Source organism: Janthinobacterium aestuarii, from assembly GCF_051380835.1.
Classification (GTDB): Bacteria; Pseudomonadota; Gammaproteobacteria; order Burkholderiales; family Burkholderiaceae_D; genus Janthinobacterium; species Janthinobacterium aestuarii.
In genome coordinates, this window is the sequence record NZ_JBNYXU010000006.1 from 224659 (window position 1) to 434659 (window position 210001).

Consider the following 210001-nt stretch of genomic DNA (forward strand, 5'->3'; position numbering starts at 1 on the left):
CATCCACTGGGATGCCGACACCACGCTCGACCCGCTGCCCGTCAACGTGCAAGGCGTGCTGGCCCTGTCCGATACGTCGCCCGAGAGCGGCGGTTTTCAATGCTATCCGGAATTGTTCAACAACTTGCTGGCGTGGCGCAAGACCGTGCCGCTTGACCGCAATCCATGGCAGCCAGACCTGGCGACGGTGCCGTACCCGATGGAATTCATCGCCATGAAGAAAGGCGAGTTGTTGATCTTTAACAGCCTGCTGGCGCACGGCATCCGCCCGAACACGTCGACGGACCAGGTGCGCCTGGCCCAATACATTTCCTTTACGCCGGCCCAGGAAGACAATCAGTCCCTGCGCGACTGGCGGGTGCAAAGCTGGCGCGAGCGCAGCGCGCCGCAAGGCTATGCGTTTCCCGGCGACCCCGAGGAAAAGGAAAAGCTGCGCTATCCGCAAGCGCAGTTGACTGAACTGGGCGAGAAAATTCTCGGCGCGCGCGCTTGGTAAGTGTGGCGGCATTGCCTGCCGGATAGACAATTGCAGGCAAATGCACGATCATGGTCCGACTTGCCATCGACCGAGGAAACGCATGAGTATCATCACCAGCATCGAAGACTTGCGCGTGCTGGCCCAGAAACGGGTGCCGCGCATGTTTTACGACTACGCCGATTCCGGCTCCTGGACGGAATCGACGTACCGCGCCAACAACAGCGATTTCGCCAAGATCAAATTCCGCCAGCGCGTGGCCGTCAACCTGGAAAACCGCAGCTTGGCCTCGACCATGGTGGGCCAGCACGTGTCGATGCCGGTGGCCCTGTCGCCCACGGGCCTGACGGGCATGCAGCATGCCGATGGCGAAATCCTCGCGGCCCAGGCGGCCGAGCGCTTCGGCGTGCCGTTCACCCTGTCGACCATGAGTATCTGCTCGATCGAGGACGTGGCGGCGAACACGACAAAGCCGTTCTGGTTCCAGCTGTATGTGATGAAGGACCGTGAATTCATCAATCGCCTGATCGACCGCGCCAAGGCGGCGAAATGCGGCGCGCTCGTATTGACCCTGGACTTGCAGGTGCTGGGCCAGCGCCACAAAGATTTGCGCAATGGCCTGTCGGCGCCGCCGAAGCTGACGATTCCGAACATCATCAACATGGCCACCAAGCCGCGCTGGGTGGCGGGCATGCTGGGCACGAAGCGCCGGGGGTTTGGCAACATCGTCGGCCACGCCACGTCCGTGTCCGACATGTCGTCGCTGTCGGCCTGGACGCAGCAGCAGTTCGACCTGAGCCTGTCGTGGGCCGACGTGGAATGGATCAAGCAGCGCTGGGGTGGCAAACTGATCATCAAGGGCATCATGGACCCGGAAGACGCGCGCCTGGCCGTCGAAAGCGGCGCCGACGCGCTGATCGTCTCGAACCACGGCGGGCGCCAGCTCGATGGCGCGCAATCGTCGATCGAAGCCTTGCCGGCCATCGTCGACGCCGTCGGCAGCCAGATCGAAGTGCATATGGACGGCGGTATCCGCTCGGGCCAGGACGTGATCAAGGCCGTGGCCCTGGGCGCGAAAGGCGTATACATCGGCCGCCCGTTTTTATACGGCCTGGGTGCCATGGGCGGGCCGGGCGTGACCAAATGCCTGGAGATCATCCGCAACGAACTGGACCTGACGATGGCCTTTTGCGGCTTGCGCGACTTGCAGCAGGTGGATAAAAAGATCCTGCTGCCGGGCACGTTTTAAGGCCAGTGGGGCGGCAATTGCCTGGCCGTGCTGTCGCGTATCAGCGCCGGATGGAGGCCAGTCTGCCATTTGTGAAAAGCAAGGAACGCCTGCTTTCGTATCGCCACTCTTCGTGCGCGCCGACCACATCGGACTTTTTCTGCATGCTGACAGGTTTTCCCCAGCCGGAGGCGCGTACCTGTTTCGCGGTCATGCCAATGTTGACGTCGCCTTTGGCTAGCAGGGCGGTCTGGAAGGCAATTTCCAGGATGCCTTCTTTGGCCTCCGCTCTATCGATATCTTTGGGCGGCGAGGTGAAAAGATACTCGACAAAATCCAACCGCGAGCGTCTGGCCGGATCGTATACATTGCGAAATAGCGTCAGCGGCCCCGGCCTGGACTCGAATAGATAGAAGGAGAGCTCCAGCGCCGCGTCCTTGTCATCTTCGAAGACGATCCGCGCATAGCGCCGGAAGTCTTTATCTACATAGCTATGCACGGTGAAACTCGTCGTTTCCGTGACGACAAATTTTTTTCCAGCGGGATTCCCGTCCTCGTCCAATTCCTGGAACTCATATCGCGAGATGGCTTGTGGATTGGGAACGATCCAGTACCTGGTCTCTTTCAAGGACTCAAGCATCAATGTGGCCGCTGCCTCGTTCTTTGTCCGCGTGGCATCGACCGACGCATATTGCGCCTGTGCGGATCCAGCCAGCAAGGCAAGCAGAATGGCCAGGCCGCTGCCGGCGAACTTCATTATTTTCACCGAGTGCTGTCCTGTTTCTTATTGTGAGACATGCAGAGTATCAGCCGAAACGAAGGCATGTCAAAAAAGCAGCTTGGTCGAAAGTGCACAAGCTCCTGCCGCCGGGCAGCCAGGAAACATTAACTGCTTGTTTGAACGATGTAAAAACCTTCCGAAGAGTCGGGCGGCACGAAGTGGCGCGTGATTTCATCAAATTGCGCATCGCTGGTGGAGAACGGATGCAGCCCGCTGGCATTGCGCTGGCGCAAGCGCGCCTTGCATTCTTCGTCCGAAACGTCGAGATAATGCAGCACGTGCGGCGTGCCCACCTGCTGGAACAGCTCGCGCATCCAGGCGCGGCTGGCCGGCGTATTCGCGGGAAAATCGAGCACGACGGACACGCCCGCCCGCAGCATTTGCAGGGCCAAAGGGGCGATGGCCGCGCGCAGCCGCGCCGCGCAGGCCACATAGTCGGCCAGGCTGGCGATCTGGCCCGGATACAGCTGCGTCAGCAAGCTGTCTTCACTGATGCGCACGGTCTGTGGCGCACTGGCCAGCCGGGCCGTCAAGGTGGATTTTCCGGAAGCAATCTTGCCGCAGACGAGGTGCAGGGTGGGGGAAGCGGTGGTGCTGGAAGTCATGGACATGGTCGCTCGCTAAAAAAGAAATGAAGCCTGCGAGACGGTTTGACCAGTGACTGCACATCAAAGCCGCCTCTCAGGCGGCTTTGGCAATCACACTGCTGCTAAGCCACCATCGTTGGAATGGCGGCAATAATCGATGGCAGGGGAGGGCGTGGCGATTGCATGGCTGAACGATGCCATGCGATGGGCCGCGCTGTCAAGCCGTCCTTACGCGCGGCCATCTTCTTGCTCAATGGATGAAAAAGCTTGTCGCGACATTATGGCTGCGGTTGCGATATGGCCGCGCGCTGGCTCGGGCGCAGCAGGTAGACGCCGTACAGGCACAAGGGCAGCACGGCCAGCAGGGCGACGTATGGCAGGATAGATGCGCCGTCTTCGGCCGGGTTCGGCAAGGTGGCCGTCACCAGCGCGTAGTCCCATAGCCCATGCACGAGCACCATCGGCCATATCGAGCGGGTGCGCAGCCGGATGGCCGCATAGCCGACGCCCTGCAAGGTGGCGGCCACGGCTTGCCACAAGGCGCCGCTGACGTCGCCCGTGGCCAGGCCGTTGGCCGTATGGGCCAGGCCGAACAGCGCCGAGGAAATCAGGACGGCCGGCCAGACTGCGTAGCGGTCCAGCATGCCCTGCAACAAGATGGCGCGGAACATCAGTTCTTCCGAGATGGCCACCAGCGCCGCATTGCACGCGACGATCAGCAGCACGCGCGGCTGCGGCCAGCCGCCGGCCCAGGCAAGCAACAGCATCAGCAGCGCATACAGCAGAGGCGGCCAGACCAGCCACAGCGTTTTCCATGGCTGCGGCGCGCACAGGCCCGCTTCGCGGCGCTGGCTTGACGCGAGCAGCAGCGCCAGTGCGAACAGTGCGGCCAGCGCCCACGACAGGCCGATACGGCCGGTGACGGCTGCGCCCGGCAAGGCGTAGCCAGCGGCTTCCAGCCAGCGGCCGCCCAGGCTCAAGCCCAGCCAGACGGCCAGTGCGATGAGGGACAGCGGCATGGTGAGGGCGATTCTTTTCCCGGACATAAGCGGTCTCATGCTGCTGGTACGCCGCCGCTGACGCGGTTGCGGCCCGTGTTTTTCGACTGGTACAGCAAGGCATCGGCCTCGCGTATCAGCTCGCTGCAATCCGTGGGGCGGTCTTGGCCAGGCTGGAGCGTGGCCGCGCCCAGGCTGACGGTCACGACACCGTTCGCGCTGGCCGCGTGGGGAATCTGCAGCGCTTCCACGGCCGCCCGGATGGCTTGCGCGACTTCCAGGGCGCCCGCCGCGCCCGTGCCGGGCATGATGACGGCGAACTCTTCACCGCCGTAACGGGCCGCCAGGTCTTCGGCCCGGCCGACGCTGCACGCCACAGCACCGGAAACCGCTTGCAGGCACTCGTCGCCCGCCATGTGGCCATACTGATCGTTGAATTTCTTGAAGAAATCCACGTCGAGCATGATCAGCGATACCGCGTGCCCGCTGCGCTGGGCGCGTTTGAGTTCATGCGCCAAGGTTTCGTCGAAACAGCGGCGGTTGGCCAGCCCCGTCAAGCCATCCTGCGAGGCTCGCGCCGCCAGATCCGCATTCACGTGCTGCAACTCCGTCGTGGCCACGCGCAGGCTGGCTTCGATACGGTCGCGTACGGCAATCTGCCGCATCAGCTTGCCGAACAGGTAGATCAGCGCCGCGCCTGCCGCCAGCGACGCCAGCACGATTTGCATGCTCAAGCGTTGCCATTCGGCGAAAATATCTTCCTCCGATAGCCCCGCCGCGACGATGACGGGAAAGCGCTGCAGGTGGCGATAGCTGTACAGCCGTTCGATCTCGTCCACCTTCGCCGTCATCATGGCCGTGCCGACAGGCCCTTTTTCGCGGTAGGCGCGCAGGACCGCACCCGACGAAATATCCATGCCGATGACGCCGGGCTGGAATGGCCGGCGGTAGATCAAGGTGCCGTCATCGAGCGCAAAGAAGGCCGTGCCCGTATTGCCAAGGTTGAGGCTATCGTAGATGCGTTCGAAGGAGGCGAGCCCGAGGGTGACCAGCACCACGCCCGCAAAGGAGCCGTCCGCCAATTCCACCCGGCGCGACACGGGCAATACCCATTGCCCGCTGGATTTTCTGCGCACGGGCGCGCTGATGCGGCTGCCCAGCTGCGCATGCGTCTTGTGATAAGTAAAGTAGTCGCGGTCCGCATTGTTGCCGTCCTGCCCGGCGCCGGACGAGCTGGCCAGCCAGTCTCCGCGGCTGTCAAAAATGAAGACGCCGGCAATTTCCACGATATTTTTCGATAGCTGCTGCAGATGCGATTGCAGCCGCTCGCCGGTCGCGTCACTATTGCCTTCGTTGCGGATGTGCTCGACGATATCTTCCAGCATCACATCGGCGACTTCCAGTTCCATGTACGCTTGGGTCGCCAGGGTGCGCGCCATGTGTTCCGTCGTCGCCTTCGCTTCGTGCAAGCGTACTTCGCGCGAAGACCAGACGATCCAGATGGTCATGCCAAGCAGCATGGCGCACATGCAAAAGAAGGCGATGCTGGCCCAGACGATGACCGGCCGCTTGTGCTTGCTCAAGACTTCGGGCTGCGCCGGGACGGCGTCGGTATGTGCTGCTTCTTTTACTGCGGGCATAAGCGGATCATGAAGTTGCATCAATGATATGGCGAACAATGTTGCCATAGTACATTAAAAGCGCCGTCACAAAATTGCCACTTCGTTATAGTTGCATGGAATAATAAGCATTGCCCGTTTGAACCTTCGATTGGAGTCGCATGGCCTACATGAAAACCATCACCACTGAACGCCTGATCCTGCGCAAACCGCAACCATCGGATGAAGCAGCCTTTTTCGCCATGCATGCCGATCCCGAAGTGATGCGCTATTTTAGCGAACCGCCATGGCAGGATGCCAGCATCGCCGCGCGCAAGCTTGCCGAGGACATCGCCGCTTTCGAAAGCGAGGAGTTCTTCCGCTTCGCCGTCACGCTGAAGGCGACGGGCGAATACATGGGCAGCTGCAGCCTGTTTTCCGAGCACCGCCAGAACCGCCGTGCCGAAATCGGCTATGCGCTGGCGCGCCCGTATTGGGGCAAGGGCTATATGCAGGAAGCCTTGTCGGCGTTGCTGGAATACGCGTTTATCGAGCGCAACCTGAACCGCCTGGAAGCCGATATCGACCCGCTCAATACGGCTTCGGCCAGCGCCCTGGAACGCCAGGGTTTCAAGCAGGAAGGTTTCCTGCCGGAACGCTGGATCGTCGCCGGCCACGTCAGCGATACGGCCCTGTACGGCTTGCTGCGGCGTACGTGGGAAGCACGGCGCAAGGATGCCGCGTGAACCTGCAGGAAGTCGAAGCGTTCCAGCACTGGCTGGGCCGCGCTTTGCCGGCGTATTACCTGCGTTTTCTCCAGGGCTGGCAGGAAAGTGTCCGCGGCGAGCAGGTCCTGTTGTACGGCGCAGGCAGTCTGGTGGAGCGCAATGCCACCTACGACACGCCACTGTCATGCCCGGGTTTCATCGCCATCGGCGACGACAGCGGCGGGCGCGCCGTCATGCTGGCCCTCGATGATGGCGACCGCGCCGTGTATCTGGTCGGGCACGGTTCCATGCAACGCGACGATTTCGAGCGGCTTGCCAATGATTTTACATCCTGGCTGGCCGCCGATTGCCCGCTAGCCTGAGGAGGATGCAAAGCAATGAAAGCTGTCGATTTACCCAGGTCGGATCATGCCCTGGTGACGTTGCGCCACTTGGAACGCAGCGATGCGCCCGCCTGGTATGCCTACCTGGCCGATCCTGTTGTCGTGGAACATACGAGCTGGAACTTGCGTTGCGTCGACGATCTGCAGGCCAATTTCGATGATTACGCCTCGGCCCAGCCAGCGTCGCCCATCCGCCTGGCCATCGTGCTGCGCGACGGCGGCCAGCTGGTGGGCACCATCGGCTTCAATGCCATTTCCCCGCAGCACCGCACGGCGGAAATCGCCTACGATCTGTCTCCTGCCGTATGGGGGCGGGGCGTGGCCACGTCCATCGCCGCGTCGGTCATGGACTGGGGCTTCCAGCGCCTGGGCTTCCTGCGCATCCAGGCAACCGTACTGGAGAGCAATGAACGTTCGATCCGCGTGCTCGAACGCTGCGCTTTCGAGCGTGAAGGCTATCTGCGTTGCTACCGGCAAATTCGCGGTAGGTCCGGCAACTTCTGGCTGTATGCGCGCATTGCCGGCACTCCATGAATCGCTTGCCCTTGAGCATATTGCTGGTGGAAGACCACCTGGCCATCGCGCGCCAGGTGCTCGACTTCCTCGACGGCCTGGGCTGGCAGAACGATCATGCGGGCACGGGGGCGCTGGCCGTGCAATTGGCCACGCGCAACAGCTATGACGTGGTGCTGCTGGACCTGAACCTGCCCGACATCGATGGCTTGCAAGTGTGCCGCGCCATCAAGGCGGGCGCGCCCAGCAATGTGCCGATCTTGATGCTGACGGCGCGCGATGCATATGAAGACAAGGCACGCGGCTTTCGCGACGGCGCCGACGATTACCTGAGCAAACCGTTCGACTTGCGCGAAGTGGTCTTGCGCTGCGAAGCGCTGGCGCGCCGGCACCAGCTGCACGTGCACCAGGAAATGCGCGTGGGCTCCTTTACCTTGCAGACGCGCGAAGGACGCGCCCTGCTCGGTGACGTGGCGCTGCCTTTGACGCAGACGGGTTTTAAAATATTGCTGCTGCTGTGCCGCGAGCATCCGCACGCGGTGTCGCGTTCGGCCTTGCTGCAGCATCTGTGGGGCAGCCAGCCGCCCGACAGCGATGCGCTCAAATCGCACATCTACGCGCTGCGCAAGCAGCTGGAACTGGCCGGCGGCGCGGGCATGCTGGTGACCATACCGCAGCTGGGCTACCGCCTTGCGTTTGACACTGCGGCGTTTCCATGAGCAAGTCGATCCGGCAGCGCCTGTTCGCGGCCCTGGCCGGTTTCACCGTGTTGCTGTGCCTGTGCTACACGGGCCTGGCGCTGGTGATCGCCTATGTGACAGAAGACATGCTGGTGCAGCGCCTGCTCGAGCGCGAAGCGGCGGCCGTCAGCATGCGCTGGCAGCAGCACGGCAAGCTTACGCCCTCTGGCAGCGACCTCATCACGGTTTATGGCAGCTACCTTGACTTGCCGCAAGCGGTGCGTGCGCAAGTACCGCCGTCCGCCCCGCGCGGGGAAGTGTTTACCACGACAGGCCAGCATTATCACGTGCTGGCGCTGGACCTCGTTGCCGCTGGACAGCCCCAGCGCAGCTATCTGCTGGCCGACGTGGCGCCTGTGCTGGTGGTGCAGCGCCTGGCGCGGGAAGTAGGCGGCGTCGTGCTGGGCGTGGCCTTGGCGCTGATCGCCCTGGCCTTGCTGCTGGCGTACTGGCTGGCGCGGCGCCTCGTGCTGCCCCTGCAGCGCCTGGCCCAGGAAGCGCGCCAGCTGGCGCCCGGCGGCGCCGTCCATTTCAGCGAACGCGACCGTCCCGACGAAATCGGTTTCCTGGCGCGCCGCCTGGAAACCACGTTTGTCGAACTGCAGGCGGTCTTGCAGCGCGAACAGGCCTTCGCGCGCGACGTCAGCCATGAATTGCGCACGCCGCTGACCTTGATGCACAACACCTTGGCACTGGCCGGTGCGCATCCCGTGACGCTGGAAGGGCAGGCGCAGCTGCGGCAATCCACGGACGAGATGCGCGCCACCATCGACGTGCTGTTCGCGCTGGCGCGGGCCGAGCAACTGCCTGGCGAAATGGTGGAGTTACGCAGCTGTATCGAGCAATGCCTGCTGCGCCTGCTGGACGAACATCCCTGGGATGCTAGCCTGCTGACCCTGGACTTGCCCGAGCGGCTAGAGGTGGTTGGCAATGGACAGCTGACGATGTTGCTCATCAATAATTGCCTGGCGAATGCGCTGTTCCATGGCGGCCCCGCTTGCCGCATCAGCATTGTGTTCGCGCAAGATTGCCTGAGCATCGACAATACTGTGCAAGCGGGACAGCCGCGGCGCGTCCAGGGCTTCGCGCATGGCCAGAACCTGCTGCAGCGCCTGGCCCACGCCATGCACTGGGACATTGTTTTCGACCCCGGTGCGACGCAGTATCGTGTCGCTATCCTTCCGACCCAGGCACAATAAAGACGCTGGATTTCACCGCGATTTCACCTGCCACTGCTTATGCTGGCTGCTCTTTATCGTGAAGGGAAGTCCATGAAAATCGCCATCAGCCTGTTGATCCTGTCCTGCCTGTGCACGCCCGTGCTGGCCCAGGTGCAATCGTTGCAGCACAAGGAGGAAAAACGCCGCTACATCGTCTACACGCCCGCCGCCTACGACAAAGCTCCGCAGCAGGCCTTTCCCGTCATCTTCAATTTCCATGGCGGCGGCATGAGCATGGCGGAACAAATGCTGTACACACAGATGAACAAGATGGCTGAGCGGCACCAGTTCATCGTTGTGTATCCGCAAGGCATCAAGCAGGATTGGAACGTGGGTTTCGGCATGGATTACCTGGCGGGCACGGACGATGTCGGTTTTACGCAAGCCATGCTGGCCAGGCTCAAGCAGAATTACCGCATCGACGACAAGCGCGTGTATGCCACGGGCTTGTCGCGCGGCGGCTTCTTTGCCCTGCGCCTGGCAGCCGAGCTGCCCCAACACTTTGCGGCCGTCGCCTCGGTGGGGGCGCCCATGCCGGAACCGGTGCTGCAGCATCATAAAAAGACGGACAAGGTCGGCATGCTGTTGATACAAGGTACGGCCGACAAGGTCGTGCTGCATGAGGGCAAGGCCGCCAGCTACCTGTCGGCAGAAGGCACGTTCGACTACTGGCGCAAGCACAACGGCATTGTAGGCGCCGCGCCGCAGCCGCGCCAGATTCCTGGCCCTGCCGGCGACGCCACGCAAGTAACTTGGCTGGAGCAGGGTGCCGGCGGCGCCAGCGTTGCTTTGATCACGGTCAAGGAGGGTGGCCACACATGGCCGGGCGCCGATGCTTTCAATATCGGCCTGCCCATCGGCAAGACCACGCGCGCCATCGACGCGAATGAGGTCATCTGGGAGTTTTTCAGCCGCCATCGGCGCTGATGCCATGCTAGGATGACGGCGCATGGCGCAACCATCAGGCAACAGGAAAGGCAGGCACAGTGGCATTATCAACAGCAGGTATCGCGGCCATGGCCGCGGCAATCTTTGCCAAGCCCGGCGCGGCCGTGGCGCAGGTGTATTCGGCGCCGGAACAGGAAACACTGTATTTCCACTCGCCGGCCGAGCTGTGCGCGTATGCGGCCAGGCTGGAGGCCGAAGGGGCCAGCGAGGTGCTCCTGGCCGTCCATTACCCGGACATGGGCGGGCAGTTTGCCCCGCGCCGTATCGCGCTCGATCCGGCCAAGTGCGGCGGCCTCACGTACCGCCATGTGTGCGAAGGCTGGGGCGTCATCCGCGTGTATCTTCGCTTGTCCAACGGCAAGGGCCTGGCGTCGCATGTGGGCGCCAATTCGCAGAAGCGCGCGGAAAAATGGCAACCCCATTACCCGGAATTCGGTCCGACCGATGCCTGGGACTGGGCCGCCGTGGGCCGTCATGAACGCAGGCTGATCCGTGTGTTGAAGCAGATCGTAGCGCAGGAGATCCAGTCATGAAGGACGAGATGCTTATCGACCCCGCCACCATCTTTTGCCGCTCGCTGGCGCAGCTTTCCGCCATGCTCGACAAGACCGGCACCGAGCCGCATATGCTGGCGGCGCGTTTGCATTCGGACATGCTGCCGTTCGCCCAGCAAGTGCGCGCGGCCGTGAGTTTTTCGCTGCGCGGCTGCTGTCCGCTGGCGGGGCTGGAGGTAGCCGATTTCAGCACTGCCGCCAGCTTGCAGGAACAGATCGCGCAGACCATGCGCTACCTCAAGTCCATCCCCTCGGAGCGCTTTGACGGGCCGCGCGGGCGCATCTGCCGCGACCGTGCCGGTTTCGCCGATATCGCGCTGCCGGCCGACGAATATCTGAATTTATACATTGTGCCGAATTTCTATTTCCACTTTGGCATGGCGTATGCGATTGCGCGCAGCGCAGGCGCGGCTATCGGCAAGGGCGATTTCGACGGTTATCACGCGTATGCGCCGGGATTTTCGTTTGAGAGGCCTGCCGCATCGTAGGTGACTACAGTCCCGCTTCCTTCCAGGAAGACACACCGAGCCGCTTCAGCAGCCGGCCCGACAGCCCGCAACTCCAGCAGCTCATCTGGATTTGCCGGTGCCGCGCGGGTGCTGCCGCATGCCAGGCTTGCTGGGCGTAATCGAGCAGGGCTTCGCTGAGCGGAGAGTTGTCGGCCACGGGCGGAAGCCGGCTCATCAGTTCAAGCACGCCATGGGTCGTCTCCTTGAGCTGCAGCAAGCTCGCCAGCAGGGCGCGCAGCACGGCGCCGTCGATACTGGCGCTTGCCTGCGTGTAGCGCTGTTGCCAGCAAAGGCTGCGCGCCTGCCACAATGCCAGCAACGCGGGCACGTCGTCGGGCTGCAGTTGCCCGATCAGTTCGTCCGCCTCGTGAAACAGGTCGAGGCGGTCATACTCGTCGCTGTCCAGGCCCAGCAGCTCGTCGAGTTCGTTCAATACGCTCATGCGACCACGTTCGTGGGCGCACCCCGCTCGAACGCTTCCACGTTGCCGATCAATATATCGGCCAGCTTTTGCATGGCCTCGCCGCTGGCCCAGGCCGTGTGCGGCGTGAGTATGAAGTTGGGCAGGCGCAAATTGAGCAGCGGATTGTCCGGCAGGGGCGGCTCCTTGGATAGCACGTCAAAGCCGGCACCGGCGATCACGCCCTTGGTCAAGGCCTCGGCCAGCGCCGCTTCATCGACGAGGCCGCCCCGCGCCGTGTTGATCAGGAGCGATGTCGCTTGCATGCGTGCCAGTTCTGCCGTGCCGATGATGTTGCGCGTCTTGTCCGTCAAGGGCAGGTGCAGGCTGAGCACGTCGGAAGTGGCCAGCAATTCATCGAAGCTCACTTGCCTCACGCCGTCTTCGGCGATGGGCGAACGGTTGTGCACGATAACTTGCATGCCGAAGGCGCGTCCCAGCTGCGCCACGGACTTTCCCAGGGCGCCGTAGCCGAGCAAACCCAAACGGCTGCCGGCCAGGTCGCGGATCGGGTGGTCGAACAGGCAGAAGCGCTCGGACGCCTGCCACAGGCCCGCCTCCACGTCCGCGCGGTAGGCGACCAATTGGCGGCGCAGGGCCAGCATCAGGGCCAGGGTGTGTTCGGGCACGGTGGCGCGCGCATAGTCACGGATATTCGCCACGACGATGCCCCGCTCGCGGCAGGCGGCCAGGTCGACAATATCCGTGCCGGTGGCGGCCACGGCGATCATCTGGAGCTTGGGCAGTTGCGCCAGTTCGGCTGCGCGCAGCGGCACTTTGTTCGTGATGGCGATGATGGCGCCTTGCAGTCGGGACACCGTCTGTTCGCTGCCCCTGGTGTGCGCATGCTCTTCCCAGCTGTGGTCGAAGGCGGGCGGGCGCACGGTGGCGATCAGGCTGTCGCGGTCGAGAAAGACGATGCGGTGGGGCGATGTGCTTGCTGCGGTCATGGCTGGGCCTCGGTCAGGGTGGCGCGCGGGCTCGGGCTGGTGTTCCTGCCCTTCAGCTGCGTGGCCGGGTGGTTGGTAAACATGTCGGCGACCCATTCGACAAACACGCGCACCTTGGCGGATAAATGGCGGTTGGGCGGATAGATCACGTGGATGGGCAACGGGTCGGATTCCCATTCGCTGAGCAACTCTACCATTTTGCCCTGTTTTATCAGCGGCGCAAGCATGAAATGCGTCATTTGCACGATGCCCAGGCCCGCCAGGCCGGCAGCCGTGTAGGCGTTTGAATCGTTCAGGGCGATATGGCTGGGCATGGCGATCTGGATGCGTTCGCCAGCGCGCGTGAAATCCCACTCGAAGGTCTTGCCCGTCTTGGCGGAGAAAAAATTCACGCCCCGGTGCCGGGGCAGGTCGTCCGGGTGCAGCGGCGTGCCGTGGTGCGCCAGGTAGCCGGGCGAGGCGCACGTCATGAAGTGCAGCACGCCGACCCGGCGCGCGATGAGGTTCAGGTCGCCCAATTCGCCGCCGCGCACGGCGCAGTCGACGCCTTCCTCGATCAGGTCGACGGGACGGTCGCTGCAACCCAGTTCCAGCGAGATGTCCGGGTAGCGGGCAAAAAAATCGGGCAGGGCAGGGATGATCAGTTCGCTGGCCAGGGCCGTGGGCGCATCCACGCGCAGCCGCCCGCTGGGACTCAAGCGCGTGCGCGACAGCGATTCCTCGGCCTCGCGCACGTCGGACAGGATGCGCACGCAGCGTTCGTAATAGGCGGCGCCATCGGACGTGATGCTGACGTGGCGCGTGGTGCGGTTGAGTAATTTAACTGACAGGCTCGCTTCCAGCGACTGGATCAGGGTCGATACGGTGGCTTTCGGCAGCTGCATGTTTTCCGCCGCGCGCGTAAAGCCGCCCGCATCGACGACTTGGATGAAAACTTCCATGGCTTGCAGCTTGTTCACTTGATTTCCTATCATTTTATGCCTAATTATTCAGAATCCTGAACAATCAATTCGTCATTGCACTCTTTATCAGATTGTAGATCAAGTCTATAGTTGTTGTACTGCAGCATAAATTGATTGCCGCAGGAAGTTCACAGGAGAAAAATCATGGGTCATCGGAATGGAATCTTTGCAGTGCTCGCTCTCGCTATGAGCTCGCTTGCTCTGGCCGCGATGGTATCGACGGATGCATACTCAATGGCGGCGCAAAGCGAAGCCAGCGGTTATAGCGCCCTGACCCATGAAGTGGGCGGCGTTGCCCTGTTGTGCCTGAACGACACGGTGCTTGATGTCGCCGTGCAACCGGTAGTGGCGCAATGAGCTTTGCCGACACCGCGGCCGAGCTGGCACCTGGCCAGGCGTTGAAGATACGCGACATCCAGGTGCAGGGCGCGCAGGATGCGCTCGCCGCACGCGTCTACACGGCCGGTGTGCCGGGCGCCAAGCAATCGAGCCTGATCGTCTTTTTCCATGGTGGCGGCTTTGTCGATGGCGACCTGGACGACGCGGACGACTTCCTGCGCTGTCTCGTGCTGAGCAATCCGGACCACGTGGTGCTGGCCGCGAACTATACGCTGGCGAAGGTGCGGCCATTTCCCGCCGCCGTGGAAGACGCGCATGCCGTGCTGCTGTGGGCGAAAAAGAACAAGTCCAAGCTGGGCTGGACGGGCAAGCAGATGGTGGTATCGGGCATCGAAGCGGGCGCCAACCTGGCCGCCGTGTGCGCCATGATGTCGCGCGACCGGGGCGGACCGCCCCTCGCGGGCCAGGTGCTGATCATGCCCATGCTCGACCCCGGCCTGTCGACCTGCTCCATGCGCACCTTGCCGAGCTGTCCTGACCTGGCGGAAGTGGCTGATCAATGCGCCGCCGCCTACCGTGGCTACTTGCCGAATGCCGCTGACCGTACCCATCCGTACGCGTCGCCATTGCAGTCGAGCCGCCTGAAGAATCTGCCGCCGGCACTCATCCTGTCCAGCGAAGACGACCCATTGCGCGACGAGGCTGAACAATACGGCAGCAAATTGATCGCCTGCGGCATCAAGACCACCGTGCGGCGCATGGCCGCCGCGCCGCTGCAGGATGCGGGCGCGCGCAATGAGTGTGCGTGCAAGGTGCAGGTATTGAGTGAAATCGCCAGCTTTGTCGCTGGACTGGGGCAGGAGCCCGAGTCATGATGCCGCCATTCGCGGTACCACAGAAAAAATTACACTAATCGGTTTACTTTTTGAGTTTCGGTTGCTACACTACGCAGTGTAGTTCCCATCTTGTCTGCGTTGTGCGCTCGCACGGCCGGCTTCGTCGTCCCCGTCCGCTTTTAAGCAGCTGGCGGCCTGTTTACCTTTGATCGAGCGCCGTCGGGCGCCATGGCACCACCATTCACTTTTTCAGTTGGGTTGCTTCCTGCCGTCCATACCATTAGAAATTTTCATAAAACAGGGAAATAAAATGAAAAACGTTCAACAATTTTCGACTCTGCTCAAGCCCCTGGCCGCCTCGCTCGCGCTGGCAGGACTGGTCGCCGTGAGCCTGGCTGGCTGCGATACGGCCAATAGCAAGGTGCCCGATGCACCGGCAGCCGGCGGGCCGCCTGTCTCGGCCGCCGCTGTCGTTGAAAAACAGATCACGGAAACGCAGGAATTTTCGGGCCGCCTGGAAGCGATCGAGCGCGTGGAAATCCGTTCGCGCGTCGGCGGCTTCATCACCGCCGTCAATTTCAAGCCGGGCAGCGAAGTGAAAAAAGGCGATGTGCTGTTCGTCATCGATCCACGCCCATTCCAGGCCGAAGTGTCGCGCGCCGAAGGCACTGCCGCTTCGGCCCGCGCCAAGGCGGAACTGGCCAAGCTGGAACTGTCGCGTGCTGAAAAGCTGCTGGCTGAAAAAGCCATCGCCCAGCGCGAATTCGATGAAAAGGCTTCGGGCCTGAAAGAGCTCGATGCCAACGCCCGCTCGGCACAAGCCGCGTATGAAGCGGCCAAACTGAACCTGTCGTACACGCAGGTGCAGGCGCCGATCAGCGGCCGCGTCAGCAAGGCGGAAATCACCGTCGGCAACCTGATCGACGCTTCCGCCATCCTCACCTCGGTAGTCTCGACGGACCGCATCTACGCCAGTTTCGACGGCGATGAAGATACGTATCTGCGCGTGGCCGGCACGGCGCAAAAGGGCACGCCCGTCACCGTCAAAGTGGGCCTGGCCAATGAAACGGGTTTCCCGCATGAAGGCAAGCTGGAATTCGTCGACAACCAGCTCGACCCGGCCACGGGCAGCGTGCGCATGCGCGCCACCTTCGCCAATGCCGAGCGCCAGCTGGTGCCAGGCCTGTTCGCGCGCATTCAGCTCGACGGCGGCAATGGCCCTAAGGCGCAAAGCACGGCGCTGTTGATCAGCGACCGCGCCGTCGGCACGGATCAAAGCCGCAAATATGTGTACGTGGTGGGCGCCGACAACAAGGCCGAATACCGTGCCGTCAAGCTGGGCCCGACTTCGGACGGCTTGCGCGTGGTGCGCGAAGGCTTGAAAGCGGGCGAAAAGATCGTCGTCAACGGCTTGCAGCGCGTGCGCCCGGGTGCGCCCGTGACGCCGCAAATGGTGGCGATGGATTTTGACCCGACCGCACCGGTTGCCCCCGCAAAACCTGAAGCAAAAGACGCCAAGATCGCTGCTAAAGCAGCATCGACTTCCAAGGAATAAACATGAATTTTTCCCGCTTTTTCATCGACAAGCCGATTTTCGCGGCGGTGCTGTCGATTGTCATATTCGTGGCCGGGCTGCTGTCGATTTTCGGCCTGCCCATCTCCGAATATCCCGACGTCGTGCCGCCATCCGTGGTGGTGCGCGCGCAGTATCCGGGCGCCAACCCGAAAGTGATCGCCGAAACCGTGGCCGCACCGCTCGAAGAGCAGATCAACGGCGTCGAGAACATGCTCTACATGTCCTCGCAAAACACGTCCGATGGCGCGATGATGCTGACCGTGACCTTCAAGATCGGCACCAACGTCGAGCAGGCCGAGACGCAGGTGCAGAACCGCGTGCAGCGTGCCTTGCCGCGCCTGCCCGAGGAAGTGCGCCAGATCGGTGTGACGACCGTCAAGTCCTCGCCCAATCTGACCATGGTGGTGCATCTGGTCTCGCCAAACAAGCGTTATGACGACATGTACTTGCGTAACTACGCGGTGCTGAACGTCAAGGACCAGCTGGCCCGTTTGTCCGGCATGGGCGACATCCAAATCTTCGGCGCGGGCGACTATGCCATGCGCATCTGGCTCGACCCGCAAAAGGTGGCGGCGCGCGGCATGACGGCCAATGACGTCGTCGACGCGATTCGCGAGCAGAACGTGCAGGTGGCGGCCGGCGTGATCGGCGCCTCGCCAGCGAAGAACTCGGACTTCCAGCTGACCGTCAATACCCAGGGCCGTCTGCAGACGCCCGAGGAATTTGGCGCCATCATCGTGCGCACCAACGCCGACGGCGCCGTGACGCACCTGCAGGATGTGGCGCGCGTGGAAATGGGCGCCAACAGCTATTCGCTGCGTTCCCTGCTGAACAATAATCCGGCCGTCGGCATGGGTATTTTCGAGGCACCAAACGCCAACGCGCTGCAACTGTCTTCCGACGTGCGCGCCAAGATGGAGGAACTGAAAAAAGACTTCCCGCAAGGCGTGGAATACCGCATCGAGTACGACCCGACGCAGTTCGTGCGCTCGTCCATCGAAGCCGTGATCCATACCCTGCTCGAAGCCATTGCCCTGGTAGTGCTGGTGGTCATCATCTTCCTGCAAACCTGGCGCGCATCGATCATCCCGCTGCTGGCCGTTCCCGTCTCCATCGTCGGCACCTTTGCCGTGATGCTGGGCTTTGGCTTCTCGATCAACACGCTGTCGCTGTTCGGCCTCGTGCTGGCCATCGGTATCGTCGTCGATGACGCCATCGTGGTGGTGGAAAACGTCGAGCGCAATATCGAAGAGGGCTTGTCGCCGCGCGACGCCACCATCCAGGCCATGAAAGAGGTCAGCGGTCCTATCGTCGCCATCGCCCTGGTGCTGTGCGCCGTGTTCGTGCCGATCGCCTTCGTGCCTGGTTTGTCCGGCGAGTTCTATCGCCAGTTCGCGCTGACCATCGCCATTTCGACCGTGATCTCCGCTTTCAGCTCGCTGACCCTGGCGCCAGCCCTGTCGGCCGCGCTGCTCAAACCGCACGATGCGCCGAAAGACGCGCTGACGCGCGGCATGGACATGGTCTTCGGCCGCTTCTTCGCCTGGTTCAACCGCTTCTTCGGCCGCGCTTCGCACCGCTATGAAGCGGGCGTAAAAGGCGTGTTGGGCCGCAAGAGCGCTTCGCTGGGCGTGTATGCGCTGCTGGTCATTGCCGCCATCTTCACCTTCAAGTCCGTGCCGGCCGGCTTCGTGCCAGCGCAGGACAAGCAATACCTGGTGGGCTTTGCGCAATTGCCTGATGCCGCGTCGCTGGACCGCACGGAAGATGTCGTGCGCCGCATGTCCGACGTCATCAAGTCGGTGCCTGGCGTGGAATCGACCATCGCCTTCCCAGGCCTGTCGATCAACGACTTCACCAATGCGCCGAACGCCGGCATCGTGTTCGCCACCTTGAAGCCGTTCGACGAGCGCGGCAGCAAGGAATTGTCGGGCGGCGCCATTGCGGCCGAGATCAACAAGCGCCTGGGCGGCATCCAGGACGCCTTCATCATGGTCTTCCCGCCACCGCCGGTCAACGGCCTCGGTACCATCGGCGGCTTCAAGATGATGATCGAAGACCGCGGCAACCTCGGTTACGACGCGCTGTACAACGCCACCCAGGCACTGGCCGCGAAAGCGTACCAGACGCCGGAACTGGCAGGCGTGTTCTCTGGTTACCAGATCAACGTGCCGCAACTGTTCGCCGACGTCGACCGTGTGAAAGCCAAGCAGATGGGCGTGCAGCTGCAAACGATTTACCAGACCTTGCAGATCAACCTCGGTTCGCTGTACGTGAATGACTTCAACCAGTTTGGCCGCACCTACCAGGTGCGCGTGCAGGCCGACGCGGCGTTCCGTTCGCATGCGCAGGATATCGCGCAGCTGAAGGTACGCAATGACAAGGGCGAGATGATTCCGCTGTCGTCGTTGATGCGCGTCAAGGACAGCTATGGTCCTGACCGCGTGCAGCGCTACAACGCCTACGCCGCAGCCGATTTCAATGGCGGCGCCGCCCCTGGCGTATCGAGCGGCCAGGCGCAAGTCGCGCTGGAACGCATTGCCAAGGAAGTGCTGCCGCAGGGGATTTCGTATGAATGGACGGAGCTGACCTACCAGGACATCTTGTCCGGCAATACGATGATCTATGTGTTCCCGCTGTGCGTGCTGCTGGTGTTCCTGGTGCTGGCCGCCCAGTACGAAAGCTGGACCCTGCCGCTGGCCGTGATTCTGATCGTGCCGATGTCGATTTTGTGCGCGCTGTTGGGTGTCAAATTGACCGGTGGCGACAACAATGTGTTCACCCAGATCGCGCTGTTCGTGCTGGTGGGGTTGGCGTCGAAGAATGCGATCCTGATCGTGGAATTCGCCCGTGAACTGGAAGAGCATGGCCGCACTGTCGTGCAAGCGGCGCTGGAAGCGTGCCGTCTGCGTCTGCGTCCGATTCTGATGACGTCGATCGCCTTCATCATGGGTGTGGTGCCCCTGGTGTTCTCGAACGGCGCCGGTTCGGAAATGCGCCATGCCATGGGCGTTGCGGTCTTCGCCGGCATGCTGGGCGTGACCTTCTTCGGCCTGTTCCTGACGCCTGTGTTCTATGTATTGCTGCGCACTCTGGCGCAGCGTTTTGAGAAAAAACCAGCCGCCGTTGCCGCCAAGCCTGTCGCCGCGCCAGCGCTGGACCTGGAAGGAGATATATATTGAAAACCAAGGAAATCATCTGGCGCGTAAAGCCCGTGCTGACCGCCATGGCCGCCGCAGTCCTGCTGGCCGCCTGCGCGGCGCCCGAGTTCAAGCAGCCGCAGATCGAGACGCCGGCCGCGTTCAAGGAAGCGCAAACCTTGCCCGCCGTGCAGACGGCGGCCGACGGTACGCGCTGGAAGCAGGGCGTGCCCGCCGAGCGCCAGGCGCGCGGCGAGTGGTGGCTGGCTTTCAATGATCCGGCTTTGACTGGCCTGATCAACGAAGCCACGCAAGCGAATGCCAACCTGGCCATCGCCGCCGCCCGCGTCAAGCAGGCGAGGGCGATTGCCGGCATCGCCGAAGCGGACCGCATCCCGCAAGTGGGCGTGAACGTGGGCGGCCAGCGCAACCGCGCTTCCGCCGTGTCGCTCGGCTTGCCGAACGGCGCGCCGGTGGCGGCCACGAATGTCTACCAGGCGAACCTGACGGCCAGCTACGAAGTCGATCTGTTCGGCCGCGTGGCGTCCAATGTCAGCGCCTCGCGCAGCGATGCGCTGGCCGTGGAAGCGACTTACCGCTCGGTGCTGCTTTCCTTGCAGGCCGACGTGGCGCAGACCTACTTCCAGCTGCGCGCCACGGACGCCGAACTGGCGACCCTGGAACAGACGGTGCGCCTGCGTGAAGAAAGCGTGCATGTGAACCAGCGCCGCTATGACCTGGGCGACATCGGCGAGTTTGACCTGTCGCGTGCCCGCACGGAGCTGTCGACCGTGCGTGCCGAAGCCATCGGCCTGCAGCGCCAGCGCGCCACCAGCGAACATGCGCTGGCTGTCCTGCTGGGTAAACCTGCCGCCAGTTTCACGGCGACCGTCAACCCGCTGCAGGATAGCGGCTTCCTGCCCGTGATCCCGGCCGGCATGCCGTCCTCCTTGCTGGAACGCCGTCCCGACATCGCGTCGGCGCAGCGCACCATGGAAGCGTCGAATGCGCGCATCGGCGTGGCGAAATCGGCCATGTTCCCGGCCTTGACCCTGAACGCCTCCGGCGGCGGCGCGTCCGATACCTTCTCGGACATCTTCAAGTGGAGCAGCCGTTCCTGGCTGCTGGGCGCCCTGATGTCGATGCCGATCATCGACGGTGGCCGTAATAAAGCTGCTGTGAGCCGCAGCGAAGCGCAGCTGGAAGAGTCGGTGGCGACGTATCGCCAGAGCGTGCTGGTGGCCTTCGCCGAGGTGGAAGACAACCTGGCCGGCCTGCGCATCCTGTCGGGCCAGACGCAGCAGATCGACGAAGCCGTCGTCTCTGCGCGGCGCTCGGCCGACCTGGCGCAAAAGCTGTACGACGCTGGCCGTTCCAGCTACCTGGACCTGCTCGACGCGCAGCGCAACCTGGCGGCCATCGAGCGCAACGCCGTGCAATTGCGCGGCAACCGCGCCGTCACCACGGTGGCGCTGATCCGCTCCCTGGGCGGCGGCTGGGGCGAGACGGAGCCGCAGGTCGCGGCCAACTAGTTTCCGGTCCGCGGCGATAAACCTGCCGAAAACGGCGTCGTGCTTTGCACGGCGCCGTTTTTTTATGCTTGCGTAGGCCGGCTTGGCATACAGCGCGGTAGGTCGGCTTAGCCCGTAGCGCGGTAGGTCGGCTTAGCGCATAGCGCGTAAGCCGACACCACCCGCGCCTCCAACCCAGACCAGATCAAAAAATAAATTGCATCCAATCCCCGTCCCACCGCGTAAATACTCCTGCAATCACGCAAACGCAGTCATCCAGGAGATACCATCATGCGCACCTTCGTTCCCGCAGCACTGTTCATCACTTCCATGCTGGCCGCCAGCGCCCCGTTTGCCGCCGACATGACGACCATGGTCGGCGGCCAGAGCATGTATCCGTCCAAGGACATCGTCGACAACGCCGTCAATTCGGCCGACCACACGACCCTGGTCGCTGCCGTCAAGGCGGCCGGCCTGGTCGACACCCTGAAAGGCAAGGGGCCATTCACCGTGTTCGCGCCGACGAATGCGGCCTTCGGCAAGCTGCCGGCCGGCACCGTCGATACCCTGGTCAAGCCGGAAAACAAGGCGACCCTGACGAAAATCCTCACCTACCACGTGGTACCCGGCAAATACGACTTCAAGGCGCTGGCCAAGGAAATCAAGATGCATGACGGTAAAGCCACCTTGCCCACGGCCAGCGGCGGCAGGCTGATGTTCGCCATGAACGGCATGCACAACATCGTGGTGATGGACGAAGGCGGCAACAGCGCCAACATCAGCACCTATGACGTGTACCAGTCGAATGGCGTGATCAATGTGATCGACTCGGTGCTGATGCCTAAATAAGCGGACGAAAAACGGACGAAAAAAAGACAGGGAAAACCCTGTCTTTTTCATTTATGCGTCGCGATTACTTGGCTGGCGTTGCTGGTACTGCCGGCACTGCTGGTTCCGCAGGCGTTGCCTTGTCGGCTGGCGCGGCTTTCTTTGCCTTGTGATGCTTGGCTTTCTTGTGCTCCGCCGGCTTGACGGCGGCTGCTGGCGTTTCGGCCTTGACTGCAGGTGCCTCTGCCTTGACTGCTGGGGTGGCTGCGACGGCAGGCGTCGCTGGCGTGGCGGCAGGAGCGGCTGGCGCCTGGGCGAAAGCGGCGGTGGCGAACAGGCTGGCGATCAGGGTGGCGACGACTTTTTTCATGATGAGATCCTTGGTGTGTGTGGTCAGTAAAGGGTGTCGGAATTACTTGGCTGCTGCTGGTGCCGCTTCGGCGGTGGCCGATGCCAGCTTTTCGTCAGCCTTGGCTTTGGTTTTCTTGGCCTTGTGGTGTGCCTTGGCTTTCGTGGTAGCCGCTTCCGCTTTGGCGCTGGCGACTTCCGTTTTTGCGGCGACGACTGCTTTCGCTTCTTTGGCATCCGCTTTGACGACGGCTTGCGCTTCCTTGGCATCGGCTTTCACGACGGCCTTGGTGTGGGCCGCTTCCACTTTGGCAGGAACCGAGGCTGCCGGAGCGGCTGCAGGTGCTGCCGGGGTTTGGGCGAAGGCTGCGGTTGCGAACAGGCCGGCGATCAGGGTAGCAATTACTTTTTTCATGGTGCAGTCCTCAGTGGTGGTTTGTCTGGTATGTCTGTTGGTGCCGGGATGATTCCCGTGTCACTGAGCATAAAACGCGCCCCGGATCGCTGCCGTTGACGGTCATTACAAACGCTTACATCTGCGTGGCATCCGTGTGCAGGATGGCTTTCAGGATGCCTTGCGCCAAGGCGGCGCATGGACTGCTTTCGTGGCGAGGGGGCGGGTGGCCAGTGTTGCCCAATTGCGCCGCCGTGTGGCGTTTTGCCGCGCCTATTTGCTGAAGGTGATATGAAGCTGATGTGCTTCATGGGCAGCCTTGCCGGTTTGCCGCACGCGTGCGCGGCGCTTGCGCAGCCAGATGATCAGTCCCGTCGCGCTCAGCATGGCTACCACCAGGCCCATGGCGGAAATCAGGATGCGACCCGGCAGGCCCAGGATACGGCCGGAATGCAGCGGGAATTGCGCTTGCAGGAAAATGTCGCCCGCGCTGCCCGTGCCGGGCACCACGCCGCCAGCCGGCTTGCCATCGCGGCCATCGAAGTACAGCCATGCATTGCCCAGGCCACCGTCGCCATGGTCATTGTCCGCCTCGAAGAAACCCACGCCATACAGGCCGTAGCTCGACGAGTAAAACACGCCGCCGGCCGGCAGCGTCCAGCCGCGCCTTGCCGCTTCCGTCCTGGCCAGCGCCACCGCCTGTTCGCGCGTCAGCAACGGTTCGATGGGTTGGTCGGGCGGCTGCGGCGAGCGGCTGTCGAAGGCGTTCGGGCTGAGGGTGGACAACTTCGCCACCAGGGGACGCATCACCTGGGTTTGCAAATTCATCGACACGGAGGTGACGGCCAGCACCAGCAGCAGTAACCAGAGCCACACGCCGCCCGAGCGGTGCAGGTCGAAGTTCAGTTTGTGGCCGCCTTCGCGCCAGCGGAAGGCCAGCGACTTGCGCCAGCTGCGCCAGTTCGGGAACGACAGGTACAGCGCGATGAAGCAATCGAACAGCCACACGATGCCGATGATGCCCATGAACCAAACGCCCAGTTCGATGCCCCAGCCATCGGGGATGTGCATGGTGTAGTGCAGCTTATACAGGAAAGGCAGCAGGTTTTCGCGCGTCAGCGAGACCACGCCCCACTGGCGCGTGCCCTGGATGGCGCCCGTGACGGGATCGACGGCTACCTGGTTGAAGCCCGGTTCAAACGGTTTGCCGGTAGCAGGGTTCAGCCGGCCTTCCACCGAGATCAGCGCCGCGTGGCCGGGTTCGAGCGCCGTGAGCGTGTAGTTGACGCGCAGGCGCGGGTCCTGCGCCTCGAGCTGGCGCGCCAGTTCCAGGCCCGGCTTTGCCGGCCCCGCGTCCGCGCCGCTGGCGGCGTGGAACAGCTGCGGATTGAGCCAGGCATCGAGTTCGTGATCCCACGAGATGACGGCGCCCGTCAGGCCGGAGACGAAAAGAAAGAGCGCCACCGCCAGGCCGAACCAGCGGTGCAGAACGACCATCGAAGGACGCAGTCGCATGGCCGCCCCTAGTATTTCCAGCTCAGGGTGGCGCTGCCATTGCGGCCGGGCGCATACAACGACTGGGTCCAGTACAAGCTGGTCAGGTGCTTCTTGTCCGTCACATTGTTCAGGTTCAGTGCCAGGCTGACGTTGCGGCTGACGGCGTAGCTGGCCATCAGTCCCAGTTGTGCATACGCGCCCTGGTGCAGGGTGGTGCTGTCGTCGATCCGGTTGTGGATGGCGTCCTGCCACGTCAGGCTGGCCCCCACTTTCAGCGCCGGCACGGCCGGCACATGGTAGGTGGTGGCCAGGTGGAATTGCTTGCGCGGGATGAAGGTGCGTGCATCCTTGCCGTCGTTGCTCTTGATGCGCAGCTGCGCATAGCCGGCGTTCGCCTGCCAGCCCTTCGCCAGTTCGCCCGATGCATCGAGCTCGAAGCCCTGCGATTCCGAATCGACGCCCTTGTAGAAGGTCTTCAAGTCGGGCGTGGTGCCAGCCGCTTCCGCCACGTTCTTCTGGCGCGTCTTGAACAGCGCGCCGGACAGGTTCAGGCGGCCGTCGAACCACTCGCTTTTCAGGCCCGCTTCCAGGCTCTTGCCGGTGGCCGCCGCCAGGGTCTGGCCGGTGCTGTCGATGTTGCTTTGCGGGTTGAAAATCTCCGTGTAGCTGCCGTAGGCCGACACATGGCGGCCGATGTCGTACACGAGCCCGACATACGGCGTGATGTCGCTTTGCGACTTGGCCTGGCTGACGCCATACGCGCTGCCCGTGCTGTCGGCCTTGACGCTATTCACGCCTGCCAGCAGCTTGGCATTGTCGGCCAGGTTGAAGCGGGCGGCCAGGTAGGCGTTCTTGCGTTCATCCTTGTAGGCGCTGCCGTCGGTCGAGGCGTCAAACGCCGGTTCCGGGTAGGAGCCGTCGAACGCCGTGCCATTTGGCAGGGCCGTGCCGATGCCGCGGCCATAGTAGGACACGTCGTCGAGCGTGGATTTCGACCACGCCAGTCCCATGCTGAGGTCATGCTGGCGCCCCGCGAGCATGAATTTTCCCGTGGCGGCGACATCGAGCAGGCGCTGCTTGTTGGTCGAGCCATAGCGCGAAGGGTAGCTGAACAAACCGTCGCCCGTGGCCTTGTCCGGCGTGCCGTAGACATAGAACAGTCTGGAGTCGGAGGTGGAGCGGTTGTAGGTAGCGGTGGCGGTTACGCGCCAATCGGCATTGAACTGGTGTGCCAGTTCGGCGAAGGTGCTGTTGTTGAGGATGCTCCAGCGCGACCAGTCGGCCGAGGTCGAGGTGGAAATCGGGTAGTTGGTCGGCGTGCCGTCCGTGTAGGCGATGGGCAGGGCGCCCCACATGCCGCCTTTGGCCAGGTTGTTCTGGTAGCTGTGGCCCACGCTCAGGCTGGTGTCCGGCGTGAATTTCGCTTCGACGATGGCGTAGGCGACATCCTTGCGCGGCGAATAGCGGTCGAGGTGGGAATCGCCTTCTTCATGCGCGACGACGAAGCGCGCGGCCACCTTGCCATCGGCGCTGAGCGGCGTGGAGACGTCCGCATCAAGGCGGCGCGTATTCCAGGAACCGAGCGTGACGCCGGTGGAAGCGGCCAGGCCGGCGCTAGGGCGCTTGCGCACGAAGTTGACGGTGGCCGATGGATTGCCTGTGGAGGAAATCAGGCCGTTCGCGCCGCGCACGATGTCGACGCGTTCGAACTGCGCCGTATCGAGGTCGCCCATCACGTTGCCGAAGACGAAAGGAAGGCCCACGCCGTCGAACTGGAAATTGGTGACGTCGTAGCCGCGCGCCGTGTAATAGGTGCGGTCCGTTTCCACCGCCTCGACCGTCACGCCCGTGGTTTGCGCCAGCACCTTGCTGGCGTTATCGAGCTTGAAATCATCCATCTGTGCGCGCGTGACGACGGAGACGGCTTGCGGCGTATCGCGCAGCGACAGGTCGAACTTGCTGGCCGATGCGCTCTTGCGCGTCGTGTACGCGGTTGCATCGCTGCTGCCCATGACCGTAATGGTTTGCATCACCGGCACGTCGTCGGTAGCGCCATCGGCCGCAGAGCTATCGCCGGCATGCGCCATGCCGGCGCCCAGCGCCAGCGAAATAGCCAGGGCCAGCGGGTGCAGCGACAGTGCTGGGCGGGATGATGGAAGGATGCGACCTGACATGAAACGGCTCCTGAAAATATGAATGAGAATGAGAATAATTCGCAATTCTATTTGAGCAGTGGCCAAAGTGGCAAATACTTTGTGACTGGAAAGCGTCGTTTTTCCTGTCTTTACATGGATTTACATGAGGGCTGGCAGAGTGCGGGTGATGCTTTCTGGTTGTTTTGTTGTCCCGCAATGCAAAAAGACAGCCGAAGCTGTCTTTTTCTGGAAACGCGGTGGATTACTTGCTTGGCGTTGCTGGAGTCGCTTCCGCCGCTTTGGCTGCATCCGCTTTTACTTTGGCTTTGCTGGCCTTGTGATGAGCCTTGGCCTTGGTGGCTTTGGCGTCGGCCTCGGCACTGGCCACGTCGGCTTTCGCATCGGCGACGACGGCCGCTTCTTTCGCATCGGCTTTCACGACGGCCTTGGTTTCCTTGGCTTCAGCCTTGACCACGGCTTTCGTGTGGGCCGCTTCCGCCTTGGCCGGAACCGATGCTGCCGATGCTGCCGGAGTGGCAGGGGTTTGGGCGAAGGCTGCGGTAGCGAACAGGCCGGCGATGAGGGTGGCGATAACTTTTTTCATTGTATTTTCCTGGCGAGTGGCAAGCGATGGTGTGGGGGGATTACTTGGCTGCTGCTGGTGCCGCTACTGGTGCTGCTTCGGCGGTGGCCGATGCCAGTTTTTCGTCTGCCTTGGCTTTGGTTTTCTTGGCCTTGTGGTGTGCCTTGGCTTTCGTGGTGGCCGCTTCCGCTTTGGCGCTGGCGACTTCCGTTTTTGCGGCGACGACTGCTTTCGCTTCTTTTGCATCCGCTTTGACGACGGCTTGCGCTTCCTTGGCGTCCGCTTTCACGACGGCCTTGGCGTGGGCCGCTTCCACTTTGGCAGGAACCGAGGCTGCCGGAGCGGCTGCAGGTGCTGCCGGGGTTTGGGCGAAGGCTGCGGTTGCGAACAGGCCGGCGATCAGGGTTGCAATTACTTTTTTCATGGTGCAGTCCTCAGTGGTGGTTTGTCTGGTACGTCTGTTGGTGCAGGGATGATTCCCGTGTCACTGAGCATAAAACGCGGCCCGGAAGGTTACCGTTGACCTTGTTTACACTTTCTTACAATCGACTGATTTAAGCGACGTTAATTGAGGAAGGCGGCGTAAAAATGCAAAAAGACAGCCGAAGCTGTCTTTTTGCGTGGCGCAAAAAACCCGCCGTATGGATTATTTGGCTGCTGCTGCGGTCGCTTCAGTTTTGGCTTCGTCAGCTTTGGCCTTGGCTTTTTTCGCTTTGTGATGGGCTTTTTCCTTGGTGACTTTGGCGTCGGCCTTGGCGCTGGCCACGTCGGCTTTCGCATCGGCGACGACGGCCGCTTCTTTCGCATCGGCTTTCACGACGGCCTTGGTTTCCTTGGCTTCCGCTTTTGCCACTTCCTTGGTGTGCTTGGCTTCGTCCTTGGCAGGCGCGGCTGGCGTTTGAGCAAAGGCTGCGGTAGCGAACAAGCCGGCGATCAGAGTAGCGGTCAAGTTGAAAATGCTTTTTTTCATGGTGCAGTTCCTCGAGAAGTGGGGTTGTAGTTCAGGAGATCAGTCCCCTGTCACTGAGGCAAAAACGCATCGTGCGGCAATACCGTTGACACGTTTTTTTCTAATTACAAACACTTACATTTGCCGGGGCAGGCACTCTGTTAGCTGGCGTACCGCGCCCGAATCTGTCGCAGACTAGACTCGAAGCCATCATCACCGCATGGGGCCGCCATGAAAGCCGCCTTGAAAACCTACCAAGCCAAGCGCAATTTCGCCGTCACGCCCGAGCCTGCAGGTGGCGACGAGGATGCGAATGACGTGCTCACCTTTGTCATCCAGAAGCACTGGGCCAGCCGTTTGCACTATGATTTTCGGCTGGAACTCGATGGCACGATGAAAAGCTGGGCCGTGCCGAAAGGCCCCAGCTACGACCCGCGCGACAAACGCATGGCCGTGCAGGTGGAAGACCATCCGATTGCGTATGCGAGTTTTGAAGGCACGATCCCCGAGAAACAGTATGGCGCGGGCAAGGTCATCATCTGGGATAAAGGGACGTGGCAACCCCAGGCAGCCACGCCCGATGCACGCAAGGCGCTGGCGGCCGGCGAGCTGAAGTTCACTTTGCACGGCCACAAGATGCATGGCAAGTGGGTGCTGGTGCGCATGAAAGGCAAGGGAGACAAACGCAGCGAAAAGCAGCCTGCCTGGCTGCTGATCAAGGAAAAAGACGACTATGCGCGGCCCGCAGAGGAATTTTCTGTCGTGGACGAGTTCCCCGACAGCGTCAAGAACAAGGCCATGCCCAAGCGCAAGGTGGCGGCCGCGCCGCCGCCTGCCGGGTTGCCCGCCACCCTGTCGCCCCAGTTGGCCACCCTCGTCGATGCACCGCCGCCAGATGCGCAAGACTGGATTTTCGAGGTGAAATTCGACGGCTACCGCATCCTCGCGCGTTGCGATGGCGATCATATTGCGTTAATCACGCGCAATGGCAATGACTGGACGGCAAAACTGCCGAAGTTGCGGCAGGCGCTGGAACAGTTGAGCTTGCCGCCAGGCTGGTATGACGGTGAAATCGTCGTCAACGACACCAGTGGGCACCCGGATTTTGGCGCCTTGCAGCGCGCGTTCGACGCGGAAACGACCAGCGAGATCGTGTATTACCTGTTCGACGTGCCGTACTTCGATGGCCACGATCTGCGGGGCCAGCCCGTCGAGGCGCGCAGGGCGCTGCTGCAAGGGTTGCTGCAGAGCTTGCCCGCGTCGCCCCTGGTGCGCTTCAGCGACGCGCTCGATGCCGCCCCGCAGCGGCTGCTGGACCACGCCTGCCGCCTGGGACTGGAAGGGGTGATCGGCAAGCGGCGCGGCGCGCCCTACGTCACGCGCCGCTCGGGCGACTGGATCAAGCTCAAATGCGGGCTGCGTCAGGAATTCGTCATCGGCGGCTATACGGCGCCGCAGGGCGCGCGCGAAGGGATCGGTTCGCTGTTGCTGGGTGTGCATGATGAGCAGGGCAAGCTGCGCTATGCAGGCAATGTGGGCAGCGGCTTTGACGATGCCAGCCTGCGCGACTTGCGGCGCCGGCTCGATGCGCTGGCTATCGAGACGAGTCCGTTTGAAGGCAAGGCGGGCGGTGTGCGCCAGCCCATCTGGGTCCGGCCGCAATTGGTGGTCGAAGTGAGTTTTGCGCAATGGACCAGTGGCGGCGCCGTGCGCCATGCCGTGTTTCACGGCTTGCGTGAAGATAAAAAGCCGGCCGCCATCGTGCGCGAGCGGGCGCGGCGAATCGAGAAGGAAAAGACAATGAAGAGCAAATCCATGCCGGGCTGTGCCTTACCGGCCAGTTTCAAGGTCAGTCATGCGGATCGTGTGATCGACAGCGACAGCGGCGCCAGGAAGATCGACCTGGTGTGCTATTACGCGCTGGTGGGCAAGCTGATGCTGGTACACCTGCGCGGGCGCCCCCTGTCGCTGGTGCGTGCACCTGCTGGTGTCGGAGGCGAGCTATTTTTTCAGAAGCACGTTGATACTTCGACAATGCCAGGCATCAAACAGCTCGATGCACGGCTGGACCCGGAACACCCGCCCATGCTGGAAGTGGCCAGCCTGCAGGGCTTATTGTCGGCGGCGCAATGGAATGTGGTGGAATTTCACACGCAAAACGCGCTGGCCAGCGCCTACGACACGCCGAACCGCCTGGTGTTCGACCTGGACCCGGGCAAGGGCGTGGCCTGGCCCGCCATTCGCGAAGCGGCCATGCTGCTGCGCGCCGTCCTGACGGAACTGGGCTTGCCCGCCTGGCTGAAAACCAGCGGCGGCAAGGGCTTGCACGTGGTCGTGCCGATCCGGCCCAAGCACGACTGGGATACGGTAAAAGCGTTTTCGCAAGCCATCGTGGCGCACATGGCGCAGCACATCCCGGAGAGGTTTGTCGTCAAGAGCGGTCCCGCGAATCGCGTCGGCAAGATTTTCATCGATTATTTGCGCAACGGCCGGGGCGCCACCACCGTATGCGCGTGGTCGGCCCGCACGCGCTCGGGGCTGGGCATTTCCGTGCCGCTGGCCTGGGAGGAGCTCGACGAACTGAAGGCGGGCGACCAGTGGAACGTCGGGAATGTACACAAGCGCCTCGGCGTGGGCAACGCGCCGTGGAACGGCTATGCGCGCAGCGCGAAAGGCCTCGACGCGGCCATGAAAAAGCTGGCTTTTACGCCTCCGGCTTGAGCGGCAGGGTGGCGCGCGCCAGTTGCAGGGCTTCCTCGATGGCAGCGTTGAGCTGGGGAATCTCGACGGGTTTGGTCAGGTAGCGGAAAAAGCCCGAGGCCAGGCCGTGCCGGATATCGCCCTTCATGGCGTTGGCCGTCAGGGCGATGACGGGGATGTGCGCCGTGCGCGCATCGTTGCGCAGGATGCGCTGCGCCTGATTGCCATTCATGCCGGGAAGGTTGATATCCATCAGGATGACGTCGGGATGGCGTTCCAGCGCCAGTGCGATGCCCTGGCGCGCGTCGGTGGCCGAGATCATGCGCAGGTGGGGCAGGAAGCTGACGATGTCTTCCACCAGGCGCAGGCTGGCCGGATTGTCTTCCACGTACAGCAGCAGCGCCTGGCCGCCGTCATCGTCCCCGCTGTCGTCGACGGGCTCGGGCGGATATTCCGTTTCCGGCTGCCGGCTGGCGGGCGGCGCGGCCGTGGTGCCCAGTTCGATCCAGAATACGCTGCCCACGCCAATGCAGCTGTGCACGCCCATGCAGCCGCCCATCAGTTCGACCAGGCGCTTGGTGACGACGAGGCCGATGCCCGTGCCTTCCTCGCTGCCCGCCTCCTGTCCCAGGCGGTTAAACGGTTGGAACAGTTCGGCCACTTGTGCCTCGTCCAGGCCCTTGCCCGTGTCGCGGATGGCGATGCGCACGTGCTGCGCATCGGGCTGTGAAATTTCCAGCTCTACCTTGCCATCCGGGCGGTTGTACTTGATGGCGTTCGACAGCAGATTCAGCAGTACTTGCTTGAGGCGCGTATGGTCGGCCCGGACCGTCAGCGGCTCGCAGGCCGGAAAAACCAGGTGGATATGACGCTGCTGCGCCTGCTCTTCCACCATCACGCGCACTTCCTCGATCAGCGCGGGCAGCGTTACTGCTTCCATCGACAGGCTCAGGCTGCCCGATTCGATCTTTGCCAGGTCGAGGATTTCATTGATCAGGGTGAGCAGGTGGCGCCCCGAGGTGACGATGTTTTGCACGAAGGCGCGCTTTTGCGGTACGGTGGCGGGCAGGGATTCGTTGGCCAGCAGCTGGGCAAAGCCGAGGATGGCGTTCAGCGGCGTGCGCAGTTCGTGCGACATGCTGGTGAGAAAGCGATCCTTCGCCTGGCTGGCTCGCTCGAGTTCTATTTTCTGTTCGTTGAGCGTGCGCTCGATGCGCTTGCGCTCGGTCATGTCGCGGATGGCCGACGAGACCAGCACGCCTTCGTCCGTTTCCAGCGGCGACAGGCTGATTTCGACGGGAAACTCGGTGCCATCGCGGCGCAAGCCGTACAGTTCCAGGCCCGCGCCCATGGAGCGGGCGCGCGGCGCCGTGGAAAACGACTGGCGGTGGCGCGGATGGTCGTGTGCGTAGCGGGCAGGAATCAGCACTTCCACGTTGCGCCCCAGCAGCTCCGCGCGCGAGTAGCCGAACAGGCGTTCCGTCTGCGAATTGACGAGCACGATTTCGCCATCGCCGTTGACGATGACGATGGCGTCCGGCGCCGATTCGAGCAGGCCGCGGAACTTCTGCTCGGCCCGGCGGCGGTCGCTGACATCGCGGATGGCGCTGATGACGAAGGTGCCGATCTCCGTCTGGATCGGCGACAGGCTGATTTCCACAGGGAATTCGATGTTGTCCTTGCGCAAACCCAGCAATTCCAGGTCGGCGCCCATGGTGCGCGTGCGCGGCTGGTCGAAATAGCGCGAGCGGTGCGCCACGTGCGAATGGCGCAGGCGTTGCGGCAGCAGGTTATCGATTTGCCTGCCGTTCAATTCGCCTTCCGCGTAGCCGAACAGGCGGTGCGCCTGCTCGTTGGCCAGCACGATGGCACCCGTGGCATTGACCATGATGACGCTGTCCGGCGTCGATTCGAACAGCACGCGGTAGCGCACGTCGACGAACTGGGCGTCGCGCGCCGCCTTCAGCAAGGTCGTGTCCTTCATGGTGGAAATCAGGTAGCGGGGCGCGTCCACTCCCGCCTGCGCGGGCTGGCACGCGACATCGACGTAGATGAGTTCACCATCCTTGCGCCGCCGCAGCGATTCGCGGTCGTAGCTGCCGTTCTGGGCCAGCTGCTCGTCGATCAGCAGGGACGCTTCGGCCTGTCCCGGCAAGGAGATCAGCTCCCACAGCGTCTGGCCCAGCGCTTCGTCGCTGGCATAGCCGAAAATGCGCTGCGCACCGGGCGTCCAGCGCACGACGGCATGCGCTTCGTTCGTGATGACAACGCCGCCAGGGGCGCCGCTGAGGATAAGCTGATCTAACTCGGCATCCATTTTTTCCGCACGCATGACAGGGCTTGCCGGGCGGCAGGCCTGTGCATAACGTAGCGAGAAGCCTGATCAAAGTCAATGCATTTGTATTATTGAAGAGTCTCCCGGGCCGGGTGGAGTGGTTCAGGCCGCCTTGCGCCTCGATGGTGCCGGTTTGCGGGCCGTGGACGAGGCCGCGCGCTTGCGGGCCGGCGCGGCGGGCGATTTCTTGCCCAGGCTTTGCTGCAGCAGGGCGACCAGGTCGATGACGTTGCTGCTTTGCTCTTCTTCCCGCTCGGGCGCGGGCGGTGTGATGGTCTTGGTCTGCCTGGCCTTGATTTTCTTCTTCACCAGCGCCAGCACGTCTTCGCGGTAGCTGTCGTGGTATTGCCCGGGTTCCCACTCGTCGCTCATGCCTTCGACCAGCGACAGGGCCATTTTGAGCTCCTTGTCGGAAATACCTGCCGCCCTCATGGTGATGGGCGGCAAGTCCAGGTCACCCGTGGCACGGATTTCATCGGCGTAGCGCAGGGTGTTGAGCACGATGGCGTCGCCCACGCACACGAGCGCGCACAAATGCTGCTTCGTGCGCATGACCACGCTGGCGATGGCTACCTTGTTGGCCTTGCGCAAGGTTTCGCGCAGCAGCGCATAGACTTTCTCGCCGCCCTTGGCGGGCAGCAAATAATACGGGTGCTCGTAAAAGGTCAACGGTACTTCGGCCGCATCGACAAAGGTGTCTATGTCGATGGTTTGCGTGGCTTTCACATTCGCTTGCCGTAAATCTTCCTCGGACAGCACCACGTACTCGTCCGTCTTGTATTCATAGCCCTTGATGATGTCGTCCCACTCGACTTCCTTGCCCGTCTTCTTGTTGTAGCGCTTGTAGCCGATGGGCGCGAAGTCGCGCCGGTCCAGCATGGACAAGTCCAGTTCATGGTCGAGACTGGCGGAAATCATCTCGACGGGGATGTGCACGAGGCCGAAACTGATGGCGCCTTTCCACAGTGCGCGCGCCATCGCTTATTCCCCCACGCTGCCGGTGATGGGCAGGACGATGCCGCTGATATAGCTGGAACAGGCGGGCGAGGCCAGGAAGACATAGGCGGGCGACAGTTCTTCCGGCTGGGCCGGGCGGCGCATGTCCGTATCCTGGCCGAATTTCTGAATGTCTTCGGGCGACTTGTCGGCCGGATTGAGCGGCGTCCAGACGGGGCCGGGCGCGATGGCGTTGACGCGGATGCCCTTGTCGAGCAGGTTGCCCGCCAGCGCCATGGTGAACGCATGGATGGCGCCCTTGGTGGTGGAATAGTCGAGCAAGTGCTTCGAACCTTGCAAGCCCGTCACGGAGCCCGTGTTGATGATGGACGCGCCCCGCTGCAAATGGGGCAGCACGGCCTTGGCCATGTGAAAGTAACCGTAGACATTGGTTTTCATGGTGAGGTCGAAGCGTTCCTCGCTCAGGTCGAGCAAGGACTCCGCATGTTCCTGGAAGGCGGCGTTGTTCACCAGCACGTCGATGTGCGTAAACTTGGCCATCACCTGGCTGACGGCATCCTGGCAAAAGCCCTGGTCGCGCACGTCGCCGGGAATCAGGAGGCAGCTCTGGCCTTCCGCTTCCACATAGCGCTTCGTTTCGTGGGCATCCGCGTGTTCGTTCAGGTAAATGATGGCGACATCGGCCCCTTCGCGCGCGTACAGCACGGCCACGGCCCGGCCGATGCCCGAATCGCCGCCCGTGATGACGGCCACCATGCCGGCCAGCTTCCCGCTGCCGCAGTAATCGGGCGCCAGGAAGCGCGGTTGCAGCTGCATCTGCCCTTCGATGCCCGGCTTGTCCAAGTGCTGGGCGGGCAGGGGCGGGACGGGTTGGCTGCGGTGGCCCGTCTGCACGGGCTGCTTGCTTTCCTGGCCGGATTTGGCGGCATCGTGCTGCTGATCGTGCTGATCCTGCTCCTGTTGGATGCTGCGCTGCAAATTGCCGGCGGACTGGTCCTTGTTCTCGTTCATGCTGGCCTCCTTGTAAACGAAGGTCCAGTATCGGCGCGGCACCCGCATCAAACGGTGCGCTCGCTAACAGAGTGGCGAAAACGCGCGTAAAGTTATATGATGGTTGACATAAATATGGGAGGGCAGCATGAAAGTAAGCAGGGAGCAGGCGGCGCTGAACCGCGAGCGCATCGTGGACGTGGCGGCCAGATTGTTCCGCGAAAAGGGCTATGACGGCATCGGCGTGGCCGACCTGATGAAGAACGCCGGCCTCACGCATGGCGGCTTCTACGGCCATTTCGCGTCCAAGGAAGACTTGATGATCGAGGCGTGCCAGCATGCCCTTGAGAAATCGCTGGAAGGCTGGCGGGCGAAGGTCGTCAGCGACCCGCAGCGGGCGCTGCCTGCCATTATCGACAATTACCTGACCACCCGGCACCGCGACCAGCCCGGCGGCGGTTGCCCGGCGGCGGCCATGGGCGTCGATGCGGCCCGCATGTCGCCCGGTGCGCGTCCCGCGTTTACAAAGGCGACGCAGCAGCAGTTCGCGCTGCTGGAAGGCTTGCTGTCCGACGGTGCGCCGGAAGAACGGCGCCAGCAGGCGATCGCCACGTTTTCCGCCATGGTGGGCGCCATGGTGCTGGCGCGCTGCGTCGATGACGAAACGCTGTCGACGGAAATCCTCGACGCCGTGAAGGCGCAATTGCTGCAAGAGTAAGTACGTCCCCCTGTCAGCCAGCCGCGTCGCATGATAGGCTTCGGTTTTCAGATTTTGGGATCATCCATGCTGCTCTGGCTCAGGCAATACCGGCGTCCTCTGTTGGCCGGAGACATCACTGCCGGTATCGTTGTCGCCATGATGATGGTGCCGCAAGGCATGGCTTACGCCTTGGTGGCGGGCTTGCCGCCGGTGGTGGGCATCTACGCCAGCATCCTGCCGCCCGTGCTGTACGCCCTGTTCGGCAGCAGCATGACGCAATCGGTGGGCCCGATGGCCATCGTTTCCCTGATGACGGCCGCCGCCCTGGCACCGCTGGCCGATCCCGGCTCCTCCCTGTATATCGTGCTGGCCGCCCAGCTGGCTTTCATCAGCGGCCTCGTCCTTCTGCTGTGCGGCGTGCTGCGCCTGGGCTTCATGGCCAGTTTCCTGTCGCGTCCCGTGATCAGCGGTTTCAGCAATGGCGCCGCGATCCTGATCATCTGGGGGCAGATCACGCCGCTCCTGGGCGCCACCTGGCCCCGTTGGCACACGCCCAGCCTCGTGCTGGGACTGTCCGGCCTGCTGTTCCTGTGGCTGGCCAAGCGCTATCTGTCGCGCCTGCTGCAGCGCTGCGGCTTGAACAAGGTGGCGGCCGACGTGGGGGCGCGCCTGGCGCCGATGGCGCTGGTGCTGGCCGGCATCGCGCTGGTCGCCTATGGCGGCCTGGAAACGATGGGCGTGCAGACGACGGGCCACGTGCCCAGCGGCTTGCCGGGCCTGAACCTGGCCACCTCGAGCGCCCATTGGCGCACCCTGCTGTCGCCGGCGCTGCTGATCGCCTTCATCATCTTTTTGATGAGCATGTCCGCCGCCCAGACCCTGGCGCAAAAGCGCGGTGAAAAGCTGCACACGAACCGCGAACTGCTGGGCCTGGGCGCGGCCAACGTGGCCAGCGCGCTGTCGGGCGGCTTTCCCGTCACGGGCTCCATTTCCCGCTCGGCCGTCAATTTCCAGGCGGGCGCCAACACGCCGCTGGCCAGCATCATTACGGCCGGTCTGCTGGCGCTGGCGCTGGTGGCGCCCACGGGCTGGCTGGCCCTGCTGCCGCTGCCCGTGCTGGCGGCCACCATCATCTTTGCCGTCAGCAGCCTGCTGGACTGGGATACCTTGAAGTTGTCGTGGCGCTACGACCGCAGCGATGCATTGGCCCTGCTGGCGACGACGGCCGGCGTGCTGGTGCTGGGCGTGGAAGCGGGTGTCGTGATCGGCGTGCTGTTGTCGATGGGCACCCTGATCTGGCGCGCCAGCCGCCCGCACATCGCCGTGCTGGGCCGTATCCCGAATAGCGAGCACTTCCGCAACGTGGAGCGCTATGAAGCGCAAACCCTGCCGGACGTCTTGCTGCTGCGCATCGATGCGGGCCTGTTCTTCGGCAACGTCGAAGCCGTCACTGAACGCGTGGAAGACGAGCTGCGGGGACACCCGACGGCGCGCCACCTGGTGCTGGTGCTGTCGGCCGTTAACCAGATCGACAGCACGGCCTTGCTGGGCTTGATCGAACTCAACAGCGGGCTGGCCAAGCGCGGCATCAGCCTGAACATGGCCGAAGTGAAGGGACCCGTGATGGACCGCCTGCGCCAGAGCAGCCTGTTAAAGGACCTCAGCGGCAAGCTGTATCTGAGCACGGCCCTGGCGACGGCGGATTTAAGTGGAGAAAACGCATGACGATGGAATTGAATCTGCATGGCGAAGCGCGCGCTGTTGACACCATTGCCGCGCTGGAACAGGCGCTGATCGATGCGCGCGCGCTGGCCCAGTGCGAGCTGTGGCTGACCATGGCCGACGATGCCGAGCAAGGACCGGCCCTGTGCATGCTGCGCAACGGCGGCAATGCCTGGCTCATGTATCTGTCGGGACAGGACGACCTCGGTTACCACTCGCTGGGCGACGAAGAGGAAGCGGGGGAATGCAGCTATCTGCTCAGCAATGGCCAAGTCGATATGTATCCGGAAGCGTGGTGCGTGGACGCGGAACTGTGCCAGCAGGCGTTCATCGCGTTCTTCAAGACGGGTGGCGCGCGGCCGGCCGCCATCGTGTGGCAGGCTGATTGATGCCGCAAACCATCATCGCCGACATCGACAGGGACTTGCCGGCCGCGCTGGACGCCAGGGCAGATTTATTCACGCTGCGCACCATCCTGCTGCGCTACCATGCCAGCGGCGTGACGGCCGCGCAAGTGGCCGGCTTGCTGCACGAACTGCGTGCAGCCACGCAGGATGGCCCGCTGGAAGACACGATACTCGACGCCCTCGACATAGTGACGGGCTGGTGCGGGCCGGAATTACGGGTCTGGGACGGAATAGGGGAAAACCGTGCATCCTGAAAAGCTCAGGCAGGTGATGCAGTTGCCGGCGCAGCAGCGCTACGACTATTGCGTGCGCAAGGTAGCCGATACGCAAGAAGTGTGGGGCTTGTACCATGATGGCTGGGCCACGGCGCAAGCCCATGGCCGCGTCGCCATCCCGTTCTGGCCGGAAGCCGCATTCGCGCAAGCGTGCGCCAGCGGCGACTGGGCGCACTTCCAGCCGCGCGCCATCGCGCTCGGCGATTTTCTGCACAAATGGCTGCCCGGCATGGCGAACAATGGCCAACTGGCTTCCATGTTCCCCGTGCCGCAAGACAGCGCCAGCATCGTGGCGCCGGCTGATTTGCTGAGGGATCTGCAAGATGAGTTAGAGCAATATGAATGAGGGAAAGGAACGCCTGGACGCCTGGCACGTCGGCTCGTCCATCTGCCTGATCGCCGTCGGTACGCAGGGCGACCCGCTGGACCTGGGCGGCGGCGAAGTGCGCGCCCTGATCGCGAAGCTGCAGCAATGCCTGGCCCAGTCCGAAACGGCCGCCACGGAAGATTAGCGGCTCAGGCCACCACCAGCTGCTTTTCCATCGCCATGCTGGCCAGGCTGATGCCGCTCGGATGCGCATACGCTTCCTCGCGCAAGGAGATAAATCCTGCGGCCTGGTAAAACGGCACGGCATTGAGCGACGCGGACAGGTGCAGGCGCGCAATGCCGCGCTCACGCGCCAGTTGCTCAAGCGCCGCCAGCAGCCGCTTGCCGATACCGAGTCCCGCCCGCGCGGAATCGACAAACACGGCATCGACTTCGTGTTTATCTACGTCCAGCATGGCATAGCCGGCAATGGCCTCGCCCTGCATCGCCACGATGCCGCCACCGGCAGCCAGCATGGCGGCATAAGCTGGCGGCACGGGCGAAGCCGTCCACACAGTAATTTGCTCCGGCGCATAGTGCGTGGCGCAACTGACGCGCACGGCCACCGTGCGCAGGGCCCATAGGGCGTCGATATCAAAGGGCAGGGCGGGGCGCAGGGTGATGGGCATGGGGAGTTTTCCGGGGAAAAGGCCATGCTAGCGCAATGGCTTGCATCACGCCAGCAAGAAAGCCTGCCACGTTTGTCCTGTCGTCACTGCGCTGGCTTGTCCGGATCGATGTAGTACGAACCCGGCGGTGCACCCGGCACTTTCACCCGGAACTTCAGGCCGGACAACAGCTTGTCCCACAAGGCAATCGCCTCCTCGTCGGTCAGCGACGATGCTTCGGCGGCGCCGACCATGTTGTGGGCGACTTTGGTGTACATCTTGACTTCCAGCACGGACGGATTTGCGATGTCTTTCGGTTTGCCGACCAATGCCCATTCAAAATCATGGACGCCATCGGTGCGTCGTATCAGCGACTCTTCGCCTTTCCAGTGCTGAACAGTGCGCTTGCCTTCGCGCAGCAAGGTGCGCTTGGGATAGTTATTGCCTTGCATTTTTTTTGCGTCTTGTATGCGACTGAGTAGTGACAATTCCCCACGCAACCTTGATTCAAATTCTTTCGGGGGGTAGTCGCCGTATGCATCCTTATTTGAACTGATGGAAAAAGTAACATCTGGCAAGCTGGGTAAATAAATACCTACGTCGTCTATTTCTTGATATTTATACTGATTTTCACTCATGAATCCATGCTCTACACAAAGGCCTGGCACGTCTGGAATCTCTTCATCACTACGCAAACGCAGACTTTTTGCTTGGATGAACTGTCTTTCCGCAGTTGCGCTTTCGGTGTCGCCATTATCAACTGCGTCGCCTATGGTAAATATGAAATTCCCTTTGTTGACTAAGGTTCGATAAATTATAAAATTGTCTTCTTTGGCTGACTTGCTATTGTAGTATCGAAGTTGCCAACTGTTTTCTATTGGACCATTTCCACTATAAATAATTTCAGGGGAAATATTCAAAGATCGTATCTTTTTTAAGTCAATTTCCGCTTGGTGCTTTAATGATTCAGGTCCTCCTTTAAATAATTCAACTTCAGAATTTCCTATTATTAACTCTGCCTCTTTTGGAAGATTTAATAAATATCTTCCAAAGCAAAGTTTTTTTGTTTTTCGAAATAAATTTTCTATTTTTTTTATTGATATTGTATCTGTGTGCATTTTATTTTCCTCATGTTTTTTACTTGGTATTGTTTCATTTGCCATTGTTTTTGATGATATTGCAATTATTGCAATTATTGCAATAATGAGAATTTTTTTGTAATTTAACATGCTCATTGCCATTTTGCTGTTTTGGCAATTTGCACAATTGAATAGAGCATAGATGCCAGGACATGTGGATGAGAGTAGCTGTTTTGATGTTCATATCCATTTTCAGACTTGGCACCATGGGAAAATTTTTCCCCAGGTATGTGTTTTGCTGAGCGATCCGATGGGACAGTTTCATCGCCAGTAGAATTTGGTGGTTGTAATTTTAGTTTCAAAACACGTGTTCCTGCTTGTACGGTAAGGTTGCCTTTTGCATCGTCAGTCAATAGCTGCCACTTATTTGGCGATGGTATAATTTTTTCCGAGTCGGATGAGTTTTTAATTTCCAAACCTTCGGTAACTTTGAAAGTGATTTCTCCATAGCTTAAAAATTCTTTTGAGGCACAATAGCTTGCATATGTATTTGGATGAAATATTTGTTCTATTTCTTTTAATAATTCTGATGCATCTTTCAATCGTCGCATGACATTGTTGATGCCTCCCCCTTTTTTTGGCGGAATATTTGCAGGGTTCACCCAGGAAGGATTTATCATCCTCCACCAAGCATTCGCAGGTTGTAAGTAGATACTTTCCATCGCGCTATCTTTACCTCGTGGCCAGCTCCAAAGCAATTTATCTGTTGCATCAACAACCTTGATCCATTCTTGACCATATGCTATGCTTGGCAACATTTCTAATGGTGCAGGTGCATTTGCGAGAATTGCGGTGGCGTGTTCACCATCAATGCCAAGAATTTGGGCTTCAAGAGTATTAATTGGGCCACTCTTTTCCTTAAAGCCGAAACGCATGCGTTTGTATGCACTGGCGGCCCCTAAGGTAGGCATCACATTATGATATATTCCAAGTATTTTTACAATTTCATCATTAAGCATATTTCCATATTTAGGATGAATTAAGGCTCGAGCGAGCAAACCTCCCATACTATGTGTAACGAGAATGACCTCATTACATTTGAATCCGCATTTTTGATATCCTATTACTATTCCACGTATGCGTTTGGCAATAATAATGGCGGTGATGGCATTGCTCTGCAGGAAGTTGTATCCCAACGCATGAACCGGATACCAGCATGGGGAGATTTTTAGCATGTCGGAAGTGTTAATTGGTGCTCCGGACGAACCACCAAATTCTTTCGGATTTTGTATTAGGAGCTTAGCAATAGGCGGATAGGCTTGTTGGCCAAATGAATATCGTCCAGTGACTTGATCGGAAGGATCAATTTTCCAATGAGATAAAACTTTTCCTTTTTTTGTTATATTATTCATGAAAAATTCTGTCTTTTTAAGCATTTCGCCATAGGCGCCGGCGAAAAGAACTTCGCTCCATCCACGCCACCGTGCAATATGCGCTGGAGTTTCACGTATTTCACGTGGAATGAATTTTCCCGCTACACCAGGTTTCTGAATTTCATCTACTTGAGAATTTTTTTTAGGACTAACAGAAATCAATGGAGGAACACCAAGAAAATCGTCAGGAACGTTGTTATGACGGGCGTCAGATCCTTTGGTTACGTCTCCGCCAGGGAAAAAGCGCTCATTTTCGATAGAGTATTGATAGTACTCAACTTCAGTTTCATTTGGATCAAAGATTAATTGTCGATCTTTGGGGGATGCACCCCTAAACCAACCACCTAAACCACTACCGGTTGCAACCGCCAAGTTACCAGATTTGTCAATCATGTCATCTGGCCTCCATGATCTGTTATCTGATCGCTTCAGATCGTCTTGACGTTGTTTTGTCATTCTTAAATTGCTACCCATAACGCCGGGTAAAAATATAATCGGTATGATTTTTCTGGGTGGAATCGTGACGTCATGACGAATCGTATCTTCTATTTCCGTCATATGAACGGTGTATTCAGCCCATCCGCCAACAGTCTGCCGAAACTCGCCTTGGTGATTGCCGTGTTCATTCAAGTCGTTATCATCACTCATGGCAGTTCTCCCTTGTAACGTATCGTATAGCTGTCCATTCCATCTCCTTTTTGTAATGGCGTCAGCCCGTCAGCGCCGCTTTTTTCACTAATAATGTTGCCGTCGTCACGTATGAGTTCAAAGGCGATATCGGGTGCCGGTTTTCCGTCCATTTCCAGCAAGCGGACGGCCTGGTCAAAACGGGTTACGGGCCGTTCATTAAATTCCTGCGACACGCTCTTCGGCGCCAAGGTTTCCAGGTTGCCGTTGAAGAGCACGGGGGACGAGGTGAAGAACTGCACCTTGTCGCTGATTTCCAGCATGTGGTTGGCGCCGTGCAGGCGTACGCCTTTCTTGCCCTTGATGTTGACCCAATCCGCTTCGCTGATCAGCGACAAGACTTTCTGGGCGAGGATTTCCACCTCGTCGCTGTGGGCCTGGATGGACACCTTGCCGCTGGCGGCAATCAGTTTCATGCCGGCCTTGTGCACGAACAGGCTGAAAGTCTTGGCGATGCTGGCAAACATGCTGTCGCCGCTGGCAAGTGAAATATGCTTGCTGCTGGTGAGCGCCACATGCTCGCTGGCGGCCAGATGGATGGAGTGGGCCGTGCTCAGCTCGATGCCGGCCGGACTGGCCAGCAGCAAATGCGGTTCGGACAGCTCCGGGAAAGCGCCGCCGGCACCCTTGATGGCGGCGTTTTGCCGCTGGATGGAATCGGCAACGGTTCCCTGTTGTGCTGCGCTGTCTTGCGCCCCCGCATCAACGGCCATGCCGGCCAAGTCTTGCTGCAGTTGGCGTGCTTGCGACAGGCGGGCCTGTGTTTCGTCGAGTTGCTTGACGGAGCCGGCGCCTGCCAGCGTTTCGGTGGTGATCAGCATGCCTTTGGCTGCGCGCAGGGCGCCCCAGGCGCTGCTGGCCAATTCAAAGCCCACACCGCGTGCTTCCTTGCGGCCGGCATTGTCGTCGATGCGGGTGATGTTGCCCAATGAGAGGCGGCTATCCTGGTGCTCGCTGCGCAGCTGTGCCTGGATCGCGCCCTTGGTATCGTCGAGCACGAGATGGTTGGCGCTGCGGGCGCCCAGTTCGCGGCTGCGCAAGCCGGACAGCGCGCGTTGCTGCGGCAATTGCCACGGCGGTGGATTGGTACTATTGTAGACCACGCCGATGACGATGGGATGGTCGATATTGCCGTCCTGGAATTGCACGACGACTTCCTGACCTACGCGCGGCAGGGCCATTTGTCCCATCTGCGGACCCGCCATCGGCATCATGACCCGTATCCATGGCGAGCTGCGCTCATCGAATTCACCCAGGCGGTCCCAGTGAAATTGCAGGCGGATGCGCCCCAGTGCATCGGTATGGATTTCCTCCCCGGCCGGTCCGACGACCAGCGCCGTCTGTACACCGGCAACGATGCATGGCGTGCTGTTGTAGCTGCGGCCCGGGCGCCAACGGATGTCCCTGCGCACGCACAGCATATTGTTGACATAGTGGGAGGGGGCGTTCGGGCCGACCTGATAATTATTGCTGGCGCTATGCTCGACTGACAGGATCAGGTACTCGCGTTCGGCGATACTGTCCGGACGCTCCTCGCCAGGCAGATAGCGTTTTTCCTCGGCGCTGAAATGTCCATCGAGCCGGAAACAAAGACCGGGCTGCGCGCCACGGTGATTGCCGGCCGCCTCGAAATACTGGCGCAAATGGTCGCTTTCCTCCATGCGGCGTTGTGCCAGAGCTTCCCCGGCATCGACATCCTTATAGCCATAGGCGCCCGTGTTTTCATACAGTTCGTGGGCAAATACATCACCCTGCCGATTCAGCGAGTAGCCGCTGGCAAGGCGCGGCTGCGGATTTTTATAGTCGAAACTGGCCAAGGTGAGTTGCCCGGAGCCGATCCGGCGCACGGCTTGCCACTGTTGCAGGCCATCGTCTTCCATGGAGCCCGACTCGGAGTGAAAACGCATGGCGCCGTCGCCGGCCGCCGTGGCGATCATGTCAGCCAGGGTGCTGTTGTCCGCGAGCCATAACGTATGGCCATCGGCGCGGTGCTCGTACCAGTAATGCCAGCCCAGCGCCTCCCAGCGCCGGTGCAAGTGGTTGTAGTCGGTTTCATTGTGCTGGTTGGCGCAGGTGATTTGCGGATCGTCGCCATGGATGCTGGTTTTCCAGTCGCGCTGATCGTAGTGCGCAAACGTCGTTTCTGTCAGCTGCATCACGCTTTGGCCATGGAAGGACACATTGTCCTGGCGCAGCCGGGCGAAGGCCAGCCATGGTTGTAGCACCATCCGGTACCACGCAAAGCCGCCATCGGTGCGCAGCAGGCAAAACTCGCCCACATAACCGTTAAAGTAGCGCAGCGTACCATCGTCGCGCACCATGGAAATGCTCACCATGCGGCCCATCATGGCCTTGAGCGCAATATGCGCATCATCGGACAGCAATTCGGCCTCGAAACGGAAGTCGCGCGACACTTCCTCCCTGGCGGTCAGCGAATTGACCAGCACGATGGCGCCGGCTGGCCCATCTTCATGGGGGAAGTCGACCTTCAGCAGGCGCCGTTCTTGTGCGGCGAGGTCGAAGACCGACAGTGCCGCCTGGATGTTTGCATGCATGGCCTGCTCCGTTACAGGGATGTGATCAGGCGGGCGCCACAGGCGGTGGCGTCGCCGTCATAGGCGTACGGCTTGCCCATGTGTTTTGCGCCGGCGCCATCGGGCGTGATGGCAAAGCTGCCCTTGCACTTGGGGCAAAAGGTGGTGTCATCGGCCAGCGCCGCCGTCTTCCCCATCACGGTGCTGCCTGATGAGGCGCTGGTGACCTTGCCGCCGTGATCGGTTGCGTCTCCGAGCCGGATGACGCCGCGTCCCGCATGTTTCATGCTTGCCTCGCTTTCCAGTGATGGGCTGCTCAGGTCAGTTGCAGCAGATAACGCACTTCGGCGCCGCCTGCCTTGCCTTGTGCGGTCTGCAAGAACGTCGTCCAGCCCAGGCGCCGTCTTTCTGCAGGATTGGAGCTCAGGAGCAATGGGGTAATGCATGGCGGACTCAATATCAGCCGCACTTCATATTGCAAGTCCGGCACGCCAAACAGCATCAGCATCTTTGCCAGTGCCGCCGCACCTGCGCTGCGCGGCAGGAAGCGTTGCAGGCCAGCGGCATCCAGCGGGCCGATATGCAGGCAGACGCGCATGTCGTGGCGCCACAGCCGCAGGCCGAGCGTTGCGCCGCGCGCCAAGGTAAAGTTGACGCTGCCCAGCAGGCTACGCCGGTTTTTTTCCAGATAGTCCCAGCCACCGACAAATGGTTGCAGGGTGACGGGTACGCCGCAGTATTCGGCCAGCACGGGGCCAACCGCTTGCGCGGAGACGGGGCGGCAGCGCAGCAGACCCGCGTACCAGGCCGCGACGTCCTGCGTCACGGCATCCGGTTCGGCCCTCGACGGCAGCGCAGTGCGCCGCACGCCGCCCAGTGCCAGCAGCAAAGGCAGTTGTGCATCGGTTGCCTGGGTCTGGAGCGTGGATTCCAGCCGATACTTTTCCCACGCCTGGTAATACAGCGCGAGCATGCGGTGTGAAAAGATATCGAGGAAGGCCGAGACGCCGGCATCCTTGCTCGACAAGCGGTAGGCGGCGATGCGTTCCGAGTGATGCAAGGGCAGGGTGCCGCCGACGCCCAGAAAACGCATGAAAGTGGGCATCAAAGTCAGTTGTTCATTCTCGTCGAGCGAGAGCTGTTCGATTTCACTGGCGGGAAAACTCAGCGACAAGCTGTTCTTGAAGCGCAACACCTGGCCGAAGGCTTGCGCATGGGACACGTTCTGCTCGCGTAGCCAGCACAGCAAAATACGCACCGCCTGCACGAACTGGTAGCGGTATGGCTCGGCCAGCAAGTGTTGTACTACACCAGATTCTGTAGTCCGCTTCTTGGTTTGCATCGGATCAGCTCCTCTCCGCTTTGCAGTGACAGCACCACCAGTTCGATGAAACTGTTGATTTGCACATATAGCCCAAGGAAGTGATCGATGACTTGTACAAACAGGTGCATGCCGCTGCCGACGAACGCTTCCTCGTCCAGCGTGATGCGCACCTCCACGCCATGCGCCAGCGAGGTGCCGCGCTTGTGCCGCAGCCATGTCGTGGTCGGCAAGTGCGCGAGCGCGACGATACCGCCGATCTGGCGTTGCGAGCTTGCCGATTGAGACAGGTCATACAGTGTCAGCATTTCGCGCAGCGCCGGCAGGCCCTCCTGGACCAGCGCGTGATGATTCAGCGCCAGGTGCGAAATGAGGCGCCAGTGCAGGCCCGCGCCCGGTGAAAAGCATCGCGGCTGGCTGGGGCGTCGCAGCATGTGCAGTGCAGGTCCGCCGCAGCACGGTTGCAAGTCTCCTTGCGGCTGGCCGTATTTGAGCGACAGCGGAAGGTCGCGGTTACTGCATGTCAGCGACAGCGACAAGCTGGCTTTTTCGTTGATCAAGGGATTGAAGTCGCTATCGACCAGCGTGATTTTCTTTTCGTGGCCAGGACTTTTCATGGCCAAAGCCATGTCGTGGCGCACGATCCAGTAATGGCCCTGTTGCGCCGCGCCCTCACCATGGCGCAGGCTGTACAGGGGGCGAAATTCGGTCAGCATGCTTTCGCCTCCGCGTTGGCGCAGCAAACGCACCGCATCGACAGTGACGACTTCGTAACCATGGGCATGGGTAGCATGGGCCAGCACGGAATAGTCGATTTTTTGCCGGGTGATGGCGATCGGCACGCCTTCCTGGCGGAAGAGGTTGATCGCCGGACTGCAGCCCAGCCTCAAGTTGTCGCTGGAAATGCTGGACAACATGCGCGCCGCAGCGCAATCGGAGCGCAAACCGACCATGCACAGATGCAGGGTAAAGCGCTGGCAACCAGGCGGCAGGGCGGCACTCAGCGCCGCGATATCGATGTCGAAGAAATTGAATTTTTCCGGATACGAAAAATACTCGCTCAGCACGCGGTAGGCCGGCTGCGAACGGGCACCGAAAGGTATCAAGGCATCCGTGTCGGCGAAGCCGACGGGCGCCAGGGGTACGGCGGGCAGGGCCATCCACTGCGCCGCGTCGATGGACACAAAAGCGCAGACTGCATGCATGAACAGGGCATCGCGCAAGGCGGCGGAAAAAGAAGCTTCGCCATCGATGAAAACGCGCAGTGACGCGGGCGCTGTGTCGAGATGCCGGATGCCGATGTTCAGCGAGGAACTGGCTGATGCTGGCAGGCGTACGCCTGGCGGCGGCTTGATCATCGCATCGAAAACCGCACTTTCCAGTACCGATGCTCCCGTCGTGATGCCGTAGGCAGTTTTGAAGCGGCAGCGCACGCCACGCACCGGCGCGGCGTCCATTTCAGTGCCGGCCGGCAAGTGCAATATGCCCGCTCCGGCCGCCGGGGCGGGCTGGTGCACGATGCTGCATGATGGAAAGGGGCGCAGATAATGTGGAAACAGGGCTTCGAACAGGGCTTCGGTAAATTGCGGATAGTCGTCATCGAGCCGTTTCGAGATGCGTGCCGCCAGCATGGCCACCGATTCGATCAAGTGTTCGACGTGTGGATCCTCGCAAGACTCGCCGGACATGTGCAATTTGCCGGCGATTCTCGGATAGCGTTCGGCAAACTCACGGCAATGCCGCCTTAGCATCACCAGCTCGCGTTCGAAATACGGCAGCAAGTCCTCCATTTCCATTTTCCTGTGTCTTCGCGGCGGAATGGTCAGTATCCGAGCGTTTGCACCAAGGTAAATTGCGTTTGCGCAATAATTGAACAGGGTTGCTGCGCAACATCAAGAACTTCCAAGCTGGCAACCTCAGACTGGCAAGGTAGCAAGATTTCAACAGCCAACATGGAGAACGCCATGACATTGCCATCCAAATTACTTTGGTCCGAGGGCCTGGCCATCGGACCCCAGCAATTCCAGCAGCTGGACCGCTACCATGAAGCGCGCCTGCAACGCCTGGCCTCACTCATCAATCCGCATTTATGGGGCGTGCATGGTGTCAGCTGGAATGCGGATGCACTGGCCAACAATAGCCTGCGGGCGGACGCCATGTCGCTCGTCTTTCAGGATGGAGAACTCTTTGAAGCGCCGCTTGGTGATGTATTGCCCAGTGCGGTTGACCTGTCCAAGCTGCCTTCCAGCGAACATAGTTTTACTTTTTACGCCGCGCTGCCGGCGCTGCAAGCACATGGCGGCAATGTGAGCTCCGCAGGTGCGCGCTATGTTCAGGCGGATATCGAAACCCCGGATCTGTACAGCGAGGCAGTCAGCATCGATGTGGCTTACCTGAAGAAGCGCGTGTATCTGCTGTCGCAACTGGACCCGCTCCATGATTATCTTGCCATTCCGGTGATCCGTTTATACCGCGCTGGCAATGGCAGCTTTGAAATCGATGCCTCCTTCATTCCGCCTGGCCTGACCGTCAGCGCCGAGTCTTCGCTGCAGAAAATGCTTGATTCGCTGATCGACCGCATGGGCGCGAAAATTGAGGCGCTGTACAGCCGCCACCGTCAACCCGGTAACAATACGGTTGAATTTCATGGCGGGGATGTTTCCTCATTCTGGATGCTCAATACACTGAGCACGGCCAGCGCCACGCTCAGTCATTGCGCCAGTTACCGGCGCCACCATCCTGTGTATTTGTTTGAAAAATTGATGGCATTGGCAGGCGGCTTGATGACGTTTTCGAAAAAATACACACTGAGCGACTTGCCGGCGTATTGTCACGATGACGCGGCTCCGGGTTTCGGCAAGCTCGATGGCATCATTCGCGACTTGATCGATACGGTGCTCCTGTCTCGTTACTTCCCGATTGCACTGTCCAACGACACGCAACAAAACACCCACTATCACGGTTTGCTCGATGCCAAGCGGATTGACCGTCAGACTGAACTCTGTCTTGCGGTCAACGCCGATATGCCGGCGCTGGAACTGGTTGCCACGGTGCCGTTGCAGTTCAAAATATCCTCTCCGGACAATATCGAACTATTGCTTGGCAGGGCACTTCCGGGGGCTGAGTTGCGTCATATGGCCCAGGTTCCTGCTGAAGTGCCAGTGCGGCCCAATACCTATTACTTTTCGATCGATAACAAGGGCAGCATTTATGACGGCATGATCAAGGCCCAGGCGATTGCGATTTATGTGCCGTCTGGCATAAAAGGGCTGAAGCTGGAATTGTTCGGCATCAGCGGCACCGCCGCGTAACGATGGCTGGCGTGGCGGGTGGTTGTCTTGTCAAAAGATTGCCCTAAGCAATAGACTTGCCCCTGCAGTTGACGTTATCATGTTTTTGTAAGTGTCGGTCGCTGAGCAGTCAGCGCAATGGTGAAACATGGTGACAGCGAGAGTGAGCATGGGCATGGCGAATGATGCGTGATGTGCCTGGCGGCGGGATGGGCAGGGCAGTGGTGCGCCGCTGTGGCCGCGCATTGCTGTTGATGCTATGCGTCGCCGCGGCCGAGCCGGTCCTGGCTGCAAGCGCCGCGCCGCCGCACCAGGGGCAGCGCGTGCTGGTCCTCAATGCCTACGATTACGGCCGCGCCGGCGTCGAATCGTACACGCGCACCTATGTGGCCGCCATGGCCGCAGCGGGCCTGGCCAGCGAAGACATCATGGTCGAGCACCTGAACCTCAATACCCAGGGCGACCCGGCGCTGCGCAATGAGATGCGTGATTTGTTGCTTTTAAGATACACCCAGATGATGGGGCGCAAGGCTGACCTGATCGTTGCCATGCAGCAGCCGGCGCTCGATTTTTTGCTGTCGGACCTGGCGCCGCTGGCGCGCGGCGTTCCCGTGCTGGCGATTAACACCTCGGGCAAGGCCTTGCCGGTAGGCAGCCCGCTGGCCATCTGGCAGCAAAAGGCGAACGTCGATTTTCCCGGCACTCTGGCGCAAGCGATGGCGCTGTTCCCGGAAACCAAAACCATCGTCATGGCCGTCGGTGCCGGCGAGGCCGACCAGGCCTTGAAGCGCAGCATGCAGCAGGCGGCGCAGGCGTGGCAGGGTATCGTTTTCATGGAGTATCTCGACGGCCTGACCCTGGCGCAGATGCGCGCGAAGGTGGCACGCCTGCCCGCCGATACGCTGCTGGTGACGGGCAATGTCAACCGCGACGTGGACGGCGCCATCGCCACGCCCGTGCAGTTTGCCGGGGAACTGGCGCGGCTGGCGAACGTGCCCGCTTTCGGCATGTACAACACGAACGTGGGCAAGGGCATCCTCGGCGGCTCCATCCTGCACATCGAAGGGGCCGCGCAGCAGGTGGCGCAGATGTCGCTGGCCGTGTTGGCCGGCAAGGCGCCAGCCGCACCGGGCGCCTTGCTGCCGCCGGTCCGTCCTGTGCCCATGTACGACTGGGAGCAGCTGCAGCGCTGGGATGCCGACATCAGCCGGCTGCCGCCGAACACCCTGTTCTTCAACCGTCCGCCGCAGCTGTGGCACGAGCACCGCGCGGCCGTGCTGTCGGCTGGCGCCGTGTTTCTCGCCATGGCGTGCATGCTGAGCGCCTTGCTGCTGCAGCGCCGTCGTTTGCGCCGCGCCGAAGGCGAGGCGCGTGAAAGCGAGCAGCGCTTCCGCATCCTCGTCGAGCATGCGCCCGAAGCCATCGTCGTGTATGACCTGGACCTGGACCGTTTTATCGACGCCAACAGCAGCGCGCAGCGCATGCTGGGCATGTCGCGCGATTCGCTGCTGGCGCGCGGGCCGTTCGACCTGTACACGGGCGAGCAGCCCGATGGTCTGCCGCTGGGACTGATGATGGAAGAGCATCTGCGCCGCGCCATGCTCGGTGAACCCATCCTGGTCGAGCGCAATGTGCGGCGCGCCGACGGCAGCATCTTTCCCTGCGAAGTGCGGCTGGTGCGCTTGCCGATGGAAGGGCGGCGCCTGGTGCGCAGCGGTATCGTCGACATTTCCGAGCGCAAGCAAAGCGAGCAGGAGCTGCTCGGCTACCGCGACCACCTGGAGGAACTGGTGCAGCAGCGCACGGCCGCCCTGTCGGTGGCCGTCACCGAGGCCGAATCGGCGAACCGCGCGAAAAGCGTCTTCCTCGCCAACATGAGCCACGAATTGCGCACGCCCTTGAATTCCGTGATCGGCTTTTCGCAGATGATGGCCGATTCGAGCAGCATGTTCGAGGAAGAAAAACACAACCTGGCCATCATCAACCGCGCCGGCCACCATTTGCTCACCTTGATCAACGATATCCTGGAATTGTCGAAAATCGAGGCGGGCCGCATGCAGCTGCAAGCGGGGCCCGTGGACTTGAATGGTTTGCTCGACGAAGTGCTCGAGATGGTGCGCATGCGGTCGAGCGACCAGGGCATCGCGCTGCGGCTCGAACGTGACGGCGTGCCGCCGCTGGTGCGCCTCGATGGCGCCAAGCTGCGCCAGGTGCTGCTCAATTTGCTGTCGAACGCGCTCAAGTTCATCGAGCAGGGCAGCGTGACCCTGTCGCTGGGCTGCCAGGCGGAGGAAGATGGGCAAGTGGCGCTGGCCTTTGCCGTGCGCGATACGGGCAGCGGCATCGCGGAAGAGGATCTGGAACGCATCTTTGAACCGTTCGTGCAGGCCGATAGCGCCGTGGCGCAGGCCGGCACGGGACTGGGGCTGACCATTTCGCGCGAATTCGTGCGCCTGATGGGCGGCGAGCTGCGCGTCGAATCGACCTTGGGCGCCGGTTCCCGCTTCAGTTTCGAGCTGCGCGCGCCGGTGCTGCAGCAGCCGGCCATCGCGGCGCTGGCGCCGGGCCGCGTGGCGCGCCTGCCGCCGGCACAGCGTGGGCGCACGGTGCTGCTGGTCGACGATGACGACAACTGCCGCAAGCTGCTGGCCGGCTTGCTGGCGCCGCTGGGCTTCCAGTTGCAGGAAGCGGCGGGCGGCGTGCAGGCGCAAACCATGCTGGCGGCGCAGCGCTACGACATCGTGCTCAGCGACTGGCGTATGCCGGACATGGATGGCCTGGCGCTGACGCGCTGGCTGCGCGCGCAGCCGGCGCTGGTGCAGCCGCGCCTGGTGATCATGACCGCCTCCGCCTTCGAAGAAGAAAAACAGGAGGCGCTGGCGGCCGGCGCCGACGGCTTCCTGCGCAAACCGATCGAGCAGGAACACCTGTTCGCCATGCTGGAGCAGCAGCTGGGCCTGCGCTTCCAGCGCACCGGCGCCGCGCCGCCGCGCGTGCCGGTCGCGCCATTTGACCTGCAGCAGTCGCTGGGGCAGTTGGGCGCGGATGAGCGCCAGGCGCTGCTCGCATCCGTGCAAGCCCTCGATTTGCGGCGCAGCGCCATCGTGCTGGCCGGCGTGGCGACCAGCCTGCCGCAGCTGGCCGCGCACATCGCCGCCATGCTGGAACAGCATCAATACCAGCCGCTGTGCGCCTTGCTGGCGCAGCTGGCCAGCGAGCCGCAGGGCGAAGACGCATGACGCTTCACCCATCCAAGGGCGCGCGCCTGGGCGGCGTGTCCATCGTGCTGGCCGTCAGCGTGGCGCTGACCTTTGTCGTCACCGCGCTGCTGCTGGTGTTTGCCGTGCTGTTTTACCAGTCCGAACGCGAGCAGCGCTGGCAGCAGCTGCACCGCAGCCTGTCCGTCAGCGCGGACCAGCTGGCCGTGGCCATCGAACTGCCCTTGTGGAATCTCGATGAAAAGCAGATGCAGGCCATCATGCGCAGCATGCTGGGCAAGCGCGACCTGATGGCCAGTTCCCTGACGCCGGGCATCGGCAAGGAAACGCTGGTCCTGCGCCGCACTGCGGACGGCGCCATCGGCAGCTTTTCCTCGCTGTCCGCGGAGCCCGACTGGCTGGTGCAGCGGCGTCCCGTGACGATGGGCGGACAAGTCATCGGCAGCGTGGCCGTGTATGCGACGCCGGCCCTGCTGCACGCGCAGCTGCGGCAACGCGCGCTGGGCATCGGCGCCATGATCGTGGTGCTCGACGTGATCCTCGTGGCCAGCATCTGGCTGCTCATGTGGTGTCTGATGCTCAAGCCCCTGAAGGCGATCGGCCAGTATGCGACCGGCATCCAGGCAGGGCAGGGCGAAGCGTCCGGCACGCCGCCGAAAGCGTGGTTCCTGGGCGAGCTGCGCACGCTGTACCGTTCCATCCGCGACATGGTGGCGCTGCTCGACAGCCGCTACCGCGCCTTGCAGCGCAGCGAGGAACGCGTGCAGATGGCCACCGGCGCGGCCAGCATCGGCATCTGGGACTGGAACGTCCGCAGCGGCGCCTTGCAGTGGGACGAGCAGATGTACGCGCAGTTCAAGGCCGATGCGGACAGCGGCACGGCGCCGGCGGCGATCTGGCGCGCGGCGCTGATGCCCGGCGACGTGCCGGCCGCCAAGGAGGCCCTGCGCGCCGCGCTGGGCGCCGGCCAGGCGTTCACGCACGAATACCGCATCCTGTGGCCCGATGGCGCCATCCGCTACATCAAGGCCGATGCCGTGATCTTCCGCGACGGGCAGGGCCAGCCCGTGCGCCTGGTGGGGTCGAACTACGACATCACGGCGCACCGCGAGGCCGAACTGGAACTGCTGCGCCACCGCCATCACCTGGAAGAACTGGTGGCCGAGCGCACGAGCGCCCTGTCGGTGGCCGTCAGCCAGGCGCAGGCGGCGAACCGCGCCAAGAGCACCTTCCTGGCGAACATGAGCCATGAACTGCGCACGCCCTTGAATTCCGTGATCGGCTTTTCGCGCCTGATGGCCGCCTCGCCCAACATGCAGGACGATGAAAAGCGCAACTTGGCCATCATCCACCGCTCCGGCAATCATTTGCTTACCCTGATCAATGAAATCCTCGAACTGTCGAAGGGCGAGGCGGGGCGCCTGCAGGCGCAGACGGCCGTGGTGGCGCTGGCGCCCCTGCTGCAGGAAGTGATGGACATGCTGGGCATGCGCGCCGAGCAGCAGGGGCTGGCCTTGCGCCTCGATTGCGCGGGCCTGCCGGCGGCCGTGCTGCTCGACGCGACGCGCTTGCGCCAGGTGCTGCTGAACCTGATGTCGAACGCCGTCAAGTTTGCCGGCGGCGGCGAAGTCACCCTGCGCGTGCGCGGCGAGCGGCGCGGTGGCGATCAATGGATGCTGTCGTTCGCCGTCAGCGACACGGGCATCGGCATCGCCCCGGAAGACCAGCAGCGCATTTTCGAGCCCTTCGTGCAGGCCGACAGCGCGGGACCGAAGGATGGCACGGGCCTGGGCCTGGCCATCTCGCGCGAATTCGTGCAGCTGATGGAAGGTGAACTGACGGTGGAATCGACGCCGGGGCAGGGCGCCGTCTTCCGCTTCAGCATCCCCGCGCAGGCGGCCGAGGCGCCGTTGCAGGTGCCCGCGCCGCAGCCCGTGTCGCCGGCGCCCGAGGTGCGGCCGGCACTGCGGGCGCAAGATTTGCTGCTGCTGACCGGGGAAGAACGCGCCGCCTTGCTGGTGGCGCTGCGCGAACTGAACCTGGCCAGGGTGGCGCAGCTGCTGGCGGCCCTGCCCGCGGTGGCGGTGCCGTTGCTGGCGCCGCTGCAGGCCATGCTCGACCAGCATCAGTACCGCCAGCTGTGCGACTTGCTGGAGAATGAAGGCGTGCTGGCGCACGCTTGAAAGTGTGGGCTGACAACATCGGATTCGCTGAAAAGAACGACTAAGTACCGCCGATGGATGGTGCTAAATTGCAATAAAGATTATGATGATAGTACGTAGTTCATCGCAAAGAAATGTCTTGTCCAGCGTGGCAACCGACCGCCGCGCCTCATCCAAAGCTGAGAGAACTGCTACATGCACCGCGATTTTTCGGAAGTGAACTCGAAGGGCGAAGTACTGATCGTTGAAGATACGCCGGCTTCGCTGAAGCTGTTGAGCGATTTGCTGGGCGGCGCCGGCTATGCCGTGCGCCAGGCGCCGAACGGTGAACTGGCCCTGTGGACGGCCCAGGCGCGCCCGCCCGAGCTGATCCTGCTCGACGTGCGCATGCCCGGCCTCGACGGCTTTGAAGTGTGCCGCCGCCTGAAGGAGATACCGTCCCTGCGCCAGGTGCCGGTGATCTTCCTGTCGGCCCAGTACGATACGGACGACAAGGTGCGCGGCTTTGCGCTGGGCGCCGTCGATTTCATCGCCAAACCCTTCCAGGCCGAGGAAATCCTGGCCCGCACGGACGCCCACGTGCGCCTGGCGCGGGCGCAGCTGCAGCTGGCGCAGGAGCGCGCCAACCTGGAACGGAGGGTGGCCGAACGCACGGCCGAACTGGAACAAGTGGCCAGCACCCTGGCACGCGAAGTGCAGATCCGCCGCGCGAATGAAGAATTGCTGCGCCTGTCGGGCCAGGTCTTCGAAGCGACCCAGGACGCCATCCTGATCACCGATGCGGCCGGCGTCATCGTCACCGCCAATCCCGCCTTTACGCGCATCACCGGCTACGCGGCGCAGGAAGTGGTGGGCACGGACATCATGCGCCTGCACGCCGAATACACGGGCGAAGCGGTGCTGCTGGCCCTGCGCCAGGGCTTGCGCAGCAGCGGCTGCTGGTCGGGCGAGGTGCAGACGCGGCGCAAGAGCGGCGACACCTATCCCTGCCTGCTCAGCGTCTCCACCGTGCACGGGCCCGACGGCGCCGTCGTCAACTATATCGGCGTCTTCCTCGACATCAGCGAGCGCAAGGCCGAGCAGCATCTGATCGATTTCCTTTCCTACCACGATGCGCTGACCGGTTTGCCGAACCGCGTGCTGCTGCGCGAGCGCTTCGAACAGGCGCGCGCGAACGCCGTGCGCGACAGCCAGCAAGTGGTGCTGATGTGCCTCGACCTGGACCGTTTCAAGAATATCAACGATTCGCACGGCCAGGCCGTCGGCGACAAGGCGCTGCAAGTGGTGGCGCGTTTCCTCTCCGGCTGCGTGCGAGAAGGCGACACGGTGGTGCGCCAGGGCGGCGACGAATTCCAGATCCTGCTGCAGGACGATGCCCTGCTGGGGCGTACCCTGGGGCTGGTGCAAACCATCCTGGCCGGCTTGCGCGAGGAACTCAGCGTCGATGGCGAGCGCCTGGCGCTGACGACGAGCATCGGCATCGCCATGTGCCCGGCCGACGGCGACAGCCTCGACGATGTGCTGCGCCACGCCGACACGGCCCTCGTGCGCGCCAAGGAAATGGGGCGCGACCATTACGCCTTCTTCACGGAGCGCATGGGCAGCGATATCCGCGCCCGCCTGGCGATGCAGCAGCAGCTGCGCGGCGCCATCTGCCGCGATGAATTCGAAGTGCACTACCAGCCGCAGATGTGCTTGCGCACGGGCGCCTTGCTGGGCGCGGAAGCCCTGCTGCGCTGGGATAACCCGGTGCTGGGCAAGGTGCCGCCCGGCCTCTTTATCGCGCTGGCCGAGGAATACGGCTCGATCACGGCCATCGGCGAATGGGTGCTCGAAAGCGTGTGCGCGCAAATCCGCGCCTGGCACGACGCGGGCCTGGGCAGCATCAAGGTGGCCGTCAACCTGTCCGGCAAGCAGTTCGCGCAGGACCGCACGGTGCCTTTCGTCGAGGCGGTGCTGCGCAAATACGGCATCGCGCCCGCCTGCCTCGGTATCGAGATCACGGAAAGCACGGTGATGGGCGATCCGGACAAGGCCGTGGCGGCCCTCACGCGCCTGAAGGATATCGGCGTGGGTATTTCGCTCGACGATTTCGGCACCGGCTATTCCAGCCTCGGCTACCTGAAACGCTTTCCCATCGACGTGCTGAAGATCGACAAATCCTTCGTCGACGACGTTACCACCAGCAGCAGCGACGCAGCCATCGCCCGTTCCGTCATCTCGCTGGCGCACAACCTCGACATGCGCGTCATCGCCGAAGGCGTGGAAACGCGCGAACAGGTCGACTTCCTGACGGAACACGGCTGCGATGAAATGCAGGGCTATTTTTTCAGCCGCCCCCTGGCCGCGGAAGCCTTCACGGCCTTGCTGTGCGAACGGCGCACCCTGGCCGTGACAGTGGCCGTGGCCTAAGCGCCGCGGTGCAGCAGATGCACCATGCCGGTGCGCCCGCCGCAGCGCGGTGCACGATTCTCACTTTTCCTTCCCCTGACGCTGGCACATATCCTGCTTAGGTAATCGCTTATTTACGCGATTGCCCCGCATGCCAGACAGCACCCGACCAGTCACGCCTTTCCAAGCCAGCGCGCACAGCGCCTGGCAGGCGCAGCTGCGCCTGGGCTTTGCCTTGCACGATGGCGTCAGCCGCCTCGTCGAGCGTACGCACAGCGGCCCCCTGCGCGTGCAAAAGCCCCTGTACCCGGAAGGCGGCGCCGTCTGTCACGCCATCATCATCCATCCGCCCGGCGGCGTCGTGGGCGGCGACCAGCTGGCCGTCGACGCCACGGTGGGCGAGGGCGCGCACGCCTTGCTCACGTCGCCGGGCGCGGCCAAATGGTACCGCGCCAACGGCCATGTCTCGGGCCAGCACATCGTGCTGCGCGCCGGTAGCGGCGCGGCCATCGAGTGGCTGCCGCAGGAAAGCATTTTTTTCGACCAGGCGTGCGTGCGCCTGCGCCACGAAGTGGAACTGGCGCAGGACGCCAGCTACATCGGCTGCGACATCGTCTGCCTGGGCCGCAGCGCCTCGGGCGAAGTTTTCAATACGGGCAGCATCAGCCAGCAGGTGCAGATCCGCCGTGGCGGCAAGCTGCTGTGGTGGGAGCAGGGCGTGCTGGCTGGCGGCGGCGCGCTGATGGCCAGTCCACTGGGCTTGGCGGGCCACACGGTGTGCGCCACCCTGATCGCCGCCGGCATGCCCGTTTCTCCCGACGTGCTGGCGGCCGTGCGCGGCATCGGCGTGCCGGCCGGCGCCGCGTTTGGCGCCACGCACATGAAATCGCTGGTGGTGGTGCGCCTGCTGTGCGGAGACAGCGAGGCGGCGCGCCGCATCATGCTGGCCACCTGGCGGCTGCTGCGCCCCTCCATGCTGGGACGCGACGCCGTCGTGCCCCGCATCTGGAACACTTGAAGAAGGAAGAACATGGATCTGACTCCCCGCGAAAAAGACAAGCTGCTCATTTTTACGGCCGCGCTGCTGGCCGAACGGCGCCTGGCGCGCGGCTTGAAATTGAATTATCCGGAAGCGGTGGCCCTGATCAGCGCCGCCATCATGGAAGGCGCGCGCGATGGCAAGTCGGTGGCGCAGCTGATGTCGGACGGTACGAAGATACTCTCTCGCGGCGACGTCATGGACGGCATCGCCGAGATGATTCCCGACATCCAGGTGGAAGCGACCTTCCCCGATGGCAGCAAGCTGGTGACCGTCCACCACCCGATACCGTAGTTTTTTTGAGAAGGAGCCCATCATGACCCCAGGCGAATACCAATTGGAAGAAGGTGAAATCAGCTTGAATGCCGGGCGCGCCACGGCTACCGTGGTGGTGGCCAACCGGGGCGACCGGCCGATACAGGTCGGCTCGCACTTCCACTTTTTTGAAGTCAATCCGGCGCTGGCCTTCGAACGCTGGCGCGCCTACGGCATGCGCCTGAACATCACGGCTGGCACGGCCGTACGCTTCGAGCCGGGCCAGCAGCGCACGGTGGAACTGGTGGCGTTGGCGGGCGAGCGCAAGGTCTACGGCTTCAATGGCGAAGTGATGGGCGAACTGCAAGACACTCCACCGGGAAAGGATTGAGATGGCCAGCATTCCCCGCAGCGCATATGCCGAGATGTTCGGCCCCACCAAGGGTGACCGCATCCGCCTGGCCGACACGGAATTGTTCATCGAGATCGAGCATGACTATGCGACCTACGGCGAAGAGGTGAAATTCGGCGGCGGCAAGGTGATCCGCGACGGCATGGGCCAGTCGCAGCGCTGCGCGGCCGAGGTGATGGATACCGTCATCACGAATGCCGTCATCCTCGACCACTGGGGCATCGTCAAAGCCGATATCGGCTTGAAAAACGGGCTGATTTTCGGCATCGGCAAGGCGGGCAACCCGGACATCCAGCCCGGCGTGACCCTGGCCATCGGCGGCGCCACCGAGATCATCGCCGGCGAAGGCATGATCGTCACGGCCGGCGGCGTCGACACGCATATCCACTTCATCTGCCCGCAGCAGATCGAGGAAGCGTTGATGAGCGGCGTGACCACCATGCTGGGCGGCGGCACGGGACCGGCCGTGGGTACGGCCGCCACCACCTGCACGCCGGGACCGTGGCATTTGCACGCGATGCTGGCGGCCGCCGACGCCTTCCCCATGAACCTGGGCTTCATGGGCAAAGGCAATGTCAGCCTGCCGCTGCCGCTGGAAGAACAGGTGCGCGCGGGCGCCATCGGCCTGAAACTGCACGAAGACTGGGGCAGCACGCCGGCCGCCATCGACAACTGCCTGTCCGTCGCGGACCGCATGGATATCCAGGTGGCGCTGCACAGCGATACCCTCAACGAGGGCGGTTTTCTCGAGCACACGCTGGCCGCCTTCAAGGACCGCACCATCCACACGTTCCACACGGAAGGGGCGGGCGGCGGCCATGCGCCCGACATCATCGCCGCCGTGGGGCAATCCAACGTGCTGCCCTCGTCGACGAATCCCACTCGCCCGTTTACCGTCAACACGCTCGACGAGCACCTGGACATGCTGATGGTGTGCCACCACCTGGACCCGGCCATTGCCGAGGACGTGGCGTTTGCCGAGTCGCGCATCCGCCGCGAAACCATCGCCGCGGAAGACATCCTGCACGACATCGGCGCCATCTCGATGATGTCGTCCGACTCGCAAGCGATGGGGAGAGTGGGCGAAGTGATCATGCGCACCTGGCAGACGGCGCACAAGATGAAGGTGCAGCGGGGTGCGCTGGCGCCCGACACGGTGCGCAGCGACAATTTCCGCGCCAAGCGCTACATCGCCAAATACACGATCAACCCGGCCATCACGCACGGGATTGCGCACGTGGTGGGCTCCATCGAGGCGGGCAAGATCGCCGATATCGTTTTGTGGAAGCCTGCGTTTTTCGGCGTCAAGCCGTCGATGATTCTGAAGGGCGGCATGATCGCGGCCGCGCAGATGGGCGACCCGAACGCATCGATCCCCACGCCGCAGCCCGTGCACTACCGCATGATGTTCGGCGCCTTTGGCGGGGGCCTGAAAAAGTCGTTTACCTTTGTCTCGCAGGCGGCCTACGACCTCGATATCGGGCATCAGCTGAAACTGAATAAATCCGTCATCGCCGTGAAGAACATGCGCGGCTTGCGCAAGCACGACATGATCCACAACAGCGCCACGCCGCACATGGAAGTGGACCCGGAAACCTACGCCGTGCGCGCCGACGGCCAGTTGCTCGTGTGCGAAGCGGCCGCCGTGCTGCCGATGGCGCAGCGCTATTTTCTATTTTAAGCGGGAGACAAGCATGCTGACTTTGCATACCAAGTTGGGACCAGAAGACCAGCGCACACCGTTTGCGCAATTGGTTCTGCCCTACGACCAGCGCGAAAAATGCCGCCTGCGCGCCGTGCTGTCGAATGGCGACGACGTGGCCGTGTTCACCGTGCGCGGCACGGTGCTGCGCGACGGCGAACGCATGACGGGGCCGGAAGGGCAGGTGGTGCAGATCGTTGCCGCGCGCGAGCCGACCTACCTGGTGCGCTGCGCCGATGCGCACACCCTGCTGCGCTGCGCTTTCCACCTGGGCAACCGCCACACGCAGGCGCAGGTGGGCGACGGATTTTTGCGCATCCGCAAGGACGTCGTATTGAAGGAGATGCTCGAAGGCTTGCAGGCGATGGTGACGGAAGAAAGCGCACCGTTCGAGCCAGAGGCGGGTGCGTACGGCGGCGGCCATGGCCACCACGACGGCCACGGCCAGCACTTGCTGGCGCCCGTGCCGCTGCGGCAGAAAATCCACCGTCCCGGCGATGTGCCAGGCGCTGCGTGATGCAGGCATCGGCCCTGCTGCATTTGCTGCAGTTCGCCAGCCCGGCCTTGCCGATCGGCGCCTACAGCTATTCGCAGGGGCTGGAAGCGGCGCTGGAGTCAAGCCTGGTGCACGACGCGGCCACGGCGCGCGAATGGATCGCCGAGCATCTGGCGCAGGTGGTGGCGCGCTGGGAAGCGCCCCTGTGCTGGCGGCTAATGCAGGCGTTTGAAGAACAGGATTTGCGCGCCGTGCAGCGCTGGAGCGAGCGTTTCATCGCGTCGCGCGACACCGCGGAATTTCGCGCCGAAACCATCCAGATGGGCTATTCCTTGACCAAGCTGCTGGCCGAACTGGGCGTGGCCGACGGCGTCCTGATCGACATGCTGCAGGGCCAGCCGGAAGTGGCCTTGCCTACCGCGTATGCCTGCGCCGTGGCGGCACTGGCGATTCCCCGCGAAGAGGCGCTGCTGGCCATGCTGTTCGCTTGGGCGGAAAACCAGGTGCTCGTCTGCGTGAAATCCGTGCCGCTGGGACAGGTGGCGGGCCAGCGGCTATTGCTGTCGCTGCGGCCCGACCTGGAAGCGGCGGCGTTGACGGCGCAAACCTTGCCAGACGACGAAATGGGCAACTGGGCACCGGGCTTGTCGCTGCTGTCGATGCGCCACGAAGTGCAATACAGCCGCCTGTACCGTTCCTGAACACTACAACGAGAGACCATACTATGACATCGATCACCTCCAATCCGCTGCGCGTGGGCATCGGCGGGCCCGTCGGCTCGGGCAAGACGGCCCTGTGCGAAATGCTGTGCAAGGGCATGCGCGAGCGCTACGACATGGCCGTCATCACGAATGACATCTACACCAAGGAAGACATGGAAATCCTGCTGCGCGCGGACGCCTTGCCGGCCGAGCGCCTGATGGGCGTGGAAACGGGCGGCTGCCCGCACACGGCGATCCGCGAGGATGCCTCCATCAACCTGGAAGCCATCGCGCGCATGCAGGCCGATTTTCCCGAGCTTGACTTGATCCTCGTCGAGTCGGGCGGGGATAACTTGGCCGCCACCTTCAGCCCGGAATTGTCGGACCTGACGATTTACGTGATCGACGTGGCGGGCGGCGAAAAAATCCCGCGCAAGGGCGGGCCCGGTATCACGCGCTCCGATTTGCTGATCATCAACAAGACGGACCTGGCGCCGTATGTGGGCGCCAATCTGGACATCATGGCGCAGGATGCCAAGCGCATGCGCGGCGCGCGCCCGTTTGTGTTCACCAACCTGCGCAGCGGCGACGGCGTGCAGGTGGTCATCGATTTTATCCGCGAGCAAGGTTTGCTCGATCAACCAGGCAAGGAGCTGCAATGAGCGCAAGACTGATGAAGAAAACGGCCGCCGTGGCTGCACTGTGCCTGCTGGCCTTGCCTGCGATGGCCCACCCCGGCCACGGCGAGAGCGTGGGCTTCCTGGCCGGTTTCGCCCATCCGTTCACGGGCATCGACCATTTGCTAGCCATGCTGGGCGTGGGCATTTGGGGCGGCCAGCAGCGCCGCGGCCTGGCCCAGCCCGCCACGTTTCTCGGCATGATGTTGCTTGGCGCGCTGGCCGGCATGGCGGGCTTGACGATTCCCGGGCTGGAAACGGGCATCGCCGCCACGGTGGCGCTGGTGGGCCTGGCCATCGCGCTGGCGCTGGCCTTGCCGAACTGGCTGGGCATGGGATTGGTGGGCCTGTTCGCGCTGGCGCATGGCAATGCCCACGGCCAGGAATTGCCGGCCGCCTCGGCCGCCTGCGGCTTCATGCTGGCCTCGGCTGTCTTGCTGTGGGCCGGACGTTTCACCGGCCAGGTGCTGGCCGAGCGCATGCTGCGGGTGGCCGGCGTGGCCTTGACGGCCGCCGGCGTGGTGCTGATGGGGATGAATTAAGAACGAAAGCAAACGGCTCCAATGCCGGTCACTTGGACAGAGCGGGAGGTGACGCCTGGTCTGCTTGCATGAGCAGCTCATCTCCGAATGTCTTGCGCCAGTCTCTCGGGCTCACCTGGAAACGCTTCTTGAAATGCTGGCGGAACGATGTTGCCGTCTTGAACCCGGCAACATCGGCGATTCTTTCGATGGACAGCGATGTCGTTTCCAGCAGTTCGCGCGTGCGTTGCAATCGTTCAATGACGAGCCAATCCACGAACGTCATGCCAGTTGCTTTGCTGAAATGGCGTGTAAAGGTTCGCCGGCTCATGGCCGTACGCGCCGCCAAATCCTCGACGCTGTGGGATTTGTCGAGGTTGTCGCGTAAATAATCCAGCAGCAGATTTACCTGCGCATCCTGGGTCGATACGGCGACCGGTTGTTCAATGAACTGAGCTTGCCCACCTTCGCGGTGCGGCGGTATCACCATCGTTCGCGCCACCTTGTTGGCCGTTCTGGAGTCGTAATATTTGCGGACAAGATACAGACAACAGTCGAGCCCTGCGCCTGTCCCTGCCGACGTAATCAAATTATCCTCGTCAACATAGAGCGCATTCATATCCAGCTTGACCCGTGGGAAACGGGTACAGAAATCCTGCTCCGCCATCCAGTGCGTCGAAGCCCGCTTGCCGTCGAGTAACCCTGCATAGGCGAGCGCATAGGCGCCATAGCACAGGCCGACGACATGGGCGCCCCTCGCATGGGCCCGTGAAAGCGCCAATAGCAAGTCCGCTTCGGGACGGGCGTCCAGGTCATGCCAGCCCGGCACGATCAGGATGTCGGCCGTTTCCGTCAGCTCGAGGCCGCCATCGGGATGCATGGTTAACGCACGCTCGGCAGTCAGGGGGCGAGCGCCGGACGACACGATCATCAGGTCGAACAGGCGCCCTTCGGCCAGTTCCGAGTTGAATACCAGGTAGGGTACGGAAAAGTGGAAGGGACTGAAGTTGGGATAGGCGATCAGTGCCACGACAGGGCGTTTTTTCATCATGGAAGCAGGATACATGCTTCTGGCCCAAAAGTTTCGATAATTGGCATGCGGGTCAATTTTAAGTACATGCCGATGCGCCCACAATGCTGCTACCGAGTCATTAATCAATGGAGCAAAAACATGCAACGAATGAAAGCCCTCATCATCGCTTTGTCACTGGCCGCTGGCACAGCTGTTTCAGTTGCGCAGGCCGGCGCGAACGCGCCAGCTACCGTGACGAGTTCGGCAGTGCAAGTGCAACAAATCCGTAACGCCACGGCCAAGATCCACTATGCCGGCAAGACGTTCTTGGTCGATCCCTTCCTGGCAAAGAAGGGGACGTATCCAGGATTTCCAGGCACCTTCAATAGCCAGCTCAGGAACCCGCTTGTCGACCTGACGCTGCCTGTGCAAGACATCATGAAAGGCGTTGATGCCGTGATTGTCAGCCATACGCACCTCGACCATTGGGATGGCGGCGATCAGCAGTTCATCCCCAAAGCCATTCCCCTGTTCGTGCAGAATGAAACGGACGCCAAACTGATACGCGGGCAAGGCTATACCGATGTCCGCATCCTTGGCGAGAAGACGGTCTTTGACGGCGTGCAGCTGAGCAAGACGGGCGGCCAGCATGGTACGAAGGAAATGTACGCGAACAAACCGCTGGGCCAGGCACTGGGCGAAGCCATGGGCTTTGTCTTTCAAGCGCCTGGTGTCAAGACGGTGTATGTAGTCGGCGATACCGTCTGGCATGGCGCGGTCGATCGGACTTTGGCAAAGTTCAAGCCTGACGTGATTATCCTGAATGCCGGGGATGCGCGCATGGTTGGCCTTACCGGTTCCATCATCATGGGCAAGGACGATGTGCTGCATGTCTATCAGGCGATGCCAAACGCGATCATTATCGCCACCCACATGGATGCGATTAACCATATGACGTTGAGCCGTAAAGAACTGCGGGAACATGTCAAACAACATGGTATTGAAGACCGCGTGCGCATTCCGGAAGATGGCGAGGTGCTGGAGTTCTAAGGGCTGCCATCACCCTGCTTGTGTCCGGGAACTAGGCGCCGGGGCGGCGTTCCGACAGCACGATGGGCGCCGCCTTTTCAGGGTGCAAGCCCTGGTGTCCCGCATACACGGCGGCAATCGCCGCCATGTCGGCGTCCTTGTCGCCCGTCAGATATAAATGGTCGACGACGCCCAGCACCTTGTTCGGGTAGTCGATGTAGACCAGCAGCAAGGGCACCTTGGCCGCCACGGCCAGGTGATAAAAGCCGCTTTTCCAGTTCGGGCGGTAGCTGCGCGTCGCTTCCGGCGTGATGGCCAGCCAGTACCAGTCGGCGGCCAGCATGCGTTCGGCCTGGCGCTGTATCGTGCCGCTGGTGGTGCTGCGGTCGACCGGTTCGCCGCCCAGGTAGCGCAGCACCTTGCCCATGGGGCCGCGGAACAGCGAATCCTTGGCCAGCCAGCGGAACGGCAGCGACAGCGCCCATTTGCCGAACAGGCCGACGATGAAATCCCAGTTGGACGTGTGCGGGTAGACGACGGCGATGCCGCGCGGCCCCGGCAAGGGGCGAAAGCGCATGCGCCAGCCGAACAGGTGCAGCACGCGCAGCGCGCAGCGCTGGTGCCAGGTCGGCAAGTCGCCCGCTTGTACAAATAAATCGTCCATTGATACCCTTCAGTGACACTATTCTTAATGGGATGGCGCTGATGGCCATTTTCCTTGAGGCAAAATTTCTGCGCAGGCATTCTATACGGGGCTGGCGGTGGCGACAAGCAGCCGAGGCCGCTATTCATGCGGTGTCGGGGCGATTGCCGCTGCTATTTTAACGATGCTTTGCCACGGTGCCGGGCACTAAATGCGCACAATGTGGTCAAAACTTGATGCAAGGTTGATCCACCCGATAGGGAGCCGTGGCATGAAAAACAATATCGATGATGGACATGGGCAGCAAGTCCGAACGGACAAAGTGATGGCCGAGCTTGTCGAGCGGGGCGTGGCGTTTCATCACGCGCTGGGGCGAACGGTGGCGACGGCCTACTTGCGCGAGCACGCGGTGCCGGCCGAGGTGATACGCCGTGTCTTCAGCAGCGTGCAGGCGCGCCGTCCGGCCCGGCCGGCACGGCGCCGATGGCGCTGAAGCGCAGACAAAACGGCGGGCGCCGCGATCGTCACGCAGTCCTTTGCGTTCGTATCGTTGCGCCCGCCGCCAGGGGAGCCGCTAGTTGTTGCTCAGGGTGCCGTTCAGGGCGCCGTTTAGCCGTGCGCCGCCAGCGCCGGGTAGTCCGTGTAGCCGGCCGCGTCCGGCGCGTACAGGGTGGCCGGGTTCAGCGGGTTCAACGGCGCGTCGCTGTGCAGGCGGATGGGCAGGTCGGGGTTGGCGATGAACCACAGGCCAAAGGCGACGGCATCGGCTTCGCCCTTGGCCAGCAGGGCTTCAGCCGCCGCCTTGTCCATTTTTTCGTTGGCAATGTACACGCCTCCGAATTCCTGCTTCAGGTACGGGCCCAGGCGGTCGTCGCCAAGCGCTTCGCGCGCGCAGATGAAGGCGATGCCGCGCTTGCCCAGTTCGCGTGCCACATAGCCGAAGGTGGCGCGCGGGTCGGAATCGCCCATGTCGTGCGCATCGCGGCGCGGCGCCAGATGCATGCCGACCTTGTCCGCGCCCCATACTTCGATACACGCGTCCGTCACTTCCAGCATCAATCGGGCGCGGTTTTCTATCGAACCGCCATAGTTGTCGGTGCGCAAGTTGGTGCTGTCTTGCAGGAACTGGTCGAGCAAATAGCCATTGGCGCCGTGGATTTCCACGCCGTCGAAGCCCGCTTTTTTCGCATTTTCCGCGCCCAGGCGGTAGGCCTCGACGATGCCGGGAATCTCTTCCGTGTCCAGCGCGCGTGGCGTGACGAACTCCTGTTGCGGGCGCACCAGGCTCACGTGGCCGGCCGGCTTGACGGCGCTGGGCGCCACGGGCAGGTCGCCGTCGAGGAAAAGCGGTGCGGAAATGCGGCCCACGTGCCACAGTTGCAGCACGATCAGGCCGCCCGCGTCATGCACGGCCTTGGTGATGTGTTTCCAGCCTTCCACCTGTTCCTCGGACCAGATGCCCGGGGTGTCGGCATAGCCCACGCCCTGCGGCGTGACGGCCGTCGCTTCCGAGATGATCATGCCGGCCGAAGCGCGCTGCGTGTAGTACTCGGCCATCAGGGCGTTGGGCACGCGGCCCGGATTGCCGGCGCGCGAACGCGTCAGCGGCGCCATGATGATGCGGTTTTTCAGTTGCAGGCTGCCAATGGTGATGGGATCGAATAAAGTTGCCATGATGGTTGTCTTTCCTGTCGAGAGTGCCGCGTGCGGCGATGTGGATGGGGTTGCTGTTACAAACCTTGCTGCATGTGATCGAGAAAGGTCTGAATGGTCGCTTCATTGCGGCTGAAGAAACTCCATTGGCCCACCTTGGTGGCCGAAATCAGGCCCGCCTTCTGCAAGCTGGCCAAGTGCGCCGACACTGTCGATTGCGACAGGTTCAGGCGCCGGTCGATCAGGCCGGCGCACACGCCCAGATGCAGCGGGTGATCCTGCTCCTGGAAATACTGTTCCGGCTCCTTCAGCCATTGCAGGATCTGCCGTCGCACGGGATTGGCCAGCGCCTTGTGGATGGCGTCGATATCCATATTGTTTCTCCTGAACATACAATTCGCTTTTCAGCGATGTATATATCGTGATTGTTCAATTCTAATATCGCTGTTTTGCGATATGGTTATCTTACGATATAAATGAAAAGCGTGCTGGCGGCACGCATTTTTGAAGGGTTCAGGCGGGAAGGGGATTGCGCTGCAGCACGGCCGGACCTGTTAACACAATGCGCACCAGATCCACCTGGCGCTGGGCGCCGGCCTTGGCGGTGGCGCTCTTGATCTGCGTACGCGCCGTGTGGATGGAAATGCGCTGACGTTCGGCGTATTCCTGCAGAGAATAGCCGTTGACGAGCGCTTCCGTCAGGCGTGCCTCGGCCACCGTCATGCCATAGAAATTGCGCAAGGTGGCGGCCAGGGAGGTGATCAGGTCACTGCTGTCGCTGAGGAAAACGGCGATGGCGCTGGCCGAGCCGAACGGGCTGTGCCAGGAGGACAGGGGCGTGACGCGCAGGCGCAGCTGTTCGCCCGTCAGTCCGTTCAGATTGAGCACGCCGCCGGGGCCGCCTGCCGCCGTTGTGCCCGTTTGCGCCGCCTTATGCAGCAAGCGCCGCAGCGCGCCGTTGTCCGCTTCGCGCGGGCAATACAGGGGCGCGCCTTCGCGCAGCCGCAGCAGCCGCGTCGAAGCCGTCATGGCCAGCGCCCGCTCGTTGGCGTACAGCAATTGCGACGTGGCGTCGAGCAGCAGCACGCCAAACGGCAGCAATTCCAGTACCTGGGTGGAACTCTGGGACAGCACTTCCAGCCGGCGCAGCTTGCGCTGCAGGGCAAACGCCGTTTGCAGATGGGGCATCAGGTTGCGCACCAGCGCCAGCTCGCCCGCGTCGTAGGCGCCCGCCCGTTCGCGGCGCACCACGGTGACGTTGGTGGAGCGTTCGGCGCGCAATTCGACGATGGCCGCCGCCGTATAAAAGATGTCTTGCGGGCGCAGCCAGTCCGTCCAGTATTCAGTTTTCTTCAGGCAATGGTCGGGAAACAGCATGGAACCGGTGACGACGGCGCCTTCGCGGTGCAGGGAGGCGTCTTCCAGCCAGACGTTGCGCGCACCGTAATAGCTGGCAAAGCTGGCCATGGCGTCCGATGCGAAGCCATACGTGGCGGCCAGGCCGCTGCCCGGCAGCTGGACATCGACCGAGCGGTTGCTGAAATCATTGGCCCAGATCAGGCCCGCGTGCGACTGCAACTGTTGCGCCAGGGCGGCCAGGAATTGCGACCAGGCACCATGTTGCGTGGCCGCTTCGTAGATCAGGGTAATCAGTGCCTGGCTGGCGACGGCGAGCGATGGCGTCATTGGCGATCCTCATGGCGGCAAGCGGTGGGCAAGACGGACAAGGGCGGCCTTTGCTGCGGCCGCCCGGCTTTCTTAACGCGATTCCAGCCAGCTTTTGCCGCCGGACGTGCACGTGCTGAGGCTGGCGTACTGGCTCACATAGTTATAGCCGCTGCCACAGCCGCCTTCGCCCGATTTGACGGGGCCGTAGCAAGCGCCTTCATAGCTGAGCTTACCATTGACGGTGGTGCTTTTGACACAGAAATTGTAGTTGCTTGCCGTCGTGTTGTTGGGCAAGGTGGTGCCATTGTTTTGCCCGCAGCCGAGTTCCTTGCTCACGCTGCGCGCGTAGTCGACCATTTTCTGGTACGTGCCGCTGTAGTAGGCGTCGGCCTTGGTTTTTTCTCCCAGCTTGCAGGCGGCGATCACGCTGTCGTAGCCGGAATCGGCCTGCGCATAGTTGCCCGATACCTGGATGCCGCAGGTGCTGGCCTGCTTGCGTTCCGCGTCGCTGATCAGATTGCTGTACTGGCAGTTTGCCGAGGTGCCGCTGGTGCCGCCGGCGCTGGTGGAACCGCTGCCCGAGCTGGTGTCGTCGCTGCCGCCGCCGCAGGCGGACAGCATGAGGCAGCCGAGTAAAGTGACGGCAAAGGTGGTTGGATGTGCTTGCATGGTTTCCCCTGTGGACTGTGACGTGCCACCATGTATCTGGTGGTATCTTTTTTATTGCTACAAGGAATTGTATCGGGCATGTTTTTTGGAAACATCACCCATATGGGGTATGCGCAGGCAGCACGGAGCGGGGGAGGGCGGCCGGCTGGCCGCCCCGGCAGCCATCAGGCGAAGTGGAACAGCAGCAAGGCGATGACGGCAGGCACCGTTTGCAGGTAGAGGATGCGCGTCATGACGGTGGCCGCGCCCCACACGCCGGCCACGGCGATGCACGCCAGGCCGAACACGGTGAACGCATAAGCGATGGCCGCGTCCGGATGAAAAAAGCCCAACGCCAGCGCGGCGACGAGAAAGCCGTTGTAGCAGCCCTGGTTCGACATGGCGGGACGCGCGACCTCCGCCTTTTCCTTGGACAGGCCAAACACCTTGCGTCCGCGCGCATCGAACAGCACGGTTTCCAGCAGCACGATGTACACGTGCAGCAGCAGGATGAGGGCGGTAAGGATTTGGGCCAGTAGCAGCATCGTCGTTCCCGAAAGTGAGTGGATGCGGCAATTATGCTGCCAAGTGCATGTTTTTTGGCAACTTTCGATTAGAGCAGCCGCACTAGCGATAGTGTGCTTGGGGCAAGATTTTTCACCCAATGGTATACTTTTCCCTTTGCTCCTGTGGGGACGACCCCGCTCGATGTGGGGGCTGTATGGCGGGGACGACCCTGCCGCCTCGGGAGAAAAGCATGGCGTGGATCATTCTGGTATTGGCGGGTTTGCTGGAAATCGGCTGGGCCATCGGCCTCAAATACAGCGCCGGCTTTACGCGCCTCGTACCCTCCGTGCTGACGGCTGTTTCCATGGTGGGCAGCGTGGTGATGCTGGGCCTGGCCTTGCGCACCTTGCCGCTGGGCACGGCCTACGCCATCTGGACGGGCATCGGCACCGTCGGCACGGCCATCTTCGGCATCATGGTGCTGGGCGAACCGGCCAGCGCCGCGCGCATCGCTTGCATCGCCCTGATCGTGTCCGGCATCCTGGGCTTGAAACTGCTCAGCCCACAATAAAGGAGGCCAGCATGAGTCTTGCCATGACCTATTTCTACCTGGCCATCGCCATCATCGCCGAAGTGATCGCCACCAGCGCCTTGAAGGCGTCCGAGGGCTTCAGCCGCTTGTGGCCCAGTGTCATCACCGTGGTCGGCTACAGCATCGCCTTCTGGTGTTTGTCCCTGACCTTGAAGGTCATTCCTACCGGCATCGTGTATGCGATCTGGTCGGGCGTGGGCATCGTGCTCATTTCCGCCGTCGGCTGGTTCTGGTTCAAGCAGAGCCTCGATACGCCGGCAATGATCGGCCTGGGGCTGATCATTGCCGGCGTGCTCGTCATCAACCTGTTCTCCAAGTCTGTCGGCCACTAATCAAAAGCTGGCTGCAACCCGCGCCAGGTAATACCATTCGGCATTGGCTTGCGCGTTGACGTCCGGGAACAGGATATAGGCGTCGAATTCGGCCGTTACTGGCGTGCCGTCCGCGCGCACGCCGATCTGCTCGCCCTGTTGCACCTTGTCAAAGCTGGACCAAGTCTTGATGAAGCGGTCGCCCGCATCGAGCTTGTCGTGTACGACGACCATGTTCAGCGCTTCCATGTCGGCATCGGCGATGGCTTCCGGCTGCGGCGCGTCGATGAAGCCGAGGAAGGCGAGGGTGTTCATGATGGCGCGGTAGGCAACGTCCGGCGCGGCCGGGTCCGCATGCTGGCCGCATTCCAGGGTCAGCGCATAGCCGCCTGTCGAGCGCATGTATTCCGTCGTGCCCACGCCGTAGCGCAAGACCATGCCCACCTGGTCGCTGCTGCCCAGGCGGCGCTGTACGCCGGCGCCATACGTTTGCAGCCAGCCATCGACGAAGCGGCGCACGCCCAGGCGGCGCGCCAGCGCGCGCTCCTTGTCTTCATGCTTGAACGGTTGCAGCGGGCCATCGTTGTTGCGCGGACCCACCATGACGAAGGGCTGGCTGTCGGCATTGAACGAGTGCAAGTCCAGCAGCACGTCATGCTGGCCCAGCAGCGGGCACAGCCAGTTGGCGATGCGGTCTTCGAAATCTTGCGGATTGTCGTTGGGGAAAAGATTACGGTTCAGGTTGCGGTCGCCGCTGCGCACGCCCTTGGCGTAGGCAAGCGGGTTGGTGATGGGCACGAACGTGACGCTGCCGGCCACGATGGAGAGGGCGCCGCTGTCGAGTTCAGCCATCACGCGGTGGATGCCCTTGGTGCCGCAGGTTTCATTGCCGTGTACGGCGCCGGTGACGATCAGGCGCGGGCCGCTGCCCTGGCCCGTGTAGTTGATGGACTTGAAGTGGAGTGCGCTGCTCATGCTGGACATATCCTATTGTGTATCAGGGAAGGGAAAGCGGGGTCGGCATATTTTAGCGGGATTCGCCACAGGCTCCCGTAAAAATGTGCACATGGCTGGGCCCGGCATGGCATGATCGGCGCCACCGTTGTTTTCCCTTGCCGATTCCATGTCCAGCACCTCCCATCCTTCCCGCCTGTACGGCCTCGATACCTTGCGTGCGCTGGCCATCGTGCTCGTCTTCATGAACCATTATTTGCTGTTCGTCAGCGAGGGCGGGGCGTTCGGTTTCTGGGGCGAAATCGGCTGGGTGGGCGTGGACCTGTTCTTTGCCCTCAGCGGCTACCTGATCGGCAACCAGATCTTTGCGGCCTTGCGCAGCGAGCACGGCTTTTCCTTGCCGCGTTTCTATGCGCGGCGCTTCCTGCGCACCTTGCCCAGTTTTTACGCCGTGCTGGCCCTGTATTACTTGTGGCCCGCGTTTCGCGGCGATAGCGCCTTATTGCCGCTGTGGAAATTCCTGACCTTTACGCAAAACATCAATCTGACGCCGGGTACGGCGTTTTCCCATGCGTGGTCGCTCTGCGTGGAAGAGCAGTTCTACGTGCTGCTGCCGGCCGTGGCGCTGCTGATCGCCGCTTGCCGCAAGTCCTTGCTGTGGGCGTGGCTGGCCGTGGCCGCCAGCTTTATTGTCGGCATGCTGGTGCGCGCCTATTTGTGGGATGAGTATGTGCAAGTGCCGCGCGGCGGCCTTGGCTATTACAAGTATATTTATTACGCGTCGTGGTGCCGCTTCGACGAGCTGGTGGCGGGCGTGGCGCTGGCGCTGCTGAAGAATTACCATCCGGCCGCCTGGGCGCGCCTGACATCCCATGGCAACCGCAGCTTGCTGGCCGGAATCGCGGGTACGGCGCTGATGTTTTATGTGTTTCTCAACGATCACTATGGCTACTGGGTGACGGTGCTCGGCTATCCGGCCCTGGCCGCCAGTTTTACCCTGCTGCTGATCGCGGCGCTCAGTCCCGCCAGCGCACTCTATCGATTGCGCGTGCCGGGCGCGGCCAGCCTGGCCCTGTGGTCGTATGCGATTTACTTGCTGCACAAGCAGCTGTGCATTTTATTGCGGCCCTATTTGCAAGACGTTGGCCATGGCGCCGATAGCCTCACAGCGATACTGGTCAGTATTGCTGTCAGCATCGCCACGGGCTGGCTTTTATATGCATTGGTGGAAACGCCGTTCATGCGCTTGCGGGCGCGCTATGTGCCCGCCAATCACGCCTGATTTACATATCGATGACGTCGAGCCCACGCGGCGTGCCGACCAGCAATTCCAGAATCGCATGCACGCGCAGGTTCGTGTCTTCGTGTTCCGTGTTGACGATCAGGTTGCGCAGGCCGGGCACGGCTTCCGTGATGTGGTCGCTGGCGTAGGCGTTGATCAATAACAAGACCAGGTCCGTGGCGCCCGCGCCGGGCTGGCGCCGCAGCCGGTCGTGGATCACGTTCAGCAGCGCACGCTGCATGCGCGGCGTGGGATTGGTGATGTAGGCGAAGACGCTCGGCGTGTTGGCGATGGCCGCGCAGATGCGCCGCTCGATTTCGTCGGGCTTCACGTCGGAGGCGATATCGAAATACGCGGCGTCCCAGCGCGTGCGCGCATACGGATGATGGGGCGGGAAGGAGTCGGCCGTTTCAAAACCGCAAATGCGGCTCAGAGTTTTCAGCCAAGTTAGTATGGTGGAATTCATGCCCCGATTCTAGCGGCATTCAAGGCGCCGCGGGCCCCCTCCATATAAAGGAGGCTGACGCCCGGAGAATGATTAAAGTTTCCTGTAAAACAGCCCTTGTCATTCTGGGAAAGCCTCTCTATAATGCTGGTCTTCGGGGCGGTTAGTTCAGCTGGTTAGAATACTTGGTCGACATCCAAGGGGTCGGGGATTCGAATTCCTCACCGCCCACCAGAATTTGGCAGTAGATGGTTTTAAAGACGATTGCTGATGCAGTGATCGGTAAAAAAGTTTTACGGGCGGTTAGTTCAGCTGGTTAGAATACTTGGTCGACATCCAAGGGGTCGGGGATTCGAATTCCTCACCGCCCACCAGAATGCAGTTAAAGAGAAAGGGTAAACCGGTTATGACACCGCGAACTACTACCAAGCTTTGGGAGTGACGCTAGTCGAACGGGTTTCCTTTGTCTCAAGAAAGTGAAAAACGCGGCTAGTCCGCGTTTTTTTGCGTCCGCGTTTTCCTTTCAGTTTTTCAGTCCACACCACATTGCAGTTTTACCTGGCGCCAGCGCCGATATGGAGATCAATATGCTTACAATCCGACTTCCCGATGGTTCCGCCCGTCAATTCGACGGCCCGGTCACCGTGGCCCAGGTTGCGGCCAATATTGGTACCGGCCTGGCCAAGGCTGCCCTGGCCGGCAAGGTCGATGGCAAGCTGGTCGATACTTCCTATCTGATCGAGCAAGATGCGGAACTGGCGATTGTGACGGACAAGGATGTCGATGGCCTGGAAGTGATCCGCCACTCGACGGCCCACTTGCTGGCGTATGCCGTCAAGGAATTGTTCCCCGACGCGCAAGTGACCATCGGTCCCGTGATTGACAACGGCTTTTACTATGACTTCGCCTACAAGCGTCCGTTCACGCCCGAAGATCTGATCGCGATCGAAAAGAAAATGGCCGAGCTGGCCAAGAAGGATGAGCAAGTCACGCGCAAGGTTGTCGCGCGCGACGAAGCCATCGAGTACTTCAAGGGTATCGGCGAAGCGTACAAGGCTGAACTGATCGGTTCGATTCCGGCCGACCAGGAAGTGTCGCTGTATTCCGAAGGCAAGTTCACGGACTTGTGCCGCGGCCCTCACGTGCCATCGACGGGCAAGCTGAAAGTGTTCAAGCTGATGAAGCTGGCCGGCGCCTACTGGCGCGGCGACTCGAAAAACGAGATGCTGCAGCGTATCTATGGCACGGCCTGGGCCAAGAAGGAAGACCAGGAGCTGTATTTGCACAATCTGGAAGAGGCGGAAAAGCGCGATCACCGCAAATTGGGCAAGCAGCTCGATTTCTTCCATTTCCAGGAAGAAGCGCCGGGCCTGATCTTCTGGCATCCGAAAGGCTGGTCGATCTGGCAGCAAGTCGAGCAATACATGCGCAATGTGTACCAGGTCAATGGCTATCAGGAAGTCAAGGCGCCGCAAATTCTGGACCGTGGCTTGTGGGAAAAAACCGGTCACTGGGACAATTACCGTGAAAACATGTTTATCACGGAATCGGAAAACCGCGCCTATGCGCTGAAGCCGATGAATTGCCCTGGCCATATCCAGATTTTCAACAATGGCATGCGCAGCTACCGCGACCTGCCATTGCGTTACGGCGAATTCGGCCAATGCCACCGCAACGAGCCATCGGGCGCCTTGCACGGCATGATGCGCGTGCGCGGCTTTACGCAGGATGATGGTCACATCTTCTGCCTGGAAGAGCAGATCGCCGGCGAAGTGACGGCGTTCCACCAGCAGGCGATGGATGTGTACACGGCTTTCGGCTTCACGAATATCGATGTGAAACTGGCTTTGCGTCCCGATAACCGCATCGGCACGGAAGAGTCGTGGGATTTCGCCGAGGAATCCCTGCGTTCGGCCCTGCGCGCCTGCGGCGTGGAATGGACGGAATTGCCGGGCGAGGGCGCGTTCTACGGTCCGAAGATCGAGTATCACCTGAAGGATAGCCTGGGCCGCGCATGGCAGGTGGGCACCGTGCAGATCGACCCGTCGATGCCGGGCCGCCTGGGTGCCGAATACGTGGCCGTGGACAACACGCGCCAGGTGCCGATCATGCTGCACCGCGCGATCGTCGGTTCGCTGGAACGTTTCATCGGCATCCTGATCGAACACTATGCGGGCGCCATGCCGCTGTGGTTGTCGCCGGTGCAAGTGTCGGTGTTGAATATTTCCGACGCTCAAGCCGACTATGTACAGGAAGTTACAACAAAACTGCGCAAAGCGGGGCTGCGCGTACAGGCTGATTTGCGTAACGAGAAGATTACCTATAAAATACGTGAACATTCCGTACAAAAATTGCCTTACATCTTAGTGATTGGCGACAAAGAGCGGGATGCGAATACAGTGGCCGTGCGGGCGCGGGGCAATGTCGATCTGGGCGTGATGTCCGTCGATGCCCTGATAGAGCGACTCAAACATGAAGTCGACACCAAGGCCTGACGAGGAAACTCGCTGCACGACCGTCTTACAAGATTTTTAAAGGAAATTACAATAGCTACTGACAAGTCACATCGCATCAATGGCGAAATCACTGCCCCTGAAATGCGTTTAAGCGGGGTCGATAACGAGCCACTCGGTATCGTAAGTTTGGCTGAAGCCTTCCGCCTGGCGGAAGAGGCAAACGTCGATCTGGTGGAAATTGCGCCTACCGCGCAGCCACCGGTGTGCCGTTTGATGGACTACGGCAAATTTAAGTATTCGGAGCAAAAGAAAGCTCACGAAGCCAAATTGAAGCAAAAGATCATCCTCGTGAAGGAAGTCAAATTCCGTCCGGGGACTGATGATGGTGACTACAATATCAAGTTGCGTAATCTCATCAAGTTCCTTGACGATGGCGATAAAACCAAGATTACCTTGCGTTTCCGCGGTCGTGAGATGGCGCATCAGGATATTGGCTTCCGCATGCTGGAACGTCTGAAAGCCGATCTGGAGCCGTACGGCCAGGTCGAGCAGTTCCCGAAGATGGAAGGCCGCCAAATGATCATGGTTCTTTCGCCTAAGAAGAAGAAGTAAGATACAATAGCGTTTTACTGTGGATCGACGTGGTTTGTGCCTGCATGGGCGCGACACCAGATTCCAGGCAGAATTTGCGCGGCCCGGTCAGCAATAGCCGGGCCGCGTGAACTGTAGTGGACTCGCATCCGCTGCACAACATGTGAAAGCAGGCATCTAAGCGCAGCGTCGTGTTGCCACCTGCAATCCTGTTATAAATGGAGCTGTCCGTAAGAGGACAGATTGCTATGCCTAAAATGAAGACCAAAAGCTCCGCGAAAAAACGTTTTCGCGTGCGTCCAGGTGGAACAGTCAAGTCGGGTCACGCGTTCAAACGCCACATCCTGACCAAGAAAACCACCAAAAACAAACGTCAGTTGCGCGGTACCCGTAACATCAACGCATCGGATGTCACATCCGTCATGCGCATGATGCCGACTGCTTAATCTCACACTCAATTTAAGGAGTTACTATGCCTAGAGTAAAACGTGGGGTTACAGCTCGTGCCCGTCATAAGAAGATTCTTGTTCAAGCTAAAGGCTACCGTGGTCGCCGCAGCCGTGTATACCGTGTTGCCAAGCAAGCAGTTATGCGCGCTGGCCAATACGCTTACCGCGATCGCCGCAACAAGAAGCGCGTTTTCCGCCGCCTGTGGATCGCCCGTATCAACGCCGCTTCCCGTGAGCATGGCGTAACGTACAGCGTATTCATGAACGGCTTGAAAAAAGCAAATATCGAACTGGACCGTAAAGTCCTGGCCGATATGGCTGTGATGGACAAGCCAGCATTCGCTGCGATTGTCAACGCAGTTAAAGCAAAAATCGCTGCGTAAGCATCGGTCATTGCACAACGTCATCCGTAGGGTGACGTCATAAAGAGCGGGGCAGGGGTGTGAACCTTATGCCCCGTTTCCGTTTTTGATTGTTGGACTTTTGATAATCGAGTCCAGAATTGATGTCCAAAACAGGAAATGCCGCATGAACTCCCTAGAAGAACTCGTCGTCTCGGCCCAGGCTGACTTTATCGCCGCCGCAGACGCTGCCGCACTTGAAAACGCCAAAGCCCGCTACCTGGGCAAGACTGGCCAGATTACCGAAATGATGAAGGGCCTGGGCAAGCTGGATCCGGACGCGCGCAAGGCGCAGGGCGCCCTGATCAACGCCGTCAAAGTGCAGATCGAAGACGCGCTGACGGCGCGCCGTGATGCGCTGGCCGATGCCCAGATGCAAGGCCGTCTGAACGCCGAAGCGATCGACGTGACCCTGCCAGGCCGTGGCCGGATGCCAGGCGGCATTCATCCCGTGATGCGCACGTGGGAGCGGGTCGAGGAAATCTTCCGCTCCATCGGTTTCGACGTGGCCGACGGTCCTGAAATCGAAAACGACTGGACCAATTTCACGGCGCTGAACAGCCCGGAAAACCATCCAGCCCGTTCCATGCAAGACACGTTCTACATCGATGGCAACGACACCGATGGCAAGCCCTTGCTGCTGCGCACGCACACGAGCCCGATGCAGGTGCGTTATGCGCGCACGCACACGCCGCCGATCAAGGTCATCGCGCCGGGCCGCACCTACCGCGTCGACAGCGATGCCACCCATTCGCCGATGTTCCACCAGGTCGAAGGCCTGTGGATCGCCGAAGACATCAGCTTTGCCGACCTGAAGGGCGTGTACCTGAATTTCGTCAAGGCCTTCTTCGAGACGGACGACCTGCAGGTGCGCTTCCGTCCGTCGTACTTCCCGTTCACGGAACCGTCGGCCGAGATCGACATCGCCTTTGGCTCGGGCCCGTTGAAGGGCCGCTGGCTGGAAGTGTCGGGCGCCGGCCAGGTGCATCCGACCGTCGTGAAGAACTTCGGCCTCGATCCCGAGAAATTCATCGGTTTTGCTTTCGGCTCCGGCCTGGAACGCTTGACGATGCTGCGCTACGGCATCAACGACCTGCGCCTTTTCTATGAAGGCGACTTGCGTTTCTTGAAGCAATTCAACTAAGCGTTGTTCCGTTTGATTCATGGCGCTTGAGCGCCTGTGCGCTCGCGCTGTGAGCTTTGACCCTTTGAAGGCTTGATTATGCAATTTTCCGAAAACTGGCTCCGTACCATGGTCGATCCGAAGATGACTTCGGACGAACTGGCCCATCTGCTGACCATGTCCGGTCTCGAAGTCGAGGACGTCGATCCTGTCGCGCCCCCGTTCTCGAACGTGGTGGTGGGCCTGGTCCTGGAGATGGAAAAACATCCGAACGCGGACCGCCTGAATGTATGCCAGGTCGACGTCGGCACGGGCACCATGCTCAACATCGTCTGCGGCGCGCCGAACGTGCGCCCGGGCTTGAAAGTCGTCTGCGCGATGGCGGGCGCCGTGCTGCCGCCTGGCGCCGATGGCAAGCCGTTTGAAATCAAGGTGGGCCAGCTGCGCGGCGTCGAGTCGCAAGGCATGCTGTGCTCCGCGCGCGAATTGAAATTGTCGGAAGAAAACGCCGGCTTGATGGAATTGCCGGACGACGCGCCGATCGGCCAGAATTTCCGCGATTACTTTGCGCTCAACGACTTGAAATTCACCATCAAGTTGACGCCGAACAAGGCGGACTGCCTGTCCGTGCTGGGCGTGGCGCGCGAAGTGTCGGCCTTGACGGGCGTGCCCCTGAATGCGCCGCAGTTCCGCACCGTGCCTGTTTCCAGCGATGAAATCCTGCCCGTGAAAGTCAGCGCGCTGGACCTGTGCGGCCGTTTCACGGGCCGCATCATCCGCGGCTTGAACGCCAAGGCAGCCACGCCGGACTGGATGAAGCAGCGCCTTGAGCGCAGCGGCCAGCGTCCGCTGTCGGCCCTGGTCGATATCTCGAACTACGTGATGCTGGAGCTGGGCCGTCCCAGCCACGTGTTTGACCTGGCGAAGATCCACGGCAGCCTCGACGTGCGTTGGGGCAAGGCGGGCGAATCCGTCAAGCTGTTGAACGGCAATACCATTGCCGTCGACGAGTGGATCGGCGTCATTGCTGACGATAAAGAAATCGAATCCTTGGCCGGCATCATGGGCGGCGACGCCAGCTCCGTGTCGGACGATACGGACAGCATCTATCTGGAAGCGGCATTCTGGTGGCCGAACGCCATTCAAGGCCGCGCGCGCCGTTTGAATTTCTCGACCGATGCGGCGCACCGCTTCGAGCGCGGCGTCGATTTCGCCACCACCGTCGAACACATCGAGCGCATCACGGCACTGATCGTGGAAATCTGCGGCACGCCGGCGACGACCGTCGGCCCCGTCGACGACCACGTGGTGAACTTGCCGCAACGCCAGCCCGTATCGATGCGCACGGCGCGCGCGCAAAAAGTCATCGGCGTGCCGCTCAACGATGAGCTGATCGCCGATATCTTCACGCGCCTGGCCCTGCCATTTACCTTGGCGGACGGCGTGTTTTCCGTGACCTCGCCCAGCTACCGTTTCGACATCGAGATTGAGGAAGACCTGATCGAGGAAGTGGCGCGCGTGTACGGCTTTGAAAACATCCCGACCTTGCCGCCCGTGGCCGCGAACGTGATGCAGATTGCACCGGAAAATACCCGCTCGCTGTTTGCGGTACGTCATGAACTGGCCGACCTGGGCTTCCAGGAAGTGGTTAACATGAGCTTTGTCGATACGGCATGGGAGCGCGATTTCTCGGGCAACACAAACCCGATCAAATTGCAGAATCCGATCGCCAGCCAGATGAGCGTGATGCGTTCCTCGCTGATCGGCAGCCTGATCGCCAATGTGCGCTACAACCTGAACCGCAAGACGAACCGCGTGCGCATCTTCGAAGTGGGCGCCATCTACCAGCGCGACGACAGCGTGGCAAACGGCCCGTTGTCGGTGGCTGGCTACGCCCAGCCGAAGCGCGTGGCCGCCATGGCCTACGGCGCGGTAGCTGACGAGCAGTGGGGCCAGGCTGCGCGCACGGTCGACTTCTTCGACGTGAAGGCGGACCTGGAAGCGCTGTTCGCGCCGCTGGTCTTGCGTTTCACCAAGGCGGAGCATCCGGCACTGCATCCGGGCCGTTCGGCCAACGTGGAGCTCGATGGCAAGGTCATCGGTTTCATTGGCGAATTGCACCCGCGCTGGATGCAAAAGTATGACTTGCCGCTGGCGCCCGTGCTGTTCGAAGTCGACGCCGCTGCCTTGACGCAAAGAGCCGTGCCCGCGTACCAGGAAATCTCGAAATTCCCTGGCGTCAGCCGCGACCTGGCCGTGGTCGTCAAGCAATCGGTGGCCGTGCAGGATCTGCTCGACAGCTTCCACGTGGCAACGAAGGCGAGCCCGGCAGCGCGTATCGTGCAAGCCATTGTTTTATTTGATGAATATCGTGGAAAAGGTCTGGAAGCGGATGAAAAAAGCCTTGCTTTCCGGATTAGCTTGCAAGATACTCAAAACACCCTGCAAGACGATGTCGTCGATGGCCTGATGGCTGTCCTGATCGATGCGGCCAAGCAGGGCCACGACGCGAAACTGCGTTCGTAATTACCGGACTGGCCGTCGCCTTGCGTGACGGCCTTTCCGTCGTCAATCGTAGACGAGCTTGCCATGTGGCGAGCTCGGGCGCACAGAAAAGGCAGGGCAGGAAAATTAATAACAGCGACGTTGATTCCGCCGTACTGCAGTCCGCACTGGCCGCCGATTTGCATCGGGCCATGCTGGTTGCCAAAGTGCGCCAGGAAGCGGAAAAAGATTTACCGACCTTGACCAAGGCGGAACTGGCCGAACTGTTGTTCGAGCAAGTGGGCCTGAACAAGCGCGAAGCGAAGGATATGGTCGAGACCTTTTTCGACGAAATCCGCAATGCGCTCGAGCGTGGCGAGGCCGTCAAGTTGTCCGGTTTCGGCAATTTCCAGTTGCGCGACAAGCCGCAACGGCCGGGCCGCAATCCGAAGACGGGCGAAGAGATCCCCATCACGGCGCGCCGTGTCGTGACCTTCCATGCGAGCCAGAAGCTGAAAAGCATGGTCGAAGAGACCAGTCCGCTGGCACGTGCTGCCTGAGTGAGTGGCGATGAACGAGCGCATCAGTAAAACCGAGTTGATCGCCTTGCCGCCCATTCCGGCGAAACGCTATTTCACGATCGGCGAGGTGAGCGAGTTGTGCGGCGTCAAACCGCACGTATTGCGCTACTGGGAGCAGGAGTTTTCCCAGCTCAAGCCGGTCAAACGACGTGGAAACCGTCGTTATTATCAGCACCATGAGGTGCTGCTGATACGCCGCATCCGCGAATTGCTGTACGAGCAGGGCTTTACCATCAGCGGGGCGCGCAACAAGCTCGACAGCCGTGGCGCTTCGCATGCCATCGCCGCCGAGCTGCCAGCGCTGCCGGCCATGCCTGCCGTGCCGCAGGAAGCGCCGTTGGACCGCGTGTGGATACGCAATGAATTAATGGCGATTTTAACCTTGCTAAAATAAGATTTGTACCAATATAGGTGGGGTTGTCCGGTAGCAGTTGACCAAGTTGACTATACTGCATGGGCGCTCCGCCTTGGCGCTCACGCCACCGTACGGCGCGCCATATTTTGAATATAATGTTAATGTTGCGTTTTTGTTAGTGACGCTGAACCGGAGCAGCGTTCAGGTTCCGGTAGTCTTTCCCAGGCCAGGAAAATTTAAGGGGAAACAATGATACGCGTTGCCATTTGTGATGATCACCAAATAGTACGAGCTGGATTCAAACAGATTTTTTCGTCTTCTGACGATTTCAGTGTGGTGGCGGAAGCCGGTACCGGGCGCGAAGCGCTCGATATCGCCCGCCGCGAAATTTGCGATGTATTGCTGCTCGATATAGCCATGCCCGATCAAAGCGGCATCGATACCTTGCGCACGATCCGCCAGGGCCAGCCGGAATTGCCGGTGCTGATACTCAGCGGCTATCCCGCGCAGCAGTATGCGCTGAACCTGTTCAAGATGGGCGCGAACGGCTATCTGAACAAGGAATGCGAAGCCGATGAGCTGATGACGGCCGTGCGCACCGTGTTCCAGGGACGCCGCTATGTCAGCTCCACCGTGGGCGAGTTGCTGGCGCAGTCGTTCGACCGCGACACGAATGCGGCCTTGCATACGGAATTGTCGGACCGCGAGTTCCAGGTCTTCCTGCGCCTGGCGCGCGGCGCCACCGTGTCCGATATCGGCGTGGCCTTATCGCTGAGCATCAAGACGGTCAGTACCTACCGTACGCGCATCATGGAAAAAATGGGCTTGCAATCTAACAGCGACCTGACCTATTACGCAATGAAAAACAATTTGCTTGACTAGCGCTGCGGTGCGATCATTGAAACATGATCGCTCAGCCAGCTAGCCAGCACGACTTGTGCAGTGCAGCAGTTTGCGGCGAGGACTATAATTGGCCGGCGCCGGCGCTCTCTCCCGCGCCGAACCTTGCTAAGGATGCACATCAGGATGTATTTCACCGCTGAACCGGCCCCGAATCACCGCCTGCCCCTGTACAAGACGATCCTGTGCGTGACGTGCGCCTTGTTGCTTGTACTTAATGGCTTCAGTCTTTATCACAACCTGCAGTCGTTGAAGGGCACGAACGCCTTGCTCAGCCAGAGCGCCCGTGTGGCCGACCGCCTGCAGTATTTGAATGTGCTCGTGCTCGATGCGGAAAGCAGCTTGCGCGGCTATTTCATTTCCGGCTCCGAAACGTATCTGGGGCCGTCGAAGACCGCCACCACCGAAATCGAAAACGAATTCAACGAGTTGCAAACCTTGCTTGCGGGCAGTCCTACCCAGCTGAAAAACCTGGGCCAGCTGAAGAGCTTGATCCGTCGCAAGATGTCGATGTTGCAACAATCGATCGATGTCTACAAGCAGGGCGGGTTGGCCGAGATCGTCAACATTTCCCGCGTCACCGATGACCGCGCCACGATGGACGAGATCCGCCTGCAGGTGGTGATCATGACGCGCGAACAGAATGAAGCGCTGTCGACCGGCAGCGCCGCCTTTTATCATGAGTACCAGAAAGCCGTGCTGCTCGGCATCGGCATCAATGCCCTGGCCATCCTCGTGTTGATCATGTTTTACCAGTTGGTGCGGCGCAGCTTCCAGAACCGCGCGGCCGTCGAGTATGCATTGCAAAATGCCAACGATACCCTGGAATCGACGGTCAGCAAGCGTACCGAGCAGCTATCCGTGCTGTCGCGTCATTTGATCAGCGTCAATGAAGTGGAAAAAGCGCGGCTGGCGCGTGAGCTGCACGATGAGCTGGGCGCCAACTTGACGTCGATCAGCATGGACCTGGGTGCCGTCACGCAGCAACTGGCGCACACGCAGCCGGAACTGGCGACGCAATTGCGCCGTGCCAAGGCGACCTTGCTGGAAACGGTGGAGCTCAAGCGCCGCATCGTCGAGGATTTGCGCCCGAGTCTGCTGGACAACCTGGGCCTGTGCGCCGCCATTGAAAGCTATTGCGAGGATTTTGCGCGCATGAGCTCGGTTCGTTGCGAAACGGACGTGGCCATCAATATCGACAACCGCGAAGCCACCCTGACGATTGCTCTGTTCCGTATCGTGCAGGAATCGCTGACGAATATCATGAAATATGCGCGTGCCGGCATGGTCAGCGTGACCTTGAAACGCAATGAACACGGCCTGGTGCTGCGCGTGATCGACGACGGCATCGGCATCACGGAAGCTGCGCTGCAAAAACCGATGTCGCACGGCTTGCTGGGCATGCGCGAACGCGCTTTGCTGCTGGGCGGCACTCTCACCGTGCGCCCGGGACCGGATGGCAAGGGGACATGCGTGGAAGCCGTGATTCCGCTGCCGCTGACGCCGGAGCCGGAAGACATCGACGCGGATATCGAAGCGTAATTTTCTTTGAGATAAAAAATGGCCGGGCATGCAGCCCGGCCATTTTTTTAACTATCTTGCGTGATCAGCAGCGCATCAGCAGCGCGATACGTCGCGCAGCAAGCGGTCGTATTCTGTCTTGGCTACTTTGTAGCACTCGCCCGCATAGCATTCCAGGCCGGCGCGGTCCAGCACCGTGATATTGCCGCGGCGATAGTGGATCAAGCCTTCTTCCTGCAGCTTGCCAGCGGCGGCCGTGATGCTTTCGCGGCGCACGCCCAGCATGATCGAGATCAGCTCTTGCGTGACTTTCAATTCATTCGATGGCGAACGGTCCAGGCGGTCCAGCAGCCAGCGGCACAGCTTTTGTTCGATCGAGCTGTGGCGGCCGCCGACGGCGTTCTGTGCCATTTGCGCAAACAGGGCGTTGGTGTAGCGCATCAGCAGCTGGGGCAGGGCGCCGCCTTGATTGAAAGCGTCGCGCAAGCTTTGCGTTTTCAGGCGGTAGCCGTAACCGGCGCTTTGCACGACAGCCGTGCACATGGCGCGCTCGCCGGCCAGCAGCGAGGCACCGGCCACGCCTTCATGACCGACGACGGCGATTTCCGTCGTGGCGCCATCTTCCATCACATACAGCAGCGAAATGATGGCGGTGGTGGGGAAGTAGCTGTATTCCAGGTTGTTACCATAGGCATACAATTCCTTGCCGAACGGCAGTTCCACCAGTTCCAGGTCTTCGAACAGCGATTCAAGCGCGGCGCGCGGCAGGGCGGCCAGCAATTCATTCTGTTGGGCACTGCTGAGGCTAACCCGCGACGCAAGCTTGATTTCCCGTCCGGCCGCCGGCATGGCGCGCGGCAGCAACTGGTTCTTCTGGACCGGGGTGCTAAGTTGAGTTTGGTTCATAGTATTCCTCACAGGCTTTTTACATCGGAGTGCGACTGCCGCGTTGCTGGTCAAAGAAGCTGCCGTGCTCATGTGATAACGGCGTTTTGTTCGACCGCGCGGTGCAGATCGCGATGTAGCTACTTTAAAAGCTTATGTAAGTGGCGAACATAAGATTAGCAGTCGCCACTTTGTAGTCTCATTTGAGGCGGAATTGTAGTCCTTGTCCTACGTGCACACTTTTGACTAGCTAGCCTTGCGCCGTTCCGCGCGATTTTGTGATATGACGCGCGGTTTATTGGCGCTCCACAGACCGGCCGGACGCACGCTGGGCAAGCCGTCGCGCACGGCTGCGGCCGGCGTCTGGCGCGGGTTTGGCGTCTCGTGCTCGCCCAGGCGGAAGCGGCTGACGGCCTGCGTCAGCGCTTCGCCTTCCTGGTGCAGGCGCTGCGAACCGGCGCGCGCCTCGTCGACCAGGCCCGCGTTCTGGCGCGTCATGTCGTCGATTTGCGCCAGCGCCTGGTTGATGCGGGCGATCTCGCCATTCTGCTCGGCGCCGGCGCTGCTGATGCGTCCGATCACCACGGCCACCTGCTGCACGGCGTCGACCACTTGCCGCATGGTGTTGCCGGCGGCATTGACGAGGTCGCCGCCGGCATCCACGGTGGCGACGGAATCGCCGATCAGGCGCTTGATTTCCAGCGCCGCCTCGTTCGAGCGCTGGGCCAGGCTGCGCACTTCGGAGGCGACGACGGCAAAGCCGCGCCCCTGCTCGCCCGCACGCGCCGCTTCCACCGCTGCATTCAAGGCCAGGATATTCGTCTGGAAGGCGATGCCGTTGATGACGCCGATGATGTCGACGATCTTGTGCGAGCTGGCCTTGATCGAGGCCATGGTGTCGACCACGGCGCCCACGGTCTGGCCGCCGCGCAGGGCCACGTCGGCCGCCGTCGCCACCAGGGTGCGGCCCTGTCCTACGTGCGCCTCGTTGCGGCCCACGGTGGCCGTCAGCTCGCGCATCGAGTCCACCGTGGCGCCCAGCGCATCCGCCTGCGTGGCCGTGCGGCCGGACAGGGCGGCGTTGCCCTGGGCGATATCGGCGCCGGCCGCCGCGATGATGGCCGCGCCGCCGCGGATTTCCTGCACCAGCGTGGCCAGGCCGTGCGTCATGGCGCCGAAGTCGCGTACCAGGTCGCCGATCTCGTCGTGCGCCTGCGAGGTGATGCGCTGCGACAGGTCGCCCGCCGCCGCCGCGCCGACGGCCACGCGCAATTGCGTCACGTCGCGCGCGAATGCGGCATAAAAGCCCGCGCACAGGTAGGCGGCTGCCAGCAGCACCAGCAGCATGGCCGCCAGGATCAGGGCGCGGCGCGCCTCGTCGCGGGCGATGCGCTGCGCCAGCAAATCGTCCAGGGCGCCGGCGGAAGCACCGGAGAGCGCCTGCAGGGCGTCGATCGCCTGCATGCCGGCCGCATGGAATTGCGCGCCAGACGTCTGGTCGTAGGAATTCGTCACCTCGTTTTTCGTGCGTTCGAGGAAGGCCAGCGCGGCTGGCACGGCTTTCAGGGCCGGCTGCACGCTGGCGCGCAATTCCGGCCGGGTGGCGAGGATTTCGTCGAAGCGGGCCGGCAGGCGTTCCAGTTCGTGGCGCGCGATCAGCGCGTTGGCGTTGACGAGTTGATCTTCATTTGCTTCGAACAGGCCCGTGTCGATGTAGGCGGCGCCGCGCCCGGCGATGTCGGACAGGCTTTCGGCCAGGTCGGGCAGGGTGGCGGTGAAGACGGCGCTCAGGTGGTTGGCGCCAGCGTCCGGGTCCAGGCTCAGGTGCGAACGGTCGGCCACCAGCTGGCCCAGTTTGGCCGCCTGGCGCAGCAGCGCCGTATGCGCCGCGTAGCTGTCGCGCGCCGCGAAACCGGCCTGGCGGCCCAGCAGGGCTTGCCACTGTTTCGTCAGCTCGGCCGCCTGCGGCAAGCCGGCACCGGCAGGCAGGCGCGCCAGGGCCGCCAGTGTGGCCGTGATGCGCGCGTTCAGGGCCTTGTTGTCCATGCCCGCCTTGCCGCTCAGGCGCAAGTGTTCGAGGCCGCGCCGCTGCTGCAGCAGGCGCGTGCCTTCCTGCAGCTGGCGCACATAGGCCACGCCGCGCTGCGCATCCTGCGCCTGGGCCAGCGACTTGCCCAGCTCCGAGATCAGCAGGGTGGTCGCCAGCACCAAAGGCAGCAGGAAGACCAGGCAGACAAGCATGAATTTGGGCAGCAGGCGCAAGCGCTGCATGAGTCGGATGGCGGGGGTGAGGAGGATTTTCATCGGGTTTCCAGGGTAGGGTGACAACATTTCTGCAGTGCAATGTTGCCTGCGGATTGTGACCCCTTGATGAAGTGCGCCCTGATGCAGTCATTTTTGCCGTTCGCCAGAGTGAAGCAGTTCACACGGAAGGCCGATCCTTCTGTAAAATCGAGGGTTTTTTGCGAGGGCCATATTATGGTCACCAATATGGCCAACGAGAACGACATCAACACCCCCGATTCCAGCGACAACGCGGACATCGCCGCAGCGCCAGCGAGCAGCAAGGCGCCGGCCGTGATCGCGCGCGAAGTGCAGCGCCGCCGCACCTTCGGCATCATTTCCCACCCGGATGCCGGTAAGACCACGCTGACGGAAAAACTGCTGCTGTTCTCGGGCGCGATCCAGATGGCCGGTACCGTCAAGGCGCGTAAATCGGGCCGCCACGCGACGTCGGACTGGATGGAGATCGAGAAGCAGCGCGGCATTTCCGTCGCTTCCTCGGTGATGCAGTTCGAATTCCGCGACCACGTCGTCAACCTGCTCGACACCCCCGGCCACCAGGACTTCTCTGAAGATACCTACCGCGTGCTGACGGCGGTCGACTCGGCGCTGATGGTGATCGATGCGGCCAAGGGCGTGGAAGCGCAGACGATCAAGCTGCTGGCCGTGTGCCGCATGCGCAATACGCCGATCGTCACCTTCATGAACAAGATGGATCGCGAAACGCGCGATCCGCTGGACCTGCTCGACGAACTCGAATCCGTGCTGAAGATCCAGTGCGCGCCCGTCACCTGGCCTATCGGCATGGGCAAGAACTTCCGCGGCGTGTATCACCTGCTGAACGACGAGATCATGCTGTTCAAGGCCGGCGAAGAAAAGGCCGACGGCGCCTTCGAAATCATCAAGGGCATCGACAACCCGCGCCTGCAAGAGATGTTCCCGCTCGAGATGGACCAGCTGCGCATGGAAGTGGAACTGGTGCATGGCGCATCGAACCCGTTTAACCTGGAGGAATTCCTCTCCGGCGTGCAGACGCCCGTGTTCTTCGGTTCGGCCATCAACAACTTCGGCGTGCGCGAGATCCTGTCCGCGCTGGTCGACTGGGCGCCGGCGCCGCGCGAGCGCGATGCGACCGTGCGTTCGGTGGCCCCGTCCGAGCAGCCATTTACCGGTTTCGTCTTCAAGATCCAGGCGAACATGGACCCGGCCCACCGCGACCGCATCGCCTTCTTGCGCGTGTGCTCGGGACGTTTCGAGCGCGGCATGAAGGTCAAGCACTTGCGCCTGGGGCGCGAGATCAAGGTGTCGAACGTGGTGACCTTCATGGCTTCCTCGCGCGAACAGGTGGAAGAGGCGTACGCGGGCGACATCATCGGCTTGCCGAACCATGGCAACATGCAGATCGGCGACAGTTTTTCCGAAGGCGAGATGTTGACCTTTACGGGCATCCCTTACTTCGCGCCGGACTTCTTCCGCTCCGTGCGCATCCGCAATCCGCTGAAGATCAAGCAACTGCACAAGGGCTTGCAGCAGCTGGGCGAAGAGGGCGCGGTGCAAGTCTTCAAGCCGGTGCAGGGCGGCGAACTGGTACTGGGCGCCGTCGGCGTGCTGCAGTTTGAAGTGGTGGCCAGCCGCTTGCTCAACGAGTATGGCGTCGATGCCGTGTTCGAAGGCACGAGCATCAGCAGCGCGCGCTGGGTCAGCTGCGACGACAAGCGCATCTTGCAGGACTTCGAAAACGCGCTGGGCCACAACGTGGCCTACGATGCGGCCGGCAACATGGCCTACCTGGCCACGTCGGGCGTCAACCTGCGCCTGACGGAAGAGCGCTGGCCGAAGCTGAAATTCCACGCGACGCGCGAGCATTCGGCCAAGCTGGCTTGATGTAGTGTGGTGATGTCGGATTACGCGCTGCGCGCTAATCCGACCTACCTGTTCATGGCGTAGGTCGGATTAGGCCAACGGCCGTAATCCGACAACCAGCGTTGGCGCCAACTCAAGCCGGCAAAATCGTGCGCGTGCTCCAGTCGCGCCGTTCCAGCAGCAATGCCGTCAGCTGCGCCGCCGTCATCGGGCGCGCGAAGAAAAAGCCCTGCACGTTGTCGCAGCCCGCTGTTCGCAAAAACTCCACCTGCCGCAAGGTTTCCACGCCCTCGGCCACCACTTTCAGATGCAGGCTGTGCGCCATGGCGATGATGGCCGTGACGATGGCTTCGCCCTCGCCGGGCAGGTCGTGCACGAAGCTGCGGTCGATTTTCAATTGGTCGATCGGCAGGCGCTTCAGGTAGGACATCGACGAATAGCCGGTGCCGAAATCGTCGATCGACAGATGGATGCCCGTTTCCTGCAGGCGCCGCATCAATTCCACGTTGGCGTGGATATTGTCCATCAAGACCCCTTCCGTGATTTCCAGCTCCAGCAAGCCATGCGGCAGCTGCGTTTCGTCCAGGATGGCGCGGATATCGTCCATCAGGCCCGGGTCGCGCGCCTGGCAGGCCGACAGGTTGACGGCCACGTGCTCGAGCGAATCGAGCAAGCCCGCCTTGCACCAGACGGCCGCCTGGCGGCAGGCGCTTTGCAGCACCCAGCGTCCCAGGTCGACGATGATGCCGCTTTCCTCGGCCACGGGGATGAATTCGGCGGGACTCAGCTGGCCCATCTCGCGGCAGTTCCAGCGTATCAGCGCTTCCACGCCGACGATGCGCCCGCTGCGCAAATCGATCTGCGGCTGGTAGTGCAGATACAGTTCCTCGTTTTGCAGCGCGCGGCGCAGGTTCGCTTCCATGCGCAGGCGGCGCTGGGCACGCAATTCCATTTCGGCCTTGAACACGGCGTAGCGGTTCTTGCCCTGGTGCTTGGCGTGGTACATGGCCGTATCGGCATTGCGCGTCAGGGTGGCCACGTCTTGCGCGTCGAACGGGTACAGGCTCACGCCGATGCTGGCGCTGACATATAGCTGATGGCCTTCGAGGTCGAACGGCGCGGCCAGCACGGCGAGGATCTTGCGCGCCACGCTGGCCATTTCCGAAGCGTCGTCGGCCGGTTCGACGATGACGACGAATTCATCGCCGCCGATGCGGCAGATGATGTCGGTGCCGCGCAGGATGGCGACCAGGCGCTCGGCGACAAGCTTGAGCAACTGGTCGCCGCAATGGTGGCCCAGCGTATCGTTGACTACCTTGAAGTTGTCCAGGTCCAGCAGCAGCAGGCCCACGCTGCTGTCCTGGCGGTCGGCGCGCGCCAGCGCGTAGGCCAGGGCGTCGTTGAATTCATGGCGGTTCGGCAGCTGCGTGACGGAGTCGACGTGGGCCAGGTAGTGCAGATGGCTTTCCGCATGCTGGGCGGCGGTGCGCGTGCGGCGCACCATCAGGAACGTCAGGCCGAACGCGCACAGGCAGACGAGCACGGTGAAGGCGGCAAATTGCGCCAGGCTGGCGTACAGCGGCGCCAGGCTGGCGCGCAGGTACAGCGCGCCGCCGCCGGGCAGGGTCTTCAATATCGCGGCGCTGCCGTCCAGGTAATCGAGATGCAGGCCGTTGCGCGGCGCCGTCGGCACGGCGTCATTGCCGCTGCGCGCGTAGCGGGCAAACGGCGTGCCATAGGGGCTGTAGAGCAGGGCTTGCCGGACATGCGGGGCGGCGGCGAGGGGAGCGAGCAGTTGTTGCGCTGCAAGACGATTGTCCTCGCGCATGGCCTGGGTGGCGGCGGGGGCCAGCATATCGGCCTGGATGTGCAGGTTGCGCTGGAAGGATTCCTGAAGGGAAAACAATTGAAAGAGGATCAGCAGCAGGCTGGCCGTGGCCAGCATGGCCGCCGCGGCCAGCAAGTTCAGCCGGGCTATCCGGTCGCCGCGCAATTGCACGGACGGCAGTATCAATGGCGTCATCATGACGCTTCTTCCTGCCGGCCCCGCCTGCCGCCGCCCCGTGTGATCACGCCTCGCCCTGCCATACTTTACGTTCCAGTCTGATGAAAACCGAAGTGAGCCGGAACTCTCAACGTGTTGCCAAGTGTTGCTAAGGCCGACATATTGTCATTTTGCAGCGTGAAAGTACAGGGCGTGCGGCAATTTATATCCATGCAGCACACCGGTGACAGCAGGCAAGGCGACAAGACAGGCGGAAAAGGAAAGCGTGTCTTTCTAATAATAATTCATGCTGAATTTTAATCCTTTTTTTGCCCGCCGTTTTTTTTCTCTTAAAACAATGCTGATGGTAAACAAAATACCAGCAAGAATAACTTCAATGGATCCGGCCATCGCGGCACGGATAAACTTTTTTACGCTATAAGCCATTACAAGTCATTGATTTTAATAAATTTTAATGAAGAATGCGCGAACGCTATGGCCTTGCTCCGCGAGTTCGTCCATAATCCGCTGATGATGGACGTCCTGATGCTGTTTGTTTTGTCTGCCGCGGCCAAGCAATCTGCCGCCAGCAAAACCGGACGCCGCCCTGATGATCAATAGTGAGGATATCTTGGAAAAAAAACCAAAAATTATTTTGTCGTCACAAGACCTGGAACGACTGGAAGCGTTGTTGTATGCCTTGGGTAATAACTTATCGCCGGACAAGGCCGCCTTGCTCGATGAGCTGGGCCGTGCCGAGGTGCTCGAGCCGCAAGAGATTCCACCGACCGTCGTGACGATGAATTCCACCGTGCGCTTCACGGTGGAAAACAAGGAGGAATTCTGCCTGACGCTCGTGTATCCGAAGGACGTGGAAGGCCAGGCCGACCGTATTTCCGTGCTGGCGCCCGTCGGCAGCGCGCTGCTGGGCCTGTCTGTTGGCGACAGTATCGCCTGGCCCATGCCGGGCGGCGTGGTGAAGGTCAAGATCGAGGAAATCGTCTACCAGCCTGAACGGGCCGGCGAATACCACCGATAAGCAGTGACGGCGGACGGCGCCTGCCGTTCGCCTGCCAGGCCGTGCCGGGACTTAACTGTTTCGCTGCACGCGCACCACCAGCCATCCCGCCACGACCGTGAACGTGACGATGATGGCGACGATGATCCAGAAGCCCTGCGGATGCTGGGCCAGCGGAATACCCCCCACGTTCATGCCCAGCATGCCGGCGATGATATTGATCGGCAAGGCCAGCACGGTGACGATGGTCAGCACGAACAGGCTGCGGCTGTTTTCCTCGTTGACGCTGGCGGCGATCTCTTCCTGCAGCAGCTTGATGCGTTCCTGCAGCGAAGACATATCGCTGAGCACCACCGAAAACTCCTCCGTCGACTGGCGCAGTTCCAGGCTGTCGAGTTCCGACACCCACGAAGGCGGACGTTGCAGCAGGCGGAACAGGGCGGCCGGTTCCGGCGCCAGCAGGCGCTGCAGCCGCACCAGCACGCGCCGCATGGCGCCCAGGTCTTCGCGTTTCGGCACCAGGCGCCCGGCCAGCAAGTGATCCTCGATATCGTCGACCCGTGCCACGGCGTCGCGCACGATGTTGACCAGCACGTCGGCCTGGTCGCGCAGCAGATGAATCAGCAGTTCCACCGACGAGCGGATCGGCTCGTGGTTCTTGATGACGGCCTGGCGCAGGCGCTCGATCGACTGCAGCGGCGCGCGGCGCGCCGTGATGACGAGGTTTTGCGCCACGCTGGCCCACATGGTGGAAATGTCGGACGCTTCGAACGAGAAGTTGTGCACCACATCGTTGACCACGGCGATCAGGGTGTTTTCCGCCTGTTCGATGCGCGTGGAACGGGAACCCTGGTGCAGGGTTTCATAGAATTCGTCGGCCAGCTGCGTGTGCGTCATCAGCCATTTTTCGCTGGCCGCATGCGACAAATTGAAATGCAGCCAGACGAATTCCTGTGCCGGCCGCGCCGCGCCATCGGCCAGCCAGGCCAGCGCCGCCGTCGAGTCGAGCGCCAGCGGCTGCCCGTCGCGCCCAAACAGGAAGCCCCAGACCAGGCCCGAGGTGTCCGAGCCGTAGGTAAAACCGGCAGTTTCCATCGCCATCGTGAATCTTTCTCGCGCAGTGTGATTGATCGTCGCGCGATGTTAATACACGGATGTGTCGGGAAAATGACAAGGCCACCGCGATGGGTGGCCCTGGTAGGTAACTTTTACAGTAACGCTTGATAGAACCGTCGCGAGCGGCGGTGATTTGTGGCCGAGAAGCGCAACCGTGCTAAAGCACGGTGAGCATCGCAGGCCGCAAAGCGCGACGCGCAGCAGGTTATATCAGGTGTTACTAGTCGCGGCGCGGATTATCGGGTCTGCGGTCGTCGCGGTTTGGGACCCCGTCGCCATCGCGGTCGTGGCGGTTGCCATTGTCGCGGTCATAGCGGTTGGGGATGCCGTCGCGGTCGCGGTCGCCATTCGGACCGCGCGACCAGCGGCCTTGCTCCATCTGCCAGCGGCCGTCGCGCTGGTTCCAGGCGGGCGGCGCATACACGTAGCCGCGGCGTTCGGCGATCCATACACCTGGCGTCCACGCGTAGCGCTGGCCGCGCCATTCCCAGTGGCCGGGCGCCCAGACGTAGCCGTGGCGGGCGCGGGGGATGGCTTCGCGGCGCGGTGGCGGCGGTGCGATGCGGATATCGTCATAGCGCACGGGCTGCACTTGCGCGGCGACCCAGCCGCCACGGTCCAGGCGCCAGCGGTTGTTCTCCTGTATCCAGGCTGCGCGGCGGTAGTGGTTGCCACCGCGTTCGCGCAGCCATTCGCCGCCGGTCCAGACGTGGCGCTGGCCATCCCAGTTCCAGTAGCCTGGCGCCCAGACATAGCCGGCGCGCGGCGCCGGCGCGCTTTCAAACCGTGGCGGTGGCGGGGCGTCGCCGATGACAATGCTGACGCCGAGCTGATTCTGTGCCATCGCTTGCGCAGGCAGGAAGGCCGCGGTGCTGATGGCAAGCATGGCTGCTGCGTAGAGTGTGATGGGTTTCATGATGTGCTCCATTTCGGTGATTGCTTGAAATGGACTATAGGCGCTTGCAGGCGGGCAGATCGCCTTTGATTCAACTTATTACAATTGACACAATGCTGAGTGTCCGTGTATCCGTGGCAGATACAAATGGCGGCCTGGCGCGGCGCTATTCAAACTGGCGCCAGGCGGCGTGGTGTCAGCATCGGTGGCTCACAGGGTGCTGGCGGTGGCGTTGCCCAGCAAGGCTTGCCGTTCCTCGATCAGCGAGATTTTCTTTTCCTGTTCCGTCAGGCGCTTGGCGCTGACCACCACGACGGGGATGGCGTTCGCTTGCGCAGCAGCGGCGGTTTGCGCGGCTTGTGGCTGGTTGAAGCTGGCATAGCTGGCGCCGCAGGCGATGGCGACGGCGACGGTAAAGATGGCTTCCATGTTTTTCAAGGTTTTCATGATGGTTCCTTTCGGGGGGGAGGGTGGGTATGCATGCACTGTAGCCACGCGCGGGCCGGCGCGCCATGCGCATGCGACCAGCCGTGGTTTTGGCGGGATGGCCTGCAAAAAAACGGCGCTGAAATGCCTGCGCGCGGCATTGGCGGGCGACGGCTTGAATTGAGGCCTAATTAGCCCTGTATCCGTGCATATGAATGCACTTGCCGCATGGCATTATTTGACACTGCACAGTGTTGTGCGCCGTGGCGCGCACGCTCGGCGCGCGGCAGGTGCTGCACCAGCTGTCCTGCTAGAATCGGCATGGCAGCCGTGTTGCGCGCACTTGTGCACACAATCATTCTCATCAGGAGTCACACATGTTCCAATTGTTTGGTTTTGGCGGCGCCCGCTGCCCGCGCTGCGAGCACAAGAACGGCGCCGCCGCCGGCTATTGCGCGCAATGCGGCTTGTCGCTGGGCGCCCCCGACAGCGACGCGGTGCTGCATGCCAATCAATGGCATCTTACTGATGGGCAACTGGCCCTGTTCTTCGGCGTGCGTGAACTGTCCTCGCTGTTCGGCAGTGCGGCGCGCCGCCTGCAGGTGCCGGCCGAGTCGCGCGCCTGGATCGTGCAATCGGACGCTTTCACCTTGATACCGGCTGGCGATTACGACAGCGCCGCCTTCTTTGCGCGCTTGCCCGCGCTGCTGCCGGCACGCCCGGCCGAGGTGCTGATCGCGCGCGCCGACGCCGTCAACCTGGAATTCGACCTGCCGGCCCTGGCCAGTACGGAGCTGCTGAACGTCGCCGCATCGCTGCGCGTGGACATCGCGCTGGGCCAGCCCGACGCGTTCGCGCGCCAGTTCATGCGCGCGCCGGGCGCCGTCACGCGCGCCCACCTGCACGCCTTGCTGCTGCCGTCCGTGCGCCAGATTGCGCTGGAATTCATCGGCAGCCGCGCGCTGCGCGAGATGGACGCGAATGCCGACTTGCGGCCCGAATTGAATGAACGCCTGCAATCGGCCCTGACGCAGCGCCTGGCGCCCAGCGGCCTGGCCGTGGCGCGCGTGGAAACGCTGAGCCTGCGGCACGACAAGCGCGAAGGCGACGCAGGAGCCAGCATCGGCACCCTGTGGCTGGGTGGCTTGCCGGTGCAGGAACTGGAGCAGCACAGCCTGGAACGCATGAAACAGCTCGACCAGCTGTATGACGAGGAAGAGTGGCAGCGCATCCGCTGCGAGGAACTGGCGGCGCGCCATGCGCACCGCCGCGCCGAACTGCGGCAGGATGCGGCGGTGGAAAAGGCGGAACTGAACCACCAGGAAGCGGAGCGCCTGCAAGCGCTGCGCGGGCGCCAGATCGACCTATATGGCCGCATCCTGGAAGCGAAGTCGCGGCGCCAGGCGCTCGACCATGGCGCCGCGCTGGCGCTGGGCGAGCTGGAACAGGAGCTGGCGCAGAAGGGTGCGCAGCGCGCCGATGAAGCGGCCAACTGGGAACACGTGCGGGCGCTGGCCGCCATCAAGATGCGCAGCGAGCTGGAACTTTCGCAGCTGCACGGGCGCGAGCAGATCCAGCTGGCGCAGCAGCGCTTTACGCATCAGGTGCATTTGCAGTCGATCGCGCAGCAAGTGGAAAGCGCGCTGCTGATCGACGACGAGACGGGCCGCCGCACCCAGCTGGCGCGCCTGCGCCAGGCGGAAGCGGATGCGGCCCAGCGCGAGGCGCAGCTGGAGGCGGAGCAGCACCAGGCCGCGTGGCAGGGGCTGATGCTGGCGAATGCGGCGCGCAAGCGCGAAGCGGAGCGGGTGCAGGAGTGGGAAGACCAGATGCAGCTGGCGCGCCAGCGCGAATTGCTGCGCGCCGAAGCGCACAAGGATGAAGCGGCCCAGGTGCAGGCGGCGGAGATCGCGGAAAAAGTGGCGGCGCTGCGGCGCGGCGGCGCGCGCGAAGACGCCATCGCGCAGCAGGAAAAGCTGCTGCGCACCATCGAGGCCGACGGCGTGCACGCGCGCCAGCTGCAGCAGCAAACGCAGCTGGCGCAGCTCGACGCGCTGGCCATCGAGGAACAGCGCCAGCAGCTGCGCCAGCTGGAACAGGAAGCGCAATGGCAGCGCGACTTGCTGGCCATGGCGCAGCAGCGCGAAAGCGATTACGCGCGCTGGAAGGGAGAGTATGAAGCCCTGCTGGCGCAACAGGCGCATGCGGCCGAACTGGCGCGCATCGACATCGACCGCATCGAGAAAATCGGCTCGCTGAGCGACACGGGCAAGGTGGCCATGGCCGCCGGGCAGAATGCGGTCGTGCTGGCGCAAGTGCTGAAAACGCAGCTGCAAGCGGGCATGAGCGCCGAGCAGATCCACGCGCTGGCCGCGCTGGCGGCGGCCGAGAACGGCGTCGCACCGCTGGACGCCATGCGCATGGCGCAGGACAGCGTGGCGCAGGAGCGCAGCTACCTGGAAGGCCAGGCGGAACGGGAACGGCGCCAGCAGCTCGACCTGATCAACCTGCAGAATGCGGCGCACGCGCATGGCCTGTCGGCGCAGGCGCAGCTGGGCGTGGCCGTGGCGCAGGCGCTGCAGCCGGGCGCCGCCGCAGCAGCAGCGCCGGTCCGCTGCAAGAACGGCCACGCGCAGCGCGCGGGCCATCCGGAAGATAAATTCTGCGCCGCCTGCGGCGTCGCCTTGCAGCCTTGATGGAAGTGTTTCACCCCAGATGATGCAAAAAGCACGAGACAAACTGCGGGAACTGCGCGCCCTCCACGACGACGGGCTGCTCAGCGAGCAGGAATTTGAACGCCGCAAGAACGCCATCCTCGACGCCGAATACGCGCCGCCCGGCGCCGCGCCTGCGCCGGCGCCGCTGCCCGTACGCCAGGGTACGGAGCTGGGCTTCATGACGGGCCAGGAAATTGGCCCGCAAAACCGCCGCTACCGGCTCGAGCGGCTGATCGGCACGGGCGGCATGGGGCAGGTGTGGCAAGCGACCGACCTGGCCACGCACGCGGAGCTGGGCAGCAGCGAAATGGTGGCGCTGAAGATCTTGCCGCCGCAGCTGACGCAAAGCGCCACGCACGCCAAGCTGCTGATCGAGGAAGCGACACAGGCGAGGAAACTCGCGCATGAAAACATCGTGCGCGTCTACGAGTGGGCGCAGGACCCGGCCACGGCCAGCTATTTCATCATCATGGAATGCCTCGATGGCGAAGACCTCGAGCACTATCTGGCGCGCGAGGGCGCGCTGCCCCTGTCCACGGTGCAGGAATTGCTGCAGCCGGTGGCCGACGCCCTGTCGTATGCGTGGGAAAAGCACAAGCTGGTGCACCGCGACATCAAGCCGGGCAATGTCTTCCTGACGGTGAAGGGCGACGTCAAGCTGCTCGACTACGGCATCGCTACGCGCGTGCGCAATGCGGACAGCAGCCTGGCGCTGGACATGCCGAATGCGGGTACGCACGGCTACCGGGCGCCCGAGGCCGGCGCCAACCAGCGCCAGCCCAGCCCGCGCCTGGACGTGTATGCGGTGGCCGTGATGATCTATCAGATGCTCGAAGGGCGCATGCCGTTCGACGACGCGCGCAGCGCCAGCCATTTGCCGTCGGCGCCGCAGGCGCTCAACGCGCAGCAGTGGCAGGTGCTGCAGAACGGTTTTTCGCTGACGCCGGAATTGCGGCCCCAATCGGTGCAAGCCTTGCTGGAAAACCTGGAGCGCGCCGCCGGGCCGTCGCCCGAAGAACTGGCGGAACAGGCGCGCCAGCAGCAGGCGCGCGCGGTGCAGCAGGCGCAGCAACAACGGGAGGCGGCGCTGGCGGCCGAACAGGCCCGCGAGGAAGAACTCAAACAGGCCCGGATACGCCAGGAAGCACTGGACCAGCGCCGCAAGGCCGAGATCCAGGCCGCCGCGCTGGAAAAGCAGCGGCAGGACAAGCTGCGCCGCGAACAGGAGGCGCAGCGCCATTTCGAAGCGGAAGAGGCGCGCAAGCTGCGCAAGGAAGCGCTGCGCGGCCAGTTGCGTGCGCGCCGCGAAGCCGATGCGGCCACCGCCTTGCAGGAGCATCAGGAGCTGCAGCGCAAGGCCATCGTCGCCAAGGCGGAGGCGGCTTACCGCGCCGAGCAGGAACGTGCGCGCCGCGAAGAGGCCAGCCGCGCCGCCGCCGCTGTCCCTGCGCCGGCATCGGCGCCGGCGCCGGAAGCCGAGCACGTGGAACCGGTGCCCAATGCGGAAGGCGTCTTGCGCGACGATTTCCTCGATGGCTCGGGGCAGGGGCCGGAACTGGTACTGATTCCCAGCGGCCGCTTCCAGATGGGCGCGCACGAGACGGAACACAAGGCCGCCATCCAGGCCGGCTCGCAGCAGACGTGGCTTGAGCGCGAAATGCCGCAGCACTGGGTCGGTATCGAGCGCCCGTTCGCGCTGGCGCGGCACCCCGTCAGCGTGGGCGAATGGCGCGCCTTCGTCAAGGCGACCGGCTGGGCGGGCGGTTCCGAGACGGACTGGGACAATCCCGGCTTCGTGCAGAACGACCGGCACCCGGTGGTGGGTGTGAGCTGGAATGATGCGCAGCTGTACCTGGCGTGGATGAGCGAGCGCACGGGCCGCCACTACCGCCTGCCCAGCGAAGCGGAATGGGAATACGCATGCCGCGCCGGCACGCGCACGGCTTTCAACGTGGGCGACACGATCAGCACCGAGCAAGCCAACTACGACGGCCTGTACGTGTACAACGGCGGCCCGCGCGGCGTGTACCGGGGCGGCACGACGCCGCTGGGCACTTTCGCGCCGAATTCCTGGGGCCTGTTCGACATGCATGGCAATGTGTGGGAATGGGTGCAGGACGTCGTGCACGACAATTACGAAGGCGCGCCCGTCGATGGCAGCGCGTGGGAAGAGGGCAGCGACAGCAGCCGGCGCATCCTGCGCGGCGGCTCGTGGCTGTACCACCCGCGCTACCTGCGTTCGGCCCTGCGCAACGGCTTTTCCACCGTGCTGTCGAACGATATCGTGGGCTTCCGCGTGGCGCGCACACTCGACTAATCCATTGTTATATTGCTCATCTTGACGGATACTTCATGCACCTTAACCGTGCTGGAGTCCCCGTGTTCAAACGCCGCCTGCTGTCCATCGTGTTCGCCTGCCTGCCCATCTCCGCCCTGGCCGGCGATTTGCCTTCCTATCCATTCATCCACGCGACCGGTACGGCCTACAGCTTCGTCACGCCGGACCTGGGCGAGATCGACTTCGACGTCAGTGCTTTCGACCCGGCGCCCGACGTGGCTACGGCGCTGGTGAAGGCGCGCATCACGGAAATCAAGGCGCTGCTGGTGGAGCAGGGTTTGCCGGAAGCGGCGGCCGGCATCGAGGTGCGCGACGTGCGCAAGGAAATCCGCAAGGGCGCCGAACAGGACCCGGCGAATCCGCAGTACCTGATCAAGGCCAGCGTGCATATCAACGTGGCGGATTTGTCGAAATGGCCAGCCGTCATAGGGCCGCTGCTGGCCATGCCCAACCTCGATGCGTTTGCCGTCACCTTCGGCGCCACGCAGCGCATCCGCCTCGAAGAAGAACTGGTGGGCGAGGCCGTCAAGGATGCGCAGCGCAAGGCCGATGCCATGGCGCGCGGCTTCGGCAAGCGCGTGGGCGCCGTGGCCGGCATCTCGTCGGACCAGCTGAAAAACCTGGGCAATGCGGTGGGCCTGGTGCCGTCCGACCGCTACCAGCGCGCGAACAGCCGCCAGCGGCAAAATCCCGACGACATGCTGATGGTCACCGTCCTCAAGATGGGACAGACGGTCGATGCCGTGTTCCGTATCAAATGACCAGGTAGCAGGGCAGCGGGCTGCGCCAAGCGGCCAAACGGTGTAAATTGTGGCTTTCCAAACGCACCAAGGAACGCCATGACCATCAAAGCCATCCGCGACCAGTCGCAAGCCATGCGCCACATCGTGCACGTGCGCGATCACATCATTTCCGCCGACGCCTCGGTGGAGGAGGGCGGCGGCGACGCCGGCCCTTCGCCGCACGACCTGTACGACGCGGCCCTGTCGGCCTGCAAGGCGCTCACCGTCGTCTGGTACGCCCGGCACAAGGGCATCCCGCTGGAACACGTGGAAGTGTCGACCGAGCGCGATGCCAGCGAAGAGCGCAAGGGCGTGTACCGCCTGGCCGCCACCCTGCACCTGACGGGCGAGCTGACGGATGCGCAGCGCCAGGAATTGCTGGCGGTGGCCGGCAAATGCCCGATCCACAAGCTGATGACGGCCGTCACCACGGAAATCACGACGGTGCTGGCATGAGCGCGGCCATCCTGAAAAGCCACGAAAAGGACCTGGGCGGCGGCTTCGTCGTGCGGCGCTTGCTGCCTTCCGCGGCAAAGCAGGCCGTCGGCCCCTTCATTTTCTTCGACCATTTCGGCCCCATCGACGTGGCGCCCGACGCCAACCACGACGTGCGTCCCCATCCGCATATCGGCCTGGCCACCGTCACCTATCTGTTCGAAGGCGCGATCGATCACCGCGACAGCATCGGCTCGTACCAGCGCATCGAACCGGGCGCCATCAACTGGATGACGGCCGGGCGCGGCATCGTGCATTCGGAACGCACGCCGCACGACCTGGCGGGACAACCGCACCGCACGCACGGCTTGCAGCTGTGGGCCGCGCTGCCCAAGGCGCATGAAGAAGATGAACCGAGTTTCACGCACACGCCGCAGGCCGACATTCCCGTCGTGCCGCTCGATGGCGCCGTCGTCAAGGTGTTGATCGGCACGGCGTTTGGTCAAACCTCGCCCGTGCGCAGCTACATGCGGACGGTGTACCTGGACGTGGCGCTGCAGGCGGGGCGCGAGTTGCGCCTGGAAGGCTTGCCGCCGGAGGCGGCGATTTATCCGATCAGCGGGGACGTGCTGGTCGATGGCGTGGCGCTCGTGCCGCACACCATGGCCTTGCTGGAAGCGGGCACGGTGCCTGTCGTAACGGCCGGCGGCGGCCCGGTGCAGTTCGTCGTCATCGGCGGCGAGCCGCTGGACGGCCACCGCTTCCTGTTCTGGAATTTCGTCTCGTCGAGCAAGGAGCGATTGTCGCAGGCGGCCGACGACTGGACCGCCCAGCGCATGGGACAAGTGCCGGGCGAGACGGAATTCATTCCGCTGCCGAAGGCGCCATTGCGTCCTCCGGCATAAGCGTTTCGTCTAGAACCGCGCGCGCAAGGTCAGTTGCGCCTTGCGCGGTTCGCCATAGAAATTGCCCCACGCCGGCGCGCCCACCGTCTGGTAGTAGCGCTTGTCGAGCAAGTTCGTCACCGACAGCGACGCCGTCCAGTTGCGGTCGATCTGGTAGGCGCCGCGCGCGCTCCACAAGGCATACGCGCCTTGCGCCACCGTGATGTTCTGCGTCACGCGCGAGCTCTCCGTCTGGAAGTTTACGCCGCCGCCCACGCTCCACTTCTGCAGGGCGCCGGGCAGGCGGTAGTCGCTCCACGCGCGCAGCATGTGGCGCGGTGAGTAGGTGCTGGCGAACATCACGCCCGCGTTCGACGTCTGTTCCAGGTACTTGAAGTTGTTCAGGGTGTAGCCGGCGAACAGCTGCCAGCCCGGCGCCACTTCGCCGCTGATTTCCGCATCGAGGCCTTCGCTGCGCACCTTGCCCGCCGAGAAATAGCACTCCGTGCCGCTGGAGCAGGTGTTGACCAGGTCGAGCTCCGCGCGGTTGCGCTGTTCGATGCGGAACAGCGCCAGCGAGGTGTTGACCTTGCCGTCGAACAGTTCACCCTTGACGCCGACTTCCAGGTTGCGCCCTTTGAGCGGATCGAGCAGGGCGCCTTCGGCCGTGCGCTGGTTTTGCGGCTGGAAGATGTCGGACACGCTGGCGTAGCCGGACCAGCGCTTGTCGAACGCGTAGATCACGCCGCCATACGGCGTGACGACGCCGTTTTCGCGGTAGGGGTCGATGTACACCTCGCCCGTGTCGCGGTACACGCTGCTCCATTTGTAGTTCGACACGCGCGCGCCGGCCACCACGGTGAGCGGATCGCTGACGCTGAAGCGGGCCACGCCATAGGCGCCCGTCTGCGTCATTTTCGTCAAGCTGGGATCGCCGCGGTAGCTGTTTTCGCGGAACCAGGCGTCGCTCGGTTCTGCCACGCCGTGATTCGGGCGCAGCGGATTGTTCGGCTGCTGCAGCAAGGCCAGGCTGAAATCGCTGTCGCTTTCCAGGCGGTTCGTGTTGATGCCGGCGCTGAAGCCGTGGCGGCGGCCGAATGCGTTGAATTTGCCGTCGAGCGACAGGTCGATGCCCTTGTTGGTGCTGCCGTAGTCGAATACGCCGCCATACATCATCATGCCGGCCATGGTGGCGGGATTGATCGCGCCCTGGCTGAACATGTATTTCACGTCATGCCGCTCGCGCGTGTAGTTGGCGCTGGCCTTGAGCGACCAGTCGGCGTCGAAGCGGTGCTCGAATTCGGCGAAGACGGCCGTCTGCTTGCTGTTCCAGCGGTTCCAGTCGGCGCCGAGGAAGGTTTCGCGCGGCAGTTTCGGGTCGCTGCCATCGCGGTAGCGGGCCATGCCGGAAAAGAAGGGCGTCGAATGCAGTTTTTCGTAGCTGGCGCCCGTCGTCAGCTTGCTGCCCGGCGCCAGGTCGAATTCCAGCACGCCGTACAGTACGTCCGTGCGGCTGTCGGCCACGTCATAGAAATAATCGCGCTGCTCGTGCGCGGCCACGGCGCGGCCGCGGATGCTGCCCGATGCGTTCAGCGGGCCGGTGACGTCGACTTCGCCGCGCACGTCGTTCCAGCGGCCCGCGCTCAGCGCCAGCTGCACCTGCTTTTCCGCCAGCGGGCGCTTGCGCACCATATTGATGGCGGCGCCCGGCGAGCCCGTACCCTGCAGCAGGCCCGTGGCGCCGCGCACGATTTCCACGCGGTCCAGCACGGCCGTGTTGCTGGTAAAGCTGTTCGCCTGCGGGTAGTACATGGCGCGGTTCACGCCATCGAATTGGTAAGTGTCGACCATGAAGCCGCGCGAATACACATAGCGCCCGCCCATGGGGCTGTCGTACATGGTGATGCCGGTGGTGTTGGCCAGCACGGCATCGATGGTGTTGAGGTTCTGGTCGTCCATTTTCTGGCGCGTGACGACGCTGACGGATAGCGGAATTTCGCGCAAGGTTTGCACGCCCTTGCCGACGGTGACGGCGCGCGCCGCATACGAGTTGCTGTGTTCGCTGACGGGGTCGCGCTCCATGCTGGCGCTGACCGTCACGGGCGCCATGGTCTTTTCCACGCCGGCCGCCGCTGCGGATGATGGCGCCGCCTGGCGCAGCACGTAGGCGCCGTTCGGCAGTTGCACGGCTTCCAGGCCGCTGCCTGCCAGCACCTGGGCAAAGCCCTGGGCCACGCCAAAGCTGCCGCGCACGCCGGGCGAGCGCAGTCCCCGCGTCTGTGCCGGGTCGGTCGACAGGCTGACGCCGGCGGCGACGGCAAAATCGTTAAGGGCGGTGGCCAGCGGGCCGGCTGGTACGGCAAACGCTTGGGCGGTGGCGGCCTGGCCTTGCGCCAGGGCGGGCGCGGCGATAAAGGCGGCGGGGGCGGCGCAAGCCATGGCGATGACGGCCAGGCGGATGGCGCGCGCGGCGGGATGGAGGACGGGAGTGGTCAGCTGCATGCTCGGTCTTTCTGCTCTAAGGGATAAGAATTGGCGTGTGAATCGGCTACGTGAATTGGCTACTTATTTAGGAAGCCGAAGCAGCGCAGCGAAACACCAACCCCTTGGCGCAAAAAAACTGAAAATAATTATGTGGCCCGGGCCGACACCGTGGCCCAGTAGCGCGTGAAGTACGTCACTTGCAGTCCGTGCGAGACGCACAGGCTTTCCAGCACGGCGTCGATATCGTCGAGGCGGTAAGTGCCCGTAACGGGACGCCGCGCCACGCCGGCGTCGCACGCGAGGCGCCCGCGCCGGTAACGCGCCAGCTCCTGCACCAGTTGCTGCAGGGGCCAGTCGGCGGCCACCAGCATGCCGCGCAGCCAGCTGTCCTGGTGCGCGGGCATGGCCAGTACGTCCTCCGAGCCGGTTGCGCTGAAGCGCAGCTGCTGGCCCGCTTCCAGGCGGTGCACGGCGTCCGGGCGCGCCGCGCAGCGCACTTCCACGGCGTGTTCGAAGACGCTGACCGTGCTGCCCTGCGCATCGCAGCGCACGCCGAAGCGCGTACCGAGCGCGCGGATCACGCCGTGCGGCGTGTCGACGAGGAAGGGACGGGCATCGGATGCCGTCGTGATCATGATTTCGCCATGGTGCAAGCGGATGCGGCGGTGCGTGGCGCCGTAAGCGACATCCAGGGCGCTATCGGTATTCATTTCCATGCGCCCGCCATCGGTCAGGGTCACGTGGCGGCGCTGGCCCGGCGCCGTGCGCAAGGACGCCGTCCAGGCTTGCCATGGGGCGGACTGCAGGCCCGCCTGGCCCAGCGCGATGCCGCCGCCGGCCGCCACCAGCATGGCCAGCACTTTCGCGGCGGCGCGCCGGCGCTGCTGCGCCGCCTGCAGGGCAGGCATCGCCAGCGCTGCCGGTATCGCGCCCAGCTGACCGTCCATGCGCCGCAGCAGCTCCCAGGCCCGCTCATGTTCGGCGCTGGCATCGCGCCACGCCTGCAGGGCTGCCGGATCGGCGCCGCCGCACTGGAGTTCCACATGCCAGTGGGCGGCGGCGGCCAGGACCTTGCGGGCGATGGGAGTGGGCGAGGATGCGCCGAACATCAGCCGGCCGCCAGCATCAGGCATTCCGTGTAGGCGCGCACCAGGTGCTTTTTCACGGTGGGCAAGGACACACCGAGGCGCCGGCTGATGTCGACATAGCTGAGCTCCTCGATCTGCGCCAGCAGGAAGATGTCCCGCGTGCGCGCACCCAGGCGGTCGAGCAGGCGGTCGATGGCGAGCAGGGTTTCGATGATGATGGCATGCGTTTCGGCGCTGATCGATACCGGCTCGGTTTGCTGCGCCAGCGCTTCCAGGTAGGCTTGTTCGAGCGCCTGGCGCCGGTAGCGGTCGATCAGCAAGCCGCGCGCGATGGTCGCCAGGTAGCCGCGCGGTTCGCGCAGCGGTGCGGTGTCGCGCTTGCCCAGCAGGCGCAAGAACGTGTCCTGCGCCAGGTCGGCCGCCTCGGCGCGGTTGCCCAGCTTGCCGCGCAACCAGCCATACAGCCAGCCGTGATGCTCGCTGTACAGGGTGCTCAGGTGATTGGCATGGGTGGGACTGACGGTACTCACTGCGTTCTCCAGGCAAGGGAAGAGCTGGGCTGACGGAACGCGGGGTGCCGGCTGGCTGGGCTGTTTGAGAATGATACTCATTATCACATTACCATGCGTCTTGCGTCAATTACTGTTGGTCGCCCAGGCGCCAGCGCTCCTGCCACTGCAGCAGATCCGTCCAGGCTTGCTGCAGGGCAGTGGCGGACCAGTGCAGCAGGCTGTCCAGCGCCAGCACGCTGCGCTGCCAGTGGATGCCATCAAAAAACACGTGGTCGGCCACGATGGTGGCGGCCAGCCAGGCGGCGATGATGACGATGATGTCGTGGCGCCCGCTTTTCCACCAGCGCAGCGAGTGCCGGCGGAAAATCCACGGCACGCCCAGCGGATTGGGCCAGTCCGCCAGCAGATGCATGATGCCGCCGGCGGCAAAGCCGAACAGGGGCGGCGCCCACAAGTGGTGCGGCAATTGCAGATAGGTGTAGACGAGCAGGGCGATCCAGGCCAGGCCCCAGTGGGTCCACGTGCGATGCGTGATCCACAGCTTGTGGGTGCGCGCCCACCAGGCCACTTCCAGCCAGTCCGGCGCCGTGCCGCCCAGTGTTCCCATGACAAAGGCGAGCACGCTCAGCACTTGATAGGGACCACCGGCGCCAGCGTGCGCGACCAGAGCCGCGGCGATCACGCCGGCAGCCCAACCGGTCGCATGATGCGCTTTGTTGGAAGCCATAGAAAATGTAAAACGCCATGCATGGCGTTGTGTGAAATGCAGGAGACATTAACTGGATGAATATACAGTATGCAAGGGAGTGGAGGGGTGCTATTTGCAGAATGTCTGCTGATAATTTGTTAAATTGTGTGTCGGGAGGGCGTGGTCGACGGACTCGGCAACGCATGCCGTCCCGTCAATTTTGTTATGCGGCTGATAATGTAATTGGCGCAGGGCGCGCTATGCTGAAAGCAGTTTGACGTTTTGAGGAGGTGTCGCCATGAAAATCCCGCGCGAATTGCAGATTCCCGCCCTCGTGTTTTCGCTGGAAGCGGTGTTCATTATTGGCTTGTCGCTGATTTTCCTGGTGCTGGTACCGCGCTAGCGGTCAGGTGTTAGGAGTTAGGAGTTAGGAGGTGCTGTATCAGGCCGTTTGCATGGTGCTGTCGCACAGCGCCGCGCCTTCGGTGCGGATGATCCAGCATTCCGGATACGGTTCGCTGGCGAAGCGGTTGTGCCGCGCGAAGCCGCTCAGCTTGTCGAGCGCGGTGGCGGGGGCCAGCGCGGTTTCCTTGCCGCTGGCCGTGTCCAGGTGCCAGAAACCGCCGTTGCGGTGGAAGAGCACGGGCAGGCAGCTGGCCTGCGGCGTGGCAAGGTGGCTTGCCGGCGTGGGCTGGGTGTCGGGCAGCAGCAGGTAAAAACACTCGGCGCGGGCGCCGTGGTCGATGCGGTGCAGGATCACGCCGTGCGCGAGCAGGGCCGTGACGCTGAGCACGACGATGCCCTTGATGCTGGCAGACAATTCGATGCGCATGCCCAGGCGCAGGGGTATGGGCTTGTGCTTGCCTGGCCATACGCCGTCGAGCAGCAGGCCGTAGCGCGACACATCCTCGATTTCAAAGCCTTGCTGGCTGCGCCGGATGATGGCGTGGCGGCCCGACAGACGGCGCGTCAAGCCATTGTTGTCCTGGCCGTCGGGGCTGAAATGGCTGAGCAGCACATCGGCTTCCGGATCCACCAGCTCGAAGCGGCCCAGCATGCATTCTTCCAGCGCGAACAGGCGGATCTGGCGCTGCTCGCCCGCTTCCGGCGCAGCATTGACGAGGCAAGCTGCCTGGCTCGGGTGCGGATGGCAGTGGCTGGCGGCGGGCAGGTCGACTTCGATCAACTCCTCGTCCCAGGCTATCGTGGTAAAACCCATGTCGATCTTGCCTTGCGGTGCAGACAGATCCACGTGGGCGATGCCGGCATTGCGCGCCGTCACGTCGAGGTTGCAGCCGTCGCCGCCCGTCACGCGGGCGATCGACGCGTCGTCGGCCATCACGCGCACGTTCTTGTGCGTGCTGAGAAATATCTGGTGGATTTCCGTCAGGGTGGCGTCGCGGCGCGGCACGAGGATGACGAACGTGCACACCCATTTCTGCGCCACCGCGCCGTCGACATGGCTGTGCACTTCCACTTCGATCTGGTATTGCCCGTGTTCCTTGTTGCGTGAGGAAAACTCGACAAACACGGGACGCCAGTCGCCGCGCGTCGTGCGCACGAAATCATGCTGCACGTGCCCGCCCGGGATCAGGTCCGAGCGCAGGCGCAAGGTCAGCTGCGGCGCGCAGGCGGCGCTCATGCCGCGCAATTCCATTTTCAGGGTTTGCCGTCCGCCTGCCGCGCGCGGATCGAAGCCGCTGATGTGCAGGTGGGCTTGCACTGGCTGGTAAGCTGATGGCGCCGTTGGCGGCGCAACGGGCGCTGGCGTGAACGCCGGGGTGGCGGCAGAGGCCCCCACGGAGCGGCTTACCGTTTGAATGGCCGCATCGCGAATAACGGCATCGCGAATAACGGCATCATGCGCAGGGGCGTGCGGAAGCGCCGTTGCCGATGGCTCGGAACGGGCGCTGCGCAGTGCGGTCAACAGGTCGTAGCTGCTGGAGGCAGTCGTTGCTTGCGGGTGGTTGCCCGCGCAGACTGTTTCCCCAGGCAAGACCCAGAACGTACAGTGCGGGTGCTCCGGGTTGCTGCATTTTTTCATGACATTCTGACTCGAATCGAGCGGGGACATTCTGCCCTCTGTTATACATGAGAGCTTACGCGCTTTTGCGCCTGCTTGGCAACTTTCGCAGCGTCGGAACGCGCTCTTTTTGCCCAAATTCGTACCCCTGGTCACAGCTTGGCATGCATGCCATGGAAACTATTGCATATAAGCATATTTTATATCTTTCTGGATATGTTATTTTGATATGTCATAGACTTGCTTCCCTATCCATGCGCGCCTGGCGCCGTTTTTTGCATTATGCTGGCGCAACAGTTCCCCACGCGCCGCCTGACGCCCAGAGATGACCATGCCTGCCCAACGCCCGCTCCAGCTTGCCATTGCCTATGGCGCCACCTTGTGTGTGTTCCTGACCGTCGATGCCTTGTGGCTGGCCGTGCTGATGAAGCCCGTGTACGCCGCGGCGCTGGGTCCGTTGCTGGCGGACACGCCACGCTGGGCGCCGGCCGTGCTGTTTTATCTGCTGTATGTGGCGGGGCTGGTGGTGTTTGCCATCTTGCCCGGCTTGCGCGCGCGCCGTGGACGCACGGCGGCGGCGCTGGGCGCGCTGCTCGGGCTGCTTGCCTATGGCACTTATGATTTGAGCAACTATGCGACCTTGCGCGACTGGCCGCTGGCCTTGACGGCGATCGACATGGCGTGGGGCAGCGTGCTGTCGGCGGTGTCGGCAACGGCCGGCTACCTGGCAGCTAGCCGATCGGGACGGTGAACTCCGCCTCGAAGCGCAGCGCCAGCATGGTAATGTTGTCGCTATGCAAGCCTTTGGGCGGATGCAAGAGAAAGTCGTCGAACAGGGCGTTGACGGCCTGCGCCGCAGTCTTGCCGGCGCACAAGGCGGGCCAGCGGGCCGTGAGTGCCAGCGGATCCTCGCACGCCCAGAAGCCGTCGCTGGCCAGCAGATAGTGGGCGCCGGGACGCACGCGCAGCACGCGGCGGTCGCCCAGGTGCGCGAGGAAGGGCGGCAAGGTGGCCGCGTCGAGACCCATTAAGGGCTTGTCGAGCTGCAAGCTGTCGCTGATGGCGTTGCCTAAAATAAAGGCCTGCGAGATTTGCGGATGGTGTTCGCCATGCACGGCGGCGCGCCAGCGGGTCTCGTCGAGTGCGCCGCGCATGGCGTACACGGTGGCCGGCACGTGGTCGACGGTGAGGATGCTGGCCACCCCGTCGGCAATTTCATACAGGCGCGAATCGCCCACGTGATACAGCAGCGGCGCTTCGCCGGGCGGTACTTCCAGCAAGGTCAGGGTAGTGCCGGGCGGACGCGCCTGGGCTGGCGCGGTCCTGGCGAAGGTGTCCTGCAAGCGCGTGTGCAACTGGTCGAGCCAGGCTGCCAGGCTGGCCGTGTCGAGACAGGCGGGCATGGCCAGCAAGCCTTGCACGGCCGCCTCCGCCGCTTCGCGCCCATGGCCGTGGCCGCCCATGCCGTCGAGCACGGCGGCGCGCACGTGGCCGCGCGGCCAGCCCGGCACCTGGCAGTGGAACGGCGCCTGCCGCGACAGGCACACGGCGTGGCCGCTGGCATCGATCAGCAGGAAGTTGTCCTGGTTTTCGCGGCGCGGCATGGGCCCGGCGCCCACGCTGGTGCCGGCGGCGGCATCGAGCCAGGGGCCGAAGTCGAGCCCGTCTTTGATTAAATGCATCGGTTGTGCGGTCCAGGCGGCCAGCAATGTTGATCATAGGACACAGCTTAGCCGAAATCGTGCGGTGGCGATACGTTGCCTATTCATTAAAAAAACCTGCGGCAGCAGACTGGCGCAGGTTTTTCATGGTGCAAGTGCAAGGCGGTGCTTAACGGCGATGGCCCCAGCCATGGCCGTGACCGTGGCCGTGACCACGGTCATAGTAGTCGCGGCGGCCATAGTCACGGTAGTAGCCGCGGCCCGGCTGCACGTAGACGACAGCCGGCGGGCCGTAGTAGCGCGGTGGCGGCGCGTAGTACACGGGCTGTGGCGCCGGGGCGTAGTACACCGGTTGCGGCGCAGGCGCGTAATAGGTTTCGCGGTAGCCGCCGCGATAGCCGCCACGGTCGTAATAACGGTCATTCGTGCTGATGCTGTTGCCGACGGCGGCGCCCAGCACGCCACCGACGATCGCGCCATTGCGCCCGCCGGTGCTGTTGCCAATGGCCGCTCCGACAACGGCGCCTGCAACGGTATTGAAGTCGCGGTCACCGGCGACTGCGGCCGAAGACACAGCCACTGCCGCTACCATTACCGCACCCAGGAGTTTCTTGTTCAACATGGCATTTCCTTCCATTCCGGCGAGATCACAATGATCTGCATGAAGTGGACTATATCTGCTGCCGCAAGCCTGTTCCATGTCTAATACAACTTATTACAATCCCGCCGCGGCCGTAACAAGTCAGCGCCGGCGCGCCTGCCATTCGGGACGCAGCAGGCTGTACATTTTGACATCGCGCATCACGCCATTGATAAAGAAGGCCTGGCGTATCAAGCCTTCCTGGGTAAAGCCGTTCTTTTGCGCGATGCGCTCGGAGCCGATGTTCAGTGGATCCATCAGCAGCTCCAGCCGGTGATACGGATAGGCGCTGAACAGATAATCGACCACCAGGCGCGTCGCTTCGCTCATGTAGCCTTGCCCGTCGCGCTGCCGGTCGAACAGGCGGTAGCCGATTTCGCGCGAGGCTGGCGTGCGGCTCTTGAAGTGCGTGATCGTGCCGATGATGTGCTGTGAGTGATCTTCGATGAGGAACAATTCGCTGTCTTCGGTGACAAAGCCCGATTGCAGGAAGTCGCGCCGCATGGCCTCGGGCGACTTGAATTGCATGGAGAAAAACTCGCCACGCGAGGGCAGGTCGTTGACGAGGGAAATATAGGTATTCAGGTCGGCGGCCTGCAAATGCCGGATGGTGCAGAGGGTTCCCTTGAGCATGTCGGTTTCCGGTAGCGATCACGAATCCTGATGGTAATCGACTCCGGGGGAAACAGGCAATCGATCCCGTAAAAGTTGCTGCAATGACAGAACAAATACGCTATCGTAGAAAGCCGCGCCTTGCCCATGGTCAAGGCGTACCCGCTTCGACCTCGTTGACTGGAACTGACATCACATGCCTACCATCCTGACTGGCGCGCCACTGCGCCGTTCCGTTTTATCCCTTGCCCTTGGCTGCATCGTCAGCGCCGGGGCCTTTGCCGCCGCGCCAGGCAATACCCCGCAAGCGCTGGCGCAGGTGCGCGACACGGCGCTGCAAAGCGACTGGGCCTATGCCCGCCTGGCCGACATGACGGATCTGATCGGCCCGCGCCTGTCCGGCTCCGCCGGCGCGGCCGCCGCCGTGCGGCAGGTGGCCGACGCCATGCGCCAGCTGGGCGCCAGCGTCACCCTGCAGCCCGTGAAAGTGCCGCACTGGGTGCGCGGTGTGGAAACGGCGGAAATCGTCGACTATGCGGGCCGTCCGCAGGGCGTGTCGCAGCGCGTGGTGCTGACGGCCCTGGGCGGCTCGGGCGCGACGCCGGCCGCCGGCCTGACGGCTCCGCTCATCATCGTCAAGAGCCTGGAAGAACTCAAGACGCGCGCGCCGGAAGTGAAGGGCGCCATCGTGCTGATCGACACGCCGTTCGACCAGGAGATGGCCGAGCGCGGTCTGGCCGGCGTCACCTATGGCCAGGGTTCGCGCTCGCGCTTCCTCGGGCCGAAGGCGGCGGCCGACCTGGGCGCGGCCGCTGCGCTCGTGCGCTCGATCGGCGGCGCGAACTTCCGCATCCCGCACGCGGGCGCCACCGGGCTGGACGACAACAAGCGCATCCCGGCCGCCGCCGTCACCGTGGAAGACGCCTTGCTGATCGGCCGCCTGGCCGCGCGCGGTCCCTTGAAAATGCACCTGACCCTGACGCCGCAAAACCTGCCGGAAGCGGACAGCTACAACGTGATCGCCGACTGGCCCGGCACGGACAAGGCCGACGAAGTGGTGGTGGTCTCGGGCCACCTCGATTCCTGGGACCTGGCGACGGGCGCGCATGACGACGGCGCCGGCGTGGTGGCGGCCATGGGCGTGGTGGAAACCCTGAAAAAACTCGACTACCGCCCGCGCCGCACCATCCGCGTGATCGCCTGGATGAACGAGGAGAACGGCGGGCGCGGCGGCCAGGCCTATTTCGAGGCCCACAAGCAGGCGCTCGGCAAACAATATGCGGCCATCGAGATGGACAGCGGCGCCGGCCGCCCGTTCGGCATCCTCGCCAGCGTGGGGCCGAAGTCGGAAAAACTGTTTGCCCCGCTGCGCGCGGCCCTGCAGCCGATGGGCGCGCACGCGTTCACGCGCCGCGACGCGCTGGGCACGGGCGACTTGCACCGCCTGGAAACGGGCGGCGTGCCCAGTTTCGAGCCGCTGGTCGACAGCCACAGCTACTTCCACTACCACCATACGCCGGCCGACACCCTGGACAAGGTCGACCCGGATAACCTCAAGCGCAACGTGGCGCTGATGTCGTCGCTGGCCTGGTTCCTGGCCAATATCGACGGCGAGATCGGCCGCGCGCCGGAACAGGGCGAGTAAGCGCCATAGCGCGGGCCGCTGCCTTGCCGGCGCGGCTGCGCGCATCCCGGCCCCTCAGTTTTTCAGATACCAGCCCTCCGTAAAGACAATTTGCCTGGCCTGGGCGGCAATCATAAGATATGCAGCTGCAAATAATTCTCATTTAGTTGGGAATGCTGTGCAGCACACTCGCCCGGCCCATGGCGGCCGGGGTTTGCCTCTCTTCTGATTGTCAGGAACGCTGGTGCCCCGTCTTCGCTTGCTTTTTCCCCTACTCCTGGCCGGCTGGCTCGCGTCTGCCGGCGCCAGCGCGCAGCAGCCATCGCCGGCGGCCCCGCGCATCGAACGCTGTACCATCGCCGACGAACAGGGCGACTTCGGCTTGCCCACGCCCTACACCCATGCCAGCGGCGGCATGGGTTATACGCTGACGAGCCTGATTTTCGATACCCTCGTGTGGCGCGATGCCAGCGGCAAGCTGGTGCCGGGGCTGGCCAGCGCGTGGCGCGAAAGCGCCGACCACCGCACCATCGACTTCACCTTGCGGCCCGACGCGCGCTGGCATGACGGCAAGAGCGTCACGGCGGCCGACGTGGTGTTTACGTTTGCGTATTTGCGCCAGCACCCGCATCCGCTGTTCGATCTTGGGGCCATCGACGGCGTGGACGACCTGGGCAAGGGGCGGGTACGCGTGCGCCTGAAGCGCGTGTATGCGCCGTTCGTGGCGCAGCTGGCCGGCTCGGTGCCCATCCTGCCGCAGCATGTATATGCGCGTCTGGACGACCCCCAGCGCGTGAAACAGGCCGACATCGTCGGCAGCGGCCCCTATCGCCTGGGCGCGTATGACAAGGCGGCGGGCCGCTACCTGTTTACGGCGAACGAAGCGTACTATCTGGGCCCGCCCAGGGTGCGCAGCCTGCTGTTCCTGCGCATGCAGCCTTCGCTTGCCGTGGGCGCGCTCAAGCGGGGGCAGGTGGACATGATCCGCAGCCTGCCGGCGCCGCTGGCCGCCGAGGTGGCCCGTTTCGCCACCGTGGTCAGCGCGCCCTCCGGCCATCCCGTACGGCTGCGCTTCAATCATGCGCGTGCGCCGTTTGACGACAAGCGCCTGCGCCAGGCCATCGCGCGCGGCATCGACCGGCAGGAGCTGCTGCGGGTGGTCGAGAACGGGCAGGGCGAAGTGTCCGCCGGACGCTTCGTGCGGGGCAGCATCTGGCAGAGCGGGGCGCCGTTCGATGCGTATGCCTACGATCCCGCGGCGGCGCGCCGCATGCTGGCGGAGCTGGGCTACCGTGCCGCGTCCGATGGCCGCCTGCGCGACAGCGGCGGCAAGCTCTGGGTGCTGGAACTGGCGGCATCGCGCAGCCTGTCGCGGCCAGCCAGCCAGCTGGCCGGCCAGCTGGAAAAGCTGGGCATGGAAGTCAACGTGCGCATCATGGACAGCGGCATCCTGGGCGCGCGCATCGCCGCGGCCGATTTCGACCTGGCCCTCGTCAGCCAGGGCAGCAATGGCGATCCGGAAAGCATGCTGCGGCAAACGGCGGGCAACGGCGCCTACAGCGACGCCTTCCGCCGCGCCGATCTGCTCGAGCTGCTGCAGCAGCAGGTCGGCACCGTCGACGTGGCCAAACGGCGCGCCCTGCTCGACCGCGCCCAGGCCATCTATGCCGAGGAGCTGCCGGCGTTTTTCCTGTATTCGCCGCAGTGGATCACGGCGGCCAATGCGCGCCTGCGGCCGTGGTTCACGCCGGGCGGCATCGCCGTCGGCATTTCGCTGCCGCTGAACAAACTGATGTTCGTGCAGTAGACGGGGGCCGACGCTGAGCGCTTTATCGTTCACGGGCCGGCGCGCCGCGGGCTATGCGCTGGCCTTGCTGGCGCTCGTCAGCCTCGACTTCGCGCTGCCGCTGCTCATGCCCGGCGACCCCGTCACGGCCCTCCTGGGACAGGATGCGCTGATCGAACTCGATGCGGCCGAACGCGGCGCCCTGCTGGCGCGCCATGGCCTGGGCGGCGGGCAGCCGCTGTGGCAGCTGTACCTCGAGCACCTGGCGCAGCTGCTGCGGCTCGATCTTGGCTACTCCATCCGCCACGGTATGCCGGTGGCCGATTTGCTGGCGCAGCACCTGCCGTGGACCGTGCTGCTGGTGGCCTGCGCGCTGGCGCTGGCCCTGCTGCTGGGCGTGGTGCTGGGCATCGAGGCCGCGTTCGCGCAGGGCAGGGCGATGGACCGCGTGCTGACGGCCGCCACCCTGGCGCTCGACAGCATCCCGCCTTTCGCCCTGGCGATGGGCCTGGTCATGCTGTTTGCCTATGGCTTGCAATGGCTGCCCAGCAATGGCGCCATGGCGCCGTTTTCAACGCAGACGGGCGCTGGCGCCTGGCTGGAACGCGCGCAACACCTGGTGCTGCCCGTGTGCGCCATGGCGCTGCCGGCGGCCGCCGGCGTGTTCCTGAGCGCGCGCGCCACGGCCGTCGCCGTGCGGCAGCGCACCTTCATGGAGCTGGCCCGCGCGCAGGGCGTGGGGCCGTTCGCCTTGCGCTACCGCCACCTGGCGCCCAACGTGCTGGCCGTCGTGCTGTCGCGCCTGGGCGCCGTGGCCGCGCGCCTGGTGTCGGGCGCCGTGTACGCGGAAACCGTGTTTGCCTATCCGGGCATCAATCTGGTGCTGACGGACGCCATCGTCAAGCACGACTACCCGCTGGTGCGCGGCGCCCTGCTGGCAACGGGGCTGCTGCTGTTCGCCATGAACTTGCTGGCCGACGCGCTGGCCGGCCGCCTGGCGCGGCGCGCGCAGCGCGCGCCATGAACGCCTCCGTGCGCGCGGGAGCAACGCTGCTGCTGGTGCTGGCTTTCCTGCTGGCCGGCGCCAGCTGGCTGCAGCCGGCGTCCGGCGGCGCCATGGATGCCGTGCTGGCGCCGCCCGGCGCCATGCACTGGCTGGGCACCGATGACCTGGGCCGCGACGTCTTGCTGCGCCTGGCCGCCGCCGCGCTGCCCACCTTGGGCATCGGCATGGCCGTGAGCGCCGCCAGCATCGCGCTGGCCGTGCTGCTGGCGCTGTGCGGGCTGGCCTGGCCCGCGGCCGATGCGCTGGTGCTGCGGCTGGCCGACCTGTTCAGCGCCTTGCCATCGACCTTGCTTTTCATCGTCATCGCCTCGGCCATGCAGCCGGGCGTGCCGGCCCTGGTGGCGATGCTGGCGGTATTCGGCTGGGATGCCGAATTTCGCGCGCTGCGCCTGCGCCTGCGCCAGGTGTGGCGCCAGGAGAGCCTGGACGCGGCGCGCCTGGCGGCGGCATCGGGCACGTATCTGCTGCGCCGCCACGTGTGGCCGGCCATGGCGGGACTGCTGGCCGTGCAAGCCGTCGCCCTCGTGCGCCGCGCCGTGTTCCACTACGCGGGCTTGGCCTTCCTCGGGCTGGCCGATCCGCGCACCGCGACCTGGGGCGGCATGCTCAATGAAGCCATGCCCTATCTTGCCCATCCGGATGCCCGCGCCTGGATCCTGGCGGCGTGGCTGTGCCTGGCCATGCTGCTGATCGCGCTGGCGCTGCTGGGCCAGGGCCTCGACGAGCGCGCGCGATGCTAGCGGCCGCCTCTTTCTGCGTCGAGGCCGATGGCCGCCAGCTGCTGCGCCAGTTGCACTTCCAGGCGCGGCCCGGCGTGCCGCTGGTGATCATCGGCGAATCGGGCGCCGGCAAGAGCACCCTGGCGCGCGCCTTGCTCGGCATGGCGCCGGGGCGCGTCAGCGGCAGCTTGCGCGTCGGCGCCATGCAGCTGGTGGATGCGGACGGCGCGGCGCTGCGGCGCTGGCGCGGCCGCCATGCGGGCCTGGTGCCGCAAGACGTGCACGACGCCCTCAATCCCCAGCACACCGTGCTGACGCAGGTGGCGGCGCCGTTGCGGCGGCATCTGGGCATGCGGCGCGGGCCGGCCGAACAGGCGGCGGGCGACTTGCTGGTCTCGCTGGGCCTGGCCGAAAACCTGCACCGGCGCTATCCGGCCCAATGCAGCGGTGGCCAGCTGCAGCGCGTCCTGCTGGCGGCGGCGCTGGCGCCTTCGCCGGCACTGCTGGTGCTGGACGAGCCGACATCCGCGCTCGACCCTGACACCAGCGCGCTGGTGCTCGGGCGCCTGCGCGCCGAAGCGGCGCAGCGCCAGCTGGTGGTGGTGACGCACGACCTGGAACTGGCGCGTGCGCTCGATGGCGACGTGCTGGTGCTGTATGGCGGCAGCGCCGTGGAAACGGGACCGGCCGCGTCGGTGCTGGCGTCGCCGCGCCATCCCTACACGCGCGGCCTGCTGCGCGCCTGGCCGCGCGAGAACGGCAAGGACTTGCAGGGCATCGCCGGCACGCATGAAGAGTGCGCGCGCGGCTGCGCCTTCGCCAGCCGCTGCAGCCAGCGTATCGCCCGCTGCGCCGAGGAGGCGCCGGCGCTCGACGCCACGGGCGTGGCCTGCCTGCGCGGCGGCATCGTCACCGTGCTGTCCGCGCGCGGCGTGCACAAGCGCCTGGGCGGGCAAGCGGTGCTGGCGGGCGCGGACCTGGAGGTGCAGTCGGGCGAGACGGTGGTCATCGTCGGCGCGTCCGGCGCGGGCAAGTCGACCCTGGCGCGCATCCTCGTTGGCCTGCAGCAGGCCGATGCGGGCACAGTGAGCACGCCGGCGCCCGAGGAGGGCGGCGCGGCGGCGGGCGTCGCCTATGTGCCGCAGCATGCGGGCGCCTCGGTGGCCAGCCATTTCACGGTGTTCGAGGCGGTGGCCGAGCCGCTTGTCATCGGGGGCCGCGACAGCGCGGACGCCTGCCGCGCGGCGGCGCTGCGGGCGCTGGCCGACGTGCGCCTGCCGGCCACGCAGGCCTTCCTGGCGCGCGCGGCGCGCAGCTTGAGTGGAGGGGAATTGCAGCGCCTGGCCATCGCGCGGGCGCTGATCGCCGATCCGGCCGTGCTGGTGGCCGATGAACCGACGGCCGCGCTGGACGCCTCGGTGCAGGCGAAGGTGCTGCGGCTGCTGCTCGACGTGCAGGAGGCGCGCGGCCTGGCCCTGCTGCTGATCACGCATAACTTGCCTGTCGCCCGCCATGTGGCGGACCGCATCGTGCGGCTGGAAGGCGGCCGCTGCGCGGTGTTGCCAGGGCCGCAGGACGGCCCGGAAGGCGCCGCGCCAGCGCTTTGGATGCGCCTGGCCTAACCCAGGAAATCGCCTACATACACCAGGTGTTCGAATGGCGGTTTTTCGTTCTCCGTGCGTGCCAGCACGGTGTCCAAGGTGGCGCGCAGCACGGCCTGTTTCGCGTCGGCGCCCGCGTGCGCGACGATGGCCAGCGGCGTGCTGCCGGGCAGGTGGCGCGCCAGGCGTTCGACCAGCGAAGGCAGGTCGGCGCGCATGGTAAAGAAGACCAGGGTGGAACCGGTGGCGGCCAGCTTGTCCAGGGTGTCGCTGCCCGTATAGTCGTCGCGCGTGTCGGCCGAGGCGGCGATGATGACGGAACGGCTGTGCTTGCCGCCCGTGACATCGCGGGCCAGCGCCGCATTGGCCGCATTGAAGCAGGAGATGCCGGGGATGACGATGGGATTGAGTTCGCTGAACTCGCTCAGGTAGCCCGATTGCGGCCCGAAGATCATGGCGTCGCCATAGTCGAGTACCGCGACGGTCTTGCCGGCCGCCGCTGCCGCATGGATGATGTCGCGCGTCTGTTTTTCCATGGCGTCGACTTCTTCCTCTGGCGTATCGCGCCGGGCCAGGGGACTGAACAGGCCGTGACCGGCCTTGTGCTGCTCCTTGCCGCTGAGCAGTTCGGCAAATGCTTCGAGCAGGCGCGGGATGCCGAACACGATATCGACGCCGCGCAGGGTTTTCTGCGCCTTGACGGTGATGCTGTCAGGGTCGCCGATGCCGGCACTGACAAGGTACAGGCCGCAGCGTGTGCCCGCTTGGGTGGTATGGGTCATGGTTCTCTTCTCTTCAAGGAGGGTTGATTGGAGGGGGAATCGCTTAAAACTGGTAATTTGCGCTGACGCGCACGTCGCGCCCCGGCTCCGGCAGGATATTGCCGGCGCCGCCGTCGAGCGAACTGTGGCTCGTGTAGCGCTTGTCGCCCAGGTTGCGCACGGCCAGCGCCAGGCTCAGGGCGCGCAGCGCGTCCGGCTGCCATTGCAGCTGGACGTCGTGCAGCACGTAGCCGGCGCGCTGCACCGCCGCTTTCGGCACGTCGTCCAGGCGCCGCACGGCGTTCAGGGTATAGCCGGCCGCGAGCCCGGGCAGCACCTGCCACTGGCTGTCCCACGTCAGGCGGTCGCCCAGCGCCGTGCCCACGCGGCGCGCCGGGTTCAAGGGCTTGCCGCCCACCGTGGTATCGGCCAGCACCACGCCGACGGAGGTGCCGTAGCCGCCCCGCTGCCAGCGCGCCTTCCATTCCCAGCCCTTGGAGCGCAGGGTCTCGGGCATGTTGCGGAGATAGGCGGGATACACGACGCCCTGGCCGGCCCATTCGATCAGATTGGCAATGCGGGTGTCGAAGTAGCCGAGGCGTACGGTCAGGTGGTCGCCGTTCTGCAGCGTATTGGCGCCTTCGTACTGCAGACCCGCTTCGCGCGTGGCGGAGGTTTCCGGCTTGAAGGGCTTGCCGTTGTTGAAATTGCTCTTTTTATCCAGGCTCGTGAGGAAGCCGATGGGGATGATGCCGCTGGCGCGCACGGCTTCGCCATAGCTGGCAAAGGCGCCCACGCCGCCGCCCAGTTCCAGCTCGGCACCCGCGTTCGGCGACGTCTTGCCGCCCTTGACGGTGCGCGGGCCGAAGGCGGTATGGTAGTGATCGTGGCGCACGCCCAGCGACAGCTGCAGGGCTTGCCAGCGCATGCGCTCCTGCACGAAGAGGCCCAGATTGCGCGCCTGCGTGGATTTGCGGCCAGGCCCCAGGATGGCGGCGCCCAGCACGCCGTCGGTGACGCCTTCCTCGTCCATGAAGTCGGCGCCGGCCGTCAGGCGGTGCTGCGTGCCGGCCAGGGCCAGGTGCGCCGTGTTGCGCGCGCTGCCGCCCCGTTCCGTCGTCCTGGCGCTGCGCGCCTGCGTCACGTCTTCCAGCGCGTTCTTGTTCAGGTACAGATTGAATTTCCAGTCCAGCAGCGCATTGCCGGCGGGCTGGTAGCGGTGTTCCAGGGTATAGGTGTGGCGTTCGCTGCGCTGGGAGGTGGGCACGGCGTTGGCGGGCGCATAGCCGTTGTCGCTGCCGACCCGGCTGAACAGGTAGAGTCCCGCATTGCGGTTGCGCGCCGCGCCCAGCCGCAGGCTGTGGCCGGCCAGGTCCAGCAAGCTCAATTTGAGCAGGTAGTCGCGGTCATGCCCGGCCGAATTGGGCACGTCGCCACCGCCGCCGATGCGGTAGTTGTCGCGGTTGACGGCGCTCACGTGGGCCAGCAAGCCCACTGCATTGCCGAGCATGCCATACGCGCTGACGGCGCCGCGCCGCGCTTCGTCGGCGCTGGCGTACGCCGCGCGCACGGTCGCACCGGCACGCTTGCCGGGCGCCAGCAAGTCCTGCGCATCGACGGTGTCGAAGCGGATGCTGCCGCCCAGCGCGCCCGGTCCCGCGTCGGCGCTGGGGCCGGGCTGGATATCGACCTGTTTCAGCAGGTCGGGATCGATGCCGCCCAGGTCACCCCGGTGCTGGTGCAGGCTGCGGCCCTGGCGCGCGCCGTCGATGCTGATGTGCAGGTTGGCGCCATCGACGCCGCGCAGGTAGATGCGCTGTGCATTGCTGGCGCCGCCGCCGATGCTGACGGCCGGTTCGCTGGCGAAGACGTCGGCCACGTCCATCGCTTGCTGGCGCTGCAGGGTCTCGCGGGAAATGCGCGTGATGCCGGGCAGGGGCGCGTCCGGCGCGGACTGGCCGATCAGCTTGACTTCGGGCAGGGTCGCCAGCGGCGGCGCCTGTTCGGCTGGCGTGTCCGCCGTTTGCTGTGCAAAAGTGAGGGGGGCGATGGGCAGCGCGCTGGCGCCAAGCAGGAAAAGGGGAACGGCATGTCGCATGGGAAGGTCGTCTTTATCAGAAGGGAAGCCACGGGGAGGGAGGGCGCAGGTGCTGGCCTGCGCAGCGTCAGTCGAATCTGCTACAGCAGCGCTGTCCCGGGACAGGAAGTGGCGCGCCGCGCCCTTCCCGGTCCCTGAAATACCCGGTTGGCTTCATCTCGTCAGCCGCCATTCTGGAAGAGGCGGGCAACCTTGGCTATTTGTATTTCTTGAGCGGCGCCATCAAGAAAGCTGAGGGCTGCGCCTCACAGCCCTGCGCGCTTGGCCACCAGGGTCAGGATGTCGTAGCTGGCCACCAGTTCATCGTTCTGGTTGGTGACCTGCACGTCCCATGACACCACGCCCTGGCCGACGCCCTTGTCGTCGCGCCGCTGGCGGTCGACCTTGCGCTTGCACGTCAGGCGTGCGCGGATGGTGTCGCCGATGCCGACGGGCGCGACGAAGCGCAGATCGTCGAGCCCGTAGTTGGCCAGCACGGGGCCCGGTGCCGGCGACACGAACAGGCCGGCGGCCGCCGCCAGCACGAAATAGCCGTGCGCGATGCGCCGGCCGAACTGCGAATCGCGCGCGGCGATCTCGTCGAAATGCATGTAGAAATAATCGCCCGAGATGCCGCCGAAGGCGACGATGTCCGCTTCGCAGATGGTGCGCCGGTGCGTCAGCAGCGATTCGCCCACTTCCAGCTCGTCGAAATGCTTGCGGAACGGATGCTGCACGCTTTCGCGCACGGCGGCGCCGCGCACGTATTCGCCCGTCACGGCCGTCAGCATGGTGGGCGAGCCTTGCAGCGCCGAGCGTTGCAGGTATTGCGAGATGGCGCGCAAGCCGCCCAGCTGCTCGCCGCAGCCGGCGCGGCCAGGGCCGCCGTATTTCAGGTGGGCCGACGCCAGCACGTCCGTGCCCGCCGCCGCCACTTCGCGTTCCAGCACCAGCACGCGCCCATGCGAAGCGGCCAGGCGCGGCACGGCATACGCGGCCAGCTTCGGATCGCGCGTGGCCAGGGTGCTGGCCAGGCTGCCCCTGCCGCGCGCGGCCAGCGCCAGCGCTTCCTCCACGTCCGCATACGGCATCAGCGCGCAGACGGGGCCAAAGGCCTCGATTTCATGCACGGCGTCGCTGCGCGCGCCGCCGCGGCACAGCAGCAGGGTGGGCGCGGCAAAGGCGCCATCGCGCACGCCGTCTCCCGCCGGCGCGTAGCCGTCCACCTGGCCACAGACGATGTCGCTTTCCTCGGCCAGGGCGCGCACGCGGGCGCCCAGTTCGCTGCGCTGTGCCTGCGATGCCAGCGGTCCCATTTGCACGCCGGCCTGGGCCGGGTCGCCGATCACCACGGCCGCCAGGCGTTCGCGCAGGCGCGCCGTCAGCGCTTCGATCTGCCCGTGCGGCACCATCACGCGGCGGATGGCGGCGCCGTCCTGGCCCGCCTTGACCGTCATCGAACGCACGATGGCGTCGGCCAGCAGCTCGAATTCCGGCTCGCCGCTGCGCACGTCCGGCCCCAGGATGGCGCAGTTCAGCGACGCCGCGCCCAGGCTGACCTGCACCGAACGCGCCAGCAGGTTGGGGTGGTTGCGCAAGGTCGTGGCGGTGGCGTCCGAGCCCGTGAAGCTGACGGCATCGTTGTCCTGCAGCCGTGCCAGCAAGGCATCGGCCGGGCCGATGGCCAGCTGCAGCGCGCCTTTCGGCAGCACACCGGAAGCGTCGATCAGGCGTACCAGCGCTTCGGCCAAATAGCTGGTGCAGGTGGCCGGCTTGACGATGCAGGGCATGGCGGCCAGGAAGCTGGCGGCGAATTTTTCCAGCAGCGACCAGACGGGCAAATTGAACGGGTTGATGTGCAGGGCCACGCCGCCGCGCGGCACCATGATGTGCGTGCCGGCCGCGCCGCCGCGCCGGCACAGCGACATGGCGGGCGCTTCGTGCAGCACATTGCCCGAAGGCAGGCCGCTGGCCGCGATGCCGGCATAGGAATTGAGCACGCCGATACCGGCGCAGATATCCTGCTTGCTGTCGGCGCGCGTGGCGCCGCTCAGGTAGGCGATCGTATACAGCGCTTCCCGATGCTGCTGGATGTGCGATGCCAGCGCCCGCAGGCAGGCCGCCCGCTGCTGGAAGTCGAGCGCCATCAGGGCCGGCACGCCGGTGCGGCGCGCATAGTCGAGCGCCTGCTGCGCGTCGACCGCCTCGGCATGCGTGTGGTAGATCAGCGAATTGTCGATGGCGCTATGCAGCGACAGGCCCGCTTCGCTGCCCATCCAGCGTCCGCCTATCCAGCTTTGCAGTGTGCTTACCTTGTTCATGCTTGTTCCTCGTTCGTGTGCGTGAGCGATGCCGCTGTTTCCAGCGCATCGATGAACATGCCCGCCACGTCGAAACCCGTCTGCTGCATGATTTCGCGGAAGCAGGTTGGACTGGTGACATTGATTTCGGTCAGATGGGCGCCGATCACGTCCAGCCCGACCAGCAACAGGCCGCGCGCCGCCAGCACGGGCGCCAGGGTCTCGGCGATTTCGCGGTCGCGCGCCGTCAGCAAGCGCGCTTCGCCGCGCCCGCCGGCAGCCAGGTTGCCGCGCACTTCGCCCGCCTGCGGTATGCGCGCCAGCGCATGCGGCACCGGCTTGCCGCCGATGAGCAGGATGCGCTTGTCGCCTTCGCTGATGGCGGGAATGTAGCGTTGCGCCATGATGGTGACGGCGCCGTCGCGCGTCAGCATTTCGACGGTGGCACCCAGGTTCATGCCGTCCTCGCGCACGCGGAAGATGCCGGCGCCGCCCATGCCGTCGAGCGGCTTGAAGATCACGTCGCCGTGCTCGGCATGGAAGGCGCGCAGGCGCGACGGCTCGCGGCTGACGAGGGTCGGCGCGCAGAACGGCGCAAATTCCAGGATCGCCAGTTTCTCGTTGTGGTTGCGCACGGCCGATGGCCGGTTGAAGACGCGCGCACCCTGGCGCTGCGCCATCTCCAGCAGGTGGGTGCTGTACAGGTACTCCATGTCGAACGGCGGATCCTTGCGCACCAGGACGGCGTCGAACTGTGCCAGCGGCAGCGTCGTCGCCGCCTCGCGGCGGAACCACGCGCCGGCGTCGTCGACCAGCTGCACGCGTGACGCGTGAGCGCTGACCACGCCGCCTTCGCAATGCAGATGCTGCTGTTCGAACACGTGCAGTGCGTGGCCGCGCGCGGCCGCTTCCTGCATCATCGCGTAGGTCGAATCTTTCTTGATGTTCAACAGCTCGAGGCGGTCAGCCAGGATCGCGATTTTCATCGATGCGCCTTTCATTCAATACGTTGGGGTAGAGGAAACCGGTCGGCCGCGCCAGTGTGCGCGGCAGCCGTGGCGCCATGCGCCGGGTCCTTGTTGCTGGAATATTTCTGCAGCGATGGTAGCGCAACGAACGCCATTCGGCTCCTCAGATATTTGGACGTCGGCCCTCAGATATTGCGTCTTGTGAGGCACCCTCGATCGGTCTTAGCATCATTGGCGAAATGTCACTACCCAAGCCGGCCTGACCGGATATAACCGCCACATGAGGACACAATGATGCGCCGCTCTTTCAAGACCAATCTCGACATCCGTTACCGCGACACCGACTCGATGGGCCACGTCAGCAGCCCCGTGTACTACGAGTACATGCAGACGGCCTACCTCGAATACATGCACCGCATCCTGGAAATTCCAAAGAGCGAAAAGCTGCCGCACATCATGGTGAAAACCGCGTGCGAATACATCGCCCAGGCCAAGTACGGCGACAAGGTGCTGGTGCTCAGCCATGTCTCCAAGTTCGGCGGCAAGAGCTTTGAAATGGAGCACATCATGCACATCGGCGACGAGCAGGGCGTGGTGATGGCCAAGGCCATTTCCGTGCACGTCATGTACGACTATGAAAAGCAGGCCACGCAGCCCGTGCCCGAGTCGTTCAAGCAGACCGTGCTGGCCTACCAGGGCAGCCTCTAAGATGGCGCGCCTGGCATTCCTGCAAGCGCTTGGCGCGCTTGGCCTGCTCGCGGGCGCTGCGGCGGCCGTGGCCGCCAGCGCCGGTGAACCGGTGCGGCGCGTGCTGACGCCGATCGACTGGCCTGCGGCCAGCCAGGCGCGCGCCAGCGCGGCGCAGGCCGACGCGGTGCTGCGTCCGCTGCGCGCCACGGCGCCCCCCGGGCTGGCGCAGGTCAACATCCCGGTACTGCTGCTGCCGGCCGAAGGCGACTGGGGCGCGCCGCGTTTCCATGGCCAGGGCACGGCCTATGCGGCCCTGTATGCGCCGGCTGGTGCGAAGCTGGGACTATTCGGCAGCGCCACGCACCTCGTCGCGCCAAGTGACCTGAAGCTCGAACATGCGGGCGGCGCCTTCGAATCGATAGGCGACGGCGCCGACTACAGTTTTACGCGCTTTGGCGCCGCCTACACGCTGCGCATGAGCTGCGACGAGCCGCTCAAGGACAAGCGCTGCACCGATCCGCAATATCTGGCCGACACGGCGCGTGCGCTGCTGCTCGTGGCGGGAGAACAACCATGATGAAAATGACCGTATTGAATGGCGTGCTGGCCGGCGTGCTCGGTGCGCTGGCGCTGCCGGCACTGGCCGGTAACGATGACCGTTTCCTGCCGCCCGGCGCGCTGCTGCCCGGCAGCGGCAGCGGCGTGGCCAGCACGGCCGTGCTGTACCCGGACATGCGCTTTCCCATCGAGAAGGGCGCGGCCTACGCCAGTTCGCATTTCTATGGCGTGGGCGGCCAGCGCGGCAAGGCAGGCGACTCCTGCGACGACAGCAACTATGCCTATCCGTGGCGCGACAATTTTTGCGAGCTGCGCAAGGACAACCTGCCGTTCTGCCTGTCCGGCGGACACCAGGGACAGGACCTGCGCCCGGCCACCTGCCGTGCCAACTTTCACTGGGCCGTAGCGGCCGACGATGGCGTCATCGTGCAGATCGCGCGTTTCAGCGTGACCCTGCAGACGGCCGCCGGCACCTTGTACCGCTATGTGCACCTCAATACCAGCGACCTGGCCGTGCGCGAACTGCAGCCGGTGGCGCGCGGCGCGCGCATCGGCAGGATCTCGAACAACTGGATCGACAAGCTGCCGATCCACCTGCATTTCGACGTCAAGGACACCATCAAGGTGGGCCAGCAGACCCTGGTGACCTTCGTGCCGCCGTATGCCAGCCTGGTCGAGTCCTACATCCAGCGCAACAAGATACAAGGAGAGCAGCATGAGTGAAACGATGCAAGGCCGGCGCGGGCGCAAGCGGCCGATCCTGGCGATCTTGCGCCAGGAGGCGTCGACGCCGGGCCGCGCCGGAAAACTGCTGCGCGACAAGGGCTTTGAACTCGATATCCGCCGCCCCGTGTGCGGCGATCCGCTGCCCGACACCCTCGATGGCCACGCGGGCGTGATCTCGTTCGGCGGCCCGATGAGCGCGAACGACAGCGACGCGCACATCCGCCGCGAGATCGAGTGGCTGTCCGTGCCGCTGGCGGAAAACCGGCCGTACCTGGGCATTTGCCTTGGCGCGCAGATGCTGGCCAAGAATCTCGGCTGCAAGGTGACGGCGGCCGAGGGCGACGTCACGGAGATCGGCTGGTATCCGCTGAAACCGACGGCAGAAGGCCAGCGCATCATGCCCAAGTGGCCGGACATGGTCTACCACTTCCACATGGAGGGTTTCGAGCTGCCCAAGGGCGCCATCCTGCTGGCCGAGGGCGACGCCTACCGCAACCAGGCCTTCCGCTATGGCGAGAAAGCCTGGGGCATCCAGTACCACCCCGAGCTGACCCTGGCCATGCAGCGGCGCTGGGCCGTGAAGGGTGCGCACCGCTTCCACCTGCCGAACGCGCAGCAGGGAGAACAGCACCTGCAGGGACGCGTGTTGCACGACAAGGCGCTGCGGGCATGGTTCAACGGCTTCCTGAACCGCGTGTTTACCGAAGCATGAGCCGCCAGCCCGCTACCCTGCAGGACGACCTGGCCCTGAGTCTGGACCAGCTGCTGGCGCGCCAGAGTTTCAAGTGGCGCCAGTACCAGCCCGGCGTGCTTGCCGCCTGCGTGGCCGACATGGACCTGGGCACCGCGCCGGCCGTGCAGGCGGCGCTGGCGCAGGTGCTGCAGCGCGTCGATTTCACTTATCCCTTGCGCGACGGACGCAAGGCCGACCGCGCCGTGGCGCACGCGTTCGCCGCGCGCATGCGCCGCCTGTACGGCTGGCAGGCCGAGGCCGACCAGGTGCTGGTCCTGCCCGACCTGGTGCAGGCGACGTTTGCCGCCGTCATGGCCTTTTCCGACCCGGGCGACGGCGTGGTCGTGCAAGTGCCGCACTATGCGCCGTTCCGCGAAGCGGTCGAGGGCACGGGCCGGCGCCTGATCCCGCTGGAAATGCGCGCCGGCGCCGACGGCTACCAGCTCGATCTGGAGCGCCTGGCGCACGCCGTCGATGCCCGCACGCGCGTGCTGATCCTGTGCAATCCGCACAATCCGACGGGGCGCGTGCTGAGCCGCGCGGAACTGGACAGCGTGCTGGCCTTTGCCGAGCGCCATGCCTTGATCGTGGTGTCCGACGAAATCCACGCGGACCTGGTCTACCCGGGCGCGCGGCACTTGCCATTCGCCTCGCTGTCCGACGCGGCGGCCGCGCGCACCGTGACCCTGAATTCGGCCACCAAGAGTTTCAATATCGCCGGCCTGCGTTGCGCCGTCGCACATTTCGGCACGCCGGAGCTGCAGCGGCGCTTCCACGCGCGCCTGCCGGCGCGCCTGACGGGCGCCGTCAACAACCTGGGCGTCGACGCCACCGTGGCGGCCTGGAACGAGGGGCAGCCCTGGCTCGACGCCGTGCTGGCGCACCTGCTGGCCATGCGCGACTACGCGGCCGAAATCCTGCGCCGCGAGCTGCCGGCCATCCGCTTCCACGTACCGCAGGGGACGTATCTGCTGTGGCTCGATTGCGCGGCGCTGGAGCTGGACCAGCCGGCGGCGGACTTCTTCCTCCAGCATGCGAAGGTGGCGCTCAGCCCTGGCGAAGTCTTCGATGCGCGCGCGCCGCACTGCGCGCGCCTCAATTTCGCCACGTCGCAGCCGCTGCTGGCCGAGATCCTCGACCGCATGGTCATGGCGGTGCGCGCGCACCAGCGCCGCCATCTGCCTGCCCGCACTTAACCCGGCACACCCGTGCCACTACCTGGATATGACACCATGGAAACGTCCATCAACAAACACAAGCCGCGCATCCTCATCGGCGTCACGGGATCGCTCGATTCGACCCTGCTGCCGAACTACCTGCGCATCATCAAGGACCACCTCGATTGCGAGCTGAGCGTGCTGATGACGCCGAACGCCACCAACTTCCTCAAGCCGGAATCGATCGCACTGTACGTCGACCGCGTCATCAGCGGCGAACGGCCGCAGGATTGGCCGACGGACAAGCCGGGCCGCCTGGCCGCCGAGCATGACCTGCTGCTGGTGCTGCCCGCCACCGCGAATACCCTGGCGGCCGTGGCGAACGGCTTTTCCGGCAACCGCCTGACCACCGTGATCCTGGCCGCCACCTTTCCCGTGCTGCTCTTCCCCGTGATGGGCGGGCCGATGCTGGCCAAGCCGGCCGTGCAGCGCAACCTGGCGCAGTTGCGCGAGGACGGCTACATCATCATCGACCCCGTCTGGCGCGACCATTTCGACCCGCTGCTCGAGCGCATGCACGGCCACCACTCGCTGCCGAGCCCCGAGCAGGTGCTGGCGCTGCTGCGCGAACGCTTCCCCGCCAGCGGCGTGCAGCGCCTGGCGCTGACCGGCGCCGCGGCCTGACCTGCCACGCCAACCTGAGAGAACCGCATCATGTCCATCATCCTGTACAGCCTGTGCGCCGCCGACCGGCGCCGCCATTATTCGCCCCATGTGTGGAAGATCATCATGGCACTCAAGCACAAGGAGCTGCAGGCCGAAGTGCGGCCCGTGTCCTTCGCCGAAATCGCCGGCATCGAGGACGGCAGCTACAAGAGCGTGCCGGTGCTGAACGACAACGGCCATATCGAGGGCGACAGCTTTGAAATCGCCGTGCACCTGGAACGCGCCTACCCGGATCGGCCCAGCCTGTTCGGCGGCCCGGGCGGCCAGGCCATGGCCCGCTTCGTCGAAAGCTTCAGCCAGACGGTCATCCATCCGCCCGTTTCGGCCATCGCCGCCATGGACATGCATGCGCTGATGTCGCCGGCGGACCAGGCGTATTTCCGCGCGGCGCGCGAGAAGCGCTTCGGCAAGACCCTGGAAGAGGCCTCGGCCACGCGCCACATCGAGCTGGCGGCCCTGCCGGAAAAATTCGCGCCGCTGCGCAGCGTGCTGGCGAAACAACCGTGGCTGGGCGGCGCGCAGCCCCTGTTTGCCGACTACATCCTGTTCGGCGTGCTGCAGTGGGCGCGTATCACCGTGCCGGCGCCGCTGCTGCCGATCGACGATCCCGTCAGCACCTGGTTCGAGCGCTGCCTCGACCTGCACGGCGCCATCGGCCGCTCCGTCGTCCTGTCGGACTGACGGCCGGCGCACCTGCCAGGGCCGCCCGCGCGGCCCTTTTCCTTTCATTGACGAACAAGGCTAACCATGATGTTTACACCGCAACAGGGCGAGATACGCCAGCGCTATGCCGACATCGGCAGCGACATTGCCGCCGGCGCCGCCGCGCGCGCCGAAGGATTCGATTTTGACGGCTGGCAGCGCCTGCGCGACGCCGGCCTGTGGCGCATGATCGTGCCAGGCAGCGATCACGCGGCGGGCGACTGGTGGGGTTTTACCGCCGCCCTCGACGGCCTGTCCTCCACCATCGGCGCGCCGGAGCTGCTGCTGTCTGTCATCGCCCAGGCCGGCATGGTGCGGGGCCTGGAACGGCACGGCACGGAAGCGCAGCGCGACCGCTATTTCGGCGCCATCCTGCGCGGCGACGTCAGCGCCACGGGCATTGCCGAGCCGGGCACGGGCACGGATGTGCGCAGCATCCAGAGCACCTTGCGCGCCACGGCCGACGGCTATGTGCTCAATGGGGGAAAATACAATATCGCGCACGCGCCCATCATGGATTTCGCCCTGATCGTCTGCCGCCTGGCGGACAAGGAAGAGCACAATATCGCGCTGGCGCTGATCGACCGCGGCACGCCGGGCCTGCGCGCCGGCCAGGTGGACGACAAGCTGGGCAACCGCAACCTGCCCACCGGCGCCCTGCATTTCGATGATGTCGCCGTGCGCCCGTCGCAGCTGCTGGGCGCGCCCGGGCGCGGCCTGGGCACCTTGATCGACACCATTTCGCTGGGACGCCTGTATTACGGCCTGGCGGCGGCCAACCTGATCGCGCCCTACCTGGACGAGGCGATGCGCTACGCGGCCAACCGCAGCAGCTTCAATAGCAGCATCGACAACCACCAGTACGTGCAGCGGCGCCTGGTCGATATCCGCATCGGCATGGAACGTTCGCGATGGCTGGCGTTTGGCGCGCTGTCGCAATTGCTGGCAGGCCAGCGGGAAGGGTTGATGAGCTGTTCCATCGCCAAGCTGGTGGGATCCGAAGACCTGATCAACAGCGCCACCAGCCTGGTCAAGCTGTACGGCAGCCTTGGCTATCACAACGGCCGCGTGGCCGAGCTGATGAAAAATGCCCTGGCTTTCGCCAGCGTGGGCGGCACCGAAGAAATGCACCGCAAAAATATCTTCAATCAGATGCAGCGCCTGGCTGGCCAGGCTTCCCGCGCTGGCTGAAGCACTCGCACCGCATATTGGCGGTTCAAGCCGCCAATATGCCCGATTCGCTCAGCGCATCATTGATCGCCTCGAACATCGGCTCTCTGGCGCGCGAAGCCAGGTGCGCGAACAGATTGCGCACGGAGGACTGCGCCACGCACAGGATGTCGATTTCACCGAGGCGCTGGGCTTCCAGCGCCGTGTCGCCATGCAGCAGGCCGACGCCGAGGCGCTCGGCCAGCATCGAGCGGGTGACGCTTTCGCGGTCGATGCTGATGATGCGGCGCGGACGGAAATTGCGCGTCTTGAACAGGTGCTCGGCGGCTCCGCCGCAGCACAGGCTCGATGGCGCGAAGATCCACGGCAGCTCGGCCAGCGCGTTCCAGTCGAGCGGCTCGGTGATATCGAGCATGCCGGCGGGCGCCGCCACGTAGACGGGGAAGCACGCCACTTCGATCGTCGCCAGGTCGTCGTCGGGCGTGCGCGCCTCGTTGTAGAAACCCGCATCGAGCGTGCCGCTGCGGATGCCGTTCAGGGTGCCGGTGGAACTGCCATGTTCCAGCGACACTTCGACTTCCGGATGGTGCTCGGAAAAGCGCCGCACCAGCCGGCCGATGGCTTCGTTGTTGGACTGGCCGCCGACGCCGATGCGCAGCTTGCCGGCCAGGCGGCCCTTGATGTGGTTGGCTTCGTCGAGCAGTTCGCGGTGGATGTTGAGCGTGCGTTCGGCCTTGGCCAGGATGCGCTGGCCGCTGCTGGTCAGGCTCATGCCGCGCGCCGTGCGTTCAAACAGGGTCAGGCCGAGATAATCCTCCATCGCCTTGACATGGGCACTGACTGCGGGCTGGCTCAGGAAGAGCCGTTCGGATGCGCGCGTAATGCTGCCCTCGCGCGCCACCGTGGCGAAGGTTTTCAGGTGATGGATTTCCATGAGGGGCGGGTCCATTAAGTTAAAAGGTGGGTGGAATTTCAGATACTCTTATTTGTTTTTCAACTATGCATTATATGTGATTTTATTAAGAGTACGGCATTAACAATGCCTATAAAATGGGTAATTATTTGTGACTTTTTCCTTCTCCCTGTCGCCGCCGCCATGTGCGGCGGCCCTTGAAACACCGTAAATTGTTACTTTTCGTGAGAAAGTCCGCGCACGTCACTCACCGCGCCGGGACACTACAGCAGGCCCAGCACGTGCCACCAAACGAAGTCCAGCGGCGTGAGTATCAGCAGGCTCAGCACGAACAGGCTCAGGCATAGCCGCGTGACGGCCGCCACCGGCAGGCTGGCCGCCTGCATGGCGAAAATCAGGGGCGGCGCCTGGTAGGGCAGGCAGACATTGGAAAACGCCAGCACCTGCGTCATCAGCACCGTCATCAGCGGCAGGCCCGTGACGGCCGCCAGGTCCTGCGCCAGCGGCGTCATCGTCGCCGGCACGCCGGCCAGGTTGGTCACCAAGGACACCACCGTCGAGATCAGGGTCAGCACGGCCGCGTTCCACAGGGGCGTGTCGGCGGCAAAGCGCGCATGCCGGCTCAGGCCGTGCACCACGGCTTCGCCCAGGCCGCTTTCCGAAATCACCGCGCCCAGGCCCATCACGCCGGCCACGAACAGCAGCGAGCCATAGTTGATTTCCTGGTTCAGGCATTTTTTCGACGTCAGGTCGGCGGCCGGCCACAGGCAGACGAGGGCGGCGGCCAGGCCGACCCAGGCCGGCGACACATGGTGCAGGCCGTCCGTCATCCACAGTGCCAGGCAGACGCCCAGCACCACGGCCAGGCCCGTCTCCTGCGCCGACATGGGGCCTTGCCGCTGCGCCGGCGCGGCCGCGCGCACGGGATCGGCGGCGGGAAACATCCACAGGATCAGCAGCACCAGCAGCACGGACTTGAGGATGCCCAGCACGGGAAAATGCAGCAGCAGATAATTGACATACGAAATCTGCACGCCATACAAATTGTCCGCCATGCCGGACAGGATCATGTTCGGCGCGTTCGACGGCAGGATGGCGAAGGTCGGCAGGAAGCTGGAAAAGCTGGCCGCCATCAGCATGCCCGTGCGGCCGTTGTGGCCCGCGCCATAGCCGATATGCTCGGCCACGGCCATGGTGATGGGAATGAGCAGCACCACGCGGCCCATGCCCGACGGCATGACGAAGGCCAGCGCCACGCTGAACAGCACGATGCCGGCGATGACGCCCGCGTAGCGCCGCCCCAGCATGCGCGACAGGATGGCCGCCGCGCGCTTGCCCAGGCCCGTGTGGCCGATGGCCGCGCCCATCACGGCGCCGCTGAAGAGCAGCCAGAAGGTGGTCGACTGCAGGCCCGAGAACACGGTTTGCGCGGGCGCTATCTTGCACAGCATCGCCACCAGGAAGAAGGCCAGAGCCGGCCAGTATTCGGGCACCAGGGCCGTGGCCCACATGCTGATGCAAAAGACCAGCAGCGCCACCACGCCGGCCATCGGGGCCGGCAGGTAGAGCGAAGCGGCCAGGCCGCTGGCGAAGGTCAGCGCGGCGATGGCGGCCAGCGCGCGCAGGCGCGCAGCGGGCAGGGGAAGGGCGAGGGACACGGACTTCAAGGCAGCACTCCTGGGCGCGCCGGCGCGGCAAGGCGCCGCGCCGTGTGGTGGTCGATACAGAACATGGTTACTGGTAGCGCCGGATGGCGATGGTGCGGAAAGGCGGCTGGGCGGGCGGCGCGGCGCTTGGGACGGCTGTGCCAGCGGGGGCGGCCGGCTGTTCCAGTGTCGCCAGCAGCGCTTGCGCGCGCAGTTCGGCCGCATCGATGCTGGCCAGCTTCACATGGCCGTAGCCGCGGATGGCCTGCGGCAGCTCCGCCAGCGCCACGATGGAGGCCAGGTTCCCGGCGCTCAGGCGCGGCAGCAGGGTCTCCAGGCGCGCCGTATAGTCGGCGATCAGCTGGCGCTCGCGGCGCCGTTCGGCGCTGTAGCCAAACACGTCGCACCGCGTGCCGCGCAGTCCCCTGGCCCTGGCCAGCAAGGCCAGCACCTTGCCCATCCACGGACCGAAGGCGCGCTTGCGTTTGCCCAGCAGCGGCGGCGCCATGTGGAAGGTCAGCGTCACGTCGCCCTCGAACTGCTGTTGCAGCTCGCGCTGGAACTGGCCGTCCGAGAACAGCCGCGCCACCTCGTATTCATCCTTGTAGGCCAGCAGCTTGCTGTAGCCGCGCGCCACGGCCAGGGTCAGCACGGGCGGCGCATCGGCGCCGAAGACGGCGCTTTCGCGCTCGCGCACGCGTGCGACAAACGCCTGGAAGCGTTCCGCCAGCGCCGCGTTCTGGTAGCGCGCCAGCATGGCGCTGCGCTGCTCCACCAGCGCGCCCAGGCTGGCGTCTTCCGCCACCGGCCCCGCGGCCACTTTTTGCAGCAGGGGCGCGCCGCAGGCGGCCAGGCGGCCGGCGGCAAAGGCGGCCTTGTTGGCGTCGACGGCCACGCCATTCAATTCGATGGCCCGTTCCAGCGCCGCCAGCCCGACGGGGATCAGGCCGCGCTGCCAGGCAAAACCCATCAGCAGTATATTGGCCATGATGGTGTCGCCCATCAGCTGGCGCGCCAGCACCTGGCCGTTGCATTCGGCGATGTGTTCCATGCCGACGGCGTGGCGCAGCTTGTCCATCAGGGCGCCCGCATGCTGCGGCGCGTCGGGATCGCGCACCATGGCGGCGGTGGGAAACTGGTGCGTGTTGGCGACCACGCGCGTGTGGCCGTGGCGCAGTGTCTGCAGCGCGTCGGCGCTGGCGCCGACCACCATGTCGCAGGCCAGCATGGCATCGGTCTGGCCGACGTCGATGCGCGCCTGGTGCAGATCCTGGCCGGCCAGGGCCAGGCGCACGAAGGACAGCACGGCGCCGCCTTTTTGCGCAAAGCCCATGAAGTCGAGCACCGACGCCTGCTTGCCCTCGAGGTGCGCAGCCATCGAAACGAGTGCGCCCACCGTTACCACGCCCGTGCCGCCCACGCCCGTCACCAGCAGGTTGAACGGGCCGTGCCAGCCATGCGGCGCGGGCAGGGGCAGGGCGGCCGCCGCGCGGCGCAGGGCCTGCGGGTCGATGGCGGCGTCGGCCGCCTTGCGCAAGGCGCCGCCGCGCACGGAGACGAAGCTGGGGCAAAAGCCGTTGGCGCAGGAATAATCCTTGTTGCACGACGACTGGTCGATGGCGCGCTTGCGGCCGTAGCTTGTCTCCAGCGGCACGATGGACAGGCAGTTCGACTGCACGCCGCAATCGCCGCAGCCTTCGCACACGGCGCTGTTGATGACCATGCGGCGCGGCGGATCGGCCAATTCCTTTTTCTTGCGGCGCCGGCGCAGCTCGGCCGCGCAGGTCTGGTCGTAAATCAGCACTGTGACGCCCTTGACCTCGCGCAGGCGGCGCTGCACCTGGTCGAGCTCCTCGCGCCCGTGGAAGGTGGCGGGCGGCGGGAAGCGGCCGTGCAGGCCCGCGTATTTTTCCGGCGCGTCGCTGACTACGGCGATCGCCTTGGCGCCCTCGGCATGCACTTGCCAGGCGATGGCGTCGACGGTCAGGCTGCCGTCGATGGGCTGGCCGCCCGTCATGGCCACCGCGTCGTTGTACAGAATCTTGTAGGTGATGTTGGCGCGCCCGGCGATGGCCTGGCGGATGGCCAGGAAACCCGAGTGGAAATACGTGCCGTCGCCCAGATTCTGGAACACATGCGGGGTGCTGCTGAACATGGAGTGGGCCACCCAGTCGACGCCTTCGCCGCCCATCTGTATCAGGCCCGTGGTATCGCGGTCCATCCACGAGGCCATGAAATGGCAGCCGATGCCCGCTTGCGCGCGCGAACCCTTCGGCACCTTGGTCGAGCTGTTGTGCGGGCAGCCGGAACAGAAATAGGGCAGGCGCCGCACGCCGTCGGCCGCGTTGGCCAGCAGCGCGGCGGGCGCGAAGCCGGGCAGCAGGGCGCGGCGGTCGAGCGCCGGCTTGTGCCGCGCCAGCCAGTGCGCCAGCACGCCGGCGATGCGCGAAGGGCGCAGCTCGCCCTGCGCCGGCAGCAGCGGCGCGCCGCCGGCATCGAGCTTGCCCAGCACCAGCGGCCGGGCGCTGTCCGGCAGGTTGTAGAACAGGGTGCGGATCTGCTGCTCCACCAGCGGCCCCTTTTCTTCGATGACGAGAATTTCCCGCAAGCCCGCCTTGAACTGCGCCAGGCGCTGCGCTTCGAGCGGAAAGCTCAGGCCCACCTTGTACAGGCGCACGCCGGCGCGCTCCAGCACATCGAGGCTGAGACCCAGGCGGCGCAGCACTTCGAGCACATCGAGGTGCGCCTTGCCGCAGGTGACGATGCCGATATCGGCTTGCGGGCTGGGGCACAGCAGGCGGTCGATGCTGTTGGCGCGCGCGAACGCGTGCACGGCGGCCAGCTTGTGCGCGTGGCGCGTCTCGATGGGCAGGCCGGGCAGGTCGGGCCAGCGGTAATGCAGGCCGCTGGCCGGCGCGCTGTAGTCGGCCGGCTGGTCGAAGCGCGTGTGCAGGGCGTCCAGGTCGACCGTGGCGCCGCTTTCCACCGTTTCGGAAATGGCCTTGAAGCCCACCCACATGCCGGAAAAGCGCGACAGCGCCCAGCCGTACAAGCCAAATTCCAGGTATTCGGCGATGCTGGCCGGGTTGACGATGGGCATGCTCCACGCCTGCATGACGAAATCGCTCTGGTGCGGCATCGATGACGAGACGCAGCCGTGGTCGTCGCCAGCCACCACCAGCACGCCGCCGTGCGGCGAGGAACCGTACACATTGCCATGCTTGAGCGCATCGCCGGCCCGGTCCACGCCCGGACCCTTGCCGTACCACAGCGCAAACACGCCATCGGCCGTGCGCTGCGGGTCGGTCTCGACCTGCTGGCTGCCCAGCACGGCGGTGGCGGCCAGCTCCTCGTTGATGGCGGGCAGGAAGCGGATCTGCTGCGCTTCCAGCATGGGGCGCGCGCGCCACAGGGCCTGGTCGTAGCCGCCCAGCGGCGAACCCCGGTAGCCGCTGATGAAGCCGGCCGTGTTCAAGCCCCGCTCGCGGTCCAGCCAGCGCTGCATCAGCGGCAGGCGCACCAGGGCCTGGGTGCCGGTCAGAAAAACGCTGCCTTCGCGTGCCCGCAGGTTGTCTTCCAGCGCGTAAGTGCTCAGGCGTACAACGCCAGGGTCGGCCGCGACCATCTTGTCCATCACTTTCACCAGTGTTCTCCCATCGCCTTGTCGGCTTGCTTGTTGGCTTGCATGCCGCATGCACGCATGCATGCGTCCTGAGCACGCGGCCGTGTCGGCGCGCCGGATACGGAAGAGGGGGCGCTGGCGCTGCAATGCCGGCGCAACCAAACTTTTCCGTCTATTGATATTCGTTTATCAAGATAAGGGCCAGGACGGCACGGCGCAATTCGCAAATCCTGAGTGCAGCACTCACTAACGCTGATGCGAACGCTGGTGCCGGGCGCAGGCCCCGGAAATGCAAACGCCTTGCCCCTGGCATCAGTGTTTCTGATCCCCGCACTCAGGATTTGCGAGTTGTGTGGTCCGGGGCTTGGGGCTTATCGTCGGCCTCGAGATGGAAAGCCGAACGATGTTTTTTTGTAAAGGCAGAACAGCTATGAGTTCATTATTGACGCGCCGTATGGCGCTGCTGGCAGGCGCGGACGGACTTGCGCTGCTGGCCCAGGGATTGCGCGGCATCGAACGCGAAGCGCTGCGCGTGGACGGCCGTGGCCACTTGGCCGCCACTGCGCATCCGCTGGCGCTGGGCGCGGCCCTGACCCATCCCACCATCACTACCGACTATGCGGAGGCGCTGATCGAGCTGATCACGCCGCCCGAGCAGGACACGGCCGCCATGCTCGATGGCTACGACGCCTTGCACCGTTTCGTCTTCAGCGGCCTGGGCGACGAAATGCTGTGGAGCCACTCGATGCCGTGCCGGCTGCCCGCCGACCCCGACATCCCGATCGCCTGGTACGGCAGCTCGCACATCGGCATGCTCAAGCATGTCTACCGGCGCGGCCTGGCGCTGCGCTACGGCAAGAGCATGCAGTGCATCGCCGGCATCCACTACAACTACTCGCTGCCGCCCGCATTATGGGAGCGCTTGCGCGCGGACGAGGGCGATGGCAGCACGGCGATGCAGTTTCAGTCGGAAAGCTATGTCGCGCTGATCCGCAACTTCCGCCGCTACGGCTGGCTGCTGATGTATCTGTTCGGCGCCGCGCCAGCGCTGTCGGCGCATTTCCCGGGACGCGGCGACTTCCCGCTGGAGCAGCTGTCGGCCGATACCGTGTACCTGCCGTACGCCACCAGCCTGCGCATGAGCGACATGGGCTACCAGAACGATGCCCAGGCCGGCCTGACCCCCGACTACAACACGCTCGACAGCTATATCACCAGCCTGGCGGCGGCGATGAACCATCCCTACCTGCCGTATGTCGAGCTGGGCACGCGGCGCGAGGGGCAGTGGGTGCAGATCAATACCAACCGCCTGCAGATCGAGAACGAGTACTACTCGGCGATCCGGCCCAAGCGCGTGGCGCACAGCGGCGAGCGCCCCCTGCATGCGCTGGCCCAGCGCGGCGTGCAGTACGTGGAGGTGCGCTGCCTCGATGTCGACCCGTTCGAGCCGCTGGGCATCGGCGCGCCGGCCTGTCACTTCCTCGACGCCTTTCTGCTGTTTTGCGCGCTGCAGGACAGCCCGCTCACCGGCAATGCCGAAAGCCGTGAGAACACCGAGAATTTCGCCCGCACCGTCAAGGAAGGGCGCCGTCCGGGCCTGCTGCTGGAGCGCCACGGCGAACAGGTCAGCCTGCAGGCATGGGCCGGCGAACTGCTCGACCGCATCGCCCCCATGGCCGCGCTGCTGGACCAGGCGCGCGGCGGCGACGATTGCGCCACGGCGCTGGCGGCGCAGCGCGCCAAGCTGGCGGATGTGGCGCTGACGCCCTCGGCCCGCGTGCTGGCTGCGATCCGCGCCGAGCAGGGCAGTTTCGACGCGTTCGCCCTGCGCCAGAGCGCGGCGCACGCGGCGCATTTTCGCGGCCGTCCCTTGGCGCCGGCGGCGCTGGCGCGCTTCACGGCGCAGGCCGATGCCTCGCTGGCCGAGCAGGAGAGGGTGGAACGGGCCGACAGCGGCGACTTCGGCCAGTTCGTCCAGCGCTACCAGGCCGGCGCCCGCTACCTGCCCGTGCCGGACGAACCGGCCATGGAAGCTGTGCTGGCGCGGCAGCGCGTCGCCTGAAGCCTTATTTCAACCTGATCCGAGCCATCACACCATGCGCATATTGCACTCCATGCTGCGCGTCGCCGACCTGGACGCCGCCCTGCATTTTTACCGTGACGCCCTGGGCATGACCCTGCAGCGGCGCCACGATTATCCGGACGCGCGCTTTACGCGCGCTATTGTCGCCTATGGCGAGGCGCCCGAGCATGCCGCCATCGAGCTGACGCATAACTGGGACCGGCAAGCCTACACCCACGGCGACGCCTACGGTTACCTGGCCCTGGCGGTCGACGATGCGGCCAGCGTCTGCGCCAAAGTGCGCGCGCATGGCGGCACCGTCACGCGCGAGGCGGGGCCGATGAAGCACGGCAGCAATGTCATCGCCTTCGTGCAGGATCCCGACGGCTACCGCATCGAGCTGATCGAAGCGAGCGCGCACTATGACTGATCCATCGATTTACAACGACTGACACGGCATGGCAGGCGCGCCGTCGGCGGCGCCTGCCGGCATTTTTGAAAAGGAAGCCACCGCATGGTGCAAGTACCAACGACAAGCAAGGCCGCGCCGCAGCCAGCGCCGCAGCCGCAGAACCGGCAGGCGCTGGTGCAGGCGGCCGTGGCCGCGGCCTGCGCCCTGGCCGTGGCGGTGCCCGCGCCGGCCCAGGCGCCGGAAAAAAAGGCCGCCGCCAAGAGCGAAATCTGCTACGGCGTGGCCAAGGCGGGCCAGAATGAATGCGCCAATACCACCTGCTTCCATTTGTGCTCGGGCATGGCGACCGTCGACCGCGATCCAGGCGAATGGATGACCGTCCCCGCCGGCACGTGCACGGCGCTCGGCGGCAAGGTGGAAGCGGCGCCGCTGGCCTGCCCGGGCGCGGCGCCCGCCAGGACGGGACCGCCGGCCGATGTGGCCGCAGGCGAGGCGCTGTACCACGAGGGCGACGCGGCGCGCGCGCTGCCGGCGTGCGTGGCTTGCCATGGCCCGAAGGGCAATGCCGCCGTCGCCGATTATCCGAAGCTGGCCGGGCAGAACCTGGCCTACCTGGACAGCCAGCTGCGTGCCTTCCGTTCGCATGCGCGCGTCAGTCCCCTGATGAACACGGCCGTCGCGCCCCTGACGGATGGCGATATCGCCAACCTGTCCGCCTATTTGTCCCGGCAAAAGCTGGACGCCGTCGATCCGGCCCTGACCACCCCCGTGGTCGCCGGCAAGTCCTTCAGCGATTGTGACGGCGCGTGCCCGGAGATGGTGCCGCTGCCGGCCGGGCGCTTCCTCATGGGATCGCCGCCCGGCGAGAGCGGGCGCTTCGGCAATGAGGGCCAGCACCCGGTCGAGATCCCGCAGCCGTTTGCCATCGGCCGCTTCAGCCTGACGTTCGCGCAGTTCGACGCCTGCGTGCAGGACGGCGGCTGCGACGGCTACCGGCCGTCGGACGAAGGCTGGGGACGCGGCACGCGCCCGGCCGTCAACGTCAGCTGGAACGATGCGCAAAGCTATCTGCGCTGGCTGTCGAAGAAGAGCGGCGCGCGCTACCGCCTGCCCACCGAGGCCGAGTGGGAATACGCGGCGCGCGCCGGCACCGTCACGGCGCGCTGGTGGGGCGAAGACATCACGCGCGGCGACGCCAAGTACGGCCCCGACGACTGCCCGCAGCAGAAGCATTGCGGCGGCGTGGTTTCCGGTTCGGGCAACTGGCCCACGACGGCGCCGGTCGGCAGCTACGCACCCAATCCGGCAGGGCTGTACGACGTGCTGGGCAATGTGTGGCAGTGGACGGCCGATTGCTGGCACAGCGATTACGAGGGCGCGCCGAAAGATGGCCGCGTGTGGGAGGAAGCGGGCTGCAAGAAGCGCGTGGCGCGCGGCGCCTCCTGGACCGACACGCCGAACTTCGTGCGCGCGGCCACGCGCCTGGGCCTGGGCGCTGAAGGGCGGCGCGGCTGGATCGGCCTGCGCGTGGTGCGCGAGCTCGATGCGGCGCCCGGCACGGCGGCCAAGGCCGGCGCGGCGCCAGCGGGCGCGCGCGGCTTGCCCTGATGCGCGAGGAGGCGATGGCCGTGCCCCTGGTGGGCATCGGCCTGCGCGGCGCGCATTACCGCGACATGCTGGCGCGGCGCCAGCCCGTGGACTGGCTCGAGGTCCACAGCGAGAATTATCTGGCCGAAGGCGGCTGGGACCTGCATGTGCTCGAGACCTTGCGCGCCGACTATCCCGTCTCGCTGCATGGCGTCGGCATGGGCCTCGGTTCCGTGCATGGCTTTTCGCGCGCGCACGTGGAGCGCATCGCCCGCCTGGCCGCGCGCATCGAGCCGATGCTGGTGTCCGAACACCTGTGCTGGGGCGCCACCGGCGACGCCGTGCTTAACGACTTGCTGCCGCTGCCGCTGAACGGCGCCAGCCTGGAACTGGTCTGCCAGCGCGTGGACCTGGTGCAGGAAGTGCTGCGCCGCCCGATCCTGCTGGAGAACGTCTCTACCTATTTGCGCTTTCCCTGCGACAGCTGGGGCGAGACGGAGTTCCTCGCCTGCGTGGCGCGCCGCACCGGTTGCGGCGTGCTGCTGGACATCAACAACCTGTACGTCAATCAATGCAACCACGGCGAGGATGCGCTGGCCGCAATGGCGTCGCTGGCGCCGGGCCTGGTCGGTGAACTGCATCTGGCCGGCCACTGCGAAGATGGCGGCCTGCTGGTCGACCACCATGGCGCGCCCGTCGCCGGTCCCGTATGGGAACTGTACCGCGCCGCCTTGCGCCGCTACGGCCCGCTGCCCACGCTGGTCGAATGGGATACCAATCTGCCGCCGCTGGTCACCTTGCTCGACGAAGTGGCCCGTGCGCGGGCGCTGGCCGGCGAGGCGCTTGCGCCGGCGGCACTGGCGGCATGCGATGACGCTTGAGGAACTGGCGCGCCTGCAGGCCGCGTTCGGCGCGCAGATCGGCGCGCGCACGCCCGATGCGGCCGCGTTGGTGCCGTGGCTGGGCGTTGATGCGCGCGGGGCCAGCGCCCTGGCGCGTTACGGCCAGGCGCTGCGCCAGCATCACGCGCGCTCGCTGGAACTCGTGTATCCCGTGCTGCGCGCGCTGGGCGGCGCGTCCTGGTTCCTCGCCATGGCGCATGCCTATGGCGATGCGCATCCGTCGCGCAGCGCCGACCTGGCCCATTTCGGCGCCAGCCTGCCCGCGTTTCTTGCGACCTGGCCGCCGGCCGCCGCGCATGGCTATTTTGCCGACGTGGCGCGCCTGGAGTGGCTGCTGCACCAGGTCCATGGCGCTCCCGACACAGTGGCCCTGACCTTGCGCGACGTGCACGCGGCCGGGGTGGGCCAGGTCGATGCCTGGCGGCTTGCGCTGCATCCGGCGGCCGTGCTGTACCGCTCGCCCTGGCGCGCGGCGGCGATCTGGCTGGCGCACGATGCCGCGGCGCGGCATGCGATGCCGGCTGATGCCCTGGGCGACACGCTGGCGCTCGTATACCGCCATGGCTGGACGCCGTGCGTGCGCGAGATCGATGCGGTGGAAGCCGGTGCGCTGGACGTGCTGGCTGGCGGTGCCACCCTGGGCGCTGCGCTGGCGGCGGCGCAGCAGGCGCACTTGCTGGACAAGGCTGCCGCGCCATTCGCGCCGGCCCCCTTGCTGCTGCGCTGGCTGGCCGATGGCGTGCTGGTACAGGTGCCTGAGAGTGGCCGCGCGTGCTGACCTGAAGGTGTGCTTACAGTGGCCAGCCGCAGGTGCCCCAGCCGGTGGCGTCGAGCGGATAGGCGTCGGCCGGCGCGGATGACGTTTTTTCTTCGCCGCCGTCCTGTTCCTGTTCCGTATTTTGCTGCTGGACCTGCGCCGGGCTGTCGGGCGCAATGAAACTCGCCGCCCACGATAGCAGGCGGTTCAATTGGCGCTCCCTGGCGCGGCTGCGGGGGAGCCTCGGGCCGTGGCGCCGGTCTTGCGCCGGGCGCGCACCAGCAGGCCGGAGGTCTCTCCGCTGCCGGTGCGGCCCGCCTTGTCGATGTGGAAGGCCGCGCCCAGCAAGGCCAGTACCCTGTCCAGGCGGTAGAGCAGTTCGGGATGCTGCGGCCCGCCGTGGCCATGCGCGAAGCTGTCCTCGTCATGCGCCAGCAGCAGGAAGGTGCCGCCGGGCGCCACGGCCCTGGCCGCACGCGCCAGTATCGGCGTCAGTTCCTGCTGCGGCAGGTGCAAATAGGCCAGCAGTACCAGGTCATGGTGGCCGGCGCCGAGGGCATAGTGGCGCAGGTCTGCCAGCACGAAGTCGATGTGCGCCTCGACCTGGCGCGCGCGCGCCAGTTGCCGGCCCTTGTCGAGTCCCGCCGTGGCGTAGTCGACTGCCCGCACTTGCCAGCCTTGCTGCGCCAGCCAGACCGCGTGGCGCCCGGTGCCGCTGGCCAGGTCGAGTGCGCTGCCAGCTGCGAGGCCGGCCACTTCGGCGGCCAGCACGGCGCTGGCGTCGGACGCCGCGGCGGCATTATCGCCAGCGTGGCGCCGGTTCCAGTCGGCGCTGTCCATCGGCCGCAGCGGCATGTCTGGCAGCGGAAAACGGGGGCGCGCGACGGGGCCGGCGCCAGGAGCAAGAGTGGCTTGCATGTCGTTGTCGATCGAAGTGGCGATGCGTCCATCGTAGCGCCGCGCCGGATGCGCCGGAAGGCGTGCGGCGCACAATGTATCCATGCGTCTGGCGCCATGGACCCAATAAATCATGCTAAGGTAAGAAACTATGTCGATACCCGATCTGAACCTGTTAATCACCCTCGATGTGCTGCTTGCGGAAGGCAGCGTCACGCGCGCCGCGCGGCGCTTGCGCCTCAGTCCATCGGCCATGAGCCGCGCCCTGGCGCGCCTGCGCGAGACGACCGGCGATCCGCTGCTCGTGCGCGCCGGGCGTGAACTCGTGCCCACGCCGCGCGCGCTGGAATTGCGCGAACGGGTGGGCCCCCTGGTGGGCGAAGCGCTGGCCGTGCTGGGACCGGCGCAACGGCTCGATCCGCGCCAGCTGGAGCAGACGTTCACGCTGCGTTCGAGCGACGGCTTCGTGGAAAATTTCGGTCCCGCGCTGCTTGCGCATATCGGCGCGCAGGCGCCCGGCGTGCGTCTGCGCTTCGTGCAAAAGGTCGACCGCGAAAGCGTGCAGCTGCGCGAGGGCAGTATCGACCTGGAGACGGGCGTGATCGGCAGTTTCACGAGTCCGGAAGTGCGCACGCGCCGTCTGTTCGGCGACCGTTTCGTGGGCGTGGTGCGCAGCGGCCATGCGCTGGCGCAAGGCGAGATCAGCGCCGAGCGCTATGCGGCCGGCCAGCACGTGCTGGTGGCGCGGCGCGACCAGGATACGGGACCGATGGATGACGCGCTGGCCGCGCTGGGACTGCAGCGCAGCATCACCAGCATCGTCGGCGGCTTTACGGCGGCGCTGGCGCTGGCCGCCGGCTCCGACCTGATCGCCACCGTGCCGGAACGGCATACGGGCAATCTGCGCGCCGGCATGTTCAGCTTTGCGCTGCCGCTGCGCATGCCGGACCTGACCGTGTCCCTGATGTGGCATCCGCGCATGGATGCCGACCCCGCCCACCGCTGGCTGCGCGGCTGCGTGGTGGACGCCTGCGCCGGCCAGGCAGGTGCCGCCTGACGCCGCCGGCAGCGTTATCCTAGCGCGGCGCGGGCCCGTCGAAACCGCCCGCCATGGCCGTGTAGCCATGGGCTGTGGCGATGGCCACGTCGCGGTGCGCCGTCACCAGCTGCTCCTGCGTGGCCAGGGCGATGCGTTCCGCTTCGAGCACGCCGAGCAGACTTTCCGCGCCTTCCTGGTAGCGCACCCTTGCCAGGCGCGCGCTTTCCTGCGCCAGCTGGTGCGCCTCGCGCAGTTCCGCATGGCGGCTGCGCAGCTGCACCCATTGCGCGATGGCGCTGTCCGTTTCCTCCAGCGCCAGCGCCAGCGCCTTGTCGAAGCCGGCCTGCGCGGCCAGCACTTCGGCGCCGGCCGCGCGGGCGCGGGCGCGGCGCGTGCCGCCATCGAACAGCGGCAGGGTAAAGGCGGCGCCAGCATGCCAGCGCGCCGCGTCGCCGCCATTCCAGTCGCCGGCCACGCCGGAGGCGCCGAACAGCGCGCCCAGGCTGATGCGCGGGAAGCGCTCGGCGATGGCCGCGCCTTCGCGGGCGCTGGCCGCCGCCAGCGCGCGTTCGGCCGCGCGCACGTCGGGCCGGCGCAGCAGCAGGTGGGCGGGTTCATCCGTCAGCAGGGTCTGCGGCAGCGCCAGCGGCATCGGCTGGTCGAGCGCCGCCAGTTCCGGCGCATCGAGGCGCTGCCCCGTGAGGGTGGCCAGGCGGTTGCGCGCCACTCGTTCTTCGGCATTCAGGCTGGGCAGGCGGGCGCTGGCCAGGCGCATCTGCGCCTCGGCGCGCATGCGTTCGGCCGGTGCGGCGCGGCCCGCGTCCTCGCGCTCGCGCACCAGCCGCAAGGTGCCGGACTGGTTCGATAATTGCTCCTGCAGGCTGGCGCGCATCTGCTGCGCGCCGCGCAACACCAGGTAGGCATCCACCACCTGCGCCAGGATCAGGCGCCGCACGTCGTCGCGCACGGCGGCGCGTTCGTCCGCCGAGGCTTCGGCGGCGGCGATGCTGTGGCGCACGCGGCCGAACAGGTCGAGCTCCCAGCTGAAGGCGGCGTTCCACTGCACCGGCGAGGAGATGTGCGGCTGGCCGTCGCTGCTCTCGATGGCCGCCAGGCGCGCGCGCCCGGCCTGGGCATCGAGATCCACCGCCGGCAGGCGCGCGCCGCGCGCCGCTTGCGCGTATTCGCTGGCGCTGGCCAGGCGCGCGGCGGCGATGCGCACGTCGTAATTGTCTTGCCAGGCGCGTTTCACCAATTGCTCCAGCCTCGCGTCGCCCAGTGCCTGCCACCACAGCGCCGGCGGCGCGCCGGCCTGCAGCTCCGGTGCGCCTGCGGCCGAGGGCAGGGTCGGCAGCTGCGCCGTGTCGAGTGCCCGCGTCGCCGTGGGCGTGCCGACGCTGCAGCCGGCCAGGGCCAGCATGGCCGCCGCCAGCAGCGGTGCGGTGCGGCGTGCGTTCACATTGTTCATGCGGTGTGTGCGGCTCATGCGGCTTCTCCCAGCGCGACCGTGCGTGCGGCGGGCGCCGCGCGGCGCCTGCTCAGCAAGGTGAAAAACAACGGTGTAAACAACAGGCCCGACAAGGTCACGCCCAGCATGCCGGCGAAGACGGCCGTGCCCATCGACTGGCGCATTTCCGCGCCTGCGCCGGAAGACAGCATCAGCGGTATCGCGCCCAGCAAAAAAGCCAGTGACGTCATCAGGATGGGCCGCAGGCGCGTGCGGGCGGCGGCGATGGCCGCCTCGCGCGCATCGGCGCCGGCCGCCATCGCCTGGCGCGCGAATTCGACGATCAGGATGGCATTCTTGGCAGCCAGGCCGATCAGCACCACAATGCTGATCTGCGTCAGCACGTTGTTGTCCAGGCCGCGCCACGACACGCCGATCAGCGTGGCCAGCACGCAGCTGGGCACGATCAGCACGACGGACAGGGGCAGCAGCCAGCTTTCAAACAGCGCCGCCAGCAGCAGATACACGAGCAGCACGGCCAGGCCCAGTACCATGCCGGTGCTGCCGCCCGCGTGTTTTTCCTGCAGCGCCAGTTCCGTCCACTCGTAGTCGAAGCCGGCCGGCAGGCGCGCCTTGAGCAGTTCTTCCATCGCGGCGATGGTTTGCCCCGTCGAGTAGCCGGGCTTGGTGCTGCCCTGGATTTCGGCGGCCGGATACAGGTTGTAGCGCGGCACGCGGAACGGCGCCGTGCCTTCGCTGAAGGCGGCCACGCTGCCCAGCGGGACCATGTCGCCGTTGGCGGCGCGCGTTTTCAGCGCGGCCAGGTCGGCCACGCTGCGCCGGTAGGGTGCGTCCGCCTGCGCGGTGACGCGCCAGACCCGGCCCATCAGGTTCATGTCGTTGACGAAGACGGGCGCCATATAGCTTTGCAGGGTATCGTTGACGCGCAGCAGCGGCACGCCCAGGTATTCCGCCTTGGTGCGGTCCAGTTCAACCTTGATCTGCGGGCTCATGGCGTTGAACGGCGTGAAGGCGCCCATCACCGAGGGCAGCTTGCCCGCTTCCTCGGCGATGCCGCGCGCGGCGGCCTGCAAGGCTTGCGGTCCCAGGCCGCCCGTGTCGCGCAGCATCAGCTTGAAGCCGCCGCCGGTGCCGATGCCGGGCACGGAAGGCGGCGGTATCACCATCACGCGCGCCGCGCTGATGGGCGCCAGCCTGGCACGCATGGCGCCCAGCATGGCCGGGCCGTCCAGGCCATCGCTGGCGCGCGCGCCGAAGTCCTTGAACATGGTGAAGATGACGGCCGTATTCGGCGCCGACGTAAACGTGGCGCCGTCGGTGCCGACGAAGGCCGCCGTATGGGCCACGCCGGGGTGGCTCATCAGGCGGGCCGTGGCGTCCTGCACCACTTCGCTGGTGCGCGCCAGGGTCGAGCCGGCCGGCAGCTGGATCGAGACGATGGCGTAGCCGCGGTCCAGCTGCGGCACGAAACCGCGCGGCGTCACGTCCAGGCGCCACAGGGTCAGGCCCGCCAGCACGAGGTACACGGGCAGCATCAGCCAGCGCCGCGAGAGGATGCGCCCCGTCAGCCGCACGTAGCCGCCCGTCAGGCGGGAAAAGCCGCGGTTGAAGATGACCATCCAGCGCGCGCCCAGGCTGTTGGCATCGTGCTGCGGCTTGAGCAGCAGCGCGGCCAGGGCCGGCGACAATGTCAGCGAGACCAGCGCCGAGATCACGGTGGAGGCGGCGATGGTGACGGCGAACTGGCGGTAGAACATGCCGGAGATGCCGTCGATGAAGGCCGTCGGCACGAAGACCGCCACCAGCACCAGCGCGATGGCGACGAGGGCGAAGCCCACTTCGTTCATGCTGCGCTGCGCCGCGGCGACAGGGCTCATGCCTTCCTCCATGTGGCGCTCGACGTTTTCCACCACCACGATGGCGTCATCGACGACGATGCCGATGGCCAGCACCAGGCCGAACAGCGACAGGGTATTGAGGGTATAGCCCATCGCGGCCAGCACCGTGAAGGTGCCGACCAGGGATACGGGAATGGCCAGGATGGGAATGATGGCGGCGCGCCACGAGCCGAGGAACAGCAGCATGGCCAGGCACACCAGCAGCGCCGCCTCGAATATGGTGTCGCGCACCTTGTCGATCGAGGAGCGGATGAATTCGGTCGGGTTGTAATAGGCGTGGTAGGCCACGTCCTGCGGGAACTCGCCTTCCATTTTGGCCAGCTGGGCCAGCACGCGGTCGCCCGTGGCCAGCGCGTTCGAGCCGGGCAGCAGGCTGATGCCCAGCGCGATGGCCGTGCGGTTGTCGACGAAGCCGCTTTCCGTGTAATCCTGCGCACCCATCTCGACGCGCGCCACGTCGCGCAGGCGCACCACGCCGCCGTCCGCATGGGCGGCCACGACGATCGCTTCGAATTCGGCCACGTCGCGCAAACGGCTTTGCGCCTGCACCTGCACCTGGTAGGCGCCGTCGCTGCCGCCCGGCGGCTGGTTCAATACCCCGGCGGCGACCTGCGAGTTGGCTTGCCGCACGGCCGCGATGACTTCCGGCGCCGTCAGGCCCAGCGAGGCCACGCGCGCCGGGTCGAGCCAGATGCGCATCGAGAAGTCGCGCGCGCCGCGCGTGTAGATGTCGCCCACGCCTTCGACGCGGGCCAGCTTGTCCTTGATGGCCGTGCCGATGAAGTTGGAAATGTATTGCTGGTCGCGCGTGCCTTTCGGCGAATCGAACAGCACCACCATCAGCAGGTCGGGCGAGGCCTTCTTGACAGCCAGCCCCAGCCGGCGTACGGCTTCGGGCAGGCGCGCTTCGGCCACCGCCACGCGGTTCTGCACCAGCGACTGGGCCTGCTCGACGTTGGTGCCCGGCTTGAAGACTACGCTGATGGTCAGCTTGCCGTCGCCCACCGATTGCGAGGACATGTAGAGCATGCCGTCGACGCCGTTGATTTCCTGTTCGATCGGCGCGGCGACGGTATCGGCGATTTCCTGCGCCGAGGCGCCAGGGTAGTTGGCCTTCACGGTCACCGTGGGCGGCACGATCTCGGGAAACTCCGAGATCGGCAGGCGCATGGCCGACACCGCGCCCACCAGCGTGATCAGGATCGACAGCACGATGGCAAACACGGGACGGCGGATGAAAAATTGGGAAAAGCGCATGGTCTCTCCTTATGCGCCGTTGGCGCGGGGAGCGGCCACCAGCACCTGGTCGCCAGGGCGCACCTTGGCCGCGCCGGAGACGATGACCCGGTCCTGCGGCGTGAGGCCGGACAGCACGATCTGCTTGTCGCCCTGCAGGCCGCCCAGCTCCAGCTTGCGCGGCGCCACCTTGCCCGCCGCGTCCACGACGAACACCATTTTCTTGTTCTGGTCGCTGAGGATGGCGGCGTCGGGCACCAGCAAACGCTCCTGCGCCTTGCCGACGGGGATGCGCACGCGCGCAAAACTGCCCGGCATGACGGCGCGGTCGGCGTTGGCCAGGCTGGCGCGCAGGCGCACCGTGCCCGAGCGGGCGCTGATTTCGTTGTCGACGAAATCGACGCTGGCATCCTGGGCGGGGCCGCCGCCGTCGAGCGCCAGCTGCACCTTCGATGGCAGCTTGCTTTGCTGGCGCAGGCGCTGGAAATCCGCTTCCGACAGGTCGACCATGGCGCGCACGGGACTGTGCGCGACGATGGTGGTCAGCACGCCGCCCTGCGCCGCGCCGCCGGCCACGTAGTTGCCGACATCGACGCGGCGGTCCGACACGGTGCCGGCGATGGGCGCGCGCATGGTGGTGAAGGACAGTTCCAGCTCGGCGCTGCGCAATTCCGCCTGGCTCAGCATGACGGCCGCCTGCGCGCCTTCCAATTCGCCGCGCGCCCGTTCCAGCTCCTCGGTGCTGGCCGCGCCCGTTTGCTGCAGCCGGCTGCTGCGCTCGAACTGGGCCTTGGCAAGCTTGCTGCGCGCATTGGCCTGGGCCAGGCTGGCCTGGGCGCGGTCGCGCGCCGCCGCGAAGGGGCGCGGGTCGATGACGAACAGCGCATCGCCGGCCTTGACCTGCTGGCCGTCGCGAAAGGCGATCTGCTGCAAATAGCCGGACACGCGCGAGCGCACTTCCACGCGCTGCGACGGTTCGATGCGGCCCGTGTAGTCGAGGGTGGCCTGAACCATCGACGTTTCCGGCAGTGCTACGGACACGGTGGGCTTGGGTGGCGGGCCGCCAGGCGCGGCCTGGGAACGGCCGCAGCCGGATAAAGTGGCGCTGCAGGCCAGGGCCAGCAGCAGTAACAGCGGGACGGGCAGGGACGGAATCGGACGGGGGCGCATCATGCGGGGTCTCCAGAAGGCGTAGGGGGCTTGGTCAGGGCGCGGCCGAGCGCGAAAATGGCCAGTGCGGCGAGTATCAGCGCGCTGGCGACGGCAAAGGTGGCGTGCATGCCACGGATCATGGCGGCTGGCTGGGCGCTGGCGAGATCGCTGGCGCTGGCGAAAAAAGCGAAGACGGCGCCCATCACGGAGGCGCCCGTGACGAGGCCCAGATTGCGCGACAGATTGAGCATGCCGGAAATGAGGCCGCGCTGCTCGGGGACGATGTCGCCCATCACGGCCGTATTGTTGGCCGCCTGGAACAGCGCGTAGCTGGCCGTGAGCAGCATGATCGGTGCGACGTAGCCGGGGATGCCCAGGCTGGCGGGCATCAGCGACAGCGCCAGGCAGGCGGCGGCCGCGCCGCACAGGCCCGCGCCGCCCATGCGCTGCGCGCCGTAGCGGTCCACCAGCCAGCCGGACGGCACGCCGCAGAACGCCGCCACCAGCGGTCCGGCCGCCAGCACCATGCCGGTGACGGCCGTGCCCAGACACAGGCCGCGCGCCAGGTAGAACGGGCCGACCACCAGGGTGGACATCATGACCGTCGACACCAGCATGCTGGTCGCCAGGCCGGCGCTGAGCACGGGCGCGCGCAGCATGGCCAGGCGGATCAGCGGCGCCGGCGCCTTCAGTTCCACATACACGAACAGGGCGCCGCCCACGCAGGCGGCCAGCAGCAGCGCCACGTTGCGCATGTCGAAATGGCCGCGCCCCAGGGTCATGGCCAGCGCATAGGCGGCCAGGGTCAGCGCCAGCAGCAGGGTGCCGCGGTGGTCGAACACGGGCCGCTTGGCGTTGGCGCCGCGCTGGTCGGCCGGCAGGAAGCGCCAGGCCATCAGCAGCGCCACGCCGGCCAGCGGCACGTTGACGAGAAAGATAGATTGCCAGCCGAAGCGGGCGATCAGCAGGCCGCCCAGCGCGGGGCCGAGCGTGGTGCCGACGGCCGACATGGTGCCGAGCAGGCCCATGGCGCTGCCCGTCTGCGCCTTGGGCACGATGCTGCCGACGAAGGCCATGGTTAGCGCCATCATGACGGACGCGCCCAGGCCCTGCAGGGCGCGCGCGGCGACCAGCAGCCACAAGGTGGGCGCCAGCGCGCACAGGATGGAAGCAACGGCGAACAGGGCGATGCCGGCCAGCAGCAGGCGGCGCCGGCCGATCATGTCGCCGAGGCGGCCCACGCTGACGATCAGCGCGGTGATGGCCAGCAGGTAGGACAGCACGATCCATTGCACATCCTGGAACGGCGCATGCAGGGCCCTGGCCATGTCGGGCAGGCCCACGTTGGCGATGCTGGTGCCCAGCGCGGGCAGCAGCATCGCCAGGGACAGGCTGGCAAGGGCGCCGCGCACGGGGCGCGTGGCGGCGCCGGCCGGGGAGGCCTGCTGGCTCGGTGGTACGGGTTTTGACGGCGAATTCATAAGGTGGCTTATCCATCCAATAAGAGTCATTACATGGTACTGAGGGATTTGGCATGGCGGAAGACGCACAAGTTGCACTTTGTTGTTGCGTTTGACGCCATGCCTGGTGCGATGGCAGCGCTACAGCATCTGGTCCATTTCGAAGGCGGGCAGGCTGTCGGCCTGGTGGTAGCGGACGATGCGCCCGGGAATGCCGGCCACGGTGCAATGCGCGGGCACGTCGCGCAGGACCACGCTGCCGGCGGCCACCTTGCTCATGGCGCCGATTTCGATATTGCCGAGGATCTTGGCGCCCGCGCCCAGCATCACGCCCGAACGGATCTTCGGATGGCGGTCGCCATGCTCCTTGCCGGTGCCGCCGAGGGTGACGTTTTGCAGAATGGAGACGTTGTCGTCGACCACGGCCGTTTCGCCGATGACGATGCCGCTGCCATGATCGAGCATGATGCCCGCGCCGATGCGCGCGGCCGGATGGATGTCGATGCCGAAGACGCTGGCCGCATGGCTGGACAGCGAATACGCCGCCTCGCTGCGGCCCGCCAGCCACAGATGGTGCGCCATGCGGTAGGTCTGCAGCGCATGAAAGCCCTTCAGGTTCAGCAGCGCGTGCAGGGCGTCGGGGCAGGCCGGATCACGCTGCGCGATGGCCGCAAGGTCGGCCGCGATGCTGGCCAGGATGGGCGGCTGCGTGCTTAAAATGTCCTCAAACAGGGGGCGCAGCACGGCCGGGCGCATGTCGCGCGCGCCCAGGCGCTGCGCCAGGACGGCGGCAAGCAGCCCGGCGGGGCTGTCGTGCGGCAGTATCAGCTCGTCGAGCATGGGGCGCAGCAGCGGCTCGCGCGCGGCGAGCCGCTGCGCCAGCCCGCGCACCTGTTCCCAGGCGCAGTCCCCGCTGGCGGGCTGGCTGGCTGCGGCGGCGTCGATGCGGCGCAGGGGCGGCGCGGGCTGCAGGGGGCTGGCGTATGTCAAGTAAGTCATCGTGGCGCCTGTCCAGGCAAAGGAAAAGTGGAGCGCCTGGCAACAAGGCCGGCGCCGGCTGGCAAGTGCCCAAGGCCCCGGAAGGCCGGGCTGCGCGGATTGCGGGTACACGATAAGCCGCCGCAGGGGACGAAGCAAATCGTAAATACTGAGCGCGCGGCTCACGATTCCTGATGCTTGGAGGAGGGGGCGTGCGGCGAACGTGGCGCTGCCGGCTTGGCAGCCTGCGGCGCCGGGGGCGGAAGAAGGGGGAGAGGGAGCGGGCCGTGCCCGCGTGGGAGTTACAGTGCGTTGAGCGGTATCTTCAGGTAGCGCACGCCATTGTCTTCCGGCTCGGGCAGTTTGCCCGCATTGATGTTGACCTGGATGGCGGGCAAGATCAAGGTCGGCATGTCGAGGGTGGCGTCGCGGCTGGTGCGCATGGCCACGAACTGTTCTTCCGTGATGCCGTCGCGCAAATGGATGTTGCTGGCCCGCTGTTCGGCCACCGTCACTTCCCAGCGCGCTTCGCGGCCGTTGGGCGGGTAGTCGTGGCACATGAACAGCCGCGTTTGCGGCGGCAGCGCCAGCAAGCGCTGCGCGGAGCGGTACAGCAGGGCAGCGGAGCCGCCGGGGAAATCGCAGCGGGCCGAGCCCACGTCCGGCATGAACAGAGTGTCGCCGACAAACACGGCGTCGCCGATCTGGTACGCCAGGTCGGCCGGCGTGTGGCCGGGCACGTGCAGGGCGCGCACTTCCAGCTGGCCGATATGAAAGACCTGGTCGGGCGCGAACAGCTGGTCGAACTGCGAGCCGTCGGCCCTGGCGCCGTCCTGGTGGTAGACGGCCGCGAACGCCTGCTGCACCGTCTGGATGGCGGCGCCGATGGCCACGTCGCCGCCCAGCTGCTGCTGCAAATAGGGCGCGGCGGACAGGTGGTCGGCGTGCGCGTGGGTTTCCAGCAGCCAGCGGCACTGCAAGCCGTGTTCGCGCACGAAGGCGATCACCTTGTCGGCCGAGGCGGTCGAGGTGCGGCCCGCTTTCGGGTCGTAGTCGAGCACGGAGTCGATGATGGCGCAGTCTCGGCCATCGCCCTCGTAGACAACATAGGTGACGGTGGCGGTGGCGGGGTCGAAGAAAGCTTGGATTTGTGGAGTCATCACGGCGGCAGGGGGCGGGCAGGGAATAACATTATATCGCTAGAGTCCGTTCAAAAAATGTTGAAAATTAACATTTAACATGCGAAAAACAGATAAGAGAGGGGCTACGCGCGCGACTACCGTGCGCACCTTGTGTCTTGCCGCGTGCTAACCTCATTCTTCCAAGGAGGAATTCATGAACGATATGACTGCACGCAGCGAACAATACCGCGGTTTTACGATTTCCGTGACCCCGCAAAAGGATAACGACGACTTATGGGATTTTACCTACCGCCTGCAGCGCGAAGGTGAACCCGAGGCGCAGGCGATCACGCGCAGCCGTACCCTGGGCGGCTATGCGGCGCCCGAGACGGCTTGCACGGCGGGCCTGGAAGTGGCCAGGACGGAAGTGGACAATTTGCTGCGCCCTTGAGCCAGCATAAATCGTTTAGCCCGAACGTGCGCCTGGCGACGGCCGGCGCGTGAAACACGTCGCTGCCAGTCGCGCTTCATGCTACGATTTCCACTATTGAGTCAGTCAACAAGGAGGCACCCCATGAATAGCAGTTCTAAAATTCACTATAAAGGCTGGGAAATCGTTCCCCTGGCCGTGCCCACCACCGATGGCAAATGGTCGGCCAGTTGCGACATCGAACGCGCCACGGCGGAAGGCCTGGAAGTGTTCGAAGGCTCGACCATGCAGTTCGTGCGCGACGACGAGGAGGGCGCCATTGCCGCCGCCTGCGAAGAGGCCGTGCGCCAGATCGACAATATCATCGCCAATCCGCTGGTGCGGCTGGCCTAGTTTGCCCTGGTAGTATCAGTTGTATCAGTTGTATAAATCAGCCGGCGCCCGCCGGCTGTTTTTATTGCGCGTCTTGCCAGCCTGGGTTTTCATCGCCTTGTCTGTGCGTCTGTTTCGTGTTTCAATAGATGTTTCAAAATGAGTTTCATAAAACAATTGTGAAACATTTGTGACCCCAAACGTGACCTCGCTGTTTCGCTGCGCCACAGCGCACGGTGCGTGGCCTCGTGGCCGTTTGCCTGCCTTTTCACTCTGCATTCGACGGTTTCCGCCCAGACAGAAGGGTCCTGGCACGGCATTTGCAATACTGATGCTCATAGCCACTCCGTGAAACATGCGGGACCATCCGAAACCCATAAGGTGAACACATGACTCAATACTCCGCAGGTGCCGCATTCCGCAAGGCCGTCCAGGAAGAATCCCCGTTGCAAGTCGTCGGCGCCATCAACGCCAACCACGCCTTGCTGGCCAAGCGCGCCGGTTACAAGGCCATCTACCTGTCCGGCGGCGGCGTCGCGGCCGGCTCGCTGGGCTTGCCCGACCTGGGCATTTCCAGCCTGGACGACGTGCTGACCGACATCCGCCGCATCACCGACGTGTGCGACCTGCCGCTGCTGGTCGACGCCGACACGGGTTTCGGTGCATCCGCCTTCAACGTGGCGCGTACGGTGAAATCGATGATCAAGTTCGGCGCGGCCGGCCTGCACATCGAAGACCAGGTGGGCGCCAAGCGCTGCGGCCACCGTCCGGGCAAGGAAATCGTGAGCAAGGAAGAAATGGTCGACCGCATCAAGGCGGCCGTCGATGCGCGCACGGACCCGAACTTCGTCATCATGGCGCGCACCGATGCGCTGGCCGTCGATGGCATGGAAGCGGCACTGGAACGCGCCGTCGCCTGCGTCGAGGCGGGCGCCGACATGATCTTCCCGGAAGCGATCACGGACCTGGACATGTACGCCACCTTCGCCAAGGCCGTCAACGTGCCGATTCTGGCCAACATCACGGAATTCGGTTCCACACCGCTGTTCACGCTGGATGAACTGCGCAGCGCCCACGTGGGCCTGGCGCTGTATCCGCTGTCCGCCTTCCGCGCCATGAACAAGGCGGCGGAAAACGTCTACCAGGCGCTGCGCCGCGACGGCACGCAAAAGAATGTGCTCGACACCATGCAGACGCGCATGGAGCTGTATGAATCGATCAATTACCACGACTTTGAACAGAAACTTGACGCGCTGTTCGCCGCGCAAAAGAAATAAACAGAAGCAGGGGCCGCATGCCGGCCCCGCAGTGATGCAACCGAGACTAGTCAATTTTTGGAGAACACAATGACCGCACCGCAAGCCGCCACTTTCAAGCCTAAAAAATCCGTCGCCCTGTCCGGCGTCACCGCCGGCAATACGGCGCTGTGCTCGGTCGGCAAGACCGGCAACGATTTGCACTATCGCGGCTATGACATCCTGGACGTGGCCGACAGCTGCGAATTCGAGGAAATCGCCTACCTGCTGGTGCACGGCAAGCTGCCGACGTCCGCGGAACTGAAAGGCTACAAGGCCAAACTGAAATCCTTGCGCGGCTTGCCGTCGGCAGTGAAACTGGCGCTCGAAGCGTTGCCCGCCGCCGCCCACCCGATGGATGTGATGCGCACGGGCGTGTCCGTGCTGGGCTGCACCCTGCCGGAAAAAGACGACCATAACGCACCGGGCGCGCGCGACATCGCCGACCGCCTGATGGCGTCGTTCGGCTCCATGCTGCTGTACTGGTACCACTACAGCCATAACGGCAAGCGCATCGAAGTGGAAACGGACGACGATTCGATCGGCGGCCACTTCCTGCACTTGCTGCACGGCGAAAAACCATCGGCGTCGTGGGAAAAAGCCATGCACACCTCGCTGATCCTGTATGCGGAACACGAATTCAACGCGTCGACCTTCACCAGCCGCGTGATCGCCGGCACGGGTTCGGACATTCACTCGGCCATCACGGGCGCCATCGGCGCGCTGCGCGGCCCGAAACACGGCGGCGCGAATGAAGTGGCGCTGGAAATCCAGAAACGCTACGACAACGCCGACGAAGCGGAAGCGGATATCCGCGAGCGTGTCGCCAACAAGGAAGTGGTGATCGGCTTCGGCCACCCCGTCTACACGATCTCCGATCCGCGCAACGTGGTCATCAAGGAAGTGGCCCGTTCGCTGTCGCAGGAAGCCGGCTCCACCAAGATGTTCGACATCGCCGAGCGCCTGGAATCGGTCATGTGGGAAATCAAGAACATGTTCCCGAACCTGGACTGGTTCTCGGCCGTGTCGTACCACATGATGGGCGTGCCGACGGCGATGTTCACGCCGCTGTTCGTCATTTCGCGCACCTCGGGCTGGGCCGCCCACATCATCGAACAGCGCATCGACAACAAGATCATCCGCCCGAGCGCCAACTATGTGGGCCCGGAAGACCTGGAATTCGTGCCGATCAAGGACCGCAAATAATGAGCACTGCGATGACTACGCCGATGAATACCTTGCACCGCAAATCCTTGCCGGGCACCCAGCTAGACTACTTCGACACGCGCGCCGCCGTCGATGCGATCCAGCCAGGCGCCTACGCCACCTTGCCCTACACCTCGCGCGTGCTGGCGGAAAACCTCGTGCGCCGCTGCGACCCGGCCACCCTGGACGCTTCGCTGAGCCAGTTCATCGAACGCCGCCGCGACCTCGATTTTCCGTGGTTCCCCGCCCGCGTCGTCTGCCATGACATCCTGGGTCAGACGGCTCTGGTCGACCTGGCCGGCTTGCGCGACGCCATCGCGGCCCAGGGCGGGGACCCGGCGCTCGTCAACCCCGTTGTTCCCACGCAGCTGGTGGTCGACCATTCGCTGGCCGTCGAATGCGGCGGTTTCGACCCCGACGCCTTCGCCAAGAACCGGGCCATCGAAGACCGCCGCAACGAAGACCGTTTCGATTTCATCGACTGGACCAAGAAGGCGTTTAAAAACGTCGACGTGATCCCGCCGGGGAACGGCATCCTGCACCAGATTAACCTCGAGCGCATGTCGCCCGTGATCCAGGTGCAGGATGGCGTGGCCTATCCCGACACCCTGGTCGGCACGGATTCGCACACGCCCATGGTCGACGCGCTGGGCGTGATCGCCATCGGCGTGGGCGGCCTGGAAGCGGAAAGCGTGATGCTGGGCCGCGCCTCGTGGATGCGTCTGCCCGACATCATCGGCGTCAAGCTGACGGGGAAACCGCAGCCCGGCATCACGGCCACCGACACCGTGCTGGCGCTGACGGAGTTCCTGCGCAAGCAGAAGGTCGTCTCGTCCTACCTGGAATTCTTTGGCGAAGGCGCTTCGCACCTGACCCTGGGCGACCGCGCCACGATCTCGAATATGGCGCCGGAATTTGGCGCCACGGCCGCCATGTTCTACATCGACGCGCAAACCATCAAGTATCTGAAACTGACGGGCCGCGACGACGAACTGGTGAAACTGGTGGAGCTGTACGCGAAAGAGACGGGCTTGTGGGCCGACAGCCTGGTGGACGCGCAGTACGAGCGCGTGCTGGCGTTTGACCTGTCGTCCGTCGTGCGCAATATCGCCGGTCCGTCGAACCCGCACAACCGCGTGCCGACCTCCGAACTGGCCGCGCGCGGCATTTCCGGCGTGGTCGAGAACGAGCCGGGCAAGATGCCCGATGGCGCCGTGATCATCGCGGCGATTACCAGCTGCACCAACACGAACAACCCGCGCAACATGATCGCCGCCGGCCTGATCGCGCGCAATGCGAACCGCTTGGGCCTCACGCGTAAACCTTGGGTCAAATCGTCGCTGGCGCCAGGCTCGAAAACCGTGGAACTGTATCTGCAGGAAGCGGGCCTGATGCCGGAGCTCGAATCGTTGGGCTTTGGCGTCGTGGCTTTCGCCTGCACCTCGTGCAATGGCATGTCGGGCGCGCTCGACCCCGTGATCCAGGATGAAGTGGTGTCGCGCGACCTGTACGCCACGGCCGTCCTGTCGGGCAACCGCAATTTCGACGGCCGCATCCACCCGTACGCGAAACAGGCTTTCCTCGCCTCGCCGCCGCTGGTGGTGGCGTATGCGATCGCCGGCACCATCCGCTTCGATATCGAGAAGGATGTGCTGGGCCATGATGCGGACGGCAAGGCCATCATGTTGAAAGATATCTGGCCGTCGGACGAGGAAATCGACGCCATCGTCGCGTCCAGCGTCAAGCCGGAGCAGTTCCGCAAGGTGTACATTCCGATGTTCGCCGCGCAGGCGGACGACGGCATCAAGGTCAGTCCCCTGTACGACTGGCGTCCGCAGACGACGTATATCCGCCGTCCGCCGTACTGGGAAGGCGCGCTGGCTGGCGCGCGCCCGTTGAAAGGCATGCGTCCGCTGGCGGTCCTGGGCGACAACATCACGACCGACCACTTGTCGCCATCGAATGCCATCATGCTCGATAGCGCGGCCGGCGAATACCTGGCGAAGATGGGCTTGCCCGAGGAAGACTTCAATTCCTACGCCACGCACCGGGGCGACCATTTGACGGCGCAGCGCGCCACGTTCGCCAACCCGACCCTGAAGAACGAAATGGTCATCGAGGACGGTAAAGTGAAGGCCGGTTCGCTCACGCGCATCGAGCCGGAAGGCAAAATCTCGCGCATGTGGGAAGCCATCGAGGCGTACATGGAGCGCAAGCAGCCCTTGATCATCATCGCCGGCGCCGACTATGGCCAGGGTTCGTCGCGCGACTGGGCCGCCAAAGGCGTGCGCCTGGCCGGCGTGGAAGCCATCGTGGCCGAAGGTTTTGAACGCATCCACCGCACCAATCTGGTGGGCATGGGCGTGCTGCCGCTGGAATTCCTCCCCGGCGTGAACCGCAAGACTCTGGGCCTGGACGGCAGCGAAACCTATGACGTCGTCGGCGGGCGCACGCCGCGCTCCACCCTGACCCTCGTCATCCACCGCAAGAACGGCGAAACGGTCGAAGTGCCCGTCACCTGCCGCCTCGATACGGCGGAAGAGGTGTCGATCTATGAGGCCGGCGGTGTCTTGCAGCGGTTTGCACAGGATTTCCTGGAATCTTCGAAAGCCGCGTAATTCACGATTGATGCAACGTAAATCAGGGGTCAGACCCGGCGGGTCTGACCCCAGCTCTTTGCCTCTGGGTTTAATCAGCAATTCAACGCAGGAACTCTAATGACCCACACCCCCCAAATCAAAATCCCCGCCACCTACCTGCGCGGCGGCACCAGCAAGGGCGTGTTCTTCCGCCTGCAGGATTTGCCCGCCAGCGCGCAAGTGCCGGGCGCGGCGCGCGATGCCTTGCTGCTGCGCGTGATCGGCAGCCCCGACCCTTACGGCAAGCAGATCGACGGCATGGGCGGCGCCACGTCGAGCACCAGCAAGACGGTGATCCTGGCGAAAAGCAGCAAGCCGGAGCACGACGTCGACTACCTGTTCGGCCAGGTGTCCATCGACAAGCCGTTTGTCGACTGGAGCGGCAACTGCGGCAACCTGTCGGCCGCCGTCGGCTCGTTCGCCATTGCCAGCGGCCTGGTGGACGCCGCCCGCGTGCCGACAAACGGCATCGCCACGGTGCGCATCTGGCAAGCCAATATCGGCAAGACCATCATCGCCCACGTCCCCATGACGGATGGCGAAGTACAGGAAACGGGCGACTTCGAGCTCGATGGCGTGACCTTTCCGGCTGCCGAAGTAAAGCTGGAATTCCTCGATCCGGCCGCGGAGGAAGAGGGCGGCGGTGGCGCGATGTTTCCCACTGGCAACCTCGTCGATGACCTCGACGTGCCCGGCATCGGCGTCTTGAAAGTCACGATGATCAACGCCGGCATCCCGACGATTTTTGTCGACGCGGACGCCATCGGCTACACGGGCACGGAGCTGCAGGACGCCATCAACGGCGATCCGGCCGCGCTGGCCCGCTTCGAAACCATCCGCGCGCATGGCGCCCTGCGCATGGGGTTGATTTCCCACCTCGATGAAGCGGCGAAACGCCAGCACACGCCGAAAGTGGCATTTGTCGCCAGGCCGGCCGGCTATGTCTCGTCCAGCGGGAAGAACGTGGAAGCGGGCGATATCGACCTGCTGGTGCGCGCCCTGTCCATGGGCAAGCTGCACCACGCCATGATGGGCACGGCCGCTGTCGCCATCGGCACGGCGGCAGCCATTCCCGGCACCCTGGTCAACCTGGCGGCCGGCGGCGGCCCCCGCAACTCGGTGCGCTTCGGCCACCCGTCCGGCACCCTGATGGTGGGCGCGGAAGCGGCGCTGGCCGATGGCGCATGGAGCGTCACCAAGGCCATCATGAGCCGCAGTGCGCGCGTGCTGATGGAAGGGGTCGTGCGCGTGCCCGGCGACGCGTTTTAAGCTGCCAGGCCAAACAGGCGGATGCGCATGCAGATCAGTTGATATTTCTGCTAGCAAAGAAACTGAGCGACAAGGAAAATGGGGGAGCGTCAGCCGCGATGCGCATGCGCATGCGGTGGCGGTCTCCCATGCTTCCTGACTGGTGAACAGATGCTATTTAACTCCTACGTCTTCCTGTTTGCCTATCTGCCCATCACGTTGGCGGGATTTTTCATCCTGGGACGGCGCAGCCAGTCATGGGCCGCCGCCTGGCTGGCCGGCGCCTCGCTGTTTTTCTATGGCTGGTGGGACTACCGCTACCTGCCGCTGCTGCTCGGCTCCATCGTCTTCAATTACGGCTGCGCCACCTTGCTTGGGTCGGGACGCATCCGCCGCCGCAAGGGCCTGTTGATCGCGGCCATCGCCGCCAACCTGGGCATGCTCGCCTATTACAAGTATGCGGGTTTCTTCGTTGCCAGCCTGGCGCAATTGCTGGCGCAGCCCATGCCCGTCCTGCACGTGGTGCTGCCGATCGGGATTTCGTTTTTTACGTTTACCCAGATCGCCTTCCTTGTCGATACCTACCAGGGCAAGGCGCGGGAAAGCCGTTTTGTCCACTATCTGCTGTTCGTCACGTATTTTCCGCACCTGATCGCCGGCCCTGTGCTGCACCACAAGGAGATGATGCCGCAGTTCGCCGACAAGCGGATCTTCCGGCTCTCGGCCCGGAATGTGGCCATCGGCTCGACGATTTTCATCATCGGGCTGGCGAAAAAAGTACTGGTCGCCGATAACATCGGCCCGTACGCGGCGCCCTTATTCAGCGATCCGGCCGCGCCATCGCTGCTGGCAGCCTGGGGCGGGGTACTGGCGTACGCGTTCCAGCTGTACTTCGATTTCTCCGGTTATTCCGACATGGCCATCGGCTTGTCGCGCCTGTTCGGCGTGCGCCTGCCGCTCAATTTCGACTCGCCCTACAAAGCGCGCAATATCGCGCAATTCTGGCGCCGCTGGCACATGACCCTGTCGCGCTTCCTGCGCGACTACCTGTATATTCCGCTGGGCGGCAAGCGCTGCGGGCCCGCGCGGCGCTACCTGAATCTGATGATCACCATGGTGCTGGGCGGCCTGTGGCATGGCGCCGGGTGGAATTTCATCGTCTGGGGCGCGCTGCATGGCGCTTACCTGGCTATCCACAAGACCTGGAGCACGGTGGCGCGCACGCTTCACCTGCCGTCCGATACGCGTGCGGGCAATGTCGTGGCGACCTGCCTTACCTTTACCGCCGTCTGCATCGCCTGGGTTTTCTTCCGCGCTTCCGATATGGGCAGTGCCCTGAGAATATTAAAAGGCATGGCCGGCGGCTTCGGCATAGCCTTGCCCGATGCGCTGGCTCCCTATCTGTTGCCAGTGCAGTCCGTGCTTGCTTCGACGGGGGTGTCCTTTTATCTGGGCGGCGGCACGGCATTTGTCGAAAGCTGGATGTGGACCGCGATGGCGGCCGTGCTGGTTTTCGCCATGCCCAATACGCAGCACATCATGCGGCGCTTCGAGCCGGCGCTGGACTTCCAGGACGGCCAGGCTGCGGCAGGACAGGGCGGCTTGGGCGGCTTGCACAGGCTGACCTGGCGCGCGTCGCCCGCGTGGGCGGCCGCCATCGCCGCGCTGGCGCTGGCGAGCACGCTGGCCTTGAACCGGCCCGCCGAGTTCCTGTACTTTCAATTTTAGGGGACCGCCATGACACGCTCCCCATACAGGTTTTATTTGCTCACCCTGCTGCTCCTGCTGGTGTCGGGGGCCATCACCGTTTGCGCTTTTGTGCTCATCGTCGACCCGTATGGCGTGTATGGGATCGTGCGCCGCGACCATTTCAATGCCGTCAAGCCGGGCTTGACCCGCTACCAAAGCCAGATCAAGCAGGAACATGCGCTGCGTCTGCGGCCGCAATTCATCATCCTGGGGAACTCGCGCGCCGAGATCGGCTTCGACCCGCGCGCCAGCGCTCTTGCGGCGCTGGGCGCCGGCTACAACCTGGCGATACCCGGCACGGGGCTGGCCACGTCCGCCAGCCAGTTCGGGCAATTGCGCCAGGCTGGCGTCAAGCCGCGCACGGTCATCGTGGGCATGGAGTTCATCGACTTTCTCAATCCCGCCGTCGCACCGGTCGCACGTCAAGTGACAGCCATTGCACCGCCCGCGCATGGCCGCGCCGACTGGCGCTTCGATGCGCTCTTTTCGCTGGCCTCCGTCAAGGATGCAGTGCACACGCTGCGCATCCAGCATGACGGCGAGGCGGCGACCATGTCGGCCGACGGCTTCAATCCTTTGCTCGACTATGGCGCCCATGCGCGCCGGGACGGCTACCACAAGATGTTCGCGCAACGGGCGCGGGAAAGCGCCGCCAACTTGGGCCGCAAATCGACGCGCGGCCTCGCCACCGAAGACTTCCAGTTGTTGCGCACCTTCTTGCTGGCGATGGCGGCCACGCAGGCCGATATCAAGCTGGTGATCTATCCGTATCACGCGCAAATGCTGGCCATGTTCGAGGATGCGGGGCTGTGGCCCTTGTTCGAGGCATGGAAAGCACAGCTGGTGCGGGAAATTGGCGAGGTCAGGGTGCGGTACCCGGAAGCGCATATTTCCCTGACTGATTTCAGCGGTTATGGCGCGTACAACTGCGAGCCGATACCCTCCGCCAATGAGCGGAGCAAGGCCACCCGCTGGTACTGGGAAGCGGGGCATTTCAAGAAGGCGCTGGGCGACATCGTGCTGCGGCGCGTGATGTCGCCACAGGAAACTGCGCCGGACGATTGGCAGTTCGGCATGCCGCTCGATGCTGCCAGACTGGAGGCAAACCGCGTGCGGATCGCGCAGGAACGCGGCAGCTGCGTGGCGGCGCGGCCGGGATTGTTTGCAAGGCAGCTGCTGGCTGAACAGCATGGCCATGCCGGGGGACGCAGATGAACAGATAAGTAAAGAAGCACGGAAAACAACCACCACCGGAGGAGACATGAATTTCGCAAGTTTTTATCAACGCTCGATCGACACGCCAGACGCTTTCTGGCGCGAGGAAGCGGAAAAGATCGACTGGAATACCCCGTTTTCGCAAGTGCTCGATTATTCCCGGCAGCCGTTCGCCAAATGGTTCGTCGGCGGCACCACGAATTTGTGCCACAACGCCGTTGACCGCTGGGTGGACAGCCAGGGCGATGCCGCCGCGCTGATCGCCATTTCCACGGAAACGAACACGGAGCGGACCTACAGCTTTCGCGAGCTGCAGCGCGAAGTGGAGCGCTGCGCCGCCATGTTGCTGTCGCTGGACGTGGTCAAGGGCGACCGCGTATTGATCTACATGCCGATGATCGCCGAGGCTGCGTTCGCCATGCTCGCTTGCGCGCGCATCGGCGCCGTGCATTCCGTGGTCTTCGGGGGTTTTGCCGCCAACAGCCTGGCCAGCCGCATCGACGATGCGCAGCCAAAATTGGTGTTTTCCGCCGATGCCGGTTCGCGCAATGGCAAGGCAATCGCCTACAAGCCGCTGCTCGACGAAGCCATCCGCATCGCCGCGCACAAGCCGCGGCAGGTGCTGCTGGTCGACCGCCATCTCGTGCCGATGGAACTGACGCCGGGCCGCGACGTCGATTATGCGGCCTTGCGCGAGCAGCATCTGGACGCGCAGGTGCCCGTCACCTGGCTCGAATCGAACGAGCCCTCGTATGTGCTGTACACCTCGGGCACGACGGGCAAACCGAAGGGCGTGCAGCGCGACGTGGGCGGCTATGCGGTGGCGCTGGCGTCGTCGATGCAGTACAACTTCTGTGGCAAACCAGGCGAAACCTTCTTTGCCACCTCGGATATCGGCTGGGTCGTGGGCCATTCCTACATCGTGTATGGCCCGCTGATCGCAGGCATGGCCACCATCCTGTACGAGGGCTTGCCCATCTGTCCCGATGCGGGCATCTGGTGGAGCATCGTCGAGAAATACAGGGTCACGCGCATGTTCTCGGCGCCGACGGCCATCCGCGTGCTGCGCAAGCATCCGGTGGAGCTGATGCGCAAATACGACCTGTCCTCGCTGAAGGCGCTGTACCTGGCGGGCGAGCCGCTCGATGAAACCACGTCGCAATGGATCGCCGACGAACTGAAAGTGGACATCATCGACAACTACTGGCAGACGGAAACGGGCTGGCCGATCCTCTCGGTGGCGAAAGGCGTTGCCGACACGCCGACGCGCCTGGGCAGCCCGGGCCTGGCCATGTACGGCTACCAGGTCAAGCTGCTCAACGAAGCGACGGGCGAGGAGTGCGCCGCGAACGAGAAGGGCGTGCTGGTGCTGGAAGGCCCGCTGCCGCCGGGCTGCATGCAGACGGTGTATGGCGACGATGCGCGCTTCGTCGACACCTACTGGTCCACTTTCGGCGGCCGGCAAGTGTATTCCACGTTCGACTGGGGCGTGCGCGACGCGGACGGCTATTACTTTATTTTGGGCCGTACGGACGACGTGATCAACGTGGCCGGCCACCGCCTGGGCACGCGTGAAATAGAGGAAAGCATCACCAGCCATCCGAACGTGTCGGAAGTGGCCGTCGTGGGCGTGGAAGACAAACTCAAAGGCCAGGCGGCGATGGCCTTCGTGATCCTGAAGGATCCGCGGGGCTTCGACAGCGTGGAAGCGAAAGCGGTGCTGGAACGCGAAGTGATGGCCGTCGTCGACCGCCAGCTGGGCGCCGTGGCGCGGCCCGCGCGCGTGCTGTTCGTGGCGCAGCTGCCGAAGACGCGTTCGGGCAAGCTGCTGCGCCGCTCGATTCAGGCCATCTGCGAAGGACGCAACCCGGGCGATCTGACATCGATGGATGATCCGGCCGCGCTGCAGCAGATCCAGGCAGCGCTGGCATCAACGCCATGATGAAAGCGAAGTTTATCAATCGATAAATTTCGCTTTCAGATCCGGTCGCTTTCCTTGCGCACGACCCGGCCCACGATCAGGCATTCATTGCCGCGGCACAGCTTGCGGTGGTATTTGCGCTGATCGGGGTTGTCCGACGTCAGCCACCATTCGCCGATATCGCGCGCCATGCGCTTGACCACCGGCTCGCCTTCGTAATTGATGGCAAACACGATGCCGTCGGCCGGCCGGTTGTCGGCCGTATTGATGATCACCACGTCGTCCTCGTACAGGGCCGGCTCCATGCTCTCGCCCTTGACCTTGATCGCCACCAGTTTTTCAGGGTGGTAGCCATTGCGCTCGACCCAGCTGCGCGGCACGCTGATGGTGCTGCCGTCGTGCGTTTCCGGCTCGATGGCAAAGCCCGTGATGCCGGCCGACAGCCGCAGTTTCACCTTGCGGATCGGGTAAAAACGCTCATCCTCGCCATCTTCCACGACCACGGGCCGCGCGCCGGCCAGCGCGCGCGCGGCCATGGCCGCCTGGTCGGGCGCCGCGCCCTGGTCGAAGTACATGCTGTCGAGCTGCAGGTCCGCTTCCAGCTTGCGCGCGATCTTTTCGCTGAACGCGCGTCCCTCGCGGTAGGTGGGCGAGAGGATTTGCGAGATGCGCGCCTCGCTCCAGCCGCTGACGTCGGAAATTTTCTTGCGCGTGTTGTCGTAGTGCTCGCGGATCAGGGCCAGCAGGCGGTCGCGTCTGTATTGATACATATTCATCTCCACATTAAACCTGAAATTTACCGTTTGATAAATTACCAAATGCTTGACTTTAACATTAGCGATTGATAAAGTCCACTTGTTGCCTGTCGCAAACGCACTACAGCGTCTGCCGGTTGGCGACACCACGGGAGGTCAGGCAGATGTTGAACAGCAGTCAGTTGGTTGAAAGCAGGGCGGCGCCGCGGCAGGGGCGCCAGTTACAGGGACGCAGCAAGAAGTCGCAGCTGCATATCGCCCGCATCGCGCAGTACATCCGCGAGCAGGGCCAGGCCAGCGCGGCGCAGTTGTCCGCCTTGCTGGGACTCGATGCGGGCACCATGAGCCGCTATCTTCGCCACATGTGCGGCATGGGGCAGATCCATCTGGCGCAGCGCCATTGCACCGAGCCGGGACGCCAGCGGCCCGCCCTGTACGCGCTGGGCGAGCAGGACGACGAGATCGACGGCTGGGCCGAGCTGCCGCCGCAAGTGCGCCGCACGGCCAGCTGGGCACGCGGCACGGCCAGCCGCGATCCGCTGGTGGCGGCGCTGTTTGGCCCGGCACAGAATAACGATTAGTATCAACGAGGAGATATCATGGGATTCGCAGAAAAATTCATCGCATCGCTGTCGTCGCAGAACCTGCGCGACGATGCCGTCCACCACGACCTGGACGTGATCGCGGCGGCCGCGCTGGCCGGCGACATGGGCGCCTTGCTGTGCCGCGTCAAATACGCGGACGGCACCGTCAGCCGCCTGTTCGAAGGTAATGCGGGCAACCTGGCGCAGCTGCTGCGCGCCTGGACGGCGGCCGTGACGCAAAAGGGCCGCGCGCGGCGCTGGGTCAAGGCGCAGACGGCCTGGGATGCGCAGGCGGCCAATACCTTGTACCGCCGCGTGGCCGAAGCGTCGCTCGCGCATTGGCTCGACAGCAAATGCAAGGTGTGCCACGGCACGGGCGTCGTCGCCGCCATGCAGGCCGGCGCGCCTGTCGTTTGCAAGGCGTGCCACGGTGGCGGTGAAGCGGCCATCAGCTGCTCCGGCGGCTTCGAGCTCGAACGCATCAAGGACATGGTCAGCGAACTGGAAGGCATCTTCCAGTCGCACGGCGCCCGCGCCATGCGCCGCCTCGGTCACTGACAAATTTTTTTTTGCAATATGCCTGGCACTGAAAAAAACGCCCCTACAATAGAGTCTCGATCACGCAGCAACAGAAACACCGGCAACACAGCAGTACACCACATGCTTCTCCACTCGTAATAGACGCGCTTTCGGCGCGACACCGATAGGGGAAATCAGCGCAGCGAACGGCCTTCATGGCCCCTTCGCCCAACATCCATCCGGCATGGCCCCATGCCATCCGGACGCCAGCCCGCCGCCTCACCGCGCGCGGGCTTTTTCGTTTCATCTCCCATTTTTCAGTTTCTCCCACAAGACCGCCCCGGCGGTTTTCATCCCACGAAAGGTATTACTTATGGCACTGACAGCAAACGGCATCGACAGCGTGATCGTTATCAGCAAACAAAGCGCCGAAGGCAGCAAGGCTGCCGCCGGCGGCGGCCAGATTTATCCCCGCGTGACGGCCACCTTCGACACGGAAGCGGACAAATACGCGAGCGCCGAAATCGACGCCAGCCAGCAGCAGGGCGATACCCGCCTGGGCAATTTCCGCACCACGGGCGCCATCAAGGCCGAAGCGGCGTGCGGCACGTATGCGCCGCTGATGGCGGCGCTGCTGCGCCGCGACTTCACGGCGGGCGGCGTCGCTGCCGCGCAAACGACCATCGCCGCTGCCGCCTCCGGCCTGACGCGCAGCGCCGGTTCCTGGCTGGCCGAAGGCTTCCGCGCCGGCAGCGTGGTGCGCATCACCGGCATGACGGCGCCGGCCGCCGCCAACAACGCGAAGAACTTCTTCGTCACGTCGGTGACGGCCACCAACCTGAATGGCCAGTTCATGGACGGCTCGGCCATGATCGTCAAGGCGGCCGGCGACTCGGTCGGCGTGGCGGCGGTGGGCAAGCGCAGCTTCACCCCGTTGACCGGCCATACCACGGACTGGTTTACGGCCGAAGTGCAGGACCCGAACATCGGCGTGCACCGCAGCTTCGTCGACCAATTGGTCAGCAAGATGGATATCGCCGTGCAGCCGAACGGCATCACCAGCCTGGACTTCACCCTGATGGGCAAGTCGGAAGGTCCGACCACGGCCGTGCCCCATTTCGCCACGCCGCTGGCCGCGCCGGGCACCGGCAAATTCTCGGGCGCCACGGCGATGCTGTCCGTGAACGGCATCCCCTCGCAGATCTGCACCGGCATGTCCGTCTCGCTCGATGGCCAGGTCAAGGTCGACCCGGTGATCGGCTCGAAGTACGCCACGGCCGCCTCGCGCGGCAAGGTGATGGGCTCGGGCCAGTTCACGGTGCTGCTGCAGGACGCCACCTACCTCGACTATTTCAAGTCCGAGACGGAAATCCCGCTGGCCTACGCCATGGCGTCGGGCACGGCGCCGGCAGCCGACGTGCTGGCGCTGGCCATGGGCCGCATCAAGATCACCTCGGCCAAGATCGACGACGGCGAGAAAAACAAGATCGTCACCTGCGCCTTCGACGTCCTGCGCTACAAGGGCACGGACGCGCAGCACGAAGCGACCACCCTGACCATCCAGGACAGCGCGCTGTAAGCAGCTAGCGCCTGCACCGGGGCCGCCGTGATGGCGGCCTTTTTTATTGTTACCTTAATCAAGAAAGCAAAATACATGAACAACGCGCAAAAAATCCAGGCAGGTTTCGACATCGGCAATATCCACGCAGCGGCCACTCCCGTCACGTTCGACGTGCCCGTCATCTTCGATGCGGACGGCGAAGCGGTGGCCGGCCTGACCATCGTCGGCAAGAACAGCGAACAATACCGCGTGGCCAACAACGCCGTGCGCGCCGAAGGCTACAAGAAATCGGCGCGCCGCAAGACGGCCATCGACGCCTCCACCGACGAAGGCGCGGAACTGCTGGTGCAAGCCATCGACGGCAACCAGAAGCGCCTGGCATTGTCCGTGGTCACGGGCTGGTACGGCTTCACCAGCAACGGCGCACCCGTGCCGCTCGATCCGGCGCTGCTGGAAGCGGCCTTTGAAAAGTACCCGACCTGGCAGGAAAAAGTGACCACCGCGCTGGAAAACGAGTCGAATTTTTTGAAACTCTGACGGCCAGCCTGCTGCGCTACGCCGGGCACCAGTTCGAGCGCGGCGCACGGGCGGCCGATGGCCATGCCAAGGGCGAGCATATCGATGCCGCCCGGCGCCATCCGCTGTACCGCGCGCCGCCCGAGGAGGCGACGCCGCCGATGCCGTTCGAGCTGGCCCACGTGTGGGAATGGTTCGCACAATTGAACCGCAAGCGGCAGAACGGCATGGCCGTCAACCCCATCGCCAGCACGGAAATCCTCGCCTGGCAGGCGCGCCACGTCATCGCCATCGAGCCGTTCGAGCACCAACTGCTCGACCAGCTCGACGCGCTGTTCCTGTCGCACCAGCATGCGGCGGGCTGACCCGCATTTTCCAACCCGGCCGCCATGCGCGGCCTTTTTTATGGGCCAAACATGCCAGAGATAACTGAGTTAAAGATTGCCGTTAATGCGGCAGAGATAAAGGCGGGGACACAGGCGGTGAATGACCTGGCTACCGCCAGTAAACAAACAGGCGATCAAGTCGAGGAAGCCAGTACCAAGTTTCGCAACTTCGAACCACGGGTACGCGCGCAGGCCGAAGCGGCTCGCATGGCGACCGATGTGAACATTGCCATGGGCAAGGGCGGCAGCGATGCCGCGGACGGCCTGCTCAAGGCGCTGGAGGCGGTCGATGGCTTTGCCAAAGCCTCGGCCAAGATTGGCGAAGGCAGCTTGAACGCCGACATTGGACAGATCAAGGATGGCCTGGGCGAGATGGCCAATGCCACCGGCTTGACGGAACTGGCCATGAAGCGCCTGGGAGCGGGGCCGTTGCTGGTGCTGCAGATGGCGGCCGACGTTGCGGCGTTCGTGGCCGAGGCCTTTGTGCAGGGTCAGCTGGAATCGGACAAGTTTTCCCGTGCCCTGGAATTGACCGGGAATGCCGCCGGCATCACTGAAGGCCAGTTCAACACCATGGTGGCGTCGGTTTCTGATGCCAGCCAGGGTGGCCTGGGCGATACCCGCGTGGTCTTGCAGACCCTGGTGGAAACGGGCCAGTTCACCAGCGAAGCGCTCAATTCCGTGGGCGCTGCCGCTGTCACCATGGCGCAAATGAATGGCCAATCGGCTGGTGCCGTGGCGGCCGACTTTGCGACGATGGCCGACGGCGTCACCAATTGGGTCGATACGCACGATAAAAATTACAACATCCTGACGGGTGCCCAGTACGCGCACATCGCCGCCCTGGAAAAGGAAGGCAAGACGCAAGAGGCCATGGTCATGGCGAGTGATTTGATCAATGCAGGCCTGCAAAAACGCGCTGAAAAGCTCAGCATGATCGGTACCTTGCTGCAAGGCAGCAAGAATCTCTGGTCCAGTTTCATGGATGGCATGCGTTCTATCGGACGCGAAGAGACGCCGGAAGACGAGATCGAAAAAATCAAAAAACGCACGGCCGACGTGCGCCGCACTGGCCAGCTGGTTCCCGGCACGCATCCGGCGGCGCGATTGACCGGCGCCCAGATGGAGCAGTTTGAGCAGGAGCAGGCCAAGGCGTTGGCAGTGGCGATGAACAAGCAGACGCAGCTGGAAGCAAAGGCGAAGGCCGACCAGGCGGAATCGAAACGCAATGCCGACTCCAAGCAGGCCGTCAAGGAGCTGGGCGAGCTGCAGAAGCGCTATGTCACCAAGGCGGAGCGCGAGGTCGCGGAAATCAAGCAGCTCGAGGAAACCTTGGCCAACGCCAGAGCCGGCGGTGTCGCCGTCTCTCCTGAAAAGGAGAAAGAGCTGCGGCAGAAAGTGCACGCTTCGTTTGCCGGACCGGCCAGGACTGCCGCACCTGCCAGGGCCGCCGCGACTCCAGCGGCAGGTTCCGATTCCCGCGACGCGGTGCTGGCAGGTCAGTTGCAGGCGATTCAAAGCGCATTGCGCATCAAGACTGAAGGTTACGACCAGCAGGCCAAGCTCGACGAAGCGCGCCGCAAGGGCGGCGCCTTGAGCGAGGATGCGTTTTTTGCGAACCGCCGCATGGCCATTAGCGCGCGTGGCGCCGCCGAGGTTGCGACCTACCAGCAGCAAGCCGAGGTATTAAAAGGATTTCAGGCGAAGACGGCGCAGGGCCAGCAGGAGAGGGACAACAGGATTGCCGAAGCAGGCGCGGCACAGCTGCGCGTACAGCAGCAAGTCAACGCCGATCTGGCGCAACTGGAGGAATCGGCGCGGCAGGAGAAGGAAGCGGCAGCGAAGAAACGCGAAGAGGAGGCTGCGGCAAAGGAGACCAAGAAGCGTGCCGACAACAAGGCGGCGGATGAAAAAACGTGGAAAGAATCGGTTGATGGCGCCAAGGCCATGGGCGATGCGCTAGAAAAAGCGTTTGGCAAGGCAGGAGCGGCGGTAGGCAAGATGGGCGCGGCTTTTGCAGATTATCAGAAGGCCCAGCGTGATGCTCAACGCACCCTGAGCGAAGGGCTCACGGACGCCAAGGACGACAAGCCCAAACAAGAAGCTGCGCATGCCAAAGCCCGCGAGGATGGCGCGCAGGCGCAGATCAAGGGCTACCGCGACATGGCTGGTGCCGCCAAGGGCTTCTTCAAGGAAAACAGCACGGGTTACAAGTTGATGGAAGGGGCCGAAAAAGCTTTCCGCGCTGTGGAAATGGCCGGCCAATTGCAAAAATTGGCCACCAGCCTGTTTGTATCGAGCTCGTCTGCCGCGGGCGTGGTCGTCGGGCAGGCCACAGAGACGGGGGCAGTGATGGCCGGCCAGACCGCGCAGAATGCGGCCAAGGTGCCCGGCGTGTTCATGTCCTTCATGAGCTCCATGGGACCGTGGGGCTATGCGGCAGCGGCAGCGGCGATTGCCGCCGTGCTGGGCGGCGCCTTCAGCGGCGGCGGTGGAGGCGCCGACACGACGGCCAAAGACCGCCAGGCCGCCAACGGCACTGGCACGGTGCTCGGTGATTCATCCGCGAAATCGGCGTCGATCGCCAGCAGCCTGGAAATCATGGAGAAAAACTCCGGCCTGGGCCTCGCGTATTCCTCGTCGATGGTGGTCTCGCTCAAGCAGATTGTCTCGGGTATCGGCGGCTTGGGCAGCTTGCTGGTGCGCTCGGACATCCTGACGTCCGCGCTGGGCACCAAAGGCAGTTCCAGCGGCGGCGTCATCGGCAATGTCGTCAGCAGCATCTTTGGCGGCAAGACCACGGTGCAGGATGTGGGGATAGTCACCAACTCGTCGAGCCTGGGTGACCTTGATACTAGCCGTTTCAACGTGAATTCGTATGTCGATCTCAAGAAGTCCGGCGGCTGGTTTTCCAGCGACAAGAAGTCCACGAATCTCACGGCCATGGGGACGGAAACGAATGACCAGTTTACGAAAATCGTGCTTGGCCTGCGCACGAGCATCGTCTCTGCGGCCGACTTGCTGGGTGTCGGCGGCGATGCCTTCAAGGCGCGCCTGAATTCCTTCGTCGTCAGCCTCGGCAAGATCAGCCTGAAGGACTTGAAAGGCGAGGAAGTGCAAAAGGCCCTGGAAGCGGCATTTTCCAAGCTGGGCGACGACATGGCGAAGTTCGGCGTAGGCGGTCTGGAAAAATACCAGGCCGTGGGCGAAGGCTATCTGGAAACCTTGGCTCGAGTGGCCAACAACTACATGCAGGTGTCGGATGTGCTGGCCGTATTGGGCAAGTCGTTCAACAGCTCTGGCCTTTCTGCCGTGGCGCTGAGCGAAAGCCTGATTCAGGCGGCGGGCGACCTCGATACCCTGACTAGTGGCACCAGCTTCTTCGTGCAGAATTTCCTGACCGAGGCCGAGCAGATGGACCCGGTCACCAAGTCGGTGCGTAGCGCCATGGCGGCAATGGGACAGTCAGGCGTGACGACGAGCGAGCAATTCAAGGCGCTGGTGCTGGCGCAGGACTTGAACACGGTCGCTGGCCAGAACATGTATGTGCAGCTGCTTGCCATCGCCGAACCGTTCAAGAAGGCGGCCGATTATGCGGCCGACCTCACCGCCGCCACCGGCGAACTGGCCGAAGTGAACAAGACGGCCAGCGACATCGCCAGCGAACGCAAGGACATGCAGCAGCAGTTGAACGAACTGACGAAAACAGAAGCGCAGTTGCTGGCTGCCCAGCGCGCCGGCGTCGCCGATGCCAATCGCGGATTATTCGACCAGATCCAGGCCGTCAAGGCAGTGACCAGCGCGAAGGATGCGCTGGCCAATGCTTATGAAACCGAATCGGCGGCGGCCAAGTCGGCGCTGGAGAAGTCGAAATCGTGGGTGACGACCTTGAACGGCCTGAATTCCAGCATGGCGCTGGGCGCACAGTCGACGCTGACGCCGGAGCAAAAATATGCCGAAGCGCGGGCGCAGTTCGAGAAAACCCTGGCTGCGGCGAATGCGGGCGATACGACGGCGCAATCGGGGCTGTCGGCCGCCGAACAGGCGTTTCTGACGGCGTCGCAGGTGGTCAACGCCTCCGACGCCCGTTATGCGGCCGACTATGCCCGCGTGGTGGAAGCGAACAAGGAAGCGTTGAAATGGGCAGCCGCGCAGGTCGACGTGCAGCAGGCCAGCCTGGACGCGCTCAATGCCCAGGTGTCGGGCCTGATCACCATTAACGACAGCGTGCTGACGGTGGCGCAAGCCATCGCCGGCCTGCGGGCGGCGATGGGCGGTGCGGCGGACCTGGGCGTGCAACTCGGTAATCCTCCCATGGTCGCAGCACTGGCCGCGATGACTTCTCCCGTGACAGCGGCAATCTTCGACCCCGTGCGCTATTCGTCGGCGGCGAACGTCGGCTCCGACGTACTGGTGGCTGAAATCCGCGGCCTGCGTGAGGACAACCAGGCCATGCGCATGGAGTTGGAAGGTTTGCGTGCCGACCAGCGGGCGCAAACGGGCGCCACCATCCAGGCCACCTTTGAATCGAACGCCAATGCCGCCAGGACGGTGGTCGATGGCGTGGACAAATCGTCCCGGGCATCCGCCTGGGCCAATGCAGTGAAAGGAGAATACGCATGACCGATGCGCAATTTCAGGAGTGGCTGCAAAGCCCGTCGGCCATCCGCATGGTGCTGATCGAGGCGCAGGTGAATGTGGGCGGCAGCGAGGTGACGCGGTATATCGCTTCGCGGCCCTATGTCACCGGGCCGCGCGAGGTGCCGGCCAATACCGTGTACCAGCCGCTGGCCAAGGGCGGCCTGGCCTTCACGGAACAGGTCAGCCTGTCCGGCGAGGCGGGGCTGTCGGGCGGCGATATCGAACTCGATAACGCCGATGGCGCGCTCGATGGCTGGCTGGACGACGTCTGGATGAACCGGCCGGTCAAGGCCTGGGCTGGCGACCCCTCCTGGCCGCGAGCCGACTTCCAGCTGGTTTTCGACGGCATCATCGCCGACGTGGCCAGTGCAGGACGCGAGTCGGTCAACCTGGTCCTGCGCGACAAGCTGCAGCGCCTCAATACGCCGATCTCCGAAGCCAAGCTGGGTGGCACGACGCCGAACAAGGACGCCATCTTGCCGATTCCGTTCGGCGAATGTCACAACGTGGCGCCCTTGCTGACCAACTCCGCCACCCTGGAATACGGGTTTCTCGGCGCTGTCGAATCGACGTTTGAAGTGCGTACCAACGGCAAGCCGATCGCCGTGGCCTTGAATGACCAGGCAGGCCGTTTCAACCTGACGACCGACCCGTTTTCCACCACGATCACGGCCAGCGTGCAGGGCGACAAGAGTGGCGGCTATGCGCCGCGCATCGCGCCGCTGGTGCAGCGCATTGCCACGGGCTACGGCAAGGCGGCCGACCGTTTTACCGCGGCCGATCTGGATCTGGCCAACCTGGCCGCCTTCGATGCATCCCACCCGCAGCCGGTGGGGCTGTATGTTGCGGACCGCATGAACCAGGCGCAGGCCATCCAGCAACTGGCGGCCAGCGTGGGCGCCCAGGCGATCATGTCGCGCACCGGCCAGCTGCGCCTGGTGCAGATCGCCTTGCCTGCCGCCGGCGTGCCGCTGGCGATCGGGCCGGAGCAGATGCGCGAGCGCTCGCTGCGTCCCGCGCAGCGCCTGCCGGTGACTGCCGCCGTGAAAATCGGCTTCGACCGGAACTACACGCTGCAGGCTGGCCTGACGACAAGCATTCCGCCCGCGCATGCGGATTTGTACGCCACGGAATGGCTGACGGAGACGGTGGTCGATGAAGCCGTGCGCGCACGCTATCGCCTGACTGACGACCCGGTGCAGATCGATACCTGCCTCAAGACGCGGGCCGATGCCCGCGCGGAAGCGCAGCGGCGCCTGGCCCTGAACAAGGTGCCGCGCACCATTTATGAATTCGATGGAGAACCCGAGATGATGATGCTGGAACTGGGACAGCCCGTACAACTGCGCGCTGAACGCTTTGGCTTGCAGGACGGCGTGCCGGGCGTGGTGGTGCTGCTGTCGCGCTTCTGGCTGACGGGCAGAGCGACGGTGGGGGTGCTCGTATGAGCGCGATTGTTGGGGAACGCGATACGCTGCTGCAGGCGACGGCGGAGCGCTTCAGCACGACGGCCGATGGCAAGGCGATCCTGATGTCCGCCAGCACGCCTGTTTTTCGCGTCAATAGCGCCGGCGCCGGCGCACCCGGATCGATCGCCATTACCGCCAAGCCGGTCAGTGTGGTGGGCGATATCGTGTTTTCCGTATCCGCCGGCACTACCTTGCGAGTGAACGGCAACGTGGCTACCATCGATTTCGCCAGCATGACTACCGATACGGCGCTGGTGCAGGCACGCATCCGTGAATTTGGCGTCGATTACCTCGCCAATTACATGGTCAGCAAGGTCTTCGATGGCGTCGCCGGCGAGACGGGCCTGGCCGGATTGAATACAGGCCAGGCCTTCGCCTACAAGCGCGCCGCCGCTGCGCCAGCCGATTCGCCCGGCGATGTGATTTTTACCTTTTCCGCAGCCGCCATCACGACACCGGCCGGCAATGACTTAGCCAATGGCTGGTCGAAGAATATCCCGGCCGGCACGGCGCCGCTGTACGTGCGCGTGGCAGCCGCCAGTTCGCGCAATGCCACGGACAATATCGCCGCCAATGAGTGGGCGGGGGCGGTGCAGCTGGCGAAGGACGGCACCGATGGCTTGAACGTGGCACCCGTGCGCATCTACCAGCGCGGCGCGACCAACATCGCGCCGGCGCTGCCCTCGGCCGCCTGCACGTTTACCTTTGCCACGGGGGCGCTGACGGGCCTGAACAACGGTTGGTCGGCCCAGGTACCGTCGGCGGGCGGCGCCTATCTGTTCACATCAGGCGCCACGGCCGCGTCGCGCACGGCGACCGACGACATCGCCCCAGGCGAATGGGCCGCCGCTGCGCGCCTGGCCGCCGACGGTGCCACCGGCCAGCGCGGCACGGTGACTGTGACGGCGCCCGGCTATTCCAGCTGGTCGGATGCCTCGGCCGTGTATGAGTTGGGGCGTGCAGGCTATGGCGCGCCGATCAATCGCGACGTGGTGACCTTGTATGACGCCACGCATGCGGTGACGAAGTATTTTGAGAACGGCGCATGGCTGGTACTTGGTACGGTGTTGAACGGCAATTTGCTGGTCAACGGGTCGGTGGCCACCCAGGCGCTGGCGGCAGACTCCGTGACAGCAGAAAAGATTGATGCGCGTGGCCTGAGCATCAAGGATTCAACAGGCAAGATTATTCTCAGCGCTGGCACGCCATTGACGTCCAACTATATGAATGCAGGGATAGGCGCGGGCAATCTGATCAGCAATTCCGCTCCCTCACCGCCAGCAGAAGGTGTAGGAGGACTTGGTAGCTTTATCCTGGACTACACCTACTCACCCGGTACGACTACTTTTGCGCCGGGCTATGCTCCCTACGTGCCAAGCGGCGCTGGTGGGGTCTATGTTCGCTGCACTGGGGTTGTGCCATCTGGCACAACCGCCGCTATTGTAGGTATAAGGCAGGGAGCAGTAAATCGTAAGTTCCCCGTGATTCCTGGCGTGCGTTATGAGTTTAGCGTGTACATGGGCGCTCACCGCTGCCGTGGGGCTGTAAACGTTGCTTTTTACGACGGCAGCGGGGTCTATCTGTCGGAGTTAGCCGGAAGTATTGTAGATAACGTGTCGGTTTCGGGGGCGTTGGCCAATTTCCCCCGGTCAACGCTGTTTGTTGCCGCTCCCGCAGGCGCCGCTTACGCAATGTTACGCAGCGTGCTTGTTGGCAACGGGGGAACCGATGCGTATCTTTTCCTCTCCATGTGGTACTTCGGTGTGGCATTGCCAGCGCAGACGGTGCCGTCAGCCTGGGCGGATGGACCTGGGGCGAGCTTCGGCGACAATCTTTACGGCCAGATCACGCCGACCAATTCGCTGACTTACATCGCCAATGCCGCCATTGTGAATGCACAGATTGGCGGCGATATTTACAGCAGCAATTGGAGCGGGAGTGGCAGCACCACGGGATGGTGTCTGGATCGAAATGGAAATCTCCACGCGAATAGTGGCACGTTTCGCGGTGAACTGCTTGGTGCTTCTGGTACTTTTTCCGGGAAGTTGTCGGCAGCCACCGTTATTGCCGGACGTGGTCAAAACGAAAACAATACGACGTTCATCGATTTTAACGCTACCGGCAGTATGCCGTTTATCTATGCAGGCTCGGGAGCGGTGCGAATCACCGCCGATGGCGAAGGTACTTTTGCCCGCAGAATCCTGTCGCCACCGAATCTGGTGAAGCATGGAGTGGAGCATATTTCGCCAGGGGTAGTGGGATGGATTAATAACGAATATCGACCATTTACTGTTTACATCGATACCGGGCACACATTCGAGTCTGCATGGCATGCCGTCCCGTCGGACACTTTTCTGGCCAATGCCACGATTTCAGGTGGTCAGAGCTGGCGCGGTGGCTGCAATGGCTATGGCGAAGCGTCTATTGTTGTTGGTGATGGCCTCAACAATGGAGCCTCCCTCTTGCCTCTCGATAATCGGATATACATTCGATTTACCTGGACGCCGGTCAGTGGGGACGGCTACATCAACCCAACTGAGATCACCTGGAAACTGGTGAAAATCTAATGAAAAATCTACGCATCATTTACGACAACGCGGCCGACCGCGCAGTGTTATCGGCATCGAGCCAGGCTGGTGCGCTGGGGCCGGCCAATCTGCAGCGCGAAGGAAAGTCTGTGGTATTGCGGTCAATCGGCGCAGGGTTGAGCATTACAGCAACGTGGCCGTCACCGGAAATCGTTGGTGGCGTGGCCCTGCCGTTTTGCAACCTGACCCCTGGAGCAACTATCCGCGTGCGCGGCTACATCGAAGTTGGCCAACCCGTGCCTGCATTCGACACTGGCGTCATGCCAGCCTGCGAGTATGCGCGGCTGGGCATGTGGGATTGGGGCGCATTGCCGCTGGGCTTGAATGCCTACAGTTACGGCGGCGGTACCTACGCCCGTTGCTGGTTCCAGATGCGCAGCATCAGGAAACTGATGATCGACCTGGACGACCCGGACAATCCTGCTGGCTACATCGAGGCTGCGCGCCTGGTGGCGGGGGCATATTGGAGTCCTGAGCAGAACGCATCGTATGGCGCCGGCATTGCACCGGTCGATAGCAGCAGCCAGTACCGCAATGGCGCCGGCGAACAGAAGGTGGAGCGGGGCGTGATGTATCGCAAGCTGTCGCTGGCGCTTGATCACATGACACCGTTGGACCGGGCCGAGCTGTGGCGCATCGTGCGCGGCAACGGCCTGTCGCGCCCGCTTTTCATCAGCCTGTATCCGGACAGCGACGACGTCGAGCTGGAGCAGACGCATCAAGTGTATGGGCGCTTGGCCAATCTGGCCGCCATCACCACGCCATCTTTCCAGGCGTATGCCACCAACATTGAAATAGAGGAGTTGTAATGGGTGATTTTTTTTATTATGGGCAGAAGGATACGATCCAGCGCTTGAATGAGCTGGCTGGACGGGGTGCTGTGGTGGCGTCGTATGCGCCGAAGGTAGGCATGTCGCCGGTGGGCGGGCCAAATGGATTCATGAATCCGGCGTGGCTTGATCCAGCGTTGCCAATCCAGACGAGTGTCAGGATTGGATCAGGTCCAACGGCTAAGTACGGCTACAATTATCTGACGCAAGGGGCTCCAACGGCAAAGTGGCTCCTGATTGCGACGTTGCGAGAAGATTATCTCGGTGGCCATGAAAATTTGCTTATAAGGGGCATACTGAACGAGAATTGGGGATCGGTCAGTACCGCTCCGGTCACTATTCTGATCGGTGCACGCGGTGGGTTTTATGTGGATTGGCACCGTGAAGGTCCACGCCTATCGCAGTCACGTTTCATTGTCTACAAAAGAGACAACGGACAATATTATGTGTATGCCTATTTCCAGCCATCTTGCTTTGCCACAATTTCATTTGATTTGGTGGGGATAAATGCGGCTACGATTCTGTCGCCTGTTGAATCGACCTCGCTACCAGAAGGAACCGTCGTGTTTGATACGGCACAAGTTCCAGGTGCGCCTGGTTATATTGCACCACGCTGGCAGGCAATGACTGGCAATGAGACACCCTTCCGTGGCACGATGTTCTCGGATATAGTCGGCGTTGGTGCTCTTGCCCCCTATGATTATGGGACTTCGTACATTGCGCGCGGGCAGCAAAAAGCAAACCAGACGGACGAGACAGAAGTATTGCGTTTAGGATTCGCTGGTATCGCAGGATCTGCTTTCCCCGGTTTATTTGGATTCACAACCGGCGGTGGATGGGGAAGCGTCTATAAAGAGGGTTATAAATTATCGCTTAAAGCCTGGGATAATAATTCAAACGCGTGGTCAGGTAATTTACTTGCCGTCTATGGCAATGGACGAGTGTATATGCCTTTGCTAAAAGCGGGTAGTACGGATACATCAATCTTTCGTCATAATATTAGCCGTTCTGCCTCGATGGGCGCAGAGATTTTGTATATTGGCCGAGAGGGGTTTGCTGCTCCGTGCGTCGGCGTCAACGCTTCTGATGGTACAGCTGGATGGGCCGCCTCACCTGCTGTTTTATACATTGGGAAAAATAGCAATACCGCACGAGGCGCCAACATCGCTGGCACCGTCAATACCATGGGAAACGACTATGCCGAGTATGTACACAAGTATGCTGGCTGCAGCGATATTGCACCCGGTCAGGTAATTGGCATTACTGATAGCAACGAAATCACAGACCAGTGGGACTCTGCCATCCTGTTTGCGATCAAGTCTACTGCGCCTTCGTTTGTTGGCGGTGATAGCTGGGCGCTGGCTGTGGGTGCGCGCCCCGAGCCCATGGCAGGCGTGGAACCGTCAGAGCCACAACGCTGTGCGGATGTGACCACACAACAGCCTGTCGCTGGCACCCAGCCAGTGCAATACGTAGACGTTGTGACACAGCCCGGTGATACGGACAGTGAGTGGGCTGCCAAGCAGGAGGAGTACGCCGCAGCCATGGCCGCTTACAGGATGACGACAAAGCAGGATGCCGAAGCCATGGCCGCCTTCGACGCAGCCCTGGAAGCTGAGCGTCAAAAAGTCGACCGCATCGCCATCGCCGGCCGTGTACCGGTGAACGTGCTGGGCGCCAAGCCGGGCGATTACATCGTGCCGGTGCAGGACGGTACTGGCATCAAGGGCATTCCCGTACGCGAGGACGATCTCACCATGAAGCAGTACCTGCACGCCGTCGGCCGTGTGATCTCGATCGAGCCCGATGGCAGGGCCTATGTGATGGTCAAGGCCGTGTAGCAACTCAGTCGTCCACATTGACCCGCCTCGGCGGGTTTTTTCATTTCCACCACCTGAAAGGCAACCATGGCCCTCGAAACCACCGCCGCCGGCGGCGCATTGATCAAACTGTTTGGCGTGCCCGTGCTGGCCGGCGCCGCCGCCACGTCGCTGGGCTTCATGTTCATGTGGCCCCAATCCACCAAGGAGGCATTTATTCGTTTTTGTTCCAGCATCATCATTTCCACCTTTCTCGGCCCTGTGCTCGTGGCCGCCGTGCTGTCGTGGTGGCCGAGCCTGTTCGACAGCGCGAAAACCGTGGCGGGTCTGTATGGCGGCGATCCGTCCACGGGTTTTTTATTCATCGCCGCGCCGGTGATGGTGGCGGCGGGCTTGCCCGCCTGGTGGGTGCTGGGCGCGTGCGTGCGCTGGTTCGACAAGCGGCGCGGCAAGGATATCGGCGAACTGGCGGCCGATGCGGCCGCTGCCGTCAAGGATGTGCGGGGCATGCTGTGACAGGCGCCCAATTGATGCAGATCATGCCGCTGGCAGGCCGCCGCGCTACGCTGTTTCTGGCGCCCTTGAATGCGGCGATGGCCGAGTTCAGCATCGATACGCCGCTGCGTCAGGCGGCGTTCCTGGCGCAGGTGGGGCACGAATCGGGCCAACTGCGCTATGTGCGCGAGCTGGCCAGCGGCGCGGCCTATGAAGGACGGGCGGACTTGGGCAATGTGATTGCTGGCGATGGCATGCGCTTCAAGGGACGCGGCTTGCTGCAGGTGACGGGGCGCGCCAACTATGCGGCGTGCGGCGTGTCGCTGGGCCTGGATTTGCTGGCATCGCCGCAACTGCTGGAGCAAACGGTTTTCGCGTGTCGCTCGGCGGGCTGGTTCTGGCAATCGCGCGGCTTGAACCGTCTGGCCGACGCGGGCGACCAGGAACGGGTGACGCGCCGCATCAACGGCGGCGTGAACGGCCTGGCCGAGCGTCTGGCCTTGTACCAGGCAGCGCGCAAGGTGCTGACATGAAGCCGTCGTTGAGTATCGTGGCCATGCTGGTGTTGCTGGGGGCAGCCGTGTTTTGCGCCCAGCGCTGGGGCCGCGAAGCGGGCCGTTCCGCGTGCGCCGCGCAAATGCTGGAGGTGCAAGCCGTGTTGCAGCGCCAGACCCAGGCCCTCGATACTATGCGGGAGGAGGGCGCGCGCCGGTCGGCGAAGGTACGGCAGGCGCTGGCCACGGCGCAGGCCGGACAGGCAGATGCGCAAGCGGCTGCGGCGCGCATCCTTGCGCTGCAGCCCGAAGGCGACGCCTGCCGTGCCGCCGAGGCGCTGATCGCCAGCGAAATGCCATGAGGCCGCCGCGCGAACGTGCTGGAAGGCCTGCCGGCGGCCTCGCCAGCAGGCTAGTCGCTTTATTGCTGGCGAGCTTGTTGGCCGGCTGCGCGGCCTGGGCGCCGACATCGAAGGTGGAAGCTTGGCCCGTGAGCGCGCCGTGCGTAGCCCCGCGCCCCGCCGCGCCCGTCTTGCCGGCGGTGCCATCGCACGGCATCTTCGAGCAAGTGCAAGCCTTGCTGGCACGCGAGCAATTGCGTGCCGCCCATGTGCGCCAGCTGGAAGCGCTGCTCGATGCCTGCTCCCGCGGCTAAGAGCCTATTCCAGTAGGGAGCGTCTTCTGTTGGCAGCGCATCAGGAGCGCGGACAAGGCGTGAGGAGGACGCGTGGCGAGCCACGCGACGACGATCAACGCAGTCCCCGCTTCTGAGGGGCGCCAGCAGGGGATGTATTCATCTACTGAGACAGGCTCCAAGCACCAGTTACCAGCGGCCTGCCAGCGCTACCGCCTTTGCCGCCTTCTGGTGCAGGCGGGGCGCGGCATGCGAGAAAACGGTGCATCACCGTCTCATTCGCCGATCTCTGCTGATTTCCGGCACAATTCCTGTATACAATCTACCTGGCACGAAGCGTGCATGGCTACCTTGGTCGTCCCATTCCAAGGAGCTTCGCATGTATCATCTGCCGCCAGTGTGTTCCTGTCGTCCCGTTTCTGTCTTGCTTTTCCCTTTCACCTGCGCCCATCCGGGCCGCGGTAACCCAGGAAATGGAGCGTAAATGGCCTCTCCCCGCTTGAAATCCATCCACCGCAGCGTGCCCGGTACCACGCCTGCCGCGCCATCGCCCGTCGATGAAATCCTGCCAGCTGGCAAACTGTTTACGCTGGGTTTGCAGCACGTGCTCGTCATGTATGCGGGCGCCATCGCCGTGCCGCTGATCGTCGGCCGTGCTCTCAAGCTGCCGCCCGAGCAGGTGGCGGCGCTGATCAGTGCCGACCTGTTCTGCTGCGGCCTCGTGACCCTGATCCAATCTCTGGGAATAGGCAAGCATTTCGGCATCCGCCTGCCCGTCATGATGGGCGTCACCTTTGCCGCCGTCAGTCCCATGCTGGCCATGGCGAGCAATCCGGCCCTGGGCATCACCGGCATCTTTGGCGCCGTGATCGGCGCCGGTGTCGTCTCAATGCTGATCGCGCCCTTCATCAGCCGCCTGCTGGCGCTGTTCCCGCCTGTGGTCACGGGCAGCATCATCGCTGTGATCGGCGTGTCGCTGATGCGCGTGGGCGTGAACTGGGCCATGGGCGGGCCGCCCGCCATGGCGCAGATCGCCGATCCCGCCTTTCTCAAGATGGCCGCGGCCGCCACGGCGGCCGGCTTGCCCGCGCCGGCCGGCCCAGTGCCCATGATCGCCAACCCCGGCTATGGCGCGCTGGACAACATGGGCATCGCCTTCTTCGTGCTGGCCGTCATCTTGCTGGTAGCCAAGTATGGCCGCGGTTTCCTGTCGAATATCGCCGTGTTGATCGGCATCATCGCCGGTACGGCCCTGTCGTTTGCGCTGGGCAAGGCCGATTTCGCCAAGGTGGCCAGCGCCAAGGCTTTTGCCGTCGTCACGCCGTTCCAGTTCGGCATGCCGACTTTCGACGTGGTTGCCATCGTCACCATGAGCCTGGTGATGATCGTCGTCATGATCGAGTCGCTGGGCATGTTCCTGGCCTTGGGCGACATGACGGGCAAACGCATCGAGCAGGCCGACATCAGCCGCGGCTTGCGCGTCGATGGCCTGGGCACCCTGATCGGCGGTATTTTCAATACCTTTCCGTACACCTCGTTCTCGCAAAACGTGGGCCTGGTGGGCGTGACGGGCGTGCGCAGCCGCTGGGTCTGCGTGGCGGCCGGCATCATCCTGCTCGTCATGGGCGTGATCCCGAAGATCGCGCAGACGGCCGAAGCCGTGCCGGCGTTCGTGCTGGGCGGGGCAGGGCTGGTGATGTTCGGCATGGTTGCCGCCACCGGCATTCGCATCCTGGCCGGCGTCGACTACAAGAGCAACCGCAACAACCTGTTCATCGTTGCCCTGTCGATCGGCTTCGGCATGCTGCCGCTGGTGGCGGAACAGTACGCACAGCACATGCCGAAAGCCCTGTCGCCGCTGCTGCACAGCGGCATACTGCTGGCCGCCATCGTCGCCGTGCTGCTCAATCTGTTCTTCAACGGGTTGACCCCAAGAGAAGTGGCAAAGGAGCAGGCGCGCGAGAACAGTCATGGCAGCGATTGAAGAACGGCCCCACGGCTGATCAGCCAGGCGGCAGGACCCTTAGCACCACGCAATTGCGCCCTGCATCCTTGGCCTGGTAGAGCGCGGCATCGGCCAGGCGCAGCAGGGCATCCGGATCGGCGGCGCCCGGTGGTGACTGGACCGCGATGCCGACGCTGATCGTCACCTGTTGCGCCTGCGTACTCGCGTGGACGATGCCCAGAGCCTCGATGGCGCACCGCAGCGCTTCGCCGACCTGCTGCGCTTCGTCCGCGCCGGTATTTGGCAGCACGATTGAAAACTCTTCGCCGCCGTAGCGCGCCGTCAGGTCGCCCGCGCGCCGCATGCCGGCCGCCAGCGCATGTGCGACCCGGATCAGGCAGGCATCGCCGGCCAGGTGGCCGTGACGGTCGTTGAATAGCTTGAAGTAATCGACATCGAGCATGATGACGGCAAGCGGCTGGCCGACGCGCGTGGCACGAGCGCATTCGGCGCGCAGCACGTCGTCGAAATGGCGCCGGTTCGACAGGCCCGTCAGGCCGTCGGTGATGGACAGGGTTGCCAGTTTGCGGTTGGCGTCTTCCAGTTGTTCCGTGCGCTCGGCAACGCGCCGTTCCAGGCTGTCGTGCAGCCTGGCGCTGGAGATCGAGATCATGGCCTGTGCGCCGAGCATGCGCAGGAACGCGACGCGCTCTTCCGTGAACGACGCTTCGGCAAGCCGGTTCTCGAAGTACAGGATGCCCCCAATCTGGCCGCCGTGCCGTATCGGCAGGCACATGACGGCGCGCGGCAGGTGCAACTGCACGTACGGGTCGGCGGCAAAGCGCGGAGCGCTCGTGATGCAGTCTTCGATCACCTCGGCGCCGGTGCGCACGACGTAGCGCAGCAGCGACAGCGGAAACTGCGGGTCGCTGGCGGCGTTCAGGTCGAGCTGGCGCGATTGCAGGACGGTGGTGCCGTCGCCATCGATATTGGCCTCGAGCTGGTAGCTGCCTCCGGATAGCAGCAGCAGGCGCGCCACCTGCGCGCCGGCGTTTTCGCACACGATGGCAATGAGGCGCGTCAGCACATTGCGCAGGCCCACTTCGTTCGACAGGATCTGCGACGCTTTCAGCAGCGACACCAGGTCGAGTGCGGAACCGCCTTGCGTGTGGGAGACGGAATGCCGTTGCGTGCCGCGGCCGTCCATCCTTGACAGCAGGGCAAGATGGCGCTCCCGCAGCTGCGTCACTTTGCCCTGCGCGCCCCACTGGCCGTAATGCGCGATGGCGTCCTGGATGAAGACGCCGGCCACGCGCGCATGTCCCTGGTCGAACCAGCATTCGCCGCACAGTTCATTGCCCAGCGCCTGCATGTTGACGTAGCCGGCCAGGCCGGCCGCGTCGATCGCCTGCTGGTAATAACGTGTGGCCAGTTGCAGCTCTTCCCGGTAGCGCGCCATCTCGGCCAGCACCAGCAGGTGTTTGGCGTCGCTGTTGTCCGAGCCTTGTTTGGCCCACTCGGCGAGGCTTGCCTGCAGCGTGCCGATCACGGTCAGCACATCGCGCGCATCGGGGCGCGCAGGATCGCGCCGCAAGGCGCGGATCAGGATCAGCGCGGCGTAAAAGCTGCAATCGACGACCTTGGCCTGGCCGCGCATGATCTGGGTGACGTTGCCGAGCTGGCCCGCCAGCAGCTCGGCGTCGGCGCCGTCGAACAGGTAGGCGTTGCGTATCTTCCCCTGCAAGAAGTAGGCGCGGTACAGCTGCGAGCCGCCATACTGATCGAGGAAGCGCGCCTCGCTGAAGGCCGCATCGTCGTAGCTGTCGTGACGGGGCAGGAGGCCCATCAGGCACTTGATCGGCTGGACCGCGGCGGCGACGCAGCAATCGGCCATCGCCTGCTGGCCGTTGGCGCGCATCAGCGCCAGGTCGTGCTCGATGTCGTGCATCAGATGCGGCAGGTAGTCGCCGAGGATGATACGGTCCGTGGCGCGCACGGCTGCCACCACGCCGACCTGCACGAAATCGGCGATTTCCAGCGCCCAGCCAAACGCTTCCTCGTACAGGGCGTCGGAGCTGCGCAGCGGCTGCGTCCAGTGGTTGCTGAGCGCGCCGAACATCAGGCCCGTGAGCGTGCGCGTCTGCAGGTTGGCACGGCGCCTGGCCAGCGCCATCGCCATCGCGCCGAAGGCGTAGCCGCGCGCGATGTCGCCGCTGTACAGCGCAACCATCATCGCGTAGCCGACATAGGCGACGGGGCTGAAATCGCTGTTCCCCCGCTGCATGGACAGGCGCGTCATCGACACCACCATCAGCGCGCTGAGATCCTGCTGGCCGGCATAATAGCTGGCCATCCACAGGCCCTGCATCATCTGCATCGCGGCCACCGCGTCCGGCTCGCACATGTCATCTGCCGCCAGCAAGGTGTCGGGCGCATGCGCGCCAGGCTGCCGCCCGATGTCGGCGAGGATATCGGCGAAGCGCGCCTTCATCTGCTGCACATCGTGCGGAATGTCGATGTGCAGCAGCGCCAGACCGTCGCGCTGTACGGCGATCGCGTCGAGCAGGCGGCCCTGCAATTGATACTGGTGCGCCTGGATGGCAATGCAGCGCAGCTGCAGCAGCGGGCTCACGGTGCGGGCGCGCACCAGCGGGTAGATCGCCTCGGCGGCGTCGAACTGGCCGCACAAATAGGCCGCTTCTGCCGCGCCCAGCTGCAGGTCGAGCCAGAGGTCGGTGTGCCCGCTCCATGCCTGCGCCGGCAGCAGGTCGAGACCTGTGCGCATGTGCTCCAGGGTGGACTGGAACGCGGCGGAACGCCGTGCCTTGACGCCGGCTTGCAGATTGAGCGCCGCCAGCTGCCCGCGCTCGCCCGCATCGTTGATCAGCGCACGGCCGGCGTTGAGCTGCTCGACGATCTCGAACAGTGCCTCGTCCCGATGCTTCGGCGTCGCATGCCGCAGCAGCAGGCGGCCGATGAGAAGATGGTTGGCCGCGCGCGTATCGTCGTCGGCGACCAGGTAGGCGGCCTGCTGCACCCGGTCGTGCAGGAAGCGGTAACTGACGCCGCTGTTGGCCGCATCGGTGTCGCCATCGATGTATTTATAGCGTTCGTCGAGCGGCTGGATCAAGCCTGCCCTGAGCGCCGGCCACAGGTCTTGCTGCGTTTTCCGGGGCGTGCGGTCCACGGTCAGCGCGAGCGTATCGAGCGCGAAGCGGTTGCCGCAGGAAGCGGCCAGTTGCAGCAGATGCTGCGTCACCGCGGGCAGGCGGCGGATTTTTTCCAGCAGCACCTCGACCACGTTGTCGGTATATTTGGCCTGTTCTATCGCGGGCAGGTCCCAGTCCCAGCAATCGTCGGCGGCCCGGTAGCGCAGATGGCCCGTCTCATTGAGCGAGGCGAGGAATTGGTTGAGGAAAAACGGATTGCCGGCCGTCTTGCGGTAGCAAATGCTGGTCAGCGGCGCGCAGTCGGGGGCCGTCACGCGCACGGTGGCCGAGACCATTTGCGCCACCTGCGGCTCGGTCAGTGCGCCCAGTGACAGCGTGGACAGGCGTACGTCATGGGCGAGCAGCTTGTCGCGCAGCGCGATCAGCGGATGCGCGGCGCTCACTTCGTTGTCGCGGTACGCGCCGATGACCAGCATGCAGCTCTTGTCGCAGGAGACCATGAGCAGTTCGATCATCCGCAAGGTGGCCGCATCGGCCCATTGCAGGTCGTCGAGGAACAGCACCAGCGGGTGCCCGGCGCAGGCGAATACTTCGACGAAGCGGGGGAAGAGGCGATCCAGGCGCAGCTGGGCCTGTGCCGGCGCCGACGCGGGCATCGGGTCCGTGGGGCCGACGATCAGCGCCAGTTGGGGAATCAGCTCGACCAGCATACCGGTGCCGGTGCCCAGCGCCGTGTGCAGTTTGGCGGACCACTGGCGCAGCGTTTCCTCGGGCTGGCCGAGCAACTGGCGCACCAGCCCCTGGAAGGCCTGGATCAGCGAGGCATACGGCACGTCGCGCTGAAGCTGGTCAAATTTCCCGCTCAGGAAGCACCCGCGCTGCGCGATGATGGGCTTTTGCACTTCGTTGACGACGGCCGACTTGCCGATGCCAGAATGGCCGGCCACCAGCAGCATCTCGCACCTGCCCGCGGCGCTGCGTTCAAACGCCGCCAGCAGCTCGGCGATGGCATCCTCGCGCCCATGCAGCGTTTGCGGCACGAGGAAGCGGCCGTTGTGGTCGGACAGCTTGAGCGCCTGTGCCGGCTTTTGCGCGCGGCATGCTTCGAGGTCGCTGCGCAAGCCCTGCAAGCTCTGGTAGCGCTGATCGGCATTTTTTTCCAGTAGCCGCTGGATGATCGCCAGCAGCTGGCCAGGCAAGCTGGCCAGCGCTGGGTGCGACCAGTCGGGACTGCGCGCAATGTGGCAGTGCACGAGTTCCATCTCGTCGCCCGTCTCGAACGGCGCCTGGCCGGCCAGCAGTTCGTAGAAGGTGGCGCCGAGCGCATAGAAATCGGCGCGCCAATCGACCCGCCGGTTCATGCGCCCCGTCTGTTCCGGCGCCATGTAGCGCAGCGTACCTTCCAGCGTCTGCAGATTGGCGATGCCGTGGCTTTCATACGGCAGTTCGCAGGCGATGCCGAAATCGATCAGCTGCAGCCGCCGCCGCTCGCCATTCCACACCAGGTTGGAGGGATTGATATCCTTGTGGATCACGCCATGCGTATGGACCTCTTCCAGCGCCACGCACAGTTGCAGCGCGATGTCGAAAAAGTCGTCCAGCGCCAGTGCGGGCTGCGACGGCGTCCTGCGCGCCGCCACCTGAGCGTGCACCACCTGGTCGAGCGCCTGGCCGCCGGTATCTTCGAGGACCATCGTCCAGCACCCGCCGTGCAGCTGCAGCGCCAGTGGATGCGCCACCCCAGGATGGCGGCAGCGGCGCGCGATCGCATACTCGCGCTTGAATTGCGCCACTTGCTGAAAGGAGGGGAACGGCTGATTGGGCTTCTTGACGATCAGCGCGGTGCCATCCGCAGCCCTGGCGCGGTAAACCCGTGAGCGGGCACCGCTGTGCAGCTGTTTGATGATCTCATGATCGAAAAGGGAGCGCATGGGCTGGGCTTAGCAGTACACAGACGGTTGCGGGAGCCTGAAGGCGCACATTTCGGAATGTTACTTGATTGTAAGTATTATATCAGCAGGGAACCGTGGGGGAGGGAGCGGCCTGATGAGGGGTGTTGTAAAAATGCCAGTGGGGCAGGCGAGTGCGGGGCAGGAATTCATTGCGGTCGCGGCAAAGCAGAAGTGGCGGAGGTTCGGAGGTGTTTTATACGGAGGAGTGACAAGTGGATGCTGCACGCCGACCAGCTGCTGAGGTGGTTCCAGGCGTCGCGGGGCAAAAGCGGTAGCGCCATCCACTGTGGTGGGTTGCTTGACGACCAGGTTTTTTCATGACGATGCCAAGTCACAGCTACAGATGATTCTTGGTGCTTTCGACGTGACTTTGTTGGCCGTGCTGTTGGCGCATGGCGCCGGCCATTCAGGCATGCTATGGTGAGTGTTGGCCCAAGTTTAACTCGCGTCTTGGCCCCTTTGACCTCGGCAATGATGCCTAGGCTAATCAGTATCCGGGTACTTGTAGAGTGCCCCTTTTTGCTCAGGCGCTCTTGCTGCCCAAACTGATATACCCGTGCAACGCGCGCCACCCAGTCAAAGAATTTGACTTCCATCTGGTCGCGGGTCACCGTTACTGTTTGGCGGTGCGGCTATTGACGACATCGCAGCCTTCTGCCGCTTGATGAGCCTATTCTTTCCCTTCAACTCCTTGTGCCGCTTGCGCGTAGGGGAGGCCGCGCCGTCCGGCCCCCGCCGGGTAGGTCGGTGGCCACCTTGTGATTGATGGCGCGGCGCTGGGCCGGCTGAAGCTTGGCCAGCTGGGCGTCGGCCCAGGCTACCAGTGCGTGCAGGTCTTCGCCGATGGCGTCGCCTCGGGTACCGGAATTGCACTAAGCGAGAGCATAGTTGCGGCAGAGGCGAGTCATCGCGAGCTCGTTACGAAGGTTGCGCAAACCAGACTTGTGCTGGAACGTAAGCGGGCGCATGCAAAGGCGGTAGCGCTGCTGGAAACGCAACGGCAGCAGAGAGAAGTGCGGTTCCGCTCACGTGAGCAGAAAAAAACAGCGTTCGACGCGACCCAGCAAACCCATAATGCTGCACTGACGGCGAATGATGTTAATTCGATGCTGGAGGCATTGACTGGAACCATCGCACTCAAGCGTAGTGGCATCGCTGCGGCTAAGCAGTCTTATGCTGAATGGCAAGGCGCTGAAAGCCGTAAGAGGGGCGAGGAGCAAAATCTCCAGGCAAGGAACGCTGAGATTGAATCGCTTAATGAGAACCTCCGTATTGCGGTAGCTGAACTGGAGCAGGCTGTACTGGAGCACCAATCCGCCAAGTCAATTTTAGCTGTGTATCAAGAAGCAGCTGGAGCAATCCGTGCAGCTGTCTCCACAGTCGCTGAGAAACTACCGATTGGTACCGACAACTGCCCCGTGTGTCTGGAACGCCATGGGGAGCAGGTGCTGCGTCTTAAAATTGCGGACGCGCTCAATGCAATGGACCCACGACTTAGTGAGGCGACGGCAGCTCTTCGTTTAGCAGCGGAGAAATTGGAGAAGGCCCAAAAGTCAAAAGATGGAGAGAGCGCCGCGCTCTCTACCGCACAAGCTATGCGTGCGCGCGTCAACGAAGCGATTGCTGCCATTGAATCGGACATAAAAATTGCCAGGGGTAACAGCCTTCTTATTGGTCTTGAGCCAGGGGAAGTTCAAGAGCGGCTTGATTCTTTGCAAGCCGAAGTCGATAGCGATAGTTCGGAACTCGATGCCAAGCGTGTTGCGCAAGAGCCCTCGCTTAGTGTCGAGGACATGACTCAGCTGACTGCACGTTTCAACTCCGAAAAAAGAGAATTAGCGGAATTTGATGAAGCTCTGGCTCGACTGGATGAGACGATTAACGACACCACCGCAGCGCTTGCGAAGCTCGCCCCGTTGGTCACAGAGGATGTCACCATCGAACAGGTTGAACAAGCATTGTCGTCGCTTGAGGAGCAAGTACGACTTAGTTCTGCCGGCATTGAGGACGAACAGGCCAAGAAATCTGCTTTGGCTAGAACACTGCTTGACGTGGACGCTGCAATCTCACGAATCACGCAGCAATTAGAACTGGACCAAGCTCGTTTCGAAACACAGCGGTCTAAGTGGGTATCTGCTGGATTGATTACGCCGCCTTCTGATGAACAGCTAGAAGCCATTAAAGAAAAACTTCTGGCGGATAAGACGAAGGCCCAGACAGCACAAGCGAAGCTCGGTGAGATTGAGACTGAACTTAGCCGTATCGCTGAAGCTAATGTCCTCGCGACCGCTCAGCAAGCAGTTGATGCCGCAAGGGGCGGGAGCACGGAGAGCGACTACGCCCGGATTTTGACGGAGGAGTTGACGAGTGTTCAGGACGAGCTTGCGCTGGGTGCTGAGCGTAAGATTGCGTTGGATGAGTTTCACGCGCACCTGACCAGTGGCATCGATAAAATCCGTGACAAGATTGCGGACGTCGTCCCTCAATGGCAAGCCATATTGCGACGCATTGTTCAAGAGCCTCGTTTCTCGGGCACGAACTTGAACTACTACAAGAGCCGTAACAAAGATCACGCGTCGGTCCAAGTTGGACTTGGCAGTGGGAGTGTCGGCGTCTCGGATGTCGCGAGCCAAGCGCAAATGACGGATTTACAGCTGTCATTCATGCTTGCAATGGCGACGGTGCATCAATGGTCGCCTTGGAAGGCCCTGCTGCTGGATGACCCTACTCAGCACCATGACTTAGTGCATGCATCGTCGGTCTTCGATGTGCTGCGTGATTTCATTGCAGAGCACGGCTTCCAGGTTGTTTTAACCACTCACGATGCTCAGCAAGCGCGTTTCCTGATGCGTAAGCTGAGTAATGACGGAATTGACGCAAGGCTCTGGACACTTGAACCATCGCTTAATGGAATGACCGCTAAACAACTAAGTGGGTATCAATAGGCCGCACTCGGTCTATAGCAGTCTGTATTGATGAAATTTTAGGTTGCAGAGGAAGTTCATATCGTGGATGTGTCTCATGTCAATCAGATAATAAAATGTCGTGATTTAATTTTTATTAAAGGGGGCGTAGGTGAAGGAGATATTTACTTATCAAGAGCACGTCCGCGATGATGCGTTTGCAGAGCGTTCACCGGGATTCATGAGGCGATATGGAACCGTTGGTTTTTTTCGAGATAAAGATGATTCGACGTGCCCTTTTTGTAATTGCCCTGCTGAGCAAGTACATTATGAACGTGTAGTCGACTATCCGGATTGGTTAGACGGAGGGGAGTATACGTTAGTTAAGTATGTTTGGTCGTGTCCACAATGTGGATGGTGGCGAAGCCGAACGAACAAGAAAACTGACGGAACGATAGATGCGGTATCAGCTATTGTCAGAAGCGCTGTGCTTAAGAAATATGATTTATCTAGTAAGGATTTGCCGCTCACAGTACTTCAGCAGCATTTACGTGAAAAATACGAGGACGTTATTCATATCCATGACAAACAAATGGAAAAGCTAGTTCAGTCTGTCTTCGCTGAGTATTTTAACTGCGAGGTCGAACATATAGGCAAGTCTCACGACGGAGGGGTCGATTTATTGTTAATTCAAGCCGATAGTCCAACTGTTATTCAAGTGAAACGTCGTCGTTCCTTGCCGCATGTAGAGTCAGTCAGCGGAGTGCGAGAACTCATAGGGGCTACTTTATTAAAGGAAAGTAAAAACTGCATCTTCGTATCGACTAGTAGTAAGTTTTCTGAACCCTCGAAAGAGGCTGCACAACGAGCGGTTGAACTTGGGATAGTGGAGAGCTATGAGTTGTATGATTTTCAACGTTTTTCAAGCGCTCTAAAATTGGTAACACCTGCTGCTAAAAATCATTGGAAAGGACTTATTAACGAAGATACTTAGAAATTTAGAATTGTGAGTGTGGATTGCGATGGCAGTGAGTTTCTCATACAGCTCTGCATCTGACCGACGCCTTTGCGCACCTATCAGAATGGGGTTGCGCCTCCCCTAGTGCAATTCGTGACCTAGGAAGTAGCACCGGCGACCTAACGGTTTGCAGCCATTTCGTGGGCACTTTAAATCGCCACACTACCACTGCTGAGCTGGCGTCATACGGAACTCAAACTTACTGCCATAAGCGGTTGATAAATTGCGATATTAAGCTCATGAGTGAAGGGAGATTTGAGTTGTCAGGGTTCGTCGTTAGTCCGCCCTATGGGACTCGTTCGGAGCAAGTCATCCTATCCCTCAGTTTGTGCGCGACACGGGGTGGTTCTGAGGTAAAGGAACTGGCATCCAGAAAATAGTGAAAGTAACGATGGCCATCGCGCTACACTCGACTGGATAGAATCGATAGCTCAACAACTTAAGAACCTTATGAACAACCTAACTATAAGTATAAGCAAGGCTTGGTGGGAGCACTTGGTACCCAAGACAATGATTCCACGTCGCCGAGATGTCGAGGCGCTACTGAACAGGTTCGTGAAATCTTTGCCGTACGGATTAGAGTGGGCAAAAGTTGCGGCAACTCCTAAGGGACTTTTTAGAATGAAGGTGGGGAACATTATCCCGGTCGTTCATTTGACTTTTATCGAAGGCCATCCAGGATTCGTCGCACCTCTGCAAACATTTAGATTAGGACACCGGACTGTAAGTCGTGAGGCAGAGTACTTGTCAGGAAAAGCGCTTGCCGAGGACGAGCACGTGATGCAACCACTCATTGCCATTGAATTGGTAACTGACCCGGTCTATGTGGCAGCAGCTGCCGCAGGTAAACTAAAAATAGATGAAACCAAAATCGTAAAGCCGAGTCAGATATTTTCGATTCCAGCGAACCTTTTACTCTCACCAAGATATTCACCTGAAATTGCGTATGCACTTTATCAGCATATTTTTGGCAATGGGTCTTCCTATCCCAATGACGGATTTTTCTTTGTTGGCGTTACCAAGAGAAGTTGGCAAAAACGTTGGTTAGAGCACAAACGTGCAATCGAAACAGGCAGTCATCTACTTTTTCATCGCAGATTCAGAGAGGAAGCGGAGAGAGGACGGATTACTTACATTAATCACAAGGTAATGGGCGTAACGGATAATCTTGAGTCTCTCTATGCCGCAGAGGAGTTTCTTGTTGAAGGGCATTGGGACGACGAGCGTCGTTTGAATATGATTCCTGGTGGAAAATCAGGGCTGAGGTACTTAAGAGAGAACGGCCTACTTGAAAAATCTGTTGTTCCGTTACCTGATGAGCGCTACAAAATCGTCGATAAGTGGCTTAGGGAGAATCCGCGTAAGGGCTTGCCAGCGCCATGGGTTGCAGAAAAGTGGAAGGATAACGACTGGGCCGTTGCGCAGATTTGCGGGCGTGATGGTCGGCTGTCCGTGGAACAAGTGCGAGCAATTCGGGAGCTGGCGAAAAAACACACTGCGGAGGAAATTTACGAGCGCATTGGCGCTAAGGACGTAGCCCAGGTTACTCGTGTAATCGACGGGCGGACATACGTGCGCGTCGATTAGATATTTTGAGAAGAGATTGCTACGCGCACTATCGCAGATTAAAACTCAGCTACACTTCTAGCTTTCCCCGTGGAGAATCCCTCTTCAATTGTCAAGGAACCAAATGAACCGAAAAAATCCGCGAAACGAATGTTCGCAAAAATTGCTGGCAGCAGCTGGTACGCGATTCCTACCGCGATGATTGAGTCATATCGCCAGGCAGGCGCTGATGTAGTGAGCGCATCAGAATTGCCACAAAATTGCGAGAGTTCAGATTGCGTCGGCTAACTCCGTCAAGCTTCGTCTGCCGATAAGTTTGTGGTCTATACGCGAGATAGTGAAACCCATCTTCTGCCAAAAGCTTGTTGACGTGTGCGGCGAGCATTCGACCATCAACTCGCTTGCTCCGTCGGCCCGCGCTTCCGCCACAAGAAACGACACCAGATAGGCCCCAATCCCACGGCTGCGCATGTCGTGGCGTACCTCGAGCACGCTGTCTCCCGTGACCAAGCTTCCCCAGAAATACGCCACCGCGTTGTCGCTCTTGTCTGCAACGACGAGCATGCCTTTTTCCTTGAAAACAAGAAGCGTCGTTGGCCAGTTCACCGCAAGTGAGTCGAGTTCACCCGTGGTCGCCAGCCATCGCTCGATTATGGGGAGGTCAGCTTTTGTGGCTGGTCTAATGGTCCACTGGGAGGAGCGCATTTCTACTGTCTAAGATATTGAAGGAGGGGCTGAATTTTATCTGGCCCCCCATTCCTGAGCAGCCGTGTACTTCAATTTTCTCATCGAATGCGTCATTACGTCAGCCGCTAATTTAGACGCACCATACCACGCTTGAGCGCACCGGAGTGGTAGCTGTAGACCACGGACGCAAGCGCGTCCAAGTCGGCGGGCAGAGCCCAACTGCGCGGTGTTGCAATGATTGACGCTACTGCCATCGCGACTGTGTAGTAGCTCTTCTTGTTCTTCATGGTGCTCTCCATCGTTTTTGAGAGGGTTGCGTGATTGCTTCTCGTGCTCTACCTTGTGTAGGGTTTCGTCGATTACGCGAATGACTGCGAGATGACGTTGCAGTGCGTTACGCGTACCGGGGCATGCAGACTGCTGCGGCTGTACGAGGCCCGCTCGTCGGTCGTGCACTCGTACACTTCAATCTCTTGCACGCCAGCGCTGGCATGGTGATTCTCCTTTTTTAAAAGATGGACGCAGCGCGCATTTGGTCGCCCGGGCTCAACAAGTTCAGTGCGTCGCACTCTTCTTGCGTAATCTCGCGAGTCTCCGACTTCGAGCCCGCTCTGCGTGTCATCGTGAGCGCCGCGTCGTCGTAGCTATATTCGATGGAAACCAGCGGTTCGCCGGTGCTGTACTCTGTGAATTTATAAACTGCCATGGTGGCTCTCCTGAGTTGTGCCTGGCGCTGAAGTGCCCCGGGTATACTACCTATATCAACAATGTTTATATAAACTGGTCGTAAATCTAAACGCATTACACTGCGGTAATATATATGGCGACCGACCAGGCAGGATGACTAAGCGCTGAAAGCAAAATGCTCCAAATTTCGGAGCGTTTTAAGAATCAATTAAGGTTGTCAGCCATGCGGGGGGGCCATAGATGACGCCGGCATTCTCAGCATGATTGACGACAAACTCATTTGGCAAATCGCGTTCTGCCGCCGTCCAAGCCTCTACCGTCTCGGCCCGTGCCATCAAGGTCGAGCTCCGGTGCAGCTTCATCAAACTAAGCGCGATGCGACCTTACCTGAGGGCCGCCGATGGCCGGCGTGCGTTCAACAAGTTAGCCAATGAGTGCACTCGCAGCTTCGCTGGAGAAACCCCAGTAGCGCGTTCAGACGTTGTGCGACGCCAGGTAAAGCAGCGTTTCATCGATGTAGTCCTTCCACGTCAGCAGCTGCGCTCGCTCGTGGAAGGACTACTACCTATGACCTCTAAATGTGCACCGAGCCCCGCGACGCAAAGCAGTTAACTTAAGTTGTATCCCTTACACGCTCCGCCGTCGAAGCCATTTTGTGCACTCAAAAGGTAAGCGGCTGCGCTGCAATCCTTACGGCTATCGTCCTTTCAGCCTCCCGCCCAAGCCCAACCTCTGCTGCGGTCTACGCGCCCAATACTTGCAGCGCTAGCATTTTTATCACAAACATGCGACAATAACGGGCTTCACGGCATAGCACGTGAATGTGCCTCGGTGGTGAAACTGGTATACACAGTTGACTTAAAATCAACCGCTTTGCGGCGTACCGGTTCGATTCCGGTCCGAGGCACCACCCCACTCAGATTTGCGCACAAAAAACCCGCACTAGACGGGTTTTGAATTAATAGTATTAAGTAAATGCGAGCCTAGAGCCGGGAGACTTAAAACTTGCCGACGCAAGTCTTTCTGGGTCGATTCCGGCCGCCCGCACCAGTACCACACTTACTTCTGAGTCAGCGCTGCTTTTTCGAGCACAGCATCAGCTTCGACCATCGCGTGGATACGCTGCATCGGCGTCGAAAAGTCTCCAGATGCCTCCCGCGCTGCCTGCGCTTCTTCTCGCACCCTGGCGAAGAACGCCTTTAGTTTTGCCTCCCTCATCGTTTGTATATCACGCAGCGCCATACGCATCTCGTCTAGATGTGCGTCTTGTCGGTCACGTAACCGCTCAACGCGCAAATGTTTATAAGGGCCCAGCGACAGCACGTTCACGTCTCCGACGAGGCTTGCAATCTGGCTGTCACTCATGTCCGTGTCTTCGAACAACCGGCTGATAAACTCGTGACGCACGATGTGCGGGTTGATGCTCGAAGGCAGGCGAGCCTTTTTCGCCAGTGTGCGCCAGGCGTTGTAATACGAAAACGGTGTGCAAGGGCGATTCGCAGTTTCATCCTCAGTGCGCCGACGTCGGATAGGGTTACCTTTCGCATCATGCGCAAGTGGTGCGTTAGCACGCGAGAAGAACAGATATTTCGAGCCAGCTTCCTGTGCTCGCTCGCAGCAATCCCTAACCATATCGAACACTTCGTCGCCAAAAAGCACTATGCGCGCGTTACGCTTCTTTTGTCCTATGCGGGGGATGCTGACCTTGCGTTCCTCCAGGCTCACCCAGCTAAGTTCAATTTTCGCTGCCTCCCCAGGCCGAGTCCCTGTTTCGAACACAAAATACAGCCATGGCAGTAGGCAAGGATTAGCGTTCTTGGCCGTACCGATATGCCGAGCGGCGTCGTACATGTCGAGCTGCTGCTTTAGGGTGATGCGGGCTTCTTTCGGTATGCATGTCGGCAGTTCGAAGGAGTCACGCATGATATTGGCCGTGACGAGGTTTCGCCGCTTCGAAAACTTGAATACGGCTCCCAGGAACGCTTTCTCAAGCCGCACAGAGTCGGCCGAGATTTTTTTATCGAGCGTAGTGCCGTTGCGGTGCTTTACTCGTTCGCCGCAGCGTATGTCGATGTAATCCTGGACCATAGCGCCGTCGATGACAGAGAGTGCATAGTTTCCGAAGTACTCGAGCAGTCGCACGGAGCTGCTACGCTCGCGTCCCTGGGTGCCGATTGCTTTTTCCCGGAACTTAGGGCCGTCGAAATACCGCTGCACAGCGACCCGAAAGGTCAAGCCGGCGTTTGGCCGCGCCACGCCTGAGCTCTTCGCAACAACCAGCTCCGCTTCACGCGAAACACCCCACGCCATCGCTTCTTCACGAGTGTCAAAAACCTTGCCGATGGCGGCTAAATTCTTGCGGCGGATTTGAACGCGGAACTTCCCCGACGGCAATTCTGAAACACTTGCCATTTTCACTGCTTTCGTATTTTTCGTTGATTTTCCTAGTATATCTCGTGTGTAAGTTTTGCACACGGACTTTTCGGCAACTCTGCCATTGACGCAAAGAAAATCTCAAAAAACCTTTATCTAAGGGCATTATGACTAGAGCTGCAAAATTTTTCCGGCGTGCACACAAAGTCTTTTAAGTCTCCAGTGTCTACCAGTTTCACCATCCGGGCAGCGCGGCGAGATTCTAGCACAGGTGATGTGCATCACGCCATCTTGTGCCTGAGCCGCGCTGTCCGGTTTGCGCCGGACAGCATGGTTTTATCTACCAGCCGTCAGAACGTCGCCTTGAACTGCACCCCATACGTGCGCGGCTCGTTGACGATGCCTGTCAGGTTGTCGAAATCGATCGCGCCCAGCGACTGGACCTGGTTGGTGATGTTGCGGCCATACGCGGAGAGTTCGTATTTGTCCCATTTGTAGCCGACGCGCAAGCCGCCTTCGAGCAGTTCCTTGGCCTTGTATTCCTTCGCTTCATACAGGAAGAAGTTGTAGCTGGTGCGGTAGGCCCAGTCCGTGTAGGCGTAGAACTCGCCATTGGCGAGGGGAATGCTGTACTTCAGGGTGAAGTTAGTCTGCCATTCCGGCGCGCGCGGCAGCGGGTTGCCGTCGATGTAGGCCGTACCCTTGAACGGGCCCACCGGGTCGGTCACGGTGCAGCCGCTGGCCGGGTTGTTTTGCGCGTTGCCGCAGCTTTGCACGAACAGCTTCTTGTCCTGGATTTCCGTGTGGTTGTAGCTGCCGCCCAGGGTCATGCTGAGCGAATCGCTGAGGTTAGCCTGGAAATCGAGTTCCACGCCACGGCCCGTGGCTTTGTCGGCGTTGAGCAGCTGGTTCATGTTGACAGCGCCGCTGCCGGCCGTCAGTTGCTTGTCCTTGACCCGGTACTGGAACACGGCCAGGCTCAGGCGCGCGCGCTTGTCGAACAGGTCTTGCTTGATGCCCGCCTCGACGGACAAGGCTTTCTCGGCACCCGCAAACGAAGGGCGGTCGGCCAGGCCGTTCAGGCGTCCCTGCATCGATGGCGCGCGGTAACCGGTGGCGATGCGCGCGTAGGCATTCGTTGCCGGCGTGAGCACATAGGTGCCGCTCAAGTCCCAGCTGATGTTGTGCGACGTGTCGTTGAGGTTGAAGGGGCCGGCCGTGGTCGCTTCCACGCGCTTGGCCGAGAAATCCTTCTTGTCGGTCGTGTAGCGCAGGCCGGCGCGCAGTTTCAGGGCATCCGACACCGTGTAGTTGAGCGAGCCGAAGGCCGCGTACGACTTCGAGCTCTGGTTTTGCGTCGCGTAGTTCGGGCTTTGCGGATTGCCGGGCGCCAGGCTGTCAAAGCTGATGCTGTCGATCTGGATATCTTCCTTGAAGTAGAACAGGCCGGCTATCCATTGCAGCGGGCCGCGGGCAGACGACTCGGCGCGGAATTCCTGCGAAATCTGCTTGTGGTTGGGGATCACGTCGGCCGTTTCCACGACGAAGGGGATGAAACCGGGACCCATCGGCGGCGCGTACACGGCGCCATAGCCGCCGTCGACGTCGGCGCGGCTGAAGAAATCGAGTTTTTCGTAGCCGGTGATCGAATGCAGGGTGACGCCGGGCAAGTCCCATTTCAGGCGCATGCTGCCGCCCTTGGTTTTCAGGTGCTGGCGGTTGATGCCGTCGGTCGGGTAGTTATCGTAATCAAAGCCGTCGACCAGGTCGTTGGTGCCCTGTTTCAGGATGTTGGCGCGGAACAGGGTGGCCGTGCCGTCGAGGTTGCGCGCGTGCACGTTGAACAGGGCGCTGAAGTCGCGCGTGGGCTTGACCAGCACCTGCAGGCGGGCGGCGCTGTCTTCATAGCCTTCGAAGTCGCGCGTGCCGGTGGGGCGCGGGTTGTGCACGCGGTCGTCGCGGCGCTGGGTCTGGCCGGAAAAGCGCAGGGCCACAGTGTCGCTGACGGGCACGTTGAAGGCGCCTTCCAGGTTCTTCATGCCATCCTTGCCGAAGCCGCCGCTCAGATAGCCTTCCGTCTTGAAGACGGGTTTGGCGGAATCGAACTTGATCACGCCGGCCGGCGAGTTGCGGCCGAACAAGGTACCTTGCGGGCCGCGCAGCACCTCGACCTGGTCGACGTCGAAGACGGGAAAGCCTTTCAGCATGGCGTTTTCCTGCACCACGTCATCCATCACCAGGCCTACCGGCTGCGAGGCGTTCAGGTCGAAGTCGGTATTGCCCAGGCCGCGAATGTAGAAGCGGGGGAAGGTGCGGCCATAGTCCGATTCGACCGAGACGCTGGGCGAGCGGCTGTTGAGGAAGCGGATGTCGGCGCCGCCGGCCGTCAGGGTGTCGAGCTTGTCGCCCTTCAGGGTGGCGATGGACATGGGCACGTCCTTGATGTTTTCCGCGCGCCGCTGCGCCGTCACGATCACCGTTTCCAGCTGGCCAGGACCGGCCTGTGCCGCCGGAGCGGCAGGGGCGTCGGCGGCAGGCGCCGGGACGTTGTCCTGTGCCTGCGCCATCGCCTGCAGGGGAAAGGCGGCAGTGATTGCCAGGGCAATCAGGGTGTGGCGTACTGTGCTGGCATGCGGTGTCATCATGAAACGGCTCCTGTCGGTCAAGGTTGTTGGGGCATGCAGGCTGGCGCTGGCCAGCTGAACGAAAAATTATGCTAGCACGGAAAGTTTTGGTATTCATGCCATTTTCCAGCGACGGCTATTCATATCCGTTTCGACTGAATACACGAATAAAATCGTATTTGTCGTCAATATCTGGCGGGTGCATAGTGGAGTGCCGGCAGGCTTGTGCGAGCGCAACAGCGGCTGGGCATGGCGATGCAGTTTCCTGCGGGAGCGCAAAAAGAGCGATGTTTTTTGCCATGCTGCCGGCTTGCGGGCACTGGAAATACAACAGCTGCCGCAGATTTTTTTGGAAGGGGGCTTGTTGTTGCAGCGCGACAGGGGAAAGCGCGGCCTGTGGCTATCCCCCTGTGCGTGTGAGGCTGGGCATGCGTGGCGCATGCCCGATCTGCTGAATTAAAACTCTTCCCAGTCGCCGGCCGTCACGGCTTCCGCTTGTACGGAACGGGGTTTTGCCGGTGCGGCCTGGCGCTTGACGGTGCTGCTGGCCTGTGCCGGTACCAGGCGCAGCGGCTTGTGGCTGGCGCGCGCTGGCGCGAAGGTTGGCGCGGGCGCCGCCGCATGGCTGTCGTGCGTCTTGAAGACGCTCACGGTTTCCACCAGGTGGCTGGCCTGGTCGCGCAAGGATTCGGCCGCCGCCGCCGCTTCTTCCACCAGGGCCGCGTTTTGTTGCGTGACACTATCCATCTGGGCGACGGCCTGGTTGATCTGCTCGATGCCGGCGGACTGTTCCTGACTGGCCACCGTGATTTCCGCGATGATGTTGCTGACGCGGGCGACACTGGCGACCACCTCGGACATCGTCGTGCCCGCCTGCGCCGCCAGCCGGGAGCCGGCATCGACGCGGCTCACGGAATCGTCGATCAGCGCCTTGATTTCCTTGGCCGCGCTGGCGCTGCGCTGGGCCAGGCCGCGCACCTCGGTCGCCACGACGGCGAAGCCGCGGCCCTGTTCGCCGGCACGCGCCGCTTCCACTGCCGCATTCAGGGCCAGGATATTGGTCTGGAAGGCGATGCCGTCGATGACGCTGATGATGTCGACAATCTTGCGCGACGATTCGCTGATCAGGTCCATGGTGCCCATCACTTGGCCCACCACGGCGCCGCCCTTGCTGGCGACGTCCGATGCGGTCGTGGCCAGCACCTTGGCTTCGCGGGCATTTTCCGCATTCTTGCGCACGGTGCTGGTGAGTTCTTCCATCGAGGAAGCGGTTTCTTCCAGTGAGCTGGCTTGCTGTTCCGTGCGCAGCGACAGGTCGCTATTGCCGGTGGAAATCTCTTTGGCGGCAAGCGAGACCGTGTCGGAATCCTGGCGCACGGAGGACACGACCGTGGTCAGCGACTCCTGCATGCGCTGCAGCGCCGACAGCACGCTGACGCTATCGTTCGGTGCAACACTGAGTTTGCCTGTCAGGTCGCCGGCGGCAAGCAGGCTGACGGCGTCGCACAGCTGTTTCGGTTCGGCGCCCAGCGACTTGAGCAGGCTACGCGTGATGAGCCAGCCCGCCAGGCCAGCCAGCACGATGGACAGCAAGCTGGCGCCGATGAGGATATTCCTGTTGAGGATGTAGTGCTCGTTGTCTTCCTGCAGGATGACGGCGGAGTGCCTGTCCGTCAGGGTGAAATATTCATCGCTGGCGGCGACAAGGGCGGCCAGCAGCGGGCGGCATTCCTCGTTCATCTTGACAATGGCTTGTTCGGTTTTCTTTTGCAGCGCCAGGTCCACGATGGCCAGGGCCACGGGAGCATAGCGTTTTTCGATGCCGTCGATCTTGCGGATGATGGCGCGCACCTGGTCCGACACCTCGGGCTGCTGTGCCAGTTGCAGCAGCTGCTGCATGTTCTTGACGACATCGGCGTGCGCCTGCAAGACCTGCTTGCGTTCGGTTTCCAGGTCTTCCGGCTTGGTGACGAGCACCAGGTTCCTGGCCGCCACGGCGCGCATGTCGATCGCGTCACGCACGCGGTGGGCCGCGTTGGTGCGGGCCGTGATGCCGTTGACATACTGCTCAAAGCCCGTGTTGAAGGTGGAAAAACTCCGCACGGACAGGATCGAGATGCCGATGAGGAAAAAGACCAGCAGGCCGAAAGCCAGAGTGAGCTGGGTGCGTACGGTGAATTTATCCATGATGTCTCTCCCAAAATACGTGGTGACGATTAGAAAGGGGGCTTGCGTGGGACCAGTGGCAGGCGCTTGCCTGGCAGCGGGTTGTTCCCTGCGCAGTGCTTTTCTATCCAGAACACGGATTCGTGGTGTGAGGATCGAGTTAATTCAAAAAACCGATTTCAATAATTTATTTGTTTTATTTATTAAATTCATTGTTGCACAAAAAATTCAGTAAATCAATGACATTTTGCGTGTCAAAAAACAACTTTTCGACATGGGATACTTGTTCAGACAGGTATCGGCGTACCTTGGTGAAAGATCATCTGCCAGCGGCCATCGCGCCACTTCCACAGCGAACTGCGCAAGCTGGCGCTGGCGGGCAGGGCGCCGCTGGCGTGGCGCTGCGAGCGGTAGGTAACGAAGGCAACGTCGTCGGCCAGCAAGCGGGCCTGGAAATCGCTGATGCTGCGCGGGCAAAAGTCTTCCGCCGGCAAGTCGGCCAAGGTCGCCGCGCGCGTCCACAGCAGGCCCGAGCTGCCGAATTCGACGAACTCGTCGGCCAGCAGTGCCGCCAGCCTGGCGCCGTCGGCACGCACGGCCTGGCTTTGCAGCGCCGCCTCCAGCGCCTGCAGCTGCGCCGCCAGATCCGTGGCGTCCGGCCCCTCCGGCCCCGTCATCAGATGGGAAACGCGCCGGCGCCCGATACATTCAGGCAGGCGACCTTGTCGCTGGAAAAATACTTGATTTGTCCTAGGCCGATGGCGTAGCAGCCGTCGCTGAGCGGGGAAATGGGGCCGGTGAGTTTTTCACCGTTGATCAAGGTCACCACCCAGGGCGTGGCGGCTGGTTTGCCTGCGTGGGTCAGGGCGTGTTGTACCAGGTCTGACATGCTGCCTCCAAAGAAATGTGGTTGGGCAGATGATAGCAGTGCGCGGCCGTTTTAAGCGTCGGCCAGCAGATTCTTGGGCAGCGCCACCGACGTGAGTTTCCAGCTCCACAGGCCGTCGCGCGTCAGGGTCAGTTCGCCGATATGGCTTTTGCTGTGGGCGCGCTGCACGACAACGCTGTTCCAGGAAGTGTAGCGCAGTTTGTAGTCGGGCTTGGTGTTGCGCTTGCGGCCGCTGATGTCGCTGACCTTGGCGAGTGGCTTTTCGTAGCGGTCATTGAGCTTCATCAAGGCGACGATGCCTTCGGGCATCAGCATGGTGTCGAGCAAGGGATCGATGACGTCGGGACTGATGTCGTCGGCCACTTCCGGCGCCGAGAACAGGGCATGCAGTTGCTGCCCGAGACTGCCGCGCAGCTGTGGCAGGTCGATCTGTGCAGCCAGCGCCTGGCTATCCTCGTCCATGGTGGCCGCGCGGATCTTGTCCATGGTGAAATACGGACTGCCATAGAAGAGGCCGGCCAGCGCGACCAGTACCGCTACAGCGAGAAGCATCATTCTTTTCATCTGCGATCTCTCGGATCCCTGGCGACCCGGTGCGCCTGAAGTGTTGGCATTCTACATAATATTTCCCAAAATCAATATGGCGGTTTAGGTAAGTGTTGTTTTAGATCAAGTTTTGTCAGAGTAATTCCGGCGGCAAGGTAATGTCCGCCAGTTTCCAGTCCCAGATGCCATGGCGGCGCAGCAGGAACTGGCTGGCGGCGGGGCCGGCGCCGCTGCGCCGCAGCACCACTTCGTTCCACGAGCGGTATGCCATGCCGAAGTCGTGGCGCTTGCCGTCCGCTCCCTGCTTGCCGTGCAGGATCAATACCGTGATGCCGGGCGGCGAGACGATGGTGTCGAGCATTTCCTTGAAATCGTCTTCATTGGCCGTCTCGCCGGCCGCCCGCAGCTGGCGCGCCACGCTGGCACGCACGGCGGGCAGGTCGGCCTGCTGCGCCAGGGTTTCCAGGCGCACGGATTTTGCCGCGATGCTGATGCGGTACATGGCGATGTAGGGGCTGACCCAGGTGAAGCCGATGGCGGCAACGCCAAAAATGATCGCGGTGGCGTACTTTCTTTTCATGGTCCGTGTTTTTTGTATGAGCTGTGCCGCCGTGATTTTACCCGGCCAGCGGTGGCGGATGGTGTAGCATTCGTGCCGGCGCGGACCATCGCGCCGCAATATTGAGGACAACCATGAATATCACTATCAATCAGGTGCTGCAGTCGTATATCGACCCGCTCACCGCCAGCGAGTACGCGGCGCTCGAGCGCAGCCTGCTGGCCGAAGGCTGCCGCGATGCGCTGGTGCTGTGGAACGACGTGCTGATCGACGGGCATAACCGCTACGCCATCTGCCGCCAGCACGGCATCGAATTCAAGACCATCCAGAACACCAGCTTTACCTCGCTCGACGACGTCATGCTGTGGATGATCGACAATCACCTGGCGCGCCGCAGCGTGTCGGATTTCCAGCGCGGCGTGCTGGCCCTGCGCAAGAAGGAAATCGTCGCCGCGCGCAGCCCGGCACCCGTCAGCGCGGCCGATGCGCCCGAAGGCGAAAACGCGCCCAAGCCCCCCATGAGCACGCGCGAAGAAGTCGCCAAGGCCGCGCGGTTGAGCAGCAACCAGATCAGCCAGATCGAGAAAATCCGGAAAGCGGCGTCGCCGGAACTGGTGGAAGCCGTCCGTTCGGGCACGATCTCCATCAATGCGGCGGCCACCGTGGCGTCCCTGCCGCCGGAAGAACAGGTGGCGGCCGTCGCCGGTGGTAAAAAACTGCTACGCCAAGCGGCCAAGGAAATCCGCGAACAGCGCGCCGCCACGCGCACGCCGCGCGAGCCGAAGGTGCCCCACGTGTCGCAGGACACACCGGAGACGGGTAACGAGCCATGGGCGGACAACGCAGCCCAGGCGCCTAGTGAGGCGGAGCGCCTGCGCGGCGAGATCGCCAGCCTGAAACAGAAGGTGGCGCAACTGCAGGCGGAAAATGTGGAACTCAACCAGCGGATTGCAACTCTCATCGACGCATCCTGATTATTGGAGTAGTGAATGCCAGCTCGCCGTGCCTTGTTTGTCGCCATCGCCTGTGGCGCCGTCGCCGCTCCTCCCGTGCTGGCGGCGCCCGCCGTTTCTGTCACGGACATGGCCCGCTGGCAGGCGCAGGCCGCCCATGTCAGCATCGCGCGCGACACCTGGGGCGTGCCCCATGTGACGGGCAAGACGGATGCGGATGCTATCTTTGGCCTGATGTATGCGCAGGCCGAGGACGATTTCCCGCGCGTGGAACTCAATTACATCAACGCCATGGGGCGCTTGGCGGAAGTGGAGGGCGAGCTGGAGCTGTACCGCGACCTGCGCATGAAGCTCTTCATCGATCCGCTTGAGCTGCAGGCGCAGTACCGCGCCAGCCCGCCGTGGCTGCGCAAGTTGATGGATGCGTTTGCCGATGGCTTGAATTTTTACCTGGCCACGCACCCGCACGTCAAACCCAAGCTGATCGCGCATTTCGAGCCGTGGATGGCCTTGAGCTTCAGCGAGGGCAGCATCGGCGGCGATATTGAATCGGTCAACCTGGCGCAGCTCGAAGCGTTTTACGGCCAGCAAGCCAAGCCTGCCACCGTGGCGCTGGCCAGCGTGGAAACTGGATTGGAGCCGGAGCCGAGCGGCTCGAACGGCTTTGCCATCGCGCCCGCGATCACGAAAAATGGCCATGCGCTGCTGATGATCAATCCACACACCTCGTTCTACTTCCGCCCCGAAGTGCAGGTGACCAGCGGCGAAGGCTTGAACGCATATGGCGCCGTCACCTGGGGCCAGTTCTTCGTCTACCAGGGTTTTAACGACCGCCTCGGCTGGATGCATACCTCGGGTGGCGGCGACGTCATCGACGAATACCTGGAAAGCATCGTCGACAAGGATGGCGCATGGTTCTACCGCTATGACGGCGGCCTGCGCCCCTTGAAAGCCGTACCGATTACCTTGCCATATAAACTCGCGAACGGCGGCATGGGCTCGAAAACCATCACCGTCTACTACAGCCATCACGGCCCCATCGTGCGCGCCCAGGATGGACGCTGGGTGGCCGTGCGCCTGATGAACGAACCGTTGAAGGCGCTGACGCAGTCGTACACGCGCACCAAGGCGCGCGATTACACGGCGTTCTACAAGACGATGGAATTGCGCACGAATTCGTCGAACAATACCGTGTACGCAGATGCGGATGGCAATATCGCCTATTTTCATGGCAATTTCATCCCCGTGCGCGACCCGCGCTTCAACTGGAAACAGCCCGTCGACGGCAGCGATCCGGCCACGGAATGGAAAGGGTTGCACACGGTGGCGCAAACCATCACCCTGTTCAATCCAAAGAATGGCTGGATACAGAACACGAACAACTGGCCGTATTCGGCGGCCGGCGCCAACAGCCCGCGCCAGCAGGACTACCCCGCCTACATGTCCGTGTATGGCGAAAACGCGCGCGGCCTGCATGCCGTCAAGGTTTTCCAGAACAAGAAGGATTTCACGCTCGACAGCCTGATCGCCGCCTCGTATGACAGCGAACTGACGGCGTTTGAATCCTTGCTGCCGCCGCTGTTTGCGGCATACGATGCGCTGCCAGCGGGCGACGCGCAACAGCTGGCGCTGGCCGACAAGGTGGCCTTGCTGCGCGCCTGGGACTGGCGCTATTCGCTGACGTCCACGGCCACTTCCTTGGCCGTGTTCTGGGGCCAGGAGCTGGCCGAACTGGCTGGCAAGCAGGCGCGCGAGCAGGGCGTGCCCGTGGTCGATTTTCTGGCGACGCAGAAGGTCACGGCGGCGCAGCGGCTGGCGGCTCTGGCAACGGCGGCCGATAAATTGCAGCGCGATTTCGGCAACTGGCAAACGCCGTGGGGCGAGATCAACCGCTTCCAGCGCCTGACGGGCGACGTGGTGCAGCCGTTCGACGATGCGCAAGCCAGCTTGCCCGTGCCTTATGCGTCGGGCAACTGGGGCGCGCTGGCCGCGTATGGCCAGAGCGGCAAGAGCACCACGCGCAGGATTTACGGCGAACGTGGCAACAGCTTTGTCGCGGCCGTGGAATTTGGTCCTCGTATCAAGGCGAAAAGCATCCTTGCCGGTGGCCAGAGCGGCGACCCGACGTCGCCGCATTTCAAGGACCAGGCGGCCATGTATGCACGCGGCGAATTCAAGGAGGTGCTGTTTTATCCCGAGGACGTGGCGAAGCACTTGGAGCGCAGGTACCGGCCCGGGGAGTGAAGTTGGTGAGATGTCGGATTACGCCCTCGCGGGCTAATCCGACCTTGTATTATTCCCTTCATGCCGTTCGTGATATTGCGAACGGTATCGACCGCTGTCAAAATCTTGGTAGGCATATCAAGACCGGGTAACTGGATGCCGTATCCGCCC

General features: G+C 63.3%; 182 protein-coding genes and 3 tRNA genes (1 of these 185 cut by a window edge). 110 read left to right on the forward strand and 75 right to left on the reverse strand.

What is annotated here, in order from left to right; translation table 11 throughout:
- Both ACQ4WO_RS17575 and ACQ4WO_RS17580 read left to right on the forward strand, forming a co-directional pair.
- Positions 1–496, forward strand: partial view of a phytanoyl-CoA dioxygenase family protein gene (locus ACQ4WO_RS17575; RefSeq protein ID WP_436482533.1) — the 3' portion only. It extends 461 nt beyond the left edge of the window; 496 of the gene's 957 nt are visible here — the last part of the coding sequence; its start codon lies beyond the left edge, outside the window; it ends in the stop codon at positions 494–496.
- 82 nt (positions 497–578) lie between these two features.
- A complete protein-coding gene (locus ACQ4WO_RS17580) occupies positions 579–1724 on the forward strand; it encodes an alpha-hydroxy acid oxidase (protein ID WP_436482534.1) in 1146 nt (381 codons plus the stop codon).
- A gap of 40 nt (positions 1725–1764) precedes the next feature.
- Here the strand turns inward: ACQ4WO_RS17580 and ACQ4WO_RS17585 are convergent, their stop codons facing one another.
- From ACQ4WO_RS17585 to ACQ4WO_RS17600, 4 genes are all read right to left on the reverse strand, one after another.
- Complete coding sequence (locus ACQ4WO_RS17585) at positions 1765–2460, reverse strand: hypothetical protein (RefSeq protein ID WP_436482535.1); 696 nt, start codon at positions 2458–2460, stop codon at positions 1765–1767.
- A 128-nt stretch (positions 2461–2588) separates the two neighbouring features.
- Positions 2589–3095, reverse strand: a complete 507-nt coding sequence (locus ACQ4WO_RS17590; protein ID WP_436482537.1) for a P-loop nucleotide/nucleoside kinase family protein — start codon at positions 3093–3095, stop codon at positions 2589–2591.
- Between the two features lie 254 nt (positions 3096–3349).
- Positions 3350–4117, reverse strand: a complete 768-nt coding sequence (locus tag ACQ4WO_RS17595; RefSeq protein WP_436482538.1) for a CPBP family intramembrane glutamic endopeptidase — start codon at positions 4115–4117, stop codon at positions 3350–3352.
- 8 nt (positions 4118–4125) lie between these two features.
- Positions 4126–5709, reverse strand: a complete 1584-nt coding sequence (locus ACQ4WO_RS17600) for a GGDEF domain-containing protein (RefSeq protein WP_436482539.1) — start codon at positions 5707–5709, stop codon at positions 4126–4128.
- 140 nt (positions 5710–5849) lie between these two features.
- Between ACQ4WO_RS17600 and ACQ4WO_RS17605 the strand changes: the two genes are divergently transcribed.
- From ACQ4WO_RS17605 to ACQ4WO_RS17640, 8 genes are all read left to right on the forward strand, one after another.
- A complete protein-coding gene (locus ACQ4WO_RS17605; RefSeq protein ID WP_436482540.1) occupies positions 5850–6413 on the forward strand; it encodes a GNAT family N-acetyltransferase in 564 nt (187 codons plus the stop codon).
- Complete coding sequence (locus ACQ4WO_RS17610) at positions 6410–6757, forward strand: SMI1/KNR4 family protein (RefSeq protein WP_436482541.1); 348 nt, start codon at positions 6410–6412, stop codon at positions 6755–6757. Before ACQ4WO_RS17605 ends, ACQ4WO_RS17610 begins: the two co-directional genes overlap by 4 nt.
- A gap of 15 nt (positions 6758–6772) precedes the next feature.
- Positions 6773–7312, forward strand: coding sequence for a GNAT family N-acetyltransferase (locus tag ACQ4WO_RS17615; protein ID WP_436482542.1), 540 nt, complete (start codon positions 6773–6775; stop codon positions 7310–7312).
- On the forward strand, positions 7309–8010 hold the full coding sequence (locus ACQ4WO_RS17620) for a response regulator transcription factor (RefSeq protein ID WP_436482543.1): 702 nt from the start codon (positions 7309–7311) through the stop codon (positions 8008–8010). Before ACQ4WO_RS17615 ends, ACQ4WO_RS17620 begins: the two co-directional genes overlap by 4 nt.
- Positions 8007–9230 carry a sensor histidine kinase gene (locus ACQ4WO_RS17625; protein WP_436482544.1) on the forward strand — a complete coding sequence of 408 codons (1224 nt, stop codon included), beginning with the start codon at positions 8007–8009 and terminating at the stop codon, positions 9228–9230. Before ACQ4WO_RS17620 ends, ACQ4WO_RS17625 begins: the two co-directional genes overlap by 4 nt.
- 72 nt (positions 9231–9302) lie before the next feature.
- Complete coding sequence (locus ACQ4WO_RS17630; RefSeq protein ID WP_436482545.1) at positions 9303–10178, forward strand: extracellular catalytic domain type 1 short-chain-length polyhydroxyalkanoate depolymerase; 876 nt, start codon at positions 9303–9305, stop codon at positions 10176–10178.
- An 89-nt stretch (positions 10179–10267) separates the two neighbouring features.
- Positions 10268–10732 (forward strand): hypothetical protein, encoded by a 465-nt coding sequence (locus ACQ4WO_RS17635; protein ID WP_436482546.1) that lies wholly within the window; start codon positions 10268–10270, stop codon positions 10730–10732.
- Positions 10729–11241, forward strand: coding sequence for a DUF1993 domain-containing protein (locus ACQ4WO_RS17640; protein ID WP_436482547.1), 513 nt, complete (start codon positions 10729–10731; stop codon positions 11239–11241). The genes ACQ4WO_RS17635 and ACQ4WO_RS17640 overlap by 4 nt, the downstream gene beginning before the upstream one ends.
- Positions 11242–11245: 4 nt before the next feature.
- Here ACQ4WO_RS17640 and ACQ4WO_RS17645 read toward each other — a convergent pair whose 3' ends face one another.
- From ACQ4WO_RS17645 to ACQ4WO_RS17655, 3 genes are read right to left on the reverse strand one after another with little or no spacing between them, the layout of a single operon-like run.
- A complete protein-coding gene (locus ACQ4WO_RS17645) occupies positions 11246–11704 on the reverse strand; it encodes a hypothetical protein (protein WP_436482548.1) in 459 nt (152 codons plus the stop codon).
- Entirely contained in the window at positions 11701–12672 is a 972-nt protein-coding gene (locus tag ACQ4WO_RS17650; protein WP_436482549.1) for a D-2-hydroxyacid dehydrogenase, read from the reverse strand. The genes ACQ4WO_RS17645 and ACQ4WO_RS17650 overlap by 4 nt, the downstream gene beginning before the upstream one ends.
- The gene (locus ACQ4WO_RS17655; protein WP_436482550.1) at positions 12669–13631 is read right to left on the reverse strand and encodes a LysR family transcriptional regulator; all 963 of its coding nucleotides are present in this window, start codon (positions 13629–13631) and stop codon (positions 12669–12671) included. The genes ACQ4WO_RS17650 and ACQ4WO_RS17655 overlap by 4 nt, the downstream gene beginning before the upstream one ends.
- 237 nt (positions 13632–13868) lie before the next feature.
- On the opposite strand from ACQ4WO_RS17655, the gene ACQ4WO_RS17660 reads away from it, so the two are divergent.
- The 6 genes from ACQ4WO_RS17660 to ACQ4WO_RS17685 all read left to right on the forward strand — a co-directional run bounded on the left by ACQ4WO_RS17660 (position 13869) and on the right by ACQ4WO_RS17685 (position 21885).
- A complete protein-coding gene (locus ACQ4WO_RS17660; protein ID WP_436482551.1) occupies positions 13869–13991 on the forward strand; it encodes a hypothetical protein in 123 nt (40 codons plus the stop codon).
- Complete coding sequence (locus ACQ4WO_RS17665) at positions 13988–14848, forward strand: alpha/beta hydrolase (protein WP_436482552.1); 861 nt, start codon at positions 13988–13990, stop codon at positions 14846–14848. Before ACQ4WO_RS17660 ends, ACQ4WO_RS17665 begins: the two co-directional genes overlap by 4 nt.
- Before the next feature lie 271 nt (positions 14849–15119).
- On the forward strand, positions 15120–16364 hold the full coding sequence (locus ACQ4WO_RS17670; RefSeq protein WP_436482553.1) for an efflux RND transporter periplasmic adaptor subunit: 1245 nt from the start codon (positions 15120–15122) through the stop codon (positions 16362–16364).
- A 2-nt stretch (positions 16365–16366) separates the two neighbouring features.
- Positions 16367–19567 carry an efflux RND transporter permease subunit gene (locus ACQ4WO_RS17675; RefSeq protein WP_436482554.1) on the forward strand — a complete coding sequence of 1067 codons (3201 nt, stop codon included), beginning with the start codon at positions 16367–16369 and terminating at the stop codon, positions 19565–19567.
- Positions 19568–19611: 44 nt separating this feature from the next.
- Entirely contained in the window at positions 19612–21057 is a 1446-nt protein-coding gene (locus tag ACQ4WO_RS17680; RefSeq protein WP_128143326.1) for an efflux transporter outer membrane subunit, read from the forward strand.
- A 270-nt stretch (positions 21058–21327) separates the two neighbouring features.
- Positions 21328–21885, forward strand: coding sequence for a fasciclin domain-containing protein (locus ACQ4WO_RS17685; RefSeq protein ID WP_436482555.1), 558 nt, complete (start codon positions 21328–21330; stop codon positions 21883–21885).
- Between the two features lie 64 nt (positions 21886–21949).
- Here the strand turns inward: ACQ4WO_RS17685 and ACQ4WO_RS17690 are convergent, their stop codons facing one another.
- From ACQ4WO_RS17690 to ACQ4WO_RS17720, 7 genes are all read right to left on the reverse strand, one after another.
- Positions 21950–22234, reverse strand: coding sequence for a hypothetical protein (locus tag ACQ4WO_RS17690; protein ID WP_436482556.1), 285 nt, complete (start codon positions 22232–22234; stop codon positions 21950–21952).
- A 42-nt stretch (positions 22235–22276) separates the two neighbouring features.
- Positions 22277–22627: a hypothetical protein gene (locus tag ACQ4WO_RS17695; protein ID WP_070304634.1), complete on the reverse strand. Its 351-nt coding sequence runs from the start codon at positions 22625–22627 to the stop codon at positions 22277–22279.
- 252 nt (positions 22628–22879) lie between these two features.
- A complete protein-coding gene (locus tag ACQ4WO_RS17700; protein ID WP_436482704.1) occupies positions 22880–24115 on the reverse strand; it encodes a PepSY-associated TM helix domain-containing protein in 1236 nt (411 codons plus the stop codon).
- Between the two features lie 14 nt (positions 24116–24129).
- A complete protein-coding gene (locus tag ACQ4WO_RS17705; protein ID WP_436482557.1) occupies positions 24130–26277 on the reverse strand; it encodes a TonB-dependent siderophore receptor in 2148 nt (715 codons plus the stop codon).
- Between the two features lie 223 nt (positions 26278–26500).
- Positions 26501–26842: a hypothetical protein gene (locus ACQ4WO_RS17710; protein ID WP_436482558.1), complete on the reverse strand. Its 342-nt coding sequence runs from the start codon at positions 26840–26842 to the stop codon at positions 26501–26503.
- Positions 26843–26882: 40 nt separating this feature from the next.
- Positions 26883–27245 carry a hypothetical protein gene (locus ACQ4WO_RS17715; protein ID WP_436482559.1) on the reverse strand — a complete coding sequence of 121 codons (363 nt, stop codon included), beginning with the start codon at positions 27243–27245 and terminating at the stop codon, positions 26883–26885.
- A gap of 222 nt (positions 27246–27467) precedes the next feature.
- Positions 27468–27791: a hypothetical protein gene (locus tag ACQ4WO_RS17720; RefSeq protein WP_436482560.1), complete on the reverse strand. Its 324-nt coding sequence runs from the start codon at positions 27789–27791 to the stop codon at positions 27468–27470.
- 210 nt (positions 27792–28001) lie between these two features.
- Here ACQ4WO_RS17720 and ligD point away from each other — a divergent pair, with 210 nt between their 5' ends.
- Complete coding sequence (ligD, locus tag ACQ4WO_RS17725; protein ID WP_436482561.1) at positions 28002–30491, forward strand: DNA ligase D; 2490 nt, start codon at positions 28002–28004, stop codon at positions 30489–30491.
- Here ligD and ACQ4WO_RS17730 read toward each other — a convergent pair.
- The 3 genes from ACQ4WO_RS17730 to ACQ4WO_RS17740 form a co-directional block, all read right to left on the reverse strand.
- Positions 30475–32802, reverse strand: a complete 2328-nt coding sequence (locus ACQ4WO_RS17730) for a PAS domain S-box protein (protein ID WP_436482563.1) — start codon at positions 32800–32802, stop codon at positions 30475–30477. The two genes, ligD and ACQ4WO_RS17730, sit on opposite strands and share 17 nt — an antisense overlap.
- Positions 32803–32907: 105 nt before the next feature.
- Complete coding sequence (gene ku, locus ACQ4WO_RS17735; RefSeq protein ID WP_436482564.1) at positions 32908–33783, reverse strand: non-homologous end joining protein Ku; 876 nt, start codon at positions 33781–33783, stop codon at positions 32908–32910.
- A gap of 3 nt (positions 33784–33786) precedes the next feature.
- Positions 33787–34773 carry an SDR family oxidoreductase gene (locus tag ACQ4WO_RS17740; protein WP_436482565.1) on the reverse strand — a complete coding sequence of 329 codons (987 nt, stop codon included), beginning with the start codon at positions 34771–34773 and terminating at the stop codon, positions 33787–33789.
- A gap of 127 nt (positions 34774–34900) precedes the next feature.
- Between ACQ4WO_RS17740 and ACQ4WO_RS17745 the strand changes: the two genes are divergently transcribed.
- From ACQ4WO_RS17745 to ACQ4WO_RS17770, 6 genes are all read left to right on the forward strand, one after another.
- Positions 34901–35470 carry a TetR/AcrR family transcriptional regulator gene (locus tag ACQ4WO_RS17745; protein WP_436482566.1) on the forward strand — a complete coding sequence of 190 codons (570 nt, stop codon included), beginning with the start codon at positions 34901–34903 and terminating at the stop codon, positions 35468–35470.
- A 66-nt stretch (positions 35471–35536) separates the two neighbouring features.
- Positions 35537–37177 carry a SulP family inorganic anion transporter gene (locus ACQ4WO_RS17750; protein WP_436482568.1) on the forward strand — a complete coding sequence of 547 codons (1641 nt, stop codon included), beginning with the start codon at positions 35537–35539 and terminating at the stop codon, positions 37175–37177.
- Positions 37174–37563 carry an Imm1 family immunity protein gene (locus ACQ4WO_RS17755; protein WP_436482570.1) on the forward strand — a complete coding sequence of 130 codons (390 nt, stop codon included), beginning with the start codon at positions 37174–37176 and terminating at the stop codon, positions 37561–37563. Before ACQ4WO_RS17750 ends, ACQ4WO_RS17755 begins: the two co-directional genes overlap by 4 nt.
- Complete coding sequence (locus ACQ4WO_RS17760) at positions 37563–37835, forward strand: hypothetical protein (RefSeq protein ID WP_436482571.1); 273 nt, start codon at positions 37563–37565, stop codon at positions 37833–37835. The genes ACQ4WO_RS17755 and ACQ4WO_RS17760 overlap by 1 nt, the downstream gene beginning before the upstream one ends.
- Positions 37825–38202 carry a DUF2750 domain-containing protein gene (locus ACQ4WO_RS17765; protein WP_436482572.1) on the forward strand — a complete coding sequence of 126 codons (378 nt, stop codon included), beginning with the start codon at positions 37825–37827 and terminating at the stop codon, positions 38200–38202. Before ACQ4WO_RS17760 ends, ACQ4WO_RS17765 begins: the two co-directional genes overlap by 11 nt.
- Positions 38195–38368 (forward strand): hypothetical protein, encoded by a 174-nt coding sequence (locus ACQ4WO_RS17770; protein ID WP_436482573.1) that lies wholly within the window; start codon positions 38195–38197, stop codon positions 38366–38368. The genes ACQ4WO_RS17765 and ACQ4WO_RS17770 overlap by 8 nt, the downstream gene beginning before the upstream one ends.
- A 4-nt stretch (positions 38369–38372) precedes the next feature.
- On the opposite strand, the gene ACQ4WO_RS17775 is transcribed toward ACQ4WO_RS17770, so the two are convergent.
- The 7 genes from ACQ4WO_RS17775 to tssF form a co-directional block, all read right to left on the reverse strand.
- Positions 38373–38852, reverse strand: a complete 480-nt coding sequence (locus ACQ4WO_RS17775) for a GNAT family N-acetyltransferase (protein ID WP_436482574.1) — start codon at positions 38850–38852, stop codon at positions 38373–38375.
- An 83-nt stretch (positions 38853–38935) separates the two neighbouring features.
- Positions 38936–40060, reverse strand: coding sequence for a T6SS immunity protein Tli4 family protein (locus tag ACQ4WO_RS17780; protein WP_436482576.1), 1125 nt, complete (start codon positions 40058–40060; stop codon positions 38936–38938).
- Positions 40061–40062: 2 nt separating this feature from the next.
- Entirely contained in the window at positions 40063–41991 is a 1929-nt protein-coding gene (locus ACQ4WO_RS17785) for a Tle4 family T6SS lipase effector (RefSeq protein ID WP_436482578.1), read from the reverse strand.
- Positions 41988–44585: a type VI secretion system Vgr family protein gene (locus ACQ4WO_RS17790; protein WP_436482579.1), complete on the reverse strand. Its 2598-nt coding sequence runs from the start codon at positions 44583–44585 to the stop codon at positions 41988–41990. The genes ACQ4WO_RS17785 and ACQ4WO_RS17790 overlap by 4 nt, the downstream gene beginning before the upstream one ends.
- Before the next feature lie 11 nt (positions 44586–44596).
- Positions 44597–44851 (reverse strand): PAAR domain-containing protein, encoded by a 255-nt coding sequence (locus ACQ4WO_RS17795; RefSeq protein WP_436482580.1) that lies wholly within the window; start codon positions 44849–44851, stop codon positions 44597–44599.
- A gap of 29 nt (positions 44852–44880) precedes the next feature.
- Positions 44881–45861 carry a type VI secretion system baseplate subunit TssG gene (gene tssG, locus ACQ4WO_RS17800; protein ID WP_436482581.1) on the reverse strand — a complete coding sequence of 327 codons (981 nt, stop codon included), beginning with the start codon at positions 45859–45861 and terminating at the stop codon, positions 44881–44883.
- Between the two features lie 8 nt (positions 45862–45869).
- Positions 45870–47675, reverse strand: coding sequence for a type VI secretion system baseplate subunit TssF (tssF, locus tag ACQ4WO_RS17805; protein ID WP_436482582.1), 1806 nt, complete (start codon positions 47673–47675; stop codon positions 45870–45872).
- Between the two features lie 174 nt (positions 47676–47849).
- Between tssF and tssK the strand changes: the two genes are divergently transcribed.
- From tssK to ACQ4WO_RS17865, 12 genes are all read left to right on the forward strand, one after another.
- On the forward strand, positions 47850–49196 hold the full coding sequence (gene tssK, locus ACQ4WO_RS17810; protein WP_436482584.1) for a type VI secretion system baseplate subunit TssK: 1347 nt from the start codon (positions 47850–47852) through the stop codon (positions 49194–49196).
- Between the two features lie 233 nt (positions 49197–49429).
- On the forward strand, positions 49430–52414 hold the full coding sequence (locus tag ACQ4WO_RS17815) for a sensor histidine kinase (protein ID WP_436482585.1): 2985 nt from the start codon (positions 49430–49432) through the stop codon (positions 52412–52414).
- Positions 52411–54576 carry a sensor histidine kinase gene (locus ACQ4WO_RS17820; RefSeq protein ID WP_436482586.1) on the forward strand — a complete coding sequence of 722 codons (2166 nt, stop codon included), beginning with the start codon at positions 52411–52413 and terminating at the stop codon, positions 54574–54576. The genes ACQ4WO_RS17815 and ACQ4WO_RS17820 overlap by 4 nt, the downstream gene beginning before the upstream one ends.
- A 174-nt stretch (positions 54577–54750) precedes the next feature.
- The gene (locus tag ACQ4WO_RS17825; RefSeq protein WP_436482587.1) at positions 54751–56967 is read left to right on the forward strand and encodes an EAL domain-containing response regulator; all 2217 of its coding nucleotides are present in this window, start codon (positions 54751–54753) and stop codon (positions 56965–56967) included.
- 130 nt (positions 56968–57097) lie between these two features.
- Positions 57098–57964: an urease accessory protein UreD gene (locus ACQ4WO_RS17830; protein WP_436482588.1), complete on the forward strand. Its 867-nt coding sequence runs from the start codon at positions 57098–57100 to the stop codon at positions 57962–57964.
- Positions 57965–57976: 12 nt separating this feature from the next.
- Positions 57977–58279: an urease subunit gamma gene (locus ACQ4WO_RS17835; protein ID WP_131373094.1), complete on the forward strand. Its 303-nt coding sequence runs from the start codon at positions 57977–57979 to the stop codon at positions 58277–58279.
- Between the two features lie 22 nt (positions 58280–58301).
- Entirely contained in the window at positions 58302–58631 is a 330-nt protein-coding gene (locus ACQ4WO_RS17840) for an urease subunit beta (protein WP_034751935.1), read from the forward strand.
- 1 nt (position 58632) lies between these two features.
- Complete coding sequence (ureC, locus tag ACQ4WO_RS17845) at positions 58633–60333, forward strand: urease subunit alpha (RefSeq protein ID WP_436482589.1); 1701 nt, start codon at positions 58633–58635, stop codon at positions 60331–60333.
- A 13-nt stretch (positions 60334–60346) separates the two neighbouring features.
- Positions 60347–60871: an urease accessory protein UreE gene (gene ureE, locus ACQ4WO_RS17850; protein WP_436482590.1), complete on the forward strand. Its 525-nt coding sequence runs from the start codon at positions 60347–60349 to the stop codon at positions 60869–60871.
- Positions 60871–61551, forward strand: coding sequence for an urease accessory protein UreF (locus ACQ4WO_RS17855; RefSeq protein ID WP_436482592.1), 681 nt, complete (start codon positions 60871–60873; stop codon positions 61549–61551). The genes ureE and ACQ4WO_RS17855 overlap by 1 nt, the downstream gene beginning before the upstream one ends.
- A gap of 23 nt (positions 61552–61574) precedes the next feature.
- Positions 61575–62213: an urease accessory protein UreG gene (gene ureG / locus ACQ4WO_RS17860; protein WP_070304690.1), complete on the forward strand. Its 639-nt coding sequence runs from the start codon at positions 61575–61577 to the stop codon at positions 62211–62213.
- Positions 62210–62770, forward strand: a complete 561-nt coding sequence (locus tag ACQ4WO_RS17865) for a HupE/UreJ family protein (protein WP_436482593.1) — start codon at positions 62210–62212, stop codon at positions 62768–62770. The genes ureG and ACQ4WO_RS17865 overlap by 4 nt, the downstream gene beginning before the upstream one ends.
- A 28-nt stretch (positions 62771–62798) precedes the next feature.
- Here ACQ4WO_RS17865 and ACQ4WO_RS17870 read toward each other — a convergent pair whose 3' ends face one another.
- A complete protein-coding gene (locus ACQ4WO_RS17870) occupies positions 62799–63815 on the reverse strand; it encodes a GlxA family transcriptional regulator (protein WP_436482595.1) in 1017 nt (338 codons plus the stop codon).
- A 105-nt stretch (positions 63816–63920) separates the two neighbouring features.
- Between ACQ4WO_RS17870 and ACQ4WO_RS17875 the strand changes: the two genes are divergently transcribed.
- The gene (locus tag ACQ4WO_RS17875) at positions 63921–64811 is read left to right on the forward strand and encodes an MBL fold metallo-hydrolase (protein WP_436482597.1); all 891 of its coding nucleotides are present in this window, start codon (positions 63921–63923) and stop codon (positions 64809–64811) included.
- A gap of 31 nt (positions 64812–64842) precedes the next feature.
- Here ACQ4WO_RS17875 and ACQ4WO_RS17880 read toward each other — a convergent pair whose 3' ends face one another.
- Complete coding sequence (locus tag ACQ4WO_RS17880) at positions 64843–65454, reverse strand: 1-acyl-sn-glycerol-3-phosphate acyltransferase (protein WP_034751930.1); 612 nt, start codon at positions 65452–65454, stop codon at positions 64843–64845.
- Positions 65455–65704: 250 nt separating this feature from the next.
- Between ACQ4WO_RS17880 and ACQ4WO_RS17885 the strand changes: the two genes are divergently transcribed.
- Positions 65705–65926, forward strand: a complete 222-nt coding sequence (locus ACQ4WO_RS17885; protein WP_034751929.1) for a hypothetical protein — start codon at positions 65705–65707, stop codon at positions 65924–65926.
- Positions 65927–66042: 116 nt separating this feature from the next.
- Here the strand turns inward: ACQ4WO_RS17885 and ACQ4WO_RS17890 are convergent, their stop codons facing one another.
- From ACQ4WO_RS17890 to ACQ4WO_RS17910, 5 genes are all read right to left on the reverse strand, one after another.
- Positions 66043–67107, reverse strand: a complete 1065-nt coding sequence (locus ACQ4WO_RS17890) for an alkene reductase (protein ID WP_436482598.1) — start codon at positions 67105–67107, stop codon at positions 66043–66045.
- A 56-nt stretch (positions 67108–67163) separates the two neighbouring features.
- A complete protein-coding gene (locus ACQ4WO_RS17895) occupies positions 67164–67460 on the reverse strand; it encodes an ArsR/SmtB family transcription factor (protein ID WP_436482599.1) in 297 nt (98 codons plus the stop codon).
- 139 nt (positions 67461–67599) lie between these two features.
- A complete protein-coding gene (locus ACQ4WO_RS17900; protein ID WP_436482601.1) occupies positions 67600–68772 on the reverse strand; it encodes a helix-turn-helix transcriptional regulator in 1173 nt (390 codons plus the stop codon).
- 72 nt (positions 68773–68844) lie between these two features.
- The gene (locus ACQ4WO_RS17905; protein ID WP_436482602.1) at positions 68845–69423 is read right to left on the reverse strand and encodes a hypothetical protein; all 579 of its coding nucleotides are present in this window, start codon (positions 69421–69423) and stop codon (positions 68845–68847) included.
- A 164-nt stretch (positions 69424–69587) separates the two neighbouring features.
- The gene (locus ACQ4WO_RS17910) at positions 69588–69947 is read right to left on the reverse strand and encodes a DUF1304 domain-containing protein (RefSeq protein WP_436482603.1); all 360 of its coding nucleotides are present in this window, start codon (positions 69945–69947) and stop codon (positions 69588–69590) included.
- A 212-nt stretch (positions 69948–70159) separates the two neighbouring features.
- On the opposite strand from ACQ4WO_RS17910, the gene sugE reads away from it, so the two are divergent.
- The gene (gene sugE / locus ACQ4WO_RS17915) at positions 70160–70480 is read left to right on the forward strand and encodes a quaternary ammonium compound efflux SMR transporter SugE (protein WP_046684095.1); all 321 of its coding nucleotides are present in this window, start codon (positions 70160–70162) and stop codon (positions 70478–70480) included.
- Positions 70481–70503: 23 nt separating this feature from the next.
- Positions 70504–70833, forward strand: a complete 330-nt coding sequence (locus tag ACQ4WO_RS17920; RefSeq protein WP_436482705.1) for an SMR family transporter — start codon at positions 70504–70506, stop codon at positions 70831–70833.
- Here the strand turns inward: ACQ4WO_RS17920 and ACQ4WO_RS17925 are convergent, their stop codons facing one another.
- Positions 70834–71796 (reverse strand): M14 family metallopeptidase, encoded by a 963-nt coding sequence (locus ACQ4WO_RS17925; protein ID WP_436482604.1) that lies wholly within the window; start codon positions 71794–71796, stop codon positions 70834–70836.
- 139 nt (positions 71797–71935) lie between these two features.
- Between ACQ4WO_RS17925 and ACQ4WO_RS17930 the strand changes: the two genes are divergently transcribed.
- Positions 71936–73048 (forward strand): acyltransferase family protein, encoded by a 1113-nt coding sequence (locus tag ACQ4WO_RS17930; RefSeq protein WP_436482605.1) that lies wholly within the window; start codon positions 71936–71938, stop codon positions 73046–73048.
- A gap of 1 nt (position 73049) precedes the next feature.
- Here the strand turns inward: ACQ4WO_RS17930 and ACQ4WO_RS17935 are convergent, their stop codons facing one another.
- Positions 73050–73514, reverse strand: coding sequence for a hypothetical protein (locus ACQ4WO_RS17935; RefSeq protein ID WP_436482606.1), 465 nt, complete (start codon positions 73512–73514; stop codon positions 73050–73052).
- A gap of 136 nt (positions 73515–73650) precedes the next feature.
- Here ACQ4WO_RS17935 and ACQ4WO_RS17940 point away from each other — a divergent pair.
- The 12 genes from ACQ4WO_RS17940 to ACQ4WO_RS17995 all read left to right on the forward strand — a co-directional run bounded on the left by ACQ4WO_RS17940 (position 73651) and on the right by ACQ4WO_RS17995 (position 84375).
- Positions 73651–73727 (forward strand) — tRNA-Val (locus ACQ4WO_RS17940).
- A 63-nt stretch (positions 73728–73790) separates the two neighbouring features.
- Positions 73791–73867, forward strand: a tRNA-Val gene (locus ACQ4WO_RS17945).
- Between the two features lie 213 nt (positions 73868–74080).
- Positions 74081–75988: a threonine--tRNA ligase gene (gene thrS / locus ACQ4WO_RS17950; protein WP_436482607.1), complete on the forward strand. Its 1908-nt coding sequence runs from the start codon at positions 74081–74083 to the stop codon at positions 75986–75988.
- 12 nt (positions 75989–76000) lie between these two features.
- Positions 76001–76561, forward strand: a complete 561-nt coding sequence (infC, locus tag ACQ4WO_RS17955) for a translation initiation factor IF-3 (protein WP_416054767.1) — start codon at positions 76001–76003, stop codon at positions 76559–76561.
- A 227-nt stretch (positions 76562–76788) separates the two neighbouring features.
- Positions 76789–76986, forward strand: a complete 198-nt coding sequence (gene rpmI, locus ACQ4WO_RS17960; RefSeq protein ID WP_038493025.1) for a 50S ribosomal protein L35 — start codon at positions 76789–76791, stop codon at positions 76984–76986.
- 26 nt (positions 76987–77012) lie between these two features.
- Positions 77013–77372, forward strand: coding sequence for a 50S ribosomal protein L20 (gene rplT, locus ACQ4WO_RS17965; protein WP_010399214.1), 360 nt, complete (start codon positions 77013–77015; stop codon positions 77370–77372).
- 145 nt (positions 77373–77517) lie between these two features.
- Positions 77518–78534, forward strand: coding sequence for a phenylalanine--tRNA ligase subunit alpha (gene pheS, locus ACQ4WO_RS17970; RefSeq protein ID WP_034751917.1), 1017 nt, complete (start codon positions 77518–77520; stop codon positions 78532–78534).
- A 78-nt stretch (positions 78535–78612) separates the two neighbouring features.
- Positions 78613–81039, forward strand: a complete 2427-nt coding sequence (gene pheT, locus ACQ4WO_RS17975) for a phenylalanine--tRNA ligase subunit beta (RefSeq protein WP_436482608.1) — start codon at positions 78613–78615, stop codon at positions 81037–81039.
- A 170-nt stretch (positions 81040–81209) separates the two neighbouring features.
- The gene (locus ACQ4WO_RS17980) at positions 81210–81557 is read left to right on the forward strand and encodes an integration host factor subunit alpha (RefSeq protein WP_010399205.1); all 348 of its coding nucleotides are present in this window, start codon (positions 81210–81212) and stop codon (positions 81555–81557) included.
- 10 nt (positions 81558–81567) lie between these two features.
- Complete coding sequence (locus tag ACQ4WO_RS17985; RefSeq protein ID WP_436482609.1) at positions 81568–81972, forward strand: MerR family transcriptional regulator; 405 nt, start codon at positions 81568–81570, stop codon at positions 81970–81972.
- A gap of 210 nt (positions 81973–82182) precedes the next feature.
- Positions 82183–82815 carry a response regulator gene (locus ACQ4WO_RS17990; protein ID WP_010399201.1) on the forward strand — a complete coding sequence of 211 codons (633 nt, stop codon included), beginning with the start codon at positions 82183–82185 and terminating at the stop codon, positions 82813–82815.
- 144 nt (positions 82816–82959) lie between these two features.
- A complete protein-coding gene (locus tag ACQ4WO_RS17995; RefSeq protein ID WP_436482610.1) occupies positions 82960–84375 on the forward strand; it encodes a sensor histidine kinase in 1416 nt (471 codons plus the stop codon).
- 75 nt (positions 84376–84450) lie between these two features.
- On the opposite strand, the gene ACQ4WO_RS18000 is transcribed toward ACQ4WO_RS17995, so the two are convergent.
- Together ACQ4WO_RS18000 and ACQ4WO_RS18005 are read right to left on the reverse strand one after the other, a co-directional pair.
- The gene (locus ACQ4WO_RS18000; protein ID WP_034751913.1) at positions 84451–85260 is read right to left on the reverse strand and encodes a Crp/Fnr family transcriptional regulator; all 810 of its coding nucleotides are present in this window, start codon (positions 85258–85260) and stop codon (positions 84451–84453) included.
- Positions 85261–85485: 225 nt separating this feature from the next.
- The gene (locus tag ACQ4WO_RS18005) at positions 85486–87543 is read right to left on the reverse strand and encodes a methyl-accepting chemotaxis protein (protein WP_436482612.1); all 2058 of its coding nucleotides are present in this window, start codon (positions 87541–87543) and stop codon (positions 85486–85488) included.
- Positions 87544–87729: 186 nt separating this feature from the next.
- Between ACQ4WO_RS18005 and ACQ4WO_RS18010 the strand changes: the two genes are divergently transcribed.
- On the forward strand, positions 87730–89406 hold the full coding sequence (locus tag ACQ4WO_RS18010; protein ID WP_436482706.1) for a peptide chain release factor 3: 1677 nt from the start codon (positions 87730–87732) through the stop codon (positions 89404–89406).
- Between the two features lie 112 nt (positions 89407–89518).
- On the opposite strand, the gene ACQ4WO_RS18015 is transcribed toward ACQ4WO_RS18010, so the two are convergent.
- Positions 89519–91411, reverse strand: a complete 1893-nt coding sequence (locus ACQ4WO_RS18015) for a putative bifunctional diguanylate cyclase/phosphodiesterase (protein ID WP_436482613.1) — start codon at positions 91409–91411, stop codon at positions 89519–89521.
- A 589-nt stretch (positions 91412–92000) separates the two neighbouring features.
- Here ACQ4WO_RS18015 and rnk point away from each other — a divergent pair.
- A complete protein-coding gene (gene rnk, locus ACQ4WO_RS18020) occupies positions 92001–92408 on the forward strand; it encodes a nucleoside diphosphate kinase regulator (RefSeq protein WP_162835757.1) in 408 nt (135 codons plus the stop codon).
- A 51-nt stretch (positions 92409–92459) separates the two neighbouring features.
- Here the strand turns inward: rnk and ACQ4WO_RS18025 are convergent, their stop codons facing one another.
- From ACQ4WO_RS18025 to ACQ4WO_RS18035, 3 genes are all read right to left on the reverse strand, one after another.
- Positions 92460–93488, reverse strand: coding sequence for a transporter (locus ACQ4WO_RS18025; protein ID WP_175560449.1), 1029 nt, complete (start codon positions 93486–93488; stop codon positions 92460–92462).
- 235 nt (positions 93489–93723) lie between these two features.
- On the reverse strand, positions 93724–94419 hold the full coding sequence (locus ACQ4WO_RS18030; protein WP_128142701.1) for a YXWGXW repeat-containing protein: 696 nt from the start codon (positions 94417–94419) through the stop codon (positions 93724–93726).
- Between the two features lie 189 nt (positions 94420–94608).
- On the reverse strand, positions 94609–94845 hold the full coding sequence (locus tag ACQ4WO_RS18035; protein WP_034751908.1) for a hypothetical protein: 237 nt from the start codon (positions 94843–94845) through the stop codon (positions 94609–94611).
- Positions 94846–95201: 356 nt separating this feature from the next.
- Here ACQ4WO_RS18035 and ACQ4WO_RS18040 point away from each other — a divergent pair, with 356 nt between their 5' ends.
- The 5 genes from ACQ4WO_RS18040 to ACQ4WO_RS18060 all read left to right on the forward strand — a co-directional run bounded on the left by ACQ4WO_RS18040 (position 95202) and on the right by ACQ4WO_RS18060 (position 102001).
- Positions 95202–97520, forward strand: a complete 2319-nt coding sequence (locus ACQ4WO_RS18040) for a coiled-coil domain-containing protein (protein WP_436482615.1) — start codon at positions 95202–95204, stop codon at positions 97518–97520.
- Positions 97521–97539: 19 nt separating this feature from the next.
- Positions 97540–99858 carry an SUMF1/EgtB/PvdO family nonheme iron enzyme gene (locus ACQ4WO_RS18045; protein WP_436482616.1) on the forward strand — a complete coding sequence of 773 codons (2319 nt, stop codon included), beginning with the start codon at positions 97540–97542 and terminating at the stop codon, positions 99856–99858.
- 62 nt (positions 99859–99920) lie between these two features.
- The gene (locus ACQ4WO_RS18050) at positions 99921–100640 is read left to right on the forward strand and encodes an SIMPL domain-containing protein (RefSeq protein WP_436482617.1); all 720 of its coding nucleotides are present in this window, start codon (positions 99921–99923) and stop codon (positions 100638–100640) included.
- 78 nt (positions 100641–100718) lie between these two features.
- Positions 100719–101117: an OsmC family protein gene (locus ACQ4WO_RS18055; protein WP_230539349.1), complete on the forward strand. Its 399-nt coding sequence runs from the start codon at positions 100719–100721 to the stop codon at positions 101115–101117.
- The gene (locus ACQ4WO_RS18060) at positions 101114–102001 is read left to right on the forward strand and encodes a pirin family protein (protein WP_436482618.1); all 888 of its coding nucleotides are present in this window, start codon (positions 101114–101116) and stop codon (positions 101999–102001) included. Before ACQ4WO_RS18055 ends, ACQ4WO_RS18060 begins: the two co-directional genes overlap by 4 nt.
- Positions 102002–102010: 9 nt before the next feature.
- Here ACQ4WO_RS18060 and ACQ4WO_RS18065 read toward each other — a convergent pair whose 3' ends face one another.
- The 5 genes from ACQ4WO_RS18065 to ACQ4WO_RS18085 all read right to left on the reverse strand — a co-directional run bounded on the left by ACQ4WO_RS18065 (position 102011) and on the right by ACQ4WO_RS18085 (position 108796).
- Complete coding sequence (locus ACQ4WO_RS18065; protein WP_436482620.1) at positions 102011–104482, reverse strand: TonB-dependent siderophore receptor; 2472 nt, start codon at positions 104480–104482, stop codon at positions 102011–102013.
- A gap of 128 nt (positions 104483–104610) precedes the next feature.
- Positions 104611–105573 (reverse strand): FecR domain-containing protein, encoded by a 963-nt coding sequence (locus tag ACQ4WO_RS18070; protein ID WP_436482621.1) that lies wholly within the window; start codon positions 105571–105573, stop codon positions 104611–104613.
- Positions 105573–106082: a sigma-70 family RNA polymerase sigma factor gene (locus ACQ4WO_RS18075; RefSeq protein WP_436482622.1), complete on the reverse strand. Its 510-nt coding sequence runs from the start codon at positions 106080–106082 to the stop codon at positions 105573–105575. Before ACQ4WO_RS18075 ends, ACQ4WO_RS18070 begins: the two co-directional genes overlap by 1 nt.
- A gap of 109 nt (positions 106083–106191) precedes the next feature.
- On the reverse strand, positions 106192–106791 hold the full coding sequence (locus ACQ4WO_RS18080) for a metal-dependent hydrolase (RefSeq protein WP_436482623.1): 600 nt from the start codon (positions 106789–106791) through the stop codon (positions 106192–106194).
- A 403-nt stretch (positions 106792–107194) separates the two neighbouring features.
- Positions 107195–108796: an FHA domain-containing protein gene (locus tag ACQ4WO_RS18085; RefSeq protein ID WP_436482624.1), complete on the reverse strand. Its 1602-nt coding sequence runs from the start codon at positions 108794–108796 to the stop codon at positions 107195–107197.
- Positions 108797–109106: 310 nt separating this feature from the next.
- Between ACQ4WO_RS18085 and ACQ4WO_RS18090 the strand changes: the two genes are divergently transcribed.
- On the forward strand, positions 109107–109526 hold the full coding sequence (locus tag ACQ4WO_RS18090; protein ID WP_436482625.1) for a DUF2177 family protein: 420 nt from the start codon (positions 109107–109109) through the stop codon (positions 109524–109526).
- Here ACQ4WO_RS18090 and ACQ4WO_RS18095 read toward each other — a convergent pair.
- The 3 genes from ACQ4WO_RS18095 to ACQ4WO_RS18105 all read right to left on the reverse strand — a co-directional run bounded on the left by ACQ4WO_RS18095 (position 109507) and on the right by ACQ4WO_RS18105 (position 111709).
- Positions 109507–110457: a PP2C family protein-serine/threonine phosphatase gene (locus ACQ4WO_RS18095; protein WP_436482626.1), complete on the reverse strand. Its 951-nt coding sequence runs from the start codon at positions 110455–110457 to the stop codon at positions 109507–109509. The genes ACQ4WO_RS18090 and ACQ4WO_RS18095 overlap by 20 nt on opposite strands.
- Positions 110458–110605: 148 nt before the next feature.
- Complete coding sequence (locus ACQ4WO_RS18100) at positions 110606–111058, reverse strand: glycine zipper 2TM domain-containing protein (RefSeq protein ID WP_128142712.1); 453 nt, start codon at positions 111056–111058, stop codon at positions 110606–110608.
- Positions 111059–111178: 120 nt separating this feature from the next.
- Positions 111179–111709, reverse strand: coding sequence for a GNAT family N-acetyltransferase (locus tag ACQ4WO_RS18105; protein WP_128142713.1), 531 nt, complete (start codon positions 111707–111709; stop codon positions 111179–111181).
- A gap of 175 nt (positions 111710–111884) precedes the next feature.
- Between ACQ4WO_RS18105 and ACQ4WO_RS18110 the strand changes: the two genes are divergently transcribed.
- The 5 genes from ACQ4WO_RS18110 (at position 111885) to ACQ4WO_RS18130 (ending at position 118505) form a co-directional block, all read left to right on the forward strand.
- On the forward strand, positions 111885–113333 hold the full coding sequence (locus ACQ4WO_RS18110) for a M20/M25/M40 family metallo-hydrolase (protein WP_436482627.1): 1449 nt from the start codon (positions 111885–111887) through the stop codon (positions 113331–113333).
- 238 nt (positions 113334–113571) lie between these two features.
- On the forward strand, positions 113572–115119 hold the full coding sequence (locus ACQ4WO_RS18115) for an ABC transporter substrate-binding protein (protein WP_436482628.1): 1548 nt from the start codon (positions 113572–113574) through the stop codon (positions 115117–115119).
- A 64-nt stretch (positions 115120–115183) separates the two neighbouring features.
- Complete coding sequence (locus ACQ4WO_RS18120; RefSeq protein WP_436482629.1) at positions 115184–116122, forward strand: ABC transporter permease; 939 nt, start codon at positions 115184–115186, stop codon at positions 116120–116122.
- Complete coding sequence (locus ACQ4WO_RS18125; protein WP_436482630.1) at positions 116119–116904, forward strand: ABC transporter permease; 786 nt, start codon at positions 116119–116121, stop codon at positions 116902–116904. Before ACQ4WO_RS18120 ends, ACQ4WO_RS18125 begins: the two co-directional genes overlap by 4 nt.
- The gene (locus ACQ4WO_RS18130) at positions 116898–118505 is read left to right on the forward strand and encodes an ABC transporter ATP-binding protein (RefSeq protein WP_436482631.1); all 1608 of its coding nucleotides are present in this window, start codon (positions 116898–116900) and stop codon (positions 118503–118505) included. Before ACQ4WO_RS18125 ends, ACQ4WO_RS18130 begins: the two co-directional genes overlap by 7 nt.
- Here ACQ4WO_RS18130 and ACQ4WO_RS18135 read toward each other — a convergent pair.
- From ACQ4WO_RS18135 to gshB, 4 genes are all read right to left on the reverse strand, one after another.
- On the reverse strand, positions 118502–119266 hold the full coding sequence (locus tag ACQ4WO_RS18135) for an SAM-dependent methyltransferase (RefSeq protein ID WP_436482633.1): 765 nt from the start codon (positions 119264–119266) through the stop codon (positions 118502–118504). The genes ACQ4WO_RS18130 and ACQ4WO_RS18135 overlap by 4 nt on opposite strands.
- Positions 119267–119309: 43 nt before the next feature.
- Positions 119310–121343, reverse strand: coding sequence for a TonB-dependent receptor domain-containing protein (locus tag ACQ4WO_RS18140; protein ID WP_436482634.1), 2034 nt, complete (start codon positions 121341–121343; stop codon positions 119310–119312).
- A gap of 245 nt (positions 121344–121588) precedes the next feature.
- Positions 121589–123643: a phenylacetic acid degradation bifunctional protein PaaZ gene (paaZ, locus tag ACQ4WO_RS18145; RefSeq protein ID WP_436482635.1), complete on the reverse strand. Its 2055-nt coding sequence runs from the start codon at positions 123641–123643 to the stop codon at positions 121589–121591.
- Positions 123640–124608 carry a glutathione synthase gene (gene gshB / locus ACQ4WO_RS18150; protein WP_436482636.1) on the reverse strand — a complete coding sequence of 323 codons (969 nt, stop codon included), beginning with the start codon at positions 124606–124608 and terminating at the stop codon, positions 123640–123642. Before gshB ends, paaZ begins: the two co-directional genes overlap by 4 nt.
- A gap of 273 nt (positions 124609–124881) precedes the next feature.
- Between gshB and ACQ4WO_RS18155 the strand changes: the two genes are divergently transcribed.
- The 8 genes from ACQ4WO_RS18155 (at position 124882) to ACQ4WO_RS18190 (ending at position 131073) form a co-directional block, all read left to right on the forward strand.
- Positions 124882–125298, forward strand: coding sequence for an acyl-CoA thioesterase (locus tag ACQ4WO_RS18155; protein WP_034783925.1), 417 nt, complete (start codon positions 124882–124884; stop codon positions 125296–125298).
- 1 nt (position 125299) lies between these two features.
- A complete protein-coding gene (locus ACQ4WO_RS18160; protein WP_436482638.1) occupies positions 125300–125857 on the forward strand; it encodes a hypothetical protein in 558 nt (185 codons plus the stop codon).
- Entirely contained in the window at positions 125854–126561 is a 708-nt protein-coding gene (locus ACQ4WO_RS18165) for a peptidoglycan DD-metalloendopeptidase family protein (RefSeq protein WP_436482640.1), read from the forward strand. Before ACQ4WO_RS18160 ends, ACQ4WO_RS18165 begins: the two co-directional genes overlap by 4 nt.
- Complete coding sequence (locus ACQ4WO_RS18170) at positions 126554–127276, forward strand: glutamine amidotransferase (protein ID WP_034783929.1); 723 nt, start codon at positions 126554–126556, stop codon at positions 127274–127276. Before ACQ4WO_RS18165 ends, ACQ4WO_RS18170 begins: the two co-directional genes overlap by 8 nt.
- Positions 127273–128493 (forward strand): MalY/PatB family protein, encoded by a 1221-nt coding sequence (locus ACQ4WO_RS18175; RefSeq protein WP_436482642.1) that lies wholly within the window; start codon positions 127273–127275, stop codon positions 128491–128493. The genes ACQ4WO_RS18170 and ACQ4WO_RS18175 overlap by 4 nt, the downstream gene beginning before the upstream one ends.
- A 36-nt stretch (positions 128494–128529) precedes the next feature.
- On the forward strand, positions 128530–129138 hold the full coding sequence (locus ACQ4WO_RS18180) for a flavoprotein (RefSeq protein WP_128142725.1): 609 nt from the start codon (positions 128530–128532) through the stop codon (positions 129136–129138).
- A gap of 30 nt (positions 129139–129168) precedes the next feature.
- A complete protein-coding gene (locus tag ACQ4WO_RS18185) occupies positions 129169–129861 on the forward strand; it encodes a glutathione S-transferase family protein (protein WP_230516199.1) in 693 nt (230 codons plus the stop codon).
- Between the two features lie 66 nt (positions 129862–129927).
- Positions 129928–131073, forward strand: coding sequence for an acyl-CoA dehydrogenase family protein (locus ACQ4WO_RS18190; RefSeq protein WP_436482643.1), 1146 nt, complete (start codon positions 129928–129930; stop codon positions 131071–131073).
- 25 nt (positions 131074–131098) lie between these two features.
- Here the strand turns inward: ACQ4WO_RS18190 and ACQ4WO_RS18195 are convergent, their stop codons facing one another.
- The 3 genes from ACQ4WO_RS18195 to ACQ4WO_RS18205 form a co-directional block, all read right to left on the reverse strand.
- Positions 131099–131986 carry a LysR family transcriptional regulator gene (locus ACQ4WO_RS18195; RefSeq protein WP_128142727.1) on the reverse strand — a complete coding sequence of 296 codons (888 nt, stop codon included), beginning with the start codon at positions 131984–131986 and terminating at the stop codon, positions 131099–131101.
- Positions 131987–132228: 242 nt separating this feature from the next.
- Positions 132229–133623: an SLC13 family permease gene (locus ACQ4WO_RS18200; RefSeq protein WP_436482707.1), complete on the reverse strand. Its 1395-nt coding sequence runs from the start codon at positions 133621–133623 to the stop codon at positions 132229–132231.
- A gap of 76 nt (positions 133624–133699) precedes the next feature.
- On the reverse strand, positions 133700–137236 hold the full coding sequence (locus ACQ4WO_RS18205; protein WP_436482708.1) for an indolepyruvate ferredoxin oxidoreductase family protein: 3537 nt from the start codon (positions 137234–137236) through the stop codon (positions 133700–133702).
- Positions 137237–137663: 427 nt separating this feature from the next.
- Between ACQ4WO_RS18205 and gshA the strand changes: the two genes are divergently transcribed.
- From gshA to ACQ4WO_RS18230, 5 genes are all read left to right on the forward strand, one after another.
- The gene (gshA, locus tag ACQ4WO_RS18210) at positions 137664–139295 is read left to right on the forward strand and encodes a glutamate--cysteine ligase (protein ID WP_436482644.1); all 1632 of its coding nucleotides are present in this window, start codon (positions 137664–137666) and stop codon (positions 139293–139295) included.
- A gap of 34 nt (positions 139296–139329) precedes the next feature.
- Positions 139330–139725, forward strand: coding sequence for a lactoylglutathione lyase (gloA, locus tag ACQ4WO_RS18215; protein ID WP_436482646.1), 396 nt, complete (start codon positions 139330–139332; stop codon positions 139723–139725).
- Between the two features lie 84 nt (positions 139726–139809).
- A complete protein-coding gene (gene bufA1 / locus ACQ4WO_RS18220; protein ID WP_436482647.1) occupies positions 139810–141315 on the forward strand; it encodes a BufA1 family periplasmic bufferin-type metallophore in 1506 nt (501 codons plus the stop codon).
- Between the two features lie 14 nt (positions 141316–141329).
- Complete coding sequence (gene bufB, locus ACQ4WO_RS18225; protein ID WP_436482648.1) at positions 141330–142175, forward strand: MNIO family bufferin maturase; 846 nt, start codon at positions 141330–141332, stop codon at positions 142173–142175.
- Positions 142165–142974, forward strand: a complete 810-nt coding sequence (locus ACQ4WO_RS18230) for an HvfC/BufC family peptide modification chaperone (RefSeq protein ID WP_436482649.1) — start codon at positions 142165–142167, stop codon at positions 142972–142974. Before bufB ends, ACQ4WO_RS18230 begins: the two co-directional genes overlap by 11 nt.
- Positions 142975–142987: 13 nt before the next feature.
- Here the strand turns inward: ACQ4WO_RS18230 and ACQ4WO_RS18235 are convergent, their stop codons facing one another.
- Positions 142988–143164, reverse strand: a complete 177-nt coding sequence (locus tag ACQ4WO_RS18235; RefSeq protein ID WP_436482650.1) for a hypothetical protein — start codon at positions 143162–143164, stop codon at positions 142988–142990.
- Positions 143161–143955: a class I SAM-dependent methyltransferase gene (locus ACQ4WO_RS18240; RefSeq protein WP_436482651.1), complete on the reverse strand. Its 795-nt coding sequence runs from the start codon at positions 143953–143955 to the stop codon at positions 143161–143163. The genes ACQ4WO_RS18235 and ACQ4WO_RS18240 overlap by 4 nt, the downstream gene beginning before the upstream one ends.
- Positions 143956–144001: 46 nt before the next feature.
- Here ACQ4WO_RS18240 and ACQ4WO_RS18245 point away from each other — a divergent pair, with 46 nt between their 5' ends.
- Positions 144002–144907, forward strand: coding sequence for a LysR family transcriptional regulator (locus ACQ4WO_RS18245; RefSeq protein ID WP_436482652.1), 906 nt, complete (start codon positions 144002–144004; stop codon positions 144905–144907).
- A 19-nt stretch (positions 144908–144926) separates the two neighbouring features.
- Here the strand turns inward: ACQ4WO_RS18245 and ACQ4WO_RS18250 are convergent, their stop codons facing one another.
- From ACQ4WO_RS18250 to ACQ4WO_RS18275, 6 genes are all read right to left on the reverse strand, one after another.
- Entirely contained in the window at positions 144927–146375 is a 1449-nt protein-coding gene (locus ACQ4WO_RS18250; protein ID WP_436482654.1) for an efflux transporter outer membrane subunit, read from the reverse strand.
- A complete protein-coding gene (locus tag ACQ4WO_RS18255) occupies positions 146372–149512 on the reverse strand; it encodes an efflux RND transporter permease subunit (RefSeq protein WP_436482655.1) in 3141 nt (1046 codons plus the stop codon). Before ACQ4WO_RS18255 ends, ACQ4WO_RS18250 begins: the two co-directional genes overlap by 4 nt.
- A gap of 9 nt (positions 149513–149521) precedes the next feature.
- Complete coding sequence (locus tag ACQ4WO_RS18260) at positions 149522–150664, reverse strand: efflux RND transporter periplasmic adaptor subunit (RefSeq protein WP_128142736.1); 1143 nt, start codon at positions 150662–150664, stop codon at positions 149522–149524.
- Positions 150661–152124, reverse strand: a complete 1464-nt coding sequence (locus ACQ4WO_RS18265) for an MFS transporter (RefSeq protein ID WP_436482656.1) — start codon at positions 152122–152124, stop codon at positions 150661–150663. Before ACQ4WO_RS18265 ends, ACQ4WO_RS18260 begins: the two co-directional genes overlap by 4 nt.
- Before the next feature lie 120 nt (positions 152125–152244).
- Positions 152245–153102 carry a serine O-acetyltransferase gene (gene cysE, locus ACQ4WO_RS18270; RefSeq protein ID WP_436482658.1) on the reverse strand — a complete coding sequence of 286 codons (858 nt, stop codon included), beginning with the start codon at positions 153100–153102 and terminating at the stop codon, positions 152245–152247.
- Between the two features lie 281 nt (positions 153103–153383).
- A complete protein-coding gene (locus ACQ4WO_RS18275) occupies positions 153384–154241 on the reverse strand; it encodes an MBL fold metallo-hydrolase (protein WP_436482659.1) in 858 nt (285 codons plus the stop codon).
- A gap of 175 nt (positions 154242–154416) precedes the next feature.
- On the opposite strand from ACQ4WO_RS18275, the gene ACQ4WO_RS18280 reads away from it, so the two are divergent.
- Complete coding sequence (locus tag ACQ4WO_RS18280) at positions 154417–154653, forward strand: hypothetical protein (protein WP_436482661.1); 237 nt, start codon at positions 154417–154419, stop codon at positions 154651–154653.
- 123 nt (positions 154654–154776) lie between these two features.
- Positions 154777–155025, forward strand: coding sequence for a hypothetical protein (locus tag ACQ4WO_RS18285; RefSeq protein WP_034751890.1), 249 nt, complete (start codon positions 154777–154779; stop codon positions 155023–155025).
- A gap of 24 nt (positions 155026–155049) precedes the next feature.
- Here the strand turns inward: ACQ4WO_RS18285 and ACQ4WO_RS18290 are convergent, their stop codons facing one another.
- Entirely contained in the window at positions 155050–155343 is a 294-nt protein-coding gene (locus tag ACQ4WO_RS18290; RefSeq protein ID WP_436482662.1) for a hypothetical protein, read from the reverse strand.
- A gap of 50 nt (positions 155344–155393) precedes the next feature.
- Between ACQ4WO_RS18290 and prpB the strand changes: the two genes are divergently transcribed.
- The 7 genes from prpB (at position 155394) to ACQ4WO_RS18325 (ending at position 166298) form a co-directional block, all read left to right on the forward strand.
- The gene (prpB, locus tag ACQ4WO_RS18295; RefSeq protein WP_128142739.1) at positions 155394–156281 is read left to right on the forward strand and encodes a methylisocitrate lyase; all 888 of its coding nucleotides are present in this window, start codon (positions 155394–155396) and stop codon (positions 156279–156281) included.
- 69 nt (positions 156282–156350) lie between these two features.
- Positions 156351–157505: a bifunctional 2-methylcitrate synthase/citrate synthase gene (prpC, locus tag ACQ4WO_RS18300; RefSeq protein WP_139089666.1), complete on the forward strand. Its 1155-nt coding sequence runs from the start codon at positions 156351–156353 to the stop codon at positions 157503–157505.
- Positions 157506–157528: 23 nt separating this feature from the next.
- Positions 157529–160123 carry a Fe/S-dependent 2-methylisocitrate dehydratase AcnD gene (gene acnD / locus ACQ4WO_RS18305; RefSeq protein ID WP_436482709.1) on the forward strand — a complete coding sequence of 865 codons (2595 nt, stop codon included), beginning with the start codon at positions 157529–157531 and terminating at the stop codon, positions 160121–160123.
- Between the two features lie 99 nt (positions 160124–160222).
- Positions 160223–161413, forward strand: a complete 1191-nt coding sequence (gene prpF / locus ACQ4WO_RS18310; protein ID WP_436482663.1) for a 2-methylaconitate cis-trans isomerase PrpF — start codon at positions 160223–160225, stop codon at positions 161411–161413.
- Between the two features lie 150 nt (positions 161414–161563).
- Positions 161564–163120: an MBOAT family O-acyltransferase gene (locus tag ACQ4WO_RS18315; protein ID WP_436482664.1), complete on the forward strand. Its 1557-nt coding sequence runs from the start codon at positions 161564–161566 to the stop codon at positions 163118–163120.
- 9 nt (positions 163121–163129) lie between these two features.
- Entirely contained in the window at positions 163130–164356 is a 1227-nt protein-coding gene (locus ACQ4WO_RS18320) for a hypothetical protein (protein WP_436482665.1), read from the forward strand.
- On the forward strand, positions 164337–166298 hold the full coding sequence (locus ACQ4WO_RS18325; RefSeq protein ID WP_436482666.1) for a propionate--CoA ligase: 1962 nt from the start codon (positions 164337–164339) through the stop codon (positions 166296–166298). The genes ACQ4WO_RS18320 and ACQ4WO_RS18325 overlap by 20 nt, the downstream gene beginning before the upstream one ends.
- 35 nt (positions 166299–166333) lie before the next feature.
- On the opposite strand, the gene ACQ4WO_RS18330 is transcribed toward ACQ4WO_RS18325, so the two are convergent.
- On the reverse strand, positions 166334–167047 hold the full coding sequence (locus ACQ4WO_RS18330; RefSeq protein WP_139089660.1) for a S24 family peptidase: 714 nt from the start codon (positions 167045–167047) through the stop codon (positions 166334–166336).
- A 149-nt stretch (positions 167048–167196) separates the two neighbouring features.
- Between ACQ4WO_RS18330 and ACQ4WO_RS18335 the strand changes: the two genes are divergently transcribed.
- From ACQ4WO_RS18335 to ACQ4WO_RS18405, 15 genes are all read left to right on the forward strand, one after another.
- Positions 167197–167613 carry a FeoC-like transcriptional regulator gene (locus tag ACQ4WO_RS18335; RefSeq protein ID WP_436482667.1) on the forward strand — a complete coding sequence of 139 codons (417 nt, stop codon included), beginning with the start codon at positions 167197–167199 and terminating at the stop codon, positions 167611–167613.
- An 18-nt stretch (positions 167614–167631) separates the two neighbouring features.
- Positions 167632–168174 (forward strand): DnaJ-like cysteine-rich domain-containing protein, encoded by a 543-nt coding sequence (locus ACQ4WO_RS18340; RefSeq protein ID WP_034751879.1) that lies wholly within the window; start codon positions 167632–167634, stop codon positions 168172–168174.
- 334 nt (positions 168175–168508) lie between these two features.
- Entirely contained in the window at positions 168509–169714 is a 1206-nt protein-coding gene (locus ACQ4WO_RS18345) for a phage tail tube protein (RefSeq protein ID WP_034751877.1), read from the forward strand.
- A gap of 75 nt (positions 169715–169789) precedes the next feature.
- Complete coding sequence (locus ACQ4WO_RS18350) at positions 169790–170233, forward strand: hypothetical protein (RefSeq protein WP_099400647.1); 444 nt, start codon at positions 169790–169792, stop codon at positions 170231–170233.
- 104 nt (positions 170234–170337) lie between these two features.
- Positions 170338–170577: a phage tail assembly chaperone gene (locus ACQ4WO_RS18355; RefSeq protein ID WP_436482710.1), complete on the forward strand. Its 240-nt coding sequence runs from the start codon at positions 170338–170340 to the stop codon at positions 170575–170577.
- A gap of 228 nt (positions 170578–170805) precedes the next feature.
- Complete coding sequence (locus ACQ4WO_RS18360; protein ID WP_436482669.1) at positions 170806–175221, forward strand: phage tail length tape measure family protein; 4416 nt, start codon at positions 170806–170808, stop codon at positions 175219–175221.
- A complete protein-coding gene (locus ACQ4WO_RS18365) occupies positions 175218–176687 on the forward strand; it encodes a hypothetical protein (protein ID WP_436482670.1) in 1470 nt (489 codons plus the stop codon). Before ACQ4WO_RS18360 ends, ACQ4WO_RS18365 begins: the two co-directional genes overlap by 4 nt.
- The gene (locus ACQ4WO_RS18370; RefSeq protein ID WP_436482671.1) at positions 176684–179275 is read left to right on the forward strand and encodes a hypothetical protein; all 2592 of its coding nucleotides are present in this window, start codon (positions 176684–176686) and stop codon (positions 179273–179275) included. The genes ACQ4WO_RS18365 and ACQ4WO_RS18370 overlap by 4 nt, the downstream gene beginning before the upstream one ends.
- Positions 179276–179412: 137 nt before the next feature.
- Complete coding sequence (locus ACQ4WO_RS18375) at positions 179413–180105, forward strand: hypothetical protein (protein ID WP_436482672.1); 693 nt, start codon at positions 179413–179415, stop codon at positions 180103–180105.
- A complete protein-coding gene (locus tag ACQ4WO_RS18380; protein WP_436482673.1) occupies positions 180105–181967 on the forward strand; it encodes a hypothetical protein in 1863 nt (620 codons plus the stop codon). Before ACQ4WO_RS18375 ends, ACQ4WO_RS18380 begins: the two co-directional genes overlap by 1 nt.
- A gap of 66 nt (positions 181968–182033) precedes the next feature.
- Positions 182034–182462 (forward strand): hypothetical protein, encoded by a 429-nt coding sequence (locus ACQ4WO_RS18385; protein WP_058048714.1) that lies wholly within the window; start codon positions 182034–182036, stop codon positions 182460–182462.
- Between the two features lie 14 nt (positions 182463–182476).
- Complete coding sequence (locus ACQ4WO_RS18390; protein WP_436482674.1) at positions 182477–182974, forward strand: glycoside hydrolase family 19 protein; 498 nt, start codon at positions 182477–182479, stop codon at positions 182972–182974.
- Complete coding sequence (locus ACQ4WO_RS18395; RefSeq protein WP_436482676.1) at positions 182971–183297, forward strand: hypothetical protein; 327 nt, start codon at positions 182971–182973, stop codon at positions 183295–183297. Before ACQ4WO_RS18390 ends, ACQ4WO_RS18395 begins: the two co-directional genes overlap by 4 nt.
- Before the next feature lie 128 nt (positions 183298–183425).
- A complete protein-coding gene (locus tag ACQ4WO_RS18400; RefSeq protein ID WP_436482677.1) occupies positions 183426–183590 on the forward strand; it encodes a hypothetical protein in 165 nt (54 codons plus the stop codon).
- A 463-nt stretch (positions 183591–184053) separates the two neighbouring features.
- Complete coding sequence (locus ACQ4WO_RS18405) at positions 184054–185553, forward strand: nucleobase:cation symporter-2 family protein (RefSeq protein ID WP_436482679.1); 1500 nt, start codon at positions 184054–184056, stop codon at positions 185551–185553.
- Positions 185554–185572: 19 nt separating this feature from the next.
- On the opposite strand, the gene ACQ4WO_RS18410 is transcribed toward ACQ4WO_RS18405, so the two are convergent.
- Entirely contained in the window at positions 185573–190615 is a 5043-nt protein-coding gene (locus ACQ4WO_RS18410; protein ID WP_436482680.1) for a diguanylate cyclase domain-containing protein, read from the reverse strand.
- A 779-nt stretch (positions 190616–191394) separates the two neighbouring features.
- Here ACQ4WO_RS18410 and ACQ4WO_RS18415 point away from each other — a divergent pair.
- The 3 genes from ACQ4WO_RS18415 to ACQ4WO_RS18425 all read left to right on the forward strand — a co-directional run bounded on the left by ACQ4WO_RS18415 (position 191395) and on the right by ACQ4WO_RS18425 (position 196144).
- Complete coding sequence (locus ACQ4WO_RS18415) at positions 191395–193581, forward strand: SMC family protein (protein ID WP_436482681.1); 2187 nt, start codon at positions 191395–191397, stop codon at positions 193579–193581.
- Positions 193582–193711: 130 nt separating this feature from the next.
- Entirely contained in the window at positions 193712–194533 is an 822-nt protein-coding gene (locus tag ACQ4WO_RS18420; protein WP_436482682.1) for a restriction endonuclease, read from the forward strand.
- Positions 194534–195112: 579 nt separating this feature from the next.
- A complete protein-coding gene (locus tag ACQ4WO_RS18425) occupies positions 195113–196144 on the forward strand; it encodes a hypothetical protein (RefSeq protein WP_436482683.1) in 1032 nt (343 codons plus the stop codon).
- A gap of 249 nt (positions 196145–196393) precedes the next feature.
- On the opposite strand, the gene ACQ4WO_RS18430 is transcribed toward ACQ4WO_RS18425, so the two are convergent.
- From ACQ4WO_RS18430 to ACQ4WO_RS18440, 3 genes are all read right to left on the reverse strand, one after another.
- Positions 196394–196828 carry a GNAT family N-acetyltransferase gene (locus ACQ4WO_RS18430; RefSeq protein WP_436482684.1) on the reverse strand — a complete coding sequence of 145 codons (435 nt, stop codon included), beginning with the start codon at positions 196826–196828 and terminating at the stop codon, positions 196394–196396.
- Between the two features lie 107 nt (positions 196829–196935).
- Positions 196936–197097, reverse strand: coding sequence for a hypothetical protein (locus ACQ4WO_RS18435; RefSeq protein WP_436482685.1), 162 nt, complete (start codon positions 197095–197097; stop codon positions 196936–196938).
- 221 nt (positions 197098–197318) lie between these two features.
- On the reverse strand, positions 197319–197516 hold the full coding sequence (locus tag ACQ4WO_RS18440) for a hypothetical protein (RefSeq protein WP_436482686.1): 198 nt from the start codon (positions 197514–197516) through the stop codon (positions 197319–197321).
- Between the two features lie 806 nt (positions 197517–198322).
- On the opposite strand from ACQ4WO_RS18440, the gene ACQ4WO_RS18445 reads away from it, so the two are divergent.
- Positions 198323–198407, forward strand: a tRNA-Leu gene (locus ACQ4WO_RS18445).
- Between the two features lie 149 nt (positions 198408–198556).
- On the opposite strand, the gene ACQ4WO_RS18450 is transcribed toward ACQ4WO_RS18445, so the two are convergent.
- The 3 genes from ACQ4WO_RS18450 to ACQ4WO_RS18460 form a co-directional block, all read right to left on the reverse strand.
- Complete coding sequence (locus tag ACQ4WO_RS18450) at positions 198557–199909, reverse strand: tyrosine-type recombinase/integrase (RefSeq protein WP_436482687.1); 1353 nt, start codon at positions 199907–199909, stop codon at positions 198557–198559.
- A 311-nt stretch (positions 199910–200220) separates the two neighbouring features.
- Complete coding sequence (locus tag ACQ4WO_RS18455; protein ID WP_436482689.1) at positions 200221–202515, reverse strand: TonB-dependent receptor; 2295 nt, start codon at positions 202513–202515, stop codon at positions 200221–200223.
- A gap of 435 nt (positions 202516–202950) precedes the next feature.
- The gene (locus ACQ4WO_RS18460) at positions 202951–204681 is read right to left on the reverse strand and encodes a methyl-accepting chemotaxis protein (protein WP_436482690.1); all 1731 of its coding nucleotides are present in this window, start codon (positions 204679–204681) and stop codon (positions 202951–202953) included.
- On the opposite strand from ACQ4WO_RS18460, the gene ACQ4WO_RS18465 reads away from it, so the two are divergent.
- A complete protein-coding gene (locus ACQ4WO_RS18465) occupies positions 204680–204895 on the forward strand; it encodes a hypothetical protein (RefSeq protein ID WP_436482692.1) in 216 nt (71 codons plus the stop codon). The two genes, ACQ4WO_RS18460 and ACQ4WO_RS18465, sit on opposite strands and share 2 nt — an antisense overlap.
- A 52-nt stretch (positions 204896–204947) precedes the next feature.
- Here the strand turns inward: ACQ4WO_RS18465 and ACQ4WO_RS18470 are convergent, their stop codons facing one another.
- From ACQ4WO_RS18470 to ACQ4WO_RS18485, 4 genes are all read right to left on the reverse strand, one after another.
- Positions 204948–205337 carry a nuclear transport factor 2 family protein gene (locus ACQ4WO_RS18470; RefSeq protein WP_436482693.1) on the reverse strand — a complete coding sequence of 130 codons (390 nt, stop codon included), beginning with the start codon at positions 205335–205337 and terminating at the stop codon, positions 204948–204950.
- The gene (locus tag ACQ4WO_RS18475) at positions 205337–205549 is read right to left on the reverse strand and encodes a hypothetical protein (protein WP_436482694.1); all 213 of its coding nucleotides are present in this window, start codon (positions 205547–205549) and stop codon (positions 205337–205339) included. The genes ACQ4WO_RS18470 and ACQ4WO_RS18475 overlap by 1 nt, the downstream gene beginning before the upstream one ends.
- Before the next feature lie 51 nt (positions 205550–205600).
- Entirely contained in the window at positions 205601–206104 is a 504-nt protein-coding gene (locus tag ACQ4WO_RS18480) for a DUF2939 domain-containing protein (RefSeq protein ID WP_436482695.1), read from the reverse strand.
- Positions 206105–206228: 124 nt separating this feature from the next.
- Entirely contained in the window at positions 206229–206675 is a 447-nt protein-coding gene (locus ACQ4WO_RS18485) for a DUF2939 domain-containing protein (protein ID WP_436482696.1), read from the reverse strand.
- A gap of 113 nt (positions 206676–206788) precedes the next feature.
- On the opposite strand from ACQ4WO_RS18485, the gene ACQ4WO_RS18490 reads away from it, so the two are divergent.
- Together ACQ4WO_RS18490 and ACQ4WO_RS18495 are read left to right on the forward strand one after the other, a co-directional pair.
- A complete protein-coding gene (locus ACQ4WO_RS18490; RefSeq protein ID WP_436482697.1) occupies positions 206789–207628 on the forward strand; it encodes a hypothetical protein in 840 nt (279 codons plus the stop codon).
- 15 nt (positions 207629–207643) lie between these two features.
- A complete protein-coding gene (locus ACQ4WO_RS18495; protein ID WP_436482698.1) occupies positions 207644–209851 on the forward strand; it encodes an acylase in 2208 nt (735 codons plus the stop codon).
- Positions 209852–210001 lie beyond the last annotated feature (150 nt).

What these genes read in the sequence shown, in the direction of transcription:
- ACQ4WO_RS17580 (WP_436482534.1), top strand. Translation starts at nt 579, where the DNA reads ATGAGTATCATCACCAGCATCGAAGACTTGCGCGTGCTGGCCCAGAAA.
- ACQ4WO_RS17585 (WP_436482535.1), bottom strand. Translation starts at nt 2,460, where the DNA reads ATGAAGTTCGCCGGCAGCGGCCTGGCCATTCTGCTTGCCTTGCTGGCT.
- ACQ4WO_RS17590 (WP_436482537.1), bottom strand. Translation starts at nt 3,095, where the DNA reads ATGTCCATGACTTCCAGCACCACCGCTTCCCCCACCCTGCACCTCGTC.
- ACQ4WO_RS17595 (WP_436482538.1), bottom strand. Translation starts at nt 4,117, where the DNA reads ATGTCCGGGAAAAGAATCGCCCTCACCATGCCGCTGTCCCTCATCGCA.
- ACQ4WO_RS17600 (WP_436482539.1), bottom strand. Translation starts at nt 5,709, where the DNA reads ATGCCCGCAGTAAAAGAAGCAGCACATACCGACGCCGTCCCGGCGCAG.
- ACQ4WO_RS17605 (WP_436482540.1), top strand. Translation starts at nt 5,850, where the DNA reads ATGGCCTACATGAAAACCATCACCACTGAACGCCTGATCCTGCGCAAA.
- ACQ4WO_RS17615 (WP_436482542.1), top strand. Translation starts at nt 6,773, where the DNA reads ATGAAAGCTGTCGATTTACCCAGGTCGGATCATGCCCTGGTGACGTTG.
- ACQ4WO_RS17620 (WP_436482543.1), top strand. Translation starts at nt 7,309, where the DNA reads ATGAATCGCTTGCCCTTGAGCATATTGCTGGTGGAAGACCACCTGGCC.
- ACQ4WO_RS17625 (WP_436482544.1), top strand. Translation starts at nt 8,007, where the DNA reads ATGAGCAAGTCGATCCGGCAGCGCCTGTTCGCGGCCCTGGCCGGTTTC.
- ACQ4WO_RS17630 (WP_436482545.1), top strand. Translation starts at nt 9,303, where the DNA reads ATGAAAATCGCCATCAGCCTGTTGATCCTGTCCTGCCTGTGCACGCCC.
- ACQ4WO_RS17635 (WP_436482546.1), top strand. Translation starts at nt 10,268, where the DNA reads ATGGCCGCGGCAATCTTTGCCAAGCCCGGCGCGGCCGTGGCGCAGGTG.
- ACQ4WO_RS17640 (WP_436482547.1), top strand. Translation starts at nt 10,729, where the DNA reads ATGAAGGACGAGATGCTTATCGACCCCGCCACCATCTTTTGCCGCTCG.
- ACQ4WO_RS17645 (WP_436482548.1), bottom strand. Translation starts at nt 11,704, where the DNA reads ATGAGCGTATTGAACGAACTCGACGAGCTGCTGGGCCTGGACAGCGAC.
- ACQ4WO_RS17650 (WP_436482549.1), bottom strand. Translation starts at nt 12,672, where the DNA reads ATGACCGCAGCAAGCACATCGCCCCACCGCATCGTCTTTCTCGACCGC.
- ACQ4WO_RS17660 (WP_436482551.1), top strand. Translation starts at nt 13,869, where the DNA reads ATGGCGGCGCAAAGCGAAGCCAGCGGTTATAGCGCCCTGACCCATGAA.
- ACQ4WO_RS17665 (WP_436482552.1), top strand. Translation starts at nt 13,988, where the DNA reads ATGAGCTTTGCCGACACCGCGGCCGAGCTGGCACCTGGCCAGGCGTTG.
- ACQ4WO_RS17670 (WP_436482553.1), top strand. Translation starts at nt 15,120, where the DNA reads ATGAAAAACGTTCAACAATTTTCGACTCTGCTCAAGCCCCTGGCCGCC.
- ACQ4WO_RS17675 (WP_436482554.1), top strand. Translation starts at nt 16,367, where the DNA reads ATGAATTTTTCCCGCTTTTTCATCGACAAGCCGATTTTCGCGGCGGTG.
- ACQ4WO_RS17680 (WP_128143326.1), top strand. Translation starts at nt 19,612, where the DNA reads ATGGCCGCCGCAGTCCTGCTGGCCGCCTGCGCGGCGCCCGAGTTCAAG.
- ACQ4WO_RS17685 (WP_436482555.1), top strand. Translation starts at nt 21,328, where the DNA reads ATGCGCACCTTCGTTCCCGCAGCACTGTTCATCACTTCCATGCTGGCC.
- ACQ4WO_RS17690 (WP_436482556.1), bottom strand. Translation starts at nt 22,234, where the DNA reads ATGAAAAAAGTCGTCGCCACCCTGATCGCCAGCCTGTTCGCCACCGCC.
- ACQ4WO_RS17695 (WP_070304634.1), bottom strand. Translation starts at nt 22,627, where the DNA reads ATGAAAAAAGTAATTGCTACCCTGATCGCCGGCCTGTTCGCAACCGCA.
- ACQ4WO_RS17705 (WP_436482557.1), bottom strand. Translation starts at nt 26,277, where the DNA reads ATGTCAGGTCGCATCCTTCCATCATCCCGCCCAGCACTGTCGCTGCAC.
- ACQ4WO_RS17710 (WP_436482558.1), bottom strand. Translation starts at nt 26,842, where the DNA reads ATGAAAAAAGTTATCGCCACCCTCATCGCCGGCCTGTTCGCTACCGCA.
- ACQ4WO_RS17715 (WP_436482559.1), bottom strand. Translation starts at nt 27,245, where the DNA reads ATGAAAAAAGTAATTGCAACCCTGATCGCCGGCCTGTTCGCAACCGCA.
- ACQ4WO_RS17720 (WP_436482560.1), bottom strand. Translation starts at nt 27,791, where the DNA reads ATGAAAAAAAGCATTTTCAACTTGACCGCTACTCTGATCGCCGGCTTG.
- ligD (WP_436482561.1), top strand. Translation starts at nt 28,002, where the DNA reads ATGAAAGCCGCCTTGAAAACCTACCAAGCCAAGCGCAATTTCGCCGTC.
- ACQ4WO_RS17730 (WP_436482563.1), bottom strand. Translation starts at nt 32,802, where the DNA reads ATGCGTGCGGAAAAAATGGATGCCGAGTTAGATCAGCTTATCCTCAGC.
- ku (WP_436482564.1), bottom strand. Translation starts at nt 33,783, where the DNA reads ATGGCGCGCGCACTGTGGAAAGGCGCCATCAGTTTCGGCCTCGTGCAC.
- ACQ4WO_RS17740 (WP_436482565.1), bottom strand. Translation starts at nt 34,773, where the DNA reads ATGAACGAGAACAAGGACCAGTCCGCCGGCAATTTGCAGCGCAGCATC.
- ACQ4WO_RS17745 (WP_436482566.1), top strand. Translation starts at nt 34,901, where the DNA reads ATGAAAGTAAGCAGGGAGCAGGCGGCGCTGAACCGCGAGCGCATCGTG.
- ACQ4WO_RS17750 (WP_436482568.1), top strand. Translation starts at nt 35,537, where the DNA reads ATGCTGCTCTGGCTCAGGCAATACCGGCGTCCTCTGTTGGCCGGAGAC.
- ACQ4WO_RS17755 (WP_436482570.1), top strand. Translation starts at nt 37,174, where the DNA reads ATGACGATGGAATTGAATCTGCATGGCGAAGCGCGCGCTGTTGACACC.
- ACQ4WO_RS17760 (WP_436482571.1), top strand. Translation starts at nt 37,563, where the DNA reads ATGCCGCAAACCATCATCGCCGACATCGACAGGGACTTGCCGGCCGCG.
- ACQ4WO_RS17770 (WP_436482573.1), top strand. Translation starts at nt 38,195, where the DNA reads ATGAATGAGGGAAAGGAACGCCTGGACGCCTGGCACGTCGGCTCGTCC.
- ACQ4WO_RS17775 (WP_436482574.1), bottom strand. Translation starts at nt 38,852, where the DNA reads ATGCCCATCACCCTGCGCCCCGCCCTGCCCTTTGATATCGACGCCCTA.
- ACQ4WO_RS17780 (WP_436482576.1), bottom strand. Translation starts at nt 40,060, where the DNA reads ATGTTAAATTACAAAAAAATTCTCATTATTGCAATAATTGCAATAATT.
- ACQ4WO_RS17785 (WP_436482578.1), bottom strand. Translation starts at nt 41,991, where the DNA reads ATGAGTGATGATAACGACTTGAATGAACACGGCAATCACCAAGGCGAG.
- ACQ4WO_RS17790 (WP_436482579.1), bottom strand. Translation starts at nt 44,585, where the DNA reads ATGCATGCAAACATCCAGGCGGCACTGTCGGTCTTCGACCTCGCCGCA.
- ACQ4WO_RS17795 (WP_436482580.1), bottom strand. Translation starts at nt 44,851, where the DNA reads ATGAAACATGCGGGACGCGGCGTCATCCGGCTCGGAGACGCAACCGAT.
- tssF (WP_436482582.1), bottom strand. Translation starts at nt 47,675, where the DNA reads ATGGAGGACTTGCTGCCGTATTTCGAACGCGAGCTGGTGATGCTAAGG.
- tssK (WP_436482584.1), top strand. Translation starts at nt 47,850, where the DNA reads ATGACATTGCCATCCAAATTACTTTGGTCCGAGGGCCTGGCCATCGGA.
- ACQ4WO_RS17815 (WP_436482585.1), top strand. Translation starts at nt 49,430, where the DNA reads ATGCTATGCGTCGCCGCGGCCGAGCCGGTCCTGGCTGCAAGCGCCGCG.
- ACQ4WO_RS17820 (WP_436482586.1), top strand. Translation starts at nt 52,411, where the DNA reads ATGACGCTTCACCCATCCAAGGGCGCGCGCCTGGGCGGCGTGTCCATC.
- ACQ4WO_RS17825 (WP_436482587.1), top strand. Translation starts at nt 54,751, where the DNA reads ATGCACCGCGATTTTTCGGAAGTGAACTCGAAGGGCGAAGTACTGATC.
- ACQ4WO_RS17830 (WP_436482588.1), top strand. Translation starts at nt 57,098, where the DNA reads ATGCCAGACAGCACCCGACCAGTCACGCCTTTCCAAGCCAGCGCGCAC.
- ACQ4WO_RS17835 (WP_131373094.1), top strand. Translation starts at nt 57,977, where the DNA reads ATGGATCTGACTCCCCGCGAAAAAGACAAGCTGCTCATTTTTACGGCC.
- ACQ4WO_RS17840 (WP_034751935.1), top strand. Translation starts at nt 58,302, where the DNA reads ATGACCCCAGGCGAATACCAATTGGAAGAAGGTGAAATCAGCTTGAAT.
- ureC (WP_436482589.1), top strand. Translation starts at nt 58,633, where the DNA reads ATGGCCAGCATTCCCCGCAGCGCATATGCCGAGATGTTCGGCCCCACC.
- ureE (WP_436482590.1), top strand. Translation starts at nt 60,347, where the DNA reads ATGCTGACTTTGCATACCAAGTTGGGACCAGAAGACCAGCGCACACCG.
- ACQ4WO_RS17855 (WP_436482592.1), top strand. Translation starts at nt 60,871, where the DNA reads ATGCAGGCATCGGCCCTGCTGCATTTGCTGCAGTTCGCCAGCCCGGCC.
- ureG (WP_070304690.1), top strand. Translation starts at nt 61,575, where the DNA reads ATGACATCGATCACCTCCAATCCGCTGCGCGTGGGCATCGGCGGGCCC.
- ACQ4WO_RS17865 (WP_436482593.1), top strand. Translation starts at nt 62,210, where the DNA reads ATGAGCGCAAGACTGATGAAGAAAACGGCCGCCGTGGCTGCACTGTGC.
- ACQ4WO_RS17870 (WP_436482595.1), bottom strand. Translation starts at nt 63,815, where the DNA reads ATGTATCCTGCTTCCATGATGAAAAAACGCCCTGTCGTGGCACTGATC.
- ACQ4WO_RS17875 (WP_436482597.1), top strand. Translation starts at nt 63,921, where the DNA reads ATGCAACGAATGAAAGCCCTCATCATCGCTTTGTCACTGGCCGCTGGC.
- ACQ4WO_RS17880 (WP_034751930.1), bottom strand. Translation starts at nt 65,454, where the DNA reads ATGGACGATTTATTTGTACAAGCGGGCGACTTGCCGACCTGGCACCAG.
- ACQ4WO_RS17885 (WP_034751929.1), top strand. Translation starts at nt 65,705, where the DNA reads ATGAAAAACAATATCGATGATGGACATGGGCAGCAAGTCCGAACGGAC.
- ACQ4WO_RS17890 (WP_436482598.1), bottom strand. Translation starts at nt 67,107, where the DNA reads ATGGCAACTTTATTCGATCCCATCACCATTGGCAGCCTGCAACTGAAA.
- ACQ4WO_RS17895 (WP_436482599.1), bottom strand. Translation starts at nt 67,460, where the DNA reads ATGGATATCGACGCCATCCACAAGGCGCTGGCCAATCCCGTGCGACGG.
- ACQ4WO_RS17900 (WP_436482601.1), bottom strand. Translation starts at nt 68,772, where the DNA reads ATGACGCCATCGCTCGCCGTCGCCAGCCAGGCACTGATTACCCTGATC.
- ACQ4WO_RS17905 (WP_436482602.1), bottom strand. Translation starts at nt 69,423, where the DNA reads ATGCAAGCACATCCAACCACCTTTGCCGTCACTTTACTCGGCTGCCTC.
- ACQ4WO_RS17910 (WP_436482603.1), bottom strand. Translation starts at nt 69,947, where the DNA reads ATGCTGCTACTGGCCCAAATCCTTACCGCCCTCATCCTGCTGCTGCAC.
- sugE (WP_046684095.1), top strand. Translation starts at nt 70,160, where the DNA reads ATGGCGTGGATCATTCTGGTATTGGCGGGTTTGCTGGAAATCGGCTGG.
- ACQ4WO_RS17920 (WP_436482705.1), top strand. Translation starts at nt 70,504, where the DNA reads ATGACCTATTTCTACCTGGCCATCGCCATCATCGCCGAAGTGATCGCC.
- ACQ4WO_RS17925 (WP_436482604.1), bottom strand. Translation starts at nt 71,796, where the DNA reads ATGTCCAGCATGAGCAGCGCACTCCACTTCAAGTCCATCAACTACACG.
- ACQ4WO_RS17930 (WP_436482605.1), top strand. Translation starts at nt 71,936, where the DNA reads ATGTCCAGCACCTCCCATCCTTCCCGCCTGTACGGCCTCGATACCTTG.
- ACQ4WO_RS17935 (WP_436482606.1), bottom strand. Translation starts at nt 73,514, where the DNA reads ATGAATTCCACCATACTAACTTGGCTGAAAACTCTGAGCCGCATTTGC.
- thrS (WP_436482607.1), top strand. Translation starts at nt 74,081, where the DNA reads ATGCTTACAATCCGACTTCCCGATGGTTCCGCCCGTCAATTCGACGGC.
- rpmI (WP_038493025.1), top strand. Translation starts at nt 76,789, where the DNA reads ATGCCTAAAATGAAGACCAAAAGCTCCGCGAAAAAACGTTTTCGCGTG.
- rplT (WP_010399214.1), top strand. Translation starts at nt 77,013, where the DNA reads ATGCCTAGAGTAAAACGTGGGGTTACAGCTCGTGCCCGTCATAAGAAG.
- pheS (WP_034751917.1), top strand. Translation starts at nt 77,518, where the DNA reads ATGAACTCCCTAGAAGAACTCGTCGTCTCGGCCCAGGCTGACTTTATC.
- pheT (WP_436482608.1), top strand. Translation starts at nt 78,613, where the DNA reads ATGCAATTTTCCGAAAACTGGCTCCGTACCATGGTCGATCCGAAGATG.
- ACQ4WO_RS17980 (WP_010399205.1), top strand. Translation starts at nt 81,210, where the DNA reads ATGCTGGTTGCCAAAGTGCGCCAGGAAGCGGAAAAAGATTTACCGACC.
- ACQ4WO_RS17985 (WP_436482609.1), top strand. Translation starts at nt 81,568, where the DNA reads ATGAACGAGCGCATCAGTAAAACCGAGTTGATCGCCTTGCCGCCCATT.
- ACQ4WO_RS17990 (WP_010399201.1), top strand. Translation starts at nt 82,183, where the DNA reads ATGATACGCGTTGCCATTTGTGATGATCACCAAATAGTACGAGCTGGA.
- ACQ4WO_RS17995 (WP_436482610.1), top strand. Translation starts at nt 82,960, where the DNA reads ATGTATTTCACCGCTGAACCGGCCCCGAATCACCGCCTGCCCCTGTAC.
- ACQ4WO_RS18000 (WP_034751913.1), bottom strand. Translation starts at nt 85,260, where the DNA reads ATGAACCAAACTCAACTTAGCACCCCGGTCCAGAAGAACCAGTTGCTG.
- ACQ4WO_RS18005 (WP_436482612.1), bottom strand. Translation starts at nt 87,543, where the DNA reads ATGAAAATCCTCCTCACCCCCGCCATCCGACTCATGCAGCGCTTGCGC.
- ACQ4WO_RS18010 (WP_436482706.1), top strand. Translation starts at nt 87,730, where the DNA reads ATGGCCAACGAGAACGACATCAACACCCCCGATTCCAGCGACAACGCG.
- ACQ4WO_RS18015 (WP_436482613.1), bottom strand. Translation starts at nt 91,411, where the DNA reads ATGATGACGCCATTGATACTGCCGTCCGTGCAATTGCGCGGCGACCGG.
- ACQ4WO_RS18025 (WP_175560449.1), bottom strand. Translation starts at nt 93,488, where the DNA reads ATGGCGATGGAAACTGCCGGTTTTACCTACGGCTCGGACACCTCGGGC.
- ACQ4WO_RS18030 (WP_128142701.1), bottom strand. Translation starts at nt 94,419, where the DNA reads ATGAAACCCATCACACTCTACGCAGCAGCCATGCTTGCCATCAGCACC.
- ACQ4WO_RS18035 (WP_034751908.1), bottom strand. Translation starts at nt 94,845, where the DNA reads ATGAAAACCTTGAAAAACATGGAAGCCATCTTTACCGTCGCCGTCGCC.
- ACQ4WO_RS18040 (WP_436482615.1), top strand. Translation starts at nt 95,202, where the DNA reads ATGTTCCAATTGTTTGGTTTTGGCGGCGCCCGCTGCCCGCGCTGCGAG.
- ACQ4WO_RS18045 (WP_436482616.1), top strand. Translation starts at nt 97,540, where the DNA reads ATGATGCAAAAAGCACGAGACAAACTGCGGGAACTGCGCGCCCTCCAC.
- ACQ4WO_RS18055 (WP_230539349.1), top strand. Translation starts at nt 100,719, where the DNA reads ATGACCATCAAAGCCATCCGCGACCAGTCGCAAGCCATGCGCCACATC.
- ACQ4WO_RS18060 (WP_436482618.1), top strand. Translation starts at nt 101,114, where the DNA reads ATGAGCGCGGCCATCCTGAAAAGCCACGAAAAGGACCTGGGCGGCGGC.
- ACQ4WO_RS18065 (WP_436482620.1), bottom strand. Translation starts at nt 104,482, where the DNA reads ATGCAGCTGACCACTCCCGTCCTCCATCCCGCCGCGCGCGCCATCCGC.
- ACQ4WO_RS18070 (WP_436482621.1), bottom strand. Translation starts at nt 105,573, where the DNA reads ATGTTCGGCGCATCCTCGCCCACTCCCATCGCCCGCAAGGTCCTGGCC.
- ACQ4WO_RS18080 (WP_436482623.1), bottom strand. Translation starts at nt 106,791, where the DNA reads ATGGCTTCCAACAAAGCGCATCATGCGACCGGTTGGGCTGCCGGCGTG.
- ACQ4WO_RS18085 (WP_436482624.1), bottom strand. Translation starts at nt 108,796, where the DNA reads ATGAAAAAATGCAGCAACCCGGAGCACCCGCACTGTACGTTCTGGGTC.
- ACQ4WO_RS18090 (WP_436482625.1), top strand. Translation starts at nt 109,107, where the DNA reads ATGCCTGCCCAACGCCCGCTCCAGCTTGCCATTGCCTATGGCGCCACC.
- ACQ4WO_RS18095 (WP_436482626.1), bottom strand. Translation starts at nt 110,457, where the DNA reads ATGCATTTAATCAAAGACGGGCTCGACTTCGGCCCCTGGCTCGATGCC.
- ACQ4WO_RS18100 (WP_128142712.1), bottom strand. Translation starts at nt 111,058, where the DNA reads ATGTTGAACAAGAAACTCCTGGGTGCGGTAATGGTAGCGGCAGTGGCT.
- ACQ4WO_RS18105 (WP_128142713.1), bottom strand. Translation starts at nt 111,709, where the DNA reads ATGCTCAAGGGAACCCTCTGCACCATCCGGCATTTGCAGGCCGCCGAC.
- ACQ4WO_RS18110 (WP_436482627.1), top strand. Translation starts at nt 111,885, where the DNA reads ATGCCTACCATCCTGACTGGCGCGCCACTGCGCCGTTCCGTTTTATCC.
- ACQ4WO_RS18125 (WP_436482630.1), top strand. Translation starts at nt 116,119, where the DNA reads ATGAACGCCTCCGTGCGCGCGGGAGCAACGCTGCTGCTGGTGCTGGCT.
- ACQ4WO_RS18130 (WP_436482631.1), top strand. Translation starts at nt 116,898, where the DNA reads ATGCTAGCGGCCGCCTCTTTCTGCGTCGAGGCCGATGGCCGCCAGCTG.
- ACQ4WO_RS18135 (WP_436482633.1), bottom strand. Translation starts at nt 119,266, where the DNA reads ATGACCCATACCACCCAAGCGGGCACACGCTGCGGCCTGTACCTTGTC.
- ACQ4WO_RS18140 (WP_436482634.1), bottom strand. Translation starts at nt 121,343, where the DNA reads ATGCGACATGCCGTTCCCCTTTTCCTGCTTGGCGCCAGCGCGCTGCCC.
- paaZ (WP_436482635.1), bottom strand. Translation starts at nt 123,643, where the DNA reads ATGAACAAGGTAAGCACACTGCAAAGCTGGATAGGCGGACGCTGGATG.
- gshB (WP_436482636.1), bottom strand. Translation starts at nt 124,608, where the DNA reads ATGAAAATCGCGATCCTGGCTGACCGCCTCGAGCTGTTGAACATCAAG.
- ACQ4WO_RS18155 (WP_034783925.1), top strand. Translation starts at nt 124,882, where the DNA reads ATGATGCGCCGCTCTTTCAAGACCAATCTCGACATCCGTTACCGCGAC.
- ACQ4WO_RS18160 (WP_436482638.1), top strand. Translation starts at nt 125,300, where the DNA reads ATGGCGCGCCTGGCATTCCTGCAAGCGCTTGGCGCGCTTGGCCTGCTC.
- ACQ4WO_RS18165 (WP_436482640.1), top strand. Translation starts at nt 125,854, where the DNA reads ATGATGAAAATGACCGTATTGAATGGCGTGCTGGCCGGCGTGCTCGGT.
- ACQ4WO_RS18170 (WP_034783929.1), top strand. Translation starts at nt 126,554, where the DNA reads ATGAGTGAAACGATGCAAGGCCGGCGCGGGCGCAAGCGGCCGATCCTG.
- ACQ4WO_RS18175 (WP_436482642.1), top strand. Translation starts at nt 127,273, where the DNA reads ATGAGCCGCCAGCCCGCTACCCTGCAGGACGACCTGGCCCTGAGTCTG.
- ACQ4WO_RS18180 (WP_128142725.1), top strand. Translation starts at nt 128,530, where the DNA reads ATGGAAACGTCCATCAACAAACACAAGCCGCGCATCCTCATCGGCGTC.
- ACQ4WO_RS18185 (WP_230516199.1), top strand. Translation starts at nt 129,169, where the DNA reads ATGTCCATCATCCTGTACAGCCTGTGCGCCGCCGACCGGCGCCGCCAT.
- ACQ4WO_RS18190 (WP_436482643.1), top strand. Translation starts at nt 129,928, where the DNA reads ATGATGTTTACACCGCAACAGGGCGAGATACGCCAGCGCTATGCCGAC.
- ACQ4WO_RS18195 (WP_128142727.1), bottom strand. Translation starts at nt 131,986, where the DNA reads ATGGAAATCCATCACCTGAAAACCTTCGCCACGGTGGCGCGCGAGGGC.
- ACQ4WO_RS18205 (WP_436482708.1), bottom strand. Translation starts at nt 137,236, where the DNA reads ATGGTCGCGGCCGACCCTGGCGTTGTACGCCTGAGCACTTACGCGCTG.
- gshA (WP_436482644.1), top strand. Translation starts at nt 137,664, where the DNA reads ATGAGTTCATTATTGACGCGCCGTATGGCGCTGCTGGCAGGCGCGGAC.
- gloA (WP_436482646.1), top strand. Translation starts at nt 139,330, where the DNA reads ATGCGCATATTGCACTCCATGCTGCGCGTCGCCGACCTGGACGCCGCC.
- bufA1 (WP_436482647.1), top strand. Translation starts at nt 139,810, where the DNA reads ATGGTGCAAGTACCAACGACAAGCAAGGCCGCGCCGCAGCCAGCGCCG.
- bufB (WP_436482648.1), top strand. Translation starts at nt 141,330, where the DNA reads ATGGCCGTGCCCCTGGTGGGCATCGGCCTGCGCGGCGCGCATTACCGC.
- ACQ4WO_RS18230 (WP_436482649.1), top strand. Translation starts at nt 142,165, where the DNA reads ATGACGCTTGAGGAACTGGCGCGCCTGCAGGCCGCGTTCGGCGCGCAG.
- ACQ4WO_RS18240 (WP_436482651.1), bottom strand. Translation starts at nt 143,955, where the DNA reads ATGGATACATTGTGCGCCGCACGCCTTCCGGCGCATCCGGCGCGGCGC.
- ACQ4WO_RS18245 (WP_436482652.1), top strand. Translation starts at nt 144,002, where the DNA reads ATGTCGATACCCGATCTGAACCTGTTAATCACCCTCGATGTGCTGCTT.
- ACQ4WO_RS18250 (WP_436482654.1), bottom strand. Translation starts at nt 146,375, where the DNA reads ATGAGCCGCACACACCGCATGAACAATGTGAACGCACGCCGCACCGCA.
- ACQ4WO_RS18255 (WP_436482655.1), bottom strand. Translation starts at nt 149,512, where the DNA reads ATGCGCTTTTCCCAATTTTTCATCCGCCGTCCCGTGTTTGCCATCGTG.
- ACQ4WO_RS18260 (WP_128142736.1), bottom strand. Translation starts at nt 150,664, where the DNA reads ATGATGCGCCCCCGTCCGATTCCGTCCCTGCCCGTCCCGCTGTTACTG.
- ACQ4WO_RS18265 (WP_436482656.1), bottom strand. Translation starts at nt 152,124, where the DNA reads ATGAATTCGCCGTCAAAACCCGTACCACCGAGCCAGCAGGCCTCCCCG.
- cysE (WP_436482658.1), bottom strand. Translation starts at nt 153,102, where the DNA reads ATGACTTACTTGACATACGCCAGCCCCCTGCAGCCCGCGCCGCCCCTG.
- ACQ4WO_RS18275 (WP_436482659.1), bottom strand. Translation starts at nt 154,241, where the DNA reads ATGACTCCACAAATCCAAGCTTTCTTCGACCCCGCCACCGCCACCGTC.
- ACQ4WO_RS18280 (WP_436482661.1), top strand. Translation starts at nt 154,417, where the DNA reads ATGAACGATATGACTGCACGCAGCGAACAATACCGCGGTTTTACGATT.
- ACQ4WO_RS18285 (WP_034751890.1), top strand. Translation starts at nt 154,777, where the DNA reads ATGAATAGCAGTTCTAAAATTCACTATAAAGGCTGGGAAATCGTTCCC.
- ACQ4WO_RS18290 (WP_436482662.1), bottom strand. Translation starts at nt 155,343, where the DNA reads ATGAGCATCAGTATTGCAAATGCCGTGCCAGGACCCTTCTGTCTGGGC.
- prpB (WP_128142739.1), top strand. Translation starts at nt 155,394, where the DNA reads ATGACTCAATACTCCGCAGGTGCCGCATTCCGCAAGGCCGTCCAGGAA.
- prpC (WP_139089666.1), top strand. Translation starts at nt 156,351, where the DNA reads ATGACCGCACCGCAAGCCGCCACTTTCAAGCCTAAAAAATCCGTCGCC.
- acnD (WP_436482709.1), top strand. Translation starts at nt 157,529, where the DNA reads ATGAATACCTTGCACCGCAAATCCTTGCCGGGCACCCAGCTAGACTAC.
- prpF (WP_436482663.1), top strand. Translation starts at nt 160,223, where the DNA reads ATGACCCACACCCCCCAAATCAAAATCCCCGCCACCTACCTGCGCGGC.
- ACQ4WO_RS18315 (WP_436482664.1), top strand. Translation starts at nt 161,564, where the DNA reads ATGCTATTTAACTCCTACGTCTTCCTGTTTGCCTATCTGCCCATCACG.
- ACQ4WO_RS18320 (WP_436482665.1), top strand. Translation starts at nt 163,130, where the DNA reads ATGACACGCTCCCCATACAGGTTTTATTTGCTCACCCTGCTGCTCCTG.
- ACQ4WO_RS18325 (WP_436482666.1), top strand. Translation starts at nt 164,337, where the DNA reads ATGCCGGGGGACGCAGATGAACAGATAAGTAAAGAAGCACGGAAAACA.
- ACQ4WO_RS18330 (WP_139089660.1), bottom strand. Translation starts at nt 167,047, where the DNA reads ATGTATCAATACAGACGCGACCGCCTGCTGGCCCTGATCCGCGAGCAC.
- ACQ4WO_RS18335 (WP_436482667.1), top strand. Translation starts at nt 167,197, where the DNA reads ATGTTGAACAGCAGTCAGTTGGTTGAAAGCAGGGCGGCGCCGCGGCAG.
- ACQ4WO_RS18340 (WP_034751879.1), top strand. Translation starts at nt 167,632, where the DNA reads ATGGGATTCGCAGAAAAATTCATCGCATCGCTGTCGTCGCAGAACCTG.
- ACQ4WO_RS18345 (WP_034751877.1), top strand. Translation starts at nt 168,509, where the DNA reads ATGGCACTGACAGCAAACGGCATCGACAGCGTGATCGTTATCAGCAAA.
- ACQ4WO_RS18350 (WP_099400647.1), top strand. Translation starts at nt 169,790, where the DNA reads ATGAACAACGCGCAAAAAATCCAGGCAGGTTTCGACATCGGCAATATC.
- ACQ4WO_RS18360 (WP_436482669.1), top strand. Translation starts at nt 170,806, where the DNA reads ATGGCGACCGATGTGAACATTGCCATGGGCAAGGGCGGCAGCGATGCC.
- ACQ4WO_RS18365 (WP_436482670.1), top strand. Translation starts at nt 175,218, where the DNA reads ATGACCGATGCGCAATTTCAGGAGTGGCTGCAAAGCCCGTCGGCCATC.
- ACQ4WO_RS18370 (WP_436482671.1), top strand. Translation starts at nt 176,684, where the DNA reads ATGAGCGCGATTGTTGGGGAACGCGATACGCTGCTGCAGGCGACGGCG.
- ACQ4WO_RS18380 (WP_436482673.1), top strand. Translation starts at nt 180,105, where the DNA reads ATGGGTGATTTTTTTTATTATGGGCAGAAGGATACGATCCAGCGCTTG.
- ACQ4WO_RS18385 (WP_058048714.1), top strand. Translation starts at nt 182,034, where the DNA reads ATGGCCCTCGAAACCACCGCCGCCGGCGGCGCATTGATCAAACTGTTT.
- ACQ4WO_RS18390 (WP_436482674.1), top strand. Translation starts at nt 182,477, where the DNA reads ATGCAGATCATGCCGCTGGCAGGCCGCCGCGCTACGCTGTTTCTGGCG.
- ACQ4WO_RS18395 (WP_436482676.1), top strand. Translation starts at nt 182,971, where the DNA reads ATGAAGCCGTCGTTGAGTATCGTGGCCATGCTGGTGTTGCTGGGGGCA.
- ACQ4WO_RS18405 (WP_436482679.1), top strand. Translation starts at nt 184,054, where the DNA reads ATGGCCTCTCCCCGCTTGAAATCCATCCACCGCAGCGTGCCCGGTACC.
- ACQ4WO_RS18410 (WP_436482680.1), bottom strand. Translation starts at nt 190,615, where the DNA reads ATGCGCTCCCTTTTCGATCATGAGATCATCAAACAGCTGCACAGCGGT.
- ACQ4WO_RS18430 (WP_436482684.1), bottom strand. Translation starts at nt 196,828, where the DNA reads ATGCGCTCCTCCCAGTGGACCATTAGACCAGCCACAAAAGCTGACCTC.
- ACQ4WO_RS18435 (WP_436482685.1), bottom strand. Translation starts at nt 197,097, where the DNA reads ATGAAGAACAAGAAGAGCTACTACACAGTCGCGATGGCAGTAGCGTCA.
- ACQ4WO_RS18440 (WP_436482686.1), bottom strand. Translation starts at nt 197,516, where the DNA reads ATGGCAGTTTATAAATTCACAGAGTACAGCACCGGCGAACCGCTGGTT.
- ACQ4WO_RS18450 (WP_436482687.1), bottom strand. Translation starts at nt 199,909, where the DNA reads ATGGCAAGTGTTTCAGAATTGCCGTCGGGGAAGTTCCGCGTTCAAATC.
- ACQ4WO_RS18455 (WP_436482689.1), bottom strand. Translation starts at nt 202,515, where the DNA reads ATGATGACACCGCATGCCAGCACAGTACGCCACACCCTGATTGCCCTG.
- ACQ4WO_RS18465 (WP_436482692.1), top strand. Translation starts at nt 204,680, where the DNA reads ATGATGTCTCTCCCAAAATACGTGGTGACGATTAGAAAGGGGGCTTGC.
- ACQ4WO_RS18460 (WP_436482690.1), bottom strand. Translation starts at nt 204,681, where the DNA reads ATGGATAAATTCACCGTACGCACCCAGCTCACTCTGGCTTTCGGCCTG.
- ACQ4WO_RS18470 (WP_436482693.1), bottom strand. Translation starts at nt 205,337, where the DNA reads ATGACGGGGCCGGAGGGGCCGGACGCCACGGATCTGGCGGCGCAGCTG.
- ACQ4WO_RS18475 (WP_436482694.1), bottom strand. Translation starts at nt 205,549, where the DNA reads ATGTCAGACCTGGTACAACACGCCCTGACCCACGCAGGCAAACCAGCC.
- ACQ4WO_RS18480 (WP_436482695.1), bottom strand. Translation starts at nt 206,104, where the DNA reads ATGATGCTTCTCGCTGTAGCGGTACTGGTCGCGCTGGCCGGCCTCTTC.
- ACQ4WO_RS18485 (WP_436482696.1), bottom strand. Translation starts at nt 206,675, where the DNA reads ATGAAAAGAAAGTACGCCACCGCGATCATTTTTGGCGTTGCCGCCATC.
- ACQ4WO_RS18490 (WP_436482697.1), top strand. Translation starts at nt 206,789, where the DNA reads ATGAATATCACTATCAATCAGGTGCTGCAGTCGTATATCGACCCGCTC.
- ACQ4WO_RS18495 (WP_436482698.1), top strand. Translation starts at nt 207,644, where the DNA reads ATGCCAGCTCGCCGTGCCTTGTTTGTCGCCATCGCCTGTGGCGCCGTC.